The following is a 225,725-nucleotide window of genomic DNA, read 5'->3' as shown; positions in this document are numbered from 1 at the left end:
TCGCCGTCCTGGCGCAGCTTCTCCATAAGAGCGTTGGCCTTGTCCTGTTCGGCGCGCAGCCGGGCCAGCGCTTCCCGCAGCTTCGACACATGCGCCTCGGCGTCCTTAATCTCGGCCTCCAGCTGTTCCAGCTGGCGCTTGCGGCCCAGCAGGCTGCTGTTCTTCTTATGCTGGCTGCCGCCGGTCATCGAACCGCCGGCATTCACCACATCGCCCTCCAGCGTGACTACCCGGTAACGGTACTGGCAGCGGGCGGCGATCCGGTTCGCCTGCTCCAGCGTTTCGGCGATCACCACATTGCCGAGCAGACTGCCGACAATGCCGGCATATTTCGGGTCATGGCCGACCAGCTCGGCGCCGATGCCGACAAAGCCCTCTGCCCCTTCCACGAGCTGGCGGTCGCTCGCGCCGATCTGCCGCGGACGGATAACGTCCATCGGCAGGAAGGTCGCGCGGCCCAATTGGCGCTGCTTCAGAAAAGCGATCGCCTGCCGGGAGACCGACTCGTTGTCCATGACGATATGCTGCTGCGAAGCGCCGAGCGCCGTCTCCAGAGCCAGCTCCAGCTTCTCGGGCACGGCAATCAGCTCCGCGACCGCGCCCTGCACGCCCGCAAGCTGGCCTTTACGCGATGCCTTCAGCACTTCTTTGACGCCCAGCATGAAGCCGTCGAAGTCGTCCTGCATTTCCTTCATCGTCTCCAGACGGGAGACGAGCGCTTCCCGCTTTTGCTCCCACTTCCGCAGACTCGCGCCGCTCTCCTCCTGCAGCTTGTGCCGGGCGGAGATCTTCTCGCTCTCCGCAATGTAGGCGCTGCGCAGCTTGCCGAGCTCTGTTCCGAGCTCTTCGATCAGCTTGCGCCGCTTGTCCCGTTCCAGCGTCAGTTCCCGCAGGCGGGAGCTCCACTTGCCGCTCTCTTCCTCACTGCGGTTCATCCGCCGCTCCAGATTCTCCTTCTGCTGGTCGGCGTACCGGATTTCATTGCGCGCCTGCGCCATCCGGTTCATCAGGTCGAGCAGACCGCTCTTGAGAGTCTCCTCCCGGTTCTGGCTTAATCCCCCGGCCATTCCGGCCAGCCGTTCTTCCTCCGCCGCAATCTCGCCACGAAGCGTCTCCAGCCGTCCCCTGGCTTGTGCCAGGCTCGTCTCCAAGGCCGTCAGCTCGCGCAGTCTGTCCTCGGAGCGTTCTCCTACAGAGCCGAGCGCCTGCAGCAGCTGCTCCCGGTTATTCTCCAGATGGCGCCGCCGTTCTTTCAGCAGTTCACCGTAGCCTTCGCTCTTCTCGTAGGCTTCGCTGTACCGCAGAAGCTGTTCCTGCAGGCGTTCGATCTCTTCCTCCAGCTTGCGGAGCTCGGCCCGGCCGCTCTCCAGCTTCGCATCGTGTGCCGAAACGACCGTCGACAGCTCCAGCTGCTCCCGGCCGAGGACCTCCAGCTTGGCGCTGCCTTCCTGCCAGGAGGCATGAATTCCTTCAATCTGATGCACGTATACCGAAATCTCCAGCCGCTTCAGCTGTTCCTTCAGTTCCTTGAAGCGGGCTGCCTTCTCGGACTGCTCCCGTAGCGGACCGATCTGATCCTCGAGCTCGCTGACCAGGTCGTGAATGCGGAGCAGGTTCTGCTCCGTCTCATCCAGCTTGCGTCCGGCGTCCCGGCGCCGCGATTTGTATTTTACAATTCCGGAAGCTTCCTCAAAGATACCGCGCCGGTCTTCCGAACGCGTACTCAGAATCTCTTCAATCCGGCCCTGTCCGATAATCGAATAGGCTTCCCGGCCGATCCCCGTATCCATGAACAGCTCGGTAATGTCCTTCAGGCGGCAGGCCTGCTTGTTGATCTGATATTCGCTCTCTCCGCTGCGGTGCACCCGGCGGGTGACCGTCACCTCGCTGAAATCGAGCGGAAGCGTATGATCTTCGTTGTCCAGCGTCAGCGATACTTCGCCGTAATTGACGGCCTTGCGCGCATCGCTTCCCGCAAATATAATGTCTTCCATCTTGCCGCCGCGCAGCGATTTGGCGCTCTGTTCCCCCAGCACCCAGCGGATGCCGTCGGAAATATTGCTCTTGCCGCTGCCGTTCGGTCCGACGACCGCTGTAATGCCGCGTACGAACTCCATCTCCGTCTTGTCCGCGAACGATTTGAAGCCCGCAAGCTCGATCCGTTTCAAAAACATACTGTCCCTCTCACCTCTAAACCGATTATATCATAAGTGTCCGCCGGCCGGACCGCCCCGTATAAAGGCAAAAACGGCCGATCGTCCCGCTCGGGAGGATCGGCCGTCCGGCGTATCCGCTGCCTCAGACTTCGCTGGCTCTCAACTGCTGAAGGGCAGCTGCTGCCGCCTGCTGCTCCGCTTCTTTCTTCGACCGACCGCTGCCGCGGCCCAGAGAACGGCCCGACATCATCACTTCGGACACGAACTCCCGCTCATGCGCAGGACCCCGTTCTTCGATAATCCGGTATTCCAGATTGCCGAGTCCGTGATGCTGAATCAGTTCCTGCAGCTCGGTCTTAAAATCGCTCACGCCGACCTGAAGCTTGCCGCCGGTCTCCACTTTCGGAAAGACGTGCTGGTTAAGGAAGCCCCGAACCGCCTCCAGTCCCTGATCCAGGTAAAGCGCTCCCACGAACGATTCGAACACGTCGGCGAGCAGCGCCGGACGCGTGCGGCCTCCGGTCTGCTCCTCGCCTTTGCCCAGCAGGACGAACCGGCCAAAGCCCAAGTGCTCGGCAAATTTGACCAGCGACGGTTCGCAGACAATCGCAGCCCGCAGCTTGGTCAGTTCGCCTTCCGGCCGGTCCGGCAGGAGAGTATACAAATATTCCGATACGGTCAGCTCCAGCACCGCGTCGCCCAGGAACTCCAGGCGCTCGTTGTCCTGGTGCTGGTGGAAGCGGTGCTCGTTCACATACGAAGCATGCGTGAAAGCCTGCTTCAGCAGCGAGGAGTCGTGAAACCGGATATCAAGTTGCCGCTCAAGTTGCTTCAAGTCTCCGTTCACCGCTCGCTCTCCTTACGGATTGAATTTTTTGAGGACAATGGTTGCATTATGCCCGCCAAAGCCAAAGGAGTTCGACATGGCGATCTCCAGGTCCGCCTGGCGAGGCACATTCGGCACGTAGTCCAGATCGCATTCCGGGTCCTGATGATCCAGGTTGATCGTCGGCGGAATGACGCCGTTCTGCAAGGCCAGCCCGCAGATAATCGCCTCCACGCCGCCGGCTGCGCCCAGCAAATGGCCGGTCATCGACTTGGTCGAGCTGACGGCTACCTTGTACGCATGGTCGCCCAGCGCCTTCTTCACGGCAATGGTCTCCGACCGGTCGCCGACCGGAGTCGAAGTACCGTGGGCGTTGATGTAATCCACCGCTTCCGGTTCAATGCCGGCATCGCGGATCGCCATCTTCATGCAGCGCGCCGCTCCGTCCGGGTCCGGCTCGGTCATGTGGTGCGCGTCTGCGCTCAATCCGTAGCCGATTACCTCGGCATAAATATGCGCTCCGCGGGCAGTAGCGTGCTCCAGCGATTCCAGGATCAGAATTCCGGCTCCTTCGCCCATGACAAAACCGTCGCGGTCGCTGTCGAATGGACGGCTCGCCTTCTCCGGCTCATCGTTGCGGGTGGTCATCGCCCGCATGGAGCAGAAGCCGGCCATCCCGGTCGGGCGGATCGTTGCTTCTGCGCCGCCGCAGATCATTGCATCGGCGTCGCCGCGCTGAATCAGACGGAGGGAATCGCCGATGGAATGGCTGCCTGTTGCGCAGGCGGTTACCATCGTCGTGTTCGGCCCTTTGGCTCCGAGGCTGATCGATACCTGACCGGAGCCCATATTGGCAATCATCATCGGGATGAAGAACGGGCTGACCCGCTTCGGCCCTTTCTCCAGCAGCAGATTGTGCTGATCTTCCCAGGTGCCCAGACCGCCGATGCCGGAGCCGACCGATACGCCGATTCGCTCCGCTTCCACGTTCTCGCCGATCTTGAGGCCGCTGTCCGCCAGAGCCGATTCGCTCGCCGCCAGCGCGAACTGGACGAACCGGTCCATCTTGCGCGCTTCCTTGCGGCCGAAACGCTCTTCGGCGTTGAAATCTTTGATCTCCGCTGCGATGCGGGTCGGATAATCGCTCACATCAAAAGCTTCTATTAAAGAAACGCCGGATTTGCCTGCCATCAGGCTGCTCCAGAACGTCTCCAAATCTTGTCCCAGCGAGGTCATAACTCCCATGCCGGTGACCACTACTCGATGACTCACACACTCACCCCGTCTGCCGACCGTGCCGGGCACGGTCTGTATTGACTGCTTACCTGCGGCCGAGCGGCCGCCTTCTATATAAATGGCAATCGCCTGCGGCGAACGTAGCTTGTTTTCGGAATTCAGGAAGCTGACGGCCTGGCCTTCCCTGCAAGGGGACAGATGCAAAAGCCGTAATAAATAAGGAGAAGTCCCGCCTTAAGCAGGTACGGGACTTGATTCACCATAGACACTAGGTATGAGATTGTATGTAATTCACAACTTCACCCACGGTCGTAATCTTCTCTGCATCTTCATCAGAGATTTCCATATCGAATTCATCTTCCAATTCCATGACCAATTCCACTACGTCGAGAGAATCAGCACCCAAATCATCTTTGAAAGACGCTTCCAGTGTTACTTCGGCTTCGTCGGCTCCTAAGCGATCGACTACGATGCGTTTTACACGCTCCAATACGTCGGACATCCGGTTCACCTCCTCTTCGAGTATTATACGAGATATGTTTCCAAAATGCCATCCTTACATATACATGCCGCCATCGACATGAAGCGTCTGGCCGGTCATGTATGCAGCCCCGGAAGAGACCAGGAAAAGCACCGCCGAAGCGATCTCTTCCGGCTGGCCCAGACGGGCCAGCGGGATGCCTTTGGAGAGCTCGGTACGAGCTTCCTCCGGCAGCGCGCGGGTCATGTCGGTATCAATGAAACCCGGCGCGATGCAATTGACTGTGATCCCCCGGGAGGCGAGTTCCCGTGCGGCCGACTTCGTCAGGCCGATGATGCCGGCCTTGGCGGCCGAGTAATTGGCTTGGCCGGGATTCCCGGTTACGCCCACCACGGACGAGATATTGATGATGCGTCCGTAGCGCTGCTTCATCATCGGCCGCGTCGCCGCCTTCAGGCAGTTGAATACGCCTTTGAGGTTGGTCTCGATTACCTGGTCGAACTCTTCTTCCTTCATCCGCATAATCAGATTGTCACGCGTGATGCCGGCATTGTTGACCAGGATGTCGATGCGTCCCCAAGCGCCCAGCGCTTCCTTGACCAGCGCCTCCGCTTCATCGGCGCGGCCCACATTGCCGCGGATCGCCACAGCCTCCGCGCCGAGAGCGCGGATCGCCTGGACGGTCTCCTCCGCAGCCGCTTCGCTGCCGGAGTAGTTGACGACCACGTTGACCCCGTGCTCCGCCAGCGACAGGGCGATGCTGCGCCCGATCCCCCGGGAAGCTCCCGTTACAAGCGCGGTCTGACCCCGCAAAGCTGAGAACATGCTTCCACTCTCCTTCGCCATAGTTGGTTGACTCCGCCTTAAGACAGCTCGTTCCGGAGTGTGCCCACGCTCTCCAGACTGTTCACATTCAGCAGTTTCACACTGCGGTCGATCTTGCGGATCAGCCCTGTCAGCACACTTCCGGGTCCGATCTCGACAAAGGTATCCACCCCGGCCTGAATCAGCTCTTCGACGCTGTCCTGCCAGAGCACAGGCGAGTACACCTGTTTCACCAGCAGAGAACGAAGCTCCTCGGGGTCGCTGACGGCCGAAGCGGTCGCATTGACCACGACGGGAACGGCGGGCTTCCGGAACTGTACCCGGGCCAGCTCTTCTTCCAGCCGCAGCGCGGCCGGCTTCATCAGCGAGGAATGGAACGGGCCGCTGACTTCAAGCGGGATTGCCCGTTTGCCGCCGATCTCCTTCACGCGTTCGCCCACCGCCGAGACGCCTTCCTTGCTGCCTGAGACAACAATCTGCCCCGGACAGTTCACATTGGCGAGCTCGACGGCATGTCCCTCCTCCGAGATTGCCCGGCAGAGTTCGGCCAGCGCTTCGCGCGGAGCGCCAAGCACCGCCGCCATCGCGCCCTGGCCGCCGGGAACGGCTTCTTCCATGAATTGGCCGCGGAGCCGGACCAGCCGGACCGCGTCTTCATAGGCCAGAACGCCGGCTGCTACAAGAGCGCTGTATTCGCCGAGACTGTGTCCGGCTGCATAATCGGCGCGCACGCCCGCCGCCTCCAGCGCCCGCAGATAGGCGATGCTGGTGGTCAGAAGGGCAGGCTGCGTATTCGCCGTCTGCTTCAGCTCGCTCTCCGGTCCTTCAAAGATCAGATCCGTCAGCTTCAGGCCAAGCGCTGAATTGCCCTGCTCGAACACTTCGCGGCTCTCCGGAAGAGTCTCATAGACATCTCTGCCCATCCCGACCGATTGCGCCCCCTGGCCGGGGAATATGAATGCGATTTTTCCCATTGTCGCCCTTACTTCCTTTCCTCATACGAATCACCCGGCAGAGGCAGCGCCGATGCGCCGCCTCTTGCGCCCGTTTACCAGATCAGGACGGAAGCGCCCCAGGTCAGACCGCCGCCGAAGCCGACCATCAGAACCGTATCGCCTTCCTTCATGCGGCCCTGCTCGGCAGCCTCAACGAGAGCCAGCGGAATCGACGCCGCCGAAGTGTTGGCGTAGCGGTCCACGTTCACGACGCATTTCTCTTCCGGCAGCTCAAGCCGCTGCATCGCAGACTGGATGATCCGGACGTTGGCCTGATGCGGAACGAACAGGTCGATGTCTGCTTTGGTCAGACCGGCCTTGGCCAGCACTCTTTCGGTTGCAGTGCCCATGACGCGGACAGCAAATTTGAACACTTCGCGGCCGTTCATATAAATGAAATGCTTCTTGCCTTCCACCGTCTCGGAAGAGGCAGGAAGGCGAGACCCGCCGCCCTCAAGCTTCAGCAGCGAGCCGCCGGCTCCCTCTGCGCCAAGATCGAAAGAACGGAATCCGCGGCCTTCCGGAACTTCGCCGATAATGACCGCCCCGGCTCCGTCTCCGAACAGCACACAGGTGTTCCGGTCCGTATAATCCGTAATCCGCGACAGCGTATCCGCCCCGATTACGAGCGCATTGTTGTACATCCCGTTCTGAATCATGCCGACTGCCGTAGCCAGACTGTATACGAAGCCAGAGCAGGCCGCAGACAGATCGAATGCCGCTGCCCGGGACGCCCCGAGCTTATCCTGAAGAATGCAGGCCGTTGAAGGAAAAGAAGTGTCCGGCGTAATCGTTGCGACGATGATGAGATCCAGCTCCTCGGCCTTCATGTTCGCCGTCTCCAGCGCTTTCAGCGCAGCCCGGTAGGCGAGATCCGAGGTAGCTTCCTCCGGAGCGGCAATATGCCGTTCGCGGATTCCCGTCCGGCTTACGATCCATTCGTCATTGGTTTCGACCATTTGTTCCAGATCGCTGTTCGTCAAAATGCGTTCGGGCACATACTTGCCCGTACCGATAATGCCCACAGGCCGTAAATTGTTCATGTCTCCACTCACTTCCCGCTAATTTCCTTGGCTATGCTGTCTACGAGCCCTGACTGGATGGCGATTCTTGCTTGGCGCACCGCATTCTTGACGGCGTTGCCGTCGGAAGAGCCGTGCCCCTTGACCACCAGACCGTTCAGTCCCAGCAGCGGCGCTCCGCCATGCTCCTTGTAATCGAGTTTTCCTTTGAGGCTGCGAAGCTCGGGCATCAGCATCGCCGCGCCCAGCTTCGTCTTCAGCGACTTCGAGAACTGCTGCTTCAGCAGGGCGAACATGGCGCCCGCCGTCCCTTCCAGCGTCTTCAGAAGGATGTTGCCGGCGAAGCCGTCGCATACCAGCACATCGCAGGCGCCCATCAGAACATCCCGCGCCTCAACGTTGCCGACAAAACGAATGCCCGACAGATTCTCCAGCAGCGGATAAGCCGCCTTCGTCAGTTCGTTGCCTTTCGCCGCTTCCGTACCGACATTCAGCAGTCCGACGCGCGGCTCTGCCATGCCGTGAACCTTGCTGCGGTACACACTGCCCATCATTGCATACTGGGCAAGATGCTCCGGCTTCGCGTCCATATTGGCGCCCAGATCCAGCGCCAGTACGCCGACATCGTCCAGAGTCGGAATCATCGGCGCCAGAGCAGGTCTGGCGATCCCTTCCATTCGTCCGACTACGAGAAGGCCCGTAGTCATCAGCGCTCCGGTGTTGCCGGAGGAGATCATCGCTTCGGCTTCGCCTTCCTTGACCATCCGTCCGGCCACGACCATGGAAGAGTCTTTTTTGCGGCGAACCGCCTTGGTCGGCTCATCTTCCCCGCTGATAACTTCGGAAGCGTGACGGATCGATATCCGCTTCGGCTTCTCTTTCAAAAGGGGCGACAGCTTCTCCTCATCGCCCACCAGTATAATCTCTATGTCTTCCCATTCCGCAGCCGCGAGCAGCGCACCCTCTACGTTGCATCCGGGGGCATGGTCGCCGCCCATGGCGTCAATGGCGATCCGCAATGATGTTTCCTCCTTCATTATGCTGAGCCGGTGCGGAGCGATAGACGACAAAATGGCCCTGAAACACCATTTCTTCGCCCACGTAAGTAATCACTTCGACCTCCGCTTTGCCCCCGCGGCCCGATTGCGAGCGCACATTGGCTTTTGCAATGCATTTCTCGCCAAGACGGACGGTCCGGACGAACCGGATGTCCGCAGAAGCCGTCAATGCGATTTCATCGTCGATAACCGCCACAGCCAGCGAATTGGCTTGGCCGAAGACATAATGCCCGCGGGCGATGCCGTTGCGGGAGAATACATGCTCGTCGCGTATTTCAAAGATCGAAATCCCGCTCTTGTCGAGCTGCAGATCAACGATCTCGCCGACCACCTCGACTTCGGGCAGCGAGCGAACCTGATCGTACGAATGCTCCGCCATCTGCTTCACGCGCTCGCGCAGCTCCGGGATGGCAAGCTCCATCCGGTCCAGCCTTATCGTCTGAATGCTGACTTTCAGCTCCCGGGTCAACTCCCGGTCCGTTACGAACGGATTGTCCGCTATGATCTGCAGCAGCCGGCGCTGCCGCTCTTTCTTGGATAAACGCTCGATAACGGCTCACCTCCCGGCCTTTGCACTCCGCAACCGCTGAATCGGTTCTTCCCGTCCGGCTGCTCGTCGCCGAGCACCGAACTTAGAACCTGGTACTAAGATGTAGTATAAAGGATAGCCGCCCAAAAAGAAAGCCTGCATTTTACGCGCCGGCTTTCAGCCTTAAGCTGTAAAGGACGAAAACATCAAAAACGGCGCCCCCTCCCAAAAGGAGAAGAGCGCCGCCAACCGGGCTGAAGACTATTGCTTGATGATTTCTCTAGCCTTGTACGTTCCGCACACTTTGCATACGTGATGAGCCAGCTTCAGTTCTCCGCACTGCTCGCATTTCACCATGCCCGGCACAACCAGTTTGAAGTGAGTGCGACGCTTGTCACGGCGTGTCTTGGACGTTCTACGTTGAGGTACTGCCATGTGTTCCACCTCCTTATTCAAGTCAACCCGCCTGTTCGGCGGTGCGTTGGTTCATCTGCTCAGTTCTTGAAAAAATCCTTCAACCCGGCAAGCCGAGGGTCGATTACCACATTGTCGCAATCGCAGCCGCCTTCGTTCAGGTTGGAGCCGCAAGTCGGACAGAGGCCGCGGCAGTCGTCCGCGCACAATACCGAGAGCGGCAGGTGCAGCAGGAAACTCTCTTCCACATAAGGTTCCAGATCCACCATTTCTTCCGAAACGTCAATCCGTTCCTCATCCTCTTCTTCCTCCGCCGGTTCGGCGGCCTGCTTCGTCCATCTGAAGGTCTCGGCAAAAGGAATGTCCAGATGGGTCTTGACTGGGTTCAGGCAACGCGCGCACAGCATGTCTACCTCTCCGTGAAGCTTCCCTGCCACCGACACCCGATCGGTCCCGGCGGGCAGCGCATTCAGGTCCGCCTTAATCGGCGAGACAGCCACAATGTCCTTACGTCCCTTCACAGCCGCGCTGACGTCCACGTCGCCGTGAATCGGCAGTGCGCCATCGGCATTGGCAATTTTGCGAAAGTAAAACTTCATACCAAATCACTCCAAACAAACAAAATTTATTATACCTACTCTTTCCGCTCTTTGTCAACCTTTTATCCTTGATATTGTTTCAGAGAAAGCATCGGCTTATGATGAGAACATAACCAGAACGTAACGGAGTGAATGTTCAGTGACGACAGTAGGAATTATTGCCGAATACAACCCGCTGCATAACGGGCATGTCCACCATTTTCTTGAAGCCAAAACAGTCTCCGGCGCAGACCGCGCCGTTGTCGTCATGAGCGGTCCGTTCACCCAGCGGGGCGAACCCGCCATTGCGGGCAAGCGAGCCCGGACCGAGATGGCGCTCCGCATGGGGGCGGACCTCGTGCTGGAGCTGCCGGTCGCCTATGCCGTCCAGCCCGCGGAGTGGTTCGGCTACGGCGCTGTCGCCGTCCTGGCCGCCGCCGGTATTGTGGACAGCTTCTGCTTCGGCACCGAGAGCGGAGACCTGGGACCTCTGGAAGCCCTTGCCGACCGGCTTGTCCTGGAAGACGCGGAGCTCCAGAGCGAGCTCGCGGCCTTGCTCGGCCGGGGGATGAGCTTTCCCGCAGCCTACAGCGCCGCCGTCCAGACCGTTCTCGGCAGCGGGACAAGCGGCGCCGGCGAGTTGCTTCGCGGCTCCAACAATGCGCTGGGCCTGCATTATCTCATCGCGCTCCGCAGACTGGGGGCGAAGATCCGGCCGCTGACCATCCCCCGCCGGTGCGCCGGGTTCCATGATTCCGCGGTTCCCGGGGCTTCGATCGCCAGCGCAACCGCCGTCCGGAAGCTGCTGACGGACGGAGACCTTTCGGCTGCGGCGGGCTATATGCCCGATTATGTCCTCGATATTCTCGAACGGGAAAGAGAGCAGGGGCGCTTCCCGATGCATTGGGAGTGCTACGGGCGAAGTCTGCTGCATCAGCTGGCCGTCCGCACCGATTCCGAGCTGGCGGGCATTCAGGACGTCAATGAAGGCCTGGAACACCGGCTTCGCCGGGTTCTGCCGCTGCTGCCGGTGTTCAGCGTCGGCGAGCTTCTGGATGCCCTCAAAGCCAAGCGCTACACACGGACCCGGCTCCAGCGCATGCTGCTGCATATTCTGCTGAACCATTCCAGAGAGACCCTCTCGCCGGAGCTTCTGGCCCGAGGTCCCCAATATATACGGGTGCTGGGCTTCCGCGAGAGCGGGCGCAGCCTGCTGAGAGAGATGAAGCGCGCGGCAGCGCTGCCCGTCGTGTTACAGTTCCCCGCCGGCGACCAGCCGGAGCTTCTGCTGGACCGGCAGGCCTCCATGGCCTATGCCGCCGGGTTCGGCGCACCCGGAAGAGAGAGCCTGTTCGCCGATTACCTGGAGCCGCCGGTCAGGATTTGACCGGCAGCGATTTCAGATAATCGAGCGCATCCTGAAGCCGGTCCACCCGAATCAGCTTCATCTTCGTGCCGATGGCGTCCGCCTTCTTCTTCGCATCGTCGTAATTCCGTGCAGGCACGAAGAAGAAATCGGCGCCTTTACGGTCCGCCGCTACGATTTTGTGTGCAATTCCTCCAATGGCCCCCACCGTTCCTTCGGCATCCATCGTACCGGTTCCGGCGACCCGGTAACCCTTGGACAGATCACCGGGCGTCAGCCGGTTGTAGATCTCCAGCGTGAACATGAGTCCGGCCGACGGGCCGCCGACCTCCGTACTGGTGAACCGCACGCCTCTTCCCTGCTCGGCAGCCTCCACCTTCTGGATCGCTCCAATGGTAACGCCCAGACCCGGCTTCGGCTTGGCGTCCTCTTTATTCTGAATCGGCACCAGGGTGATTTCCTCGTCGATCTTCTCCGCTCCCCGGCCGACCGTGATTTCAATCCGGTCGCCGATTCCGTGTCCGGCCAGCGCTTTTGTAAGATCATCGGGTGAACGAACGGCATCTCCGTCGGCTGCCAGGATTTTGTCGCCGGGACGCAGCTTGGTCTGATTGCCCTTCTCGGGCACGGAGAAGACGAAAGTATATTCCGGCACATCTTTATAAGGGACTCCCGCAGCGCTGTAAGCCGCCTCCACCGCATTCGACTGGGAACTGCTCATGTAGTAGACCTGTTCCGCAGCGTATTCCGCTTCACTCTGATCCCCGAGCCGCTCCTTCTTCTTGATGATCTCCGCATTGGAATCGAACCAGGACACAGCCAGCAGCGCTACATTGGCATAGCTAGCCGATACCGTTGTCATCATGAAGGTGCCGCGCTCCGCCGGGTCCGCATTCTCCACCCGGATCATCGGCGCCACTTCCGAAGCGCTGCCGGGCCGGTACACGACATAAGGCGTATCCATGAAGATAATCACATAGATGAGCACAACGACCGTGAACAGATAGAGCGCCATTCGCATGCCCGTGCGGCGCTTAATGGGTCTCACGCTAAGTTCTCCTCCTTCCGCTTCAGCATTGAACCCCAATTCTCAGGACAGCTTTTGCGAGGCATGAGCCCTGCCCGTCCCGCATAGGATGAGGATAGTATAATTACAGATTCCGATGATAAATTCCGGGAATCCCAAATTGCGGCCTGCCCGTTATTCCAGGCTATGAAGAGGTGGAAGCGAACATGATTGCCAGACCGCCCCGGTCCGCAGGCTGGACCCCCTACCTGTCCGCCGGACTTGCCGTCGCCTTCGCCGCGGCCATCGTGGCATCGCCGGCCAGCTCTTTTCAAGCGTCGCTTCAGGGGCTCGAGCTGTGGTGGACTATTGTCTTCCCCGCGCTGCTGCCTTTTCTGATGCTGTCGGAGATGCTGGCGGCTTCGGGAGCCGTTCACGCCGCCGGCGTCCTTCTGGAACCGCTCATGACCAGAGTCTTCCGCCTGCCCGGCTGCGCGGGCTGGGGCCTGGCGCTCGGCATGACCGCAGGCTGTCCCGCCGGCGCCTTTAGCGCGGCCGAGCTGAGACGGCAGGAGCTGCTCAGCGAGGAAGAGGCCGCCCGGCTGGGGGCCCTCTCGCATTATGCCAGCCCGGTCACGGTTCTGGTCGTGGCCGGGACTGCCCTGCTGCACAGCCCGGCAGCCGGGTACCTGCTGCTGGCCGGCCACTGGCTGGCCGGCCTGGCCGCCGGGGCCGTGCTGGCCCGGCGAAGCTCCAAGCCGGAGCGGCCCCGGCGTTCAGGCCGCTCCGGCTCACCCGGCGGGCGCCCGGCCGCGCCCCGGCCCCCGGGAACGGCGCGGCGGGCTCTGAACGCCGCCGCCGAGGCACGGGCGCGCGACGGCCGCCCGTTCGGACGGCTGCTCGGCGATTCCGTCGCCGTCGCCGTCCAGAGCTTGATGATGGCCGGCGGCTTCATCATCGCCTTTGCCGTGGCGGTCCATATTGTGCGGACCGCCGTTCCGGTTCTGCCCGGCGCGCTGGCGTCCGCCGCGCTGGAGGTCCATCTCGGCGCCCAGCGGATCGCCGAAGCGGCCGCCGGCTATGCCGGTGGGGCCACCGGCATGTGGCCGATGGCGCTGCTCGCCGCCGCGCTCGGCTGGAGCGGGCTCAGCGCCCAGCTGCAATCCCTGGCCGCGCTCCGCAGGGCAGGAATCGCGGTCCGCTACCGCGCGTTTGCGCTGCATCGGCTCCTGCACGCCGCTTTTGCCGCCATCTTCCTGCTCCTGCTCCGGACAGTGGTTCCCCTGTCTCCTACTGCCGCCTCGGTCTTCTCCCCCGGCGCCCGAACCGGCAACGGCTCCCTGCACGGCGCACTGGAATGGCTGCCCCGGCTGGGCTTCCTTCTCGCCATTCTTATCCTCGGGATGCTGCTGCTCTCGGGGGCGCTCAGTCTTGCGGGCCGCCTTCAGCGGAGACCCTGAACTTGGCGCGGACCGCCTCCTCGACCTCCGGGGTTACAAAAGCGGACAAATGGCCCCCAAAATGCCCGATCTCCTTCACTACGCTGGAGCTGAGATAGGAGTATTTCGGATGAGTCATCATGAAGATCGTCTCCGCGTCCGGGTTCAGCTTGCTGTTGATCGTCGCAATCTGAAGCTCGTACTCGAAATCCGTTACCGTCCGAATGCCTCGGACGATCACCTGCGCTTCCCGCTCCTTCGCATAATTGGCGAGAAGATCGCGGAACGTATCAATCTCGACGTTCGGTATATCCGCCGTCGTCCGGCGCAGCAGATCGGCCCGCTCTTCTACGGAGAAGAGCGGATTCTTGCTCAGATTGTTCAGCACGGCGACAATCAGCTTGTCGAACTGCTTGGCCGCCCGTCTAATAATATCGAGATGCCCCAGCGTTACCGGATCGAAGCTTCCCGGATAGATGGCGATCCGTTCTTTTCTATTCTCCGGCTTCATTCTGCTCCTCCTCTGGGTTTCCTCCCGTCTTCTCCCCGGCATAGCGGTACAGCGAGATGGCCGTCTCTCCGTATTTGCTGTGGCGGATCCGCTCAAAGCCCGGAAGGGTCTCCGGATACTCATAATCCGATTCATGCTCCAGCACAATGACGGCGTCTGCGGCGAGCAGACCCTTGGCGTCCATCGAAGCCATCAGCTCGTGTCCGTGCTTCATCCGGTAAGGGGGGTCCAGAAAGACCAGATCGAACGCCCGGCCGCGCTTCTCCAGCGCTGCCAGCGCCCGGACCGCGTCGTTGCGGTACACCTCGGCCCGCTCCGTCATGCCGGTTGCCTTCAAATTCGCCCGAATCGTCTCAATGCTCCGCGGCTCCATATCTATAAAGACGGCGCGTTCCATTCCGCGGCTGAGAGCCTCGATGCCCAAGCCGCCGGTCCCTGCGAACAGATCCAGAGCCGCTCCCCCCTCAAAATACGGACCGATCATACTGAATACCGCTTCCTTGACCTTATCGGTCGTTGGGCGCGTCCCCGTCCCGGGTACGCTTTTTAAAGGTCTGCCCTTGGCAGTGCCCGATACCACTCTCATGCTGAATTCTCCCGTTCTGTTTAGACCTTTGCATACGCATACGCCGGCTGTACGCCTTCGTCCTGCTTCTGCCATGAGCCTATGGTATCACAAACCCGGCGCTAAATAAAAAAAAGATGCAGGCCAGGTATACCTTGCCGGTCCGGAGGCAATGATACTATCAACGGCATCCTTCACGGGGTGCCGCAGATAACCGCGAAGCCAGCTTACGCTTCCCCATAAGCCCTTCGTCCGGTTTCTCCTCTCCCATGAAAGGGGTCCTCGCAAGAGGGCCCCGATTTTTTGCGCGAACCCTCCGGCAATGGTTGGCCAATCGGCAGAGCAGACTATGAAATAGATAGATTTCATTCTTTATGACGAACAAAGATTGAATTTTTCAGCGAACTTGCTTAAAATTCTTTATGAAATGGATAGGAACTTCATCTGCTGCAAGTTAAAATGCGAAAGAATCGTTTAAGTTACTAATAAGACAGTTAATAAAACAGCTTTTAGCGGGTGCTTGCGAAAAGGATGATATGGAATGCACATACAAAAAGAAATCAGAGAAGCCATGCAGCGGAGGCAGCCTGTCACCGTTCACCTGGTCAGCGGCGAAACCTACCGCGGAATATGCGATTATAACGATGGAACCGAGAGGCTGACGGTCCTTACCGGAACCGATACTTTGGTGCTGCCGGCCTGGACTATCAAACGTCTGCTTCCCTGAGCCTGCATTCCGGATAGGAGATGAGGTTCAATGCAACATTGGTTTTCCCGCTTTTGGCGGCAGCTGGGTCTGTGTCTGGTTGTTCTGTGGGGCGCGGTCCATTTGATCGGCGCCGTCCGGCAGCCGGAAGTTTCGCTGTCCTCCTCCCTTCCTGGCGGGTCCATTCCCGCCGCCTCCCTTTCTCCGGCTCCGCCGGACCGGCTGCCGCTCATCTACAGCGAAGTCTGCGCTTTTCTGTCCACCCTGCCTTCCTCCCGATTCATTGAGCGTCTTCAGACGGATGCCGACCGGATTGAAATCCGCTATTACGCCGATTACCAGAACTATGCCTTCGCTCATCCGCATCTCCCCGACGCCGAGCCCGAATACAACCGTCTCTTCAAGTCCAGGGACTCCCTGATCAGCCTGCTGATGCAGCAGTCCGCTTCTCTGTTCAGACAGTTCCCGGTCACGGCTACGATAGAAATCTATGCACACGGACCCGGTCAAGCCCTTTATTTGCTGTCCATTACCCAGGGAAGCCTCAAGAGCTTTGATTCAAGCAGTCCGAATGTCCAAGACATCGAACCGGCTTGGGCTACTCCTGAAGGAAGAAACGCTTTTGCGGAGCGGTTCATTCTGATTTCGGACAAGTCTTGAAGCAAAAAAAGGGACCCTGCCTGCGGCAGCGTCCAAAGCTATAATGAAAAGGGGGGGTCATGTTAATAACTACCCCCGCATTCCGGGTATGAATCGCCAAATCGGCAGTTTTTTGTCAAAAAACCGAAAATCCTCTAATGATCCCCGGCCAGCAGACCTGCCCGGTTCAGAACGGTCAGAATCCGGTAAAAGTCATAGCTCGCTCCCGAAGGCGAGTCGATCAGCCCGGCCGCAACGGCCTTTGTGACGGCTGCCTCCGCCCAATTCGGAACCTCCATCGACGTTTTGTCCTCCAGAGCCGCTACCCGTTCCAGCACCAGCTTGAGGGTGTTGCCCTGCTCGCTCAACGCTCCCTTGAGCGTATCCCGGCTCTGCCCGAGAGCAGCCAGGCCTTCCTGCATTTCTGCCAGCCGCTTCTCCAGCTCGGCCAGCCGTTTTCGGTCTTCTACCGACATCCCGTTCTCCTCCTCCGCCTTGGCATCGTATTGCTCCAGATCATACGTGTCGATCAGACGAATAAGCTGCTGCGCATAATTCGGGTCCGTGGCATATCCCGCCGCCGCAACCGCCCTTGCGGCAGATCGGCCGTCGGTACCAACAGCAGCCGCGTACTGCTTCCGGTTCCAGGAGGTTCCGTTCACCAGCAGCGCTGAATGGTCCGATACCGCTTCTCCCCAGTTGTGATACGCCTTGAAGGCCGCATTGATCGTAACGGCCCGGCCGTTCACATATTCGGTGGTCGCCATCGTTACGCTTCCGGCCGGTCCGTTCCCCTTGATGCCGAACAGATTGTTGGCTCTGGCCGTAAGGCCGCTGGCCCCCCAGGCCGATTCCAGTGCGCCTTGCGCAATCGTCAGCGATGCGGGCACTCCCGTCCGGATCATATCCTGCATCGCATACGGCGCGAGCTTGGCGATAAATGAAGCCGGCTTCATCTTCCAACCCCCTCGGTATAGCGTCATTCTTCACGTTCCTCTACCAGTAAATGCACGTCCTTCTTCGGCAGCCTGTGCGGATGGCACGCCATTAAGCGGCCGGAAGGAACAGATGCGCAAAAAGGGCGCCCTGCGGGACGCCCCTTCCTGTCTTTATGGTCTTCACGGCTCTCTTCTCAAGAAGCGCTCTCGAAGGTGATCCGGTTCTTGCCGCTCCGCTTGGAAATGTAGAGCGCCTCGTCGGCCAGCCGCAGCGTCTCGCTCGTGTCCTGCGAATCGGGGCTCCAGATGGCCGCTCCGACGCTGCAGCCGATCTGAATCGGCTGATTCTCGATCAGGAACGGACGATTGATCGCATCGATAATACGTTTGGCGACCGTCTCGGCTTCCTGCATCGGTTTTTGCAGAGAGGTATGAAGAACGACGACGAATTCGTCTCCTCCGATCCGCGTGACAATCTCATTGTCCCGGGTGGATTCCACGAGCCGGAACGCCACCTCCTGAAGCAGCTTGTCGCCGACTGCGTGCCCTCTGGCGTCGTTCACCCTCTTGAACCCGTCCAGGTCCAGATACAGAAACGTGAGCGTACTGTGGTTCTGCTTCGCCCGGCTGACCGCATGCGCCAGAAAATCATCCAGCGCCATCCGGTTGGGCAGCCCGGTCAGCGGGTCGTGGCGAGCCGCATCCGACATATGGAACAGTTCGGTCTCCGTATGCGTCAGCGCAGCGATCAGATTGCGCAGAGAATCCGACAGGTGGCGGACTTCGCGAATGCGGGACTGATTCGGAATTTCCACTGCCGTACCCGAGCTCAATTCATCCGCGGCTGCGGCGATTCGCCGCAGCGGACCGACGATCCAGCCGGCCAGGAACCAGCCTGCGATAGCGAACAGAACCGAGACGCTGATTCCCGACAGGGCAATCGTCCGCTTCAATTCCTGGATGGAGGCAAAAGCGATATCCGCCGGCTGGCGGATGACAACAGTCCATCCAAGGCCGGGATAATCCAAATAGCCGTTGCTGCGGGCATAACCGGTCAAATATCCCGTTCTGCTTCCGTTATCCTTCTCGACGAACCACGAATTCCCCAGATTCAGAGCCTGCAGCATCGTCTCCGGGTCCATCTTCTGGCCGACCCGTTCCTTGGGACCGAGCAGAATCGTATGGCCCGACCGGCTGACCACGAACACCTCGACATTCTTCGTATGCTGGCGAAGCGGATAAATAATCGACTCTTCCACCTGGCGCGACCATTCCCAGCTTAAGTGCGCCGCCAACACGCCGATCTTGGCATTGTCCGGCCCATAGACCGGAACGCTGACATCGACGAACTGCAAGGGCTCCCCGTCCGGATTGGGCAGATACTTGGACAGGAGAACCGCATCGTGCACATCCCCGACATACAGACCGTTCATTCCTTCCTGAAATACCGGGCGCTGGCTGATATTCTGCCCCAGCAGAATATTGTCCGTCGAAGCCGTCACCTTGCCTTTGGTATCCAGATAACCAACCCAGGTAAAGACCGAGAGGCTCTGCTTCAGCTGGTTCAACAGGGCCGTCACTTCATTGGGATCAACCGGCTGCTGGAACGCTTGAAGCCGGCTGATCGTTTCGATTTCACCGGCCCGGGCCCACATGAACTGGTCCAGGCTCTCCGACATCTGGTAGGCGACTTCGGACAAGGACTGACCGACGCTGGTTTCGGACGAACGGGTCGCTTCGCTGCCGATCACCCAGCTGAGCAACAGTGTCAACAGAATGATGATGACCGCGAAAGCCCCCGCAAAGACAGACCGGAGTCTAAAAAACAATTCGCATTCTCCTTATACTAAAACAGATCTCATGCTTCCTTTATCGGTGATTCGCCTTGATTTATGAAGGGCGCGCCACGCCCGGCGGGCAGCAATCTTGGGAAATATGCTGAGTTGTAGCAAAATCATCCTGACTTCGCCGGGATGCCCTGTCATCCGGCTTCCGCCGCGTTATAATCAAGACGGATTCCAAGCTTGCGAAGGAGTGAACAATGGTGGCCGAGGAACAATTTGAAATGTACGACGACCCGTTCAAAATGCTGATTCTGCTCGCTACCCTGGTTGCAGAGAAACAAGGAGTTCCGCTGGCGTACGAGAAGGTTCCCGATTACGGCAACGAGGTATTTGCCCTTCAGAACGAACGATTCCTCTACAAAAAAGACGGCACGGAAATCACCTGGTTTGAATTCCTTGGCCGGGATATCGCCTGCTCCCGTGACCTCAGCCGCTCCGAGTACAACCGCATGTTCGTGGACTGCATGGCGTCCCTGTATGCAATCGGCTGAATTTTTTGCAATTCGAAAGAGCGTTCGCATTGTCCTGCTCTGTCCGTTTCGTTTATAATGACTAAAAACGGGCGGAGGGAATTTATGGGCGCTGCCAGCAGAAAAGAACCATTCCGTTATGTAATGAACCAGCCAATCGAATGCTGGCTTGAAGTCCCTGCCGGCAATCCGGGCCCGGGCGCGGGCAAGCGAACCCCGGGTGTTCTGCTCGATATCAGCCGTTCCGGCTGCAAGGTCCGCAGTTCACTGAACGTAAGATTCACTTCCGGGGATACAAAGATCACCATCCACTTCCAACTGAACGACCAGATGCTCGCTTTTGAGGGAAGTATCCGCTGGGGCTGGATGTACGGAATCGGTGAATATCAATACGGCATCCGGCTTGACCTCACCGATGAAGAAGAAGATATTCTCATCCGGGAGCTGGAGCAGTGGACGCTGGGCTCCGACGCGAGCCGTTAAGGCATCCGGATAAAAGGCGGGAATTCACCCGCCTTTTTTGCTGTCTTCCTGCCTTTGTTCAAGCCATCACTTTCTATAATAAGGAGGCTTTCTTATGAATGACCCGATCGTGACTCCCCGCTGGCTCCTGGCCCGCATGTACGAGCCTGGCCTTGTCATTGCAGACTGCCGGTTCAATCTCGCCGATCCCGAAGAGGGACGCGGCGCTTATCTCCGCGACCATATTCCGGGCGCCGTCTACCTTCATCTGGATGAGGATTTATCCGCCCCAGTCCGAGAACATGGCGGACGCCATCCGGTACCGGACCCGGGCCTTCTTGCTGCGTCGCTCGGCCGGGCGGGCATTTCCCGCAGCAGCCTTGTGGTCGCTTACGACGATCAAGGCGGCCTCTACGCTTCCCGTCTCTGGTGGCTGCTTCAATATCTCGGACATGAACGGGCATATGTCATGGATCAAGGCTACAGCGCCTGGAAGGCTGCCGGCTTCCCCGTCACCGATCACCGGCCGGTAACCATCCCGGCCAGCTATGAGCCTGCTCCCCGGCCTGAGCTGCTGGCAGAAATCGGGGAGATCCGGACAATCTCCGCGGAAGGAGCCGCTTCCGGCGCAATCCTGATCGACTCCCGGGCTAACGACCGTTACCGGGGCGAGAACGAGACTATGGATAAGAAAGCAGGCCATATCCCCGGTGCAGTGAATTATTTCTGGAAAGACACGCAGCATGCAGACGGCAGTTACAAGAGTGCGGAGGAGCTTAATGAACATTTCTCCGGATTGGACAAAGACCGAGAAGTTATCGTCTACTGCGGCTCCGGCGTCTCCGCCTGCCCGAACGCGCTTGCCCTGAAGCGGATTGGCTTCAAGAAGGTCCGGCTGTACGGCGGAAGCTGGAGTGACTGGATCTCGTATGAGGAGAACCCGGTGGCGACTGGAGAAGCATAAGAGTTGTCCGGTTCTGGATGTGAATCAATTGTTAGATAAGCGAGCAACGGCTAGCATCCCGGAGCATCCGGCCGCATTTCTTCGAAGCCGTCCGCTCAGGACCTCTCTTCCATTCGGAGTCCTCCTCACCTTTTCTGAATACAGTGTATACGCGTTGGGTTCGATCAGAATCTCCGGTATAATGGTAAAAGTTACGTCGTATGTGAGATTACACGAACGAACTGACAGGTAAACCAGGTTCATAAAGCGGCTGAATCACGGAATCAGAAAGGATGAAGGACATTGAGTTATACGGAAATGTTGGAACGGAAGAGTGAAATTCTGAAGAAAACGGTCGAAAACTGGGTACTGAAGGATAACCGTGACGGACTCAATCGTCAAGAAGCCCATATGTTCCAGAATATGATTAAGGAACTTCATCAGAATGAACATGAATTGAATGGAGTTCGAGACAAGGAAGTAATTAAACGTCAAAATTAAGACCTCAGCGGCCGCCCGAGAAGTTGGTTGGCCGCACCCTCTATACCAAACAAAGCCCGCATTGATTGCGGGCTTTGTTTTTTTAATCCTTAACGACGACAAGGTCAGAATCTCTCTCCCTACCCTGGCGCCTGACAAGTCTGCTTAGCGGACTGCGGGAGGTTATCGACCGGCTGTATATTTATACCATACCCCTCCATTCATTTAAAATTTATATTTGTCAGCGATCTCATCAAAAAGCGAGAATTTTGGAGATAAACGTGCATTTAATCGTTTTCATCGCAAATTAAAAATTTGTAATAAAAACTGACATCGATGTATATTTTCGTTGTATCCGCCGCCAACTATGTAAGAATACATTACATTGTTTACAAAATGACTCAAAGGAGCCCAGACTAACGATGACCAAAAAATCCTCTATTTTCAAAATCACACTCATTACTTCTCTCCTTACGGTTTCGCTTCTGCCCGGCTTTCAACCGGCCACAGTCTCTGCAAATGCCACAGCTGCCAATTTATCCGGAATTGCCGGAGTCGTACAACCCATTATTGATAAGGCCTGGAAAGACGGTATACGTGTATCCGTCGGGATGGAGGATTTGAGCGGTTCGTATGCGGACGACGGAATAGTGCTCGGAAAAGACGATACATACAAACCCGCCAGTACCATAAAGATGGCCCTGGTATCTGCGCTTATGCAGCAAGTCGATAACGGAACTCTCAAGTTAAGCGATACAGTCACAGTTGAACCTGCCGATGTAGTAGGTGGGACAGGCTCTCTCCAAAAGGAGAGTTTTCCGAAAGAGGTGACGCTTGAACGTTTGGCCCGGCTTATGATTACACAATCGGATAACACAGCCACCAATGTACTCATTGACGTTGTCGGTCTGGACAAGGTACAAGCCCTGATGGATAAGCTCGGCTTGAAGGTTATGCATCTGGGACGTAAAATGTTCGCTTCTGCTCCGACACCGGAACAGGATAACTATATCAATGCCGCAGACTTGGTTACGCTTCTGGAGAAAATCTATGACGGAACCTTCCTGACCACCGCATCCCGGAACCAGATTATAACCTGGATGGCCGCGCAGGAGGTTAACACGAAATTCGGGACTGCTCTACCTGATGCCCCATCGCCCACAAAACCGGTGAGAATGCGAATGTTACCCATGACGCCGGCTACTTCCTCCTGCCCGGACGCGAGCTGGCGATCAGTGTAATGACCGAGGTTACGACTACAGATGATTTCGACCAGGCCCAGGCACTGGGCAATCCGGTTGTGCAGCAAATCGCAAAAGCCGTTTATAGTCAACTGGCAGCGGATAATGCCGCTGATGAGGGAAGACCTGTAACAAGAGCCGAGTTCACATCCTTATTGGCTCGCGAGCTTGGTCTTAAAGCCTCACCGCAAGGCAAGACCTTCTCTGATGTCGCACCCGCCAGTCTGTTCTATGACGATATCCGCGCCGCACGTGAAGCAGGAATCATTTACGGGTGGTCTGACAACAGCTTCAAGGGAGATACGATCCTTACGAGAGCGGAGATGACCACCATGTTCATTCGTGCCTACGAACTACTGCATGGTACAGTGAATACGGAATTAGCAGAGTTATCTTACAAAGATCGTTCGGAAGTGCCAAGCTGGGCCCAAGCATCCATGCTGAAAGCATCCTTCTTGAACAAAATCAGCCGTTATGCTGACGGCACCTACCAGCCTTCAGGTGCGACAAATTATGCCGATGCCATTGGAATCCTCTCCGGGCTCTGGACGGTTTCCAAGGCCACGAACGATTCCAAATCCAATTAACCAAGAGCGGCCTCATAAACCAAATACCAAGCATGAAGAAGCCCGCGCCAGGCGCGGGCTTGCTGCTTACCGGCCGAGGTTCTCGCGGGATGAGAACCGTCTCTTCGCCTCCTTGCTCACCGGCTCGAAGAAGTTAAGCAGATTGCCGTCGGGATCGCGGAACAGCATCGAACGGTTCCCCCAGGGCATTGTCGTCGGGTCCAAGACCCAATCGTCGACCCAGGGCTGCAAGCGTCTAAACTCGGCTTCGATATCGTCAACGCGGAACTCCAGAATGACAGTGCGGTTGCTGCCGGCCTCCACAGAACCGGGGCCGAACAGCTGCGCCGTCTGGGCGTGGGCGATAGCCAGAGTGCATGAAGGCAGAACAAATTCAGCAAATACGGGTGCGGGTCGCTGGGCGCTGACTCCCGTAATTTTCTCATAGAACTCGACAAGACGATCCACGTGGTCCGTAATGATTCTTGCTGAAGCAAAGTTCATATCCGATATCATCCTTCCTTTTCTTCTTTGTCTTGACATACCCATTATAAAAAACGCTACTGACAACGTTATGTCAGTAGCGTTTAACTATTCTTTGGGCTTCCTCCCGAATCCGGGCCCGCAAGGACTCCGGTTCCAACACAAGGACGTCCGAGCCCCAGCCCAGCACCCAGGACACCGGATCGTCCAGCCGGCGAACACGAAGGACCGCATCCAGCCCGTCAGGATGCTCTTCCACTTCCTCCAAGTACGGATAGCCGGATTCCTTCACCCGGTCTGCGGCCTCAAGATTAAACCGCAGACGCACTTCTATGTTCCGGTCATCGGAAGGCGTGTACTTCTTCAAGTCAAAGTCTTCCGGGAGCTCGAACCGATCCTCCAGTACAATCAAATCCTTCATGCGGGACAGCCGGAAATGACGGATGGCCTGGCGCAGATCGCACCACGCCACAAGCATCCAGGAACCTTCCACAAGGGCAAGCCCGCAGGGAGCAGCGGTCCGTTCGCTGTGACGGCTCTCCGCCGAATCCGCCATGCCGATTCTCCTGCGCTGCAGCTCCAGCACAATGGCCAGCATACGATCGGTTTTGTTCATACCCGTAATTTACAGATTCATGCTATTTCAAGTCAAACGCAGGAGCCATCTCATAGGACTGGGTCAACCCTTGATACGTCACTTCCACCCGCAGATTCTCCCGCTTCAGGAAAGTCACGATTCCCGACGGCTCCACCCGTCCCACTTCGGGATTCAGCACTTTATAGGAAGCTTCGGAAGGTACGGAATATTCCATTCCATTCTCCATCGTAACGACCGGATTGATCCGGTGGAACGTTCCTGTCATCGTGTAGGACAGATAGCGGCTAACTTCCAGCTTGACCGGTCTGCCGGCTGCCTTCCCGGTGAACAGGATAAGCGGATTATGTACGCGTCTGGACCAGGAGGTCTCATCATGCACCCCCGCAGGGTCCATCAGATAGAATAAATCTTTTCCGTATTGAAATCCCTTAGCCATAAGCATATCTACCAGAGGATCAATACCCATTTCTTCCTTCGCACCCATGTCCAGATAAATCTTCACATCCGGCTTCCCGGACTCTTTCGCCCACGCTTCATAGGCGGGTCCGTTAGCTACCCATATAGGGAGCGACATCGCCCCGATCATCGAAAATGTCTCGGGATGGTGATAGCCCATCCAGAACGCCTGCACACCGCCATAGGACGATCCTATAATCATGCGGTGGTCCCTGTCCGGGATCGTCCGGTAGGTTGAATCTGCATAAGGAATTACCGTGTCCAGGAAGAAACGGGTGAATTTCTCCGCTCCGATTCCATCTGAAGGGACTTTATCATTGGCAAAAGGTACATATTCATTTCCCCGGTCGTTTCCTTCCCCTGCATCAACCGCAATGACAATGACCTTCTCCATCTTGCCTTCTCCGACAAGCTGGTCCACGTTCTGGTCAACCAGCCACTCTTTATTGAAAGAGCTGGTGCCGGTGTGAAACACATTCCGGCCGTCGTTCATATACACGACCGGATAACGGTCTTTGCCGGTCTCATAACCGGGCGGCAGATACACAAAGATTCTTCGTTCCCCAAGCTTCTCGATGCTCACGGTGCCTTTGGCCGCAGCCGCAGCCGGGCTTGCCTTCAGGGTTGCCGAAGGCTGCGCTTCGGTGGACTCCTTGTTATTCCCGTTACAAGCCGTAAGCGCTAACATAAATAAGGTGGCCAGCCCCAGGCAGCTTAGCCTGCACATCCATCTTTTAACCATTCCATTCCCTCGCTTCCTTAGTTGTTCAAACGTTTTCACAGGTTACAAGAACCTATTATATCAGGAATAGAAACGGAGGAAAACGATTCCAAAAACTTTCACATTTTGGTCCCTGTCTGCCCTGCGCCCCTCTCTTTGGCATTACCTGTGCTTGCAATCCGTCCGGTTTTCGTTAACAATGATAATCATTATCATTTATCTTGAAAAGGAGGCTTCCCACCCTCATGGTTCCGGCCCAAGCCATGCATGAACTGATCTTCTCCTACCAGGGGACGGAGAAGCTTTTCCTTCCCGCCCGGAGCCGGCGGGAATGGTCGCCGGCCCCGGGCGAAGCCGCAGTGCTGTACGCGGCCGGCATTCCGCTGAAGGCCGCCCTGCAGGGCGGCCCGTCGCGCCTTGCCGACGATATCGCAGCCGGCGAATTCATGCTGGTGCCGGCGGGCTGCTCCTGCACGCTGGGCAATGACGGCGGGCGCGCCGGTGAAGCGCTGCTGGTCCGCTTCATCATCCGGGGGCCGGAAGGCACCCTGGAGGCCATCCGCAGCTTTCAGCGCGAATATTTGGCCATGGAGCGCATTCGCTCGTTCCGGATGCCGCAGGCCGGCATCTGGATGTCCGATTTTACCCGAGGCTGCACTCCCGGGGATTTCGCCCAGCATTACCGGCTGCAATCGCATCTGTACCTGATTCTCTCCGGCTTCATGGACGCTGTCCGGCAGCCGAAGGCGGCCGGCTCCGACCTGCAGGCCTATGTCCGCCATGTCCGGGAACATATCGTCAAGCACTGCCACGAGGTCATGGATATCGAAGAACTGGCGCAGGCCTCCGGCGTGAGCTCCGGCCGCTTCTACCGGGCCTTTCGCCGGCAGGTCGGCTTAAGCCCGCTTCAATTCGCGACCGAAGCGCGTCTTCAGGCGTCCATGCGCCTCCTTGCCGAAGACGGCGCTTCCGTCGCCGAAGCCGCGCACGCCGCAGGGTATGCGGACGAGCATTATTTCAGCCGCGTGTTCAAGAAGCAGCTCGGTCTTCCTCCGAGCCTCTACAGACAGGCCGCCCGCCGCCGGATTGCCGTACTGTCTCCCGTCTTCTCGGGCGACCTCGCCCCGCTCGGTCTCGCGCCCTGTCTAACGCTCGATGTGGAAGGGACCGCGCCGGCGGAGGAAGCGCTCGAACAGCTGCGGCGGACCGCTCCCGACCGCATCTTGAGCGGTCCGGTACCCGATGCGGTGCTTTGTGAGCTGGAAGCCGTTGCCCCCACCTTGATCTTACACCCCGAAGATCCTTGGAGGAGGCGTCTGGCCGAAGCCGCCGCCTGGCTGGAGCTTGCACCGGTTGCCGAGCATTGGACGGGGCTGTTCGAAGCGATGGCGGAGAATGCAAGGAAGCGTCTCCGCGAACGCTGGGGCAGCGAACCGGCTGTGCTCGCCGAAGCCCGTCCGCATGGCCTGGCCGTCTATGGCAGGCGAAGCCATAAGCTCAGCGTCCTCTTCTACGAAGAACTTGGAGTGGCTCCGCCGCTTCGCCCCCGGCCCAAGGAAGTCTGCCCGGCAGGCAGTCTGGCCGAATGGGCCGGGCAAAGCGGCTGCCATCTGATTGTGCTGGTTCCCCCGGAAGCCGGCCAAGGCCGGCTGGCCGCTCTGGAACAGGAGTGGCGCGTTCTTGCGCCGCATGGCCGATGGCATTGCCTCTTCCTTCCCTGCGAATCGGAGCCGGAGTCCAATGCCGGCTGCTTGGGCCAAGCGCTGGAGCAGCTTCTCCGGCAGATGGAATAATCCATCCCTTTTGCAGAAATGTCCATGCCACTTGCCGGGAAGTTTCCGGTATAGTAATAAACATGTTGATAATGATTATCAATGAGAATACATAACGGCAGCGAGGTGTCCCTGTGCGCATATTCAACACCAAGGTTCTGACAGCCGCCCTGCTGCTTCTGTCCGCCGCTTCCCTGTTCGTCGGCGTCAGGGAGATCCGCCCGCAGGACCTTTTCCGTCTGAGCGACAGCCAGCTTCAGGTGCTGTGGGTCAGCCGGGTTCCCCGGCTGATCAGTCTGATCGTCGCCGGTATCAGCATGAGCGTGGTCGGACTCATCATGCAGCAGATCAGCCGCAACAAATTCGTCTCGCCGACGACCGGCGGCACCGACGATGCCGCAAGGCTCGGCATTCTGGTCTCCATGCTTCTGTTCGGCAGCACGGGGCCTATGGCGAAGATGCTGATCGCCTTTGCTTTTGCCCTGGCCGGCACCTTCCTGTTCATGAAGCTGCTGGACCGGATCCGGCTGAAGGACGCTGTGCTGATTCCGCTGGTCGGTCTCATGTTCGGCAATATGATCAGCTCGCTCACCACCTTCCTGGCGTATAAGCATGACCTGATTCAGAGTCTGTCGTCCTGGCTTCAGGGGAGCTTCACGCTGGTGATGAGCGGGCGCTACGAGCTTCTATACCTCAGTATTCCGCTCGTAGCAATTTCCTATATCTATGCCGACAAATTTACGATTTCCGGGATGGGCGAGGAATTCGCGGTCAACCTGGGCCTGAACTACAAGCAGGTGGTCCATATCGGACTCATTCTGGTGTCACTGGTGTCGGTGGTCGTCATGATCACGGTGGGCACCATTCCGTTCCTCGGGCTGGTTATTCCGAACCTCGTCTCGATTCTGCACGGCGATCATCTGAAGAAAAGCCTGGGGCACACTGCCCTGCTCGGCGCCGTGTTCATTCTCGGTTGCGACCTTCTGAGCCGGGTCGTCATTTATCCCTACGAGATTCCGATCGGCCTGACGGTCGGGGTCGTGGGGGGCGGGATTTTTCTGTATCTGCTTCTAAGGAGAAGGGTCTATGAATAACGCGGTCAAAATCAGCCTGCTGTCGCTGCTCTCTCTTGCGCTGATCTCGCTCTTTCTGTTCACCGGCCGGGTCGGCCGCTGGGACTACATCTTCCCGCTCAGGCTGTCCAAGATCGCCGCCATTGCGGTAACGGGCGCGGCCATCGCCTACTCCACCCTGATCTTTCAGACGGTGACGAACAACCGCATTCTCACGCCGAGCATCATCGGCCTGGATTCGCTGTACACGCTGGTCCAGACGTTCGTCGTCTTCGTGTTCGGCTCGGCCAGCCGGCTTGTCACTTCCCCGGAGCTGAACTTCCTGCTGTCGGCGGGGTGCATGCTGCTCTTCGTCGGCCTGCTCTACCGGCTCATGTTCAAAGGGGAAGCCCGGCACATCTATCTGCTGCTCCTGGTCGGTCTGGTGATGGGCACCCTGTTCGGCAGCCTGTCCACCTTCATGCAGGTGCTGATTGATCCGAACGAGTTCCTTGTTCTTCAGGGGCGCATGTTCGCGAGCTTCAACCGGGTCAATACCGACCTGCTGCCGCTGGCGATTGCCGTCATATTCGGCACGCTGCTCTACGGACTCCGCGATCTGCGCGTGCTGGATGTGCTCTCGCTGGGCCGGGAGCATGCGCTGAACCTGGGCGTCCCGTATGACCGGACCGTCAAAAGACAGCTCGTCATCGCTTCCGTGCTCGTCTCGCTCTCGACCGCGCTGGTCGGTCCCATCACGTTCCTGGGACTTCTGGTCGTGAACATTGTCTACCCGCTGCTTGCGACTTACCGGCACGGCCCGCTGCTGGCCGGTTCGATTCTGACCGCAATCGCGGCGCTGGCCGGCGGCCAGCTGCTGGTCGAGCGGGTGTTCACCTTCTCGACTACGATCAGCGTAATCGTCAATTTTGCCGGGGGCGCGTACTTTCTATTCTTGCTGCTGAGGGAGAACCGCGTATGATTGAAATCCGAAATGTAACCAAGCGCTATGGCGGCAGACCTGTCGTCAGCGATGTGTCGCTGACGATTCCCAAGGGACAGGTAACCAGCTTCATCGGTCCGAACGGCGCCGGCAAGAGCACGCTGCTGTCGATGATGAGCCGGCTGAGCGGCAAGGATTCCGGAGAGGTGCTGATCGACGGCCGCGAGATTGACCGCTGGGACAGCGGCGAGCTGGCGAAACGGGTCTCCATCCTGAAGCAGACCAACCAGATCGGCGTCCGACTGACGGTCAGAGAACTGGTCAGCTTCGGCCGCTACCCCTATTCCAAAGGACGGCTCAACGCTTCGGACCGGGCGGCCATCGACGAAGCGATTCATTATCTGGGGCTGGAGGAGCTGCAGGACCGCTATCTCGATCAGCTCAGCGGCGGGCAGTGTCAGCGGGCCTATATCGCCATGACGGTGGCCCAGAATACGGATTATGTGCTGCTGGACGAGCCGCTGAACAATCTGGACATGAAGCACGCCGTCCAGATTATGAAGGTGCTTCGCCGCTTGTCGGGCGAGCTTGGCAAGACGGTCGTCATCGTGCTGCATGACATTAATTTCGCTTCCTGCTACTCCGACCGGATTGTGGCGCTGAAGCACGGAAAGGTGGTGAGGGAAGGCACAGCGGAGGAAATGATCTCTCCCGAAGCCCTTCGGGAGATCTATGAGATGGACATTCCGGTGGAGAATATCCGGGGACAACGAATCGGCGTGTATTTTGCCGCATCCTTTTAAACGAATCAGACAAAGGCGGGGTTATGGTGACAATGAAAATGACGATGAACGGATCAGAAAGCAAACGTTGGACACAAGGAGCGCTTGCAGCCTTACTTGGCCTGGCGCTGACAGCCTGCGGCAACAACAACGAAGCGGGCGGCGAGGCGGAGGCCGCAGCGGCTTCTCCGGCTTCTTCTCCGATCTCCTCTGCCGCTCCGGCCGCAAGCGCGGCACCGGCGGAGCTGACCATCAAGCATCAGCTTGGCGAGACTGCCGTACAGCATCATCCGCAGAAGGTCGTCGTCTTCGACTTCGGCGTTCTCGATTCCCTGGACAAGCTCGGCGTCGAAGTTGCCGGCGTACCGCAAGCTAACATTCCTCCTTACCTGAGCAAATACGAGAGCAAGGACTATGCCAATGTCGGCAGCCTGAAAGAACCCGATCTGGAGCAGATCAGCGCGATTGACCCGGATTTGATCCTGATCTCCGGCAGACAATCGGACTACTACGAGGAGCTGTCCAAGCTCGGCCCGACGGTCTTCATGGGTGTCGATACCGCGCGCTATATGGATTCTTATGAAGAGAATACCGAAACACTCGGCCGGATCTTCGGCAAGGAGAAAGAAGTGGAAGCGGAGCTGAAGAAGGTGGAAGACTCCATTCAGACGCTCAAGGAAAAGGTCAGCGCGGAAGGCAAGAATGCGCTGATTATTCTGGCCAATGAAGGCAATATCAGCGCCTACGGCTCCGGTTCCCGGTTCGGCATGATCCATGATGTCTTCGGATTCAAGGAAGCGGACGCGAACATTGAAGCTTCGACGCACGGGCAGAGCGTCACGTTCGAGTATGTCGCCGAGAAGAACCCGGATTATCTCTTCGTCATAGACCGCGGCGCGGCCATGTCGGGAGACGCCCCGGCCTCCAAGGAACTCGTCGAGAATGAGCTGGTCAAAGGAACGAATGCCTATAAGAACGGCCACATTGTCTATCTGGACGCCAACTACTGGTATCTGTCCGGGGGCGGCCTTGAGTCGGTCGCCGCTATGGTTGACGAGGTTGCAGCCGCGTTGAAGTAACCGGCCGTATGAGCGTTATCTCTCTGCTTTTATAGAATGGCAAAAACAACGGACTGCCGGAAAGCCGGCAGTCCGTTGTTTTATTGAAGCGGTTAGCTTGAAGCTGTGCCCCTAACCGGATTAACGCTGGCCGACCCAGTCCGGTCCGGCTGTCTCCGCCCAGCGGGCGGTAATGCTCCGGTACTGCTCCTCCGGGAGCATCCCCTGCTCCAGCAGCTTCGCATTCTGGACCCACCGGTCCGGGTTGCGCGTACCGACGATGGCTGTGCTGACTCCGGGAACCGTCAGAGCGAAGCGAAGCGCGACGCTTACCCCCTCCTGAACATCGCCCAGGAAATCGTATTTCAGCTCCTGAAGGCGTCTCCAATAGACGTAAGGGTAGTCATCCTCATTGAAGGAATCGAAAGCCCATGCGGCATTGGCAATCGGCCGCTTCGCGGTTACGCCCATGCCTTTCCGGGCCGCTTCGGCAATAATGGCGACGGATTCCTGATCGGCGATATTAATAGAAGTCTCCAGACTGTCGAATACGCCGGTCCCGACCGCGTAGCGGGAATCGTTGTGATCGCCGCTGTAGCCGATATAGCGCGTTTTGCCGGCCTGCTTGGCTTCCTGCAGCACCTGAATGACTTCGCCCCGCCGAAGAATCTCCTCGGTGCAGCTATGCAGATGGATTACATCGACATAGTCCGTGTTCAGACGCTTCAGACTGCGGTCGATGCTCTCACGCAGCATAACCGGGTCCCAGTCGGCTCCTTCCAGACCCGCGGTATGCCCGCATTTGGTGAACAGATAGTAATCGCTTCGCCGTCCCGAGAGGGCTTGGCCGATCAGCTCTTCGCTGTTCCCGTAGCATTCCGCGGTATCAATGATATTCAGACCGGCATCGAGCGCGCTGTGAAGCAGCCGGTCGGCGGTCGCCTGGTCCGAGTTCCGAATTTCAGCCCCGCCGAATCCGAGAATACTGACTTTCATGTCCGTTGTTCCGTAAGGACGCAGTTGCATGTTGATTCCTCTCCTTAAGCCTTAATGTCTGCCGCTCTTCTCGCCTGCTTCTTCCAAAAATCAGCTGCTGCTGCCTTCCATTTGACTCTATCATTACCAGTTCTTATTCATATATTATCGTATCCCAACGAAAAGGAGAAGTGATCCAACATGGCTCGTCTTGTTGATTTTGCCTCATCCGTTCCCACGCCGGTTACTACGGCGGACAGCACTGTCACTCCCGTCCCTCTGGCTCCGGCCGGCGTCGGTCTGGCCTTCGCCGGAGTCAACGTCTCTGCTGCGCCCAATGCCGTTCAGCTTGTCGCAACCGTCGGCGTTCAGGCCGGCGACGCTTCCACCAATGTGCTGCTCCGCTTCCTGCGGGATTCGCAGACGATCTTCTATGCGCTTTACACCGTGGAGGAATTCTACAATGAATTCGCCGTTATCACCATTCAGCACATTGATCAGAACGTCGCACCCGGGCCTCATGACTATGCCGTATCCATCGAGCGCCAGACGCCCGGCACGGCCTATGTGGTTGGTCCGGTAACGCTTAGCGCCACCTCCATCGCCCGCTGACCCGTTCGGACAAGCCGCATCCGAACCGCAAGTCTTCTTCGCTCAGTTAAGGAGAGCTCCCGTCAGGGGCTCTCCTGTTTCATGCTATAATGAAGAAGAGAATAGCCGAAGATTGGAAACACAAGGAGCGATGAATCGTGAAGAAGAACCGTCTGGGCGCATCCGGCATCGAAGTCAGCGAGATCGGGCTGGGCTGCATGTCGCTTGGAACCGAGGAGGGGCAGGCCGTCTCTCTCATCCATGAAGCACTGGACCGCGGAGTTACGCTGCTGGATACCGCCGACCTCTACGACAGCGGCCGCAATGAGGAGCTGGTAGGGCGCGCCATTCAGGGCCGCCGCAATCAGGTGATCCTTGCGACCAAGGTCGGCAACCGCCGGATTCCGGGACAGGAAGGCTGGGTCTGGGACCCTTCGGGAGCTTATATCCGCAAGGCAGTCCGCGACAGTCTCCGCCGGCTCGGAACCGACTACATCGACGTATACCAGCTTCACGGCGGGACGATGGACGATCCGATCGAAGACACGATCGAAGCTTTTGAGGAGCTGAAACGGGACGGACTGATCCGGGAATATGCGATCTCTTCCCTGCGCCCGAACGTTATCCGCGAATATGCGGCGCGGTCGGGGATCGTCAGCGTGATGAATCCCTACAGCATCGTCGACCGGCGCGCCGAAGAGGAGGTGCTGCCTCTGCTTCAGCAGCGGGGCATCCGGGTCATCGGACGCGGGCCGCTGCACAGCGGCGCTCTGGCCGCCGGACGGGAACCGCTGAAGGGCGTTCCCGATTATGAGCTGGATGAGCTGAAGACGCTGCGCACGGTGCTGGAAGAGAAGTTTGCCGCCAGCGGACGCAATCTGACACAGGTAGCTCTGCGCTATCCGCTCGGCCATCCGGCCGTTGCCGCAATCGTACCCGGCGCCAGCTCGCGGGAGCAGCTGCTGCAGAACCTCTCGGCGGCAGACTGCCCGCCGCTGAGCGAGGAAGAACTGGCCTTCATCCGAAGCGTCAGCAAGGCCAACCGCTATCGGCAGTACCGGTAGCGGCCGAATGCCCGGACTTGTCGTGCCGAAGCAGGGCCGAGAGCACAAACAGGGTTCCGAGCCGCCGATACCGGCGGGACGGAACCCTTCTTCATTCTTCTTTGACTGCTGTCTGACCAGAGCCGGACGGACGTCGGCTCCGACGCTCATTCTGCGGCTTGCCGCGCCGACCCCGACCCGAAAGCCTTACCTTCCTTAACCATGCGGACGTTGTACATCTGAACCGCTACAGACCGGATGAATTCAAGCGGCTGCTGGCCCCGGCTATTCCGGTGCCCTTGAATATGCTCTTCGCTCTTCTCCCAATTCTTCCAGGCTTCCTCCGACTCCCAGCGGATCATCGTAACGACTTCTTCCGTCTCTTTCGCCTTCCGGTTCACCATTACGGAAATATCCAACAGCCCGTCCCGTTCCTGAAGAGGACCCGGCGCCTGGAACCGCTCGACAATTCTGTCGCTGAATCCGGCATCGACGATGGTTGTTCTCATTACAATAAACACTCGAGCATTCCTCCCGGCAAAATGATTTCATTATCATTATAAATGATAATGATTATCAATTTCAATCTATTCTTTCTGATTGACTTCCCTTTTCTCTTTCTCTCAACCAAGTGAGATTGCGGGTATAATTCTCCGCCGCGGCCCATCCGGCGTACTGATCCGGCATCTTCTCTTCTCGTGCATCTGCCGGTATTCGGCTGTATTCCGTCAGTTCACGGATATACGTCCGTGTGACATGCACAGCGGCTCCGTCAGCAACCAGGCCATGACCCGGCACAATCCTTTGCGCACCGTAAGTCTCCAACCGGTCCAAGGCTTCGAGCCAGGAGGCCGGGTTCCCGTCCACCAGCAGCGGATGGTTGCCAACAGGCGTCAGATCGGCGGTAAACAGAATAGACTCCTCGGGCAGGTAGAGCACAGCATCACATTCGGTGTGTCCGGCCCCCACCGAGATGAAGGAAGCCATTCTACGCCCGCCGTAAAGATGGAGGGCCGATTCAAAGGTTAACGCAGCCGGCGTAATCTCCAGTTCCATAATAGAACGCTTGAGGTCCTCCAGCATCTCAAGCTGAGTGTCCTTCCCCGCTTCGGCGCCGTCTGCGGCGCCACGCCGCAGATCGGCAATGTCCCTCTCCAATTGGGGTAGAAGGGCGCTCATCCGTGAGAGCCATTCCTGCTGTCTGGACAACATCAGCGCTCGGGTCCGTGTCGTCGAGACAATGACGGCATCCTTGAAATGCTGGTTGCCTCTTACATGATCGCCGTGCCAATGGCTGTTCAGCACATACCTGACCGGCTTGCCGGTCAGTTCTTCCGCCGCCAAGCGCAGGTCAGCGCCTGCGGCAGGCGTATTGAACGTATCCCAGACAAGCGTATAGGTTCCCATGTCGATAACACCGGCGTTGCTCATGGCTCCCCACGCTCGCTTGGCTTCCAGCACATAGATACCGTCCGCCAGAGAATGGCATTCAAAATAGGGTGAGTTCCTCATTTCTACGGCTCCCTTCCCATCCGCTAGCCGGATGAATGGTTTCAATGTTATTCGGGACGTCCAAGATTGTCTGTGAGAAATAAAGCTTCCCTCTGCCGCGTGCAGCATCACGCCAAAAAGCGGCCGCGCTGCGGCCGCCGGTGTATGAAAGGGTGAGCTAATTAAAATAAGGCCAGCCGTTCGAATCCCAGTACAGATCGCTGATAAGCAGCTTCGGCGCACCATTCTCGGCAACGCTGTAAGCGTGCCGAACAATCAGATTCGTTCCCGAGATGTCCTGGCCGCCCGGTCCTTTCCAGTAGGCATTGCCGCTGTCGATCACCGTTGCGCCGCCGTCCTTCATTGCTGTTCCGTCTTTGGCGTAAAAGGGCCCCGTTACACTGGCAGAACGTCCGACGGCAATCTGGTAGGTGCTGTTCACCCCCTGGCAGCAGGCCCCGATGGAGACGAACAGATAGTAATAGCCCGTGCTGCTGTTGTAGACAAGACTGGCGCCTTCAATGCCGCCCGATTTCGTCGCAAGCCGGTAGGCGTTGCCTGTGGGCTTCATCGTGGATTTGCTGATGGCCGTAACATAGATGCCGTTGCTCCACGAACCGAACACCATCCACAGGTTCCCCTTGGCATCCTGCATAAGATTGGGATCAATGGCATTGTAGCTGGAAGCATCGTTCGAACTGATGACCATCCCCTGATCCTTCCAGACCCCGCCACTAATCGAGTTCGTCGTGACCAGTCCGATTGCGGATACCTTGGAACCAAAGGTGGAGATGGAATAGTACAGGTAGTACGTGCCGTTATAGTAGAATATATCGGGCGCCCATACGTCGAGATTCGGATGGTTCGGCACATAGGCATCCCACCAGGAAGGCTCGGAAGCGAAGATCGGAAGCGAGCGAACAAAATGGGTGCCATTGGTTGAATAGAGAACCTGCAGACCCGAGCCTGTGCTGAAGACCCAGTGCGTATTGCCCTCCTTGATGTAGGCGGGATCATGCACATTGGTATCTCCGGTCAGAGACCAGGTTGCGGCGGAAGCGGGAAAAGCGGATGAGACCAGCAGGAACATGGCGAGCAGCCAGGCGGCATACTTCGTTCTGCGGACTTTGGACACTAGCAATCACTCTCCTGGGCGAAGTGTGATGGATTCCCTGTCAACTCCATAACGATTCCTCTCTATGTTACCGCTTACATAATGGTCCGGTAATGCGCTCGTTTCCCTCCTTCCCTGCGCACATTTATTTAGGAATTAATTAAATAATTAATTCCGAATTAAAATTACGTCTTTTGTTCTTCCATGTCAATATCTTTTTTGTTCAGCTTGACTCTATATTATTGATCTTTACTACTCTACTCTCCTTCCAGTTAATCCGTTTTTTATTTTAGTTTATTTGAAAATAAAAAAAGGCGCCGCCGCTGCAGCGCCTTTCGATAGCGATAACCGGCGGCTCCGGAAGCCGCCGCCTCCTGCCCGCTGCGTTATTTCCGCAGCAGCAGATACACAAAGTAAGGCGCGCCGATCAGCGCCACAACGACTCCGGCAGGTATGCCCCCCGCATCGCCCACATTGTGGCCGATGAGGTCGGCGACCAGCAGCAGCCAGCCGCCGGTCAGCACCGACACGGGCACATAGAGCTGGTGCCGGGGGCCCACAAGCGATCTGGCAATATGCGGCGCCATCAGGCCGACGAAGGAAATCGAGCCGGTAACCGAGACCGCCGCCGAAGCGAGGGCTACCGCCGCCAGCAGAAGCAGAAGCCGTTCCCGCTGCACAGGCACACCCAGACCTACGGTCACCGGCTCTCCGAGAGCCAGCAGGTTGAGCGCATTCGATTTATACAGAATATAGGGGATCAGCAGCACCAGCCAGGGCAGAAGCGCTCCGATGTACGGCCAGTCTGTCCCCCAGATGCTGCCGGCCAGCCAGTTCGCGATAAAATCGAATTTGCGCTGGTCCGTCGATGAGATGATGACAATCATCGTTCCGTTCAAGGCCAGCGAGCAGCCTACTCCGGTCAGAACGAGCCGGATCGGCTGAATGCCCTGTTCCCGGGAGTAGGACAGCAGATAGATGAGCACGGCGGCGGCAAGGCCGCCGGCGAAGCCTACGGCCGGCAGCATATAGGCGAACGAGGCCGCCTCAACCGGCACGAACAGGAAGAAGACAGCCACTGCTACTCCCGCTCCCGCATTGATGCCCACCAGCGCCGGATCGGCCAGATCGTTGCGGGTTACGGCCTGGAGCACCGACCCGGACAGGGCAAGCGCCATCCCGCCCAGCACCGTAACCAGCATCCGGGGAAGCCGAACCGAGAACAGCACAAAGTCATCCTTGAAGCTCCCGTGCCCGAATAAGGTCGGCAGGATGCGGCTGTACGATACCGAGGCGCTTCCTATGCCCATACCGGCCAGCAGCGTCGCGAGGAGAAGCACTCCCAGCCCCGCCAGGAGAAGACGGTATTTGGTTATCCAGCCGGTTGTAGTCATGACAGCAGCTTGTCCCCTTTGCGCACAATGATAAGAAAGAACGGCAGCCCCACCATGGAGACAATCGCCACAAGCGGCGTCTCGAACGGAGCGTTGATCATTCGTCCCAGCGTATCCGCCAGCACCATGAAGGCCGCGCCCGCAATTGCCGACAGCGGAAGAATACGGCGGTAATCCGTCCCCGCCGCCGCCCTGACGATATGCGGCACCATGAGTCCGAGGAACGCCATATTGCCGACCAACGCCACCGAGGCGCCGGCCAGAAGCACGACGAGCAGATAGAGAACGAATTTGACCCGTCCGGCATTGACGCCGAGTCCGGTCGCAGCCGTCTCGTTCAGGCTTAAGATCGAGAGCTGGCGGGAGAGCAGCAGCGCTCCCGCGATGCCTGCCGCAATGACCGGCGCAACCGACCGGACCTGCGCCCAGGCGATTCCGATCAGGCCGGAGGCCGTCCACATCGTCACATCCTTGGAGACGTGGAATATTAAGCCGACGCCCTGCGTAACGGCGATCAGCAGCGCGGAGACCGCCGCGCCGGCCAGCACAAGCTGGAGCGGCGACAGCCCCGTGCGGGACAGCTGCCCCAGGCCAAAGACCAGACCGGCCCCCGCGGCCGCTCCGATGAAGGAAGCGCCCGTAAGGCCAAGGTAGGTCATCGAAGGCATCAAAGCCAGCGCCACGGTAATGGCCGCAGTGCCGCCTGAGGTGATCCCGAGCAGGCCGGGATCGGCCAGCGGATTGCGGGTCAGCCCCTGCATAATAGCGCCCGAAACCGACAGGGCAGCGCCTACGAGCAGTCCGGCGGCGATGCGCGGAAGACGGATTTCGCGAATCATGGTGGCATTGTCGCCGGTTCCGCCGCCGGTCAGCGCCATCCAGGCCTCATGCAGACTGGTCGTGCGCGCGCCCAGAACAAGCGACACGGCGAAGAACAGAAGCAGTACGGCAAGCGCCGTCAGCAGCTGGAACAGAAATGAGTGTTGGAGTCGTTTGGTCGTATCCATAAATTCCCCTTGTAAAAAAACGTCATCCATTATGTATGATAATGATTCTCATTATTACGTTAAAACCGGGAATTGTCCACTTTTTTCTTCGTCCGCGGATAGCGCAGCCCTCAACACCATGCCGATAAGCCGGAAGGAGCGCCCGTGAGTGAGCGTCCGTCCGGCTTGAGGTCAAACGAAGGAAGGAGAATCAGGCCCAGTTCCCGGCGCGGAACACCGGCTCCCAGGTGCCGTCCTGCAGCTCGCCGTCGATATCCAGCTCCGCACAGCCGATCATGAAGTCCACATGCGTGAGGCTGACGTTCGCCCCCCGTTCCAGCAGCTCTTCCCGGCTCATTCCGGCGCCCCCTTCCAGATTGACCGGGTAGGAGCTTCCAAGCGCAAAATGGCAGGAAGCATTCTCGTCGATCCCTGTATTGTAGAAGACCCGGTTCATCTGCGAGATCGGCGAATTATGCGGCACCAGCGCTACCTCTCCGAGATAGGATGCGCCTTCATCAGTCGCCAGCAGGGAAGTCAAATGCTCCTTGCCGCTGCGGGCCTCAAAAGATTCCACCCGCCCGTCCTTGAAGGTCAGGCGGATGCCGTCGACCAGCCGTCCGTTCAGGTTCAGCGGCAGCGTGCTGCTTACCGTCCCGTTCACGCCTGTTCGCTTGGGCATCGAGTAGACTTCCTCGGTCGGCATATTCGCCACAAAATGCACACCCCGGTCGTTAAGGCCGCCCGCCGCCCGCCAGATATGGCCTTCGGGCAGCTCGACCCGAAGATCCGTACCCGGGGCACGGTAATGCAGACTCCGGTAGCGCTTGGCGTTCAGCTTCCGTTCGCTCTGCCGCAGCCGTTCCAGATGCTTCTCCCATGCCGCCACCGGATCGGGCGTATTCACCCGGTTCATCCGGAAGATGGCTTCCCACATAGCCGGAATCCGCTCTTCTTCGGGAAGATCCGCGAAGACCTTGTCGGCCCAAGCCGCCGTCGGCGCCTTGATGAGCGCCCAGCTGATCCGGTTGTTGCGGGTATAGGCCTGATAATTCTGGCGAAGCACCGCGGCCGCCTTGACCGAACGGGAGACCTTCTCCGAGTCGATTCCGTCGTACAGATCGGGATTCGGCACCTTGATATGAAGCGCTGCGCCGCCTTCCTCCGCGAACTTCTCCAACATATCCGCCTGCCACTTCGGATAATAATCGAACGATTCGTCCGGGCCTTTCTCGAACCGGATCCGGCTGGTCTGCTCGTCTTCCCAGTCCACCAGGACATATTTGGCTCCGGCTTCATAAGCGCTTGCCACAATCTTCCGTGTAAGCTCCGCCGTCTCCAAAGGCGCATGCACCATCAGCACCTGACCGGGCTGGACATTCACGCCCACCTTGACGACCAGACGGGCGTAGCGTTCCAGCATCGTATTCCAATCTTTCATTCGTTACTCCTCCTTCTTAGTTGCGGGTACGACCGTCGCCGGAAGATCCAGCTCCAGTACCACCGGGCAGTGATCGCTGCCCATAATCTGACAATCGACGCTTGCTCCGGCAATCGAAGACGCCAGACGGCCCGACACCAGAAAATAGTCGATCCGCCAGCCGATGTTCCGCTCTCGCACCTTGGGCATATAGCTCCACCAGGAATAGACACCCTCTGTATCCGGGTTCAAATGCCGGAAGGAATCAATGAAGCCGGACTCCAGCAATCGGGTCATCCGGCCCCGCTCCTCGTCCGTGAAGCCCGAATTGCCGATGTTCGCCTTCGCGTTCTTCAGATCAATCTCCCGGTGGGCGACATTCAGATCGCCGCAGACAATCACCGGTTTCACGGCATCCAGCCGCAGAAGATGTTCAAGAAACCGGTCTTCCCATTCCAGCCGGAACGCAAGCCGGGAGAGGTCGCGTCTGGCATTGGGCGAATAGGCATTGACCAAGTAGAAAGATTCGAACTCCAGCGTAATCACGCGGCCTTCCGTTTCTTCCATGCCCTCAATGCCATAAGCCGCAGACAGCGGCTCCAATCGTGTGAACACCGCCGTACCCGAATAGCCCTTTTTGTGGGCATAATTCCAGTACTGCCGGTATTCCCCGCCAAGCTCAAGCCGGATTTGGCCCTCCTGAAGCTTCGTCTCCTGCACGCAGAACACATCCGCGCCGGCGGCGGCGAAATAGTCGTTGAATCCCTTGTTCACACAGGCCCTGAGGCCGTTGACGTTCCATGACACCAGCTTCATGTCTTTCGGTTCCCCCTTGTCCTCTAGACATTATTCCCTTAGATTCGGGAGATGTCAATTTGCCTGCCGGAAGAGAAACGCCAAAAGACCGGGGAGCCGTTTCCCCGGTCTTTTGAATCCAGCGGGCAACACCTAGAAGGAACTTCCCCAGACTGCTACGCCTTCTGTGGACACGGCGGTAAAGCTCATTCCGATGCGCTGCGTCCGCTCGTTCCACTGCCGGACGAATACCCCGTCGTATGCGTTGCCGTCAATAGTCAGCCGCGCACCGTGCCCGCCGGTCAGCTTCCAGGTCCCGGACACGGCACCGGAGATCGTCCCATCTTCGTTCAGCTTTATCGCCTGGGAGGCGACAAGGTCAGCCGTAATGTCCTTGCCGTGGCTTATATACTGGTACGACCCGGCAATTTGCTTCCCATTATAACGGCCGATCTTCTCTCCGCTGTAACGTTCCGGGGCCGCCACCGGCCAGCCCTCGCTGTTCATGAAGAGCTGGTGCACCCGGACTTCATGCTCTTCTCCCCTGCCGGGGAAGCGGGTGTGGAAGATCAGGAAATACTGTCCTGTCTTCTCGTCGTAATAGGCGGAGTTGTGACCCGGCGATACGTATCCCAGCGTCTCGTCCGGGTTCTTCGCGCCTTCCGCAGACCATTCGAAATTCCCCATCAGCTTGACCCCGTAAGGCGCATAGGCGGGATCGTCAAAAAGCTGCCCCGGCGTCCCCTGCGCCTCCGCCATCTTGCGGCCTTCCGCGTCCTCGAACGGTCCGTCCGGATTCTTCGACCGGGCAACGCGGATATTGTACCCGCCGTCGGCAGTCAAGCCGCCATAGGAGAGAAAGAGGTAGTAATAATCCGTCTCCGGGCTGTAGAGCATGTACGGGCCTTCGATCCGGGCGTGATAGCCGCCCAGCAGCTTGGTTCCATAGCCCTGCCCTTCCAGCGGGAGGCCGGTGGCCGGGTCCATTTTCAGAATATAAATCCCGCCGGAGTACGAACCGTAGACCATCCACAGCCCGCCGTCCTTGTCAAAGAACACATCGGGGTCCACCACATTCGGATGCTGGGTGGAATCATAGACCGTGCCGTCATCCGAAATGCCGGTCATTCCGGATTTCAGGATAATGCCCTTGTTCCGGTAAGGGCCCTCGATGGAATCCGCAACGGCGACCCCCATCGCCGACAGCGGGGAATCGCCCCGGCAGGCGTCGTAGTACATGTAGAACTTGCCGTCCGCCAGCTGAATGACATCCGGGGCCCAGAGCGTATCGGACTGCGCCCAGGAGAGCGTCTCCTCCAGTTCGGTGGTGACGTTCGGAATAAGCGCGTTCCCGTCATGCACACCGGATGCAATCGGCTCCCAGTTCATCAGGTCTGTAGTCTTGGCAGCCGTCAGATGCGAGCCGAACACATAATACGTGTCCTTCACCCGGATTACGGACGGGTCATGCACCGACACGTTGGTAAATTCGGGACTAGACGGCGCTTCTCCGCCGCCTTGGTTGCCGGCCGGCCCCGAGCAGGCGCCAAGCAGGAGCAGAACGGCCAGAGCGCCGAACGCAGGTTTCTTCACAAGGGTCCACCTCCATATGTATACCCTTACATTTTGCGCCCGGGATGGCGGGTTCGTCAATACTTTTATTTAGATGTATATGTTTTGTTTCATGTATTAATAAATATAAATTTAGCTCCCTGCTGCTCTCTCCACCAAAAAAGTGCGGCCTCCAGAGAGACCGCACGCTTAAGAACCTGATTATTCAAAGTAGTTGTCGACCTGCACCGGCTGCTCATACGTTCCCGGCAGCTTGCGATGCTTCTTGAGAACCGCGTCCGGAGGGGTTACGGCCGGAGCCATCGGGTGCAGGAGCCAGGACTTGACATAATGCGTATCCGACACCTTGAACAGTGGCGGCTCCTTCTCATAGTCAATCGCCATGGCATACGTGCTTCGCATGGCGAAGGCGTCGCCCTTGGGCGGCTTGATGAGATCGGGCGGCGTTCCCGGGATGGCCGTCAGCATGGAGCCTTTGCTCTCGAGGCTCGGCATGGAGCCGAGCAGACCCCAGGTATACGGGTGGCGCGGATCGTAGAAGATCTCTTCGACCGTTCCCATCTCGACAATTTGCCCGGCATACATGACAGCTACCCGGTCGGCCATGCTTGCCACAACGCCGAGGTCATGTGTGATGAAGATAATCGACGTTCCGATCTTCTTCTGGAGTTCCTTCATCAGATCGAGAATCTGGGCCTGAATGGTAACGTCCAGCGCAGTGGTCGGTTCATCGGCGATCAGCAGCTTCGGGTTGGCCGCCAGCGCCATGGCGATGACGACGCGCTGCCGCATCCCGCCGCTGAATTCATGCGGGTACTGCTGGAAGCGCCGCTCCGGTGACGGAATGCCGACCAGCTTAAGCAGCTCAATGCCGCGTTTGACTGCGGCTCCGCGGGACATGTTCTCGTGCTTGTGCAGCACTTCCGTGATCTGCTTGCCGACTTTCATCATCGGATTAAGCGACGTCATCGGGTCCTGGAAGATCATTCCGATCTCCTTGCCGCGGATGGACTGCATCTGTTTCTCGCTCTTCGTAATGATCTCCTGTCCGTCGAACAGGATGCTCCCGCCCTTATAACGGCCCGGAGGCGTGGGAATCAGCTTCATCAAGGCCTGGGACGTGACGCTCTTGCCCGAGCCCGATTCGCCGACGATCGCCAGCGTCTCCCCTTTATCCACATGAAAGCTGACGCCGCGGATGGCCTGAACCTCGCCGCCGCGCGTATGGAAGGATATGGCTAAATCTTTGACTTCTAGCAGGCGTTCCATTCTTGTCTCCATCTCCGCTCTATCGTAGAAAGTTAATATTGATAATAATTATCAATAGTATAGACAAAAAGCGGGTCCAAATACAAGTCAAGATTGCAGGAAACGCTCCCAGCCGTTCTTAATGGTGTCCATCGCCCACTCCAGATGTTCCCGGCTCTCGTACTTTCTGGAGAAGCATTCTACATAATAAATCAGATCCAGATAGAAATCGTACAGCTTCCGTCGGCGAAGCTCATCCGGGGAATTGCAGAAGCTGCCGTACCCCTCGAAGAATGCCGGCGAATTCTCCAGATAGCGAAAGTAATACTCCATCAGCGGATCGCCCCAGAGCGCCCGCTCCCAGTCAATGAGCGCGGCGATCCGTCCGTCTTTTACGAAGATGTTCCCATCCCACAGATCCCAGTGCACCAGCCGTGGCTCCGTGACCGCATCCAGCAGCGGAAGACGTTCCTCTATGGCCCGCCGCACCTCTTCCACCGGCATCGGCAGCGAGCCGCCGAGGCGGTCCGCATCCTCCAGCACCAAGCCGATCATCCAGGCGAAGGCCTCCCGCCAGCTTCCTGTCGGTCCCTGCCCTCCGAACAGTCCGAACTGTTCGCCCCCGATTTCGTTGATCGCCCGGTTCAGCCGTCCCGCTTCGCGCTCGATGGCGGCCCGTTCTTTGGCGGTCAAGCTCTCTTTGAGGTCATTGTACGGCGTTCCGTCGATTCTCTCCATGATAAAATAATCCGCCGGCAGCAGCCGCCGGCTGTCGTCGTAGGCCAGCACCCGCGGAACGGGCACCGTGCCCGTCTCCGCCATCAGCCGCAGCGCCGCGACTTCGGCGCGCATAATGTCCCGCTCATAGCTCATGGTGGCGATGCCGTCCATGGGCGAGATTTTTAGGATCAGGGCCGAACCGCCGGTCAGTGTAACTTCATAAGCGGAGTTAAAATACCCGCCGGTCAGCTCCTTCGACTTCAGCAGCAGGCCTTTGTCTCTTCCCAGGCTCGATTCCACCAGCGCGGCTTGCAGATCAAAGCCGATTCTTGATTTCGTGTGGCTCTCCATCCTTCTTCTCCTTCATCAATCGTGATAAGCCCGGATACCTGCATAGACGGCGCCCAGGGCCTCTATTCCTTCCCGGATGGCTTCAGGCTCCAGATGGCCGTAGCCGAGCAGCAGCGTATTTCGGTCCGCTTCCGCGCGGACGGTGGCATACCGCGTCAGCGCGTAAACGCCGATCCCTTCCTTCCGGCAGGCCGCCTCCAGCGCCTCGGCGTCCGTTCCTATGGGAAAGCGGACCGCCGTGTGCAGACCGGAGGCTTCCCCCTGCGCCCGGACACTGTCCCCGAACGCCGTCTCCAGCGCGGTGAGCAGAGTCTGTCTCTTGGTTCCGTAAATGCGGCGCATCCGGCGAACATGGCGGTCCAGCAGGCGTTCGCGCAGGAACAGCGTCAGCGCAGCTTGCTCCAACAGGGGGCTCTGCACGTCCAGGAAAGTCCGCCGGTGAACCCACCGGCTCTTGAGAGATGGGGGAAGCAGCGCGAAGCCGATTCGCAGGGCAGGGAACATGGTTTTGCTGAAAGTGCCGACATAGACGACCCGGGAAGGGTCCATTTCATACAGTGGGCTTACAGGCGCGCCCCGGTAGCGAAATTCGCTGTCATAGTCATCTTCGATTACATAATAGCCGCCTTCGGCCGCCATTCTTACCAGGGATGCCCTGCGGCTTGCCGGCAGAATTCCTCCGAGCGGGAACTGGTGGGACGGGGTCACATAGACCGCCGAGAGCGGCTTGCCCTCCAGAGTATCAACCCGCGCGCCCCGGTCATCCACGGGCATCCACTGCACCGGCCGCCCGCCGAGCTGCATGATGGTGCGGATGCCCGGATGGGAGGGGTCTTCGAGGGCGAAGGGGCACCCTTCCTTGTGTAGAATTCCGGCCAGCAGGTAGAGCGCCTGGGTTGAACCCGAAGTAATGCAGATGTCCGACGGATCGGCCTCTATGCCCCGGCTGCGCAGCAGCCAGCCGGCGATTTCCGTCCGCAGCGGACCGTAGCCCTGCGGGTCTCCGTAGCCGAACCCGGCCGGGCTCAGCGTCCCCTGGGCCTCGCGCAGCGCCCGGGTCCAGGATTTCCACGGGAACCGGGTCAAATCCGGCTGTCCGGTCTTGAAATCCCATTTCAGCGGCGCCGCTGCCTCCGCTGCGCAGTCCGGAAGGCCGTCCGCCGGCTTCGATTGCGCCTCTTCTTCCGTCTCTTCTCGGTTCGGCTCCGTCCGAAGACCGTCCGCCACCCGGGTCGGAGCGCCCTGGGAGGTTACCGCATACCCTTCGGCAACCAGCCGTTCGTACGCCTCGGTGACCGTATTCCGCGACACGCCGAGACTCCGGGCCAACTCCCGGGTCGAGGGCAGCGCTTCTCCGGCTTGAATGCGGCCCGAGAGCATCCGGTTCCGGAAGGACCGAAAGATCTGCACGGACAGGCCGGTCTCCGATTGAGGCTTCAGCTCAATGTCCCACACCGGCGTCTCTCCTTCCTTTAATCATGCTTTTCATGACTGCTCCAACTGGTCCGGTCAATAACCGCTCCAACTGGCGCTTCAAGCATACCAGCAGGGTTGCTATAATACCACTAACGAATCGTTAATGGTACGGAAGGGCCCTCCGGGAAGGACGCTTCACTATGAATAGAAACAATGGCAGGCCGGTTCTGGCGCTCGCCTTCATTCTGGCCGGCACCTCGCCCGTCGCAGGCCGGCTGCTTGCCGGCGAGCTCGAACCCTTCACTCTTGCCGCCGCCGGCCTCGGGCTGCTTCTGGCCGCAGCGCTGCCTCTGCGGGCACGGGCCTTCCTGCACACGGCCCGCCGTCTTCGCGCCGCCGACTGGCGCATGCTTGTCATGCAGGCGCTGCTCGGCATCGTTCTCTTCCGGGCGCTGCTGTTCCTGGGCCTGCAATCTACCGGCGCCGCCGAGGCAGGGATTCTTACCGGCGCCGCCCCGGCGATAACCGCGCTGCTGGCCTGGCTCTTCCTGCGCGAGCAGCTCACCGCCCGGCGAATCGTCGGCATCGCTGCGGCGGCGGCCGGCATTGCGCTGCTGCAGGGAGCGGGCTTGCAGCCCGGCGGAATCTCTCTTCAGCATCTCGCGGGAAATGCCTTCGTACTGGCCGCGGCTGCGAGCGAGGCTACCTTCAACATCCTCGCCCGCAAATACGGCGCGGGTTCCCTGGAGGGACTTCGTCCGGGCATACAGGCACTGCTCGTCGCCGCGATGGCCTTCCTTCTCTGCCTCCTGCCCGCTTCCCTGGAGCACCCGGTCCGCTCCTTGCAGGTTCTGGGAGCGGAGGAATGGGCGGCTCTCGCCTGGTACGGGTGGATCGTGACCTGGCTCTCCTTCACGCTCTTCTATGCAGGCGTCCGCCGCTGCGACGCCTACACGGTAGCGGCCTTCTCCGGCCTTCTGCCGCTGACGTCGATGATTCTGTCCGCCCTGCTGCTCGGGGAGCGGGTCAATGTCTATCAATGGACCGGCGGAGCCGTGGTGATGGCCGGCATAGGGATGCTCGGTGCTCTCCCCGGAACGCGGCAGAGCCGGCCCCGGTGATCCCGGAGCCGGCTCTGCTTCCTTCCTGCCGCAACTTCTTCCGCGTGCTGCCGTCAGCCCCGGATTTGGCCTTCATTCCCGGCGTAACCCTTCAGCCAGGCCATGCTGTCGCGAACGCTCTCCAGCGGCGAACGGCTGCAGAAGTCTTGTTCTACAACGGCCCACTCCACACCGTGCGTCTCGGCGGCCGACAGAATGGACGGCAGATCCACTTCGCCTTCACCGAGAACGACGGTCTCTGCGGTTCCGTCCGGATTCTTCTTCATATCCTTCAGGTGGATGAGCGGCAGCCGGCCGGCGTAAGCCGCCATGTAGGCCACCGGATCGTATCCCGCATGATGCACCCAGCAGGTATCCATTTCGACCTGAAGCACATCGGCCGGCACTCCGGCATAGATGGCATCGAAGGCCGTCTGTTCTTCGTACCGTTCCAGCAGCTCGAAATCGTGATTATGATAGAGCAGCTGAGAGCCCTGCGCCTTGACCCGTTCGCCGATGATCTTCAGATTCGCGATGACGGCCGCCCAATCGCGCTCTTCCTCCGACAGAAAGGGGATGATCAGGCGGCGGTTGCCGATGGCCTTATTATAGGCGATTTCGGCTTCCGTGTCGTTCAGCAGCGCCTGATAGGGACGATGGGCGCCTACGGCCACAAGCCCCGTCTCGTCCAGCAGCGCCTTGACTTCCCCGGCGCTCCGTCCAAAATAGTTGAAGAATTCCACCCCGGCATAACCCATAGCCGCCACCTGGCGGAGGGTCCCTTCAAAATCCTCTTCAAGCTGCTCCCGCAGCGTATACAGCTGCAATCCAATCTTCAGCACCCGCGCTACACTCCTTCACCTGAACAATATACATGCCGAATGACGGAGCAACTGATCCGTCTTCCTTCCCATAGTAATATGAAAGCGGTTATAATAGAATGAAGAATCTGATTTCAACCTGAACAATCTGCTCTTATACCCTTCACTCAAGGAGGCGCTACCGGATCATGCCGGCTTGTACCGTTCTGTCGGCGGGCTTCTCGCTGCACCGCAAGAAATTCCAGTATTCCGTTCCTGAAGGATTGCCCTATTATCTCTTCCGGCTTCAGACCGAAGGGACCAGTTCTACCCTGATCGGAGGCTCCTCTGCTCCCATGTATGCAGGGGATCTGCTCGTCATCTGTCCGGGAGAGCCTTATCAGCTGATTATCGAGCATTCGCAGCGCAAGCCGGGGCTTACAGCCAGCGGGGACTTCTTCATTTTCGCGGAAGGACCGTGGCTCGATGCGTGGCGGGACAGGGCGAGCCGCCCTTCTCTTCAGTCTGTTCCGGCCGACGGAGCCATTGCCGGACTGTTCCGCACCCTCGTGCAGGAGCAGCGGCGGCAGTCCGCCTATTCAGCCGACATCTCGGCTTCCTATCTGCAGATTCTGTGCATGGAGATTGACCGGATTTCGGAGGAAGCGCCGCCGGCCCATTCTTCGGAAGCCGCAGCAAGGGGAATGAAGCAGTATATCGAAGAGCATGCTGCTGGCATCGTGCGCCTGGAGGAAGTGGCCGCCCATACCGGTCTGTCGGTCTCGCGCGCCGTCCGGCTCTTCAAGGAGGCTTACGGTCTAACCATTATTCAGTATGCGAATGAGGTACGGCTGGAAATGGCGAAGGAGCGGATGATGTACAGCCCGATGCCGCTGGAGCAGGTGGCGGAGACCTGCGGATTCGCAAATTATACCTACTTCTTCCGGCTCTTCCGCCGCCGATACGGCGTATCGCCGGCCCGTTACCGGGAATCTGTCCGTTAGACGCAAAAGAAAATCCGGGCAGCAAAAAGGAGCGTCATCATAAGTGATCCGCTCCTTCCGCATGGCCTTGTTCAGTTGTGCCTGCTTATCCGGCTTCACCCGGACATGCTGGGAAATATCGGCATAATCCCCGTTCGTTCTCCGGTTCATCACCGGACTCCATCCGCCCTGCCGCTGCGCTTGCAGCAGCGCCTTGCGGCTCTTCGTTCTTGCCATTTCTTCTCTCACTCTCCTATGGGTCCCGCTTCAGCTTACACCTGTCAGTGTACCGGAGCGTCTCCGTCCCCGTCAAGGCTGCGAACCTTGATGGCTGCAAGCGTCAGCAATCTGACTTCAGGCCGTCCGGCCAATCGCCGTTCGGTATAGACATAATCCACCGTCTCCCCTTCTTCCAGTGAGGCTGCCGCGGCCTTCAATTCATCGCTGAACTGAAAAGAGGTCGCTTCGCCGTAGACGTCGATCTCGACGGTGTGGCCGTCGGCGAGCCCGTTATAAATGCCGGACCCGTGCTTCAGCGGTAGCGGCGCTTGCAGCTTCGCGGCGGCAACCTTGCCGGCCGGAGCGGTGCCCGGGGAAGCGGCGCTGGCTCCGGATACAATCGGTACCGTCAGCAGGAGAGCAGCAGTAAGTACAGCAATATAAGAGGATTTCGTTCGGTTCTTCATCGCGCATCACTCCCTCGTGGTTGTACTCCTTTTATAACCGAATTGCCCGGTCATTAATCCGTACACCCGAAGCGCGCAGCTAAGAACTCAGCCCACTTGCCGCCCGGTTCGGGCGGATCGGCAGTCATGCCGCTCGCAGGTCTTGAAGCGTCCCTTGAAGTCCAGCCGGTGATCGGTCACCAGAAAGCCGTACTCCCGTTCCAGACGCGCTTCCAGCTCTGCCAGCCAGTCTTCCTTGATCTCCGTCAGCTCTCCGCAATCCTCGCAGATCAGGTGGTGGTGCATATGTCCCTGCCCTCCCCCGCGCAGATCGTAGCGGGCAGGGCCGTCCCCGAAATTCATTTTCTCGACAATATGCAGTTCGGACAAAAGATCCAGCGTCCGGTAAATCGTGGCCATGCCCAGATTGGGATGGTAGGGCTTCATCTTCAGATAGATATCCTCCACCGTAAGATGCTCCGTCTCATTCTCCAGCAGAACCCGAACAATGGCTTCGCGCTGGGAAGTCAGCTTATATTGTCTGGCGGCGAACTGGGCCGCAATATCACTCATGGTCATCAAGGATCGCACCATCCTCTCCGGGCCGCTTAAGCCGCCGATTCTTAATTATAATAATTATCATATAGTAATAATATCAAATATTTGGGCTCTTGAAAAGGAGGAGGCGTTCCCGCCTGCAACCTTTATTCCTCCTGAATCGTTTATACGGACATCAGATTCCTCAACCGTCTGAATGAAAGGGGTTAATAGGATGAAAAAGAAAGCAGGCTCGATAACCTTCGCTTCGCTTGCGCTCACCGCTCTCCTGAGCCTTTCCGTGGCCGGGTCCCTGTACGCGGCTGCCGCCCCGTTCGGAGATCTGGGAACGACCGAAGGCAGCGACAAAATCCAATCGCTGCATTCGAAAGGCATCATTCAGGGCATGAACGCCCAAAGCTTCGCGCCAAAGGCTCCGCTCACCGCCGCACAAGGCATACAACTGATCGCCGGGGGCTTCCAGTTCAGTCTCGACGCCATCCGGTTCATCCAGGAGCCGAAGGCCGCGCAGGTCTTCACGAAAGTACTGGACGGCCAATGGTATACGGAGGCATTCCTCGGCGTCTATCATAACGGCGTCCCCGTGCCCGAAGACATCGATCCCGCGTCCAGGCTGACGCGGGAGCTGTTCACCTTCCTGCTCGTCCGGGGAATGGAACAGGCGGGGTCTCTGCCTCTTATCAACGTGAAGCCTTCCGGCATTGCCGATGAGAGCAGCCTGGCGCCCGAGTATCAGGGCGCCGTAGTCCGTTCGCTGAAATACGGCATTACGCGGCTCGATAGCAGCGGCCGGTTCGACCCGAAGCGGGAGATCAGCCGCGGCGAAGCGGCGGTTATGCTCTATGATGCCCTGGATTATCTCCGCCAGCATCCCGCTCCCGCCGCAGCCGACAACTCCTGAATTTTTCTATCTTGCCTCTTCGGCTTCCGGCGTGATATAGTCGAGAGGCATTTTATCCCAAAATCAAATAGACCCGTTCTTCACTAGGGGAGTCCGCGTGGACTGAGACGGCGAGAGCCGGACCCTTGGAACCTGATCTGGATCATACCAGCGTAGGGAAGTGATACGAGGATTCGATGAAATTGAAAGCGCGCGTTTCTTCGCCGTTCTCTTCATGAACCCGTCCACTTCCCTGTGAAGCGGACGGGTTTTTTGTTGGGTCTGAAAGGAGGAAATTCGATGAATCCGGAACCGGAGCCCAGAACCCCGCCTCCCGGACAACGCGAGAGGCCGCCGCTAAGCAAGACGTTCATCCCCCCGCTTCTGGCGGTTGCGGCGGGACTTGCCGTCTGGGAAGCCGGAGTTCGGGCGGCGGGAACCCCGGCCTACATCCTGCCGCCTCCGACCGCCGTTCTTCGCGCCCTGGCCCTGGAAGCCGGGCCGCTGTTCAAGGTCCATCTGCCCGCTACGCTCGGCGAAGCGGCGGTTGGCCTTCTCCTGGCTCTGGTCGCCGGAACGGCGCTTGGACTCGGAATGGCGCTTAGTTCCGCGCTGGAGAAGGCGCTGTATCCGCTGCTCGTCTTCAGCCAGACGATTCCGCTTGTCGCTCTGTCGCCTCTGTTCATTCTCTGGTTCGGTTATTCGCTGTGGAGCAAAGCCTTTGTGGTGCTGCTGACGGCGTTCTATCCGATCATGGCAGGGCTGCATGACGGAATCCGCCGGGCAGGAAGCGAATATCGCGGGCTGATGCTGGCGATGGGGGCGAGGCGGCGCCAGGTTCTGATCAAGGCGGAGATTCCGGCCGCCCTTCCTGCTTTCTTCGGCGGTCTTCGGCTGGCCGCCGTCTACAGCGTAATCGGAGCTACAATCGGGGAATGGCTGGGCGGAAGCCGGGGACTCGGCTTCTACTGCCGGCGTATGGCTTCCGGCCTCCGAAGCGCCGATATGTTCGCCGCCGTCGTGCTGCTTGCCGCTCTGGGCCTCTCGCTGCTGCTGACTGTCCGGCTGGCGGAAGCTGTCATCTGCCGGAGAAGCAGCCTTGGGCGGATAGAAGATTACAAGGAGATGAGAGGATGAATTCAAGATTGAGGAGTTCGGGAGGCGGCCCGCTGCTCCTAGCCGTGGTGCTTGGCCTCCTGCTGACCGCCGCAGGCTGTGGCCGGATGACGGGTGCAGCGGTTCAAGGCGCAGCGGTTCAGGGCGATCCGGCAAGCGCCCGGAATGCGGCGGATGCCGCCCGGCCGGGATCGGCGGGCGAGAGCAGGTCCCGGCCCGACCAGCTGACCGTCATGCTGGACTGGTATCCGAACGCGGTGCATTCGTTTCTTTATGCGGCGGAGGAGAACGGTTATTTTGCCGACAGGAATCTGAAGGTCAAACTGCGGATGCCCGCTGAAACCAACGATGCCTTGAGACTGGCCGCCGCCGGCCAAGTCGATCTCGCTCTGACCTATCAGCCGCAGGTTCTGATGGCGCGGGGGGCGTCCGTTCCCGTCAAAGCGGTATCCGCCGTTGTCCGCCATCCGCTGAACCGGCTGCTGATCCGGGCAGATGAAGAAGGAATCACACGGCCCCGAGAGCTTCCTGGCCGGACGATCGGGTATTCCTCGATTCCGCTCTATGACGCCATGCTCCGTACCATGGTCGAAGCGGACGGCGGCGACTCTTCCGGGCTGAACCTCGTCGATGTCGGCTATGACCTGATTCCCGCTCTCGCCACCGGACGGACCGATGCCGTAATCGGCGGATTTGTCAACCACGAAGAGCTGCTGCTGGACAAGCAGCATTGTTCCGTTCTCTCGCTGAATCCGGCGGATTTCGGCGTACCCGATTATGCCGAGCTGGTCTTCGCCGCCAGCGAGCAGACCCTGGCCGAACGCGGCGAAGTGATCCGGCGGTTTCTCGCCGCCGCTGCGGAAGGACAGGCCTATGTCAACAGCCATCCGCAGGAAGCGCTGGCGATTCTGCTGAAGCACGAGGAGACCGCCGCTCCGCTTGATCCGGAGATTGAGCGGGCCAGCCTTGCCCTGCTGCTGCCGCTGATGGATTTCGGAGACGAGCCCTACGGCTACCTCGGCCCGGAATCCTGGGAGCAGATCGGAAATTGGCTTAAAGGCCGGAAGCTGCTGCCCGGAAATATCGACCCGAAGGAGGCCGGTTCCGACAATCGCCTGATCGCTCCGTGAGCCTGCCCTTCTCTGTACCCTCTCGCTTCTCGCTCTGCGGCAGAATTACGCTCTTGCAACGCAAACAGGTTCTCAACTTATTCACAAGGAGGATTTCCCATGTCTTACCTGGATCAAGTTCGACAAGTCAATCCGCTTGTCCACAACATCACGAATATTGTTGTCGCCAATTTCAGCGCGAACGGCCTGCTCGCTATCGGCGCTTCCCCTTTCATGGCTGCCGGCCTGCCCGAAGTCGAGGAAGCCGCCGCGATGGCGGGGGCCGTCGTACTCAATATGGGCACGCTGGACGAGCTCTCGCTGGAAGCCATGCTGCGCGCCGGCCAGTCCGCGAACCGGAGCGGCGTTCCGGTCGTGCTTGATCCTGTAGGTGCGGGCGCCACGGCCTACCGGACCGAATCGGCTTCCCTGCTGGCCCGCAGTCTTAAGCTTGCGGCCATCCGCGGCAATGCGGCAGAGATTGCGAATCTCGCCGGAGAAGCCTGGGCCAGCAAGGGAGTGGATGCCGGAGAGAGTGCGGGAGACATCGTTCCGGCCGCTGAACGCGCTGCCCGCCTCTACGGCTGTGTCGTTATTGCGACCGGGCGGGAGGATGTTGTAACGGACGGCAAGCGAACGCTCCTTGTCCGGAGCGGTCATCCGCTGCTCACCCGCGTAACCGGCACGGGCTGTCTGCTGAGCGCCGTCATCGGCGCCTTCGCGGCTGTTGCCGGAGGCGGCGTCCTGGAGGCGGCCGCAGAGGCTGCGGCCTTCTACGGCTCCGCCGCTTCCCTCGCCGCCGAGGCGGCGGCCGATCTGGGGCCGGGCAGCTTCCAGATTGAATTTCTGAACCGGCTGTCCACCCTGCAATCCGGCAGCATCGGGGAGCTGGCGCTCATCCGCGAGCGCGAGCAGGTGAACCGGGTGACGCCATGAACTGGGCTGGTCACCATGAATGCCGGGAGATGCAGAGCGGCCTGCCTCTAGGCGGTGCCCTCGGCTCCGGCGGATCAATAGCCGATGCCTGCTCGGTCCCGGTCGCTCTCACCATAGCCGGATCGGACAGCGGCGGCGGAGCCGGCATCCAGGCCGACCTCAAGACGTTCCAGGAGCTCGGTGTCTACGGAACGTCCGCGCTGACCGCCATTACCGCCCAGAATACGCTCGGCGTTCAGGGCGTGCTTCCGGTAGCGGCGGAACAGGTCGGCATGCAGATGGATTCGGTCGCTGCCGACCTCCCTCCGGACGCCGTCAAGACCGGAATGCTGTTCAGCGGAGAGGTTATCGAGACGGTCGCCGAACGGGCTGTCCGGTACGGATGGAAGAAGCTCGTCGTTGATCCGGTCATCACGGCCAAGGGCGGCGCACGCCTGCTGCGCGAAGAGGCTCTGGAAGCGCTGAGGCGGCAGCTTCTGCCGCTTGCGCTGGCCGTGACGCCGAATGTCCCGGAGGCCGAGCTGCTCGCCGGCTTCCCGATTCGCAGCTTCGCCGACCGGGAGCGGGCCGCGGCCGCCATTCACTCCCTCGGGAGCCGGTTCGTCATTCTGAAAGGCGGACACGCCGAGGAAGACCGAGACCGGGCGGTCGATCTCGTCTATGACGGCAGCGGGTTCCTCCGGCTGGAGAGCCCTCGGATTGCCACCCGGCATACGCATGGCACCGGCTGCACCTTCTCGGCCGCCCTCGCCGCCGAACTGGCGCGAGGCGCTTCGGTCCCGGAGGCCGCAGCGGCCGCCAAGGCGTTCGTGCAGGCGGCGATCGAAGACGGGCTCGGCCTTGGGAGCGGACACGGGCCGACCAATCATTTTGCCTACAAGCGCCGAATGGCCCGAAGGGAGAGCGGAGAGCATGTCTGAGTTCTCCGAACGCTTCTTCACCAGTCCGGACAGCCTGGAGGCGGCAGAACTCCGGGCCTCCGGGGAACTCGCCCGCCGCTGGAGCAGGGGTAAGATCGCTCCGCTTCTTCGCGTCTACTTCATTATGGGCAGCGCCGATACCCGGGGCCGTCCGCCCGCAGACGTCCTTCGGGAAGCGATCGCCGGCGGCGTCACCCTGTTCCAGTTCCGGGAAAAAGGAGCGGGCGCCCTCACCGGGCCGCCCCTTCTCCGGCTCGCCCGCGAGCTGCGGGCGATCTGCCGGGCGAGCGGCGTGCCGTTCCTGGTCGACGACGACGTCGAACTCGCGCTCGCTGTCGGTGCCGACGGCGTCCACGTCGGCCAAGAGGATGCTCCTGCCGCCGGGCTGCGGCAGCGGCTCGGTCCCGCCGCGATCCTCGGCGTGTCTGCGCACACGCCGGAAGAGGCCCGCCGGGCTGCCGCCGACGGGGCCGATTATATCGGCGTCGGGCCGATCTACCCCACCGGATCGAAGCCCGACGCGAAGCCCGCCTGCGGCCCCGGGCTTCTGTCCGCGCTGCGGCGGTATGAGCCGGACCTCCCGATGGCCGCCATCGGCGGACTGACGGCGGGCAATGCCGCCCCCGCGCTTGCAGCCGGAGCGGACGGACTGGCCGTCATCTCCGCCATCGCTGCGGCGGAGAATCCCCGGCGGGCCGCGGCCGAGTTAGCCCGCCTGTACGGCGGTGGCCGCTGATGGAGGCCCTGCGGAGCGGTCATGGCGGCTAGGCTGAAGCGGCTTAATTTCGTCCTTAAGGAATGAACAAAAAGAACAAAGTCCCGCTCATCAGGGCTTTGTTCTTTTATTTTGGGGTTCGTTCAGTTCATTCAGCTCGTTCAGGCCGTTCAGTTCATTCAGGAAGTTCCGGCCTCGCGGTATTCCGTCGGCGTCTTTCCAGTAGCCTTCTTGAACACCTGGGCAAAATAGCGCGGGTCCTGATAGCCGACAAGCGGAGCAATCCGGTATACCTTTACTTCGCTGCTCGTAAGGAGATATTTGGCTTTCTCGATCCGGCAGTGGGTCAGATACTCCAAGAACGTATAACCGGTCGTATTCTTGAACAGCGTGCAGAAATGGCTGACGGACAAGCCCGCTACCTCTGCGGCTTCTTCCACGCCGATCTCCTTGCTGTAGCTCGATTCGATGAACCGCCGCACCTTGTCGGCGATGCTGCGGGGATCGTCCTTCGGCACAGTATGGACGGCCGACGCAATCGCCGCCGTCAGCTCCGCCGCCGCTTCGGCCATCATTTCATCCAGCGTCCCCAGCCTGCGAAGTCTGTCCAGCAGCACATCCGGAGACCCCGGGGAAGAGCCGGTCCATTCTTCCAGCCCCCGGTAGAGCACCACCAGCAGCTCCGTCAAATGGCGTTCCGCCTGTTCGCGGGTTGCCGAAGCGGCCGACAGCGCCTCCCGGAACCGGTTCAGCCCGTTCCGGAGCCGTGCGGCGTCCAGCTGGCGGACACTCTCCGCAAGCTCCCGCTCCGCATCCATCGGGTAAGCGGCCGATCCCGCTGCTCCGCGCTCTTCCACCGGAGCATAGACGCGTCCGGGACCGTCGTAGAACCGGCGGACCAGCGCCTTGGATGCTTCGGCGTAAGCGGTGGACAGCTGTCCGAGCCCGGCATGCTCCCGGCTGATGCCCGCCGAGCAGCTCAGCTTGGCATACCGGCGGATGGTCTCGATCAGGTCCGCCGCCACCTCTTCGCGGGTACCCGGATTGGCTCCGGGGAACAGCAGCACCCATTCTCCTCCGTGGTAGGGGAACAGGGCCAAGCCCCGCCAGCCCGTTGACCATTCCTCCAGAATGTTGCGGATGGCGAACAGCCACAGACGTTTTTCTTCGTCCGTCCATGCGCTGCCCAAGCCGGCATAGCCGTCCAGTTGAACGGCGATCAGGAAATAGCTGTCCTCCAGTTCGCCGCGCTCCAGCCATTTCAATTGCTGCAGCGGTCCGTCACGGCCTTCGATCAGTCCGGCGAACAGCCGCTCCCGCGCCAGCTCCGAGAGCGCCCGGGCGGAGTGCAGCAGCTGATCGTTCTCGCGCCGGGTATCCAGCTTCTCCACCGCTCTCTCCAGCATGACTTCGAGCTCGTCGTGATCGATCGGCTTCAGCAGATAATCGAACGCCCCCATCCGCAGCGCTTCGCGGGCATATTCAAATTCGCCGTATCCGCTGATAAAGATAAACAGCAGGCGGTCGTTCGCGCTCAGTACATCGCGCATCAGCGACAGCCCGTCGATTCCGGGCATCCGGATGTCGCTGATGACAATATCGGGCGCCGTCTCTTCAATCAGCTTCAGTGCAGCCTCGCCATTCCTGGCCTCGCCGACAATTCCGATTCGCAGCTCCTCCCACGGAATGGCGGCCCTCAGGCTCCGCAGAATGATGGGCTCATCGTCTACGAGCAGCGCTTTATACCGTTCCGTTCCGCGTTCCACGGGCGTTCTCATCACTGTTCCCTCCTCCATTATGGCATTCCCGAGCTTCGTATCAGCTGCCAGTACCGCACCGAAGCCTGCTCGGTCTCCTCCAGCGCCTGTCTTGCATTCTCCGTCCCGTCCAGCATCCCCCCCAGGCCGTTCAGGAAGGCTTTCTTCACCTCGGGCGACAGCATATTGTCATACGGCACAAAGCTGTCCGGGCTATCGGCCAGCATACGCGCCACCTGCGCGAAGACCGGTCCGGTCTGATCGGGATCGAACGCTACCTCCATAGAGGGGATGCGCCGTCCTTCGTAGACGATCCGGTTCTGGACTTCCTCTGTGTAGAAAGCCTTCATGAAATCCAGCGCCGCCTCAAGCTTGGCGCCCGACAAGTTCGAGGACAATCCTATCCCGATCGTATAGCCGCCGGCTACGGATCGCTCTCCGCCCTCATGCAGAGCCGGAAAAGGCAGAACTCCGACCTGCTCCCCGAAGTTCTCCGCCGCACCCGTTCCGCCGAACAGATTGATGTCCCAATTCCCGTTCAGGTACATGGCCGCCTGCCCGCTCGTGAACTGGCGGACGGCTCCTTCCGTAGAGAGCGCATTCGCATCCGGGCTGAAGGCGCCTTCCCGAATCCACCGCTCCAGATGCGCATAAGCCGACTGATAGGCATCATTGCGGAAGGAAGCCCCCTGCACGCCTGCGGCAATCCCCCGAATCGGTTCGGGTCCTGCGTAACGGTCGAGCAGATAATGGGCAAAAATGCCGGCAGGCCATCTGTCCTCGTTGCCGAGGGCGAACGGAATATATCCGGCCGCCTTGAGGCGCACAATCGCCTCGTCGAGCTGCGCCAGCGTCTGCGGCGGCGCAATGCCGAGCAGCTTGAACAGCGCCTGATTATAGTAGAGCGGCTCGGCATTGCCTTCAATCGGCAGCCCGTAGACATGCCCGCCGAACGTCCAGAGCTGCAGGTCCTTGAACTGGTGCTCCAGGCCGTTCTCCCGCAGAAAGCCGGTAAGATCCGCAAGCCGGTTCGAGCGGACATAAGGTTCGATCTCGGCCCCCCCGAAGAGCACGAACATATCGGGAGGCGTGCCCGTGACCATCTCTCCCTTGAGCCGCTGCTCCCGGTGTGTGGTCTGGTCGATGCCTTCGACACTGATCTTGATATTGGGGTGGCTCATTTGAAATGATTCGACGGTCTGCTCAAAGATTTCAAGCAGAGACCGGTCATGTTCCTTCACCCAGAAATGACGGAAACTCAGCGTGATTTTGTCCGGCGGATTGGGCTCGGCAGGCGCCGACTCCCCCCGGACAATCACCAGGACCGCTCCGGTCATCAGCACCGCATAGGCCGCGAGCCATCCCCACTTTGACAACCATTTCATACCCTAGCCTCCTTCCTTGTTCATATTCGGCCGCTTAGGGAAGAACGCAGGGAATTCGCAGCCGAATCACCGAACCGCAGCCCGGCGACGAGCAGATCATAATGCCGTAGACCGGGCCAAAACGCAGGTTCAGCCGGTCATGGACATTTCTCAGGCCTACGCCGCGGTCATTGTACTTCTTCTGCCCGCTCTTGTCTTTCTCCCAGACCTCGGACAGTGCGGAGAGATCGAATCCCGGGCCGTTGTCGGCGATCAGGATAAGCAGATCCCCGCCCGGGGCCTGCCGAATGGAGATGTCGATCGTGCCGGGCGATTCCATCGGCTCAATGGCATGATACAGCGCGTTCTCGACGATCGGCTGCACGATCAGCTTCTGGGTCATATACGTCTTCAGTTCCGGTTCTACCGCGATGGAGTAGGAGAACTTGTCCTCGAACCGGAATTTCTGAATATCCAGGTAATGCCGGACATGCTCCATCTCCATGCCGAGCGGGATGAGTTCCTGGTTCTGGCTGATGCTGATGCGCAGCAGCTTGCCGAGCGAAACGACCATCCGGCTGATATCCCGATTGCCGTGCAGAACCGCCATTGAATTGATGGATTCCAGAGAGTTATAGATGAAATGCGGATTAATCTGGGCCATCAGCGCCTGCATCTCCGCTTCTTTCTTCCGAAGCTGCTCGGCTTCCACCTGCTGCAGCAGGCTCTGAATTTGGTCGCTCATCCGGTTGAAGCCGTCGATCAGATGATCGCTCTCGTCGTTCGCGGGCTCCGGTCTCGCTATCGGCAGAAAGATTCCCTGCTTCACCCGCTTCATGCCCGCCACTGCGCCGCTGATGCTCGCGATCAGCTTCCTCACGAAATAGTGGTCGAACAGAAAGGCCGACAGCAGCGAGATCAGGCTGAGCGCAATGGCGATATTGCGGATCGGCGCCGTCTCCGCCGTAATCAGGTTCATCGGAGTGATGGCGGTCAGGTACCAGTCGGCATTCTCGGACGGCAGATAAGTAATCAGGGATCGTTCGTTCTGGTAACGGTCGATATAATGATCCTTCTCCCGCTTATATCCACTCTGCAGGAACGGAAAAGCGGTCTGCTCCCCCAAATGTTCACCCGACTTGCTGAAGACGATATTGCCCTGGCGGTTCACAAGCAGAATATCGCCTTTCTTGAGGGTCGCAGCCTCCCACATGATCTGATCCAGCAGCTCAGGCTTGACATAGACGACCAGATAACCGATATCCTCCAGCGAGTAGTAATCCTTGACGACCCGCGCCTGAATCAGAACAGATTGCCCGGATGCCGCCGAACCGTTCTCCCCGGGTCCCGACCAGACCGGGCGGCCCTCCGCCCGAATCATGGCCTCATACCAGGGCTGCTTCTTCAGATCGGCAAAGGACAACGAAGCATTGTTGTATTGATAGATCGTCCGGTCCTTGCCGAACAGGCTGAACGAGCTGACCATGGCATGATTGATCAGCAGATTGTTGATATCCTGCTTCCGGTCGTAGGTGAGTACATAACCCGGCTGCTTCAGCGCCTGCTGAATGGGTGTCTGCAGGATCGCGGAATTCGTTACATACGAAATCTCGCCCAGAGCGAACCCCAGCTTGCGGTCCGTTTCCTGCAGCGAGATCCAGTAGAAATTGCTCGATTTGCTCTCCATGGCGTTCGAGAAGCTGATATACGTCACCGTTCCCATAAGAATGACGGGAATGAAGACCAGCAGAATAATGGCGAACAGAATTTTGCGGCGAAGCTTCATTCCCCGTCTCCCTTCCGGTATTGTAAGCGTTCTATTCTATCCCGGTTAATCTATTCGCCGCAAGAAAGCCGGATTCCTGCGGCGGGCATCCGGTCCTGCGGCTGCCCCTTGGAAGGCGAGCCTTCACGCGCAGCAGCCGGGTTCGGCGGAGCCAGTCCTCCTTCTCCAGTCTAGAGCAAAACCGGAAGTCCGCCGACGAGGCAAACTTCCGATTTGGGGTGGAAATATTTCCGGTGTATACTGGTACTATTCTTATCAGAAAAGGAGCAACCGTTCCATGCCCATTAACCGTCCGCTGCTGAACGACAGCGACTTCCAGGAAGCGATGGACCGCCGGCTGCCCGTCCGGGTCTTCGAGAACGACCATCTCGTTCTCTCCGGAGGTACCGTCGTCCGTTTTACCGACTCCGACATTATCATTCAGAACCGCGTCAGCGACCTGACTTATTATTCGCGGCGAAGCTGCGAGTTCTTCGAAGTGAAATAACCCAAACAAAGAGGCCGTCTTTTGAGACGGCCCCTTTGTTTGGCGATATAAGGCCCGAACCTGCCCCTTAACGGGCAAGCGAGGCGTTCGCGTTCATTTTTTCATTCAGGATGGCTTGAAAACTCTGCGATTTCTCGTCTGCGTTCTCACGCTTGGGAGCGAGAGGGGGTACGGGTCTAAAGTATTGCTGATTGAATGCCATCAGGTTATGTACAGTCATGCTCACTTCAACCTTCCTCCTTCGATTGGCTGCGCGTCAAACGCAATGTTTTCTCATACTTACCCCAAGGTTTCCAGTCCTAAACAATTTTGAGTGAAAAAATTTATAAAATTTTAGATTTAATTTTCCCGGTCGGCCTTTTTCCTTTTTTGTGGTATTATGGGCGCATATTGATTCTGGAGGGGTCGGATTGGGTAAGTTCATTGGTTTTGTGCTTCTATGGAATCTGGTTGGCAACCCGGTTCTGGCGCTGCTGATTCTCATCGCCATTCTTTATATTCTGGACCGCCGCTATGTCGGCATCTTCCCCAGCATTGTGCGTCCTTTTAAGCGGGGAAGACAAATCTCCCGGCTGCGCAGCACGCTCTCGATGAATCCGAATGACGTTTCTTCCCGGTACGAGCTGGCCCGGCTGCTTGCCGAGCGCAAGAAGTATGCCGAGGCCCGGGAGCTGCTCGCCGGCATTGAAGACCGTTATGAGCAGTCCGCCGATTACTGGGTCGATCTCGGTATGGTCGATCTGAAGCTGGGCCGGCTGGAAGAGGGAGAACGCCGGGTCCTTCAAGGTCTTGAGCTGAACCCGAAATCCCGTTACGGCGAGCCTTATCTTCGCCTTGCCGAAGCCTTCCGCCATACGGACCGCGATAAATCGATGCGCTATCTTCATGAATTTCAAGCCGTTCATTCCTCTTCCAGCCAGTCCTACTACCTGCTGGGCTCGATGTACCGGACACTCGGCAATTCCGGAGAAGCCAAGCGGTCGTTCAGGGAGTCGGTAGCTGTCTACCGGTCGCTGCCCCGCTACAAGAAACGTCAGGAGCGGGGCTGGGCGCTCCGCAGCTGGTTCGCCGGTCTGCGCTGAGTCCGGCGGTAATCCCAAAAAAGTCCTGTCCGGCATGCCGGACAGGACTTTTTGCAGGCGAAACGCTACATCTTGAGGGCTGAATCTTCACCGCCGGCGCTCTTGTCGCCGCGAAAGCGCCGCACGGCATTAACTTGGACGGTTCCGCGCGATCTCTCCATCGGCTCTTCCGGCATCCTGGCTCCCTTGTTAATCCTCGTCCTGAGCTTCTTCCACTTCATAGACACAGCGGAACTGCTCCACACCCGCAGGATTGACTCCCAGCGAATAGACCATAAATCCAAGGCGGCGGTAGAAGTCGGCAGCCAGCTCGTCGCCCGTCTCCGCCAGAACAAACCTGGGGTTGCGCTCCAGCATCAGCTCCAGCAGCATACCCCGGGCGTAGCCCCGGCCCCGGTTCTCGGGCAGAACGGCGATGTGCCGGATCACGAGCGATCCGTCCTCCGTCTCCTCGTAGCCGACCAGACCGACCACGACTCCGTCTTCCTCCCAGCCCGCCAGCCGCAAGTCATCGCTTCCCGCATAATCGAGCCCGGCCTGCCGCAGCAGCTCGGGCTCGCCCGCCACCGCATACCCGAGCAGTTCCGGGATAACCGGCTCTTCGAGTCTCGGTATCAAATCAACCAACATTGTAAAAAGCCTCCTTCTTCTCTCTTTCCAGAAGAAACAGTATACCATTCCCGGCAGCGAATGTCCCGGTCCGCAGCCTTAAGGGGGCCCGCCATTCAGACGGCGGGCTCCTTCACTTCGATCCGGCCGTCGCTGTGGCCGATAATCGCCAGACTGGCAATGCCGATGAAGAGCCCGTGCTCGACCACGCCCGGAATGCGCTGAAGCGCGTCCGCCAGCTGCTGGGCAGAAGCGATCTCGCCGAACCGGCAGTCGGCGATATAATTGCCGTTGTCGGTCCGGTAGAGCTGGTCGCCGCTCTTGCGGAGCTCCGGCGTGCAGCCCAGAGCCCGGATGGCGTCCAGCGTCCATTCCCAGGCGAACGGCACGATCTCGACCGGCAGCGGGAACCGGCCCAGCTTAGGCACCGCTTTGCTCTCATCCGCGACCACAATCATACGGTCGCTGTTCATCGCGACGATCTTCTCGCGCAGCAGCGCGCCCCCGCCGCCCTTGATCAGCTCCAGACGGTCGTTCAGCTCGTCCGCTCCGTCGATCGTCAGGTCCAGCCGTCCGATCTCGCCGAAGCCAAGCAGCGGGATGCCCAGTCCGCGTGCCTGCTCCTCGGAAGCTACCGATGTTGCGACCGCCGTGATCCGCAGCCCTTCCGCCACGCGTTCGCCGAGCTTGGCGATCGCCCAGTAAGCGGTTGAACCTGTACCCAGTCCAACCTTCATCCCGTCCTGCACGTACTGAACGGCTTGTTCCGCCGCCATCTGCTTCGTGTTCATCTCATTTCCCCCTGTTACCCTTATGGTCTCCTGATTGCTTGAAATGCTCCATCTGCTCTTCGTAGAGAGCCAGATTATCCGCCTCAAAGCAGATAAAGACGATTTCCTCCGGGCGCGTCTCCTCCGCCGCCGCTGCCAGATAATCGGCGACCGTGCGAAGCGCAATGCCGCAGGCTTCGTCCTTCGGAAAGCCGTAAATGCCTGTCGATATGTTGGGAAAAGCAACCGATCGGGCTCCGAGTTCCGCCGCCAGCTTCAGGCTGCTGCGGTAGCAGCGAGCCAGAATGTCCCGCTCGCCTGCGCTGCCGCCCTTCCAGATCGGTCCCACCGTATGTATCAGATGGCGCACGCCAAGACGGCCGGGTCCGGTCCGGACCGCTTCGCCCGGCAGACAGCCGCCCTGCCTGCGCCGGATTTCGGCGCACTCTTCAGCAATGGCCGGCCCCCCTGCGCGGTGAATGGCGCCGTCCACGCCGCCTCCGCCGAACAATCCCGAATTGGCGGCATTGACAATGGCGTCGCCTCCCCAAGCCGTAATGTCGCCCCGGATCGCTTCAATGCCCGTTCCCTTAATCTCCACTCTCACTTCGACTCCCGCCTTCCCAGGACAATCGGTTCTTGACGTTCTATACTATACCAGAACGATACCGGGCACAAAAGGCCGAACTTCAGCCTCCGGGCCGCATCGTCGTCAGCTGGCGCAGGTAGATGTCCCGTCCCGGCATATCCGAGGACCGGGCAATCCGGGCGGCCTCCGCAATGTCATAAGGAAGCCGGACGAATTGCAGCGAAGCCGGGGCCTCCTGATCCGAATCCCACTCGCCTTCCAGAATGCAGTAGCAGGCGAGCGGCATATCCCGCGGGGTACCGACGCTTCCGGCATTGAACAGCAGCCGGCGCTGCAGCGTCTGCATAAAAGCGTGATGCACGTCGCCATAGCCGACCAGGTCCGGGCGCCCCGTGCAGCCGGCCAGGGCAAGCGCCCGGGACTCGGCGAACTGCCTCAGCCGGTCCTTCTCCGGCGCCCACGGCTGGACGCGGGTATAGACGCTGTCCGGCGAAGCATGGAACAGCCGGAGTTTCTTCCCGCCTACGCGGTAGTCCAGCGCGAACGGGAGCCCGGCGATCCACGCCAGACGCTCCCGGCCCAGCGCCTCCGCCTGCCAGCGCGCCGCCTCGTCGGCTTCCTGCTGCTCCGGGTCGGCTACAATCGCCTCCCAGTTGCCGGCGACAACAGCCCCGCAATGTTCGCGAACCAGATCCAGCGCTTCCGCCGGCTGCGGTCCCTTCCCGACCATATCCCCCAGACAGAGAACCCGGCCGATGCCGCGGCTGCCGATATCCTTCAGAACCGTCCGCAGCGCCGGCACATTGCCGTGTATATCCGAAATAATCGCGACCCGCTGCATCCGGATCACCGCCTTCCGATGAGTTGGAGACGGGCTTGTGCTTCCTTCTCCGTTACAACGTAATACCCGGGGACAGGCCGGGCCAATCGCATTCCGCCGTCCGGCAGGCTATTGGCGGCCGATTCTATAAAAGTTATTTTGAAATACTCAAAATAACAGTTGAATCTCTGCAACCCTTGACCCATAATGAAGCTGTCAGCAGGATTTACCAATACATGCCACAAAGGGAGGATACGTTCATCATGAAATTTTTCCTGGATACCGGCAATATTGAAGAAATCAAGCGCATTGTCAGACTCGGTCTGGTCGACGGCGTGACCACCAACCCGTCCCTGATCGCGAAGGAAGGCCGTCTCTTCAAGGACGTCATCAAAGAGATCGTAGAAATCGTTCCCGGACCCGTCAGCGCCGAAGTCATCGGACTGCAAGCGGCCCAGATGCTTGAAGAAGCTTATGAGATTGCCGAGTGGGCGCCGAATGTCGTCATCAAGCTGCCCATGACGGAAGACGGGCTGGAAGCCTGCTATGAACTGACGAAGAAAGGCATTAAGACGAATGTGACCCTGATCTTCTCCGTAACCCAGGGACTGATGGCGGCCAAGGCGGGAGCGACCTACATCAGCCCGTTCGTCGGACGGCTCGACGACATCGGCGTCGACGGCATGAAGCTGATCCGCGAACTGAAGACCATTCTTGCCAACTACGGTCTGGCTTCCGAGATTATCGCGGCCAGTATCCGCAGCATTGCGCACGTTGAACAGGCGGCTCTCGCCGGCGCCCATATTGCGACCATTCCGGGCTCCCTTCTTCCGTCGCTGTGGAAGCATCCGCTTACCGACATCGGCATCGCCCGCTTCCTGAAGGACTGGGAGAGCGTTCCGCAGGCGGCCAAGCAGAGCTGAAGAACCGGCAGCCCAAACGCGGGGAGAATTTCCCCGGCTTCAGCGGCCATTCTCTCCTGCATCTCTCCTGCATCTCTCCTGCTTCCCCCTGCGGGCCATCAAGCCGACAGCCGCGTTCCCCCTTAGAGGACCGCGGCTGTCGGCTTGTCTAACTAAACGGTATGATTTCTCCGGTCTACTTCCGGGTCCATACCCGTTCTCCATCCCGCCGGATATACATCTCCCGGTTCTCCGGGACCTCAGCGCATTGCCCGCGCCCTCCGGCCCGGAGCCGGATGACGCCGGTGGAACCTGCTGCCCTGGCTTCCGCCGCTCTTGCCTTTCCCTTTATCTTTGCTTGGCCGGATGGCCAGAAGAGCGAGAAGGCCGCCGATCAGGCCAACCGCTGCCATCGTTCCGAAGAGAGCCCAATGTCCGCCCTTCATCAGAAGCGACACTACGGGAGGACCGAGAGAGACGCCGATGAAGCGCATGCTGCTGTAGAGCGAGGTAATCGTGCCGCGCATTTCCTTGTCGATGCCTTCCGTAATGAGGGCGTCCATGCAGGGAAGCGCCGTTCCGATCCCGATGCCGGCTACGCTGAGCATGGCAAGCACATACCAGACCCCGCTGCTGATTCCTGCCAGAAGCATGGCCCCCGTCAGCAGAACCATTCCTCCGAAAGCCAGCCATTTCATCCGCGGCTTGTTCTCGCCGATCAATTTGCCGGCCCCGTAAGAAGACAGGCATAACAGCGCAAGCGGAATGGCCAGGACGAGCCCTTTCGTGGCGCCGTGCATCCCGTACCGCTTCTCCAGCGTCTCCGACAGGTAGAACAGAACGCCGAAGGTGGCGAACATGCAGATGCAGCCGATGGCAAAGATCGAGTACAGCCATCGCCCCTTCTCTTTCAGAATGGCGGCAATTCCCTTGACGAACTCACGGAACGAAGGAAGGTCCTCTCCGCTCTTTTTCTTCTTCGGATTGCGCACCAGAAACAGCACCAGAGCAAAAGAAAGCAGACACAGCACCGGGATAGCCAGAAAGGGCGCGAACCAGATCCAGATGCCCAGCAGCGCCCCGAGAATCGGACTCAGCACCTTGCCGAACGTATTCGAGGTTTCGATAATGCCGAGATTCTTGCTGACCTCTTCCTCTTCCTTGAACAAATCTCCGACAAACGGAATGACGATGGGAAAAGCCCCTGCCGCCCCGATCCCCTGCAGGAACCGGCCGCCCAGAATGACCGCATAGGAGGCGTTCCCCTCCAGCCACCAGGCTGCTCCCGCCGACACGGCGCCGCCGAGCGCGGCGATGATCAGACTCGGAAGGATGACGGCTTTGCGGCCGAACCGGTCGGACAAGTAGCCGGCAACCGGAATCAGGATAATGGCTACGATCCCGTACACCGTAATCATCATGCTGACCTGGAAGGAGCTGATGGACAGCTCTTTGGCAATTTGGGGCAGGACCGGCAGCAGCATGGAATTGCCCAGCGTCATGATCAGCGGTATGGAAGAAAGCGCAAGCAGCTCCCACTTGTGTTTTTTCATGGTCGGACCACCTTTGTCTGAGTTCGTCGCACCTCCTTTAGTTTGGTTGATTCCGGTCGCTTTATACTTGATCTCCCCGGGTTCCCGCCTTTTCCTTCGCCGGGGACGGCAGGAACGGGCTCGGTTGCCCGTCGCAGTACACATGCAGAACGTGCATGGCCCGGGTGCACGCCGTATAGAACAGCTTCCTTTCGCTCTCCCGCGAATAGGCTTCCGCCGATCCGTCCCAGATCAAGACGGCGTCGAACTCCACTCCTTTGGCCAGATAAGCGGGCAGAATGAGGGTTCCCTTCTGAAAATTCGGCGTCTCCTTCGTCACCAGGCGCACCGGAAGCCGGTCTTTCAGCGCCTCATGCACTTCCGCGCTTTCTTTCGCCGTCTTGCAGATTACCGCCACATAGGCATAGCCCCGTTCATGCAGGTCCCGGATGTCGGCTTCTACGGCGCTTAGCAGTTCCCCGCGTCCGTGAAGCTCTATCACCTGCGGCGCGTCGCCTCTGCGGTTGAACGGAATAATCCGTTCGCCTCCGGAAATCATGCGGCGCGTAAACTCCACAATCTCGTAAGTGGAACGGTAGCTTTTTGTAAGTGAAATCACTTCGGTATTCTCCGGGCCATAGATGCCGACCAGTCCGCCGAGATCGCCGAGGGTCTCGCCCTGCGCATAGATAGCCTGATTGAGATCCCCGAGCACGGTCATCTTCGCCCTGGGAAAGATCCGGCGGATGAATTCCAGCTGGAACGGCGAATAATCCTGGACTTCGTCTATAAAGACATGGCGGATCTGCGTGTTGGTCCGGAAGCCCTCGCTCAGTTCCTTCAAATACAGAAAGGGCGTGGCATCTTCGTAGGCGAGTTCTCCTTGTTCCAGCGCGGCCAGCGTTCGGCGGCAGACGGCTTCCCACCGCTCCGGCAGTGCCTCGCCGTTCAGGCGTTCCATCCTTTCCCGATCCCGGAACAGGGAGGCGTACAGGTCCTTGACATCCACGAACCGGCTGCGCTTGACCCAGCCCCGCAGCGGCTTGAGCCGCTGGCTGACAATATAACGGGAGAGAATATCCTTCTCCTCGTCAAAATCGCTGAAGGACTGGTCCTTGCCGTGCTGCTTGCGGCGAAGAGTCTGATAGGCGCGGTGGTACTCGCTCGAATCGAGCAGTTCAATCGCATTCTCCACCCATTCCGCCCCGCGTTCTTCATGGCCGAATTCCGCAATCCGCTTGAGCAGCCATCCGATCATCAGATCAATCCGGTTCGCCAGCCGGATCGAAGGATCAAAGCTGTAGAACCGCCGGACCATTTCTTCCCGGCTTACCACCGTCTTGCCCTGGAAGACAAGCGGTTTGAAGCGCATTCCCTCGCTCTCCAGCTGCGAGGCATAGGCCCGGATGGCCCGCAAAAATGGCACGGACGATTTATAGGCAATCTCCTGCCTGCGCGTGTCCGCCGCTTCTCCGTCCGGTTCATTCAGCAAGCTCTCCGTCTGGCTGAAGATATCCTCCAGCTGGAATTCGCGTCCCAGCCGATGCTCCAGATACATCTGGAAGGTCGTCTGCTGCATATTGTCTTCCCCAAGCTCGGGCAGAACCGTCGATACATAGCTGTTGAAGAGCGGGTTCGGCGAGAAGAGCAGCACCTGGTCGGCCTGCAGGCTGTCCCGGTATTTATAGAGCAGGTAGGCGACCCGCTGGAGAGCCGCCGAGGTTTTGCCGCTGCCGGCGGCACCTTGAACCACCAGCATCCGGCTGCTGTCATTGCGGATGATGGCATTCTGCTCCTTTTGAATCGTAGCGACGATTGATTTCATCCGGTCATCGGCCGTATGGCTCAACACTTGCTGGAGCAGCTCGTCGCCGATGGTCATCCCGGTATCGAACATAACGTGAATGACCCCGTCGCCAATCACGTACTGCCGCTTCAGACGCATGACGCCTTCAACGGTTCCGACCGGCGTTGTATAGACCGCAGGTCCGGGCGCGCTGTCGTAATAGAGACTGGAGATCGGAGCCCGCCAGTCATAGATCAGGAACGTGCCGTCATCCTCCATCAGCGATCCGATACCGAGATAAATCGGTTCGGCTTCTTCCCCCTCCCGCTCCGCAAAATCCACCCGCCCGAAATAAGGCGAAACGACAAGCTTGCGGTATTTCTTCAGGGCCTTGCTGGATTGAAGATGATGGCGTTCTCTTTCCGAGAGCACTTGAGCCTGCTGCCGGAGGCTGGTCGAGGTCTCGCCCAGATCATCCGGGCTGCTGAAATTGACCGTAACCTCTTCCCAGAAATCCTTGCGCAGCTCGACGACGTCGGTCCGGTGCAATCCCAGCTCTTCGGACAGGTGACGGATATGTCCCGCCAAAATCCCCGTAACGCGCCGAACGCGTTCCTGTTCGTTCTTCCATTCCTTCTCACTGATGGACATGGTTACATCCCCTTTGAGGTTGACACACCTTAACCAGGTGCAAAAATCTACTATTTAATCCATTATTATTTACCAATTATATGCCTGCCCATCCGGACTAGGCAAGGGACAGGAGCTGTTGGAAGGCCGCCGTCTCAGTCCCGCTCTTCCGCGCGGTTGATCTGATCCGCCACCTTATCAAGCCTCTCCAGCTGATAGCCATAATCGTAGATGGCGCCCGCCACAATGGACAGGCGCAGCTGTTCCGGTCCCGTATAGTTGAGGATCGCCCGCTCCAGAAAAGCGTCGTTGGCCGCTTCCAGCGGATCCGTCTCCGAGACGCCGGGCTTGATTTTGTTCTCGAACTTCAGCAAGATATGCTCGTGATACCGGATCAGTTGTTCCAGATGGCTGTCGAAGAGCATGTCGGTGGTTTCGCCCCGTTCGGACTGGAAATAATGTCGGTCGATGGCATCCAGCACCTCGTAGCCTCTCTGCAGCGAATTCAGCAGGTTCTTGTACACGACCATTTGCTTGGTCTGGCTGAGCTTCGGACGCTTCAGCTTCTTCTGCTCCTCCTCGAACAAGGCATATTTATCGGTGAGCGAACGGATCGATTTCTCCAGCCCGTTCTTCTGATCGCGGAACACGCTCTCCTTCATTTCGTGGGATATGGAAGTCCGCAGCAGCAGCGACAGACTGTTGAATACATTCTGAAGCTGGTTGATATACTGCTTGCGCGGCTTGGGCGGAAACACGGCAACGTTAATAACAAACGCCGACACAATCCCGGTCATCAGCATCAGGAACCGGTTCAGCGCGAACTGCCATTGACCGGACGCTTCCATGACCGAGATGACGGTTACGAGCGTCAGGCCGATGGTATCGGAACGGTTCATCTTCATGCTCAGCATAATGACAAGAATGCAGACCAGCCCGACAATGAGCGGTTCGTTCGACAGCAGCACGCCGGCGCCGAGCGCGATGATGGCGCCGACGGTACTGGACTGAACCTGCTCCAGAAAATGCCGCCAGGACCGGTAAATGGACGGCTGCATCGCGAAGATCGCCGCAATTCCGGCGCTGACCGGCGAAGGGAACTTTAATAAGGTAGACAGATATAAAGCTAAGGTGACCGCAAGACCGGTCTTGAGAACGCGTGCGCCGAAAGTCATATTCACTCCCCTCCCGTGTGCGCGCCAGGCTGCCGACTCTCCGGCCTGCCGCTACTTGACATTATTACCCCAAAGAGGCTGCGGGTTTAACGCGTCCCGGCAAATCGCCGGCCGCCCGGTCCCCTCTTTAATTTCCAGCCCGGCTGCGGCCGTGGTATAATGAAATCATATCCTGATGAATTCCTTTCAAGACGGAATCTTATACCCTTACAAAGATGGAGTGCTGCCGAGTGGAAAGTGGAAAGCTGCAGGAACGTATGTTAAGCCAGTTCGTGAGCACCAAAGTGCCCGTTACCGTCTTCACTACCAATGGCGTCAAAATTCAGGGCCGCATGATTTCTTACGATGCCTATACGATCACACTGCAAGGCCAGGCCGACGGCAAACAGAGCGTGCTCTTTAAATCGGCGGTGTCCACCATCGTTCCGCTGAGGCCTGTATCGCTTCGCTGATCGGGCCCCTCAACAAAAAACACCGGACTTTGTTGTCCGGTGTTTTTTGTGTCCGGGACTAGAGCTGAATCGGCACGACGCAGACCGGTCTGGATACCGCTGCGGTATGGCCGGTGAACACCGGAATGCCGCTGGATTTCTCTATCCGGAAGACGGCCAGAAGATTGGCGTCCCGATTCGCAGCAATCAAGAAGCCTCCGTCCGGAGTCAGGGCAAAGTGCCGGGGGTGCCCGCCATGGGTCGGCACATGACCGACCGCCGCAAGCTCTGTCAGCGTCTCTCCGCCGATTTCAAATACTGCGATGCTGTCATGTCCCCGGTTCGAGCCGTACAGATAACGGCCATCGGGCGATACGGCAATCTCCGCGCATATGTTGTCCCCGGTATAGAGAGCGGGAAGCGTGCTTACCGTTCTCGCTTCCTCCAGCCGTCCCTCCTGGGGATGATAACGGAATGAAGTAATGGTCGAATCCACTTCATTAATTACATAAGCCGCTTGTCCGCCGGGATGAAATGCCAAATGACGCGGTCCCGCTCCGGGATGAACGGCCGCTTCGGACCGAAGCATCAGCTTCCCCGCCGCCTCGTCGATCTCGTAGGTGCGGATCAGGTCGAGGCCAAGATCGGAGACCAGCATGAAGCGTCCGTCCGGACTGAAGATGGCGGAATGCGGATGCGGACGGTCCTGGCGTTCCGGGTGGGTTCCCCGTCCCGTATGTACAGCAGTATCCAGCAGCTGTCCGGCCACTCCGTTCTCATCGAGTGCCATAAGGCCGATCCGGGCTCCGTGATAGCTGGTTACCGCCAGATGAGGGCCTCTCGGGTCCCGGGAGATATGGCAGGTCGTGGTCTGTTCCCGGCCATGGGCAGGCATCGTTCCGGCGCGTCCAAGCTCGGTCAGTTCCCCTCCGTCCGCACTGTAGGCATACGTCGCTACCAGTCCTTCTTTGCCGCCCTCGCCGTTCGCCCGGTCCCCGATGGCGTAGAGCAGCCGGCGCTCGGGGTCCGCTGCGAGAAAGGTAGGGTTGGAGATGCCCCCGGCCGAAGCTGCAGGCTCCAGCGTGCCGCCGGCCGCGGCGCCGAAACGGAAGATGCGGACGCCCTCTTCTCCCTCCGGAGCGTACGAACCGATGAACAGCAGCAGTTGAGATGTGTCGTTCAAGACATATGCCTCCTTGTATGAAGTTTGCTTGTTTTACTTTACCGTTTTTCGTGGGCTGTGACAAATCCCTTTGGAACTTTATCCATAATATTTTAAAAATAAGTCTTTTCAAGGTCAAAACGCTGTGATACAATGAAAGCGCTAACAAGACAGCGAGTTTTTACTATTTTTAAAAGGGGGAACACGAATGAGCAGCATTCTGCTGGAGGCCAGAAATGTATATGAGGACTTCGAGGTGGAAACGGACATTCTGTTCTTTAAGGTCGGAGACCATGACCAGGTTATCTTTCACGGCAGAAACTACAATATCAGAAAAAGAATGACTGCCGAGCAATTGAGCCGCCTTCTGTCTAATCCGTCGTACTTCTATGTCCAGTCCGGCTGCTACATCAACCTCAACAAAATTTCAACCATTGAGGACGATTGCGTGTACTTCGGCGAGAAGGGCTGGTATGCCAAACGGGTACGGATTCCCAGACGCAAGAAGGAGCAGATTCTTCATCTGCTGAATGGACGCCTTGCTTGAACAGCTTCGCCTGGTTGCGGGATTGAAGCCGGAAGCGGACGGGATTCCCGTTCCTTCCGGCTTTTGCCGTTTTGCTTAAGGATGTCTTAAACGCCCCGGTCTGTATTTTTATACTTTCTTAAGGTTTGAAGCCTCATTTTCTGGTAAAGTTGTATAAAGGACAGGCAACACCTATTTCTGAAGGGAGTCATTATTATAATGGACAAGAAGGATTTCAACGAGAACGATCATCAGGAGAACGGAGTTACACCGGAAGACGAACAGAATGCCGGGACAAGTACTGCCGCTTCCCCCGATGTCTTCGAGGGAGCGGGTTCCAGCCACGAAGCGAACCCTGTACCGGTGATGAACAAGGTGGACGGCGGCAATTCCGCGCCTCCCAAGGGTCCCAGACCTTCCCGTCAAGGCATGGGCTGGATGATTGTATCGGCGGTTCTGGCCGTTGCCCTGGTGATCGTGCTGATCTACCCCCCTTTCCAGAAAGCTGACAATGACACAACCGTAGCCAGCGTGAATGGAGAGAAGATTACCGAGAAAGACCTGTATAATGAACTGAAGAAGACGGCCGGCGAAGACAATTTGAAGTCTATCGTCCAGTCCATGATTTCCGAGAGACTGATCGATCAGGAAGCCGAGAAGGCCAAGGTAACCGTGACCGACGCGGACATTGAGGAAGAACTTAAGAAGATCACGGACCGTCTCGGCGGCGAAGAAGCGCTGAACAATGCGCTGAGTCAGAGCGGAATGACGCTTGCCAACCTGAAGGAGCAGATTCCTTCCCAGGTGAAGCTCCGCAAGATTCTGACTCCGCAGATCAAAGTCACCGACGAAGACATCCAGAACTATTTCAACGAGAACAAAGAGTCGCTCGGCAACAAGGAAGAGGTCCGGGCCTCCCATATCCTCGTGCAGACCAAGGAAGAAGCGGATGCCATCTACAAGCAGCTTAAGGATGGTGCCGATTTCGCCGAATTGGCCAAAACCAAATCCGGCGACACCGGTTCCGCCTCCAAAGGCGGCGACCTCGGTTTCTTCGCCAACGACGGCTCGATGGTAGCCGAATTCGCCAATGCCGCCTTCAAAATGAAGGTAGGCGAAATCAGCGAGCCGGTGAAGTCAGACTACGGCTATCACATTATCAAGGTCACTGACCACAAGGACGCCCATGAAGCGACTCTGGCTGAGAAGAAAGAAGAAATCCGCGAGACGCTGATCTCCGACAAGGTTCAGGAGAAGTCCTCCACCTGGCTTCAGGATCTCATGAGCAAGTCCAAGATCAAGAATACGCTGACCGACAAGGCGGAAGCTTCCGCCGCTCCGGCCGCGTCGGCTTCCCCGGCCGCGTCCGCTGCTCCGAGCGCAAGCGCAGCAGCCGCCAAGTAAGCACAGCAGCCGGACAACGTTCCGGTACAAAAAGAGGAAGAGCCCAGGGCTCTTCCTCTTTTTGATTTCTGCCGAGCGAACAGGAGGCTAATCCTCCTTCCGGCGAACCGGTTGGTCGTGATTCTCTCCCCATTCTTTGGCTTGGGACGTTGCGATGGCAATCGCGCGCCCCTCTTCATATCCTTCTTCCAGCAGCGCATTGGCAATCTCGACCGCCTTATTGCGCACCGGTGCGGTAAAATTCTTCAAGGAATCCGGGTAATTCTCCTTGTTCCATGGCATGAAGCTTCCTCCTCTCACAGGGTTGCTAAGGCAATTCCGGCGTTATACTCTAATTAGCCAGTCCCTGTGCGGGGTGAACCACAATCCGTGAACGTAATTACTTCACGATCCGTACGCGTTCTTCAACCGGCTGGAACTGCTTCTCGCCCGGAGCGGCTCCTACACCGCCGAACGGCATCTGGGCAATCAGTCTCCAGCTCTGGGGAAGGCTCCAGGTCGATTTGACTTCTTCGTCAATCAGCGGATTATAGTGCTGAAGCGAAGCGCCAAGTCCCTCGGCGGACAGCGCCGTCCAGACCACGAGCTGCAGCATACCGGAGGACTGGTTGGCCCATACCGGGAAATTGTCGGCATACAGGGCGAACTGCTCTTGAAGTCCCTGAATAACGGCTTCATCTTCGAAGAAGAGCACCGTGCCGTATCCGGACTTGAACGAGTTCATCTTCTGCGCTGTGCCTTCGAACTGTTCGGCAGGCACGATCTTGCGAAGAGTCTCCGTGGTCAGATCCCACAGTCTGTCGTGCTCCCCGCCCAGCAGAACAACAACTCTTCCGCTCTGCGAGTTAAAGGACGAGGGAGAATGCAGAACAGCCTGTTCCACCACTTCCCGGATCCGGTCATCGGATACCGGGGATTCCTTGGTGATCGCATAGACGGAACGTCTTGCCTGAACAGCTTTCAAATAATCGGCGGATTTCAATTCCTGGTTCAGCGTGTACTCGTTCATGGTCAATTACCTCCTTAATATTTAGCAACTTACTTTTTTATATCTTAAAACATTTCTTCGTGCAACGCAACCTGTTTCTGGAATAGCCGTTTTCTTTTTTAGTGTCGCTTGCTAACCCGGATTTATACATGGCGTAATCGGCTGTCCGATCTTCTGCATGCAAATCAGGCTCCCGGCCTCTTCAGCCGGGAGCCTGATTCGAGTTCCGCTTCCACCGCGGTCACTGCTGTAAGCTATTATTCGGGCCGCGTTCTACTTACGAGATACCACAATCCAGCCTTCTTCATCCGTCTTAATCTCGGCGTGCAGACCGGCAGCCAGCGTCCGCAGCGGAGCATATCCGGTTCCGTATTCATCGAAGAATACCGGAACAGGCAGCGATACCGTCCGGCCGTCGATCACGGCTGTCTTGGCGCCGGGCTTGAAGACCAGGGTCGATCCGTATACATCGTCGGTTACCGTAATGGTCTTGCTCCCCGCGTCCCACTGAACGGTTGCATCCAGATCGTCCGCCAGATAGCGGATCGGAATCATGAGGGTTCCCTTCACATTGACGGTCTCGTAATAATCGTCATAGACGGGGTCCACATAGAGCGTGCGCGCCGTCAGTCCCATCTCACCCTTCAGGAGACGGTATAAATCCGACTGGCTGTCCAGATTGCGCAGCAGAGTGCCCGGCGTCGGCTCCTCCGCTCCCAGCTCCAATCCGCCATCGGTTGCAATCGCATCCGCCTGAATCGCCGAGTCGGACCCGTTCAAATTCCACACCTGGCTCTCGGCCGAGATTTCAAGGGATCGCAGCGGCAATTCCGAATTGCCCGGCAGGGCGATATGCAGAAGGTACGCTTCCTTGCGCACATGCAGGCCGGAGTCCACATACAGATCTGCGGACAGCTTCGTATCCTTCGACAGCACCGTATTGAGCTCCGGCGTGTTCTTGAACAACTCTTCCTTCCCCTTGTCGTACATGAGAATCAATGAGTCCAGGCCCAGCTTCAGCGCATCCTGCAGAACCGCTACCACTTCTTCTTTGTTATCGAGCGGAATCCCGCTCAGACCGATACTGTCCAGCTCCTTCGATACAGCTTCCTGCTTGAGCAGCGGAAGCAGGTAGTCGTACAAGCCACCGACCACTTGATTCAAGCCTTCCGGGTCTTTAGAAACCGATTTCAGGAACCCTTTCAGCAGGGCGGGCAGTTCGTCGCCTGTCACCTCTCCATGAATTTTGGCCAAGGAGAGCGAGCGGCCGTACACATTCTCCGTCACCGGCGTAACCGAGAATACGGACGGGTTCGGAAGATTGCGGACAACGAGCGAAGTCAGCGCCCGGCCGATTTCTTCCGTCTTCTTCGCATCGGGCTTCCATCCCCCGAGTTGCTCCTGCGCATCCGCCAGCGCTATGTAATACGGATGCCGCGCACCCTCCGGAAGAATCGCCATGACCTCGTTATTCAAATACATGCGGAACGGAACACGGTAATTCTTCAGCCCCAGGCTGCCTGTTGCCGACACTTCGCCGTTCTCCTGCCGTTTCACCGTATCCAGCCGCACCGAGAGCGAATTGATCAGCTCTACCGCTCGCCGGCTGTCTTCGTCGATCCCCACTGCCGGATCAGCCTTGACGGTGAGCGTCAGACTGCTCTCGGAAGAGCGCACATCCAGGTTGCCCAGCAGAGCTTTGGTCACATCCAGACCGGCGGCGCTCTGGCAGCCCGCCAGTATCATGACCAGCGCCAGCAGGGCGGACAGCCCTTTCCATTGTCTCCTCAGCTTCTTCAATAATCCTCTCCCTTTCCTGTAACGAATTTAAAGATAATCCATTATCTCAAGTGAGGAAGGTTTTGTAAATCACCAGAATAGCAGCTCGTGCGGCCATTCCAGCTCAGGGAGGGGCCTGCCGGACGCTGCTTTCGCTCCTGCCAGCAGCAGCAGATGGACCGGATAGAAAGACCACCACACCCCGCGCGGAACGCGCCATCCTTCCAGCCTGCTCCAAGCGCTCGGTGCCAGAACCATCGCCAAGGTTGGCACCAGACTGAGCATCTGTCCATGCCAGCCCAGCAAGAAGTAGACCAGATTGAGTCCCAGATGAGCTGCGATCAGCCAATAGCCGCGGAAATAACGGTAGACCAGAACCAGAAGCAGCCCGTAGGCATTGTAATCCATGGGGAGAAGATCCATCAGCCAGCAAGCGGCTGCGATTATTCCAAGCCCAAGCCACGGGCTCGGCGGCAGCGTATCCAGCAGAGCGAGCACCAGGCCGGAAGCAAGCAGGGTGAACACCACGTTCAGTCCGCCGGGCACCAGCGCGAGCTGATAGGGGATCTGGGCCAGCAGAGCGATCAGCAGCAGCCGGAGCCAATAGCGCGGCCTTGACGAGGTGTGCAGATGACCTTGAACCAGCGCATAGCAGTAGATGGGAAAAGCCAGCCGGCCCACTTCCCTCCAGCCCGGTTCGCCCGGATAAAAGATGAGGCCGATATGGTCGATCAGCATGGTAAGCATCGCGATAATCTGCAAGGAAAGGCCTCCCGAACCCAAGATAGACCGATTATATCAAAGATCGGTCCTCAGCCAAAAGCCCGGTCCGCTGCGCGGCCGGGCTGTCGTACAGGCAAATCGCTTATCGGCGTTTGCCCGCGCCTACTTGGCGTTTTTGACATAGAATCGGGCAGTCTCTTCCCAGTACTCTCCCGGCTCCAGACCGAACAGACCGATCTCTTCGGCAGGCAGCTTGGACTTGGGGGCATTGACCAGATTAATCTGCGGTTCCGGGCAGAAGAAGCCTTCCGTAGCCTGGTTGTTCCAGATCATCCACTGCTTGTAGGACGTTCCCACGTCATAGACCAGTGTGATGCCTTCCTTCAGATCGGTCAGCTCCATCCGGTTGCGTCCGTTCTGGGGAACGGCGGTGTAATGGTTGTCCATCGGGGCAAAGAACGGATTGACGCCTTCTCCCTTGAGCTTCTCTTCCTCGCTGGTCAGCGGCTGATAAGAACCGGTAGGCAGCATGCGCTCATCCAGCTCCCAGCGCTGTCCGATCGTCGCCTTAACCCGGTAATCCTTCGCCGTGCTCTTGGGGGCGAACGGCGCATTGACCGCCGTATGGAAGGCCAGCAGGCACGGCATCGCCTCGTCGCCGTTGTTGCGCACCAGAAGATGTTGGGACAGCCCGTCCCGGCTCAGCGAATACCGCAGGCGTACCGTGTAGCGGTGCGGCAGGTAGGCGTAGGATTCATGGTTCTCGTCGATGGTGACCGAGACGATGACATAGCTCTCGCTGGCCGTTGTCCCGAATTCCTCAACGGTCCAAGGCGTAATATGCAGGAATCCGTGAAGGTGGTTGCCCGTCTCTTCCTCATTCACCGGGAAGCTGTACGCGCCGCCGTTCCAAGGGAAGCTGCCATCCTCATAGCGGTTCGGAGGGAACAGCACCGGGATGCCGTAGATGCCGGGCTTGTCCCGGAAATCCTCCATGTTGTCGCCGCCGGGCTCGCGCAGAAAACGGTAATTCTTGGATACATCCCGGAAGGCAATCAGATTGCCGCCGATGCGCGGAATCATGGCTGCCACATAGTCGCCGGCCTCGAGCCAGATGGCTTTTTCGTCTCCATACATGCCTTCGTATGCTCTTAATTCCATAGTCTCTATCCTCTCAATTCTATAGTTGAAAATGCTTTCACCGTCTACTAGATTAACATAAACCCGGCCGGATTGCACAACGCACTGCCGGGCTGCAAGCAATCCCTTACAATTGTTCGACTTCCACGCTGATCACATATTCAATATTCTTGACCTCGTAATAGATCTGGGCGATAAAATGATGATCCGGCGCGGAGACCACCATGTCCAGCATCTGTCGTCCATCCTCCAGATCCTTGATCTTCATCCGCCGGATGACCCGGGCCTTGGACCGCGGAACCTTCTCCCGGTTCTCGATTCTGCGGATAATGTCGCTCAGCGCTTCGTTCGCTTCCATGACAATCTTCAAAGATACATCATGCTTGTTCAGCTTCTGCGGTCCGACCGCCCGGATCAGGTTCGGAATGGCGTTGACGGCGAACATCAGCAGAATGACGGCCACGGCCGCTTCCACATAGAATCCGGCGCCTACCGCGATGCCGATGCCGGAAGCCGTCCAGATCAGCGCAGCCGAGGTCAGGCCCGAGATGGCGTCTCCTCCGCGCCGCAGAATAACCCCCGCGCCGAGAAAGCCGATGCCGCTGACGATCTGGGCGGCCAGACGCATCGGGTCCATATTCGGGTGCTCGGGTCCCGCGAACTTGTCGAATGCATGAATAGAGACCAGGGTAACCAGGCAGCTTGCAATGCTGATGACCATGCTGGTCCGGATGCCGAGCGGTTTTTGCTTGAGCTGACGGTCAATGCCGATGAAGAGCCCGAACAGCATGGCAACCAGCAGTTTGATTGTTGAGTCAATGTGCACTTCCATGATACAGCCTCCAGTATCACCTTCGTTGGAATAGAATCGGAATCCTAACGCGTTTTGTCCGCCCATGCAAAAACCGGCCGGGCGCCTGCTGTGCAGGACGACCGGCCGCTTCAATGACGGGGACGATCCGAGGAGAGGATGTCGGCGCCTTTTATCCTATGCAAATTGTCGCCGAATCATGACCATCGGTCAAGGCCTTGTCAGGCGTGATCTTCAAGGAGGCTTCCTGCCGGGTTTATCCGTGAAGCAGCGACTCCGTCCCGTCACAGTAGACTTCGGTTCCCGAAATATGATCGGAATCATCGGAAGCGAGGAACAAGGCCAGCTTGGCCACCTGCTTCGGCTTGCCCGGGCCATTCTCCAGAGGCTGATCGCCTTCCGGGAACTCTACGGGAATCTTCACTTCTTCCAGATCCTCCTGGGGGAAGGTATTCTGGTCGATGTTGGTCGTAATCGCACCCGGGCAGATCGCGTTGACGCGAATGCCGAACTGCGCCAGCTCCAGCGCCGCCATCTTCATGAAGGCCACCTGGCCCGCTTTGGTGGTGCTGTACGCCGAGAAGCCGATGTTGGAGAATACGCGGTTCCCGTTAATCGAGCTCGTGATCAATATACTGCCTCCGCCCGCCGCCTTCAGATGCGGAATCGCATATTTAACCGTCGCGAACGTGCCGCGAAGATTAATATGGATAGTCTGGTTCCAATCGTCCATATCCATGGTCTCGATTGGCGCCATCGCTCCGTTAATGCCTGCGTTGGCGAATACAATGTCCAGCCGCCCCCATTCGGAGGCAACGCGGTCGATGGCTTGTTGGACCATCTCCGGTCGTTCGATGTCGCATTCCACCACCATAGCGGTTCCGCCCGCTTCTTCAATGCTCTTCTTCACCTTCTCGGCGCTGTCCGGCGTCCGGTCCAGCAGGGCAACCTTGGCGCCGTGTCTTCCGAACTCCAGCGCCGATGCCTTGCCGATCCCCGATCCTCCGCCGGTGATAACCGCCACTTTGCCTGCGAGCCTCTGTTCTGTCATGGGTGCATCCTCCTTGTCGTCTCACGCCCGGCTCCGCCGCTGATCTTACAGGCGGAGCAGTCAAGGCTTCCCTACCTTTTTAAACGTCCGGACAGGAGGATGAATCGCACAGCTGACGCTAGAGGAGCGGTTCAGCCGAGCATCATCCGGTCATCGGTCAGCCGGTGTCCGCTGATCGATTCAAATTCGCTCGTCAGCGACTCGACGCTGAGGTTCTTCTTCCGCGCCGAATCCAGGTCAAGGATGATGCGTCCTTTATCCATCATAATCAGGCGGTTGCCAAGGCGAATGGCCTGCTCCATATTATGGGTCACCATCAGGGTCGTCAGCTTCAAATCGCCGACAATGGTATCCGTCAGCTGCGTAACCAGTTCGGCGCGGGCCGGGTCAAGCGCAGCCGTATGCTCATCCAGCAGCAGAATGCGGGGACTTGTGAACGTCGCCATCAGCAGACTGAGCGCCTGCCGTTCGCCGCCGGAGAGCAGTCCAACCTTCGCGCCAAGCCGGTTCTCGAGACCGATGCCAAGCCGTTCCAGTTCGGCCTTGAAGCCGGCCCGTCGCTTCGGTCCGATCCCCAGCGACAATCTCCGCCGCCGTCCGCGCATGAACGCCATGGCCAGATTCTCTTCAATGGTCATATGCGGCGAAGTGCCGGCCATGGGGTCCTGAAAGACACGGCCGATCCAGGGACTCCGGCGGTGCTCGGGAATGGAATTTACATTCTTCCCCTCGATCTCCACTTCCCCGCCGTCCGGCTGCATCGCCCCCGAAATGAGATTCATCAGGGTGGATTTGCCGGCCCCGTTGCTGCCGATGACCGTTACGAAATCGCCGGGAGCCAAATGCAGATGAAGTCCAAGCAATGCAATCTTCTCATCGGGGGTTCCGGGATTGAACAGCTTGGTCACATTAGTTAATCTCAGCATGGCCCGCACCTCCTCCCATTCCGGCCGACAGCTCCGCAGTTCGTCTGCGGGCGCTGCTCTTGAACTTATAGTGCCGCCGGATTGTGGGGAATACCAGCGCCGCAATCACGATCAGCGCCGTAATCAGCTTCAGATCCGAAGCTTCCAGCCATTCCACCCGAAGGGCCAGAGCGACCACAATACGGTAGACCACCGAGCCCAGAACCACAGCAAGCGTGGCCCGGAACACGGTGGAAGAACCGAAGATCGCTTCACCGATAATGACCGAAGCCAGGCCGATGACGATCATCCCGATCCCCATCGAAGAATCGGCAAAGGAAGAAGACTGGGCAATCAGCGCGCCCGAGAGAGCGACGAGTCCGTTGGACAGACTGATTCCGATCACCTTCGTGAAGTCGGTGTTGACGCCAAGGCTGCGGATCATGCGGCCGTTGTCTCCGGTCGCCCGCAGCGCAAGACCGAGGTCGGTCTTGAAGAAGCCGTCCATCAGCAGCTTGACGGCAAGCACCGCGAAGGGCATCGCATACAGCGGATGGAGCGTATCCAGCACGGAGGGCTCGCCCATGATGGACACATTGGGACGGCCGAGAATCCGCAGGTTAATGGAATGAAGAGCGATCATCATCAGGATGCCAGACAGAAGCCCGTTGATCTTGCCCTTGGTATGCAGCAGACCGGTGCACAGGCCCGCCAGCAGGCCTCCGGCCAGGGCGGCTGCCGTGGCCAGCCAGGGCGAATAGCCGTGCGCAATGAGTACTGCGGCAATGGCTCCGCCGGTGGCGAAGCTCCCGTCTACCGTCAGATCGGGAAAATCCAGAATCCGGAAGGTGATATATACGCCGAGGGCCATAAACGCGTACAGAAGGCCAAGCTCTACCGCTCCCCGTATTGAATCGAACATGACGCGCCGCTCCCTTCAGCCTGCTATTGAATAAGATTATTGGTCTGATCGGCCACTTCCGCCTTCATGGCATCCGTCACCTTGACGCCCTGGGCCTCGGCGGCTTTCACATTCAGAATCAGGTCCAGCTTCTCCTGCATCTTCACAGGCATATCCCCGACCTTCTTGCCGTTCTTCAGGACGTCTGCGGCCATTTCGCCAACCTGGTAGCCGTGATCGAAATACTTGAACCCGACTGTAGCGAGAGCGCCTCTCTCCACGGTATCGCGGTCGCTGGAGAAGAAGGGAAGCTTGTTCTTGTTCGCGACCTGGATGATGCTGTCCACCCCGCTGACTACCGAATTATCCAGCGTAATGTAGATAGCATCGGCTCGTCCTACCAGGGATTCCGCGGCCTGCTTGACCTCGGAGGTGTTCGTGATCGGCGCCTTGATCAGCTCAATGCCATGTCCGGCCAGCGCCTTCTTGGCCTGGTCAGCCATCACTACGGCATTGGGTTCCCCCTCATTGATCACAACGCCCAGCTTCTTCACATTCGGGAAGTTGGCGGCGATGAAATCCATCAGGCGGACGATGGCCTGCGGGTTCGTATCGGACGCTCCCGAGACTTGTCCGCCGGGATGCTCCATGTCCTTCACAATTTTCGAGGAGACCGGATCGGTTACGGCGGCGAACAAAACCGGCGTGCTGTCGCCCAGGCTCTGGACCAATGCCTGGGCAGTCGGCGTAGCAATCCCGATGACCAGATCGTTCTTGTCGCCGGCCAGCTTCTGTGCGATGGAGAGATTATTGGAAGAATCCGCCTGCGCATTCTCGTAATCGACGGTCAGATTCTCTCCCTCCGTAATTCCGGCATCCTTCAGCGCCGCAAGGATGCCCTCCCGGGTGGCATCCAGCGACGGATGCTCCACATACTGTGCAATGGCGATTTTGTAGGTCTTCGCTTTCGGTGCAGCGCTGCCTGATGCCGCGCCGCTGTTCTCATTGTTGCCGCAACCGCTGCTGGCGATGAGCAGCAGGCCCAGCGCCAGACTCCATACCGTTCTCTTTGTCTTCATCATCCGACTCCCCTTCTCCTGTGGTTACCGTCCGTACGCAATTCGCTTCTTCGCTTAACCCAATAATCGCGAAGATGCGTTGTCGCTTCTTCGCATTAAAGCAAAAAGGACGCGAAGACTGCTTACCAGCGGTTAATAAACTAATAGTAACGGCGCCCGCAAGTTCCGTCAATTCATAATTTCACTTGCTTTGGGTCATACTCTCCGTACAAATCCGCTCAAGATGGAGAGTGTCCCATGAAACCTATGTATGGCTTTGCCGCCGGCTGCCTGGTCGCAGCGGTATCTCTTTCGGCCGCCGCGGGCTGCGGCAATACCCGTTCAGCCGAACCGGTGCCCACCACTTCCCCTGGAACCGGGCCTGTCATCCAGTCCTACACCGAGCGCAGCTCTATCAGGGACGGCTCAGGCCAGACCTTGCTGCCGCTTAAGCCCGCCGTCCGGTCGCTCGGCTACCGGATGGAGGAGAGTCAGAGCGGCGAGGTGCTTATCGGATACACGGACGTCATGTTCCGCCTGAAGCCCGGTGACACGTCGGCGCAGTCCATGGGTGAACCTCTTACCCTTCCCCAGCCGCCGGAGCGGTTGGAAGGCATTGTATACATGACGCCCGAGTCCATGTCCCGGCTGTTCCGGACGGTAGTCGGCTGGGACCCGAAGAGCGGCGAGATCGCCATTGATACGCCGACCGAAGGCGAGGGCAGCTCCTCGCCGCTGCCAAGCGGAAGCCCATCCGGAAACGCCGGAGGCACATCTGCCGGATCGGACAGCGGAACCATACGCATTCAGAGCCTTTCTTCTTCCGAGGCGGATGAACTCGTCGCCTATGCCAAACAATTCCTTGGCGTTCCTTATCATTTCGGGGCCGAGCCATATGATGTATCCCACAGATTTGATTGTTCCTCGTTCACCCAGCATGTCTTCAAGAAGTTCGGAGTCAGTCTTCCCCGGCTTGCCCGCGATCAGGATAACCGGGGAACCCGCGTGCAGCGCAGCGATCTTAAGCCCGGCGATCTGATCTTCTTCACCGTTCCCGGCCGATTCGAGAGCGACGCCGTGCCCGGACATGTCGGCATCTACATCGGCAGCGGCCAGTTCATCCATACCTGGGGAGATCCCGGCGTTCAGATCAGCAAGCTGGACAGCGGCTACTGGAGCAATGTGGTGCTGCATATGCAGCGGGTTATATAGCTTTCGCCTTCACCCGGCAGAATGGCGGCGGAAGCCTTTGAAGCGCGTTCCTTTATGCGTAAGAACGCCTCTGTCGCCTTCTACAATTCCACCGTATTCTTCGTCGGGCACTCTCAGCTCCAGACGCTGCCCGTCTCCCATTTCGAACGTAATGAAGTAATCCGTATGACTCGGCCGGTTAAACGCGCCTCCCGTTACCCGGGCTCGTCTGGTTACCGCTGTGCAGAACACCTCCTCAAGCGGACTGGCATTGTTGAACGACCATCTTCGGAGGCCCCTTACAAGGTTATACAGCAGCGCTCCGAGCCAAAATACCAGAAACAGGATAATCAATACAAAAACCAATTTAATAACCAATTTCACCCTCTCCTTTCGTTCTCTCGCACCCTTCTATACGCACTCTACAGGATAGAGTTTCCAAATCGTGGATGCCAAAAAAGCCATTCCTCGGCAGGACCGGTTCATTCGCACCGAAATCCTGAAGGGAACAGCTTGATCGGTTCACATTCTACGCTTCGTCAGACTAGCGGAACATCCCCCACAGCCGAATCAAATGAAACGTATTCTTCGGATCGATCTTCTGGGCGATTACGAACCGGACGATGCCTTCCTCCTGGGTGGCCGTCAGCCGTTCGCCCAATATGGAAGAAGCGTTGCGCACCAGTCTGCGCACCACCGCAGCATCCTGAAGCTCCTGCTTGCCCAGCCCGTTCACCAGACCCTTGATCCGTTCCTTGGTCGGAGGATTCTTCATCTTCGTCTTGATCCGCTCCACCAGTTGCGTGCTGATGCCGTACTGCTGATAACTCATATTCATGCAGCTACCTCCCGTCATATCCAGTCTTTCTTACTCTATGCGGGAAGGCGGGCACCTGTGCCATCAGTCCATCAGATCTCCCTGAAAAATCTGCTCGCGCTGCAGAAAATCGCGCAGCGGCGCGTATTCCGGAGACGTCCAGAAATGGCCGTCTCTCAGCAGCTCCGCGGCATCGCCGCGGGCCTGCTCCAGCACGTCAAAGTCGGCCGTCATATCGGCCAGACGGAACTCCGGCAGGCCGCTCTGCTTCGTTCCGAAGAAGTCGCCCGGCCCGCGAAGCTCCAGATCGCGGCGCGAGACCTCGAAGCCGTCGTCGGTCTCCGTCATGGCGATCATCCGCTCCTTGCCGATCTCCGATTTCGGATCGGCGACCAGAACGCAGAACGAAGCGTGCTCGCCGCGTCCGACCCGTCCGCGAAGCTGATGAAGCTGGGACAGTCCGAACCGGTCGGCGTCGATAATCACCATCAGCGTAGCGTTGGGGACGTCGACGCCGACCTCGACCACTGTCGTGGAGACCAGCACCTGAATCTCGCCCGAATAGAAACGGCGCATGACCTCATCCTTCTCCGAAGGCGTCATTCTGCCGTGCAGAAGTCCGATACGCACCGTGGGAAGCGCTTGGGTCATCGTGATGTGCAGATCAATCGCATTCTGCACATCCAGCTTGTCCGACTCCTCGATCAGCGGCGTAATCATGTAGGCCTGCCGCCCCTGCTCCGTCTCCCGCCGAACGAGCCCGATCACCCGGTCCATCTGCCCCGGCTTGGCCCAGTACGTGGAGATCGGCACTCTGCCTTTCGGACGCTCCGACAGCGTCGAGACATCCATATCGCCGAATACAGTAATAGCCAGCGTCCGGGGGATCGGCGTCGCCGTCATCGTCAGCACATCGGGATTGTAACCCTTGCGCCGCAAAATGCTGCGCTGATTGACCCCGAAGCGATGCTGTTCATCGGTCACGACGAGTCCGAGATCGCGGAAGAACACATCCTCCTGAATCAGCGCATGCGTCCCGACCACGACATCGGTCAGTCCCATTTGCAGCGAAGCCAGAAGATCCTTGCGCTTGCGCCCGTTCACGCTGCCCGTCAGCAGCCCCACCGTGATGCCGAACGGCTCGAACATGCGCTGCAGCGACCGGAGGTGCTGCTCGGCCAGTATTTCGGTGGGCACCATCAGCGCCCCCTGGAATCCGGAACGGACCGTGGCGAAGAGAGCGATCGCCGCAAGCACGGTTTTGCCGGAGCCGACATCTCCCTGCAGCAGCCGGTTCATGCAGTACGGAGAGCGCATATCCTGGAGAATCTCCAGTTCCACCCGCTTCTGGGCATCGGTCAGCTCAAAGGGAAGACTGCGGACGAACTGGCGGACGGTAGCGTTGTCTACCGTATGCACTACCCCGTCCATGCGTCCCCGGTTCAGCACGCGGAAGGCCTGAACCTTGAGCTGGAACAGGAACAATTCTTCATAGACCATCCGCCGCCGTCCGGCCGAGCCGTCGCTTGTATCCTCCGGCATATGGATCGTCGCGATGGCGCGGCTGCGGGGCATCAAATCGTATTTGCGCAAAATCGACTGCGGCAGAATTTCCGGTATCATCGCGCCGTACTGCTCCAGCGCCTGGAGAATGGTCTTGCGCAGCCACGACTGCGTGATCTTCCCGCCGACGGAATAGACCGGCTGCAGCGTGCCGGTCTTCACGCTTCCGCGGTCGGGAAACTCATGGTCTGTCACCGTAATCTGCGAACGCTTCTGGTCCCACTTGCCGGTGACCACCACGTCCCGGCCGGCGGCAAGCTGATCCCGGACGAACGGCCGGTTGAACCAGGTGGCCGTGAACATCCAGGGGCCGGCAACCATTTTGCAGCTCAGACGCGACTTCCCGCCGTACCGCTGAAGCACCGGCAGACCGATAACCTTCGCCTCCACCGTCACTTTCTCCCCGTGCTTCACCTCGGAGAGCGTCTTGGGGCGGTAATCCTCATAACGAAACGGATAGTACTCCAACAGGTCTTTCACCGTAAAGATGCCAAAGGCGTGAAGCTCCTCCTGCTTGGAGGCGCTCACGCCAGCGATGGCTCTGACTTCGATATCATTCAAAGTAAGCGTCATATTCATCTCCTACTCAGGCGGGCCAGATGAATACGGCCAGCGTCCCGTTGCCGACATGGCTGCCGACGACCGGTCCGACATTCGTCAGCACTTTCTCTTTCACCGTAAAATGCCGGGAGAGCTCCTCCAGGAACTCTCTGGCGGATTCAGGTTCCGCGGTATGGCCGACGGCCGCGTTGACCGTATCCATGCCCTTCAAGTCATTCTTGAACAGCTCTATCATGCGGGCGACCGCTTTCTTGCGGCCTCTGACCTTCTCTACCGCGTAAATAATGCCCTCCTGATCGATGGAGAGAATCGGCTTGATGTTCAGCAGAGTGCCGAGAAAGGCGGAGGCTTTGCCGATCCGGCCGCCTTTTTGCAGATATTCCAGAGTATCGACCAGGAAGTACAGCTTGCGGGATTGGCGGAGCTGCTCGGCCGACTCCAGAATCGCAGCCGGTTCAAGCCCTTGCGCAGCCAGCCGCGCAGCATGCACTACCATAAAACCGAAGCCGTACGAAGCCGACAGGCTGTCCACCACGCTGATGCGCTCGCCTTCCTCTTCCAGCATCGACTTGGCCAGAAGCGCGGATTGGTACGTTCCGCTGAGTCCGGACGAGATGTGGAAGGAGAGAATCGAACATCCCGGATTCCGGGCCATAATCCCCTGGTAGACCTTCATATATTCGACCGGGGACGGCTGCGACGTTGTCGGCAGCTGGGCCGTCCGGGGCAGCCGTTCATAGAACTCCTCGGGCGTCATATCTACCCCGTCGCGGTAAGTTTCGTCGCCGAACATTAGGGCAAGGGGCACTACCTCGATTCCGTATTCCTTCGCCAGGTCCGGCGGAATGTCGGACGTGCTGTCTGTAACGATGATCGTTCGACTCACAAAACTTCCTCCCTTCAAGCTCCCGGTATCTTAAGCTTCAACCGAGAACAGGTAGTAATAGATCGGTTGGCCGCCTTCGTGAATCTCAAGCTCCACATCCGGATATTCCGTCTGCAGCCAGGCAGCCAGCGCTTCCGTCGTTGCATCCTGCGCATCCTCGCCGGTCAAGAGCGTAACAATCTCCTCGCCGGTCTCCAGCATCACGCTCAGCAGAGCCTGGCTCGCTTGAAGCAGATCGGAATCGGCGGCGACGATCTTGGAGCCGGAAATGCCGATGTACTGGCCTGCCTTGATCTCCATCTGATCGATGACCGTATCGCGGACGGCATGGGTGACCTGTCCGGACTTCACATGGGCGATGGCATCCAGCATGGCATCAGCATTCACTTCGACCGGCTGGTCTTCATGGAATGCGAACGCAGCCGCGATGCCTTGCGGAATGCTCTTGCTCGGGAGAACCGTGATGTCGCGCTCTCCTTCCAGCAGATCCTTCGCCTGCTGGGCGGCCAGAATAATATTGGAGTTGTTCGGCAGAATGAAGATGTGCTTGGCCGAAATGGAATTCACCGCATTCACAAAGTCTTCCGTGCTCGGATTCATCGTCTGGCCGCCGGCCAGTACGGAATCGATGCCCAGACTCTTGAAGATCTCGGTAATTCCGCTGCCTGACGACACGGCGATGAAGCCGTACGGCGCCAGATCGTCTGCCGGAGGAACCGCCGGCGCAGGCACGCTGCTGGTCTCCTCGGGCATGTCCGCGAACAGTTCGGGGCTAGGCGCAATGTCCATTCCCGCTTCCAGCAGGTCGCGGTGCTGCTCGCGCATGTTCAGGATATGGATCTGAGTGATCTCTCCATAGAGCAGCGCCAGATTCAGCACCTCGCCCGGCGCTTTGGAATGCACATGCACCTTAATGGTCTCGTCGTCGGAGATTACAATAATCGAATCCCCGTTCACCGACAGCGCCTTGCGGAACTTGTCCTCGTCAAAATCGACCGTCGCCCCTCCGCCCAAGCGGCGGTTGATGAAGAATTCCATATCGTACAGGAATTCGATATCCTCGGTGTTCAGTCTCGATTGCGCGGAGCTGTGCGGCGCGGCATGCACCGGCGCAGCGGCCGGAACCCCGGCAGGCTTCGCCTGGACAGCCGGGCGGGCCGCTTCGGGCGTCCGGACCGGAGCGGAGACCGTTCCGCTCAAATATTGGTTGAATCCTTCATAGATGTAGACAAGGCCTTGTCCTCCGGAATCGACCACTCCGACCTGCTTCAGAACAGGCAGCAGTTCGGGCGTATTGGCAAGCGCTTCTTTGGCTTTGATCAGAACCTCCTGCATCAGCTCCGCGATATCCGCCGTTCTCCGCGAATAATAGATCGCATGGCGCGCGGCTTCCTTGGCCACCGTCAGAATGGTTCCTTCCACCGGCTTGACGACGGCCTTGTAGGCGGTGTCGACTCCAGTCTGGAGCGCCGCTGCGAATTGCTGCGCATTCAGTTCTTCGTATTGGGCCGCATACCGGCTGAACCCGCGGAAGAGCTGGGACAAGATAACGCCCGAGTTCCCGCGCGCGCCCATCAGAAGCCCTTTGGAGAGCACGCCCGCACATTGACCGATCGACTCGGTATTGTTCCGGCGAAGCTCGCCCGCGCCTGCTGTCATCGTCAGATTCATGTTCGTTCCCGTATCCCCGTCGGGGACGGGAAATACATTCAGGGAATTGACGTGCTCCGCATGCTGCTGCAGCTGGTCCGCTCCGGTCAACACCATCGCGGTAAAATCAGTTCCATTTATAGAACGCTTACTCAATGAGAATTCCCCTTCCATACTTGCTGCCTGATCTGATTCTTCTTTCAATTTATCACAAAATACACTATTATATATTGTACTATAAGCGCTCACAGAAATAAATGTTTTTGAATCGGTTGACGAAGCATTTTTTGCTGTGATATTATAGTTAGGTATTGTTTTTAGCAGGAGTGTTATTCAAGGAGGTGTAATTCATGTCCCGCAAATGTTCTGTTACTGGTAAGAAGCCTGGAAGCGGCAACCACGTATCCCACGCCAACAACCACAACCGCCGTTCCTGGGGGGTTAACGTTCAGAAGGTGCGCATTCTGGTGAATGGCAAGCCGAAGCGTGTATACGTCAGCACCCGCGCCCTGAAATCCGGCAAAGTCGAGCGCGTGTAAGCCTCAACTTTCATAAGGCATTCAAGCAAAAAGCACCCTTTACTTACGTAAGGTGCTTTTTTTCATGTTCTCCTATTGAATTGTCCGTCCTCAGCTCTTCTGAAACGTGTTCAGAATCGCCTTCACGAATCCTCCCAGGAACTTCGGCAGCTTGAACGTATAGAATTTCATCCTTCACCCTCCGATCGGTGATGCAGCCTCTGCGCCAACGCCAAAAAGGCTACATGAGATTTCCGCTCATGTAACCATATTTATGCGGCCCGGACTTGGCCTATTCCGCTGTCCCGCCTCTTTGGGCGCGTCCCGACTCGGCGGCGGCGCGAATGGAAGCAATCGCTCCTGCGCGGTCCGGTCGCCCGAAGACGGCGTTGCCGGCGACGAGCACATCGGCGCCCGCCCCGCAGACGAGAGGAGCGGTCGCTTCGGCGATGCCTCCGTCCACCTCAATCCGCAGGGAAGGATTGAACTCCTCCGCCATGGCGCGAACCTCGCGGATTTTGCGAACCATTCCGGGAATAAAGGCCTGTCCGCCAAAGCCGGGGTTAACCGTCATGACCAGCACCATATCGAGGTCGCCCAGCACTTCGCGGACCGCCACAGCGGGCGTCCCGGGATTAAGGGCTACGGCTGCCTTCAGCCCCAGTTCCTTGATCTGGTGAATCGTTCGATGGAGATGGATGCAAGCCTCCGCATGAACGGTAATCACCGACGCTCCCGCCTTCGCAAAATCGGCGATGTAGCGTTCCGGCTCTTCGATCATCAGATGCACGTCCAGCGGAAGCGACGTATGGCGCGATACCGCTTGAACAATCGGCGGTCCCAGCGTTATGTTGGGCACGAACCGGCCGTCCATTACATCCACATGAAGCCAGTCGGCTCCGGCCGCTTCGATCTCGGCCACTTCCGAGCCGAGGGCGGCAAAATCGGCAGACAACAGGGATGGTGCGAGGATTATCATAGAGTCAGTACCTCCGCTTCTTGTCTTTCATCTCATTGAAAAATGTCCGGTAGTGCTCATAACGGCTTGCAGCCACCTCTGCGGCCTCGACCGCTTCCATGACGCGGCAGCCCGGTTCGTGAAGATGGGTGCAGCCTCTGAACTTGCAATCCTGGGAGAGGGCGGCGAATTCACGGAAGCACGATCCCAGTTCCTCAACGCCCAGCTCCAGGAAATCCAGCTGACTGAAGCCCGGCGTGTCGGCCACATACCCGCCCCCGATGTCGATCAGCTCGACATGACGGGTCGTATGGCGTCCTCGTCCGAGACGAAGGCTGATGGCGCTGGTCTCCAGGTCCAGCTCGGGCACCAGCGCATTCAGCAAGGAGGATTTCCCCACTCCGGATTGACCCGAGAATACGCTGATCCGGCCGGCCAGGCGTTTCTGCACTTCCTTGCGACCCAGTCCCGTTACGGAGCTTGTGACCAGCACCTCGTAACCGATCTTCTCGTAGAGCCGGCGCGCTGCTTCCGCTGCGTCCATGTCTTGGCCGGCCAAATCCAGCTTCGTCAGCACAATCAGCGTCTCCAGACCGGCATGCTCGATATGGACAAGGAACTTGTCCAGAAGCTGCAGGTTGAGGTCCGGCTCGCGGACCGAGAACAGCAGCACGGCAAGCGACGCATTGGCAACGGGGGGGCGAATCAGCTCGGTGCTGCGGGGAAGGATCTGCTCTACCGCGCCCTCGCCGTTCTCCGTCAGCGTATAGAGGACCCGGTCGCCGACCAGCGGCGACTCGCCCCTCTTCTTGAAGATTCCCCTCGCCCGGCACTGTATGTTATCCGCTTCCCAGGCAATGTCTTCGCCCCGCAGCGGCTTCACATAGTAGTACCCGCTCAGCGCTTTGACAATGACTCCTTCGGGCATAGTTACAGCCATCCTTCCGCATATCGGAACTTAATCTGTCGATTTCTTATCCTTGTTCTTGGTCTTCTCCTGGCCGTTGCCCTTAACCTTGGCATGGTCCGAGGCCTTGTTGGCATTGGCATTCGGATTGGCATTCGGAAGGACGTAGGCCGTCTGATCCGCTTCTCCGCCGTCCTGCTCCCCGTCATCCAGCACGGCCGCCGGGTCGGCAGGCTGGTCCGGCGACGGCGGCGCGGTTGCGGTCGGCGTCACAGACGGCGACGGCGGCGGCTCGGCGGCCGACGGTTCCGGAATCGGAACCGTTCCGTTTTTGGCATCCATATAGGTTACCGGGTAGGAATCGTAGAAATCACCGTCGCGGTATACATTCACAACCCCGTCGATGTTCGGAGCGAGAACCAGATTTACCGACAGGACCTGCGTCTTGGTGATCGTGCGCGTTCCCCAATCCTGCTTCTCGCCGCCCGCTCTCGCGTCGGCATACTCGATCCGGATCTTCGTCCTGCTGCCTTCCTTCGCTGGGGATACCGGCAGATTAAAGGTGTATTCCAGCGCTTCAGGCGGATAGCCGGTGCTGACATAGATCGTAATTTCGCTGCCCGGAGGCGCCGAGACTCCCTTGTCATACGGCCACTGCTTCACGACCTTGCCTTCCTCGACCGAGAAGCTGGACTCGTTCTTCACTTCTCCCAGTACCAGTCCGTTCTCTTCCAGCTTGCGCTTCGCCTCCCGCTCGGTCAGCCCGCTGAGGTCCGGCATAGTTACGCTCTCCTGCCCTTTGCTGATCACCAGCGAGACGGTAGCGGCATCGGGGTCATATTCCGAATTGCCGACCGGATTCTGACGGATAACCTGGCCGGGCGAGTAATCGGCGCTGTACTCTTCATCCCGGGTAATCCGGCTCTGGTCAACGCCCTGTTCCGTCAGCAGCGCCGCCGCTTCCTCGAACGTCTTGCCGGTCAGGTCGGGAATCTTCGACAGCGGTTTGGCCGTATTGACCGTCAGTGCAATCTCCGTTCCCTTCTTCACTACGGAATCGGGCTCCCGGCTCTGCAGCAGCACGATGCCTTGATCATACTTGGCGTTGTAGTTGGTCGAGACCGGCATCGTCAGGACGAGACCGAGCTCCTCCAGCTTGGCTTTGGCATCGTCCAGCTTCATCTCCGTTAACTTCGGCACCTTGACCTCCGGAACGGACAGCTTGTTGTTGACGTACCAGATTACGCCGGACATGGCTACCAGCAGCAGCACGAGGGCCAGTGCAATCCAGATGATCGGTTTTACTTTGGACTTGGCTCGCTTGGGGCCGTTCTCGGACGCCTCTTCCCGCACCATTCGCTCTTCCTGTCTCGGCCGCTGGCCGAGGCCGCGGGGAGTCGGCTTGATCGCCGGAATGACCCGGGTCCGCTCTTCGTCCTCCCCTTCGCTGAAGTCCAGCTTCGGTTCGCTTCGGCGTTCGGGAAGCAGGCAGGTCTCCAGGTCCTGAAGCATCTCCTTGGCGGACTGATAGCGTTCCTCCGGATTCTTGCGCATGGATTTCAGAATGATGTTCTCCACGCTCTGCGGAATGTGGGGATTGAGCTTCCTCGGCTCCTCGAATTCCTCCTGAAGATGCTTCAGCGCAACGCTGATGGGACTCTCTCCGAGAAAAGGCAGATGGCCCGTCAGCATCTGGTACAGCACGATGCCGAGCGAATAGAGATCGGACTTCTCGCCCGTGGCGACGCCTTTGGCATGCTCCGGCGAGAAATAGTGGACCGACCCGACGACCGAACCCGTCTGGGTAATGGTCGTGGAGGTTACCGCGCGGGCAATCCCGAAGTCCGTCACCTTCACCCGTCCGCCCCGTCCGATCAGTATATTATGGGGCTTGATATCCCGGTGAATAATCTGGTTCTGGTGGGCGTGATCGAGCGCGTCGCAGATCTGGGATGCGATCCGGATCGACTCATCGACCTGGAGCGGAGCCCTCTCCTTGATAATCTCGTTCAGGTTCTTGCCTTCCACATATTCCATTACAATATAATGAATTTCGTCCTCTTGCCCCACGTCGTAAATGCTGACCACGTTGGGATGGGAGAGCGAAGCCGCCGATTGGGCCTCCCTTCGGAAGCGCCGAATAAACTCCTCGTCGTGCACAAACTGGCTGCGCAGCACTTTGATGGCGACGTTGCGGTTGAGCAGAATATCGTGCGCCCGGTAGACGAGCGCCATCCCTCCTCCGCCGATTCGCTCGATGACTTGGTAACGACCGCCTAACTCGTGACCGATCATCACTTCCACTCCTTCGTTTCGGGCACCGCGGCCTCCTCATGATGTTCAAGCATGGCAACCGAGATGTTGTCGCTTCCTCCCGAGAGCAGCGCAAGCTGAAGCAGGCGCTCGGCCCGCTCCTCCAGGGTAATCTCCCGGATTCCCGCCACTTTGCCGAGATTCTCTTTGCTGACATGGTTGCTGAGTCCGTCGCTGCAGAGCAGGATCGTCTCGCCCGGCGCGAGCGTCACCGGGATCAGATCCACGATAATGTCGGCATCCGTGCCCAGCGCCCGGATCAGCACATTGCGCCGCGGGTGCGTATTCAGCTCCTGCGCGCTGATCTGGCCGTTCTTATACAGCTCATTGACGAGCGTATGGTCCTCGGTGAGCTGAACGGCCTGACCCTCTCTTACTATGTACGCCCGGCTGTCCCCGATGTGGCCGATATAGCCCGCACCGTTCGCCAAAAGCACCGAAACGACGGTCGTACCCATATTATGGTACTTCTCGTCGCTCGCCGCTTTGCCGTGGACAACCGCATTCGCTGTTAGGATCGCTTCGTTCATGGCCGAGCCCAGATCTTCCTGGGAAAGGCCGGCGGGGAGAGCGGTCAGCTGTTCCCTGACCGTCTCCAGCGCGAGCCGGCTGGCCGTATCTCCGGCCAGATGCCCGCCCATTCCGTCGGCGATAATGCCGAGGGTATACCCTTCTCCGGTCGTTCCGCTCCATACCGAATCTTCATTAACGGAGCGCACACGGCCGATATCGCTGACATGAACCGTTCTGATCACTACCCATCACCTCAACTCCAAATGTTTGGCGCGGAGCTGTCCGCACGCCGCCGCGATATCGTGGCCCTGTTCCCGGCGAATGGTGACATTCACGCCGTTGTCGGCCAGAATCCGCTGAAACTGAAAAATATCGTTGCGGGAGGTCCGGACGTATTTCCGTTCCGGCACATGGTTGACCGGAATCAGATTCACATGGCACAGCATCGTCTTCAGCACTCCGGCCAGCTCTTCCGCGTGCTCGGGCTGGTCGTTGACGCCGCCGATCAAGGCGTATTCGAAGCTGATCCGGCGGCCCGTCTTCGCCTGGTAATACCGCAGCGACTCCATGACCTCGTCAAAAGGATAGCGCCGGTTGACCGGCATCAGCTTGGAGCGCAGCGCGTCGTTGGGGGCATGGATCGAGATGGCCAGATTGATCTGAGTGTCCTCGTCCGCAAATTTATAAATGCTCGGCACAATTCCGCTCGTCGAGACGGTAATATGCCGTTGTCCGATATGGAGTCCCTTCTCGTGAATCATCATCCGCAGGAATTTCATCGTCTCGTCGTAGTTCTCGAACGGTTCGCCCGTTCCCATGATGACGATGCTGCTGACTCTCTCGCCCCGGGCGTCAAGAATCTGCTGCGAGCGCACGACCTGGGCGATAATTTCTCCGCCCGTCAGATTCCGCTTCAGTCCGCCCAGCGTGGAGGCGCAGAACGTGCAGCCGATCCGGCAGCCGACCTGTGTCGTGACACAGACGCTGTTGCCGTAATTATGCTTCATGATGACCGTCTCGATGGCGTGGTCGTCGTGCAGGCCAAAGAGGAATTTGACCGTACCGTCCTTCGATTCCAGCTTCGTGATTTCCTTGAGCGCGTCCATGCTGAACTGCTCGGCAAGCTGCTCGCGGAGGACTTTGGGCAGATTGGTCATCTCTTCAAAGGAATGGACCCGCTTCACATAGAGCCAGTCAAAAATCTGGCCGCCGCGAAAAGCCGGCTGCCCCTGATCTTTGGCCCACTGCTGCAGTTCCTCCAGCGTATACTCATATATTAAAGGTTTCATGGATGTCGCACCTGTTCTTTCTGCAGTTTATTCGGATGGAGGCTTCCATCTTGCCTATTCTACCATAAATCTCGGATTCGGTAAAAAATCGCACGGCCTTGCGGGGCCGGCACAAAAAAACCGGGCGGCGGTCCCGGTAATCCGGTGACCGCCCCCGGCGCTTGCAGAAGCGCGGAGCAGCGCTCTCTTCACATCCGTCTTATTCGGCGGAAATTCCGCCCCTACTCCGCTTTTCGCTTCAATACAGCAATGTAGAAGCCGTCGCTGCCGTAGTCCTGCGGAAGAATCTGCAGGCCGGGAGCATCGCAGCGGAGCTTGTCCTCCATGCGGCTGGCCAGGCGGCTTCCCCGGTCCGCCGCTTCAAAGTCGGGATGCCGATCCAGGAAGCGGCGGACCTGCTCTTCATTCTCCGACGATTCGATCGTGCAGGTGCTGTACACCAGCAGGCCGCCCGGCTTCAGCAGGCGGCAGACGGCATCCAGCAGACCGCGCTGCAGTTCCGCAATGGCCGCGGTATCCTCGGGCGTCTTGGTCCATTTAAGGTCAGGCTTCCGCCGGATGACCCCAAGACCCGAGCACGGCGCATCCAGCAGAATGCGGTCGAAGGTTCCTTCCGCATAGCTCTCTCCGAGCCGCAACGCATCGGCCGCCCGCGTCTCAACGGCCTCCAGCCCTAAGCGGGCAGCCTGGTCCCGGACCAGCTCCGTCTTGTGCGAGTGCAGGTCGCAGGCGACCACCCGGCCCCGGTCGAGCATCAGCTCGGCCAGATGCGAGGTTTTGCCGCCGGGCGCGGAGCAGCAGTCCAGCACATTCATGCCCGGCTCGGGAGCAACCGCTTCGGCGACCAGCATCGAGCTCTCGTCCTGAATGGAGAGCAGGCCGTCCTTGTACCAGGACGTCAGCGCCAGATTGCCGCCGCCGCGGACGACGATGCCGTAAGGACTGACCGCCGATGCCGACGCGTCAAGGCCCTCGCGCTTCATCTCATCCAGAAGCCGCTCCCGGGTCGTCATCGTCGTGTTGACCCGAACGCTGACGGCCGGCGGCTCATTGTTGGCCCGGCAGATCGCCTCCGCCGTCTCCGCTCCGTACTGCTCCATCCACTCCCGCACCATCCACTCGGGATGGGAGTGGGTCAGGGCAATCCGGAGCGCTTCTCCGGCGTCATCAGGGAGCACCGGAAGACGGCCGGCCCGCTGCGCGCTGCGCAGCACGCCGTTCACCATCCCCGAAATGCCCTGGTGCCCGCGCTGCTTCGCCAGCCGGACCGCTTCATTCACCGCCGCATGCGGCGGGACGCGGTCCAGATAGACCAGCTGATACAGACTCATCCGCAGCAGACAGCGCACCCAGGGTTCCAGCTTGCTCAGGCCCTTCTTCACGAAGCCGGCCAGAATATAGTCCAGCGTGTTCAACCGGGAGATGGTTCCGTACACCAGCTCGGTCGTAAGGCCCGCATCTTCGCGGGACAAGCCGGCCTTCTGCAGACTGCTGTTGAGCTGCAGATTGCTGTAGGCTCCGTTCGCCTCGACCCGGATCAGCACGTCCAGCGCCACGCTGCGCGCTGTCGCTTCTCTGCCGCTCCGCCCGGCAGCGCCGCTGCGGCGCTCGGACGGCGTCATTCCAGCACCGTTCCGGGCTTCATGATGCCGCCCCGGGCGAAATCGGCCGCAGACATCGCCTTCTTGCCCGCAGGCTGAACGGTAAGCAGCAGCAGGCTGCCGTCGCCCGTGCGGACTTCAATCCCGGAAGGACCGGCATTCAGTACCGTGCCGGGTACCGATTCGGCCTCCCCCGAACCGTCTTCGGTCAGTACCGCGCCCGACAGCGGCATCTCTCCCGGATTCGCCGCGGCCCAAACCTTGAACGTCTCTCCGTTCCAGAGCGTGAAGGCGCCGGAGAAAGGCACCAGTCCGCGAATGCGGTTATAGACGGAGCGCGATGAAGCCGTCCAGTCGATGCGCTCATCGTCGCGGCCGAGATTCGGCGCATACGTCGCCGCCCGCTCATCCTGCGGCTCTGCCTCGACCGGGCCGGCCAGCAGCCGGGGCATCTGCTCCCGCAGGAGCGCACAGCCCGCTGCGCTCAGCTTCTCAAAGAGCGTGCCGGAGGTATCCTCCTCCTCAATCGGCACCTCGACCTTGGCGATCATATCGCCTGTATCCAGACCCTCGGCCATATACATCAGCGTGACGCCGGTCACGGATTCGCCGTTGATAATTGCGCGCTGAATCGGTGCGCCGCCGCGGTATTGGGGCAGCAGCGAGCCGTGGACATTGACGCAGCCGAGGCGCGGCATGTCCAGCACGGACTTCGGCAGAATCTGGCCGTAAGCGGCCGTAACAATCAGATCCGGCTTGTAGATTGCGAGCTCCGCCACACCCTCCGGGCGGCGCAGCCGCTCCGGCTGCAGCACCGGAAGACCGAGCTCCAGCGCAGCCGTCTTCACGGGAGAAGGCGTCAGCGTTTTTTTGCGGCCCTGCGGCCGGTCCGGCTGCGTCACGACGGCAACGACGTCGTATCCCTCTTCCACCAGCATCTTCAGACTCGGCACGGCAAAAGCCGGCGTGCCCATGAATACGATTCTCACGCTGCTCACTCCCCGGAGCCGTTGGTATCCGGCTTCATTTCGTACACCTTCTCGGCAATATCCGTGAACAGCACGCCGTTCAGGTGGTCGATCTCATGCTGGAAAGCCCGGGCCAGCAGACCGCTGGCGGTAACGGTGAGCTCCTTGCCTTCCCGGTCCAGGCCGCGGACGGTCACCGTCTCGGCGCGGCGGACGTCTCCGTTCAGGCCGGGGATGCTGAGGCAGCCTTCCGGTCCGAACTGTTCGCCTTCCTTGGATTGAATCTCGGGATTGATCATCTGGATCAATCCATGTTCATCGCCGGCGTCGACAACAATCAGCCTCTTGAGAATACCGACCTGCGGCGCAGCCAGGCCCACGCCCTCGGCATCGTACATCGTGTCCGCCATGTCGTCCAGCAGCTTCTGGACATTGGGCGTGATTTTGGTAACCTCCTTAGCCGTCTTATGCAGGACGTCGTCGGGTTCAATTACGATCAAACGGATTGCCATAAGTCTCTGGTCCACCTTTCCTGTCGTTCCAAATTCCTTTTATTTCCATTACATCATCATTTGCGGATCCACATCAATGCCAATCTGAAGCCCGCTGTCCCGGGCTGAATCCTCCAGCTCGTCCGCCACTTCCCGCGTAAGGCCGATCGCGTCGATCGAGCCTCTCCATTTGACGATGCACTGGAAGCGGTAGCGGCCCTTCAGGCGCGGAATCGGCGAGGCCACCGGCCCCAGGAGATCCAGGGCGTCCGAAGACAGCTTGTCGAGACTGCCGAACCAGCGGCGCTGGCGGGCCCGGCCCTGCAAATTCAAGGCCAGATTCTCCGCCATCCGAAGCGCCACCGACATTTCTTCATGCGACAGCGTAACGAGAATAAGCCGGCAGTAAGGCGGGTAATGCAGTTCCTTCCGGTGCCTCAGCTCGTCGCGGACAAAAGAGTCATAATCATGCCCGGAGGCATGAATAATCGAGTAGTGATCCGGCGTATACGACTGGATCAGCACTTCGCCCGGCAGCGAATGGCGGCCCGCCCGCCCCGCTACCTGTGTAAGGAGCTGAAAGGTCTTCTCCGCCGCCCGGAAATCCGGCAGGTTCAGCGCGGAATCGGCCGTGATAACCCCAACCAGGGTAACATCCGGAAAATCCAGTCCCTTCGCGACCATCTGGGTCCCGAGCAGGACATCGGCCTTCTTGTCGCGGAAGCCGGCAAGCAGCTTCTCGTGCGAGCCTTTCTCCGTCGTTGTATCGACATCCATCCGAATGACCCGGATGCCCGGGAACAGCTTGCCGAGTTCCTCTTCGACCCGCTGGGTCCCCGTCCCGAAGAAGCGGATGTGCTCGCTCCCGCATTCCGGGCAGACCTGCGGCGAGGGCTCGGCATGACCGCAGTAATGACAGCGCAGATTGTCGCTGCGGCTGTGATAAGTCAGCGAGATATCGCAGTTCGGACATCCGGCCACGTAGCCGCAGGAGCGGCACATGACGAAGGTCGAGAAGCCGCGCCGGTTCAGGAGCAGCACCGTCTGCTCGCCCCGCTCGAGCCGTGCGGCGAGCGCGCTGTGCAGCCCGCGGCTGAACATCGAGCGGTTCCCTTCCTTCAGCTCCTCGCGCATATCCACGATCTCCACGCGGGGCAGCGCGTTGCCGAGCGCCCGTGTGGACATCGTCAGCAGCCGGGGAGCGAAGTGGATATCGCTCTGGGACCGGGCGGCGTAATAGCTCTCCAGCGAAGGCGTGGCCGAGCCCAGCACGACGACCGCGTCCCCCTGCTCGGCCCGCCGGACGGCTACGTCCCGGGCATGGTAGCGCGGGTGCTCCTCCTGCTTATAGGAGGTCTCATGCTCTTCATCTATAATCACCAGACCCAGATTGGAGAAAGGCGCGAATACGGCCGAACGCGCTCCGACCGCGACGAATGCCTTACCTTCCCGGATTTTGCGCCATTCGTCATAGCGTTCGCCTGAAGACAGCCGGCTGTGCATCACGGCCACGCCGCTGCCGAACCGGCTCTTGAAGCGTTCGACCATCTGCGGAGTGAGCGATATTTCCGGGACCAGCACGACCGCCTGTCTTCCCTGGTCCACGCAGCGCTGGATCGTCTGCAAATAGATCTCCGTCTTCCCGCTTCCGGTTACGCCGTGCAGCAGAAAGACTTCATGTCTGCGCTCTTCGACGGCGGCCGCAATCGGATCGTAGGCGGCCTGCTGTTCTTCGGTCAGCGCAAGCGGCGTGCTCGGCTTGAAGTCCCGGCCCCGGTAGGGGTCCCGGTACACTTCAATTTCGGTGATTTCGACAAGACCCTTCTCCTCCAAGCCCTTGACGGTTCCCGCCGTGACCTGCAGCGCGGCCAGCACGTCCTTCAGCGGCATCGGCAGCACCGCCTCCAGGTCGATCAGATAAGACAGCACTTCCTTCTGCCGGGCGGAACGGGCCGGGAAGGAGGCCAGCGCATCGCGCGCCGCCTCCGGGTCCACGGCCAGATCGATAGCCTTCAGCTTCTTCTTGCCAAGCTTGTCCTTGATCGACTGGCTCTCCTTCAGCACGCCGCGCCGCAGCATGAACTTGACGGTCTCCGCGCCGCTCGGGAACGCCCGGGCAAGCTGCTTCATCGACACTTCGCCGCTCCCGCGGACAAATTCTGCAATGTCGCGCTCTTCCCTGCCCGGTCCCGGGAACATCGGCAGCCATTCCTCATCCGGAAAGATGGCCGCATCGGGCTCCGCTTCCTCGTCGCCCAGCGAAATGAGCCGTTCAGCCTTTCCCTTGAGCGCCGTCGGCAGCATGGCCTGGAGCGCGGAGATTTTGCGGCAGGCATAGCGTTCGCTGATCCAGTCCGCCAGCTCCACAAGCTCCGGCGACAGAGGCGGCATCAAATCCAATACCTCCTGAACCGGCTTGAGGCCGGGTACAGCCCGAACGTCGCCGTATTCCAGCGCCACAACAAAACCCTGCACCGTCCGGTGCCCGAACGGAACGGCCACACGGCTTCCGACCTCGATCCATACCTTCATTGCATCGGGAACGGAATAGTCAAAGGGCCGGTCCGTGCTGCGCACCGGGACGTCTACGATGACTTTGGCAATGTCCATTACAGCAGAGCTCCCGCCGCGCGCCGGGCGGCGATATCCAGGATGCGCTCAGCCGCGTCGTCCTTGGACATCAGCGGCAGACTCTCGACCAGTCCGTTCCGGTCGTAGACGGAGACCCGGTTCGTATCGACGCCGAACCCCGCGCCCGGTTCGGCCACGTCGTTGGCAACAATGAGATCGCAGTTCTTGCGTGCAAGCTTGTCCTTCGCGTATTCCTCGGCATTGCCCGTCTCTGCGGCAAAGCCGATCAGAAACTGCGTCGTCTTGGAACGGCCCAGCGTCTCCAGAATATCAATCGTCTTGACCAGTTCGAGCGTCATCCGCTCGCCCGCTTTCTTGATCTTCGTCTCCGCCCGCTCCGCCGGCCGGTAATCGGCGACGGCTGCCGCCTTAATCAGAATATCGCAGTCCGCCCATTCTCCAAGGACGGCTTCGTACATATCGGCGGCCGACTGCACGCGGACCACCTTCAGGTCCGGCGGCGGCGGAACGTCGGTCTTCGCAGCGATGAGCGTAACCTCCGCGCCGAGCCGGCTGGCGGCCCGGGCAAGGGCGAAGCCCATTTTGCCGGAAGAATCATTTGTAATATAGCGAACCGGGTCAATCCGTTCCACCGTACCGCCCGCCGTAATGACCACCTTGCGTCCGGCCAGCGTCTTCTCCTTCTCCTGCTGCGCGAAGAAGGCTTCCACACAAGCCACGATGGTCTCCGGCTCCTCCATCCGCCCCTTGCCGACATAGCCGCAGGCCAGCAGCCCTTCGCCCGGTTCAATCATCCGGACGCCGCGTTCAGCGAGCGTGCGCAGATTGTCCCTCACAGCCGGATGCGTATACATATGGACGTTCATCGCCGGAGCCAGCATAACGGGAGCCGTCACCGCAAGCAGCGTGGTGGACAGCATGTCGTCGGCAATTCCGTTCGCCATCTTGCCGATAATATTCGCGGTGGCCGGAGCAACGAGCACCAGATCTGCGGCATCCGCGAGGTCGATATGCGAGACGGAGGACGGGTCGCGTTCCTGAAAGGTATCGCTGAAGACCCGCTGTTTCGACAGCGACTGCAACGTAAGCTCCGTGATGAATTCTTTGGCGGAAGCCGTCATGATGACATGCACCTTGGCGCCCTTCCGGGTAAGCTTGCTGACCAGCGCCGCCGCTTTGTAGGCCGCAATGCCGCCCGTGACGCCGAGCAGTATCGTTTTGCCGTGCAACATCCTCTTCCCTCCCGAACTAAAAAAATAACAACCTTGCGGTTGTCAGGATCTGCCCGCTTCCGGGCTTATCTACCTATGGGCCGGCAGGGCGAGCCGCAGAAGCGGCCGCACTCCCTCTCGGGCCTGTCGTGTCCGGCGAAGGGTCTATTCTTCTTCCTCGTGACCGACGACGACTTGATCCTTGTACACTTCTTCCAGAGCAACTCCGACGTTCTTGTGGGATTTCGGAGATTGCAGATCGCTCTTCGCGCCTTCGCGGAGCTGTCTCGCCCGGCGGGCGGCTGCCACCACGAGCGAATATTTGCTGTCCACCTTGTTCATCATTTCATCAATAGACGGATATAGCACAAGCACACCTCTTCACTTCGGATGAATTACTTGATTTTACAATGTTCGGCGATAATAATGCTTTCTATTCGCTTGCAGGCCAGATCAATCTCGTCGTTAACCACCGCATAATCATAGTGGCGCATGAGGCTGATCTCATCCTCGGCCACCGACATGCGGTGGTTGATGACTTCGTCATGTTCCGTTCCGCGTCCGCGAATCCGGTCTTTCAACTCGTCCATCGAAGGAGGCAGCAGGAACACAAAGATGCCTTCGGGAAATTTCTCTTTGACTTTGAGCGCGCCCTGGACTTCAATCTCCAGAATGATGTCCCGTCCGCTCTCCAGCGTCTTCTCCACGAAGTCGCGCGGGGTTCCGTAATAGTTGCCCACGTACTCCGCATGTTCCAGCAGCTGGTCGTTCTCGATCATGGCGGCGAACTGCTCGCGGGTCTTGAAAAAATAATTCACGCCATCCTGCTCCCCGGCACGGGGGCTGCGCGTCGTAGCCGAGACGGAATACACAAGATCCGGTATTCTCGGCCGCAGGGCGGTACAAACGGTGCCTTTACCGACTCCGGAAGGTCCGGACAACACAATCAGCAATCCTTTTCGCATAGTACACTCCATCACTCGTTTATTCGTCGTTATCGTCATCTTTGCTGGACAGGCGGTGGGCCACCGTCTCCGGCTGAACGGCCGAGAGAATGACATGGTCGCTGTCCGTGATGATGACGGCTCGGGTCCGGCGTCCATAGGTCGCGTCGATCAGCATATGCCGATCCCGGGCTTCCTGAATGATTCGCTTGATCGGAGCGGATTCAGGGCTGACTATGGAAATGATGCGATTGGCCGAGACGATATTTCCAAAGCCGATATTGATAAGTTTAATGGCCATGTTCCGGTTGTTCCCCCCATATGGTTGACTCTTGATTCATTCGTGCGCCGGCAAAAAGCCGCTACTCCAGATTGGCAGCCTGCTCGCGGATCTTCTCCAGCTCGTTCTTGATATCAAGAACCCGGTTCGTAATCTCCAGACGGCTGCTCTTCGAGCCGATCGTATTGGCTTCCCGGTTCATCTCCTGAACGAGAAAATCCAGCTTGCGGCCCGAGGGACCGCCGCCCTCAAGCAGATCCCGGAATTGTCCGGTATGGCTTCGCAGCCGTACGAGCTCCTCATCAATGCTGCTGCGGTCCGCGAATAGAGCGACCTCCATGTTAAACCGTTGCTCGTCAAAGGGGAACACGCCTTCACTCAGCTCCTGCAGCCGGTTCCTCAGCCTGTCACGGTATTCCTCCGGAACGGACGGCGCCAGCGCCGCCAATTCGTCCAGATGCCGCTCCAGAACTTCCAGTCTGCGGAGCATCTCTTCCGACAAAAAACGCCCTTCTCTTGCCCGCATCGCGACCAGCTCCCGAAGGCTCTCTTCCAGCCCGTCGCGAAGCACGGTCTCAAACGCCTCTCCCTGAAGGACCGAGGAACGGTCTTGTCCTTCCATTACCCCGGGAAGGCGAAGCAGTTCTCCCGGCGTAAGGTCGCCGGGAAGGCCGAAGCCGGAACGGAGCCGTTCGGCAGCGGCCAGATAGGCGCGGACAAGCGGCTCGTTCAATACCGGTCCGGCGCTCTGCTCGTCCGCATCGGCGGCAATGCTGACGTCCACCCGTCCCCGGGCTATCTCACGCTGAACCAGCTTGCGCAGTCCGTCCTCATGCCTTGCCCACTCTCTTGGCATGCGGAACAGCACTTCGCAGTAGCGGTGGTTGACGCATTTCAATTCAAAACGCAGGGTAAAACCGCCGAATTTCCTTGTGGATTGACCGAATCCGGTCATGCTAAATGACATCGGCATCACATCCGTTACACTATTGTAATGGATTCCTTCTAGCGAAACAAGGGGGACAATCGGCGCCCCGTCTTGGTCCATACATGCTGCAGCAGCTCCGCACTCATCTCATAGAACATGAACGGCGTCATCAGATAAATGCCGTTGAACCGCTTCATGGCTTCGTCCAGAAGCTCCTTGGCAATGGCGACGCCCTCCGCCCGTCCGGCTTCGCCCTCAAGCCCCGCCATTCTCCGGCGAACCTCGTCCGAGAGCTGGATGCCCGGGACCTCATTGTGCAGATACTCGGCATTGCGGCCGCTGGCGAGCGGCATGATGCCCAGAAAGATCGGCACATTCAGATGGGCGGTCGCATCGGCGATACGGCCGATGAGCTCGGGATCGTAGACCGGTTGGGTCATAATATAGTCGGCGCCGGAGGCAATCTTCTTCTCCAGCCGTTCCACGGCCTTGTTCAAATGCTTCACGTTGGGGTTGAACGCTGCGCCGATCACGAAATTGGCGCGCTGCTTCAGCGGTTTGCCCGAGAAGGAAATTCCGTCGTTCAGCTGTTTGATCATCCGGATAATCTCAAAAGACGTCAGATCATAGACCGAGCTGGAGCCCGGCAGATCGCCGAACCGGGCCGGATCTCCCGTAACGGCCAGCACATGGTCGATGCCCAGGGCGTCAAAGCCCATGAGATGGGACTGGGTGCCGATCAGATTGCGGTCCCGGCAGGCGATATGAATCAGGGGCCGCAGACCGGTCTTCTGAAGCGCAATGGCGCCGAGCGCCATATTGCTCATACGCGTGACGGCCAGCGAGTTGTCGGCCAGCGTCAGCGCGTCCGCTCCGGCCCGGCGGAGCGCCTCGGCCCCGTCCAGGAACCGGGAGATGTCGAGATCGCGGGGCGGGTCCAGCTCCACAATGACCGTATGCCGCTCCCGGACCAGATCGACCAGCGTCGGTTCTCCGCCATCTCCGCCTTCTTCCTCAGCCGGCTCCTGAATCCGAATCCGGTCCCGCTCGGGCGACGCAGCGGGTTCCGGAAGGGGCCGCGGCTCGTAGTCCGTCAGCGCCGCCGCGATCTCCGCAATATGCGCGGGCGTCGTTCCGCAGCAGCCGCCGATCAGACGGGCGCCCAGATCGGCGAAGGCAGTCGCCATGCTTCCGAAATATTCCGGGGAGGCTCCGTACCGGTACTGGCCGTCCACATAATCGGCGACGCCGGCATTCGGATAGACGGAGACTGGCACTTCCAGCTGGCCCTGAAGCGTACCGAGCGAACGCTTGATGCCGATCGGTCCCGTCCGGCAGTTGAAGCCGATCATGTCGGCCCCGTCCTCCTGCAGAATCCGGAAAGCTTCGGGCAGCGTCAGCCCGTCCAGCGTCATCGCCGTCTCGTCCACGGCCAGCTGGCAGATCACCGGAAGAGCGCTCAGCTTCCGCACCGTTCTCAGCGCCAGGTGAAGCTCCTCCACGTCATAGAACGTCTCCAGCAGAATCCCGTCGGGCTCCTCCTCCAGCAGCGCTCCGATCTGCCGCCCGAACAGGCGCTTAAGCTCGGCAGCCGAGAGATTCGCCCGCTTGCCGGCGCGGATGGAACCGACGGCTCCGACTACATAGCCCGTCTCGCCGGCCGCTTCCCGCGCAATGCGGACGCCCGCCCGGTTGATCGCCTCTACGCCCGATTCCAGCCCGAACTTCGACAGCTTGTCCTCATTCGCGGAATACGTATTGCTCTCCAGCACCTGAGCGCCGGCTTCCATATAGCTTCTGTGCACATCCCGAATCACCTCGGGGCGCGTCAGATTGAGTTCTTCATAAGAGATTCCCACCGGGAACCCCATATTGTACAAAAAGGTGCCCATCGCACCGTCTCCGACCAGTATGCCGCTCTCCCAGGCTTTGCGCAAATCCGGCTTCACGTCGACGCCTCCCCTGACTTTGGATTTTTATAAATGTAACACAAATCGGCAGCTTCGATAAGAGATTGGCGGAAAATGCACGATTGTCTTCATCTTCCTGCCATTCAGGAGCCAAATTGGCGATTCTTTGGCTTTTACGCGCCAAAAAAGCGGACTTCGGTTCCCCGAAGCCCGCTTGCTCTTCGCCGCTCCCTCCGGCGACGGTCTCTCCGGCAGGGGGTTCAGACCTCCACCGTACCGGTGAAGACCGCTTCTGCCGGACCGGTCATGTAGACGTGGTTGTCTTCCTCGCTCCAGCGGATATGCAGGTCGCCGCCCTTCAGACTGACCCGGGCGCTGCGTTCCGCAAGTCCGTTCAGAACCGAAGAGACGAGGGTTGCGCAGGCTCCCGTTCCGCAGGCCAGCGTCGGTCCGGCGCCGCGTTCCCAGACCCGCATATCGATGCTCTCCCGGTCCCGGACGGTTGCGAACTCCACATTGACCTTGCGGGGAAAGAGCGGATGCGTCTCCAGCGGAGGACCGAAGGCTTCAAGATCGAAGCTGACCGCATCCTCGACGTAGATCACGCAGTGCGGATTGCCCATAGATACAGCCGTGAACCGGAACTCGCGGCCGTTCGCCTCAATCGGCTGCCCCAGAACAGGCTCGGCGTCAACGGCGACCGGAATCTGCGGACCGGACAGGACCGGCTCTCCCATATCCACCGTTACCGTCTCCACGCGCCCGTCCTTGACGGATAGGCTGACCTTCTGGGCGCCCGCCCCGATCGTCTCGATTACGATGCGGTCGGAGGCTACGTGCCCGTGGTCATATACATATTTCGCGACGCAGCGGATGGCGTTGCCGCACTGCTCCGCTTCCGAACCGTCGGAGTTGATGATCCGCATCTTGAAGTCGCCGATCCCGGAAGGAAGAATATAGACCAGCCCGTCGGCCCCGATGCCGAAATTCCGGTTGCAGAGCTTGACGGCCAGCTCCGGCGCATCGTCCGGAAGCTCGCGTTCCCCGAAGACGACGATAAAATCATTGCCGAGTCCGTGCATTTTGGTGAATTCCATGAATCGACCACTCCTTCAGTAAACTGCAAACAGCATACCGCAAGGAGCGGGACAATGCTATTGATTTTATGCCGAAATTTTTGTACTTTTCGCCTGCGGTCTGGTTCCGCTGCCTCCGCTGCGCCCGCTTCCGGCATGGCGGCGCTTCAACCGGTTGCCGCTCCATACGCTGCCCGCTCCCATGAGGAAGGTCGGAATCCCGGCGGCGACGAAGCTCAGGGCGAGGTCGCGGAATCCGAGCGGCACCGTCTTGAAGATCGGCTGCATGGCCGGGATATACATGACGGCCAGCATGAGCAGCACCGAGGACAGCACGGCGAGCACCAGGTATTTGTTCTGGAAGGGATTGCGGTGGAACACCGAGCGGGAGCTGCGGCAGTCGAACACATGGATGAGCTGGGCCAGCACCAGGGTGGCGAAGGCTACGCTCTGCGCCTGCATCAGCCGAGCGGGATCGCCGGGATCGGAGCGCAAGGTCAGCCAGAAGGCGCCCAAGGTGCACAGGCCGATCAGAAAGCCGCGGCTGATAATCTTCCAGCCCAGCCGCCGGGCAAAGATGTTCTCTCTGGAGCCGCGCGGCTTGTGTTCCATCAGGTCTTTCTCGGGCTGATCCACGCCGAGCGCCATCGCCGGGAGTCCGTCCGTGACGAGATTGACCCACAGAATCTGGATGGGGACCAGCGGCAGCGGCAGACCGAGCATCATGGCGAAGAACATCGTCAGGATTTCGCCGACATTGGAGGCCAGCAGATAGCGGATGAACTTCCGGATATTCTCGTAGATGCTTCGGCCTTCCTCAATCGCCGCGACAATCGTCGAGAAGTTGTCGTCTCCGAGGACAAGCGCAGACGCTTCCTTGGTTACGTCTGTGCCTGTAATGCCCATCGCAATGCCGATGTCGGCCGCCTTGATCGCCGGCGCATCGTTGACCCCGTCTCCGGTCATGGCCACCACATGTCCGCCGCGCTGCAAGGATTTCACAATCCGCAGCTTGTGCTCGGGGGAGACCCGGGCGTACACATAGACATGGTCGCTCATTTTATCCAGCTCATCATCGTCCATGCGCGACAGCTGGGCTCCGGTCAGAACGGAACCGGCGCGCTGAATGATGCCCAGCTGATGGGCAATGGCTTCGGCGGTCGTTCCATGGTCGCCGGTAATCATCACCGTCTTGATCCCTGCCCGGCGGGTGACGGCTATGGCGTCACGCACTTCGCGCCGGGGCGGATCGATCATGCCGGTCAGACCCGCGAAGACGAGCTGGGATTCCGTCTCCTTGTCGGTCTCGCTCTTCTCGCCGGAGCGAAGTTCTCGAAAAGCCAGCCCGAGCACCCGGAGCGCGCCCGAAGCCATGCCCTCGTTCGCTTCCAGCACTTTCTGGCGGAGCGTCGGCGTGCAGGGTACCACCTGGCCTTCCCACAGCATATAGGCGCAGCGGCCGAGCAGCACATCGGGCGCGCCTTTGGCGCAGACCATCCGGCCTCCCGGATGCCGGACAATGACCGACATCAGCTTCCGTTCGGAATCGAACGGGAACTCCTTCTCGCGGGTAAAGGTCTGGGCCAGATGGCCGGCCGTCAGCCCCATCTTGGCCGACAGCGCGGTGAGCGCGCCTTCGGTGGGGTCGCCCTTGAGCGTCCATACCTTCTCTCCGGAATGGACCGCCTCGGCGCCCTCCTCTCCATCGCTGTTCCCGCTCTTTTTGCTCTTGCGCTTGGCCTTGGACTTGGCCTTGTTCCCGGCCTCGGTCTCCACAATCTCGGCATTGTTGCAGAGCGCGGCGATCTGGAGCACCCGCCGCAGGCTCTGGTCATGCTTGAGCTCTACCGGTCTGCCCTTGTCGGTAACCGTTCCGACCGGCGCATAGCCTTCTCCCGTAACCTCCATCATCCGGCCGCCCGTCCATACCCGCGTTACCGTCATCTTGTTCTGCGTCAGCGTTCCGGTCTTGTCGGAGCAGATGACAGAAGCGCAGCCCAGCGTCTCCACTGAAGGGAGCTTGCGGACGATAGCGCCGCGCTTGATCATGCGCTGCACGCCCAGCGCCAGGGCAATCGTGACGATGGCCGGCAGCCCTTCGGGAATGGCGGCGACCGCGAGACTGACACCGGCCAGGAACATGCCGGTAGCCGGCTGGCCGTGCAGAATGCCTGCCAGAACGACCACGACAGTGAGAACGAGCGAGACGTAGATCAGGATTTTGCCGAGCTGCTCCAGACGCCGCTGCAGCGGCGTCTCCTGGGATTCCGTGCTCTGGATGAGGTCCGCGATCTTCCCCATCTCCGTATCCATCCCGGTTCGCACGACGATGGCCCGGCCCGTTCCGCGGGTAACCATCGTCCCCATGAAGCCGATATTCTTCTGGTCGCCGAGCGGCACTTCTTCAGCGGCGATCGGCTCCGAATGCTTGGATACGGGAAGCGACTCGCCCGTCAGTGCGGACTCCTCCGTGTACAGGCTGCTGCATTCCAGCCAGCGCACATCGGCGGGCACCCGGTCGCCGCTCTCCAGGAGGACAATATCGCCCGGCACCAGCATCCTCGCCGCTTCATGCCGGCTCTCGCCGCCGCGCACCACTTTGGCCGTCGGAGCCGACAGCTGCTTCAGCGCCCGCAGCGAGCGTTCCGCCCGGAATTCCTGAACAAATCCGAGAATACCGTTCAGAATGATGATGGCGATGATGGTAACGGCATCCAGATATTCGCCGAGCAGGCCGGACACCAGGGTGGCTCCCATCAGCACCAGCACCATGAAATCCTTGAATTGGTTGAGCAGCAGGGTGAACGGCGACAGCCGTTCTCCTTCCGAGAGCTCATTGTACCCGCTGTCCTCGCGCCTTCTCCCGGCTTCCTCTTCACTCAGTCCGCCCTGGGGCGTTACGTTAAAATGCGCCAGCAGCTCCTCTCTTCCCAGCCGGTGCCAACTTGTGTGTTCCATGGACAATCGTTCCCCTCCCGGTCATTTCTGTATCCGCTTCGCCAGGGAAGCGGACCGACAGCTTTTCCACCCGTTCATGACCTAATGTATTCGGGGTCGTCCGCAATTATCACCCCGTCCCGGAAACCAGGAACGGCAGCGCTTCGCCTCCCTCTTTGCGTCCGAACCGGGAAGTATGGCATCATAGAGGAAGCAATTTTAACTTCAAGGACGGGAGATTAAGCAATCATGGCACTTGACGGCATCGTAACCCGCGCCATCGTCAGCGAGCTTCAAGCCTGCACGGGGCAGCGGATCAGCAAAATATATCAACCCAGCGACCATGATCTGGTCTTCACCCTGCGGGGAGCCGGAGGAGGCAGACTGCTCTTGTCCGCCAACCCGACCTATCCCCGCGTTCATTTCACGGAGCGCCAGGGTATCAATCCTTCGGAAGCGCCGATGTTCTGCATGCTGATGCGCAAGCACTGCGAAGGCGGCGTCATTGAGAGCGTGGAGCAGATCGGGCTCGAGCGGATCATTCATATGCGCATCCGCCAGCGCGACGAGCTGGGAGACGTATCTGCGAAGATCCTCATTATCGAGCTGATGGGCCGGCACAGCAACCTGATTCTGACCGACGCTGCGACCGGAACGATTATCGACGGAATTCATCATGTCACCCCCGCGATCAGCAGCTACCGGATCGTAATGCCCGGCTTTGCCTACACAGAGCCGCCGCGCCAGCATAAGCGGAACCCGCTGGAGACGAGCCGGGAGGAGTTCGCCGGGCTCTTTCGTCAGGCGGCGCAAGCGGCCGCCGCTCAAGTCGGCGGGGACGAATCCGCAAGCGGGCAAGAGGCGGAGTCAGCCGGACGCGAGCCGGCCGGAAGCCCGGCTGAAGCTGCGACCGCGGCGCCTTCCCCTCTGGACGATCCGGCCGGCTGGATCGTCGCGTCGTTCAGCGGGATCAGCCCCCTGATCGCGCAGGACATGGTTCGCCGGTCGGAGTTCCGGACCGCGGAGGCGCTGGCGGACGCTTTTGAAGCCACCTTCTCTCTTGTGCGCGCCTCCGTCTTCACCCCGAAGACGGGCTTCAATACGAAGGGCAAGCCGATCTTCTCGGCGGTTCCCTTGAGTCTGTTCGAAGGAGAGACCAAACGCTACCCGACGATCAGCGCCTGCATGGAGGACTACTACGGCGACAAAGCCGAGCGCGACACCGTGAAGCAGCGCGTCAGCGATCTGATCCGCTTCCTGTCCAATGAACGGAGCAAGAACCTGAAGAAGCTCGACAAGCTTCGCCAGGATCAGGAAGAGGCGCAGGACGCCGACCGTTACCGGATTTACGGCGAACTGATCTTCGCTTCGCTGCACGCGCTCAAGAAGGGCGACCGCGAAGCCCGGCTGGTCAATTATTACGACGAGAACCAGGCGGAGATCGACATTCCGCTCGATCCGCTGCTGACGCCCTCGGACAATGCGCAGCGCTACTTCAAGAAGTACAACAAGTACAAGAACAGCCTCGCCGTCATTGACGAGCAGACCGCTCTGACCCGCGAGGAGATCACTTATATGGAGAGCCTGCTTCAGCAGCTGGATCATGCGTCCCTGAACGACATCGAAGAGATCCGCGACGAGCTTGTCTCCGGCGGCTATCTGCGGGACCGAAGCAAGAAAGGCAAGAAGAAGAAAAAGCCGTCCCGGCCGACGCTTCAGGTCTTCACCTCGTCGGAAGGAATCGAGATCTATGTCGGCAAGAACAATCTCCAGAACGAGTATTTGACGAACCGGCTCGCCGGTCCGAACGATACGTGGCTGCATACGAAGGATATCCCCGGCTCCCACGTAGTCATCCGCAGCGAGAGCTTTGGCGATGCCACACTGGAGGAAGCGGCTCAGCTTGCCGCCTACTTCAGCCAGGCCAAGCAGTCGAGCAGCGTTCCGGTGGACAGCACGCTGATCCGTTATGTCCGCAAGCCGAACGGCTCCAAACCGGGCTTTGTCATCTATGACCGCCAGAAGACGCTCTATGTCACTCCCGATGAAGACCGGATCAGAGCGCTGCCGAGCGCGCTGCGAAGCTGACTTCCCGGGCGTTCATCGCCCCGCTGCCTCCTTCCGGCAAAAAAACCCAAAGAGCAGCCGCCCTGTCTAACAGGCGGCTGCTCTTTGGGTTGGGACCCCCTCCCTTCGGTCCGCATCTCGCTGAAGCGGCCCTGACCTACATTTATCACGCGCAGTGCAGCGCCGGATGCCGCGAAGCCCCGGTGACTGTCGTCTCGGGAGCCGCCGGCCCGCCGCAGCTTCAGGCCACCCGACTGTCTTCGCTCCGGCCCACTGCAGCTTCAGGCCATCCGGCTGTCTTCGCTCCGGCCCCCCGCCAGCTTCTCCAGCACGCCCGCATCTACCGTCACGCTGCCGAGCTCGCCGTGGAAGATTACGCCGCCCCGGGCACCGTGATAATCGGAGCCGCCGGTTACGAGCAGACCGTACTCCTCCGCAAGCGCCAGATAGCGCTGCTCCTCGGCAGGCCCGTGGTCGGAATGATACGCCTCGATTCCGGCGAATCCGCCCTGGTCCAGAATATCCCGCACCAACCCGTCGTCCCCGTAGAGACCGGGATGCGCCAGTACCGCCCGCCCCTTCGCTTCGGCGATCCAGCGGCAGGCCTCCGCCGGTGTGATCCGCGGCGGCGATACGTAGGCCGCCGCACCTTCGGCGAGGAATTTGTCGAAGGCATCCCGCATGTCCCGGGCAGCGCCGAGACGCACCAGTTCATCGGCGATATGCGGCCGTCCGACACTCTCGTCGGGCTTCAGCTCCCGGCCGATGCCGCGCAGTACCGCTTCCATCGTAACGGGAATGCCCAGCTCGCGCAGCCGGACCAGAATGGCCTCGTTGCGGGAAGCCCGGGTGTCCCGCAGCCCTCTCAGCCGTTCCAGGAAGACCGGGTCTTCATAATCAATAAAGTAGCCGAGGATGTGGATATCCTTGCCTCCGGCCCGGGTGCTGATCTCGACTCCGGGCACGACGGCAAGGCCGAGCCGCTTCCCGGTCTCCAGCGCTTCAGCCACGCCGGCTACCGTGTCATGATCGGTAATGGCGACGGCGGCCAGTCCCCGGTCGGACGCCAGACGCACATTCTCGGCGGGCGGCTGCATCCCGTCGGAAGCTTGGGTGTGGGTATGAAGATCGCAGCGTCCGGCCGCCAGAAGCCGGTCGGTTCCTGTATTATTCATGAACGTCTCCTCCTTGGTATGCCCGCTGCGCCTCCTCCTGTTCCCGCCCGCCATGCTGGCGCAGGAACGCCAGGAAGGTTACGGCGGGGAGCGGCAGCAGCGTAGATTTTAACCGGATGGCATAGAACCGGCGCCGGAAAGAGGCGTCCCGGATACGTGCGGTCGAGAGCAGGCCCAGCGCGATTTCGTGACGAAGGGTCGACGGCGAGAGCATCGCGATGCCCAGCCCCGCCTCAACGGTGGACTTGACCGCTCCGGTGCTCCCCAGCTCCATGACGGTGTTGATCTCCTTCGGGTCATAGCCCTTGGCCATCAGCTGTTCCTCCATAACTCTTCGGGTCCCGGATCCCTGTTCACGCAGCACAAAAGGATACCGAAGCGCCTCTTCCAGCGTGACATTCTCTCTCCCGGCCAGTTCATGGCCTGCCGGCACCACCAGCAGCAGCTCGTCTTCCATTACCGGCTCAATATCCATATCGGGGTGGGACACCTCGGCTTCAATCAACCCGAAGCTCAGCCGATTGCGGGCAATCTCCTCGATAATCTGTGTCGTATTGCTGACCTCCAGGGTTACCGAAATTTCGGGATACGCCTTGCCGAACGGAACCAGAATCCCGGGCAGCACATATTCGCCGATCGTCAGGCTGGCTCCAAGCTGCAACCGGCCCGAGAGCTGCTGTGTGTACTCCGCCATGGCCCGGTCCGTCTCCCGCAACAGCTCAAGGGTGCGGAGCGCGAACGGAAGCAGCGCCTCCCCGGCGTCGGTCAGCATGATCTTCTTGCCGGAACGGTCGAACAGCTTGACGCCAAAATAATCCTCCAGCCCTTGAATCTGCATGGTCACTGCCGGCTGAGTCATGTGCAGCGCCTGAGCTGCCGCAGAGAAACTCCCCCGTTCAGATACGGTATAAAAGATGCGAAGCTGATGTATATTCATGCCCATCCCCCTTCTCCTTGCGGCTCTAAATCCGGCGCGTCCCGAACCTGAAGGCGCACTTCCCGGCCCGCCGCTCTGAACGGACTGTTCCCATATGCAAGAAGCCCGCGGCCGGGTGGCCGCGAGCCTCTGGGTCCAAGGCGCTACCGCCGTTTCCGGCCGGTATGCACCAGACTGCCGCGCTTCGCGTTCCGCGGGCGGGCCGTCAGTGCGCTCAGATCCCGCAGGTGGATATCCTCCGACATTTTGCCGAGAAAAGAGACGACCGTCAGCTTGTACAACACGTTGCCGAGCTTGTCCGTCTCTCCCGCAATCTCCGTCAGCCGAACGGCGATCACCAGATCGTTATCGATGCAGTAGATCTCCGGCTCTTCCGGAGAGTGGACGCGAATCCGCTTCTGCTTCAGGCACTGCCACAGCCAAAAAGCGCTCCAACGGCCCGGGCTTCCTTCTCTCTGGTTCCATTCCTCCAGCCGCCGCGCCGCGTGGGGCGCGATCGCGGCATCCGCAATCCGCCGGCCCTCCAGCATGATAAAGAACGGATCGTTCATGCCGGGGCCTTCCGCTTCAATATCGCGCATACAAGTCTCACACTCCCGGCGTTCAGGTACTGGCGCTTCTAATGGTCCTATTCTACCATGATGAACGGCGGATATCCATGTACCCTTGACGAACGCGTTCGGGCCGGAAGACGCAGCGTTCATGCCCGGCGGTGCTCCGTCCGCTGCCCCCTGCAAATAAAAAGCGCCCGGAACGCGAGGTTCCGGGCGCTTCCTTGTTCATCCTGCACCGGACAACCGCGGCCTACAGGCTGTAGGAGCGGGTCTTGTCCGGGTTCTTGCTGGCATATTCCGTCTTCAGCTCATTGCGGTAGGAACGCTCGATCTTGCGGACATAGGAGAGCCGCTTGATGTTCTTCATCGTCTCTTCCGCCCGGTCCGCATTCACATAGATGACCGCATAGTGCATCTTCCGGGAAATGTAATGCAGGCTGCCGTATTTCTCCAAGTTGCGCGCCGCCTTGACGTCGCTGACCCAGACGATGTAACCGGTTCGTTCCGCAAACATGCTTCTTTCCGCCTCTCTGCCGTAGATATAGGATTCCAGCGTCTTTAGCCGCAGGAGCACTTACCGCCGCTGCCGCAGCCCCCGCCGGAAGGCAAGGGATCATTGCCCGGAACCTTGATGCTGTCCGATACCGAATACGCGATCGTCTCCGACATGGAATGCAGCAGATCGTCCAGCGTCTTCTCCGCGGCCTTGAAACGGACAACCTCCTCGAATTGTTCGAGCTCCGCCTCGACCTTGGCGACTTCGCCCAGCGCCTCATGATAATTCGGATGGAAGTGGCCGAACCGCTGTGTCTCCTCAAACAGCTCTTTCTTCCGCTCCAGCTTGCGGACCAGCTCCTGGATGCCGGCATTTGCGGCGACCCGTTCCTTCCAGTATAAATAATCCGACACCTCGGCGGATTGGTTAATCATATCGCCCAATTCATAGGCGTATATAAGAACTTCGGCCATGTCTACCGAATGCGCTTCCGCTACGCTCATGAACCTCATCTGCCTTCTATATGAAATACCCACCTTGCGGTGGACTCTCCTTATCATACCATATCGCCCTGCCCCGCAGAAGAGGCAATGCGCGATTTCGGCAGCATGATTCCGATCTCGCCCCAATCTTCGGCCTCCAGCTCGGCGGCCGCGGGTTCCGCCCCGTCTTCATCGGCAAAATAGCCGAAGACCCGCCAGCGGCCCGGCAGGATTCGCTCGGGCACGAACCGCCGCTCTTCTCCGTCCACGGTCACGGCGGCTGCAACGCCCCAGCGCAGCGCCTGCTCCATCACGCTGCGGGAGGTCGCGGCATGGTACCGCCGCCGCTCCCGCAGCCACATGGCCGGAACCCGGTCCCGGTCCGGCCAGAGCTCCGCCGCCGGCTCCCGCACGGCGGCCCCTTCGCCGAGCCCCCGGCTCGGCGGGAACAGCCCCGGCGCCGCACCGGGGCTTCCTTCGCGCGTCGCCGCTTCCGGCGCGCTGCCTGCGGCGCGGCCCTCCCGGGCGGCCGCGCCCTCCCCGCCGCCCGGCGCAGCGGGCGGCGGGTCGAGCCGGAACAGCTCCGGTTCCGGCACAGGGGCCGCGCCGCGGCCGGAGGGCGGCGCAAGACCCGCAGCCGCCAGCTCGCGCAGCAGCGGCGGCAGGCGGTCCGGCAGCACCCCGAAGTGCAGGGGGCCCAGCCGGACCAGACAGTCGCCCAGGCGCGGGTGGCCGGCTACGGCCTCCGCGTCGGCGAGATCGCGGCAGGCGAGCACCTGCATCTCGGACAGACGCGTCCGCCCAAGCCCGGCCGCCCACTGACCGATAATCTCCGCTGCGCCGGGAGGGAGGCCGCCCGCGGCATGACGGCCGAGCCAGGCTGCGGCCTCCTCCGGCGGGAGTCCGGCCGCCGAAGCGGCCTCCAGGCGTTCCCGGGTCAGCCGGAAGCTCCAGAGCCCGCTCTCCAGCGTCTCGGGCTCGGCGAAGCAGGCCAGTCCCCAGCGCACCCGGTACGGCGTCTCCGGCGGAATCAGCACCTCCAGATCGGGCTGAACGATCAAATGTCCTGTACGGGCTTCGGCAGCTTCGGGGATTTCCGCCGCATCCTTCTCCCTGTCCTCATTCGGCGCAGCTTCCTGCCGCAGGCAGCTTCCGGAGCAGGGGTAGGGCATCCGCCAGCGGAAGCAGAGCCCGCCGTCCGCGTCCGCGCGTCCCAGCGAGAGCAGCCCCGCCCCCGCCAGCCAGGACAGCCAGGCGGCCGCTTCCGGCTCCTGCTGCTCCGGCGCTCTTCGGTCCTGTCCCAGACCCGCTGCTTCAAGCGCAGCCAGCAGGCGGTCGAGGCGGTACCAGCGGCCCGCCAGCCAGCCGGCTCCCGCAACCGCGCCCCGCAAATGCTGCGCCCCCGGACCGGGAGCGCCGTACCGGAAGCATACGGCTTCCAGCGCCCGGGCGTACATCGCTTGCTCCGCCAGGCCGAGCCATGCTTCGGTTCGTTCCCGGTCCGGGATCAGAACCCCGTCCCGCCGGCGGATCAGTCCCAGCGTCAGCAGCAGATCGGCCAGCACCAGCGCCGGTAGCGGACACTCCGCCGAATAGGACGAGCGAAGTCCGAGCCCTTCCAGATGCCCTTCCTGGAGAGATACCCCCGCCGCCAGCTTCTTCAGATGGCCCAGATGCAGCAGCCCTTTAGCCGTAAGCGGAAGCCCGCTTCCGGCAATCCGGTGCAGCAGACGGAACAGGTCCGCCGGAAGCCCCGCTGCTGCCGGCATGATGATCCGGACTGCCGGCTCGGGACCGGTCTCGGGGACGTAGCGGAAGAAGCGGCCCTGCACTTCCGCAAGCCGCCCTTCTGGAATGCCGTAGAGAAGCTCTCCGCCAAGGCGCTGTGCGCAGGTGAGCAGCCTCTGGTCCAGCAGTTCTTCCCGGGCGATGGTCAGCTCCGACCGGCTCATGCCCGGCGGCCGCAGCTTCTCCGCCGCTTCCTCCGTCCAAGGCAGCGCCGCATGCGCGGCGCAGACCAGCCGGAGCAGCTCCGCAGCCTTGTCGCTCAGCATCGGTATTCTCCTTCCTGTCCGTCCCCGAAGAGTCCAAGTCCGATACGCCGGTATTCGTAGCCCTGCTCCGTCAGGAACAGGCGTCGGCGGACCGCAAAGTCTTCCTCCCTTGTGTCCTCCGTGACCAGAACATAGAAGATGGCCCGGTTCCGGCCCGGCTTGGGCCGAAGAATCCGTCCCAGCCGCTGCGCTTCCTCCTGGCGCGAGCCGTAAGCCCCCGATACCTCGATGGCTACGGCCGCCGCAGGCAAGTCCACGGCAAAATTGGCTACCTTGGACACCGCCAGCCCCGGAATCTCCCCGGCATTGAAGCTCCGGTACAGCTCCATCCGCCGTCCTTGCGGCGTCCTTCCGGTCAGAAGCGGAATTCCGGCGGCAGCGGCGATCTCCTCCAGCTGGTCCAGGTACTGGCCGATAATCAGAACCGGCTCTCCGGCATGCCGCTTTAGCAGCCGCAGGGCAGCCTCCGTCTTGGCCGGATTGACCGAAGCCAGCCGGAACTTGTCGCGAACCGGCGCCCGGAGATATTGCATTCTAAGCTCGGGAGCCATCGGCACCCGAATCTCCGTGCAGGCCGCTTCCGCCAGCCAGCCCTGTCCCTCCAGCTTCTTCCACGGGCAGTCATACAGCTTGGGTCCGATCAGAGAGAAGACGTCGCTTTCTCTTCCGTCTTCCCGGACGAGCGTTGCCGTAAGCCCCAGTCTGCGGGTAGCCTGAAGATCCGCCGTTACCCGGAAGACGGGAGCGGGCAGCAGATGGACCTCATCATAGACAATAAGGCCCCAGCTCCGTTCACCCAGCAGGCCCAGGTGATTCCGGCCCTCTCTTTCTCCCTTGCGGGCCAGCATCTGGTAGGTCGCCACCGTAACCGGCCGAATCTGCCTGCGGCTGCCGGAATACTCGCCGACGTCGGCAGGCTCAAGTTCAGTCCAGCGGAACAGCTCGGCGATCCACTGGCGGACCGAAGTCGTGCTGCTGGTCAGAATCAGCGCTTCACAGGAGAGAGCTTGCAGAACGGCGATGCCCAGCAGCGTTTTGCCGGCCCCGCAGGGCAGCACCAGGACGCCGCTTCCTCTGGCGCTGCGATACCGTTCCGCCGCTTCTTTCTGATAATCGCGAAGCTCCGACGCCCTTCCCGGCTTCCAGCTTATCGCCAGCGCTTCTCCCGCCCGGTAGCCGGCTTCGTCGAGCACCGGATACCCGGCCCGGGCCAATGCCTGCTTCACCCGGCCCCGGTTGCCCAGTTCCGCGGTCAGCTCGCAGGGACCGGTTCGCCGAAGCCCGGCTTCCTGCGAAGCGCCTTTCCGCTCCAGCTCGTCCAGCAGATGGATCTCCCCGGTCAGCACCAGCCGGTCGGCGGAAGCCGGTGACAGAAGCAGCCGCAGCTTCCCGTAGCGCGACATGATCTCCGTCACTTCTTCCGCGACGCCCTCCGGCGGATCCCAGCGGGCATACTCTCTCAGCCATTCCACCGTCTGTTCCGCCGATAACCCCCGGGCGGCCGCATTCCATAGAGAGAGAGAGCTCATCCGGTAGGTATGATACGGCGGCGGACTCTTCACCAGTTCGGCGAACTGGGCCAGCTTCTCCCCCGCCTCCGCCGAGCGGGAATGGCTGCAATCCAGCAGCAGCGTCCGGTCCTTCCGAACAATCAGCGGGCCGTTGCCGTTCATGACAGCACCTCCTTGACCTGTCGTTCCTTATCCCGAATAGCTTGGCTGCTCTGCTGGAAAAATATGCGCAAGCCTGCAAGCCGGGCTCCCGTTTCTTCCTCCTGCGCAGACACAAAAGGCGCCGGTCTCCGTCTGGAACGGAGTATCCGGCGCCTCTGTCGGCGCTGATTGGGCGGCTTAACATTGGAGCCGCTTCAGTCTCTAGTGCAAGTGATGCTCCGAGATATCGCTCAGCGCGTCCCCGGCATTGTCGGCAAAAATGCCGCGGACCGCCAGATCGCCGATGGATACAATGCCGACCAGCTTGCCGTCGTCGGTGACAGGCAGACGGCGAATCTGCTGTTCCGCCATCAGCTCGGCGGCCTCGTCGACAGTGGTATAGCGCGAAGCCGTGCGGATGCCGGTCGTCATCACCGTCTCGATCGAAGTCGAGCCGGAATGCTTCTCCGCATAGCCGCGGGTAACCAGGTCGCGGTCGGTCACAACGCCGATCAGCGTCTCGCCGTCAGCGAACTCGACAACCGGAATGAAGCCGGTATCGTGATCCTTCATCTTGACGGCAGCTTCGTAAATATTGTCCTGCAGCGTGACAGTAACGGGACGGGCAGACATAATTTCCTGTACGGTTCTCTTCATGCTTGTTCACGCCTCCTGCATTCGATTCGCCGGAGTGCCGCCCCTCTCTGGGCAGACTGACCGGCTGTGCGAATATAGGCTGTCCCTGCGTCTGCCCGGTTATGCGCAGCCGCCCTAAGCTTGCGCTTCCTTCTTCGGAGCGGCAGGCTCCCGAAGCCGGGAGTCGGCCATGGCAGCCAGCAGCTTCGCTCCGTGCAGCAGCGCATCCTCGTCGAAGTCAAATCGGGGATGATGGTGCGGATAGACCGCATTCTTCGCCGGATTGCCCGCTCCCACGAACATGAAGCAGCCGGGAATTTCCCGGACATAATAGGCAAAATCCTCCGCAGGCATAATGGGCTCCATCCCGGCAACCTTCACCTGGGGCCCCAGCGCCGCCGGAGCTACGGCAAAGAACCGCCGGGTCTCTTGCTCATGGTTCACCAGCGTCGGGTAGCCGATCATCATCTCGATCCGCGCCTCCGCCCCGTAGGCGGCAGCTACCGACTCCGTCATCGAACGGATGCGGCTGCGGATCAGTTCACGCGATTCCTCGTCGAAGGTGCGCACCGTTCCGGAGATCCGGCATTGCTCGGCCACCACATTCTGGGCCGAGCCTCCTTGAATCGTGCCGATGCTGACCACAGCCGGACGCAGGGGGTCTACATTGCGGCTGACAATGCTCTGGAGCTGCAGCACCAGAGCCGATGCCGCCACAATACTGTCGGTCGCCCGGTGGGGCGCCCCGGCATGGCCCCCCCGGCCGTTAATCTCGATGAAGAACTCATCCGTCGAGGCCATCAGCGGTCCTGCCGCGCTCGCGGCTGTGCCCACCGGCAGCGGCGTCCACAGATGCAGTCCGTAGACCGCGTCCGCTCCTTCCAGAGCGCCGTCCGCAATCATGCCGAGCGCGCCGCCCGGACAGACTTCCTCCGCAGGCTGGAACAGGAAGCGCAGCTCTCCGGCCACTTCCTCCCGCATGCCGCTGTAATAGCGGGCCACGGCCAGCAGAATCGCCGTGTGTCCGTCATGTCCGCAGGCGTGCATGACTCCCGGAACGCCGGAGGCATAGTCGCATTGCTTCTCATCCTGAATCGGCAGCGCATCCATATCGGCTCTAAGTACGACCGTCGCGCCGGGCTTGCCGCCGCGAAGCACGCCGAGCACGCCGTATCCGCCGCCGCAGCGGCGCGCCTCCAGGCCGAATTCAAGCAGCTTGTCCGCTACAAACGCCGATGTAGCCTGCTCCTGGCCGGACAGTTCCGGGCGGCGATGCAGATAACGCCGCCAGGACACCATGTCCGGCTCCAGACTTTCCCATGTGATCCGTTCCATCCGCTTCCATTCCCTTCCCCTTGTTGCTTCCTATTGTAGCAGATGACCCCCTGAACCGACTATCCCGCCTTGCTCTGCTCTTTCTTGCACTGGACCTGGAAACATACTATCATGATTAGAGAAATACGGTGATTGCTAGTACTAAATATGCGGCCGATCGCGCATGAATGGGATGACAATAATGAAAGAACAGGAACCAAGCAGCCGCCCAAGGAAGGGCGCGCCCGATTTTCAGCTCTTGATTCTGGTGCTGCTGCTCGTCGGCTTCGGCCTGGTCATGGTATTCAGTTCCAGCTCGGGTGAAGCGCTGGCAACCAAGAAATACAATTACGATGCCTTTTACTTTCTGCGCAAACAAATCGTCTGGGCGGTTCTCGGTTCCTTCGCGATGCTGTTTGTCATGAATATTCCGTACGCCAAATTCAAGAAGTGGTATGCTCCGCTCTTTCTGCTGACGCTGATTCTGCTTCTTGCCGTCCTCTTCACCTCGCCGATCAACGGCGCAAGAAGCTGGCTGCAGCTCGGCGGGCTCGGCATTCAGCCGACCGAAATCGCCAAGCTGTCGATTATTCTGTATCTTGCCGCGCTGATCAGCAAGAAGGGCGAGAAATTCCGGGACCTGCGAAGCGGCTATATCCCGGTTATGGTGATCGTCGGGATTGTCGCCGGGCTGATTATGCTCCAGCCCGATCTGGGCTCCTGCCTCGTCCTGGTCGCGACCAGCGGCCTGGTCATTTTTGCAGGCGGGGCCAGTCTGAAGCATATTCTCGGATCGGTTGCCCTGCTTGTGCTTGGCATCGGGATCGTCATGGGCGCCAAGACGCTGATCGATTCGGTCTCCGGTCCCTCTCCGGCAGCCGTGCAGAGCGAGAACGATTACCGCAAAGGACGGATCGAGGCTTATCTCGACCCGTTCGCCGACCCGCAGGGCAGCGGCTACAATATTATCCAGGCGCTCACCGCGCTTGGCCAGGGCGGCGTAACCGGCTCGGGCATCGGCAACAGCGTTCAGAAGCTGCATTACCTCAAGTATCCGTACACCGACTTTATTTTTGCCGTCATCGGCGAAGAAACCGGCTTTATCGGGACAGCCTTGTTCCTGATGCTGTACCTGTATTTCATCTGGAGGGGCGTGCTGGTCTCCCTTCGCTGCAAGGACCCGTTCGGAACGCTGGTCGGGATAGGCGTTATGGGCCTTATTGCCATTCAGGCCTTCGTCAACATTGGCGGGGTCACCAAGACCATTCCGCTGACCGGGGTTACGCTGCCGTTCATCAGCTACGGAGGCACCTCGCTGCTCATTACGATGGTCTCGGTTGGCATCGTGCTCAGCATATCGCGCGAATCCTCCCGGCCGATGAAGGAAGAAGTCACTACTTCGGTCCGGGTTACCCAGCCCGTCAAGCCCGGTCCGAGATCGGTCGTCCGGTAAGAAGCGCGGCATTCAGGATGCCGCAACACGAAGAAGGGAGCCGTTCCTTCTGCCTTCCGGCAGGAGAAACGGCTCCCTTCGTTCGTCTGTCTTCCATTCAGGAAATTTCGCCTCAGGAAATTTCGTCGTTCTTGAAGGCAACGCCTTCCACCTTCACATTGACTTCAACCACGCGCAGCCCGGTCATGCTCTCTACCGCTTCGCGGACGTTCTGCTGAAGCATCCGGCATACTTCGTGGATCGGAGTCTCGTACAGGACCAGAATCCGCAGATCAATAGCCGCTTCCAGTTGGCCAACCTCGACGGTAACGCCTTTCTGTACGTTCTTTCCGCTCAGGCGCTTGGCCCAGCCTTCGGACAATCCGCCCGACATGGCTGCGATCCCCGGGGTTTCCAGAGCCGCCAACCCGGCTATTTTTGAAACGACGTCGTTCGAGATTCGAATGTTTCCCATTTCCAGTTGCAGTTGTTCAGCCATGCCTATAGTCCCCCTCGCGCTCATTATCAATTATTGTAATTCCTGCCCCCCTTAAATGCAAATCGCTTTCTCTCAGACTCGTTTACACTTCGGGATTATTTGGGTATATTGAGTTAGGAATCCACAAATACATACAGAAAGAATCGAGGTGTGTCCGATTTTGAAAAAATGGTTATCTCCGTCTCTGCTCGCCGTCTTCTTCGTTCTTAGTGCGATCGGCCACTACATGGACTGGAACCATACGCTGCAGTTCGTGCTGTCGGCTGTTGCCGTCGTATTTGTCGCCGGTTTTCTGGGAAGAGCGACCGAGAGTGTCGCCCACTATGCGGGCCAGCGGCTCGGCGGGTTTCTCAATGCGACCTTCGGTAACGCAGCCGAGCTGATTATCGCTATCTTCCTCGTCAAGGAAGGCCTGTTCGATATGGTCAAGGCAAGTCTGACCGGCTCCATTATCGGCAATTTGCTGCTGGTCCTGGGCCTCAGCATCCTGGCAGGCGGTCTCAAGCATAAAGTCCAGAAATTCAACATCACCCTGGCCGGACTGAACGGCTCGCTGATGATTGTGGCCGTAATCGCGCTGTTCGTCCCGGCTATGTTCCTGAATACGCATTCGATCACGGACAAGGATACGGACGTGCTGAGTCTTGTCGTTGCAGGCATTCTTATCGTGTCCTATATCGCCTGGCTGATCTTCTCCATGATAACGCATAAGAGCTATCTGGACGACGTGACAGAAGACAACGAGGAAGAGCTGCCCAACGAACATGCGCCGGCCTGGTCCAAGGGGCGTTCCATCTTTTATCTGGTGCTGGCTACCGTTATGGTTGCGTTCGTCAGCGAATGGCTGGTCGGCACGCTGGAGAGCCTTACCGAGCAGTTCGGTCTCAGCGAATTGTTTGTCGGCGCGTTCCTCGTAGCCATTATCGGCAACGCCGCCGAGCACAGCGCCGCCGTCATGCTGGCTATGAAGAACAAGATCGGCGCCGCTGTCGAAATCGCCATCGGCAGCAGCCTTCAGATTGCCCTGTTCGTCGCGCCGGTCCTGATCTTCGTCAGTGCGTTCACGGCGCATGGCACCATGGATATTGTCTTCACCACCATCGAGCTTGTGGCCATTGCCGTCGCCGTCTTTATCGCCAAATCCATTACCCAGGACGGCGCGACCAACTGGTACGAAGGGCTGCTGCTCCTTGCCGTCTATCTGATCCTCGGCGTATCGTTCTACCTGGTCTAACCCTTAGATTCCATTATCGCCGTACGCAAAAGAGCTTCCCGGGGCGCCGTTACCGGCGCCCCGGGAAGCTCTTTGTGGTTGGGTCCGTTCTCCGCCTTGCCTGCACCGCTTGCGCTGTACGGGTTTGCGCTACTCTGCCGCGCTCTTCGCTTTCTCGTTCAGCGCCTCGTACAGGACCGCCAGTTCGCGTTCCAGTCTGCTCAGAATCTGTTTGCCCAGAGATTCGGCCAGCAGACCCGCACGGACGGCAAAATCTACTTCTCTTGAGAATCCGTACATTTGCGTATCCAGTACTTCCTCGTAGAGAGGGCAATAGCGCGTAGCCAGATTCTCCATCTGCACTTCGATCAATTTCTGGATTTTATCGGCATCTTCTTGAAGAAGAGTAACTGCTTTTTGATTCAGTTGTTCCTGCAATTCCGATGAAGTCATCCTTCTTCCCCCTCTGGCCCAAAATAACGGGTACACCCCTATTTCTTTAATATTAGTCGAAATTGGGGCTTAATACAAGGCGCCCCTCTGCGCCGGGGCCCAGTTCAATTCTTGCAGGGCACAGAAAAAAGCGCCTTCCCATCCGGGAGGACGCTTCGCTGCCGCCGAGTTCTACTCTTCTACAACTGTGAAGTGCAGGCCATGCTTCTGGAATACTTCGCTCAGCGCTTTCTTGGCTTCTTCGGCATCGCTGCCGTGAACGTGCAATTCATAGCTCTGGTTAGATACCAATGTGGTAAACAGTCCCAGGATGCTCTTGACGTCGATGTACTTGTTCTCGGCTTGGAGTACGATGGAAGAGCTGAAACGGCTGGCCGTCTGGGCAATTTCCACGATTGCCGCGTTGTTATTGGACATAGGAATCCCTCCGCAACTGGATATGGAAAACTGATGGAGTCTCTTTCCTTCTCATGATAATTGAATCCGCTTACTCATGCAAGGGATATTCTGGGTAAGCGTTTATTTCAGGTTCTCGGGGTTCAGGCCTTCCAGTTCAGGCAGGACGAAGATGCCGTCCTTGCGGATCAGCCGGCCATCGAAATAGATTTCGCCGCCGCCGTATTCCGGACGCTGGATGAGAACCAAATCCCAGTGAATGGAAGAGCGATTGCCGTTGTCTGTTACATCATATGCTTGACCCGGTGTAAAATGCAGACTGCCGGCGATTTTTTCGTCGAACAGAATGTCCTTCATCGGGTGCAGAATATACGGATTGAACCCGATGGCGAATTCGCCGATATAGCGCGCGCCTTCGTCGGAATCCAGAATTTCATTCAGGCGCTTCGTGTCATTGCTGGCGGCTTCCACAATCTTGCCGTCCTTGAAGGTGAAGGTGACATTCTCGAAGGTAACCCCGTTGTAGAGGGAAGCCGCATTGTAGGCGATCGTTCCGTTGACGGAATTCCGCACCGGTGCGGAATACACTTCGCCGTCGGGAATATTGCACTGGCCCGAGCACTTCTCGGCTCCGATTCCCTTGATCGAGAAGGTCAGGTCCGTACCGGGGCTTACCACCCGCACCTGGTCCGTATTCCGCATGAGTTCGGCAAGCGCGTCCTCGGCTTTGTCCATCTTGGCGTAATCCAGCGTGCATACGTCGAAGTAAAAGTCCTCGAACGCCTCTGTGCTCGTATTGGCGAGCTGGGCCATGCTGGCGTTCGGATAGCGGAGTACGACCCACTTCGTATGCTTGACCCGCTGTTCGCTGTGCACGGGATGGGAATAGAGCGAATTGTACAGCCGCATCTGCTCTTCCGGCACATCGGACAGATCATTCACGTTCTCTCCCGCGCGGATTCCGATGTAGCCCTGCATCTGCTTCATCCGGTACAGGTCGTAATCCGCCCAGGTCTGAAGACTTTCCTTGGTCGCGTTCATCAGCATCGACCGCTGCACCGAGCGGTCGGTCAGTTCTACAAAGGCATGGCCGCCGGCTCTGCCGATCTCCTCGACTACGGCTTTCAGCAGGTCGCGCTCCGTGCCGATCATCTCAACCAGCACATTCTCCCCTGGTTGTACGTTAACCGAGTAGTTCACCAGCGTCTTCGCCAGTTTCTCAATTCTGGGGTCTCTCATCGTTCTCGCTTCCTTCCTTCACAATCCTTAAATAGACAACCCTATCTATTGTAGCATGTCCCCGAGCCGGCGGTCGATCCCTCCGGGAGCTCTGTTCCCCCTTACCGGTACCGGTCAAAATCGGCCGCGCTGGTCTCCGTCTCCTTGACGTTCGCTCCAGCCGATTCTTCCCGGACCGTACGCGTTCGGGACAAGCGCTTCGGCAGATAACGGCGGCTGTCAATATCCAGCCGGTAGACCGTCTCGACTTCGGCACTCGCCAGACGGGCCTGCAATCTGCTGTTCTCTTCTGCCCACAGCCGCAGAGCCGCTTCACGCCCCGAGGGCAGCGATTTCTTAAGGTCCGACATTTCTCGCTCAAGCTCCCGCTGCAGCTCTGTCCTTGCCGCTTCCGGAGCCAGCTTCAGCTTAAGCCGCACCCGGCCCGGCCCGGCTCCTTGTTCATAGGAGAGGTCTCCTTCCAGACTCTCCATCTCTTCCAGCGCTGCGACCGGATTGAACGGCGCTGCCCCCGCGCCCGAAAGGTCAGCACTCTTCATCGCTGTCCAGGAGCCGTTCTTCTTCGTCAGGCTTACCGCCCCGAACGGCTCTTCCCGCGGCAGGGAACGCTTCCGGGTCCCGCTGCCGGCCGTCTTCCCTTCCCCCTTGGACGGAGAGGGGGAAGACAACTGCGGATACAACAGCAGCGTCTGATGATCCTGCAGCCGGCCTTCATAACGCCGGAAGCTCCGCTGCTCTCCTCCTACGGTGAGCGCCGTTGTTCCTTGGCAGCGAACCGAGTCGCTGCCGAGGAGCCCGGACACGGCCAGCCCCAGGCTCTCCCTTGCCGTCCGGTTGTCTCCGCCTGCGCCGCAGCCCGGAAGCGCCAAGGCAAGGGCGGCAAGCAGCAGCCAACCGGCGACGGCTCGCACCGGCCGAATCCGCTTCGGATGGCGTTTCCCGTTCGTTTCGCAGGGCATAGGCTGCCTATTCAGCTTGTTCCTCTTGCTGCGTATCGCTCGCACCGTGACATCCTCCTTCTGGCTGGCTTGCAATACGTCTAGACTGCCCCGATCCGGTAGACCTTACGCGAATAAAAACCCCTGAGAAAATTCCTCAGGGGTTGATCCAGCCGGCTTCCGCCTTCTTCCGGTCGGCAACGACCCGGTTGCGTCCCGTATTCTTCGCTTCATACAGCGCCATGTCCGCCCTGTAGAACAGCGATTCGACGCTGATCCGTTCTTCGGTCCAGCTCCAGTCGGCAATGCCGCAGGACACGGTAACCTGAGGCTCCGTCTCCTGCTGAACGCGGACCCGGACACGTTCGGCAACCACAAGCGCCTGATCCAGGCCCAGTTGGGGCAAATAGATAGCCAGCTCTTCCCCGCCCCAGCGGGCGGCTACATCCCCGCCACGGATCGAGGTCCGGATCACCTCGCTGACCTGCTTGAGAATCTTGTCTCCCTGCTGATGCCCGTATGTATCGTTCACAATCTTGAACTCGTCGATATCGACAACGATCAACGACCCGCAAAAATCATTGCCCTGGCGGAATTTGATCTCATCATCGAGATAGTGGCGGGCGAACAGTCCGGTCAGCGTATCCCGGTTGGCCAGCCTTCTCACTTCGGCGTGCAGCAGGGCGTTGCCCACAGCCAGTCCGATATGTCCCGCTACCGCCTGCAGAAACTTGTAATTGTCATAAGAGAAGAAGTGGGGCTGCTGATGGCTCAGCATAATGACGCCTCTTACCTGGCCGCCGACACTGAGGGGCGTGGCAATCAGCGAATGCGAGTCGGTCAGATCCATCAGCTTGGAACGCGTCTCGTTGAAGTCCAGGTAGTCCGACAAAATCATAGACTCCCCGGTCTCGTATACTTTCCCGCCCAGTCCTCTGCCGATCTCAATAATCTCATTCGCCAGAGCCGGGTGGTTGCACGCTACGGCCTCCAATCCGCCCTTGTCTTCGTTGAAATGCAGGATGCAGCAGTAATCCGCTTCGAACATATCCATCAGTTCTTCAAAAGCGGCCTCGAACGTATCTTCCAGACGCAGACTCTGGTTCAGCCGCTGCGTCAAATCGTTGCTCATCCGCAGCTCGCGGACGAGCTGGTTGGAACGCTCATACAGCTTCGCATTCTCGAAAGCGGTCCCAGCCGTGCTCGCGATCATTCCGAGCAGCTCCCGGTTCACGTCGCAGGAACCCCGCTGGGTCAAATGGAGCACGCCGTACACCCCCTGCTTGCCGCCCAGCGGCAGGGCAATCTCCATCTGCTCGTTATCGCCGGTTCCGAGGCGTACGGATACCGTCCCGTCCTTGAACGCTCTCTCCCGCACATCGTCGCCCTCCCAGCCGGTCGGCAGCGGCTTGACGCGCGAGAAGCCGCTCACCTGGTCCTGCGAGATGTACAGGGTCAGTTCGGCATCGGGGAACATCGCTTCCAGACTGTCGAATACTTCCGTCAGCACAGCGCGGACGTCAATCGAGTCATGCATGCGCTGAACCATCTGGAACAGCAGCGAATGATGGCTGCTGGCGCTCTCGCCGTCGCCATGAACGCTGGCGAGATCGGAGATGAACGAATACTCGAAGCGGCGGTAGAAGATCGTCCGGAAATGCGGAGCCATGGCTTCCGCCGCATTCTTCCCTCCCGCCGAGAACTGAACAGCGGGCATGGAGCAGCCGAGCAGGGCGAAGATCTCTCCCCGGGAACGGCTGCCGACCGGGAGTGCCATATAGGATTTCTCCGCTCCGTCTTCTACAATCTGCAGGCTGCATTCCCGCCGCGAGAGAAGGCTGACCGATGCGACCTGCTCCCACAGCGGATTGTCCGACGCTTCCCGCTCCAGCGAATCCGCCAGCCATCTGCCCTTGTAATCGAATAAGCTCCATTCCCAGTTCTCAGCAAAGGAAAGCCGGGTTCCATTCTCGATCCATTCCCGGAAAGTCTCCATAATCATCCCGGCGGCATGGGGAAAATCAGCCTCAAGCATGTCCGCTTCGGCAAGCCAGGCAACGGGGTCCTCCCCGCTCCAGTCCGCTGTGGAGCCCTTGATCAGGGCATGATGATCTTTATGGCCGTAAGCTTCATGCTCTGACATAAAGAGGTTCCCCTTTACCTTCAATTTCAAACCCTGCGAGTTCATGCAAACCGTACACTAGCAATTAACCATATTTTACTCTTTCTCATATTCCCTTGCATTATATTTTCGGTAGAATCGGGATTTTTTTTTAGGCCCTTAGAACTATCGTCAATATTAATTTTGATTTGGCTTGGATTTGCTTGACTTCATCATGGTATTTCATATAATATTTATTGTTGAGCAAGACTGTATCAGTCTGCATTGGGCGTAACGTTGTGTCACCCTCACGCATTTTGTTACTGAAGGAGCAGCGGCTGAACTTCTCCCTCAGTGCGGCCGTCCGTTCGGACAGTGCCGCCTTATACGAAAAGCGGCGCAAATAGAGCCCTGAAGAATTTCATGTAAAAAGGAGTCTACTATAACATGGCACGTTACACCGGTCCTAAATTCAAACTCAGCCGCCGGCTGGGAATCTCCCTGAGCGGCACAGGCAAAGACCTGAAGCGCCCATTCCCTCCGGGACAGCATGGCGCCAACCAGCGCAGAAAGATCAGCAACTACGGCATGCAGCTGCAAGAGAAGCAGAAGCTGCGCCACATGTACGGTCTTGGCGAGAAGCAGTTCCGCACGCTGTTCGAGCATGCACAGAAGATGCAGGGTATCGCGGGCGAGAACTTCATGTTCCTGCTTGAGAGCCGTCTGGACAACCTCGTATACCGTCTCGGATTTGCGAACTCCCGCGCCGGCGCCCGTCAGCTGGTCTCCCACGGCCACGTAACGGTTAACGGCAAGAAGGTCGACATCGCCTCCTACCGCGTTAGCCTCGGCGACGTCATCGGTCTTCGCGAGAGAAGCCGTTCCCTGTCTTCCATCAAGGAAGCCCTGGCGAACCGCAATCACCTGCCGGCATACCTGGAATACGCCGACACCGCTATGGAAGGCAAGTACATCCGCCTGCCGGAGCGTTCCGAGCTGTCCCAGGACATCGACGAGAAGCAGATCGTCGAATTCTACAACCGTTAATCCGCCCGGCATCCGAGAGGATGCGGGTCCGAAGCCTCCGGCTATGCCGGGGGCTTCTTTTCGCTGTCTGGCCTTTTCTCCTGTCCTCCTGCCTCATCGCCTGCGAAGCGCATTCAAATTCTCCGAATTATGCTATAATAAGTCCGTTATAAAGGAGGATTGTCGTTGATGGTTGAGGACAACAAGCAAAAGAAAGCCAAACCTAACCCCACCCCGAAACCCGGGCGAAGATCCTGGCTGCGCCGGCTGGGCTCCGTCTTCAAATGGATGTTCATACTCGGCCTGATGGGAGTCCTGTTCGCCGGCGGCGCCGTGGGCGGATATATCGCTTCCATTGTGAAAGACGATCCGGTGCGCTCCGGCAAGCTGATTCACGAAGAGATCGAGAAGAACGACGTTACCGGCTTCGCTTATTTCCGCGACGGTTCGCCAATCGGCCAGCTGCGGACCGAAGAGGACCGCAGGCTCGTTCAGTACAAGGATATTCCGCAGGTCATTCTCGACGCTGTGGTCTCGATTGAGGATAACGACTTCTACACTCACCCCGGCGTCGATTTCCGCGGTACGCTGCGCGCCGTGAAGCAAAAGCTGCTGAATGAACCGGTGCAGACCGGAGGCAGTACGCTGACGCAGCAGCTCGCCCGCCGCGTCTTTCTGAATTTGGACCGGACGGAAGACCGGAAGGTCAAGGAGATTTTGCTGGCTCTGCGCCTGGAGCGCTTTTTGACCAAAGAAGAAATTATTACCGCCTACCTGAACAAGGTGCCCTTCGGCAACGGGGCAAGCGGATACAATCTGTTCGGAATCAAAGCGGCCGCCAAAGGTATCTTCGGCATCGATCAGCTGGACAAGATCAACATTGCGCAGGCCGCCTATCTGGCAGGCCTCCCTCAGCTTCCCTCCTCCTACTCCGCCTTCAAGGGAACGGGCGAATTCAACGAGGCCGCCTTCAAGCGGGCGGTGGAACGCCAGCAGCTGGTTCTGCGCCGGATGCTCGAGGAGAACAAAATCACTTCCGAAGAGTATCGGGAAGCGCTGGCTTTTGATATCAAAGGATCGCTGGCTCCCCGGACCCAAAAAGCCTATGTGACTTACCCCTATCTGATGCTGGAAACGGAACGTCAGGCTACCGCCATTCTGCTCTCGATGGAGAATGCCAAGTCCGATACGGATGCCGGGGCGGCCGAGAATGCGCCGTCTGCGGCGAGTGCGAACAACTCTTCCCAGGCGTTTGAAGACGCGCGCCGGAAATTGATGACCGGAGGCTACCGGGTGTACACCACGATTGACAAGAAGGTGTATTCCGCGATGCACAGTGTGTCGGAGGACAGCTCCAACTTCACGCCCGACAGCAAAACCAAGGGCAAGGAGCAGACCGCCGGCATGATGATCGATAACAAGTCCGGCGCTATTCTGGGCATGATTGAAGGTCGGGACTTCAACATTGAGCAGATGAACTATGCCACGCAGATGATTCGCCAGCCGGGCTCGACGATGAAGCCGATTGCCGCCTATCTCCCTGCTCTCGAAGCCGGGTTGATTCAACCGGCCGGCATCCTTGACGATGCTCCGATGGTCATGAAGGACGGAGAGAAAGGCTTCCATATCCCGAAGAATGCCAATAACCGCTATCAGGGGCTGGTTACCGCGCGTTACGCGCTGAACAACTCGCTCAATCTGCCGGCTCTCAAGCTGTTCAACGAGAAGGTCGGCATCAAGAACGCCTGGGCCTTCGCCCGAAAGCTGGGAATTACAACGCTTGAGGACAAAGATGACTACGCGCAGACCGGCGTACTCGGAGGCTTGACCCACGGGGTCTCGGTCGAAGAGCTGACCAATGCGTATTCCGCCATCGGCAACGGCGGGGTATTCAACGATGCCTATATGATCGACAAGATCGTCGATGCCGCCGGGCATATTGTCTACCAGCACAAGGCGGAACCGGCTACGGTATTCTCGCCGCAGACCGCCTACCTCATGACCGACATGCTCCGTACCGTCATAACGGACGGAACCGGCAGTACGGTCAAGAGCAGCTACAAGCATTTTCAGGATATTCCGATTGTCGGCAAGACCGGATCGACCCAGAACTACGGCGATGTGTGGTTCATGGGCTACACGCCCGATGTCACACTCGGAATGTGGGTCGGATACAAGGAACAGATCAACACGCTTGAGGGCAAAACCCAGCGCAAGCAGGCGCAGGCGTTGTGGAGCAAAGTCATGAACGCCGTGATCGACCGGAGACCAGAGCTCTTTGAGACAAAGACGTTCAGCAAGCCCGAAGGCATCGTCAAAAGAACCGTCTCTGCTTACAGCGGCAAGCTGCCGACCGATCTTACCGACAAATTCACTACCGACCTCTTCAATGAGAAGTATGTGCCGACCGACAGTGATGACGGAATCGCCCAAGCCACCTATATTTCCTATAAGGGCGTGAACTATATTCCGCAGGAGGGAACCCCGGAAGACTTCCTGAAAGATAAGGTGGTCGTTAAGCGGGACAAACCGATTCAGGAGCTGGTTAAAGAGCTTCTGGACGCCTTCAAGGGAATGAAGGAGCACGAGCCGCTGGAGTATTATATGCCGGAGGATGCCAGAACCGACATGCCGACCGAAGTCGATCCCCGGTTCGATGACGGCGCCGCGCCGCAGGCTCCGGCCCGCGTATCCGTGTCGTATGCGACCGGCAAAGCCGTGGTAACCTTCACGCCGAGCCATTCGGCGGATGTCGTCGGCTACCGGCTGTACCGTTCGCTCGACGGTGTCTCCTACCAGAAGCAGGCCGTGCTGAGTGCGGGAGACGGATCTACGTTCTACTCCGGAACCCCGGCTTCCTCGGGCGCAATCTTCTATGTCGTGGCTGTTGATGTCGCCGGGCATGAATCTTCGTCGGAACGGGTTGGGGCCCCGACGCCCGAACCTTCGCCAAGCCCGGATAACACGCTGCCTCCGGGTCTCGGGCTGCCGGAAGGAGAACCGACTCCGGGCAGCGGCGAACAGCCCGGCGGCCTGCTCCCCGGCGCAGACGCCGGCGTGGACCCCGGGACCGTCGCGGACCCCGGGACGGGAGCCGTCGATCCCGGCATGATTATTGTTCAACCGGGCGGCGAGGGAACCGAAGTCGACACCGATTAAGCAGAAGGGCCGTACCTTACAGCAGACGCTGAACGGTACGGCCCTTCTTGTTCGTCAGAAAGCGTCGGTTCCGGACAAGTTCGGGAGGCGCTTCAGGATGTACATCAGAATTTCGTGGCTTCTTCGTGAAGCCAGCTCGGTAAATTCACGGTAGCTCATTTCTGCCGAACCGTCGGCTTGGTCGGACATCGACCGCAGAATAAGGAACGGCACCTCGTTCATCGAACAGACCTGGGCTACGGAAGCCCCTTCCATCTCGGCGCAGCATCCCGCGAATTGTTCCCGGAGAGCGGCCGCCTCCTTCCGGTCGGCGATGAACCGGTCTCCGGACAGCACCCGTCCGGTAACGGCATGCACGCCGCTGTCCCGGCAGGCCGCTTCCGCAAGCGCAATCAGCGCCCGGTCGGCAGCGAACACGGAGTTGTCCTGGTAAGGAATCATCCCTGGCGAATAACCGAGAGGCGAGGCATCCATATCGTGCTGAATGCAGTCTGATGAAATAACCAGGTCGCCGATTTCAAGTTCCGGATGCAGCGCACCTGCTACACCGGTGAACAGTACCGCATCCACGCCGAACCGGTCGATCAGAATCTGCGTGGTCACGGCAGCATTGACCTTGCCGACCCCCGTCGTACAGACGACGGCTTTGTGCCCTTGCACCAGTCCTTCATAGAAGCGGATACCGGCCCGGACGCTCTCCGTCTTCTCCTTCATTTCCTCCAGCAGCAGCCGGACTTCTTCCTCCATTGCTCCGATCAGTCCGAGTCTCTTCGGACGCATGGCAGTCTCCCCCTTCGTTTTCTCAAAAAAAGAAGCCCCGAACGGGGCTTCCTGTAAGCTTGTACGACTTGGCCTATTCGTTCACATGGCTGACAGACAGACGGAGAATGGTCTCATGCGGCAGAATCACCCGCGGATTATCGACCGTCTCCTTCTTCATCAGCTTCGTCAGCAGACGCATGGCCACGGCGCCCAGGTCATACATCGGCTGGGCTACGGTCGTCAGCAGCGGACGAACCATCGAAGCCATGCGAATGTTGTCCACGCTGATCACCGAGAAATCACCGGGAACCTTGAGGCCTTCATCCTGAATGCTGTGAATGGCGCCGATAGCCATCTCGTCCGTTGCCGCAAAAATTGCCGTCGGCTTCTTCTTCAGACCCAGGAAGTACTTCATGGCTTCTACCCCGGATTCGTACCGGTAGTTGCCGATGCGGACAAGATCCTCCTGATATTCAATTCCAGCCGCTTCCAGCGCCCGCTTGTAGCCCTGGAACCGGGCGTAGCCGTTGGCCGGGTCCTGCAGCGTGCCGCTGATCATGGCGATGTCGCGGTGTCCGTGCCGGATCAGCGTGTTGACTGCATCAAAGGCCGCCGTCTCATGGTCGATATCCACGGAAGGATACAGCCCCTTCTCATCGCTTGTCGCACACAGTACAATCGGAACCGCAGCGGTCTGGAAGGCCAGAATATGTTCTTCCGTTACCGTGCCGCCCATGAACAGAAGCCCGTCCACCTGCTTCTCGAGCAGCGTGTTGATGACGCGGATTTCCTTCTCTTTGCGCTTGTCGGCATTGCACAGAATAATGTTGTAGTGGTACATGTTGGCGATATCCTCGATACCGCGGGCGATTTCGGCAAAAATCGAGTTCGAAATGTCGGGAATAACCACTCCGACCGTCGTCGTCTTCTTGCTGGCGAGGCCTCTCGCCACCGCATTCGGGCGGTAGCCCAAGCGCTCGATCGCTTCGTATACTTTCTTGCGGGTCTGAGGCTTCACGTTCGGGTTGTTGTTCACAACCCGGGATACCGTAGCCATGGATACGCCTGCTTCTCGCGCCACATCGTAAATGGTTACCGTCAATATACTCTCTCCATTGCGATAAATTTTATCGATCATTCAATTAAAAACATGATACGACACTTCGTGCTTTTGTGCAATGATAACGCTTCAATTTCCTTTCAGAATTTCTTTCAAAGACGTTACTCTACACGGTGTTGCTTCATTAATTTAATCCTATCAAAATTCGACGCAAAAATCCATCATTCCTGAAAAATTTTCAATAGTTTTTCAGATATATTTCAATTCGATTCCATTTTCATTCCATTTAAGGCCACACCGGTAAGGCTTGACAATCTCCGCTCGATCTCCGCCATCCAGGTCGCCTCTCCTGCGGCGAAAGCGAACCGGTACAAATCCAGCAGCAGATCAATCCGGCCCTGAACGGCTTGCTGAATGGCCGGCCCCAACCCTTCTTCCTCCGCTGCTCCCGCACCTTCTGACGTTAGCGTGTCCCGCACGATAGCGGCCCATTCGGAGCGTTCGGCAAAGGACAGACTGCCGGAGGGCGTCTGCTCATTCAATTCCGCCAGAAGGGTCATCAATTCCTGGCGAATCATCGGCACCGGCTCATAGATGCCGCAGCGGGCACAGCTGTAGACCGGTACCTCCGCGATCTGAACTCTTCGTTTATATATCAGGGTATGCATATGTATCATCATTGCGGCTCCGCAGCCGCAGCGCTTCTGAATCCTGCTCCAATCGCTCATAACAGACACCTCGGACCTGATCGGTGATGCCGAAAATCGGCGATTTTCGGACTACTTGATTTATTCGGCGCCAGAGCGCTCAATTCCTTCCGATTGCATATCATGTTTTATTTACCAGATCGGCCAGAAGCCAGGGCTTACTCCCGCAGAGTGACTTCACGGACCCGATTTGCTACAATTGGATTGACATTGGATGAAGGGGTGAAGCTGCGCCATGCGACTTACTGGCAAACGAGTCATTGCGCTTGTAGACGACGAATTCGAAGATCTGGAACTCTGGTATCCGGTCTACCGGGTACGGGAGGAAGGCGCCGAGGTAGTGCTGGCCGGCTCGACAGCCGGGGCAACCTACACCGGCAAATATGGCGTTCCGGCCGTGGCCGACCGCTCCTGGGACGAGCTGGATGCGGCCGATTATGACGGCATCCTCGTTCCCGGCGGCTGGGCGCCGGACAAAATCCGCCGCTATCCCGCTGTGCTGAAGCTGATTCGGGATTTCCACGAAGCCTGCAAGCCGATCGGACAAATCTGCCATGCCGGCTGGGTGCTGATCTCCGCCAAGATCCTGAAGGGCGTGACGGTTACCTCTACTCCCGGCATCCGGGACGACATGGAGAACGCGGGAGCCGTATGGAAGGACGAGCCGGTCGTGGCCGACGGTCATATTATATCGGCGCGTCGTCCCCCGGATCTCCCGCCTTACGGCAAGGCCTTTTGCGATGCGCTGGCCGGTTCCGGCGAATCGTGAAGCGAATCCAGTAACAGATAGAAGGAAGCGGCCTCTGAACCTTCGGGTTTCAGAGGCCGCTTTTGCGTCGTTCCGGGACCGGCCAAGGCCGGCTTCCGGGCGATGCGGCTAGCGGATCCGTATCGTCTTGGCTTCGAGCACGGGACTCGGATAAGAAGAGATTCGAAAGGTCAGCGGTTGCGGCAGTTCTGCGGCGGTGCCCAGGTCATAAATAAAATCCTGCCGTTCCTCCCCGGAGGAACCGCTGTAAGACGAAGAAGACCGGTTCGCGTCCATGCGGTGCCGCTTCCCTTCCCCATCTGTATAGTCTTCCTCCAGATTGATTCCGTAGCGCAGGTATTGCTTGCTGCCGTCCTTGCCGATAAGCTGCCCCAGCTGATAGGACAGAATCAGCTGACCCTTGGCCGCAGGCTGCTCCGAGAAGGAGAGCTTGTCATCCGGCCCCTGCAGCACCCGCTGCCGCTTCGTATCCACGACCAGGTCCAGCTTCGTCTTATCCAGCGCTTGAAGGCCCAGGATATGAAGCTCCATGGCTCCGTTCGCATTCCGGTTGTCATTCTCAAAAATCAGGGTCCGTCCGCCGTCCGTCCGGTACATCTCTGTGGAGGAGGTCAACTCCGTCGTCGGCTGCTTCCCCCCGCTCTCTTCCGTGATCGTCGGCTTGATCGCGCTGAACAGCTGCTTGGAATTATCTTTGCCGTACATATAGTCGAGGTAAATGCCGGTTGTTCCGTAATACGCCTGCTCCAGCGTCAGGCTCTGGCCGCCGATGACAAGTTCCTTGTCCAGCCTGCGCACTTTACCCGAAGCGATATCCGCCGCCGGGTCAAGCTTGATCGGAGCCTGCAGAACCGTCCGGTATTTGCTGCTGCTCGCACTCAGCGCCGCCGCATTATCCGGCGTCATGGTCAGGCTTGCCGTCCAGTCTCCCTTCGGCTGGTAGCCGTCCGCCCAGTTGATGCGGATCAGGTGCGGAACGGCGCCGATTCGCCCTTCCTCCTCCGACCAGCCCGAATAGGAGATGAGGGAAATCGCTTTTGGGCTCTTCCCCTTCAGTTGGAAGCCTCCGATTTGAACCTTCTCCTCCGTCCGGTTCTCGGTCGTATACAGCACGATCATGCCCCGGCGGTCGGCAATGACCGCATCCACGGTAAAGGAATAGCCGTTCTTCTCTCCGCTGGACGATCCGATCCGGGTGTACTGACCGGAATCGAGCGCAGAGCTGACCGTAATATCGCCTTCGGCAACCGCGCGATATTTCTCCAGGCTGCCCCAGCTCAGCGGCGCTTCCCGGCTGCTGCGCAGCTCCCCGGTCCTCCCGGACAGCCAGGGGAGGGCGAACAGGAGCAGCAGAACCGCCGCAGCTGCGCCGGCTGCCGCGCGCAGCCGTCTGGCCGCGGTTCGGCGCGCCCGCCCGCGGCCTATTCCCGACCGGACGGCGCGTTCCAGCGCCTCGTCCGGAACGGCCCCGCTTTCGGCGGGCAGAACGCCGAAATAGTCGCGGAGCGCTTTTTCCTCAGCTTCATACATCGTCTTGATCCCTCCTGTTCCCCAATCGGCGTCTCATTCCGGCCAGCCCCTTGTTCAGCCAGGTCTTGACGGTGCCTTCCGGCTTCTCCAGCACGGCCGCTATCTCGGCTACCGTCATGTCGCGGTAATATTTCAGCACGAGCACCTGCCGGTATTTCGGGGAGATGCCCTCAAGTGCCCGCTCCATGTCGAGCCTGGCGTCGCTGCTCATCTCGGCGACTCCGTTCTCCGCCGGACTCCGGTAGCCGGCCGACCGGCTGCGCTTGCGCCGCTTCAATTCGTCGTTGCAGCAGTTGATGACAATCCGGATCAGCCAGGGGCCCATCCGTTCCGCCTCCCTGAGGCTTCCCCGCTTGATCCACGCCCGGCAGGTCGCCTCCTGCAGCATTTCCAGCGCATCGGACTCGCTGCGCAGATAGCTGTACGCGATGCCGTATAAGGTCCGCCGGTGCTCCCCCACCTGCCGGAAGAATTCCTCTTCTTCGGACAGGGACGGGGCCTGTATCTGAATCAGGCTCTCCATATCGTTCTCCTTTCGCCCCTTCTTCCATATAGACGTCCGGGAGCCTCAAACGGTTTTGTTTTGCTGCAAATTCCGCTACACTAAGGCAGGAATGCTATTATACGGGAGTGTATCTAAGCCATGTTCAAAATTATGATGATTGAAGACGACCACGTCCTGTTCGAAGAGGTGCGGGAACGGCTCTCGCAGTGGTCCTATGAAGTCTGCGGCGTCTCCGATTTCGGCCAAGTTCTGCAGGAATTTGCGGCCTGCCGGCCGCACTTGGTCATTATTGATATTCAGCTGCCCAAATACGACGGTTTTCACTGGTGCCGGATGATCCGCGCCCATTCGAAAGTCCCGATCCTGTTCCTCTCTTCGCGGGATCATCCGACCGATATGGTCATGTCCATGCAGCTCGGCGCCGACGACTTCATACAGAAGCCGTTCCACTTCGATGTGCTGATCGCCAAAATCCAGGCGGTCCTTCGCCGGGCCTACAACTACGGGAACGAACAGAGCGCTTTTCGCACCTGGAGAGGCGCATCGGTGGAATCCGCCAAGAATAAAGTATCGGCCGAAGAAGGCACGGTCCTTCTCACCCGCAATGAGATGTTCATTCTCGACTTCCTGCTCGAACGGCGCAACGCCATTGTCGGCCGGGAGGAGCTGATCGCCGCGCTCTGGAACAGCGAGCAGTTCGTCAGCGACAACACGCTGACCGTCAATGTCAACCGGCTGCGCAAGAAGCTGGATGACATCGGCCTCGGCCAGTACATTGAAACCAAGGTTGGCCAAGGGTATATGGCCACGGAAGAGGCGGAAGCATGATCCGGACCTTTCTTCGGGAGCGCCTGAGCTGGCTGGTGTTCTTCGCCGCTTCCCAGCTGCTGATTCTGCTCGTTGCCTGGCTGGACCGTTCCGTCCCGCTCGGTTCGCTGCTCTATATCGTGCTGCTCTCTTCGCTGGCCTTCCTTGCCTTCCTGCTCTGGCGGGCTTCCCGGGAGACCGCATTCTACCGGAGTCTGCGGGATTACGACCCGGCCGGCGACCTGGCTCCCGGACGCGAGCCTTCGAGTCCGTTCGAGCGGATTGTCTGGGACGCGGTCGCTCTCCAGGACGACCGCTACCGGACAGAAGCCTCGGCCCGGCGAATGGAGCTGACGCGCGAGAAAGACGAGCTGCTGTCCTGGGTCCATGAGATCAAGACGCCGCTCACCACGCTGCAGCTGATGATCGACCGGCTGGACGACGAGTCGGCCCGGCCGCGCCTGATGGCCGAATGGCTGCGCGTCCATCTGCTGGTGGACCAGCAGCTTCACCGCAAGCGTCTTCCCTTTATGCACAACGATCTTGCCGTCGCTACCGTCCCTCTGGAGCCGCTGCTGAACGCCGAGATCCAGTCGCTCCGCTCCTGGTGCATGCAGAAGCACATTGGCTTCGACATCTCCCTGGACGAGCCCGAAGTGCTGAGCGACGCCAAGTGGCTGGGCTTCATTCTCCGCCAGATTCTGAGCAACGCGGTCAAGTACAGCTCCGACTCGGATATCACCGTGGAGAGCTTCCGGCGCAGCGACGGACATGTCGCACTGCGCGTGCAGGACCAGGGGAGGGGGATTTCCGCCAAGGACCTTCCCCGGATCTTCGAGCAGGGCTTCACTTCCACCGCAGGCAGCCGGCACCGCGACCAGGCCTCGAGCGGCATGGGGCTGTATCTGGCCGCGCAGGCAGCCGAGCGCCTGCTAATTACGATTGAGGCGGAATCAGAGCCGGGGGCCGGCTCGGCGTTCACGCTCCATTTTCCGCAGAAGAACGATCTGCTGCGCCTCACGAACAGGTGACAGCATTGTCACACGGGACTCCGCGATTGTTCGGCCAAACGAAGGAGAATCAGATGCCGCTCCTGTAAGATGAAGGTATCAATCAAAGGAGTGAGCGAGAATGGCTATACTTGAAGCAAGTCGGATTCACAAAAGCTACGGCAGCAAATTCAATTCCCAGGAGGTGCTGAAGGGCATCGACCTTCGGGTGGAGAAAGGCGAGTTCGTCAGCATCATGGGCTCTTCGGGCTCGGGAAAGACGACCCTGCTGAACGTCCTCTCCTCCATCGACAAGGTGAATCTCGGAAGCATTCAGATCGAAGGACACACCTTCACCGCCATGAAGGAAAAACAGCTCGCCGAGTTCCGCAAACGGCACCTCGGCTTTATCTTTCAGGATTACAACCTGCTTGACACTCTGACGGTCAAGGAGAACATCCTCCTTCCGCTGACCATCCAGAAGCTGCCGCGCCAGGAGGCGGAGAAGCGCTTCGCCGCCGTCACTTCCGAGCTCGGCATCTCGGATTTGGCCCACAAGTATCCGAGTGAAATCTCCGGCGGACAGAAGCAGCGGACCTCGGCGGCGCGCGCTTTTATTCATGAGCCCAGCATTATTTTTGCCGATGAGCCGACCGGAGCGCTGGATTCCAAATCCGCCGCCGATCTGCTGAACAAGCTGAGCGGGATGAACAGCAGCCGGGAAGCGACCATCATTATGGTCACGCACGATCCGTTCGCCGCCAGCTATTGCAGCCGGGTCGTCTTCATCAAGGACGGACAGGTCTTTACCCAGCTCAACCGTGGCGGCGATTCGCGCCAGGCGTTCTTCAACGATATCATCAAGACGCAGGGCGTTCTCGGGGGTGTGCAGGTTGAAGCTTAGCACGCTGATCTACCGGAATCTGAAGAAGAATATCCGCAACTACTATCTCTATGTATTCGCGCTGGTCTTCAGCGTTGCCCTCTATTTCTCGTTCGTGACGCTGCAGTTCGATCCGGCCATGGATAAGACCGCGGGCTCTATCAAGGGGGAGGCAGCGATCAAAGCAGCCACTGTGCTGCTGATTGTCATTGTCGCCGTCTTCCTGCTGTACGCGAACAATCTGTTCATCAAGCGCCGCAGCAAGGAGATCGGATTATTCCAGCTCAGCGGCATGACCCGGCCGCGCATCTTCCGGCTCTTGACCGCCGAGAATCTGGCCATCTACGCCGGCTCTCTGATCGTTGGAATCGCCGCAGGCTTCGCCGGCTCCCGGCTGCTGAAGCTGATTCTCTTCAAGCTTACCGGCGTTGACAATCATGCCACGCTGTCCTTCTCGTCGGCAGCGCTGGAGCGAACGCTGCTGGTCTTCTCCGCTATCTATGTGCTGATCATGCTGATGAACGCCGTCTTTATCAAACGCCAGAATCTGCTGTCGCTCTTCAAAGGCGGGACGGTATCGGAAGAAACCGGACGCAAGCTGTCCTGGTTCCAGATTCTGCTCGGCATTCTGGGAATCGGACTGATTCTGACCGGCTACTATTTGTCGACCCAGCTCTTCAGCGGAGATTTCAACGACGTGGGTTCCCTGTATATCGTGATGGTTGCGATCCTCGGTTCCGTCATTCTGGGCACCTATTTCTTCTACAAAGGTTCGGTCTCCTTTCTGTTCAACCTGATTCGCAGGGCAAAAAGGGGCTATCTCGGCGTCAACCATGTACTCTCGCTGTCGAGCATCATGTTCCGGATCAAGTCCTCCGCTCTTCTGCTGACGGTCATCACTACCGTGTCGGCGCTGGCTTTGGGGCTATTATCGCTGAGCTATATTACGTACTACTCTACCGAGAAGACAGCGCAGGGCAACGTCCCCGACGACTTCTCCCTGACATCCGCCGAGACGGCCGCCCAGTTCGAGCAGGCTCTCCAAGAGCACGGAATCCGCTATTCCCTGGTCAAACGCGAAGCGGTGAATACCCAGGCCGACATTTCGGGCATCGTGGGGGCCGATTTTGAATGGTACAACAACCACAGTCCCGCTCACACCACCCTGGTTGCCGTCAGCGAGGATACAGTGAAGAAGACGGATGTCAAGCCCGGGACGGCAGTGCTGGCCGGTTACCGAAGCGATACCTCCAGTCTGCTGAAGCTGCATAAAGGCTCCATCGTCTTGTCGGGCCGGACGTTTAAAGTCACCACTCTCCGGGAAGCGGCCGTTCTGCAATATTCCTATACGTTCGGCATGCCGGTTGCCATATTGGATGCGGCTGATTTTGCAGCGATTGCCAAGAATCCGGATCCCCGGATTCAGAAGCTTCCCTGGTACTACGGCTTCAACCTGACGGACAAGAGCCGGGATATCAAGGAGACCAATGCGCTCTTCCGCGCGCTGGGCTTCGGCTCGGCTCCGGGTGAAGAATCCCAATATGAGACGACCCTGGAGCAAAGACGCAACATGGGACTCATCATGTTCATCGTCGGCTTCCTCGGACTTGCCTTCCTGCTCACGTCCGGCTGCATCCTCTATTTCAAACAGATGGAGGAGAGCGAGAACGAACGGCCGATCTATACGATTCTGCGGAAGCTCGGCTTCACCCGCTCCGATCTGGGCGGCGGGCTTGCCGTGAAACAGCTGATTACCTTCGGCATCCCCTTGGCCGTTGGCCTCTGCCACAGCTACTTCGCCGTCCGCTCCGGCTGGTTCTTCTTCGGATCGGAGCTATGGACGCCGATGGTGATCGTCATGCTGCTCTACACGGCCCTGTATTCGGTCTTCGGCCTGCTGTCGTACTTCTATGGCCGCAAGGTTATCGCGTCATCGCTGTAACACCTTCACAGGCCCAAAAAGGCTGCCGTGCCCGCGGTTGTACCGCGGCTGCACAGCAGCCTTTTGATATAGCGGCCGCCTCTGTCTTGGGCGGCTCTCGGTTATTTCTCCGTACCCGAGCGATCCAGCCGGGACCGGTCCAGAAACTCGGTCAGGAGCGCTTCGTTCTCGCCCCGCCGTCTGCCCGAGAAGCACCGTCTTGCGACTTCGCGGGCTTCGGCTGCGGCTGTGTTGAGCGTCCGGTGCTTCACCTTCAGCAGCGACTGCGGCGACATGCTGAGATCGGACACGCCGAGCTCCAGCCAGATCGGCAGCGACCGTTCGTCCCCGGCCAGCTCGCCGCAGACGCTGATGCCGATGCCGGCAGACTTCGCCGCTTCGACGGTCATCCGGATCATGCGGAGCACCGCAGGATGATACGGATGGTACATGTGGGCAATCTGTTCATTCATCCGGTCCACCGCCAGCACGTACTGCACCAGATCGTTGGTTCCGATACTGAAGAAATCCACCTCGGTCGCCAGCAGATCGGCGATCATGACGGCGGCGGGAACCTCAATCATTATGCCCACAGGCAGCTCCGCATTGTAGGAGATGCCTCGCCGGTCCAGGTCCTCCTTGACCTCGGCCAGAACGGCCTTGGCTTCCAGCACCTCTTCCACCGAGGAGATCATGGGAAGCATCACTTTGATCTGCCCGTGAACGCTGGCCCGCAGAATGGCGGCCAGCTGGGTGCGGAAAAGATCCTTGCGGTCCAGGCTAATGCGGATGGCGCGGTAACCGAGGAACGGGTTCATCTCCTCCGGCAGCGGGAAATAGTCCAGATGCTTGTCGCCGCCGATATCGAGCGTCCGGATTACCACATTTCCGCCTCCGGCCTTCTCTGCCACCTGCTTGTATACCTCATATTGTTCATCCTCGGTCGGGAACGATTGGCGATCCATGTACAGGAACTCGGTGCGGAACAACCCGACGCCCTCCGCCCCGTATTTGAGAGCCAGATCCAGCTCCTTCACCGAACTGATATTGGCGGAGAGCCGCAGCGCCACTCCGTCTCTCGTCACCGCCTGAACGGTGGAGAGCAGTTCCAGCTGCTGGCGCTTCCGAAGCTGCTTGTCGCGGATCGCCTTGTAGCGCTCCAGCGTCTGCTCGTCCGGTTGAAGCTGGACGATGCCCGAGTCTCCGTCGATGACCAGGAGGTCACCCGTCTGAATCGGCGTATCTCCCTGGGCTTCCAGGCCGGCCACCAGCGGAATGCCAAGCGCCCTGGCCATGATGGAGGAGTGGGAGGTCTTGCCGCCCATCATCGTCACGATCCCGAGCACATAAGACGGATTCAGGTGGGCCAGCTGAGAAGGAGACAGCTCTTTGGCAACCAGGATATAGGGCTGGGTATCGGACGGCAGCGTTACTTCCGGCGCACCCAGCAGATGCTTCAGCAGGCGGTTGCCGACATCCTTGATGTCCACCGCCCGCTCCTTCATATATTCGTCGTCCAGCAGATCGAACATGGCTACAAAATGGTCGATCGCTTCCTTGACCGCTACCTCGGCAGCTTTGTACTGTCGCTCGATGATGCCCCGAATCTCGCTCATGAACACGGGATCATCCAGAATGGCGAGATGAGCGTCAAAAATGCTGGATTCTTCAGGCCCGACTACTTCACGGAATTCCCGCTTAATATACTCGATCTCATCCTTCGAGGTCCGAATCCCTTCGTATAAACGCTCAAATTCTTTAGCCAGATCCACCGGATTGATCTGGGTCTCCGGCATGCTCCATTCCCAGTTGGGAAGGACGAATGCCTTTCCGATGGCTACCCCTGTTGCGGCGCCTATCCCTTGTATCATGATTCTACCCCTCCATTGCTCTCGTGCAGCACTACGGACATGACCGAGGACTGTCCTCTTCTGACATTCTTGAACGGAGCATAGCTCCAGGATTTGACCCGTTCCGGGTTCGTAATGACCATTGGAGTTGCCAGGGAAGCCGCATGCTCCCGCAGATCGTCCAGATCGAAGGTGATCAGAAGCTGGCCCGGCTCCACATTGTCCCCCGCCTCCACGGCTGCGGCGAACATACCTTTGAGCTGGGAAGTGTCAATGCCGATATGTATCAGCACTTCAATTCCCTCCGGGGTAGCAATTCCGATGGCGTGCATGGTGGGATAAATATGCATCACCTTGCCGAAGACCGGGGAGACGAGCTCTCCCTTCTCCGGGATAAAAGCAACGCCGTCGCCGACCAGCTTGGCCGCAAAAATATGGTCCGGCACGTCCTCGATCGGCAGCATCCGGCCCTGAACCGGAGCGCTGAACAGAACCTGCGGCAGATCCCGCAGCAGCAGCTTGTCGATCTCTTCGCGAATCAGCTCGGAGTACGTGCCGAAGACGACCTGAACGTTGCCTCCGCCCAGCTTGATGATGCCGGCCGAGCCCAGATTCTTGAGCTGGGCCGTGTCGATCTCCCGGTCATTGCGGACAGTCAGCCGCAGCCGCGTAATGCAGGCCTGAACCTGTACGATATTCTCCTTGCCGCCGAGCGCCTGCAGAATAAGCGGCGCCTGGTAGGGAATATTGCCGGCCCAGTCGCCGAGCTCCGAGCCTTCCTCGCGTCCCGGCGTCGGGATCTGGAACCGCCGGATGGCCCAGCGGAACAAGTGATAATAGACGATTCCGTACCCGATGCCGATGGGGATCAGCAGCCAGGCCCGGCGGGACAGATGCAGGTTCAGGAAGAAGTCGATCGCGCCCGCCGAGTAGGAGAAGCCGTGGTGAATGCCCAGCGCGGCCGTCAGGGTCATTGCAAGGCCCGACATCACGGCATGGACGGCAAAGAGATAGGGCGAAGCGAACAGAAAGGCAAATTCGATCTGCTCCGATACACCGGTCAGGAAGCAGACCAGCGCCGCCCGGACGAAGGTCTTCCGGATCTTCGGCTTGAGGTCTTCACGGGCTTCCTGGATGATGGCAAATGCGATGGCCGGCAGGGCGAACATCATGATCGGGAACAGCCCGGCCATAAACGTTCCGGCCGTCGGATCGCCTGCGAAGAAGCGCGGCAGATCGCCCTGAATCACGGCGCCGTCCGGCGTCGTGTAATTGCCGAGCTGGAACCAGAAGATATTGTTCAGAATATGATGCAGGCCGAACGCTGTAAGCACCCGGTACAAGACTCCGTAGAGAAACAATCCAATTCCCTGGGACCGGTCCACCACCCGGAACAATCCGTCCAGCGCATCCTGCAGCAGCGGAGCCGTTCCCAGCATGACCCAGGCGAACAGGGCGGAGAACAGACCCATGAACAGCAGAACAAAACGAGAGCCGCCGAAGAACTGAATCGCCTCCGGCAGCTTGATATGCTTGAAACGGTTATGGGCCACGCCGGCTACGATGCCGAGCAGAATGCCGATCAGTGTCGCCGGCTGCACGCTTCCGTCGCCCAGATGCAGCACGACCCGGTCGTAAGTGAACATACCGGCCAGCGCGGCAAGTCCGGCGGGTCCGGCCTGGTTGGAGAGGCCCCAGGCAACCCCGACCGCGAACAGATAAGGCATGAAATAGAAGATGCCTTGTCCCGCATAGGTTGAGACTTCGGCTACCGTGGACATTCCCCAGTTCGACCACGGCAGACTGCCCAGACTGAGCAGAATGGCCGCCGCGGGCAGCACCATGGTCGGAAGCATAATCGCTCTTCCCAGCTGCTGCAGTGATCCGAGCCAATTCAAGGACCATCGCTCCTTTCTTTCTATACTGAATGGTACGTGCTGTCTCCGGTTTTGTCAAAAGGAGCTTTGCCGGACGTCAAAAAGGGCCGGACAGGAGTCCTGTCCGGCCTCAGGGAGGCCTTGCTGCTCTTAATAAATCCGTTGTTGCCTAGCTGTTCCGGTGAGCCCGGGTCAGCGCCTCTTCAACCTTGATGCAGCGGTCCATAATGACAGTCAGTCCGTTCGATTCCGCAATGAAGGCTGCCTCCAGACTGTGAACCCCCTGCTGGAGCCACAGGACCTTCGCCCCGATGGCTACCGTCTGGCGGGCAATCTCCGGGCAGTACTCGCTCTTGCGGAAGACATTGACAATGTCCACCTGCTCCGGGATGTCCTCAAGCTTCGCGTATACCTTCTCTCCAAGGATGCTTCCGTCGTCCGCCGCTGGGTTGACCGGGATGATCCGATAACCGGCCGCCTGCATCGCTCCCGCTACCATATACGACGTCCGGTCGGTCTTGTCGGACAGGCCCACGACGGCAATGGTTCGCGAAGCGGACAGGATATCCCGGATGGTATACTGATCCGGGTTGACAAAAGGCATGATTCCATCTCCTTCCTTCTGTGTGGAATATGCTGTTAATTTACCCACTCTACCCGTGCTCCAAGCGCCCGCAGGTGATCGAAGAACTGCGGATAGGACTTGGCGACATGATGCGCGTCCTTAATGAGAAGCGGCTCCTTGGACCGCAGACCTACAACGGTCAGCGCCATAATGACCCGGTGATCGTAATGCGCATTGATCGTCACTCCGCCTTCCACGCCCTCGGGGCGTCCGTGAACGATGATCTCGTCCCGGCGTTCCTCGACCCGGGCTCCCGCCTTCGCCAGCTCGGCCAGGTAATCCGTAATGCGGTCGCACTCCTTGTAGCGGAGGTTCTCGACATTATAGAACCGGGATGTGCCTTCCGCAAAGACCGCTGCTGCAACCATGGCGAGCACCGCGTCCGTCGCGGCGTCGCCGTCAAATTCCACCGCCTTCAGCCGGCCGGTCCCCTGAACATGAACCGTGCCGTTCTCATGGGTGAGCGGCACCTCCATCATTCTCAGCACATCGACGACAGCCCGTTCTCCCTGGCGGCTGTTCTCCGCCAGCCGATGAATGGTCACATCCGATTCCGTTACGGCCGCAGCCGCCAGCACGGCGGCCGACCCGGGATAATCTCCCTGAACCGTATACGTCTTGGCCGCATAGGATTGGCGTCCCGGCACCCGGAAGGACAGGTAATCCTCAGCCGCGTGAATTACGATACCCGCCTGTTCCAGCACTTCCAGCGTCTGTCCGACGACGACCTTGGATTTCAGATCGCCGGTCACGGTGATCTCGCTGTCTTCCTCCAGAAGCGGCGTCAGGAACAGCAGGGCGCTGAGATACTGCGAGCTGACTTCGCCGGACACCCGGATGCGGCCGCCCTGCGGCTGCCCGCCGCGGATGCGGATTGGCAGCCGTCCTGCGTTGTGCTCAATCTCCACGTTCATCTGGCCCAGCGCCTCGATCAGATCGTCGTGCGGACGCTTGCCGAGCGAATCGGGATATGTATTGACGAAGGTAACGTCCGGGCACAGGGCCGCTACGGCCATCAGAAAGCGCAGGACGGCGCCCGCGTTGCCCACGTTCAGTTCCTTGACAGGCTTGGGATGGCGGCCGAAGCCCCTGATCACGATCTTCTCGCCGTCTTCCTGCAGCTCGGCTCCGAGATCCGCGATGCAGCGGCGGATAGCGTCGCTGTCCTCGCTGTGCGCCGGATAATAGACGGTGCTTGTGCCCTCCGACAAGGCCGCGACCAGCAGATAGCGGGTCGTATAGTTTTTGGATGACAGCGCTCCGATTTCCCCGCTTAGGACCGGGGTCGGTCTGACAATAGCGTCCATGATTTTGACTCCCTTCTGTGCTATCGATTAAAATCAGGAATGCTTGAACTTTAAATAATAATGGAGGTGTCCGACATGAACGCCATACCCCAAATCACCCCGGACGAACTGCGCCGGAGAATGGAAGCCGGCGATAAGCTTCGCCTGATCGATGTGCGCGAAGACGACGAAGTCGTCTTTGGCATGATTGAAGGCGCAGAACATATTCCGATGAACGATATTCCGGATCGCGCGCAGGAGCTTGGACAGGAAGAGCCCATCGTCTTCATCTGCCGCTCCGGCGCCCGCAGCCAGCGGGTATGCGAATACCTGAGCCATCACGGATACCGCTCCGTCGCCAATCTCAGCGGCGGTATGATCGGATGGTACGACTCGATCTGATCCGCGTCAGGAATTCCGCTTAAATACTGAACCGCGGTAGTGCATTAAAATTAAATCGCGCACTTCCGCGGCGCTCCGTCCCGTTGTATCAATCGTGCAGTCTGCGAACCCGTACGCCCCGGCCCGCTCCCGCAGCAGTCGATGGATCCGCTCGCTGGCGTCACCCGCCAGCAGCGGTCGATTCGGGTCCTGTCCGACCCGGCTCACCAGCTCCTCCGCCGTTGCCGTGAGCGCCGCCACGTATCCGCCCTTGCCCATCGCTTCCGCATTTCCGGGCGCAAGAACAGCCCCTCCGCCTGTCGATAGGACCAATTCCTTCTCCCGAAGCGCCAGAAGAAGCTCGCGCGATTCGATCCGCCGGAATTCTTCCTCGCCTCCCCGTGCAAAAATCTCCGGAATGCTTCGCCCTTCCCGCTCCTCAATCCGTTCATCCAGATCGAGTAACCGGAAGTTCAACTCCCGGGCCAACAACTGCCCGACGGTTGATTTGCCGGTCCCCATCATCCCGATCAGGATCAGGTTGGGACCGCTGCTGCTCTCTGCCATCTTCGTTCTCTCAACCCCTGCTGCCCGTCTTGGCCTAACTTTTCACCTATTCTAACATGCTCTTGCACCAGGCACAACGAGTTCCGCCGTTCTCTTGCAGGGAGCCGCATCTTCCTTCTCCCGGACAGGCCAAAAGCCCGGAAACGCCGCATTCGGCATTCCCGGGCCCGTTCCTGTCTTCAAGCGGCCGTTCGTCCGCCACTTGAATATATTGGATTACTCGGCCGAAGCTTCGGCGATCCAGTCGTGATGGAAGACGCCTTCCTTGTCCACGCGCTTGAAGGTGTGGGCGCCGAAGTAATCGCGCTGGGCCTGCAAGAGGTTCGCGGGCAGACGCTCGGTGCGGTAGCTGTCGTAGTACGCCAGCGCGCTCGAGAAGCCCGGTACCGGAATGCCGCGCTTGACGGCTTCGGCTACTACCGTACGCCATGCGTCCTGGTAGTTCGTCATAATATTCTTGAAGTACGGATCAAGCATCAGGTTCTTGAGCTCCGGATTCTTCTCATAAGCTTCCGTGATATTATGCAGGAACTGCGAGCGGATGATGCAGCCGCCGCGCCAGATCTTCGCCAGGCTGCCGTATTTCAGGTTCCAGCCGTACTCGTCGGAAGCGACGCGGAGCTGGGCGAAGCCCTGGGCGTAGGATACGATTTTGCTGGCGAACAGCGCTCTGCGGACGTTCTCGATGAACGCCTTCTTGTCGCCGGCGAACGGTTCAGCTGCAGGACCGGAGAGCACCTTGCTCGCAGCCACACGCTCTTCCTTCATGGCGGACAGGAAACGGGAGAAGACGGATTCCGTAATCATGGACAGCGGCACGCCGAGATCAAGCGAGCTCTGGCTTGTCCACTTGCCGGTGCCCTTCTGGCCGGCGGCGTCGAGAATGACATCCACCATCGGCTTGCCGGTCTCCTTGTCGTACTGGGCGAAGATATCCTTCGTAATCTCGATCAGGTAGCTGTCGAGCTCGCCTTCGTTCCATTCCGCGAACGTGGCGTGCAGTTCTTTCTCATCCAGGCCGACAACGTCCTTCAGCAGCTGGTACGCTTCGCAGATCAGCTGCATGTCGCCGTACTCGATGCCGTTGTGCACCATCTTCACATAGTGTCCGGCGCCGTCGGGTCCGATATATGTACAGCAAGGTTCGCCGTCCACTTTGGCCGAAATAGCCGTCAGGATCGGTTCAACCAGTTCATAAGCGCTTTCCTGTCCGCCCGGCATGATCGACGGTCCTTTGAGCGCGCCTTCCTCGCCGCCGGATACGCCGGCACCGATGAAGCGGAAGCCCTGGGCTTCAAGTTCCTTGTTGCGGCGAATTGTGTCAGGGAAGTAGGCGTTGCCGCCGTCGATGATGATGTCGCCCTGATCCAGATGCGGAACGAGCTGCTCGATTGTGGCGTCGGTCGCTTTGCCGGCCTGGACCATAATCAGAATGCGGCGCGGCGTTTCCAGGGATTGCACGAATTCCTCAATCGAGAACGTGCCGTGCAGGTTCTTGCCGGCGGCCTCGCCGAGAAGATCATGCGTCTTCTCCGGGGAACGGTTGAATACGGATACGCTAAAACCTCTGCTCTCGATGTTCAGCGCCAAGTTCTTGCCCATTACCGCAAGGCCGATAACGCCGATTTGTTGTTTTGACATCTGGTTCTCCACCCTTTGCCCTGTATATTTGGTTAAGCCATGCACAGAGATCAATTTCATTGACAAAATGCCGACCGCCGAAATTGAATCGCAACGGTTCTATTCTAACGTTTTTGCGCGGGAAAGTGAACCCCCCGGGTCCTTCGCCCGCAAAATGAAGACACCTCTTGTCTCAAGAGGTGCCCGGAACGCTTGCCTTCCGCTACCATTCCAGTACGCTGAGCCGATGCGTCAGCTCCTGAAGCCGCTGCTTGCAGGTCTCCGCTTCCTCTGTGTCCCCGCGCTGCATAGCCGCGCTCAGACGGTCCAGTTCATCGTCCACTTCGTGGCGGCATTCCGCAATCCGCTCTTCGCCGAGTCCCGAATAGAACAGCTTCGTAATTTCGTGATCCGACAGAAGCGGCCCCTTCTGATAGATAACCCGCTGCTGGTAACCCGAAATCTCCACGAGCCGGATTACCTCGCCGAAGAGAATGTTCTCGATGATGATCTGGCGGTCGCGAAAACGTTTCACGACGGCATGCCCGCGCATATCGCCGATCAGCTTCTCCATCCGTTCCGACAGCTTCGCATCGCGGATCATATAATCGCCCACCAGCTTGTAGCCGTCGTCGATCCGCTGGAAGCGCAGCTTGATCAGCTTGCGTCCCGTCCGCACCGAAATGACGAATAATTGTTCATTCTCGCTCCAATATAAGGAATAGCCGTCCCGAATCAGATCTCGGATCAGGTTCTGGAGATGATCCCGCTCAAAACGGAGCTCCAGGTTGCAGTATTCCACTTCGTCGTTCTTGTTCACGGCGCTCCCTCCTCAGGCCATTTGCCGGATATCCTGGTTCTATTTTATACTTCAGTTTATGTAGCGGTAACTTGGTTTATTGACTATTTTTACCCTCCCCCCGGGTCTCCCAAACGCTTCATTCCGGATTTGGAACTCTTTGGGACTCTGGGCCCGGGGGACCAACCTATACGAGGAGACCATAACCATGACTTTTAGCGGATTCCAACCGGCAGACTTTGAAGTGTTCGATATCGGCGGCCTTGAGCCGCGCATGGAGGCTTTAATTGAGAGGGTCCGTCCCAAACTGACGGCGCTCGGAGACGAGCTTGCCCCTTATTTGACCGAGCTTACGGGGGAAGAGATGTTCCCCCATGTCGCCAAGCACGCCCGCCGCACCGTTCACCCTCCGGCCGACACCTGGGTGGCTTGGGGACCTTCCAAGCGGGGCTACAAGGCGCTTCCCCATTTCCAGACCGGCATGTTCCGCAGCCATCTCTTCATCGTCTTCGCCGTGATCTACGAGAGCGGCAACAAGGGCATTCTGGCGGACGCCCTGCTTCGGGAATCGGGCAGCGTGCTGCGGGAGCTTCCGGGGAGCTACTTCTGGTCCACCGACCATCTGGACCCTTCGGGCACGCCCCACGCCGAGATGGACGCGGAGCGGCTGGCCGGGCTGGCGCACCGGCTCAAAGAGGTCAAGAAAGCCGAGGTTACTTGCGGACTGCGCATCGAGGCGGGCGACCCGGTGCTGGCAGACGGGCAGAAGCTAACCGGCGTTATTCAGGACACCTTCCGCACGCTCCTTCCGCTGTACAAGATGGCCTTCTAGCGGGAGGCGGGACCAAAGCCCCGGACACATCAAAAAGAGCCGTTCCAGGATTTCTCCTGAACGGCTCTTCGCCTTGCGTCGGGAACCGTGCAGCCGCGCCGGCCCTCTTCCACCCGCTTCCAGACCTCTTCTAGCCCGCTTCTGCGGCCAGGCGCTTCTGCGCCGTCCGCCGGACAATCACCAGATGCAGCGCGAAGAGACAGAGCATGACGAGTGCGCTCGCAAAGAACGGCACCCAGTGTCCCACCCGGTCCCACAGGCGTCCGGACACGATTGGGCCGAAGACCATGCCGGAGCCCTGAAGCGTCAGGAAGAGCCCCCAGACCGTACCGCGCTCGCTCTCAGGCACCTGCTTGGCAATGAACGCGTTCCAGGCCGGCAGAATGAACGCATAGCTGACGCCGACAAGGGCCACCGCCACGAATACCAGGGGCAGGAAGCGCACCTGCGAGAAGAACGTCAGCGAGAAAGCGGCCAGCAGGAAGCCGATGTTCAGGAACGCCGAGGTGCCGATGCGGTCCACGAGACGGCCGGCGGGGATCAGCGCGATAACCGTCACGCCTCCTCCGGCAATCAGCAGCACATTGAACATGGTCGGCGACAGATGCAGTTCGGACCGGGCGAACAGCGTGACGACCGGCGTCATCAGACCGATGGCAAAAGCCTGCAGGAACAGCGCCGGATACAGCAGCCGGCTGACCCGAACCTGACGCAGCGTATGGCCAAGGCCCGCCAGGAAGGAGCGGCGGACGCCGGGCTCCGCCGCCGGAGCCGCCTCGCGTTTGGGCTCTCCGCCGCGGGTAACGGCGTGGACGCCTCGTCCGATTCTCGCGGGAAGCAGCATCGAGACGAGTACGACGGCTGCTGCTACGGCCAGCAGAAGATAGAACGCGCCGCGGTACCCCTGATGGCCATGGTCCATCAGGAAATTGACCGTAATCGGCCCGATGCCCGTTCCCGCCAGCGAAGCCATTTCCACGGACCCCATGGCGGCGCCGCTGCTGCCGCTTGTCGTGGAGCCCGCCAGCTCGGTAATGCCGGTCATGACGCAGGGCCACAGCGGCGAAGTGCCGATCCCCAGAATCAGGCAGGCCAGACTCAGCATGGGCGCATTATCCGCGTAAATAATAATGGCGACCGCTGCTACAATTAATATAAGCGCACCCGCCATCGTCCAGCGGTAGCCCACGCGTTCCAGCAGCCAGCCGGACGGCCCGCGGAACAGATTGTCGCCGAGATACTGGAGGGCGAAGGCAAAGCCGACCACCGTTACCGACAGGTTCAGCGTATGCTCCATATAGACCGGCAGGAGGGCAACCAGCAGGGAACCTTTAACGAATTCGACCAGAAAAATAATCACCCACATCTCCAGCATGAACGGCGACGAGAGGCGAATATGCATGCGTTGCTCGGGTTTCGACACGTTTCGATCACATCCTAGTAATATGGTGATGGTTTTGTTATACTCAATTTTGTTTGCGACTTCACTTAGGAAAGGTTGTGGGAGTATTAATGGACCAATCGCTTACCCCTCTCTTCACCGCTCTGAAAAAACATGCCGCCGGAAACCCGGTGCAGTTTCACATTCCAGGTCATAAAAAAGGCCAAGGGACCGATCCGGAATTCCGTGAATTCATCGGCGACAACGCCCTTTCCATAGATCTGATCAACATTGCGCCCTTGGACGACCTGCATCAGCCCAAAGGCGTCATCGCGCAGGCCCAGAATCTGGCGGCCGAAGCCTTCGGCGCCGATTACACCTACTTCAGCGTCCAAGGCACGAGCGGTGCCATTATGACGATGATTTTATCCGTATGTTCGCCTGGAGACAAGATCATCGTGCCCCGCAACGTCCATAAATCCGTTATGTCTGCCATTATCTTCTCGGGCGCCAAGCCCATCTTCGTCTCGCCCGTCCAGGACGAGAATCTCGGAATCGACCACGGCATTACGACCAGCTCTCTGAAAAGAGCGCTGCAGCGCCATCCCGACGCCAAAGGCGTTCTCGTAATCAACCCGACTTATTTCGGCGTCTGCGCCGATCTGCGGTCGATTGTCGAGCTGGCGCACAGCTACGGCGTCCCCGTACTCGTGGACGAAGCGCACGGCGTGCTGATTCACTTCCACGAGGAACTGCCGATGTCGGCCATGCAGGCCGGAGCCGATATGGCGGCGACGAGCGTCCACAAGCTCGGCGGCTCCATGACCCAGAGCTCGGTACTCAATCTTAACGCCAAGACGGGACTTGTGAATCCGCAGCGCGTTCAGACGATGCTGAGCATGCTGACCACAACCTCCACTTCCTACATCCTGCTGGCTTCGCTGGACGCGTCCAGACGCAACCTTGCCCTGAACGGCCACGATATGGCGGAGCAGTGCATCCAGCTTGCCCGCTACGCCCGGGAAGCGATCAATGAGATCGACGGCCTGTACAGCTTCGGCAACGAGATTCTCGGAACCGAAGCCACCTATGATCTGGACCCGACCAAGTTGAGCATTCACGTCCGCCATCTCGGCATTACCGGCTGGGAAGCGGAGAACTGGCTGCGGGACAAACACAATATCGAAGTCGAAATGAGCGATATGTATAACATTCTTTGCCTGATTACGCCGGGAGATACCAAGACCACAGTAGACAAACTGCTCTCCGCGCTCCGGGTCATGTCGGCCGTCAATTACGGCAAGGGCGATATCTACGAATTGAAGGTTCAGGTACCCGAAATTCCGCAGCTCGCGCTGATTCCGCGCGATGCCTTCTATGCCGATACGGAACTGGTTCCGTTCAAGGAATCCGCCGACCGGATTATTGCCGAGTTTATCTATGTATACCCGCCGGGCATTCCGATTCTGCTGCCGGGGGAAGTCATTACCCAGGACAACATCGACTATATTCTGGACCATGTCGAGATCGGCTTGCCGGTCAAAGGTCCGGAAGACCGCAGCATTACGAACGTCAAGGTCATCGTCGAAGCCGAACCCATCTTCTGAACCGAAGGCGCTGCGCCTTCAGCTAAGCGGCCCGGCCGCATGGTCTCTCCATACACCCAAGCGTCTCCTGCGGGAGGCGCTTTTTTTGGCGCTTGCCATAGGCCTGCTGCTACACGTCCGTGGCGAGAGGGTATCCGACTCCTCCCAACGCAGCTCAAAAAACCCGGCACCTCCTTCCAGAGATACCGGGCTATATGGAACACGGAAGGGAAATGGGTCAGGAGAAGCCGAAGCTTGTCCCCCATGCCCGAAGCCCTCTCTTATTCCTGGGAAGAAGCAAGCAGCTGGTTGTAAGCCTCTTCCACTGCCTTCCATTCTGCTTCGTCTTCAATATTGTAGAGCACCATTTCTTCGTCTTCTTCTTCCATCCGCAGAATGATGCCGTCGGCTTCCGGATTCTCGCGCTCCAGCAGCAGCGCGTACAGCTTCTCGCCCACATCGAACGTTTCGACCAGCACCATCTCCACGTCTTCACCCTGCTCGTTGGTCAGAGTCAGCACAAACTCCTCGTGCTCATGGTCGTGATCATGTCCGCAGCCGCATGCTTCGCCATGTTCATGGCCATGCTCATGTTTGTGATCGCTCATTGAAATACCTCGCTTTAATTGAAATATCCTACTCCGGTATCGTACCACGCAGGACGAAGCAGGTCAATTTTGGAACCTCTTAATTCAGAACGGTAACGACCTTCTCCGCAATCAGCGTATAGTCGCTGTCGCGCAGTCCCTTCATATAGAAGCTGATCGTATATTTGCCGCCGCTTTCTTTGAAATCATACGTCGTCTCTTTGGTGGCGAACCAGAAATTGTCCTTCTGCGAACCGTCCTGATCGCTGCCGAGGTCTTTCTCGTTGCCCGACGGGTCGCTGATCGTTACTTTGACGGCCGATACCGGGGCCGCCAGACTGTCGACCTGGCACAGCACCTTCAGCTTCAGCTTGCCGGTATTGACATTGCCGAACAGCTTGTCGCCGTTCAGCAGGATGATGTCCACATTCGGCTTGACGATCGATACGCGGCCCGAGTTGTCCCAAGAGACGAGCCCTCCGGCCGCCCTAGCCGGTATGTAGGTCTTGCCGTCAATCAGATAACCTCCGTCGGCAAGCTCCTTGCCGTTATTCCATACCCGAATCTTCTGGGTGACCGAATCCGCGAACAGCAGAGATCCGCCCATCAGGGAAAAGACGCACACGCACAGCGCGATTCTCTTCCACGTTTTCTTTATCATAGCCCGCCCCTCCATACTAATTCATGCTGTTAATATATACTAACGGGGAAGGGGCAAGTTGCGGTAACACAGGCAACATTTTCAACTTTTTTTGCATAGACACGAATAGGCCTTCCGATATACGGAAGGCCATGAAAAACTTAGCAGTCCTGTTCAAAATATTGGAAGCTGGTCCAGGTTGTTGGAAGGGTCGCCGTCGGCATCGCCCCGGATATGCGGCGCGCCGTCCCTCCCCTTGAACACGTTCACGCCGGCAATGCGGCCTGCCCGGACTTCCTCCAGCGCCTGCTCATAGCTCAGGACGCGACCTTCCGTTGTGCGAAAGGCGGTCAGATCCCCGTCGCCGTTCTTTTGAACCGCTTCGAACTGTTCCCGCTGTCTATCCACCATTCACCGCTGCCTCCTTGGACTCTTGGTAAATTGCCTTGACCGGCCTTCTTATCGTGCTCGGGAGCGGGGAGGGCTATGCACAGCGACGAAACCCGCGGCCACAGAAGCGAAGCAAAAGGTCTTAAGCGCCACTCGGTGCACTTACAGTTCCTTCTGCATGCGGACATGGAGAATGCCCGCGTCGTAGAACGGCTCTTTGGAAATGACCTCGTAACCGAGCTTCCGGTAGAATGGCTCCGCCTGACACTGACCGTCCAGCACGGATGAAGTCAGACCCAGCTCTCTCGCCAGCTCTTCGAGGGCCAGCATAAGCACCCGGCCATAGCCTCCGCTCCGATATTCCTTCAGGACGGCAATCCGCTGCATCTTGGCAGTGCCCTCGCGGTAATAAGTCAGACGGCCGGTCGCAACGGGCACTCCCTGCTCGACAATAAGCAGGTGATGAGCCTTCGCATCCAGCCGGTCATATTCGTCGACTTCTTCTTCCTGCGGAACCTGCTGTTCCTCTACAAACACCTTGATCCGAATATCCAGAGCCTGCCGAAGCTGCTCTTCCGTCTGAATTCGTAAAATCTCTGCTGCCATCTGTCTCTCCCTCTCTATAGTCCGCATGCCGCCGAGGCGGCAATATGCCAGCTATTATACCCGAAGTGTCCCGCGGCTGTACAGCGGCGGCTTCGGGTCAGGACAGACTCCCGTTCAATCTGCGCTGTAGACATCCTCGGGAATGGACTTGTCATACACGTCGTTGATTACCGGCGGGAGGGCATCCGGCTCTTCACCCAGCCGGGGTTCCCCGCCCGCACCCGCGGGCTGGACCAACGGCTCCAGAGCACCCGGCGGCTCCAGAGCGCTCTGCGGCTGCAGGGCAGCCGCGTTCCGGGCGCAGCCGGACAGCTCTAGCGCCAGGACGGCGAGCGTTGCCGCGGTCCCAAGTTTTTTTCCAATCATGTCTTCGCGTCTCCTTCCCTTCCTGCTTGCCTGTCACGCTGATAACAGTGTGGACGGGGAGGGCGTATCTTATAACTCTGCCTGCACACAGATCCCCATGCTATAATGAAGGGACGCCAAGAAGGAGAGGGACGATACGTTCATGATCGGTTCAATTCTGCTACAGGTGGTGCTGCCGGTCTTCGTGCTGATCGGCGCCGGCTCGCTGCTGCAGCGGCTCTTCCGCCTCGATCTCTATACGCTGGCCAAAATCAACTTCTACTATATCACGCCCGCAGCCGTGCTCATGAGCATGTATCATTCCGAGATGTCGGCCTCTCTGCTCGGCACCGTCGTCCTGTTCTACGCGCTTTATATCGCCATCCTGTATGCGCTGTCCTTCGCGCTGACACGGGGACTGAAATACCGGCGCGGCATGCGCGCCGCGTTCACCAACAGCGTGCTGCTCGACAACGCCGGCAACTACGGCATGCCGGTCAACGACCTTGCTTTTCACAGCAATCCGCTCGCCGCGTCGCTCCAGTCGCTCATCATGTCTCTTCAGAGCCTGCTGACCTTCACTTACGGCGTCCTGTCCATCCAGAGCGCGAAGCTGAAGGGCAACTACCGGGTCGTCCTCATCGGCTTCCTGAAGATGCCGGTGCCGTATGCGCTTGCCATCGGACTGCTGCTCCGGGCCTTCTCCGTGCCTCTGCCCGACTTCATCGGCAAGCCGCTGACGTATGCCCAGCAGTCGATGGTGGCCGTGGCCCTGCTTACGCTTGGCGCGCAGATCGTCAAGTACCCGCTGCGGCTGGACCGGACCGATATTTATCTCAGCCTGGTTCTGCGGGTTATCATCGCGCCCTGCATCGGTCTTCTGCTCGTTCTCAGTCTCGGCATCGACGGCATCCCGGGACAAGCTCTCATCATCGCCTCGGGCATGCCGACAGGCGTGAACGCTTCGCTGCTGGCCGAGGAGTACGGGAACGAGCCGGATTTTGCCGCTCAGACCGTGCTTGTGTCCACGCTGGTCAACGTCGTGACCATTACCGCCCTGATAACCATTGCCCGCTCCGTGGGAGTGTGAGAATTGTAGCATTCTAGAGCTCCTGAAGATCTTCCCCCTCCCATTCCCGGAAGAACTGCTCCAGATACTGTTCCATGACCCGGTGTCTCTTCTCTGCGAGCTCGCGTCCGTAAGCGGTGTTCATCCGGTCCTTCAGCTTCAGCAGCTTCTCGTAAAAATGGTTGACCGCCGTCCCCCGCTCCTGCCGGTACTGGGCTTCCGTCATCGTCTCCCGGACAGGGAGCCCGGGATCATAAATCAGGTTCCCCTTGCTGCCGTTATAAGAGAACGTCCGGGCAATGCCTACCGCGCCGATGGCATCCAGACGGTCCGCATCCTGGACGACCTGACCCTCCAGCGTTGTCATGGGAGCGCCCCCGCCCCCACGGAACGACAGCGTAGCGATAATCTCCAGAATCCGCTCCCAGTCTCTCTCTCCCACGCCGTGATCTTCCAGCCAGGCGGCAATCTCCGCCATGCCCTGCTCCTTGGAAGCCACCACCTTGTCATCCGCCAGATCATGAAAAAGCGCAGCCAGCCGGACAATGCCGGTCTCCGCCCCTTCCCGTTCCGCCAGCTTGTCCGCCAGCCGGACGACCCGGTAAATGTGCCACCAGTCATGGCCGGTTCCCTCATTCAGCAGCCGCTGACGAACAAAAGCCTCCGCCTCGCTCAAAACCGTCTCGCTGATTCCTGCCTTTGAATTCTCTTTCATCTCGAATCCCCGCTTTCGTCTCTATGCAGATTATTCCGCGCGAAAAATGACATTTCTATGTAAATTACCCAGAAGGAATGGTGGAATTGCGAATCAAATGGTAGATTAATGGAAGATTCACCATTTGAAAGGACGGTTTATATGAAAAAACTACACAAGCCCCGGCTATCCCTGCTGTTGGTTCTGCTGCTGATCCTGACCCTGACCGCGCAGCCGGTCTCGGCGGCCGGAAAGACGCCGCACGTTCAAGTCACCTTCGTCCGCGCAGAGCTGACCGAGAACAATCATGTCGGCAATGAGTGGGCCTATGCCGCCTATGTCAACGGTCAAGAACTGGAGGAAGGGTCCTCGGTTACCCTGAGCGCGGGAAGTTCGGGCTCCATCAAGCTGAAAGCTGTTGCCGAGGAACAGGACAAGATTCCGGAATCCGGAACGGCGTCCCTGACCCTTCAAACGGCCGGGCTGAAATCGGCCAAGACCTCTTCCTTGAACGTAACCGTCACCGAGAACCGCGGCCGTTATTCGGGCCATACCGCGACATGGAAATTCGTATTCCGCATCGAAAAAACCAAGTAAGAAGCGCTTTAAAAAGGCGACTATACGTTCGCATTCTGGTATAATAGAGGGAGCAGTAAGAAGCTTGCAAGGGCGGTCGGCTCACTTCTCGGAAGGGAGGTGATGCTGTGGAGGTTAAAGACGCTTTGACGCTCATGATTAGCTTCGGCGCGCTGCTGGTTGCGCTGATGACGCTCGTCGTGACCCTCGTCGTAGCACTTGGCCGGAACACAAAGAAATAGGCCGCCCTGCCAGGATGCGACCTATTTCATCTGGGTAGTACCTGATTGAAGCTGACCGCCTTTCAAGCGGCTGCTGCTAGGGAGAGTCGTGTTGGCGCACGGCTCTCTTCAGCATGGTACGCTGTTTATGAGTTGAGTATACCATACTAGGAGTGCAAATATAAGGTTCTATAAGTTAGGGATTTAAATCTTCCTGTATGGCGTCCTTTATTCGCGGCTTGGCTTGTTGTGCCAATTCCGTTATGGTGTCCGCTCTAACCGTTTCATTCATGGATGCCAACTGTTCAATCTCATTCTCATTTATTCCATAATATTCGTCCAGCTCTGCGGCGAGCTGCATTTGTACAGTTTGCAAGTCTTCGCCGACACCCAGCTCATTGGCCCTGTCCATACTATTCCTACAATACGCAATGCCGTCTAGTAACCGATTAAGGATAGATTCATAATTCGCTTCTTCATATAATTGATAATCCATCGGAGAATACAATTCAGCAAATTTCACCAATTGGATTCTTTCGAACAGTTCCTTATCTTTGGACTTGGGACTTAGATCCATTATATCCGTGTAGGCATCGTCGAAATTCCCTTGTTCTACGTTATATTGGGCACTTTCTATCTTGTCCCGATAATTGGATTGATTGGCGTTGTACCGGATCAGACCCACAACTGCGGCTGCCACAATAATAATCCCCGCTGCTGCAAACATAAATTTATACTTCTTCATCACTGTTGAAGTCTTTCCTCGTTTATTACCCGAAGAGAATGATTGTTCCTTCTGTGTCGGAGCCATTTGCGTGCCGCATTTGTTACAAAATACGCTCTCTTCCGGCAATTGTTGGCCGCAGCCGCTGCAAGTTTTCATTTATACCAATCTCTCCCCACCCTATTTCCTAAATTCTACCACAAAACCGGGAATGGGTCTATGGAATTAGTCTATTATATAATTGTGGGCTAAGAGTAATGCTACGCTGGTGAATTGGGGTGGCTCCTGCTTCTTTACTGGGACTTTCAGGCGGATCCTTGTCTGGACAAAAAAGAAGAAGCCTTAATTATCAAGGCTTCTTCGAGGTAAATCATATAGGACGGATGGGGATCGAACCCATGACCCCTACCCTGTCAAGATAGTGCTCTCCCGCTGAGCTACCGTCCTGCAACGAGATTTATAATACCATAGGATGAAGAGACCTTGCAAGCATTTTTTATAAAAATGTTCCGCCGGCTGCATCCGCCGCACCGGTGAACCGGACGCGGCGAACAATTCCGGCTTGCTCGCGTAAACCCGGAGCAGCAGATCCAAAGACGGATCGGTTCCGGCTTCCGCACGGAAATCCAGAGCAGCCGACGCGGATACGCCACCGCTCCAGGTTCACTCTCAACGGCCCGCTGCGGAGTCCTCGTACCCGCTTGCTTCCGCTTCCGGTTCTACCCGGGTCTGCGCAGTTCCGGCTCCCGCATTACCGGACGCCTGGTCCGTCAATGCCTCGGCGAACATGTAGGCGGCGCAGGCGCCGACAGCCGAGAGGATGCCGGTCACGCGCAGCGTGGTCTCTTCGGAGAAGCCAAAAGCTCCGAGAATGGATACGGCAAGGGCGGCCAGCAGCGCCCAGAACTTGCGGCTGGCAAGTTTTTGCCTCCAGGAAATACGGTTGTTCATTTCGCCGCCTCCTTGCCGGTCACGTTAACCGTCAGCGTCTTGCTGTCATAGACCACCGATGCTCCCAGCGCCTCCGCAACGGCTCGTACGGGCGCATAGGTGATGCTGCCGTCCAGTATCCCTTCGCCGATCCGGGCGCCATTGACCCGAACCGTCACATGATTGTCCTTGTTCACCCTCTGCTCCTCCTCCATCTTCATCATTTGCCGGTACACCGGCTGGGTCTGCGACGTCTTGGGCAAGTTGCCTGCGCGGAGTTCCGCTGTGCTGAGTCCGAATGTCATCTCCAGATGCGGCGCATCGTGGATCGAGACAAAATCGCCTCCCCACTCAAAGCCGAGCTTCTTGGCAACTTCGACCACCTCGTCCCAGTCCTTGCGCCGGTTGGCGTTGCCGTCCCGGTTCAGATCCCAGGAGACCTGCTTCCCGTCATTCGCAAGCAGCGCAAAATCCACCGCCAATCCGAAGTTGTGATACGAGTACCCGCCGCGTGCATTCGTAACGACCTGCAGATCCGGCCGGGCGGTTACTCCCGTAATTCCTGCCGCTTCAATCTGCGCCTGGGTGCGTCCCTGGGCGTACAGCTCATTCTGCGCCTGAATCGTACGCAGTCCCTGGGTAATCAGAATCGGAATATTGCGGATAAAGCAAGTCTTCATCAGACAAAGCACGGCGGCCAGCACGACCGGCTGGAGGCCGATCAGCTTGGGGTCCGATTTGGCTTTGAGCTGTTCCCATGTCATGGTCATTTCCGTTCTTGTTCTCCTCTCTGTTCCAATCTCCGCAAGGCGACGAATTGGTCATACTTCCCCGACCAGGTCAGCCAGGCCAATGCGATCAGACCCGTTGTCGTCCCGATCTGCGCCAGGGTCCAGCCCAAGGTGAGCAGGCGCTCCATTTCCGCATTCATCGCACCTGCCATCATGGCGATCCGAATCAGCAGCACGACGCAGAGCTTGAAGACGTAGGCCGTCAGAAAAAAAAGCATCGCCAGCATGAATACGCTGACCACGCCCTTGCGGAATCGCTCGTGAAAATACGTCCGATGCCGGTGAATAATATAAAGGGCGCATCCGATGGATACGCCGTACAGCACAAGCAGCAGCACGTCAATGAACATCTTGATCCCCCCGATCATAGACCAGGTAGCGGGCGAACCGGTTGCGCCCGATCTCCTCCTGAATTTCCCGGGACATGTCCTTGTACCGGGCAATGCTGACCGTCACCCGGCCGGAAGCCTGCCGGAGTTCCCGTTCCTTTTGCAGCAGGCGCCGGGACGATAAGCATCTCAGCAAACGGATCACGCTATCCTCCCCTATCCTCGGCATTTCCCCCCTGTGCCGTCTGATGGTCAACCTTGAGCCGCTGCAGCACTTCAAGCGTCGGCGCCATGAAATCGGCCCGCTCTTTGTCCAGGATCGCCTGCAGCCGGTCACGGTCTTCTTCGGACCGGTCCAGCAGCTCCCGGGGCACCAGATCCCCCCGGGCGATGCCCCGCAGGAAGTAGATCACAATGCAGAGCAGTACCAGCGATACCACATAGGCCAGGCCGTACTTGTCCGCCAGCGGCAGCAGCTTTTCCAGGTTGCTTACGTCATTGCTGTCCATCCCCTGCTCCCTTCTCTCTCTGAATAATCATAAGAAAAAACTTATATTGCTACCTCAGCCAGTACGCCTTGTCAAAATGTTCTTCCCTCTTGCGCTATATTATCACTGTTAATCCAACCTATTCGTCATTACCAGATCGACATCTGGATACGAAAACATTCGGGTGAATCTGCGTAAGTATAAGCAGGCTCATCAGAATCTTCTTTCCTACAGCTTTGTTGCCCAAGAATCCGTGTCTATGAAGCTGCCGGTTCTGATAGTAAGTCTTTCAACCGCACGATAGATATCCGTTCAGATAACGATAGGCTGGTACGTTCTTAACTCGGTTTTTACATCTTCGACAAAGTCCGAGCGCACGAACAGAACTTAATTTTCCGTCTTGATTAGTGCCCCATCCTTCCTATTCTACACTACTATGCAACACGTACAATTTCGTAGGTGCTAAGGGCAGTCCCAGCGGTAATTGTAGTATTACTGTCACAATACGCCTGAATGTCTATGCGATCACCTACCCCGCAGTAGAGCAAAACATCTCCTTGTAGCAACATGTTATACTGTATAGGTTGAATCTTCAGGTCAAGCTGATGCGACTGCGAATCATTAAGGATAGCACGTAATTGCCCCTGACAATTTCCAGGAACCGAAGAAAGAAGAACTTTCACTTTCACTTTATACCATCCTGCTTGCTGAATAGTGGCTCTTCCTGATGATGAGTTGAAGGATAGGTTCTGAACAGTTGAACCCGCCCCAAATATAACGTTGGTCCATACTGTACTGGAAATAGGTTGATTCATATTTCCGTATGCCCATAAAATCGGACGATTTGATTGCGTATTATCTCCCCATGGATTAAGGACACCGGAGGTCACAACTCCATTTCCTAACCCTTCCGGGGTGCTCCCTGCTGGTTGGCTGCCATATTTGGTGACACTCCCTCCTCCATCAGCATAAACCCCATAGGTGTTCCCGGTTCCTGTGTTGTTGATGGTAATAATACGGGCATTGTAACTCGCGAGTATGCCGTATTTCTTATTCGACGCAGTGCAACCATTCATATACACACTCGCAACATCAGCGATAAAACCGGAGTAGGATAGCGCTGAGGTAATCGCTGAACAATTAATAAAATTGACTGCTGAGCATGTATACGCACCAAAGCCGTTCGTCACAGTCGTGCTCGCAGAGAAATTATTAACGAGAATGTGACTAGCACAGCGAATAGCGGTAAACGAATTCACCACTATTGTTCCACTACCGCTTATTGCAAAATTAATTAGTCCGCCTCCGGATTTCCCCGTGATTAAAACGTCTTCCGTGTACGATCCAGAAAGTATCGTGATTGTAACGTTGTGGCCTGCAATAGGAGGAATTGCAGCGATGGCTCTATTAATTGTTCTGAAAGCACCCTCTGACGTATTAACTAAACCGTTGTTATTATCGTTACCGTCAGTCCGGACATATAAATTAAGTTCCTGGGTAGTCTGCTGCGGTACGCTCACCGGGAGCTGAGCGACAGGCAGCCGGGTCGTGCCGTCCAGAGTGGCGACACCGTTGGGCGTCCCCTTCTGAGCGGCCGGAACCGAAGACGCCGCGGCCGCATTGGCTTTGGTCGATGCATCCGCTGCCGCGGCCGCAATGGCTGCGGCCTGCGCGGCATCTGCCTTGGCCTGCGCTCCGCCGGTTGTTTCCTTGGTGTTCCAGGCGCCGCGCTCAGCGGCAGTAACATGCGCGGTCGTATCTCTCATATGCCCGCTCGCCGCCTCCAGCGTGGTGGCGGGAGGTGTGCGCCAGGACGATTTGCCGGTGACGGCCTTCACCATGCTCGCCAGCCAGCCGATGATGCCGGTCAAGGTCCCGGTATCACCGGTCGGAGCATTCAAATCGCTGACCGTTCGGCTGCCAATCACGGTATCGGTGGCCGCTGCCGGCGCAAGCTTCGCAGCCGTGACCGATCCGTCCGGGTGATCCAGTTCTGCGGCTGTACGGTGGGCTGTGAACTCGCTTTCTCTTGCGAACACCAGCGATTCATCGATTACCGCTGTCACATTCGCTGCGGTACCGACCGCCACAATACAGTTAAACGCCTTCTCGATCACATCACTGCCGCCGCCCGGTGCAATATACTCGGCACTGGTGCCTGCATTGGCATAGGCGTACAGAATCTCTTCCGCGTCAGGGTCCTGAGCAAAAACCCCGACTTCCCGGAAATAAAAACCGCTGCTCATCTCGGCATTCCGCAGCACCGTCCCGATAACCGCTTTATTCGACGGCTGGATTTGGAGCCGAGTTACCGGAAGACTCTTCTTTGGGGAGATTAAGTTGTTCAATGCCGGGATGGACTGTCCACTGAGCGAGCCATCACCCACAGCGATCCTGGTGTAATTCAGCGGGGTCCCCGCCTGCGCTTTGCCCTGCAAAGCCAAACCTTTATTCGTTAATGTCATGCCGCCAAAAGCTGCCATCGTACTTCCTCCTAACACGGTTTCTTCTTATCAATAAAAGAAGACCCGTTCGGGTCTTCGGTTCTTGCAAATGGACTAGGGCTTATTTTTTCCCACTCCAAAGAGACATTAAGCCGCCTCTATTCTTGCGCTTTTCTCCCTGAACCTCAGTAAGTGCAAGCAGCAAAGAGGCGTTCTGTTGTTCGAGTGTCACAATACGCTGTTCCAAGGATTTAGGCTTCGTGGAAGGGTTATCAGTCTTCTGGTATTCGGCCCAGGCCTGCTGCAATTCTTCATCTGTGGGCTGAGGGGAATCCAGACCCCAATAGGCGATATAAGGTCCTCGGCCGTCGCTGTCGTCCTGGACGATAAAGTCCCGGAACGCGTCGGCATCCGGATAAAGGTGCTGGATGGCGGATGGTAGATGCATATGCATAATTCCTCCTTAAGCTGATGCCGTAATCTTGACGCGGTTTCGGTCGCCAAACTGTTCGACCGAGAAAGCAGCGTTAGAATAGACATAGAATTCTACATATTGCCCAGAGGACGAAATATAGAGAGTATCCGACAAGGTTAAGGATGCACCTGTTAATGAACTATTGCAAAAAATCCTCGTAGTTGCACTATCTAAACCGTTGGCAACCAGAATCAAGTCGACAAATTGTCCTACTACTGATGCTGTAACCCCGATGTGCACGTCAATGTGAAATTTACCCTCTTTATTGGCGGTAAATCTGTTATTGTTCCATTCATTTAATGTGTCATAATTTTCGACTTCAAAAGTGAGCTTGGTTTTGGTGTTTGCACTGATTGACTGTGCTGTATTTTTACTAGCATTTATAAACGTGCGCTGAAGCACATTACTGTCTCCCCACGGATTGAGAACTCCACTCGTAATAATGCCATTGCCTATCGCTTCAACAACGATTCCTCCGGGCTGCGTGCCATACTTTGTCACTTGACCGCCCCCGTCGGCAAACAGACCTTGAGAATTACCAGTTCCCGAATTGTTGATGCTGATGACCTTACTATTGAAACTTGCAAAAATCCCTCTGCTCTTATTCGAAAAGGTAGAGCTATAGATATACACATTGGATGTATCGGCATTGACTCCGGCGTATGAGGAAGCTGAAGCTGTAGCACTTACTGACGTCAAATTGAGCGCCACCGATTGATAAACGCTGATGGCATCCTTTGATGCTGTCGTCATAACGATTGTGTTAACCGCTACAATGACTCCGCAGCGGACGACGCTTAGAGACAGAACATTGACAGTTCCTCCGCCCGCATATAAGTTAATAGCCCCCGCGCCTGTTTTACCTAGTACGACAATATCTTCGTTATAAGTTCCTGCTGCCACAACAATAGTGAGGTTGTGATTCACAATCGCAGGGATTACACTAATCGCCTTCCCAATCGTCCTAAACGCCCCCGCCGCCGTATTAGCCAACCCATTATTGCCGTCATTCCCGTCCGTCCGGACGTAATAAGTGACGTCGGCCGTAGTCTGCTGCGGCACGCTCGCCGGCAGCTGACCCGCCGGCAGGCGAGTCGTGGCGTCCAGAGTGGCTAAGCCGTTGGCCACCCCCTTCTGCGAGGCCGGAATCGAAGCCGCCGCGGCCGCATTGGCCTTCGCCGCTGCATCCGCTGCCGCCGCCGCAATGGCCGCCGCCTGCGCGGCGTCTGCCTTGGCCTGCGCGCCGGTCGTCGTCTCTTTGGCGTTCCACGAGGCCCGCTCGGCTGGGGTAAGGTGAACCGTCGTATCCTTCATATGCCCGCTGGCCGCCTCCAGCGTCGTGGCTGGAGGCGTCCGCCAGGACGTTTTGCCGGTAATGGCCTTCACCATGTTCGCCAGCCAGCCGACGATGCCCGTCAAGGTCCCGGTATCGCCGGTTGGGGCGGTCGAATCGCTGACTGTGCGGCTCCCGATTGCGGCATCGGTAGCCGCTGCCGGCGCAAGCTTGGCAGCCGTTACCGACCCGTCCGGGTGGTCCAGCTCTGCGGCTGTACGGTGGGTCGTGAACTCGCTTTCTCTTGCGAACACCAGCGATTCATCGATTACCGCTGTCACATTCGCTGCTGTGCCGACCGCCACAATACAGTTAAACGCCTTCTCGATCACATCGCTGCCGCCGCCCGGCACAATATACTCGGCGCTGGTGCCTGCATTGGCATAGGCGTACAGAATCTCTCCCGCGTCCGGGTCCTGAGCAAATACCCCGACTTCCCGGAAATAAAAACCGCTGGTCATCTCGGCATTCCGCAGCACCGTCCCGATAACCGCTTTATTCGGCGGCTGGATCTGCAGCCGGGTTACCGGAAGACTCTTCTTTGGTGAGATTAAGCTGTTCAATGCCGGGATGGACTGCCCGCTGAGCGAGCCATCGCCCACAGCAATTCTGGTGTAATTCAGCGGGGTTCCCGCCTGCGCTTTGCCCTGCAAAACCAAGCCTTTATTCGTTAAAGTCATGCCGCCAAAAGCTGCCACCTCGTTCCCTCCTATCGGGTAATCGTCATATGGTAATTGTCTCGCCAAAGTGGAGATATCCTCCGTAATACAAAGACAGCGTTTCCGCCTGCGAGAGAAGCACTTTTTGCAGAACTGTCGACAGACGCTTGACGGAATTAACTGCCTGAATAAACTCTTTGGCCCGGGTAGTCGTTACGTCAGGATTGTTGGTCACCACCCGAAAATGATACGGCGCCCCGCCGTACTGCCACCATTCCTCGACGGAGCCGTAGCCGAAGAGCAGTGCCACGAGATCTTCCACCGCAGCCGCCGTTCCCTTGCGCCGGTGGAATGGAATGGCATTGCGGACGAGGGCCCGCCGCTGTTCGAGCGGCAGGTTCGGGTCGTAATATGGGGGAAGGTATTGGCTCGCAAGAGCATCGGTCTCCTCATCCGACCACTCCTGGGATCGTCCGAATATATCCAGGGCGTCAATCGCCGCAGCCAATTCATGAAGCTCGTTGTCCAGCGACTGAGCCGCGGCGGCGGTGGCGGAATCCCGCTGAAGATTGGGCGGCAGCAGGTCGTACAAGCTAACCGAACGGATGTCAATCATCGGCCAGCCCCCCATATTCGGCGGCAGCAGGCTCCCCGGACTCCTGGGCGACTTCCGTCGGCGTCAGTTCCAGATAACCCGGCGCCTCGACTTCTACCCGGAGCGCTCCGGCCTGCATGATCCGCGCAACCAGTTCGGAAGGATTAATGTCCCGGCCAAGCCGTGATTTCTGCCACAGCTGGTAGTCTGCAACCGCCTTCTGGACCGCCGCTCGAATGGCCGTCACCTCGGCGGCCCGGCTGCGGGCGATATAGTACGTGAGTCTAATCTCATAGGGCACCGGCTTCGGCGCCGTAACGGTTACCTTGTCGGTCAGCGGACGGATGCCGCGGTCTTCCAGCGCCGCTGCGATGGCGTCCAGCACATCCCGGTCCGGGATTTGTCCGCCGGTCAGCAGCGGAACAATCTGCACTTCTCCGCCGGCGCTCCCCTCCGGTGCAAAGGCATGGACATCCAGTACCGCAGACGACGAGGCTTTGACCCAATATTCGTAAGCGCCTTGCGGACCGGCCGTGCTGTAGGACTCCGGCGCGCTGCGGATGCGTTCCCGGTAGTCGTCATCCGACTCCGCCGCCGCGCCGCCGCTCGAAGACGTCAGGTTCGCCACCGACTGGACAAAAGGAAGCGGGTCCATCAGGACATTGATTTGGCCCGGAAGAAACCCGTTGCCGGCGATTCCGAGCACGGAGCATGAAGCCGAGATGCGGCCGCTCACAGAACCGGCCGGAATCTCCATATATTCATTGGTTTCAAAATAAATTGAGCCGTCGCCGCCCGTAGGTCCAACCCGCGTGCCAGCCGGAATCGGGGTTACCGACGACAGCGGAATCGAGAGCGTAAATTCCAGCGTGGTAATCGCCGGCGCAGCCGGAAGACGCGCCGATCCCTGGAAGGCGCCCATATGATCCAGCAGCGAGCCGGAGGCGTAGCGCAGCAGGTTTCCTTTGGCCGTCCGGTTAATCAGCACCCGCTGTTGAATCAGAATCGAGGCCAGCGACATCAAAAAAAGCTGCACCGGATCTCCCGGAGCAAGCGTCCGGCCGGTCAGCCCTTCATACACAGAGACGATATTCTGCTTAATGGAAGTCGCATCCTCGTCCGCAAACGCGATCTCCGGCAGTTCCAACCTTTCTATCATTCGCTCACCTCTTCCTCAAACTGGATATGGACAACCGGCCGCAGGGTCCCCCACATCGCCGACGCCTCATCCGTCTGAATAAACTCTACAGCCGTGACCTTCGCCCTCGGCTCTTGTTCGGCAATCGCCGACAGCACCGAGCTGGCCATTCGGGCCTGGGCTACCGCGAGCGGCTGGTCCAGCACCTCCACATCCAGTCCAACCCCCCGCTGCATCGGCACGCTGCCGAGCGGCGTCGAGAGAATAGTGCGGATATTCTGCCGGATCTCGGCAGCCCGCGAGGACGGCGCAAAATCAATGCCCGAAGGCTGCGTCATATCAATGCTCATCGTTGTCATTTTACATACTCCTCCAAAGACAGCGTGGCGGTCGCGTCAAGCAGACGGCCCTTATTATCAATCCGCTCCCAGTTCTGCGACACATTCGTAATGACCCACAGCCCGGTACCGATGCCTTTGCCGCCGATTACGAGCGGAAGCGCCTTGCCGGTCTGTTCCAGCTTCGAGATCCGGTCCAGCTCCTTGCGCGGGTTCATGCCGAGCGATACGGAGAAGCGGATGGACAGCGATATGCTGTCCAGACCCGGCCCCAGCCACTGCTTCTTCGGCTTCTGTCCCATCACATCGTGCTGAGCCCAGCGGCCGGAAGAGGACCGGCTGAAATCGTCAAAGGTGCGGACCACCGGCTGCCATTCATTCTTCACCCCGGTCTCCACCGTCTCGAACACGATCTCCCCCAAGGAACCCAGAATGGACATCTGAATCTGTTTGGAATTGCCGTACGGATGATTGAACTCCTCGACCAGCTTCAGCTTTTCCTTCTCCGCTTTCTTCGCCATCATCAAAGCCTCTGTCATCAGCCTATCGCCTCTGTCGATAATCTGAATCCATGTCATTCTCCTGCCTCCTTGATCGAAGCGGCCCGGACAATGCCGGTTACCGTGAGGTCTCCCTCAATGTTCACCGCTCCGGCCGCCTTGACATTCAAACTGTGCTGCTTCCGGTCATAAAAAACATAGCTGCCGTCTTCAAACCAGACGCCGCGCTGCTCTTCCGTTCCCGGGGGCTTCTCGTCCCCGCCGTAATACGTGCCCAGACAGAAACCCGCGGAGCTGCCGGCCGCGGTAAAGGCGCACAGCACCGTCTGACCGGGAAGCGGCAGCGGGTTCCCCTGCGCCCCTCCTCCCGGCACGACAACCGGAAGATCGGCGGAGACGGCGTCGTCCCGGTCCGCAAAAGCTACGCGGACCGTTCCGGCCGCGTGGTTTACGGCCGAGACCTGACCAATGCGAATCATTTTACCACCCCAGAACTTTTCGGATTTGCAGAGCGGTTGTATACCCGCCGGAGCCCAGCGTATGCGAGCAGGACTCGATCAGGTATTTGCCGTCGTAACGGCCCCAGCCCTTGAGTGTAATCGTCAGTCCCGTCGCCATCCGGACATCGCCCATCAGGGTCAGACTGCCTGTTCCGTACTCCTTGTTCTTCTCCCGAAGGCGCATGCGGGCCAGCCGCTGGGCTTCGGCCTGGGAAGTGACCTGTTCATTCAGCTTCAGCACCGGACCGCTCACGGGAGCGCCCGGCGGGGTGAACGCGGCTTTGTAGGTCTTTTTGCTCGACGTATCCGTATACGTCAGCACGCTGCTTCGATACGCTTTGGAAGCGATCGACCAGTTGAACGAGAAGTCCAGCACCGGGTCCCGGCCGCGTACGATTGTGGCGACGGGAGGTTTTTTCTCATATTCAAACTCGTCGAACAGCACCAGCCGGCCGCTCGCCACCTTGATCGCTATGCCTTCCTTCGTGGCGGTATCCAGCAGAAAAGCCAGATCGGACATCTCAGTCTGGTCAATCCGGTCGTAGGAAGGGTTGTCGGTCGCTTCGTAGAGCAGCTTCAGCTTCGCCTTGGCAGCCACCTCGGCCGCAATCGTCTTCAGCTTCGTCTTCTCCCATGCCTTGGTCCGCTTCTCGAACCGGACGCCCGCCTTGACCGGAAGCGATGTCGCCTTGATGGACACCGTATCCGGAGGCCCCCCCACGCTCCCGGAATCCACTTCGAATTCGCCGAAGGCCAGCTTCTGGCTCTCGCCGGGTTTATTCCAGTGATGGGTTCGGATCGTCGCCTTGATGACATCGCCCTCCTGGGCGGCCCAGGCGTTCTGCCATTTCAGCTTCCGGTCTTCGAGCCGGAGGTCGATGTCGTCCAGACTGCCCGAAGCGGCATCGTTATACGTAAAATCAAGCAGCGAATCCGCAATGGATTCGCTGATGTTTTTCCCGTTATAGGTCAATTCCAGCTCAGCCCATCGGGCTGTCTGCGTCATCTCGGACATCTGGCCTCACCCCTCCCGCTTCCAGGGAGGAAGATCCTCCGACGTCTGCTCCGGCCTTACGGGCACGTGAAGCAGCAGATTGCCGTCCAGAATCACCTTGTCGGCCTGCTCGGGGTTCGCCTCCAGAAGCAGCGTCATCAGATTCTCGTCTCCATAGAGCTTGTAGGCGACGGCATCCCAAGTATCGCCCTGAATGGTTCGGTATTGGGTCATTGGGCCATCGACACCCTTTCTTTGAATTGCTTCCAATTCTTTTCAAAATCTATCCTCGAATTCTTCAATACCTCATTAAGCTTTGTAGCTAGATCAGAATCTGTGTTCTGGACAACGATTTTAGGAGACCATGAGATTTGATTGTTATAGTTCTTCGATCCAAAGTCTCTACTTTTCAGAATTGAAGTCAACTTGTCTCCCAATCCGGGCTGATCTTTTTTAATACTGTTAATTCGATTGGATTCAGAATATGAAGGGTCATGATTGGCCTTGAAATTCAGATCTCTTCCATGTATCCCTGGTGTAATTTTAGGTCTGGAAACCCTTCTGTTCGCTTCGTTAATATCTTGCTGTGTATTGGTCATGGATAAATATCGCAGAACATTCGTTTTTAGCTCTGGGGGAAGCAGATCCGTTTTGGGAGCAAAATTCATCAATTTCATAACTGAATCATAATATTTCTTTTGGTCGGCAGGACTGCTAGCAGAGTATTTTTTACCTCCTTCCTCAAACGTTTGCCCCATATCAATCTCAAGCTTGGTTTTATAACCGTCATAAATGGTTTTGTAACTTTTACTTGCAGTCGCAAACTCTGCTTCTTTGGTTGTTAGTTCTTTTCCTTGATTAGAACGCTTTTTATCCACTAGCTCGGCTAAGGTTTGAAGGCTCGATAACTGACCCTTATTTGATATTTCAAATAAACTGTATTTATCTAAAACAGTGTTGTTGTCCTTTTGAAAATTATTAACATCATCAAATAGTTGCTGCATAGCTGCATCTTTATCACCGTATTTCCCCAAATTAATGTTTTGAAATCTGGCAAAAAATTCTTTGTATTGGTTACTAATTTCAGGGAGCTTATTTCTATCCTCTCTCAATGTCTTAATCGCAGCTTCCTGCTCCAACATTTCTGCTCCGAGTTTTTCCAAGTTTTTCTGGGAGTAATCGGTATTAAACGAGCTTGCAGCTACTGACCGATCTGCGTGCGCTGTATTCTTAAGGAGCTTTGTATCCAACTTTCCCGACCCAATATCTTCTGGGTTAACCAAATCGGGATAAGCCTTTTGCAGAGCGGTTCCTAAGTTGAGAAGCATTTTTTTTCGCACGTTTGTAATTTCTTCTGCTTTTAAAGGATCATCCGGTAAAGAGGAAGGATCATTCATCTTTTTCACAATCGCTTCGTACTGCCAAGCCATATCATTGGTAGTCTTATATTGAAGGGCTGAATCCTTGTAGTTCTTTTCCATCTTCTCTGTTGATTCACCAGAATGAATAAGATCCTGTCGTCGGGCTTCTTCGGCGTCCTCCATCTTCTTATTAATATAAACCCCGGCGCCTGCCAGGATCGTTAATGCACCTCCAATTCTTAAAGTTGGTGAAACTTTAAGAAAATTAAGAACCACATCCGTTAAGTTCTTTCCAAACAAGGTCTCTATGATATCGGAGGCACCTGACAGCATATTAGTAAAGTTAGCGACTTGCTCAACAGCTGACTCTACGATCTCCAATACAGACTTCTGCTTCGGTTTTTGATCTGCATTTTCTCTTTCTGAAGAACCGTGGCCGTTCTCGTCAGAGCAACAAACCATTCTATTGGTAGATTGAGATTGGGGCGATACGATAGCTGCTGCTGTATCTGTTGCCCTCTTTTGTTTTTGATAAATTTCCGAGAATAGCTTTTTAGTGGCTTCAATCTGTTCAATATGCTTCCGCTGAGCATCCTGCTGGGCTTGAAGCCGAGCTCTCCTCTCCTCTTCTGTTCGGACTTTAAGCTGATTCTGAATTTCAGATACAGCATCTTTCGCCTCGTCAGTGACCAGTTTGCTTCCACTCTGGATATATTCCCAACCTTTTTGAATTTCTTCATTAAAAACCTTTAAATTCGGATTTGTCTGATTCATATTTTCAATTGCTGCGTTCCAGGATTTCATAAAGTCGGATTGACTTGACTGATTGAAAGAATCATCAAATTGCTGTTTTGCCTTGACACTGTCCGCCATAACCCCCTCCTTTCTCCCGGCCCACGCCGGGCTTTACTCCCGCAAATGCCGCAGTTCAGCCGCCCGGTCGGCCCACTCGCCGATCTCCGCAAGCGTCAGCCCGAGGTAGAAGGGAATGGGCGTGTAGGTCAGCATGGCCAGAGCGGCGACGGTCTCCATGAGATCGCCGCCGCCGAGGCCTACAGCAGCAAAAAATTTTGGGCCCGCAGCGTAAGGCGCGTGAAATCCTTGGCTGGCAGCGCGCGGATGAGTCCCACATGGACATGCGCCGCCTTGGCGACGATATAAGCCTGGTAATCCTTGTCCAGCTCCATCGCCCAGTTGATGGATTGGCTGTTCTCGGCCTTGTACTGGCGGGTTGCGGCCAGGATGTCGCTGCCGGTCATGGCGTCAAAATCCATTGTCAGCGTCTCGTAGGTCGCGCCTTCATGCACCACAGGGCGGGACAAGGCGTAAGCCTTGTCCTCCCCTTCTTCTTCCGCGACGGAAGCTGCGTTTACGTTCTCTTCGTTCATACGGATTCTCTTCTCCCTTATTTAATGCCCAAGGTATTCCGGACATGAGCCAGATGGTCCACGCCGTTCACCTTATGCACGTAGTTGTATTTGTCGATCTCCAGAAGCGGCTCCAGATCGTTGTCTTTGACGATCTTGATATAAGAGACGGAGAAGGTATTATTGCTGTCCATGGCTGCCGCCGGTTCCAGATTGCCGAGCGAAAGGCTCACCGGACGGGCCCGCACCGTAATTCGCAGCGCACGGTCCAGATATTCACCCGTAGCCGGGTCGAAGGCCTGGATGGCCGCACGGAGATCGATCTGGTGAATCTTCGGAGCCAACAGCTGCACAGCTTGCGGCTCGACGGTTCTCCAGTTCAGCGTCAGGGTCATGGCGCCGGTGTGTCCCATGGAAGGGGCGTTGATCTCGCCGGCGATGCCGCCGCCTTTAATCGTGTCCGCCAGATAGGAAATTTCGGGAAGTGTGGCTTTGGCGGTCCCCAGGTAGGTGTCGCCCTCCAGATAGACGGAGTAGTCAATGACGCGTTCGGATTTAATAGGCATGAATAAGTTCCTCCTTAGGCGGTAAGTGCGGACAGATACGACGAATCGTATTCCAGCACAAAATCAATCTCCTGAGCGGCGGTCGGCGGCGTCAGGAACAGATGGAACTGGACCTTGCCGGCCATCAGGGCTTCGGACGGGTTCTCGGCTGCGCGGAATTCGACGCGCCCGCCCAGCAGGGCTCCGGCGGCGGTCAGTCCGTTCAGCCAAATATTCAGGCTGTCGGTGATCGCCTGGGTGAGACGCTTGTTCATCGGATCGTCGACCTTTTGCAGATACGTCATAATGAGCGAGTTGGATACCCAGTTGAACATCCGGCGCACCGGAATGGAGACGTCCTTCGGATCGGTTCCGGCCGGATAGGCGCCGGTCTGGCTGCCCCAAGCCTTCCAGCCTCCGGTGCCGAGATTGAACGCCGTGACAATGCCCTGGCTGTTCAGGTAGGCGGCCTGGTCAAGTCCGAGATAGAGCGGCTTGCCGCCGGCCAGCACTGCGCCGTCGATGCTCAGGTTCTTGTTGGAGGGCGAGACGAACGGGATGCCGTCGCTCTGCGAATCGGTCGTGGCGATGCGTCCGGCGAGGTGGCTCGACAGCCAGTACGTGCGGCCGCCCATCGTCACCTTCGGATAGGTAACAATCTGCTGCGCGCCGGTATAGGCATGGCTCGATTTCCATTCGCCCGCTGCCGTATAGTCCACCGCCGGGTCCAGGTCGGTCAGCGCAATCGCCTTGAAGTTTCCGTTGATATTGGAAGCCTTCGCGGCCATGACCGCCGCTACCGCCGGCTGGTGGGACCAGCCGGGAGCCATCAGCAGATCCGGCAGCACGCCAAAGCGCGGGAAGACCTGATGCACCAGTTCAAAGCCGGAGTATTCCCCGGAAGCGGAGACGCCGCCAATCACATCGTCCGCATCGACGGCCGAAGGATTCAGTGCCGTGTAACCGACCTGGAGCGAGACGGCTCCGGCCGCGATGGCGCCGCCGGCCTTGGTCGTAATGACGACTTTGCCCTTGTCGTCAAAGCTTGCCGTATAATCCGTCCCTTTAACATAAGTCGTGTTGCCGTCGGCCGATTTCACGGTCAGCGAAGACAGCAGGACGCCGTCGGCTGCCAGCTTGGCGACGCGGTTCGATACCGGAACCGCTGCCGGGGCCGCCACCGTCTTGTGAACGGCCGGGTCCAGAACGTTCACCAGCACCATCGGCGATTTTTGATAGAGCACAAAATGCGTATACATCGCTTCGCACAGCGTATATTTCGACCAGTCATCGGAATAACCCAGCGCAGCGACCGCGTCGGCGTAAGTATACGCCAGCACCGGGGTCCCTGCGTGAGCGGCTTTGTCCGCCAGATGCACGGGAGCCGTACCGACCACGAATGGAATGCCGCTGGCCGCCTCGTTCGGCGCCAGAACGGAAGTCGCCTGTTCATTGACATAAATGCCGTGTTGATATGCCATTATTTAGTTCCCCTTCCCGAGAAGCTTCTTATAGGCGGCAAATTCCGCCGTTCCTTGCTGAGTCAGACGAGCCTGCACCTCGGCCATATGCGCAATCGGCACGATCAGTTCGGCCGCCTCCGGCTGCTCATCGAGCAGCGGCTGCAGATAGTCCGGAAGCTCATTCCGGAATACTGTGGATTGCAGAAGCCGGCCGCCGGCCAGATTCGGTCCGAGATAGATTTTGGAGAAGGACTCCTTGGATGCTGATGTGTTATTCGTTTCTTCGTTGTTAAACGAATTCATTACGGTTGGTTCACTCATGAATAGCTGCCTCCTGTCTGATTTGCGGATAAGTCCAGCTCGTGGTGACACGGGCCACCCACCGGGAATCGCTTCTGCGCCGATGCACCGACCACTTCCAATTGGCGTCCAGCCGGAATCTCCGCTCCAGTGTCCGTTCCCGCAGCAGCAGGACGCGAACCCGTTCCAATAGATTCATCATGTCGGCGTATCCGGCTTCGCCGGGCGCATCGCTTGAAATTTCCAGCCGAATTCGCGCCGTAGCCTCCTCTTCATCGCTGTGTCCTTTATGGGGACGAATGAGGAGAACCGGACGGGCCGTTTCTTCTCCCGGAGCATCGCCGATATATACGGCCGGCACAAGCGCGCCTTCCTCCGACAGCCGGGATTGCAGAAAGCTCTGCAGCGCGAGCATCAAGGTAACGAGATTCATTATCCACCTCCTTTATTTGATTTATTTGCTAGATAAGGTTAATTATACCTTACACTATTAAGGGGCTTTTACTAGACAAAAAACACGATCAAACGTTCTCTTCCTGATCGTCCATATAAAAGAGAGAATCGGCAACCAATTCCGCCATCTTCTGCTGCGCCCGCTGGAGATACTCGCCGACGCTTCCCGCCGTCAGCCTCAGCATGACCGCAATATCCCCGTGCGACAGCCCCTGTCCATAGGCCAGTTCATAGCATTCGCGTTCCCGGGCGCTCAGGCGGCTTAAGGCATATTCCAGTTGAAAAAGCCGGCGTCCGCTGAGGCTCTCCCCTTCCTCCTCCCGCAGCGCCGGATCTGCCGGAGGAGGAGCCGCGAACCGCTGCATCCGCTCCGGCTCCAGCGGTACCTCGCGCTCGTAGCCGGCGCGCCGCTCGATGCCCCGGCGGCTGCCGGGACGCCGTCCGGTCTCCATCCATTCCACGACGAACTCGCAGTCGGAGACCATGCCCGCGATGATTCTCTTATCGGTATCGCCCGCAGAGCGGTACAGCTTCCGGACAATGCCGAGCGCCTCGCGGTAATTCGGGAGAGAGGCTTCGTCAGGGGCTGCCGCTGCCGGGCGGGGCAAGCAAGAAATTCCGGACCGCATCATGCTTCACCCCGCAGCTTCGAGGGAGCCCCGATCATACCGGGTTCCAGCAGCTCGCGCATGAACCCTTCCTGTGTTTCATCCGCCTCGGCCGGAGCGCGGGAGGCAACCAGGTAATCCGCTTCCCGGAAGCGGAGACGCCAGATTCCCTTCCATTCGGAAGCATCTGCTTCGGCAAGGGACGGAGCGGCAAGCCCTCTCAGATGCCGCTCGGCAACATAGATGAAGCTGCCTCCACAGCGGAAGATCCGGTAACGCTCGCCCTCCGTCTCCATCAGGAGCGCAGTCTGCTGCGCCGGCATTCCGGCTTCCCGTTCCCAGAAGCGATCCAGTCCCGGAGTTCCGCAGCCGGTGCCGACCTTTCCCCGAAGCAAGGACAGATGAGTGCCTTCAGAAGGCTCGGCGGCGAACCGGCTGTGCAGCACGGCGCGAACCTCTGCGGGCAGTTCGTCCAGACGGATTGCCCAGCGTCCGTTGCTGATCGTATGCCTCCCTGCCTGCAACGACCAGACCAACCCCGATTTATCTTCTTTAATCTGCGCGCACAGCCCTTTGGGGGAGATGCCGCCGTTCGATGTATACATGGATATTCCTCCCTGAAATCTACGACATATGGTAGTTTATGCTAGAATAATATACGATACAACGTAGTTAGTCAATGCACTTTTACGTTTTGTCGTAATATATCTACTTTACATCGTATTTGACAGTCCGTATGATGGAGGGAGACGATGTGAAAGAAGGGAGGAAGCTCGATTGACGGTAACGGACCGATTGGCCCGGCTGATGAACGAGAGGGGAATCAACCGGTCGGAGCTGGCGAAAGGCGCCGGTATCCCGTACACGACGATCGTATCTTTATTCGAGAAGGGCGCGGAGAACATCAAGCTGTCCACCATGCGCAAGCTCGCCGCCTATTTCGGCAAGACGCTCGATGAGCTTGTCGAAGAGGATGAACCGGCGGCCCATGCCCATCCCGACCTGTCCGATGAGGAGATTCTGACGCTGGCGGCCCATCAGGTCGGCGGCCATACCGAGCCGATGACTCCCGAGAAGCTGGCGCAGATCAGGCTGGCGCTTCGGATCGCATTGGCCAAAGACAACAGTTAGCGGAGGACGTCTATGGGGAGCTATGAATCCTTACGCCGGAAGGCGCCCATTCCCGTACACGAGAATGCGGATTTGCCCGAGGACATCAAGGGCCTGTACATTGAAACCACCAACCGGCAGGCGATTCTGCTGAACAAATCCATTCCGCTGCTGTCGGAGAAATACTGCGTGCTGGCCGAAGAAATCGGCCATTATTACACCTCGGCCGGGAACATCCTGGACCAGAGCGACATCCGCAACCGCAAGCAGGAGAAACGGGCGCGGAACTGGGCTTATGAACGGCTGGTGCCGTTCGCCTGTTTTATCGAAGCCTTCCACGCCAACGCCCGCAACCGGTATGAATTCGCCGAGCTGATCGGCGTCACCGAGGAATTTCTCGAAGCGTCGATTGTCCACTACCAGGAAGTCTACGGTCTCAGCGTGCAGGTCGGCGGCTATGTTATCAGCTTTGATCCGCTGGGTGTCACGAAGCTTATCCGGTAACCGACGCAGCAGCCGGAGGGCGGCCGGAGGGGAACTTGAAGCCTGACAAGTATATGGGGCCAAATGGGTCCAAAAAAGAAAGGAGCGCTCAATGGCGCTCCCTTTTTTTGGGGCATCGGCCTGTTCTCAGGCCTCTCCGCTATCCCCTTGTTCGCCCTCGTTGATCCGCCGAATGATCTCCAGCGGAATCTTCGGTATCCGGTCATAGGTCAACAATCCGTTAATCTCCTGCTCCACGTCTGTAAGCTGGGTATAACAATAGCCCTGCACGACTGGAGAGCGCAGCATCGGCCCGATGACTGCCCGCAACCGCGCTTCAAAATCCTCGTCGCTGTCTGCCCCGGAGTAACCCCAGCCTTCCCATTCGTTCTTCTTGTAGGCCACGCCGCCAAATTCCGTGACGAGTATCGGTTGCCCTCTATACGGATATCCTTCCACAGCCAGCTTGCGATTGCCGGGATAGGCGGACACGGCGGCTTCGGTATCGGCATACCGCCGCTGAAGCACCTCTTCGCGCCATTCGTAGTCATGAATATTGAACAGGTCGGTATCCACCATCTCCCAGCCGTCATTCGAAACAACCAGCCGGGTCTCATCCAGCGATTTGGTCAGATGGTACATAGCCAGCGCATGCTGCTGCTGACGCCGGTCAACGGCGATCGCCGGGACGCCCCAGCTTTCATTAAGCGGGACCCAGACAACAATGGAAGGATGATTGTAATCGCGTTCCATACACTCCTGCCACTCGCGGGTGAAGCGGCGCACATACTCTTCCGAGTAGGCGTAAGCATTCGCCGCCTCCCCCCAGACCAGCAATCCCAGCTTGTCGCACCAGTACAGATAGCGGGGGTCTTCCAGCTTCTGGTGCTTGCGCGCGCCGTTGAACCCCATTTCCAGGGTCAGTTCCACATCCCGCCGGATCGCCTCATCGCTCGGGGGCGTCAGATTACCGTCGGGATAATACCCCTGGTCCAGCACCAGCTTCATATAATATGGCCGGTTATTGAGGCAGATTTTCCCGCTCTCGATGGAGACTTTGCGCATGCCGAAGTAGCTGCGGACGGTATCCAGCACCGTTTCCCCGTCCAGCAGAGTGAAGACAATGTCATACAGATTCGGCCGCTCCGGCGACCACCAGCGACCCAAGCCATGATCGTTGAAATCGGGCAGCCCGATGGCATGCGGAACCGGCGCAGCGCCGACGGTAAGAACGCTCTCCGCCACCGGCTCCCCTTCGAACGCGATCTCCGCTCGCAGCTTCAGGGAACGGCTCTCGCTCCCGCCCTTGATGTAAGGCATTACTCCGATTTGGCCCCGGTCAATATCCGGTGTCAGCTTCACCCGCTCCAGATAGCAGGATTCCACCGCTTCCATCCAGACCGTCTGCCAAATGCCTGTAGTCCGGGTATAGAAAATGCTCGCCGAATCGCTCTTCCAGTATTGCTTGCCCCGGGGAAGCGTTACGTCCCTGCTGTAGTCGGTTGCCTTCACGATCAGCGTATTCCCTTCAGAACGCAGCGCATCCGTGATATCCGCGCAGAACGGCGTGTGGCCGCCCTCATGCGTGGCCACGAGAATGCCGTTCACCCACACCTTCGCTTCATAATCCACCGCTCCAAAATGCAGCAGCGTCCGCTTGTTTCGGAACGCTTCGGGCAGTTCCAGTTCCCGCCGATACCAGACGACGTCGTGGAAGTCCCGCTCGCCGATGCCGCTGAGCTCGCTCTGGAAAGCAAACGGAACCCGAATTGTCAGCGGCAGCTTCACGCCGCCCGTCTGCCAGCCCTCCGTCTCGCCTTGATTGCCGTCGTCGAAGGCAAATTCCCACTCTCCGTTCAGATTGACCCAAGGTTCCCGAATGTATTGGGGACGGGGGTATTCGGCACGCGGCAGACCGCCTGAGGGGACAATTAAACTATCCGGAGCGGCCAAGCCCTCCGGTCCGGCGGCCAAGTGTTCCCGTGTATCCTTTCCTGCTGCGAATTCTCTCCGGGCGGCTCCTTCCCGCTCTTCCGATTCCGTCTGACGCTGAATTTCTGTCATAGGTTATCCCTCCTGTGTGGTCGGTTTGCTTCTGTTATAACTCATCTGTCCGAACCGGTCGCATCTCTCCCGCCAGTCAGTCCTTGGGCTGAAGGCTGCCCCGGGCGGCTTCCCGGTATTCCTTGGGCGACAGCCCTGTCCGGCTTTTGAAGACACGGTTGAAATGCCGCACATGGGCAAAGCCGGTCTCTTCGGCAATCGCACTGATTTTGTCGGCGGTATACGCAAGGCGCTTCTTCGCCTCCTCCACCCGCAACTGCGTCAGCCGCTCGACGAAAGTAACGCCTGTCCGCTGTTTGAACAAATTGCTGAAATAAGCGGGATTCAAAAACACTTCGTCCGCCACTTCCTTCAGGGTCAGCGGCTCCCGATAGCGGGCCTCCATATAGCGCTCGGCCAGCGCAACGGGATCGGCATCCCGCCGGGCCGGAGAAGCCGCAAGACAGGAAATCAGCCGCTCAAGCAGCAGCCCGCACTGCTCCGTCAGCTCCTCGCGCGAAGTCAACGCGCACACTTCGAACATTACCCGGCCGATATCCCGCGACTCCAGCCAATCCTCTGCCACGCCCATCTCTCCCGCGAGCTCGTAGCATTGGAGCAGCAGCTTGCAGATCTGCTGGTGGATGGCCTCGGGAGACGGGGCTCCGCTGCACAGTTCGGCAATGCGGCGTTCCAGCATGCTGCCGAGTCCGTCGGCGTCGCGCTCCCGGATCAGCCGCTCCAGTCCGTCCCAGGACCAGCGGCGGGTATCCGGGACCAAAGGCGCTGCCGTGCCGCCGACCATCTCGTACTCCAGCACTCGGTCTCCGCCGGCAATCAAGCGGTGGAGCAGAGCAATCTCCGCTTCTTCGTAAGCCCGGGGAATACCGGCAAGTCCGCGGGCAGCCGCGCTTACCCCGATCGTCACCGTCAGATTCGATAGCGAGGAGACCTGGCGGCGGATCATATCGCCGAACGAACGCGCATAGGCGGCGGCCTGGCCATCTTCCTCCAGGTTGAGCAGCGCGACCACCTCCGTATCGGACGGCACAAAAGCCAGTCCGGCCGCATGGCGGTCCAGCATTTCTTGGACAAGCTGGCGGATATAGAGCTGGAAGAGCGACGGGTCGCCGCGCCGATAACGCTCTTCCGTTACAGAGTGCTTATCCAATTTGACAACCAGGCAGATAAAGAGCGGATGCGGCAGAACGATGCCCATCTCTTCCAACAGTAAGCTCTCGTCCGAAGTAAGCGTTCCTTTCAGCAGTGCTTCAGTCAATTGACGGGCAGCCTGCTGCCGGACTGCCGACGTACGCTCCGGGTCCTCTCCTGTCGTCGCTGGTCGAAGTCTTCTCTCCTCCAGCTCGCGCCGCAGACCGTCCATTACGCGGGCCAGCTCCTCTCGCTCGATCGGTTTGGTCAGATAATCCCGGGCGCCCTGACGCATCGACTGCTGGGCGTAAGCGAATTCATCATAGCCGCTGACGACAACCGTCAAGAGATCCGGGAACCGCTCCCTTGCTACTTGCTGCAGTTGAATGCCGTCCATCCGCGGCATATGAATATCGGTCAGCAGCACCTGCGGACGAAGCTGTTCCAGCATGTCGAGCGCCTCAAAGCCATCGCGCGCCTCGCCGACCACCTCCCATTCCCGGCCGAGGTCGGACACCATCTTGCCCAGTCCTTTGCGGAAGATCAATTCATCGTCGACAATGAGCACTCTAGCCAATCTCCCTCTCCTCCTTCCGGTCTCCGGTATGGATTTCGGGCAGCGACAGTATCGCCTTGAAGCCTTGGAATGGCATGCTCTCAATACCAAGTCCGTATTCTTCTCCATAATGAAGCACAATTCGCCGGTGCACATTGAGCAGCCCGTTGCCGGAACGGCCGCCGAGCTCTGCCTTGTCCAGGAGCCGCCGGCGCAGCGACTGCAGCTCGGAAGCGTTCATGCCGATACCGTCGTCCTCGACTGCAATGCGGAGCGTCTGGCCGTCAGCCGAGGCAGTCAGCGTAATGCGCCCTTCGCCAGCGCCCTTGTCGAGCGCATGGTTAATGGCATTCTCTACGAGCGGCTGAACGAGCAGCGGCAGCGCCCGGCAATCCCGAAGCGCAGAATCGACCGTCATTTCGAATCGGATCCGGTCGCCGTAACGCATGCTCTGGATTGCCATATAGCCGCGGACATGCTCCAGCTCGTCTCCGAGCGTGACTGTCTCCCTGCGGCCACTCAGGCTGTAGCGCAGCAGCTTGCTGAGATTGTTCGCCATGGTTACAATTTCGCGGCTGCCTTCCATTTCAGCGTACATGCTGATAGAGCCGAGCGTGTTGTACAGAAAATGCGGATTGATCTTGCTCTGAAGCGCCGCGATTTGTGCGTCCTTCTCCCTGAGTTCTGTCTCGTAGAGCAAATAGCCGATTTCGCTAAGCTTGTCGACCATCCGGTTGAAGGCCAGGCCGAGTTGACCGACCTCGTCCCTACCGCTCTGCGGGAATTTGGCCTGAATCTCGCCGCGCCCGACGTTGCGCATCAGCCGGCTGAGCTTGCGCAGCGGCTGCGTAATCCGGTAAGCGATAAAGACATAGGAGAACAGCGCAACCGCCACACAGACAATGCCGATCACGACAATGTAGGTTCGGAGAGTATACGTATCCCGCATCAGGCTCTTGGCGGGAACAAGACCAACCGTTGTCCAACCCGTAATATCAGAAGTCACCTGGGCAACCAAGGTTCCGCCCTTGGTCTCAGCGTGTCCGGTTTCCTTCCCGGACCAACCGAGGTAGACCGAGGGGTCCAAGCCTCCGCCGTCTTTATTCCTGCCGATGACCAGTTGTCCCTGCTTGTCAGCAATGAACAATGACTCTTCCTCATTCAGACTGACCTTGGCGATAATCTCCTCGAGAAATTTCGTATTCACGTCGATGACGATATAGCCAATGGTGCGCCCGCTGTTGAAGCTGCGAAGTTCCCGGGCGATGGAGAACGCTTGGTACACATTGCCGCCGACCGAATGCAGGTCATGGGTGGCGACAAAGACAGGTTCACCGAAGTGTCCTTGGAACCGGTCCAACCAAGGAATATGGTCCTCCAGCTTGTAAGTCGTGACATACTGGCTTTCCGGGAGCACCACGTAAGATGCCCCTTTCGTTCCATAGAGCGATACGCCCAGAATATCGACCCGTCCGTTTAGAAACACCTGGGTTACGAATCCGTTCAGCTCGTGGATCTCGTCCAGTGTAAGGGGCTGGGAGGGCGCCCGAGAAGACTGCAGGTATTCGGTTACCTTCGGGTACTGATAGGGCATGACTGTCAGCCGATTCAATTCGTTCATGTACGTATCGATGTTCAGCGTGAGCTGCTTCAGCGTCTGAAGCTGATATTCGCCTACTTTATTCTCCGTAGCTTCGGAGAAACGGGAGAAGGCCAGAAAGCCCATGAATCCGAGCGGCAGCACGATGAAGACGACATTAATGAGAATCAGCTTTTGGGCCAGTCCCAGATTGGCGAACCGCCGCCGCAGGCTCTTCATTCTGTTCCCTCCTGCTGCGCCAACTGCCGGTCAATAGCCGCCGCCGCCCGGTCCAGCGTCTCTTCCGGCGTCTGCTGCCGGTAGATCATCCGCTCGAACTGACGGATCATCTCTTCATTGAGGCTCCATTGAATAATGTTGCGCGGCCAATAGGCAACGGAATCGGCCGCCGCGGCATAGTCGCTGCGGAATTTCATCGCCTTGAATTCGGGACTGTCCAGAACTGTTTTGACACTGGGCACATGGCCTGCTGCCGCCCACATCACGCCGTGCTCCGCCACCCAATCGGCAAATATGAGCGCTGCCCGGCGTTTCTCGTCCGTCATGGCGCTTCCCGCCGGAATCGCCAGCGTGTGCGAATCGCCCCAAGCCGCCGGATGATCGTAGATCACCGGCACCGGAACCGCGCCGAGCTCAAGTCCAGGCGCCTTCTCGAACGCACCGGTTCCCCAGACTCCCGCGAGAAGGAGCGCAGCCTGGCCGTCGTGGAACAGCGTGAACGAATCGTTAATACCCGGAGGAATCAACTCCTTGCGGTACAGACTGTCCACGAATTCCAGCGCACGCAGCGACTGCGGATTGTCGAAGGCCGCCCTCTTCCCGGTATCGTCGTAGAAGACGCCGCCGCCGTCCATCTGATTGTAGAGACTCCACCAGAACCAGACGGAGTCGATGCGCGTGCTGGGCAGAGCCAGCGGAGCGATGCGGTCCGGCAAGGAGGCCTGAAGCTCTTGAAGAAAAGCGATAAACCCCGCTTCTCCCGGCGCGATTACCGGCTTCTCGGAGGCATCCAGCAATCCGGCTTCGCGCAGCAGCGCCTTGTTGTAATAGAGCACCAGCGTGTGTGTATCAAGAGGGACGGCATAATGCCAGCCATTGTATAACGTAGACTTTACAATCCGTGGATTGAACATCTCCCAATTCAGTCCGACCCCTGAAGCCGGGGCGTCCAGCCGCTCGATATACCCGTTCTGGACAAATTGCGGCAGGTTAGTGGCGTGAATAACAGCCAGGTCCGGGGCATTGCCAGCCAGAACAGCCGTACGCAGCCGGGAATAATAATCGTCCAGCCGGGAATTGATCTGTTCGATCCGAATATCCGTATGGCTCTTGTTAAAGGCCTCTACCAGTTCTGTCATAAAAAGATTGTCTCCGCCGCTGAAAGGCGTCCAGTATTCCAGGGTCACCGGCTTGGGCGCCGCTCCCTCCGGGGAGCGGGCCGGCTTGCCGCCGGCGCAGCCCGCTGCCAGCGTAAGAGCCAGCACAATCGCCGCTGCCCGGATACCGTCGGCCCGAATTCTTCGATAAATCGTTCTCCCGATTGGCATGATTGTCCTCCGTCTGTGTGAATCTCGTTGAACATGCTTGAACTCAGCCAATTTCATCGATTCGCACAGACTTTGGCCGGGCAGACCGTGTTGTCCGGCGGCTGCCCGAACGCTGGCCAAAGAGTATCAGCTCTTAAGCAGGCGGGCCGCTCACCAAGTCCAGGCAATCCAGTGTCAGACTGCCTCCGGCCGCGGTCACTTCGATGGTATTGGCTCCGGCCTTCAACTTCAGCCGTCCTTCCGCCCGCACGGGCACATTGCGTGCCGGCGCGACGTCTCCTTCGATCCGGGCCCGAACGGCCTTACCGCCGTTCGCCGAGAGGAACAGCTCCGTGTCCGGCCCTTCCGGGTTGAACAGTACAGCGGCCAAGCCGTACTCGCCCTCCTGCGGCACCCGGACGTTCAGAAAGCGCACAACACCTTGCCCAGCGGACAGAACCGCTGTCCCGCCGCCCGAGGCAAAGGGGTGATCCTCACGCTCCGCTCCGGCTTCAAGCGCCGCCAGCTCCGCCTCATACCGCGGAATTTCGATCGCATCCAGTTCGGCGCCGCTGCCCTCCAGACGAATATAAAGCGTATTCATTCCTGTCTGGAAGGGAGCTTCGACGTAGACGTATCCGTCCTCATTCGGCGTCAGTGCGATCTCCGTCCCGGCTTCCTCCCCAGAATCAGCCGCTCCGCCGCCCGGCTCCGCGGAGTGACCTGCGGCTCGTTGCATTTCCCGCGCCCCGCTCTTGTCCAGGCCCGTCCATATCCGGGCCGATTCTGCGGCCGTTCTGTTCAGCCGGTAATGCAGCAGCACGGGCTTCACACCCGGGGCTGCCGACGGCAGCAGCGGGAACGCCAGCACATCTCCGTTCCGGATGGCTGTATCCGCCTTGAAGATGCCGCTGCCCGAAGGAACGTTAATGGCCTCCGCCAGCGGGAGCGCTTCGCCAAACACGGGAAGGCCGTCTTTATCCCACTCAATCCGCTGGGCACGCGCTTTCCGGTTGTTCCAGCCGTCGTTCTCACCTGGGGTGGCGTGATAGATGAGCCACTGCTCCGTTCCGTCCGGCGACGGTGCGAACGTGTTGTGGCCGGGGCCGTACACCCCGCCCGCTTCGTTCATCGTCAGCAGCGGCTTTTTGGATTTCGTCCAGTCCTCGGGCTTGAGCGGATCGCCGCCTTCCCGCAGCGCGAGCAGACCGAGGCTGTAGAACGGCGTCCAGCTTCCCGCTCCGGAGTAGACGATGAATATCCGTCCATTGCGGCGAAGAACCGAATGCCCTTCATTAATATAGGGAGGACCGCCGGCCCGCTCCCATTCGAGATCCGGCTTGCTGATCAGCACCCGCGGGCCGCTGATCGTCAGCGGATCGCTCATCGGCGCGATGTACGTATTCTGGGCCGCATTGACATCGCCCTCCCAACCGGACCAGACGAAGTACAGCTGTTCGTTATGCTCAAGCACCAGTCCGTCGATTGCCCACTTATTGGTAGTGTCGGCGATTTGGCCCTGAAACGTATAGCTTCCCATCGGATCGGCCGTATCAGCCTTAAGGGCGTACATGCGATGATTCTCGTTCTGGCCATTGTCGGCCGCAAAGTAAATATACCAGCTTTCCCTTAAAAATTGAATTTCCGGAGCCCACAGGTTGGCCGAATACAGCGTCTCTGCCGGCGGATACCAGACCGTCCGGCTCTCCGCCTCACGGAAGTCAAGCGTGCGCGACTTCATGACAACGATATCCGCACCGTTATGGGTGAAGGTCATGTAATAATACCCGTTTTGATAGACGACGCTGGGATCGGGGGTATCCCTTTCCGCCAGCGTATTTTTGAAGGTCCCTCCGTGGCCTGTATAGGCCGGCGGCTTAGCCGCGTTGCGCTCTGTTGTCATCATCCTGTATCCGACCCCTGCCGCTAGCAGCAGCACCGCCAGAAGAGCCAGTATGACCTTCGGTCTCCTCAAGACGGATCTGCGGCGCAGCGGAGAAGACGGAGCCTCCTTTGCTACCATATTATTTCACTCCGGCGCTGGTGATCGCCTTCACGAACGACTTCTGCCCCGCTATGAAGATCAGAATAACCGGCAGCGCCGCAATCGTTGTCATTGCCATCAGCTTGCCGTAGCTCTGCGTATAGCTCCCGGTCGCCATAATGGCGATCCCGGCCGTAATAGTCCGCATTTCCGGCGAGGTAGTGGCATACAGCGGCCAGACGAAATCGTTGTAAATGCCCATGAAGGTGAAGATCCCGAGCGTCGCCATGATTGACACCGCCGAAGGCAGCAGAATGCGGGAATACAGGTGCCATTTGTTCACACCGTCGATGACCGCCGCCTCCTCGATCTCCTTCGGGAACGAGACGAAGAACTGATACAGCAGGAACACGCCGAACGCACCCGCCGTAGCCGGAAGAATGAGCGCCGGATAGGTGTTGATCAGTCCGAGCTTGTTGAATTCCATGTACATCGGCAGGAAGGTCAGTACGCTCGGGATCATCAGCGAAGCGATGAACATCGACAGCAGCGTCCGCCGCATCGGCAGATCATGCAGGCGGGCCAGCGCAAAAGCGGCCATGGAGTCGATCAACAGCACGATTGCCGTGCCGATAGCGCCGACGCTGAGCGAATTGACAATCCAGCGCAGAATCGGCGTATTCATCAGCTCGCCGTTTAGTCCTTGAGTGAAATTATCGAAGGTCGGCTTCTTCGGCAGAAAGTTCATTCGTCCGGACAGCGCCTCGAAGTCGTTCTTGAATGCGGTGGAGAGCATCCATACCAGCGGTACCAGCATTACGATTGCGACCAGCACCGCAACCAGAACAGCCGCCGCTTTTCTCGTCTTGTTGTTCATTAGGCCTTCTCCTTCCGGTTCGTAAGGCGGAACTGAACGAGGGAGATCAGCATGATGAGCAGCGCCATCAGAATCGCCATCGCCGAAGCCGAGCCGACATCCTTACGAACAAAAGCTTGGTCCAACACATTCATCAGCAGTACCCGGGTCGTATCCCCGGGGCCGCCGCGCGTCAGCAGGAACGGCTGGGCGTAGATATTGAACGACGCAATCGTCGAAGTAATCGTAACGAACAGCATAACCGGCCGGATCGAAGGCAAAGTAATATGAAGGAATTTCTTCCAGGCGTTCGCGCCGTCGATTGAAGCGGCTTCGTAGTAATCCTCCGGCACCTCGTTCAGCGCGTTGACAAAGATAATCATATTGAAGCCGATCGTCCACCACAGTGTCGTCAGCACCAGCGACAGCCATGCCCAAGGCGTATCGGTCAGCCACGGAATCCCGTTCAAGCCAATTTTGGCCAGCAGGCTGTTGATAAATCCGGCATTCGTATCCAGCATCATGAGCCAGATAACGGCCATGACGGATGCGGACAGCGCATAAGGCAGGAAGTAGAAGGTACGGAACAGGCCGCGCAGTTTGGCCGGCAGAGCATTCACCAACATGGCGATGCCGAGGCCGACGAAGATCAGCAGAGGCACGGAGTAGATTACGAACTGAATCGTCGTCCAGAGTCCTCTGAAGAAAATGCTGTGCTCATACGTACCCGGCGTAAAGATCGTTATATAATTCTTGAATCCGACGAACGGATGCGTAACCGACAGCAGTTCGAAATCCTGGAGACTGATAACGAACCCATAGATGATCGGTACGAGCAGGAACAGGCCAAAGGCCAGCAGATACGGAACAATGAACAAAAATGAGGTCAATCGCGATAGCATCGAGCTTCTCATGCGGGGCTCCTCCCTCCGGGGCCGCTCCAGGCGGTCCGGGCGTTTCTTGCAGTCTGGGCACATCTCTTGTTAAAAAAACGGGAAAGCCGCACCTCCTCCGGCTTCCCGCTGGACCTCTTCCGATTCGGCTCTCTCAGGAGCCGAACCTTGCTACTTCATCGCCTGGCGCGATTTCGCTACAGCGTCGTCCATCGCCTGCTGCGCCGTCTTCTTGCCCAGCAGCGCGTTGCTCAGTTCGCCCCAGACCGGCTCGATAACCGTTCCCCAATTCAGCACGTTCGGCGCGAACTGAACGTGCTCAAAGCTCTGGGACACAGTGCTCTGGAAAGGCATCGCCTTGAACTCGGCGCTGTCGAGCACCTTCTTCGAAGCGACAGCCTGGCCGGATTCGGCCCAATCCAGCGAGTTGCCGGCGACGTATTTCAGAAAGTCGCCGATCCCTGCCAGCTTGGCGCTGTCCGTAACCGCCTTCGGCACGACAAACCCATGAGAGCCCGCATAAATGGCCTGCTTCGCCTTGCCGATCTGCGGCATCACGGCGACGCCGTAATTCAGGCCGGCTTCGTCATACTGCGACTTCATCCAGGGACCGTTGAACTGGATGGCATTTTTGCCTTGGAGGAAGAGCGTATTCTCCCCGTCCTGCTGCACATTCGATGGCGAGATGCCTTTCTCGATCAGGCCGCGCATCCATTCCACCATCTCAACCGCTTCCGGCGAGTTATAGGCGACATCGGTTCCGTTCCACAGCTCCCCTCCGTTCTGCCAGACCAGCGAAGGGAAGATGAACTGCTGCGGCCACAAGGTCGGCACCACATAGCCGTAGACGCCCTTCGACTTGTCGGTCAGCTTCTCGGCGGCCGCCTCAAACTCGGCGCGGTTCGTCGGAGGAGCGGTGATGCCCGCTTTCTCGAACAGATCCTTGTTGTAATACATCAAGACCGGATGGATATCCAGCGGCAGCGAATACAGCTTGCCGTCAATCGTCGAGTACTTGATCGGAGCTTCGGCAAAGTCGGCCGGATTGATCCCCGCCTGGCTGGCCAGCTCATCCACCGGTTGAAGCTGATCCTTGCTCTGGTAGGTTGGGACCGAATCCACATGCATAATCATCAGATCCGGCCGTTCCTTGCCTGTGCTCAGCGCCACGTCGAGCTGCTTGTAGTACTCGCCGTTGGGCTGAATAACAAAGTTGACTTTATAGGCATCCTGCGAACTGTTGTATTTATCAACCAGCTTCTTCATGAATGGACCATCCGAACCGGAGAACGGGGACCAGAACAGAATTTCCGTTTTCTTGCCGCTTCCGGAACCGGTCTGGGCTTTCTTGCCGCCGGTTTCTCCGTCGTTGCCGCCGCAGGCCGACAGGCTTACTGCAGCCAGTACCCCCGTCAGCAACAGCGCGCTGAGCTTGCGAATCGGTTTTCTCATAGATGTAATCTCCTTCGCTCTAATTTGTTAAGCGCTTTCAGGTATCGACACGCTTAATATTACGGCAGCGCCGGGCCTTGGAACATGGCGCATGTTTAGATAAAGTGGACATTTCTACAGATTGCCCGAACCTGCGGACGCCGAGGGCCTCCCGAACCACGCCAAACAGCCGGACTAGATGCCCGCCAAGGGTATCGTCCGGCTTGTCAAAATCCAGCCAGTATGGCATTTCATCGTCCAACATTCAACGCTTCCTGCAATCACCGGGCCTCCAGTTCATCCTCGGTCACCCATTGATGCCCCTTCACCGGTTCCCCGCCGGTAGTCGGCGTATAGTCCACCATGTAGACCACCGTGTGCTTGAAGGAATCGACGACCGCTTTGGCGCCCATCATGCCTGGCATATGGTCGGCTTTAATGGTGATTTCTTTACCGGGCTGGATATCCTCGGTTCCGGCATTCTCGATCTCCTGCTGAATGATCCATTTGTGGTTGGTTATCCGCTCGCCCCCGGTTGTAGGCTGGTAGGAAATCGCATAGACCGTGGTGTCAAAAGCGCCCGAAATGGTCGCGGCTGCCCCCTTCATCCCCGGCATATGGCCGTCCTTGATGACGACCTGGCTGCCTACCGGAAATTTCGGAGACGCAGCATCCTGGAGACCGGCGGGAATCTCGCCGGAAGTCCCGTGCTCCGCCATACCCGTCATACCCGCCATATCCGTCGCCGCCGGAGAATGGCCGGCGTGCGCCCCGGCCGCGGGGCTCGCAGCGGGAGCGGCGCTGGCCCCTCCATTGCCGTTATGGTTGTTCCCGTTCCCCGAACAGCCGCTCAATGCCAGAACGGCCGTTGCTCCGAGCACAAGCGCCGCCTGCTTGGCCTTGCCCGGTTGCATTCTTCTCTTCATCTCGCTTCTCTCCCTTAACTCGGTGTTGGGTTCATTCTTCATTATACCCAATAGGGGTATATATCAATCAAAATCAGAGAACCGGCGCCTTTTCTGCGTCCTTGCTTTTTAACCGTTTTCATTTTATGATAGAAGCATAAACGCGCGTTTACAATATAACGGCGACGGCCTGCAGCTCTTCCGGGCCGATACCGCCGGATCAAGGGGGAGCTATGCGCAGCGAAGATATTGCCAAGCTTGCGGGAGTCTCCCGCAGCACGGTATCCCGTGTTATCAACAATTATGCCAACGTGCCGGAGGAGACGCGGGCCAAGGTGCTGAGGGTCATTCAGCAGCATCACTACGAGCCCAACAGCTTCGCCCGGGCGCTGGCCGGCAAGAAGACGGATACGATCGGTCTGTTCGCCATCAGCATGAACGAACGGCCCGGTGCGGATCGCATCTACCAGAACAGCTATTTCGCTCCGTTCGTCGACGCCGTCGTCGATACGGCGAATGCACGCGGCTGCTATGTGCTGATTCATACCGTCTACTCGCCGGACGATTTCCAGAAGGTCAAGACCGCCTTCGCCCAGAAGCGGATCGACGGAGGCATTCTCGTCGGCACCCAGAAAGACGTCGGCATGGTCCGCGAGATGGCGGAGCTGGAGGCGCCGGTTGTACTGATCGACTATGATATCTCCGAGATCATGGCCGAGCGTCTGGACCGGGGACATCTGGCGGTCGTCAATTCCAAGGACTATGAAGGCGCGGCCGAGGCGGTGGAGTCGCTGATCGCTCTCGGTCACCGGGACATCGGCATGCTGTGCGGCCGCGACAATACCTACTCCGGGCGCGAGCGCTTCCTGGCGTACCGGGATGTGCTGAACCGGCACGGATTGCCGATTGAGCCGGCCTGGGTCCTTCAGGGCGAATTCCTGAAGCGTGAGGCCTACCGGGCGGTCGAGGCCATGCTTACTGCCGGAGGCCCGCGTCCGACCGCGCTGTTCTGCGCGAGCGATGACATGGCAATTTCCGCCATGGAAGCGCTGGCCGCGAACGGTCTGTCGGTTCCCGGCGATCTGTCGCTGATCGGCTTCGACGATATTCCGCTCGCTTCCGGCATCAGCCCCAAGCTGAGCTCCGTCCGGCTGCCGATCTACGACATGTCCAAGGCGGCCGTCGAGAAGGTGCTGGAGCTGTGCGACTCGGCGCAGCCGACCTTCAGCACCGTCAGTTTCCCGTCCCGCCTGGTCGCCAGAGAGTCCTGCGGCGCCCCGGCGCCCCGGCAGAACGGCTTGCACTGACGTTCAGCCCTGCTGCCCGGGGAGCTGCTGCGGCAGAGCCTTCGGGCGAAGACCGCAGCAGCCGGGAGGCGGCGCCGGTTGTCCCGGCAGCCGCCTGTCCGCTTTTCTCCCGTTAACCGCGCAGGCGGAAGACAGACGGGAGAATCATTTTTTGCCCCCTATAAACGCGCGTTCACAATCCGAAAGGAGCAATTATCCATGAAATTCGGTTCTTTTGACGACCAACGCAAGGAATATGTCATTACCACTCCGCAGACGCCTTATCCGTGGATCAACTATCTGGGTAACGAACAGTTCTTCGGCCTGATCTCCAATACCGCCGGCGGCTACACGTTCTACCGCGACGCCCGGCTTCGCCGCCTGACCCGCTACCGTTACAACAATGTGCCGCTGGATTCCAACGGCCGCTATTATTACCTGTACGACGGAGGCGACTTCTGGACGCCGGGCTGGATGCCGGTCAAGCGCGATCTTGACTTCTATGAATGCCGCCACGGCCTTGGCTACACCTCGATTACTGGCGAACGCAACGGAATTTCGGTCAATATGCTGGCGTTCGTACCGATGGGCGAGAACATTGAAGTCCACAAGCTGACGGTCAAGAATACGGGAACCGAAGCGAAGTCGGTGAAGCTGTTCTCTTTTGCCGAGTTCTGCCTCTGGAACGCTCAGGACGATATGACCAACTTCCAGCGCAATTTCAGCACCGGCGAGGTCGAAGTCGAAGGCTCTGTGATTTATCACAAAACCGAGTACCGCGAACGCCGCAACCACTACGCGTACTATTCCGTTAACGCGCCGGTCGCCGGCTTCGACACGGACCGCGAATCGTTCATCGGTCTCTATAACGGCACGGATGCGCCGCAGGCCGTAGCCGCCGGTCAGGCCACCAATTCGGTTGCCAGCGGCTGGTCGCCGATCGGCAGCCATCAGCTGGACATCGACCTGGCTCCGGGCGAAGAGCGCAGCTACATCTTTGTGCTGGGCTATGCCGAGCTTCCGGAAGAAGACAAATGGGCCGCTCCGAGCGTCATCAACAAAGCGCCGGCGCTGGAAGTGCTCTCCCGCTTCTCCACCGACGAAGCCGTAGACGCCGCCTTGAAAGAACTCGCAGCCCATTGGGACAGCCTGCTGTCCAAGTACCAGATCGACAGCGGCGACGAGAAGCTGAACCGGATGGTCAACATCTGGAACCCGTATCAGTGCATGGTGACGTTCAATATGTCGCGTTCGGCTTCGTATTTTGAATCCGGCATCGGCCGGGGCATGGGCTTCCGCGACTCCAACCAGGACCTGCTCGGCTTCGTGCATCAGATTCCGGAACGCGCCAGAGAGCGCATTCTCGATATCGCCGCCACCCAGTTCGAGGACGGCAGCGCCTATCACCAGTATCAGCCGCTCACCAAGAAAGGCAACAACGAAGTCGGCACCGGCTTCAACGACGATCCGCTCTGGTTGATCGTGGGTACTGCCGCCTACATCAAGGAGACCGGCGACTTCAGCATTCTCGATGAAAGGGTCACCTTCGACAGCAACCCGGACAACGCCGCAACGCTGTTCCAGCATCTGAAGGTATCCTTCGAGCATGTCACGAACAACCTCGGTCCGCATGGCCTGCCGCTGATCGGACGCGCCGACTGGAACGACTGCCTGAACCTGAACTGCTTCTCCAAGGAGCCGGGCGAATCGTTCCAGACGACTGCCAATATCGAAGGCCGGGTGGCCGAATCCGTCTTTATCGCCGGTCTGTTCGTCTTCGCAGGCCCGGACTATGTCTCCCTCTGCCGTACCCGCGGCGAGAATGAGCTGGCCGACGCCGCAGAGAAGGCGGTTGCGGCCATGACCGAGACGACCCTGACCCACGGCTTCGACGGAGACTGGTTCTTGCGCGCCTATGACCATTACGGCGAGAAGATCGGCAGCAAGGAGAACGAAGAAGGCCAGATCTTCATCGAACCGCAGGGCATGTGCGTCATGGCCGGCATCGGCGTAGAAGACGGAAGCGCCGCCAAGGCGCTGGCTTCCACCCAGGAACGGCTGGATACGAAGTATGGCATTGTGCTTCAGCAGCCAGCCTACTCGAAGTATTATTTGAACCTGGGCGAGATCTCGACCTATCCGCCGGGCTACAAGGAGAACGCCGGTATCTTCTGCCACAACAACCCGTGGATCATGATCGCCGAAACCGTGCTGGGCAACGGCGACCGCGCCTTCGAGGTGTATGCGAAGATTGCTCCGGCCTACCTGGAGGAGATCAGCGACATTCACCGCACCGAGCCTTATGTATACTCGCAGATGATCGCAGGCCGCGACGCGGTGCGCCACGGCGAAGCCAAGAACTCCTGGCTGACCGGGACGGCCGCCTGGAACTATGTGGCGATCACCCAATCCATTCTCGGCATCCAGCCGGATTACACCGGCTTGAAGGTCGATCCATGCATTCCATCCGAATGGGACGGCTTCCGCATTACCCGCGTCTTCCGCGGCGACACCTATGTCATCGACATTCAGAACCCGAATCATGTCAGCAAAGGCGTAGCCAGTCTGACGCTTGACGGAGCGCCTGTAGAGGGCAATGTCATCAAACCGGTGATGGACGGCGGCGAACACCAAGTCGTAGTCGTGCTGGGCTGAAGCCCCACACCCTAAGAGTTCATGTCCCCGCATTCCTGCACTATGCAAAAGCACCAGCCAAGGGATACCCTTGGTCTGGTGCTTATTCCGGTTTCCCGGGCCAACCGGCCCTAAGACGCCCGCGCTCCGCTCACCGGCCGGCAGGCCAGAATCCGGTCCTCCCGGAAGGTCCGCGGGCTGCCGCTCACGAGGCAGACGGCATGCACAAGTCCGCCCCGAATACCCCGCACCTCAATGCGCCGCTGGGTCAATTTGCCGCTTCCGTCCATGTAGATGACTTCTACTGTCCGCCCGATATATTTGACCGGCATCTGCCTCGCCTCCAGAACAAGTGTTTGCATTCATAATCTTATTATGGCAAACATTTGTTCGCAAATCAAGTTCGGAAAGCTCGTTTCGGATCGGTCTTTTATAAGGCTGTTATTCCAAGAAGTCGATGAATATCCCGCTTCCATCCCAAAGAATACCAATGAACCCGCGCCATCCCGGCGCGGGTTCATTGGTTGTTCAAGCTTCAAGGTCTGCCAAGCAGCGACAGCAGCAGCCCGGGAATGGTGGCCGGAGAGCCTTGTTTCTCGACGGCTCCAAGTTCGTAGGCGGCCTTGGGCATGCCGTACACAACCGATGAAGCCTCGTCCTGGCCGATGGTGCGCGCGCCCCTGCGCCGCATGGCGAGCAGGCCCTTGGCCCCGTCGTAGCCCATTCCGGTTAGCAGGATGCCGACGGCGCGCTCCCCGGCCGCCCGGGCAACCGAATCGAACAGCCGGTCTACGGACGGACAATGCCCGCTGGTCCGCTCGCCTTCAATCAGCTCCGTGCGGAAGCCGCCGCCCAGCTTGCGGACGGCCAGATGCCGCTCGGCCGGAGCGATCAGCACGGTGCCGGGAACGATGGCTTCGCCGCCCGCCGCCTCCTTCACCTTCCAGGGAAGCAGCCGGTCCAGCCGTTCGGCATACATGGCCGAGAAATTCGGCGGGAAATGCTGCACAACCACGATCCCCGGAAGTGAAGGAGGAAGGCCTTTCAGCAGAGCGGCGATAGCTTCGGTCCCTCCGGTTGAAGCGCCGATGGCAATCAGCCTTTCTCCGGCTTCAGCGGATATGCCCGTACCCGGCGCGGCAAGCGGTGCAGAGGCCGGGCGGACCGCAGCCGTCCGTTTCTCCGGGCTCTGCGGCAGAAGCACTCGGGCTGCCGGGGCGTTCTTCACCTTGGCAATCAGCTGCTCCAGAAATCGGGTCCGGCTGCCCGGCGAGCCGGGGTCGGGCTTGACCACAAAATCAATCGCTCCGGCATTCAGCGCATCCAGCACGGCTTCCGGCAGACTGCTGACCACGATGACGGGCATGCTGTACTGCGGCAGCAGTCTGCGGATGAACTCAATTCCGTCCATGCGGGGCATCTGTACATCGCAGACCATCACATCGGGTCTGACGCGCAGGATGGCATCCCGCGCCTCAAAAGGGTCCGCCGCCAGAGCGGCCACCTCGATGGCCGCATCGCTCTCCAGTCCGCGGCGCAGAAATTCCCGGAACAGCGGGGAATCATCTACCAGCAGCACCCGTATTTTGGCATTTCGGTTCATGATCCAGATCCTTTCTATTTGCAGCAGCCATAAATCTATGAGCCCAGCTTGCGGTAGACCGACGGCTTCACATAACGCAGGCCCGGGTGTCCCTCAACCAGCGACTCCGAATGGCCGACGAACAGATAGCCGCCGGGCTCCAGCCAGTCGGCCAGCCGGCCGATCAGCGCCCGCCGAACCCGGGCGTCGAAATAGATCATTACATTGCGGCAAAAGATCGCATGAAAACGGCGCTTGAACGGAAACTCGCCTGCCGTCAGGTTCAACTGGCGGAAGACCACTTCGGCGCGCAGCCGGTCATTCAGCCGGTACTGACCGGCTCCGGCGGGCTGAAAATAACGCTTTTTCCAGCGTTCGGGCAGTTCTTCGATCCGTTCCTCCCCATACATCCCCGTCTGTGCCGCCGCAAGCGCCTGCCGGGAAATGTCCGTCGCCAGAAGCCGGGTATCCCATCCCTTCTTCATTCCGGCAAAATGCTCGTCGATCAGCATCGCCAGCGTATACGGCTCTTCGCCGGTGGCGCAGGCGGCGCTCCAGACGCGGAGATCGCGGTCCCGGGCCCGGGCAATCGCCTCGGGCAGAACCGTCTCCCGGAAGAAGCTGAAATGCTCCTTCTCCCGCATGAAATACGTGTAATTGGTCGTTACGCAATCCAGCATCCGGCTGATCTCCGCCTCGTCCCCGGAGCTCACGATATGGTAGTAATCCACATAACGATCCAGACCGCGCGCCGACAATCGCTGCTGAAGCCGGCCGGCCAGCATGGCCCGCTTCTCCGGCTTCAGTTCAATTCCGCTTCGCTTGCGGATGAAATCCGACAGCATGCGGAACTCCCGGTCGCTCATAGGCGTCATGGCTTACAGCCCGTACTTGCCGGAGTCGCCTTCACCGAGCGCAATGGTCAGAGACTCGGCTCCGGATGCCTGCTTTGCCCGTCCAGCCGGACGCGTTCCGCCCCGGCGGCCGCGTTCGGCGAACCGGAGGTCGCCTCCGCCGGATTGCGGTCGGACGGCATACCGGTCCTTCTCGCCCTTGAGCCGGAAGCGCTCCATCTGTTCGCGCAGCAGCTCCGCCTGGCCGGCCAGCTCTTCGCTGGCAGCGGCGCTCTCCTCGGAAGTGGCCGAGTTGAGCTGAACCACTTCGGACAATTGGTTCACGCCCTGATTGATCTGCGTAATGCCGGCCGCCTGTTCGGCAGAAGCCAGAGTTACTTCACCCATGATCGCCGCAACACCGGCAATATCGGTGACAATCCGTTCGAGCGCGGCGGCGGTATCCGCCGCGATGCGTGTGCCCTGTTCGGATTTCTTGACCGAGTTCTCAATGAGGGCCGTCGTCTCCTTCGCTGCGTTGGCCGAGCGGGCGGCCAGGTTGCGGACCTCTTCGGCTACGACGGCGAAGCCTTTGCCGTGCTGGCCGGCCCGGGCAGCTTCCACAGCGGCGTTCAGGGCCAGAATGTTCGTCTGGAAGGCGATTTCATCGATCGCCTTGATGATTTTGGAAATGCTGCCCGACGATTCATTGATCTCTTCCATAGCCGCGAGCATATCGCGCATCTGGGCGTTGCCCTGCTCGGCATTGTCCATAGCACCGCGCGTCAGACCGTTCACCTGCTCCGCATTGCGCGCATTCTGCGTCGTCTGGGCGGAAATCTCCTCAATAGATGCCGTTAGCTGCTCGATGGCGCTGGCCTGCTCGGCCGCTCCTTGCGACAGGGCCAGGCTGGACTCGGCCATCTGCTGCGAGCCGGCTCCCACCTGCTCCGAAGCCGAACGGATATTGGACATGACTTCATCCAGATTTGTTGACATCCGGCGGAAGGCAGCGGCCAGCATGCCGATTTCATCGGTGCTGTTAAAAGAAATTTCCACATCCAGGTCGCCGTCCGCAATCCGGTCCGCCGCATGCAGCATTTGGCGGATCGGTCTGCCGATCATCCGGGAGATCAGCACGCCGAGCAGGACCGCCAGCACGACAGCCGCTACCAGCACGATGAACATGGTCGTAATAGCGGTGTTGCTCTCATTGGAATATTGGTCGGACTTCTTCATCCCTGTGTCCTGCTTGGTGGCGAACAGGGCGTCAATCGCCTCGGTGGCGTCGGTCACGGGCACCGACCCGTTTCCGTAGAGTTCCTTCAGCGCCTGCTCCGGCTGGCCGGCTTCCTCATAGGAGATCGCTTTGTCGCGGACTCCGTTGTAGTCGCTTAAAGACTTCTTCAATTCCTCCAGCGTCGCCCGCGTTGAGTCCGAATGGATGCTTCCCTCGAACAGCGCCAGATTCTCCGCAATCCGGCTGTCGAGTTCCTGAATCCGGCTCTTCAGCTTGGTCAAATCCCGGTTCGGGTGATCAATAATAATATCGCGGGTGATCGTCCGGATCGCATGGAAATCCATTCCTACCTTGCCGATGTAGCCGAGTGAAATCCCGTAATCCTGATAAAGCTCCGTATAATTGCGGTCCACCTTCTTGAGATTGACAATCCCGACGCCGCCGACAACCGCTGCAAGCAGGGCTACTACGACAAAACTGCATACCAGCTTTACGCCGATTCTCATGTTGTTCCAGATCTTGCTCATACTCCGTTTTCCCCCGTTCGTCTATTCTGAGGCATATATTCTCCATCCAGCAGCTTGGAACAGCTTACCAGCATTTTCATTCCTCCGCCGGCGCTCTTGCCGACGCCCGTAACGTAACCGCCGCCCTCGAACCCTCCGTCCTGGGCCGAGATGACATTCTCGCCCGGAATCGAGATGACTTCGGAGACGCGATCCACAATCAATCCCATGATGGTATCTTCGCACTCCACAACAATAATGCAGGTCCGGTCATGGTACGCCTTCGGCTCCATTCCGAATCTCAGCCGAATATCCATAACGGGAATGACCGTTCCCCGGAGATTGATGATGCCCTTGATATATGTCGGCAGCTCGGGAACCGCCGCAATCGGCTGGATGCCGATAATCTCGGTTACATTCTGGATATCAATCCCGTAGTGCTGGTGGTCCAGCGAGAAAATCAAGTACTTATCCCTTTGGGTGTCTTCTTCTTCATGCTCGACGGTCTCCCATGTTGACAACGATCTCATCTCCTCTTGGCAAAATCTGCGGTCGGGGCACAGCTCCCGCCCGGCTGCAGCATGGCGGCCAGCCGCCCGATATCCGGGATCAGGCTGACACCTCCGTCGCCCAGCAGGGTGCAGCCCAGAAAGTGGCTGCGCCGGGCGCTCCGGCGAATATAGCCCGGAAGCGCCTTGATCACGACCTGCTGCTGGCCGAGCAGTTCGTCCGCGAACAGACAGAAGCTGCGGTCGTCCTGCTCGATACGGATCAGGACGCCCTCCTCCATCCGTTCCGTGTCCGGTTCGGAGGCATACAGGCGGTGCATCCGCACAACCGGCAGGCACTGCCCCCGCACCACTATCATTTCGGCGCCTCCCGGCTCGGCCAGCACGTCGCCGGGACCCGGCCGGAAGGATTCGGCAATTGCGGTGATCGGGAGCGTATAGCGGGAAGCGCCGACCCGAACGTTCATGCCGTCCATAATGGCCAGCGTGAGCGGAATCCGGAAGCTGATAACGGAGCCTTCGCCGGGCATACTGTCCACCGAAGCGGTTCCCCCGATCTTCTCCAGTTCCTTGACCACAACATCCATCCCGACGCCGCGGCCGCTGAATTCCGATACCGTCTCCTTCGTCGAGAATCCGGGGTGAAAAATAAAGGCAAAGACATCCTTGTCGCACATTTGGGCGGGGTCGCCGGCAATCAGGCCATTGGCGGACGCCTTCCGAAGAATCGCCTCGCGGTTCAGCCCTTTGCCGTCATCGCGAATGGCAATTACCACATCGCCCCCGGCATGGCGGGCTTCCAGCGTAATCTTTCCTCCACCGCTCTTTCCGGCGGCCTTTCTGGCTTCGGGCGTCTCAATCCCGTGATCCAGGGCGTTGCGGACCACGTGCATCAGCGGATCGGAGATATGTTCAATGACGTTCTTGTCGACTTCCGTCTCCTCGCCCACGATGACCAGCTCGGCTTCCTTGCCCAGCTTGCGATTCATGTCGCGGACAACCCGGTTCATTTTGCGGAAAGTGGCCGACAGGGGCACCATCCGCATCGACATGACGGTCTCCTGAACCTCGGACGTGATTTTACGTAGCTGACGGGTTGCTTTGACAAAATGCTCGAATTCCTCTTCCAGGCCGAGCCGGCCGGCTTGGCCGGCGACCATCGCCTCCGCAATAACCAGCTCGCCGACCAGATCCATCAGCTTGTCCAGCCGCGAGACGTTAACCTGAATCATCACGGTCGCCTGGGAAGAAGCAGGGGACGCGGACGGATTCGTTGAACCTTTGGCAGCCGGTAACGGCGCAGCCTCGCCGGGGGCGGATACCGGCATACCTATCGTCGGCCGACCCGCCGCATTCCCGGAAGGCGCCGGTTCCGCCGGGAATTCCGGCACCGGACCCGCAGCCGGCATCGCCGGCAGTTCAGCCGCCGTTTCCTTCACCGGGGCAGCGGCTTCGTGAGCACGGATAGCGACCCGTTCGACAAACGGCATGCCCAGAATCAGTGACTCCACGCATTCCGCCCCTACGTCCGTCTCCAGCTCCAGATGGAAGCCTTCCCGAAGAATGACTTCGCTGCTGTCCGGATTCTCGGCAATATCCGCCGGTGAATACCGGCATTGGCAGGAGAGATACTCCGTCAGTTCACGCACCAGAATAAAGGCCCGGATGTTGGCCATTTCGCAATCGGGGGCATAACGGACTTCGATGCGGTAATGTCCCGGCGACGGGAGACCGCACGCTTCCGTCTGCTCCTCCTGCTCCGGGTCGCCTGCCGCAATCTCCGCCGCAGCGCTTGCGGAGGAGGCAACCGGCTCTTCGATCCGGCGTTTGTCCCCTTCCTTCATGTCCTGAAGGAAAGCGTGAATGGCGTCAATCAGTTCCGCCGCCTCGCCGTCGGCCTGATCGCCGCCGCGGATTTTGATAAGCTCAAGCCGGATGAAGTCCCCGCTCTGCAGAATCAGGTCCGACAGTCTGCTGCAATCGCAGCAAGCCGAAGCTCCCTGCTCCCGCATATAATAGAACTGGTCTTCCATAGCATGGGCCAGAAGCGAAATTTGATTGAAACCCATGACTGCGGCAGACCCCTTGATGGTGTGCATGATGCGAAAAATCAAATGAATGTCGTCAGGAGCAAATCCGCCGTTGCGCTCGCAAGCCAGAATGGATTCTTCCAACTGCTGCAGCGATTGCTCCGTCTCGAACAGAAATAGATCCAGCAGCGATTCGCCCGGACTATAGTCAGTCATTGGCAGTTCCCTTCCTGATGGTAATTTAACATATTAAGTATAGACGTCCATTCATATGGTATATCGAACATTTGGTTTGATTTTGAAATACTTTTATTAAAATTTTTTCAAATTGACATATTCATCCCCGGGACTTGCCTTTTTGGCGCCGGAAGGCGACAATCGGATATATCACAACGATGGGAAGGGAACGACAGCAATTGAATGCAGAGATCGTGGATTTATGCCTTTTGGCAGGTAAAATCATGCTCCAGAACGGAGCGGAGACCTACCGGGTGGAGGATACCATGACACGCATGGCCGCAGCGCTCGGCTTCCCGGGCGCACACAGCTATGTCACGCCGACGGTCATTATGTTCACCATTAACCGGACGGAGCCGGTCAGACTGTACCGCATTGAGGAACGAACCACCGATCTGGAGAAAGTAACCCGGGTCAACGACATCTCGCGCAAGCTCAGCCAGCGGCAGATTTCCTCGGAGGAGGCGCTGCAGGCGCTAAATGCCGTCGATGACGACGGCCATATCTATCCGCTGTGGCTGCAGGTCCTCGCAGGCGCCGCAACCGGCGGCTGCTTCACCGTGATGTTCAACGGAGGACTGGACGACGCCGCGGCGGCGCTGCTTGTCTCCGGCGCCGGCTTTGCTGCCGCAACCTGGCTGCACCGGCTGGTCCAGGTCAAGTTTTTTGCCGAATTCTCGGCCGCTCTGCTGATCGGACTGCTGGCCTATGCGCTGGTCTATTGGGGGGCGGGCAGCGAGATCGACAAGATCATTATCGGGTCGGTGATGCCGCTCGTACCGGGACTGCTGATTACGAACGCGGTCCGGGATCTGATGGCCGGTCATTTAATCTCGGGCCTGTCCAAGGGCGCCGAGGCTTTTCTGACCGCCTTTGCCATCGGGACAGGCATCGGACTAGTTCTGTCTTTCTTATAACGATACGGAAAAGAGGTTGCTTCCAGCATGCTGCTTCAGCTTATTACCAGCTTCGTCGCTTCCGCGACGTTCTGTATCCTGTTCCAGGCCCCGAAGCGGGCGCTGATCCAGAGCGGCTTCGTCGGGATGGTCGGCTGGTACATCTATCTTCTGCTCAATCCGGAATGGAAGCCGATGGTCGCCGCCTTTACGGCCGCGGCCGTCGTCGGGGTCATCAGCCAATTCTGCGCCCGCTGGTTCCGGATGCCGGTCATTGTCTTCAGCATCGGCGGGATCATACCGCTCGTTCCCGGAGGCATGGCCTACGACGCCATGCGCAAGTTCGTCGAGAACGACTACAGCGAAGCCGTTCAGATCGCTACCCAGACGCTGCTTCTCTCGGGCGCGATCGCGACCGGGCTTGTACTGAGCGAGGTGCTCGGACAGCTCCGCCGGCGGCGCACGCCGCTGCGATAGGACAAGCGCCATACATCGCGGCGCATAACGAACAAGCCCCCATCCGCATGATGAAGCGGATGGGGGCTTTTTTGAAATACACCGATTCCATTGATTCCATTCCTCTTAGAGAGAGACTACGCCATCGAAGTGTGGCTTCCGCGTATCCAGGAGAGCGCAAGCGTTCCTTCGCCGGCATGAATGCCGGCTACGGGAATGAACGACATAATCTCGGTCCGCAGGGCAGGCGCCATCTTCAGGATTTCTTCCTTCAGCTTAAGCGCCTCTTCCATATTGTTCGCGTGCATAATGCATACTTCCTTAATCAGCTCGACGTCCTTCTTGAGAATATCAAGCAGCCGCTGTTTGGCTTTGCGGAAGGTGCGGATTTTCTCCTCCACGAACACCTTGCCGTCATCGAACTTCAGCAGCAGATGAATGCGCAGGAGCTGGCTGAGCATCAGTTGGGGGCCGGACACACGGCCGCTGCGGTGCAGCTGGGTCAGACTGGACGGCAGCATGTAGAAGGACATATTGCGAATGATCTGTTCGATTCTCTCCTTGATCTCCTTCACCGAGCAGCCGCTGTTCTGCCAGTGGATGCCGCGCATAATCATCTCGCGGAGCGGGTAGGCGCCGACTTTCGAATCAATTCCCGTCACCTTCATTCCGGCAATCTCGGCTGCCTGAAGCGAAGAGTGGTAAGTCCCGCTCAGCGACGACGAGCAGTGAACAGCAAACGCCTCTTCGTAGCGGTCCTTGAGGGATTCATACAGTTCAATGAATTCGCCGATGGGCGGTTGCGAACTGCTCGCTTTATCGTGAATACGCATCTGTTCATAGAACTCATCCGCTGTAATATCAATGTTCTCCTTGTAGCAGGTGTCGTCCACGATCAGGCGCAGGGGTACAACATAGACATGGTTGTTCGGATCTTGAATGAATTCTTCAGGCAGCGTACTTGTGCTGTCGGTAATCCAGGCAATGGGTTTGATGTCTATCAACTTCTCTCTTCGTGTGTTTGGCTTCTTTCGCAAGGCGTTTTCATTATACATGAACGGCCCCTGCCCGGTCGACCGTATTCGACATATTTCCTTGAAAAAGAGATCGCATTAGCAGCTTAATTCTCCCAAATATACGTTTCAAGTTCATCGACGAACTTGCGGAGCTTGCCGGCCGTTCTCCGGCTGATGACACCGTCCTGGTACATCGTCTGGACCTCGTTGCGCTGCTCTTGAATGGCTTCAAGCTTCAGCTCCAGCGCCCGGTCCTCGGCAAGTCCCGAAGGATCGGTCTCCTCATTCCTCTCCAGACGGGCCAGCATCTGCCGGTAACGCGCTGCCGCCCGGCCGTATACGGCGTCATTCCCGCCGTTCCTTCTCTCTTCCAGCGCAGCGACCGCCGCTCGGATCATGACCGCTCTGGCCCTGCAAAGATTCTCTGCCTCATCGGAATTCCAATCCGGCTTCCGGCCTTCTGCGGACCCGGAACGCCAGCCCGAGAACATCGTCGCGAGGAGACGTCCCACTTCACCGGCCGACAGCCGAAGCTGCGAGTTCAGCCGGCCGGTGAAGAAGGTCTCCCACCGGTCCAGCATCTCCAGCAGCCGGCGGCCGGCCTGCTCCGGCACCTCGCCCGATGCGACGAGATGCTCCAGCGCCCTGCGCTCTGCGCGCAGACCGGTCAGTCGGGCTTCGGCAATCTGCCGCCGCAGCTCATGCTCCCGGCCGTCCGGAGAAGCGTGCTCATGCTCCAGGGCCAGCTCACGTGCGCCCTCGGCGAACTGGCGGACGGCAGGCAGCGCGTCCGTCCCGCTGGCCGCAGCCAAATCCCGCAGCCGGCTCAGACCGGTCTCCGTAATCCGTCCGATGGCGGACCGCTCGCTGCTCTTCTCCTCTTGTTCGTCCGCGAGCAGCGGCAGCAGTATGCTTGCGGTCAGCAAGGACACGAGAATGACGCCGGCGGCCAGGAACAGGATGAGATCCCGCTCGGGGAACGGCGAATGGTCGCCCAGCGTCAGCGGAATCGAGAATGCGCCCGCCAGCGTAACGGCGCCGCGCACACCCGATACCGCCGTCAGCAGCAGCGGCTTCCATCCCGGTTTCTCTCCGGGGGAGAAGAACAGCCCGGAGGCTGCGGAGATTATCAGCCAGAGCAGGCGAATGGCAATTAGCAGCGCCGTGATGGCAAATACATAGCCGATCACCCGGAGGTTGTCGATCGCCGTATCCCGGAAGATCACCGAGAAGACATCGGGAAGCGACAGGCCGAGCAGCAGGAAGACCAGACCGTTCAGAATGAACAGCAGCACGGACCAGGTGCTGGCCGATACGAGCTGCAGCTTGTATTGCGGCGCTACCGCTCGGTCCTTCTCTACGGCGTAGATCATCCCGCCGGCTACCACGGCCAGAATGCCCGATACGCCGATCTCTTCGCTGATGAGATAGATCAGGAAGGGCGCCAACATTTGCAGCAGCATGTGAATGGTAACATCCTCCATCCCCAACCGGCGGATGAACACGCTCAGCCGGATCAAGAGCCAGGCCAGCACCGCTCCGGCGATCAGGCCGCCGGCGGCAATAAGGAAGAAGCTCCCGATGGCCCGGGGCAGGGAGAACACGCCGGTGACGGCTGCGGCAATCGCAAATTTGAAAGCGACCAGACCGGACGCATCGTTCATGAGGGATTCCCCCTCCAGAATCCGGTGGATGCTGCCCGGCAGATGTACCCTGCCGGCCAGGGCCGAGGTCGCCACAGCGTCGGTCGGCGAGAGGATGGCGGCCAAGGCGAACGCCGCAGCCAGCGGAATGGACGGGATCATCCAGTGGATGGCATAACCTCCGGCGAGGACCGTGATGAATACGAGACCCAGAGCCAGCATCAGAATCGGAGCGCGCAGCTTCCAGAGCTCGTCGCGCGGGGTCCGCCGACCGTCATTGAACAGCAGCGGCGCGATGAACAATACGAAGAACAGTTCAGGCTCCAGCGTCAGGTGAATGCCTCCCGGCCATACCGCCGCAGCAGCGCCCAGCACGATCTGGATAACGGGAACCGGCACGAACGGAATGAAGCGGTTCAGGATATTGGACAGTGCGATTAAGGACAACAGCACCAGTACTGCAATTAAGGTTTCCAAGTTTTCAACTCCAGATGCCGTTTTACCTCATTATAACGACCCGTCCTTTTCATCGCAAAAATAGGCCGATACTCGGCCAAAAATTCACACATCATTCACGAATGATATATAGACAAATAATATTTTTGTGTTATAATATTATATTTTTTTATTGAATATCCATTGGCTTTCTTCTATGCTGGTAAGCATTCGGCCGTGCTTCAGAGCGGCTGACATCAGTTGAAGGAGGCTGTATAAGTATGCAACTTGCACCGGGACTCTTCCTGCTTGAAATTTCGGTATCCGTAATGGGGGGAGCGCAGACCATTTATCCGGTTCTTCTCCAGGATTCCGATCACACGGTATTGATCGACACCGGCTACCCGGGCGTATACGGAAGCCTTCGGGAAGCGATTGCGGCGGCCGGAGCCGATCCCCACCGGTTGGATACCATCCTGCTGACTCATCAGGATCTCGATCATATCGGAAGCCTCCCCGACTTTCTTGAGGGCGGTTCCGGCATCCGGGTCTACGCCCATGAACTTGAGATCCCCCATATTCAGGGGGAACGAATGCTGCTGAAGCATACGCCCGAAGCACTGGCCGCCGCAGAATCGGCTCTCCCGTCTTCCGTACCGGAGAAGTGGCGCCGGGCCTTCCTCCATACACTGGCTCATCCGCCGCGCGGACGGGTAGATCAGGTGCTGAGGGGCGGGGAAACGCTGCCGTTCGCAGGCGGACTCCAGACGGTCTGGACTCCGGGGCACAGTCCGGGCCATCTGGCCTTCTTCCACTCGGGCAGCCGAACCCTCATCGCCGGCGACAGCCTGACCGTCCGCGGCGGCGCGCTCTGCGGCCCGGATCCGGATGCTAATCCGGATATGGCGGCGGCAATCGTTTCCCTGCGGCAGTATCAAGCTCTGGAGCCGGAAGCCGTGATCTGTTATCACGGAGGCTTGTTCCGGGGCGATGTGAGGGAGGCAATCTCGGCAATTGTTGAGCAGAGACCGAATTTGTAAAAGAGGCGGGATCATTCAGTCAGTCAGGCGGCGATTAACCTGCGGCGATTAGCCTGCAGCGGTCAGCCTGCTGCAATCAGCCGAATGCCGATATTCCAAGGATCCCGCAGCATATCCTGGCCCTCCTCCACCGGCCAGCCCGCTTTTCGAACACGGCTGATCAGCTCATCCCGGTCCTTCTTCGTTGGCAAGAGCAGAGTGAAGAAGTCGATTCCGGCCTCATCCTCGTTCGCAGGCGTTGCTCCCTCGCCTGCCCAGACATTGAGTCCGATATGGTGATGATAGCCCCCGGCCGCGACGAACAGAGCCGAGCGGCCGTAGCGGGCCGTCAGATCGAACCCCAGAACTTCGCAATAGAACTGCCGGGCCTGTTCCAGATGACCCACATGAAAATGAATGTGTCCCATGACAGTCCCGTCCGGCAGCCCGTTCCACACTAGCCCGGAAGAAGCCTCCATCAGTCCCTCCACATCTACAGGGTCGGTCGTCATAACGACGCGGCCCTCCAGGTCGTAGGTCCATTCCGACCGGGGACGGTCCCGGTACAGCTCAATTCCGTTGCCGTCCGGGTCCTGGATATAGAGAGCCTCGCTGACCAGATGGTCGCCCTGCCCGACATCTATTCCGTTCCGGGCCAGATGGCGGAGAACCAGTCCCAGGCTCTCTCTATCGGGAAGCAGCAGCGCATAATGATACAGTCCGGCTGCGGGCCGGCGGGGCATACGCGGCGACCGGTTCATTTCCCGCAGACGCAGCAGCGCGGAACCGTCGGCCGTTCCCAGTTCGGCGAAGCCGGCTTCCCGCTTCAAAAGCCGAAGACCGATCATGTCCTGATAATAATTCAGCGAACGGTCCAGGTTGGCGACCCGCAGTTGGACCGTTCCCAGTTTCAATGCCGAAGGCAATACAGCAGCAGACATCGGAAATCCTCCCTATTCATGTGTACTTGTATGAATGTGTTCATTCCTGCATTCGTTAATCATTCATCATCGTCATTCAACTATATTTATTATAGTTTATTACTTTTTGTTTGTAAATAGCCGCAAAAAAACTGTCCTTCCCGCTGGCCGAAATCCCCCCTGCTTCCGCAGAATGACTTCGTTCGCTGAATGAACAGTTCCTATAGACCAACCTAAGCAGACCTAATCGCTGCCGTCTCCGTTCGCTGCCCGGTCAACTCGGTCCAACCCTTCCAGCAGGCGCTTAACCCGGCCCGCGTGAGGCTTGGCCAGCCGCGCCTTGCCGAGATTGGCCGCCGCAATCCGCCGGATGCGCGCGTCTTCCGCCTCTGTCATGCGCTCCAGCAAGGCGAAGCCTTCCTCGGGTTCCGCCGCCGCCAGAACGCTTACCGCATAATCCAGCGCCTGGATCAGCACGCGTTCCGGTTCAGAGCGCCGCTGCGCTTCACGCCCCGCCAGCCGGGTCAGCACCGACTCGGCCGTCCGAAGCGCAAAATGCGCCTGTTCCTTGACCCGAAGCAGCGGAGGATGCGCCAGTGCGGCGATCAAGCCCCGCTGTTCCAGCTCGTTCGCCTCCTCCAGCCAGAGCTCCACAGTCTCGCGGAGCAGAGCGAAGTCCGCTTCACCGGCCAGCTGGAGCCCCATCGCAGCCGCCTCGCGGATCCGCCACCGCTCATCGTTCATTCCCCGGCGGAGAAGCTCGCGGCGGCTTCGCCGTCCTTCCGGGGAGGCCGCCGCGAGCCCCGTTCCCGCCGCCAGCATGGCGCAGAACGGCAGGATGACGCGAGGCTCGTTCGTGCCCGCTTCATCCGGGCCGATGCGAGGCCACTTCGCGACGGCCTCGTCCAGCTCCCGCCATGCGGACAACGCCGTCAGGCGGGCGAATTCACCCGCCACCCGGAGATTGATCCGCGGCCCCGGCAGCCCGCTCTCCCGCATCAGCAGCTCTTCGATTCCGGCAGCCGAACGGCGGCTTCGGAACGCTTCCTTCAGCTCCTCGGCTTCTGCGCTTGATCCCATGCTCTTCTCTCCCTCGCCCCTTAGGCCGATGTCAGAATGATCGGTTCTCCCGAAGTTACGATAATCGTATGCTCGAACTGGGCAACCCGGCTGTTGTCCGGCACGGTCAGTGTCCAGCCGTCGCTCTGCTGGTCCACGTACTGCGCGCCCGTCGAGAGAAAAGGCTCCACCGTAATGACCTGCCCTTCCTTCAGTACGGTCGTGATCCGCGGTTCATAGAACGGAAGAATCTCGTGGGGTTTATCATGCAGCGATTTGCCGATTCCATGGCTGCAAAGATTGCGGATGACCTGATAGCCGCGCTTGCTTGCTTCCAGCTCCATCCTTCTCCCGATCTCGTTCACCTTCATGCCTGCCCGCAGGCTCATAATGACCGCCATCATCGTCTCTTCGGCGCTCTGGCAGAGCCGAGTCAGCCGGTCGGTTACAGGCGGGAGCTGGAAGGAGACGCCTGCGTCGCCGTAATATCCGTTCAGTTCGGCCGAGACATCGATGTTCACCAGATCGCCCGCACGAATCACCCGTCTGCCGGGAATGCCGTGGGCTACCTCTTCATTGACGCTGATACAGGTGCTTCCCGGAAAATCATACGTCTTGATCGGAGCCGATACGGCCCCGTGCCGCGTCAGAAATTCAGCGCCGATAGCATCCAGCTCCGCCGTGGTCATTCCCGGCTCCAGCTTGCTCCGCATTTCGGCAATGGTCATGCCCACCACGCGGCCCGCCGCCTTCAAGCCTTCCAGGTCCCGTTCATTATTACATATCATGCTGCTCCATCCCTCTCTCGGTTTCGATACTGCTATCATGTGCAGCCTTCTCTGCAGGGGTTACCGCTGTATTATGGCCGGACTTGAACTCCTCTCTATTATACCAGTGTGCTCGCCGCACGCAAAAAAAACGCCCCGGTGCCGCGTCGGCGGACCGGAGCATCTTTGCTTGCCTGGCAGGGCGGCCTAGCGGATGCCCGCAGCCTTCATCCAGGCTTCGGCAATCAGGGCATGGCCTGCCGGAGTCGGATGAACGCCGTCGGCCGCCCAATAGGCCGGATCGGCCAACGCGGCCGCATTGAAGAGGCCGTCAAGCGGAACGAGCCGGGCGCCGTACTCCCGGGCGAGCTTGCGGACGACGGCAATCTTGGGGTCAAGGTCGCTGCGCCATTCCCGGTCGAGTCCCGGGACCTGGAGGACAAACGGCTCCAGCAGAATCAGCCGGACATCGCCGGCGGCCAGCGTACGGTCCAGCAGATCGCGGTAGCTCCGTTCGAACGCTTCCGCTGTCGTTTCTTCCCCTTCATCATAACGGCGCCACGTATCATTAATCCCGATATAGAGCGAGAGCACTGTCGGCTTTAGCGCCAGCGCATCCTCTTCCCAGCGGCTTTGAAGATCGGTTGCCCGGTCTCCGCCGATTCCGCGGTTATAGAAGGTCAGCTTCTTCTCCGGATACAGCCGGCCCAGTGCGGAGGCCAGAAGCAGCGGGTATCCGTGGCCCAGGGATTCCGAATCGGTGCGGTCGCGTCCTGCATCGGTAATGCTGTCCCCCTGGAATACAATAATGTCATGATCTTGCAGCAGCATGAATGATCCTCCTGTTCTTCACTAGCGGATTTACGCCGAATCTTCTTCACTCTATACCTCCGTTCCGGCTTTATCAACCCTCAAATCCGCTGCCCGGGAAGGCTGAATATGATAGAATGGGAGTCGGCTTCCGCAGGGGCGGAAGTCCGCAAATCGAAGACGTTGTACATCCAGGCCTCTGCTGCCTTGGTGCAATTTCATTTGGAGGAATGTTACTTGTTCGCCCGCATACGCGGTTTATTCCGTATCCCTAACTATACCCTGTTCGTCGCCGGCATGATGCTGATCGGCATTGCCGTCTCCGTAACCAGCCCTTATCTGAGCCTGTACTGTACCCGGGTAATCGGCATGTCCACTGGCTTGTTCGGCCTCTTCATGGCCTGCGTATCCCTCACGGGGGTACTCGTCAATACGATTCTCGCCAAATATGCCGACAGCGGCCTGAACCGGAAGCTTGTCATTGTCGCCGCCACCGCCTGCTCCGCCCTGGGATATGCGTCGTATCTCGTGTTTCATGAATATATGCTGATGCTGATTACCGTCTCGCTGCTGGTCGGCTTCGGAGCGCCTGCCGTTCCGCAGATCTTCGCCTCGGCCCGGGAAGCCGTCAGCGCCAGCGGACGGACGGACAGCACCTTCGCCAATTCCCTTCTGCGCTCGCTGTTCTCCCTCGGCTTTCTCATCGGGCCCTTAATCGGCAGCTTCCTGCTGCTTCAGCTGGGGTACCGGGGGGTCTTTCTCGGCACCTCCGCCTTCTTTGCGGCGGTCGGCTGCTGCGTCTTCTTCTTCCTGCATTCCAAGCAGGAAGCCTCGCCCGTCCTGAACCTGAAGCGGATCGGACCCGCAGCCGGCGAACGGACCGTATCCCTGCGCGAGCGGCGGATTCTGCTGCCTTTTCTGGCCATGATTCTGCTCAGCATGTGCAATACCACCTATAACCTGAACATTCCGCTCTTCGTCGTCAACCAGCTCGGAGGCACCGAATCGCAGGCAGGGATCATCATTGCGCTGAGCGCCGGGCTTGAGATTCCGCTGATGATCGGACTCGGAAGCCTCGCCTCCCGTTTCGGCAACCGCAAGCTGATGATGACGGGCTGTGTGCTGGCCGGCATTTATCATATTCTGCTGCTGAATGCGGACGGGCTGTGGCAGGTGATTGCCGGGCAGCTGCTTCAAGCTTCCTTCGTCTCGATGGTCGTTGCGATCGGCCTGAGCTACTTTCAGGATCTGCTGCCGGCGACGCCGGGCCTGGCCACGATTCTGTATTCCAATTCTTCGACGCTCGGCTCACTGCTCGGCAACCTGACCGGCGGCCTGGTGGCCCAGATTGCCGGATACCGGAACGTCTACTGGCTCTGCCTGGGACTCGTCGCCGTATCGCTGGCGCTGCTCTCGCGCGCCGGCCGCGGGGAGAAGACCGATGAGGCGCAGCCTGCGCTTCCTCTCTCCTGACGCCCCGCCCCGCTTCGTTCCCGCTGCTTCAAAACAGATCCATGCTCAAGTAACGCTCCCCCGAATCGGGAGCGATGCAGAGCACGGTTCGTCCCGGTCCTCCACGGCGGGCTTCGCGCAGCGCCGCCCATACCGCCGCTGCTCCGGAAGGCCCGAGCAGCAGCCCTTCCCGGGCGGCCAGCGCCCGCATCGTCTCTATGGCCTCGCGGTCGGCGACACGGACGATCTCGTCGTAGATGCCCGTATTCAGGATGGCCGGCACGAATCCCGGGCTGGTTCCCACCAGCTTGTGCGGACCGGGCTTCCCGCCGGAGAGCACCGGAGAACCTTCAGGTTCCACGACGACAATCCGCAAGTCCGGCAGCTGCTCGCGCAGCGCTTCGCCCGTTCCGGTAATGGTTCCGCCCGTTCCCGAAGCGGCAACGAACACATCCAGCCGCCCCTCGGTCTGCGCCAGAATTTCCGGCGCGGTCGTCGTCCGGTGGATAGCGGGATTCGCCTCGTTCTCGAACTGCTGCGGGATGAAGCTGCCGGGGATCGCTTGCGCCAGCTCCCGCGCCTGCCGGATGGCCCCCGGCATCCGTTCCGCCGCCGGGGTCAGCACGACCTCCGCTCCATAGGCTTTCAGCAGATTGATGCGTTCGGTTGTCATATTGTCCGGCATCACGAGAATGGCCCGGTAGCCTTTGGCCGCCGCGTTCATCGCAAGTCCGATGCCGGTGTTGCCGCTGGTCGGTTCGATAATTGTCCCGCCCGGCCGCAGCAGTCCCCGGCGCTCCGCTTCCCGAACCAAGTTGTAGGCAGCCCGGTCCTTGACGCTTCCGCTGGGATTGAAGCGTTCCAGCTTCACCAGCACCTCGGCGTCTTCCGGGCCCGTCAGCCGGTTCAGCCGCACGGCAGGCGTGTTGCCGATCAGGTCCAGAATGGATTGCGCTACTTGAATTCCCATCCGATTTCCCCGCTTTCATGAACTAAGATTCATTCATTGTAACGAATGCGGGCGGAGAACCGCAAGAATCGTCAAGAACACCGGTTCCCGTATCGGTACAATAACTTACGAAGGAGGCGAGAACGATTTCGACTTACGAAGCGATCATTCAGCAGGCGGTGGATTATATCGAGGAGCATCTTTGCGAAGAGCTGACGCTGCAGGAACTGGCCCGGCTGGCAGGCTTCTCCGATTTTCATTTCCACCGCGTCTTTCAGGCGATGGCTGGCGTCCCTGTCATGGACTATGTCCGCAAGCGGCGGCTGGTGATGGCGGCATTCCGGATCGCGCATACGGACGACAAGCTGATTGAAATTGCGCTCGATTGCGGTTTCGGCTCGCCGGAGACCTTTATCCGCGCCTTTCGCAAGCTGTTCGGCATGACCCCCGGAGACTACCGGAAGCGGGGAATTCACGCTCCGGCCTACGGCAAAGCCGAATTGCAGCGGAAGCGGATCCATTCTTATTTAGGAGGAATTCGCATGAATTATCGGATCGAAGTGAAACCTGCTTTTCACATCCTGGGGTACAGTCTGACTACCCGGAGCGATAACGGACAGAACAACCGGGAGATCCCTGCCTTCTGGCAGCGCTACATGCAGGAGGAACTCGGAAAGACCTTGATGGACCAGGCGGTATCCACGGCGGAATACGGCATCTGCACCGATCACAACCTGGACACCGGCGATTTCGCCTACGTCATCGGCGTCGAGTGCAAGCCGGACGCGAAGCCTCCGGAGGGCGCTGCGGTTCGGAGCTTCCCCGAGCAGACCTACGCCGTCTTCACGACTCCCCGGGTTCCGGCAGAGCAGTTCACCGCTTCCATTCAGGAGACCTGGAACAGCATTTACAGCGAGTGGCTGCCCCACTCCGGCTATGAACTCGCTCAGGCTGCGGATTTCGAGTATTACGACGAACGCTGCTGGCGCGACCGGAACGAGCAGCTGGAGATGGATATTTATGTGCCCGTCGTTCCTCCCAAGAAGGAGACCGCGGCCAACTGACGCTGCCGGCAAGCCGCCCGGCAGGCGTTAGAAGCCTGCCGGGCGGCTTGCGGTTGCTGCTGAATTCCCCGCCTTCTGTCAGGTCCAGGGAGGTCCGGCCTCCGCGGCCGGTTACTTCTCCTTCTCCCCCGCTTCTTCCAGCAGCTTCAACGCCCGGTCCGCCCAGCGCAGGTAAGCGCCGTAGATCTCTTCCCCGAACAGCACCGTCAAGTAGTAGTACAAATGATCCGGGCTCTCCTTCAGGACCCGCTCCAGATTGCCCGCAAAAACTCCCATCAGCTCCGCATTCTGCGCATGGCGCTCCCGGAACGCTGTTATCCGCCGACGGTTCTCTTCGGCCGGGACGGCGGCGCCGAAGAACAGCTTGACCAGCACTTCGTATTTGACATATTCCCGGGATTCCGGAAGCCCCAGCCAACGGCGGAGCTCCTCCTGCCCGGCCGCCGTTATGCGGTACAGGCTGCGCTCCGGCCCTCTCCCCCTCTTCGCGGCGGCGCGCTCGATCAACGCGTCTTCCTCCATCGTCTTCAGGGTCGGATAGATCTGACCGTAACCGATCTCCCAGAAATGACGGATCATGCCGTCGATCCTCTTCTTGATATCATAGCCGCTCAGCTCCTCATGGTTCAGCAAGCCGAGAATAATGTAAATCGTATGATTCATTTTGGCCATACAGACCCCTCCCGTTCAGAGCGATAAATCTCACTCCCTTGACTATATCATGATGATATAGTTAAGACAAAAAAACGGCCGGATCAGGCCGCTGCGGGAGGATAACAGATGCCCAGACGACAGAAAATTCGCAGGCTGCTGCTGTTCGTATCGTTCTTGTTTTTTCCGGCGACCCTGTACTATTTCTCGCCTTATCTCATCCTTACGGGCGGAGCCGCAGGCGTTGTGAGCGGCAGCTTTCTGATGTTCGCCGCCTTGTTTCTCGGATCGCTGGTCTTCGGGCGCGCCTTCTGCGGCTGGCTCTGTCCGGCCGGCGGCCTGCAGGAATGCTGCCGGACGGTCGTGGATACCCGCCTTCCCGGGCGACGGATGGACCGGATCAAGTTCTGGATCTGGGTCCCCTGGCTGATCGGCATCGCCGCTGCCTTTGTCCACGCCGGCGGCATCCGCTCGGTCCATCCGTTCTACATGACGAATCACGGCTTCTCCGCCGCCGATCTGCCGGGTCTGGCCACTTATTTCGCCGTGGTCGCCCTTATAGCCGGGCTGGCGATGATTACCGGACGCCGCGCCATGTGCCGCTCTATCTGCTGGATGGCGCCGTTTATGATACTTGGCGTCCGGCTCCGGAATCGTCTTGGGCTGCCATCCCTGCGCCTTGTCGCCGATCCCTCCCGTTGTACCGGCTGCGGGACCTGCTCCCGCAACTGTCCCATGAGTCTGGAAGTAGCCAGGATGGTTCGATCCGGCCGGAACGATCACCCGGATTGCATTCTCTGCGGCGTCTGCGCAGATGGCTGTTCCCGAGGCGTGTTGTCCTTCGCTTTTCAGACTCCGTCCCGGAACTCCGCAGGAGAGGGGCGCCCTCACCCGGCAGCCGAATCCCCCTCCGCTGCGCCAAGCGGCAAGCTTCATTGACACGGACCGCTGTGCAAGCGCAGAATAATGGGGTTAATAGACCTATAGAAGAACAGCAGCACAGCAAAGGAGCCTAACGACTAACGATGGAAACCGCATTTCAAGCTTTGGTGGCCGATCAGGCCGAGACTTTCTCTCTAGCCGTACAGCGCCTCGAGACCGGCGATCTTTCCGCCGGCGAAGTGTTGATCCGGGTACAATACTCCGGCGTCAATTACAAGGACGGTCTGGCGTCCGTTCCGAACAGCACGATCGTCAAGGCGTATCCCTTCATTCCCGGCATTGATCTGGCGGGGGAGGTCGTCTCGTCCGAAGACAATCGCTACAAGCAGGGCGACGCCGTCCTCGTCACCGGTTACGGTCTGGGCGTCACACACTTCGGCGGCTTCAGCGAGTATGCCCGCGTTCCGGCGGACTGGATTGTTCCAATACCGGAGGGTCTCACCGCCCGGGAAGCCATGATTCTGGGAACTGCTGGATTTACGGCAGCGCTGTCGGTTCAAGCGCTGGAGCAGAGCGGCATCGTTCCCGAACGGGGCACCGTTCTGGTGACCGGCGCAACCGGGGGCGTAGGCAGTTCGGCCGTAGCCATGCTCGCCCGCCTGGGCTATCATGTGGCGGCCAGCACAGGCAAGCCGGATGAATCCGGATTTCTGCACAGCCTTGGAGCGGCAGAGGTTCTCTCCCGCACCGACGTCTACGACCCGGAAGCCAAGCAGCGCCCGCTGGACAAGCAGCGCTGGCAGGCCGCCGTCGATCCGGTCGGCGGACCGCAGCTGGCCTCGATCCTGAGCAAGATCGCCTACGGAGGCGCGGTGGCCGTCAGCGGCCTGACCGGAGGCGCGGCGGTTCCGGTAACCGTCATGCCCTTCATTCTGCGCGGCGTCAGCCTGCTTGGCATTGATTCCGTAGAGTGCCCGGCCGAGCTTCGCCGCCGTGTCTGGAGCCGTCTGGGCACCGATCTGAAGCCTGCCGAGCCGGAGAAGCTCGTTGACCGGGAAATCGGTCTAAGCGAACTGCCCCAAGCGCTCAGCGATATTCGGAACGCCAAAATGCGCGGCCGCACCCTGGTGCGGCTGTAGACAGACCGGTCATGGACAGCTCGAAATGACCAATAAGCCTCCGTTCCTTGAGCAGGAAAGGAGGCTTATTTGCGTGAAAACCCCGTCTGATGATGCCTCGTTTTAGAAATCGGTTCCGGCGCGGACCGTCCGGTTGCGTCCCGCATCCTTGGCACTATAGAGCGCAGCGTCCGCCTGACGGAACAGCTCGTCGCCCGTCTCCGCGTGCAGCGGATACTCGGCGATGCCTTGGGAGACCGTTACAGGAACCGCCTGGCCGTCCTTGGATTCCCCGATCGACCGCCGAATCCGCTCGGCCACCTCATACGCCTCCGTTCCCCCGGTCCCTCTCAGGAGAATAACGAATTCTTCACCTCCGTAGCGGCAGCAAATGTCTCCTGGCCGTACCATGGACGACATTCGGCCGGCCACCAGCTGCAGAACCGCATCCCCGGTCTGATGACCGTAAGCATCATTGATATCCTTGAATTTATCCACATCCAGCGCAATAAGGGAGAACGGAATCTGCAGATCCATCCACTGCTCCATAGAGGCTTCCATCACCCGCCGGTTAACGAGCCCGGTCAGCGGGTCGGTCATCGCCGCGTGCGTCAGCTCCTCCCGCTGGCGGCGCACATTGCGGATCGCAACGCGCAGCGCCCGGGCCAGCAGATCGGCCTCCCGGATCAGATGGACTCTTCGTCCCGGGACCTCCAGATGCTCGTCGCCGATTCGCCCGACCAGATTCGCCAGGAGAACAAGCGGGCGAACCAGTCTCCGCGCGCACCAGACCACGGCGGCCGCCAGCAAGGCGTACGGAAGAATCATGCTCTTCAATTCGTCGCGTATACTCCCGTTGAGCTGCTCGTACACCAGGCTCATGGGAGAGACAACTACGATCCCCCAGCCGTTGGCCTGAACACTGGAATACCCGGCCAGCACTTCCTGGCCATCCGGATCAAGCGTCTTCATCTGCCCGCTCTGGAGATTCTTCAGCCGTTGAATCAGCTCCCCTTCGCCTGCGCTGGTGCCGAGCCGCTTGTTGTCCGGGTAGAACAACAGCTCCCCTTCCGTCCCAACCACATAGGAATAGGAACCGTCGCGCTCCCGGCCTGCGCCGAAGAGCAGACTCAGCACATTGTCCTGATCCAGATAAATCGAACCGCCTACAGCTCCGGCATAAATCCCGTTCTTGTCGTACACCGGGTAACTCATGTACACAATCAGACGTTCGGCGAGCGGGGAGAACAAGGGGCGCGAGACGAATGGCTCGAGCAGCTGGACAGCGGCCGTCTGCTGGATCAGCAGGGGCACCTTGCTTCCTTCTGCCTTCAGATTAATCGGGGCCGCCGCCTGAATGACGCCCTCGGTGTTGATCAGCACCAGCGAATTGAAGTGCCCGCTGCTGCTCCGCGCCAGCTCCAAGTGGCGGCGAATCACTTCGTTGTCGGCGGGTTCCCGGCCGATGCCGGAAGCGGCCGATTTCAAGGTTTCTTCCATGGAGCGGAAGAGCCGGCTCATCGTAAAGGCCATTTTCTCGGAATTGGAAGCGTTTATCGTTAAGGTCGCGTTAATCAGCGATTGTTTCTTCGATTGGTAGGTGGCGGCCAGAAGAATCAACGAGGAGAACACGGTGGAGACGAGCACCAGAAGAGTAAGCAACGTGGTCAGACTGACTCTGCGCCGCCCTAACACCCGGGACAGAAGCCGGTTCATGAGGTCCCCCCTTTTAACATCTTATATCCCATTATATCGAAAATTTTTCGCAAAAACGTATACCAAAACTTGAGAATTCCTCTTCCGGTCCCACAAAAAAACCGCGCCCTCGCGGGCACGGCTGCTATGTATGGCGCTTGGCGCTGATTATCGGTTCGGCTGCGCGCGGAGCCGCTTAGCGGGTCAAACGTCCTACCGGGATATCCAGAATGACTTTGCCGATGATTTCGTCTTTGTCCACGAATGGAGTAGTTGGCCATAAATGAGAATCATAACTGATGTTTCGGTTATCGCCCAGGAAGAAATACTTGTTCTCCGGCACCGTCACCGGCCCGAAGCTGTAATTCATCGTCACCGCCAGATAGGGCTCTTCGACCTGGGCTCCATTGCGGTAGAGACTGCCGTCCTTGACTTCCACAATGTCGCCCGGCAGACCGATCAGCCGTTTCACATACGGCGTGTGCCCATGTTCGACCGGCGGGTTGAAGACCACCAGATCGCCGAACTTCAGCGTCGTCAGCCAGAGCATCTTCTCTACCAGGACGCGGTCGCCCACCTGGATGGTCGGGACCATGGAATCGGTTGGAACTTTCATCGCTTCAGCCACATAATTACGGATCAGCAGAGACAGCACCACGGCAATGAATACGGTAGGAACCCACTGTTTCAGCCATTTGTACAAGAAGCTTACCTCCTTCATAATCGCGTTGAGTCCATCCAGCTTCTCTCAAAGCGTTCTTCTAAGGCGTTCTCCGCCTCAAGGCAAATCGGACCAGACGTTCATACAGCCGCCAAGGCAGCAGAGACTTGACGGAAGGCAGCAGCCGGGCGGCGCGGCCGGGCGCGTAGCGAAGCTTCGGCGAGCGAAGATCGACGAGCCGGCCGACCAGATCCGCCACCTCCTGCGGATCGGGCGCTCCGGCCGCCGACCGCTTTGTAAAGGCCAGGACGGCATCCAGCTGCCGCCGATACGGAGAGTCGGGAACCGCAGAGACCGTATCCATCCCTTTCTCCCAAATGGCCGTCCGGTAAGATCCCGGTTCGATCAGCACCACCTGAATTCCCCAGGGACTCATCTCATGCCTGAGACTCTCGCTGAAGCCCTCCAGAGCGAACTTGGAT

225 protein-coding genes, 1 tRNA gene and 1 riboswitch (2 of these 227 running past the window's edge) are annotated in these 225,725 nt (G+C 58.8%); of the genes, 60 read left to right on the top strand and 166 right to left on the bottom strand.

The features are described from left to right. The 11 genes from smc to F4V43_RS12125 all read right to left on the bottom strand — a co-directional run. Nucleotides 1-2,174: the 5' portion of a chromosome segregation protein SMC gene (smc, locus tag F4V43_RS12175; RefSeq protein ID WP_150458500.1), read on the bottom strand. The gene continues 1,396 nt to the left of window position 1, outside the view; 2,174 of the gene's 3,570 nt are visible here — the first part of the coding sequence; the start codon lies at nucleotides 2,172-2,174; the stop codon falls past the left edge of the window. Nucleotides 2,175-2,298: 124 nt separating this feature from the next. Further along, nucleotides 2,299-3,003 carry a ribonuclease III gene (gene rnc, locus F4V43_RS12170; protein ID WP_150458499.1) on the bottom strand — a complete coding sequence of 235 codons (705 nt, stop codon included), beginning with the start codon at nucleotides 3,001-3,003 and terminating at the stop codon, nucleotides 2,299-2,301. Between the two features lie 12 nt (nucleotides 3,004-3,015). Next, a complete protein-coding gene (gene fabF, locus F4V43_RS12165; RefSeq protein WP_150458498.1) occupies nucleotides 3,016-4,254 on the bottom strand; it encodes a beta-ketoacyl-ACP synthase II in 1,239 nt (412 codons plus the stop codon). A 232-nt stretch (nucleotides 4,255-4,486) separates the two neighbouring features. Further along, nucleotides 4,487-4,720 carry an acyl carrier protein gene (gene acpP / locus F4V43_RS12160; RefSeq protein WP_025334828.1) on the bottom strand — a complete coding sequence of 78 codons (234 nt, stop codon included), beginning with the start codon at nucleotides 4,718-4,720 and terminating at the stop codon, nucleotides 4,487-4,489. Nucleotides 4,721-4,774: 54 nt separating this feature from the next. Then, nucleotides 4,775-5,524, bottom strand: coding sequence for a 3-oxoacyl-[acyl-carrier-protein] reductase (gene fabG, locus F4V43_RS12155; protein WP_150458497.1), 750 nt, complete (start codon nucleotides 5,522-5,524; stop codon nucleotides 4,775-4,777). A 38-nt stretch (nucleotides 5,525-5,562) separates the two neighbouring features. Beyond that, on the bottom strand, nucleotides 5,563-6,498 hold the full coding sequence (gene fabD / locus F4V43_RS12150) for an ACP S-malonyltransferase (protein ID WP_150458496.1): 936 nt from the start codon (nucleotides 6,496-6,498) through the stop codon (nucleotides 5,563-5,565). A gap of 74 nt (nucleotides 6,499-6,572) precedes the next feature. Further along, nucleotides 6,573-7,562: a beta-ketoacyl-ACP synthase III gene (locus F4V43_RS12145; protein WP_150458495.1), complete on the bottom strand. Its 990-nt coding sequence runs from the start codon at nucleotides 7,560-7,562 to the stop codon at nucleotides 6,573-6,575. Nucleotides 7,563-7,570: 8 nt separating this feature from the next. After that, on the bottom strand, nucleotides 7,571-8,560 hold the full coding sequence (plsX, locus tag F4V43_RS12140) for a phosphate acyltransferase PlsX (RefSeq protein WP_150458494.1): 990 nt from the start codon (nucleotides 8,558-8,560) through the stop codon (nucleotides 7,571-7,573). After that, nucleotides 8,544-9,149 carry a transcription factor FapR gene (gene fapR, locus F4V43_RS12135; protein ID WP_150458493.1) on the bottom strand — a complete coding sequence of 202 codons (606 nt, stop codon included), beginning with the start codon at nucleotides 9,147-9,149 and terminating at the stop codon, nucleotides 8,544-8,546. Before fapR ends, plsX begins: the two co-directional genes overlap by 17 nt. A gap of 240 nt (nucleotides 9,150-9,389) precedes the next feature. Continuing rightward, nucleotides 9,390-9,563: a 50S ribosomal protein L32 gene (gene rpmF / locus F4V43_RS12130; protein ID WP_019911234.1), complete on the bottom strand. Its 174-nt coding sequence runs from the start codon at nucleotides 9,561-9,563 to the stop codon at nucleotides 9,390-9,392. A 59-nt stretch (nucleotides 9,564-9,622) separates the two neighbouring features. Then, nucleotides 9,623-10,141, bottom strand: coding sequence for a YceD family protein (locus tag F4V43_RS12125; protein ID WP_150458492.1), 519 nt, complete (start codon nucleotides 10,139-10,141; stop codon nucleotides 9,623-9,625). A gap of 139 nt (nucleotides 10,142-10,280) precedes the next feature. On the opposite strand from F4V43_RS12125, the gene F4V43_RS12120 reads away from it, so the two are divergent. After that, nucleotides 10,281-11,507: a nucleotidyltransferase family protein gene (locus tag F4V43_RS12120; protein ID WP_150458491.1), complete on the top strand. Its 1,227-nt coding sequence runs from the start codon at nucleotides 10,281-10,283 to the stop codon at nucleotides 11,505-11,507. Here F4V43_RS12120 and F4V43_RS12115 read toward each other — a convergent pair. Further along, complete coding sequence (locus tag F4V43_RS12115; RefSeq protein WP_223879875.1) at nucleotides 11,497-12,534, bottom strand: SepM family pheromone-processing serine protease; 1,038 nt, start codon at nucleotides 12,532-12,534, stop codon at nucleotides 11,497-11,499. The two genes, F4V43_RS12120 and F4V43_RS12115, sit on opposite strands and share 11 nt — an antisense overlap. Nucleotides 12,535-12,719: 185 nt before the next feature. On the opposite strand from F4V43_RS12115, the gene F4V43_RS12110 reads away from it, so the two are divergent. Next, nucleotides 12,720-13,952, top strand: coding sequence for a nucleoside recognition protein (locus F4V43_RS12110; RefSeq protein ID WP_150458490.1), 1,233 nt, complete (start codon nucleotides 12,720-12,722; stop codon nucleotides 13,950-13,952). Here F4V43_RS12110 and coaD read toward each other — a convergent pair. Continuing rightward, entirely contained in the window at nucleotides 13,918-14,442 is a 525-nt protein-coding gene (coaD, locus tag F4V43_RS12105; RefSeq protein ID WP_150458489.1) for a pantetheine-phosphate adenylyltransferase, read from the bottom strand. The two genes, F4V43_RS12110 and coaD, sit on opposite strands and share 35 nt — an antisense overlap. After that, nucleotides 14,426-15,028: a 16S rRNA (guanine(966)-N(2))-methyltransferase RsmD gene (rsmD, locus tag F4V43_RS12100; RefSeq protein WP_150458488.1), complete on the bottom strand. Its 603-nt coding sequence runs from the start codon at nucleotides 15,026-15,028 to the stop codon at nucleotides 14,426-14,428. The genes coaD and rsmD overlap by 17 nt, the downstream gene beginning before the upstream one ends. Before the next feature lie 520 nt (nucleotides 15,029-15,548). Here rsmD and F4V43_RS12095 point away from each other — a divergent pair. Together F4V43_RS12095 and F4V43_RS12090 are read left to right on the top strand one after the other, a co-directional pair. Further along, entirely contained in the window at nucleotides 15,549-15,734 is a 186-nt protein-coding gene (locus F4V43_RS12095) for a hypothetical protein (RefSeq protein WP_150458487.1), read from the top strand. A 30-nt stretch (nucleotides 15,735-15,764) separates the two neighbouring features. Next, complete coding sequence (locus F4V43_RS12090; protein ID WP_150458486.1) at nucleotides 15,765-16,373, top strand: hypothetical protein; 609 nt, start codon at nucleotides 15,765-15,767, stop codon at nucleotides 16,371-16,373. A 134-nt stretch (nucleotides 16,374-16,507) separates the two neighbouring features. Here F4V43_RS12090 and F4V43_RS12085 read toward each other — a convergent pair whose 3' ends face one another. Both F4V43_RS12085 and F4V43_RS12080 read right to left on the bottom strand, forming a co-directional pair. Beyond that, complete coding sequence (locus F4V43_RS12085; protein ID WP_150458485.1) at nucleotides 16,508-17,308, bottom strand: glycoside hydrolase family 73 protein; 801 nt, start codon at nucleotides 17,306-17,308, stop codon at nucleotides 16,508-16,510. Between the two features lie 176 nt (nucleotides 17,309-17,484). Next, nucleotides 17,485-19,119 carry a diguanylate cyclase domain-containing protein gene (locus F4V43_RS12080; protein ID WP_150458484.1) on the bottom strand — a complete coding sequence of 545 codons (1,635 nt, stop codon included), beginning with the start codon at nucleotides 19,117-19,119 and terminating at the stop codon, nucleotides 17,485-17,487. A gap of 215 nt (nucleotides 19,120-19,334) precedes the next feature. Between F4V43_RS12080 and F4V43_RS12075 the strand changes: the two genes are divergently transcribed. From F4V43_RS12075 to F4V43_RS12050, 6 genes are all read left to right on the top strand, one after another. Further along, nucleotides 19,335-19,625: a hypothetical protein gene (locus F4V43_RS12075; RefSeq protein WP_223879874.1), complete on the top strand. Its 291-nt coding sequence runs from the start codon at nucleotides 19,335-19,337 to the stop codon at nucleotides 19,623-19,625. 84 nt (nucleotides 19,626-19,709) lie between these two features. Further along, nucleotides 19,710-20,087: a PilZ domain-containing protein gene (locus F4V43_RS12070; RefSeq protein ID WP_150458482.1), complete on the top strand. Its 378-nt coding sequence runs from the start codon at nucleotides 19,710-19,712 to the stop codon at nucleotides 20,085-20,087. Between the two features lie 94 nt (nucleotides 20,088-20,181). Next, a complete protein-coding gene (locus F4V43_RS12065; protein WP_150458481.1) occupies nucleotides 20,182-21,030 on the top strand; it encodes a sulfurtransferase in 849 nt (282 codons plus the stop codon). 282 nt (nucleotides 21,031-21,312) lie between these two features. Further along, nucleotides 21,313-21,510, top strand: a complete 198-nt coding sequence (locus F4V43_RS12060) for a hypothetical protein (RefSeq protein WP_150458480.1) — start codon at nucleotides 21,313-21,315, stop codon at nucleotides 21,508-21,510. Nucleotides 21,511-21,911: 401 nt separating this feature from the next. Next, nucleotides 21,912-22,730, top strand: a complete 819-nt coding sequence (locus tag F4V43_RS12055; RefSeq protein WP_150458479.1) for a serine hydrolase — start codon at nucleotides 21,912-21,914, stop codon at nucleotides 22,728-22,730. Next, the gene (locus tag F4V43_RS12050; protein WP_150458478.1) at nucleotides 22,730-23,317 is read left to right on the top strand and encodes an S-layer homology domain-containing protein; all 588 of its coding nucleotides are present in this window, start codon (nucleotides 22,730-22,732) and stop codon (nucleotides 23,315-23,317) included. Before F4V43_RS12055 ends, F4V43_RS12050 begins: the two co-directional genes overlap by 1 nt. Before the next feature lie 66 nt (nucleotides 23,318-23,383). Here F4V43_RS12050 and F4V43_RS12045 read toward each other — a convergent pair whose 3' ends face one another. From F4V43_RS12045 to F4V43_RS12035, 3 genes are all read right to left on the bottom strand, one after another. After that, nucleotides 23,384-23,800: a VOC family protein gene (locus F4V43_RS12045; protein WP_150458477.1), complete on the bottom strand. Its 417-nt coding sequence runs from the start codon at nucleotides 23,798-23,800 to the stop codon at nucleotides 23,384-23,386. Between the two features lie 73 nt (nucleotides 23,801-23,873). Further along, the gene (locus tag F4V43_RS12040; protein ID WP_150458476.1) at nucleotides 23,874-24,395 is read right to left on the bottom strand and encodes a WYL domain-containing protein; all 522 of its coding nucleotides are present in this window, start codon (nucleotides 24,393-24,395) and stop codon (nucleotides 23,874-23,876) included. 22 nt (nucleotides 24,396-24,417) lie between these two features. Beyond that, complete coding sequence (locus tag F4V43_RS12035) at nucleotides 24,418-25,575, bottom strand: alpha/beta hydrolase (RefSeq protein WP_150458475.1); 1,158 nt, start codon at nucleotides 25,573-25,575, stop codon at nucleotides 24,418-24,420. A gap of 224 nt (nucleotides 25,576-25,799) precedes the next feature. On the opposite strand from F4V43_RS12035, the gene F4V43_RS12030 reads away from it, so the two are divergent. The 5 genes from F4V43_RS12030 to F4V43_RS12010 all read left to right on the top strand — a co-directional run bounded on the left by F4V43_RS12030 (nucleotide 25,800) and on the right by F4V43_RS12010 (nucleotide 31,182). After that, the gene (locus F4V43_RS12030) at nucleotides 25,800-27,347 is read left to right on the top strand and encodes a helix-turn-helix domain-containing protein (RefSeq protein ID WP_150458474.1); all 1,548 of its coding nucleotides are present in this window, start codon (nucleotides 25,800-25,802) and stop codon (nucleotides 27,345-27,347) included. 113 nt (nucleotides 27,348-27,460) lie between these two features. Continuing rightward, nucleotides 27,461-28,420 (top strand): ABC transporter permease, encoded by a 960-nt coding sequence (locus tag F4V43_RS12025; RefSeq protein ID WP_317983785.1) that lies wholly within the window; start codon nucleotides 27,461-27,463, stop codon nucleotides 28,418-28,420. Further along, nucleotides 28,413-29,360, top strand: a complete 948-nt coding sequence (locus tag F4V43_RS12020; protein WP_150458473.1) for an iron chelate uptake ABC transporter family permease subunit — start codon at nucleotides 28,413-28,415, stop codon at nucleotides 29,358-29,360. Before F4V43_RS12025 ends, F4V43_RS12020 begins: the two co-directional genes overlap by 8 nt. Then, a complete protein-coding gene (locus F4V43_RS12015) occupies nucleotides 29,357-30,124 on the top strand; it encodes an ABC transporter ATP-binding protein (protein WP_150458472.1) in 768 nt (255 codons plus the stop codon). The genes F4V43_RS12020 and F4V43_RS12015 overlap by 4 nt, the downstream gene beginning before the upstream one ends. Before the next feature lie 32 nt (nucleotides 30,125-30,156). Continuing rightward, on the top strand, nucleotides 30,157-31,182 hold the full coding sequence (locus F4V43_RS12010; RefSeq protein ID WP_411898459.1) for a siderophore ABC transporter substrate-binding protein: 1,026 nt from the start codon (nucleotides 30,157-30,159) through the stop codon (nucleotides 31,180-31,182). A 120-nt stretch (nucleotides 31,183-31,302) separates the two neighbouring features. On the opposite strand, the gene F4V43_RS12005 is transcribed toward F4V43_RS12010, so the two are convergent. Then, complete coding sequence (locus F4V43_RS12005) at nucleotides 31,303-32,187, bottom strand: aldo/keto reductase (RefSeq protein ID WP_150458471.1); 885 nt, start codon at nucleotides 32,185-32,187, stop codon at nucleotides 31,303-31,305. A gap of 150 nt (nucleotides 32,188-32,337) precedes the next feature. On the opposite strand from F4V43_RS12005, the gene F4V43_RS12000 reads away from it, so the two are divergent. Continuing rightward, complete coding sequence (locus F4V43_RS12000; RefSeq protein ID WP_150458470.1) at nucleotides 32,338-32,748, top strand: hypothetical protein; 411 nt, start codon at nucleotides 32,338-32,340, stop codon at nucleotides 32,746-32,748. Nucleotides 32,749-32,885: 137 nt separating this feature from the next. Further along, nucleotides 32,886-33,791, top strand: a complete 906-nt coding sequence (locus tag F4V43_RS11995) for an aldo/keto reductase (RefSeq protein ID WP_150458469.1) — start codon at nucleotides 32,886-32,888, stop codon at nucleotides 33,789-33,791. A 146-nt stretch (nucleotides 33,792-33,937) separates the two neighbouring features. Here the strand turns inward: F4V43_RS11995 and F4V43_RS11990 are convergent, their stop codons facing one another. The 11 genes from F4V43_RS11990 to F4V43_RS11940 form a co-directional block, all read right to left on the bottom strand. Then, nucleotides 33,938-34,291 (bottom strand): antibiotic biosynthesis monooxygenase, encoded by a 354-nt coding sequence (locus tag F4V43_RS11990; RefSeq protein WP_150458468.1) that lies wholly within the window; start codon nucleotides 34,289-34,291, stop codon nucleotides 33,938-33,940. Between the two features lie 61 nt (nucleotides 34,292-34,352). Next, the gene (locus F4V43_RS11985) at nucleotides 34,353-35,282 is read right to left on the bottom strand and encodes an MBL fold metallo-hydrolase (protein ID WP_191089564.1); all 930 of its coding nucleotides are present in this window, start codon (nucleotides 35,280-35,282) and stop codon (nucleotides 34,353-34,355) included. A 157-nt stretch (nucleotides 35,283-35,439) separates the two neighbouring features. Further along, nucleotides 35,440-36,351, bottom strand: coding sequence for a family 43 glycosylhydrolase (locus tag F4V43_RS11980; RefSeq protein ID WP_150458614.1), 912 nt, complete (start codon nucleotides 36,349-36,351; stop codon nucleotides 35,440-35,442). 410 nt (nucleotides 36,352-36,761) lie between these two features. Continuing rightward, on the bottom strand, nucleotides 36,762-37,769 hold the full coding sequence (locus F4V43_RS11975) for a FecCD family ABC transporter permease (protein WP_150458466.1): 1,008 nt from the start codon (nucleotides 37,767-37,769) through the stop codon (nucleotides 36,762-36,764). Next, a complete protein-coding gene (locus tag F4V43_RS11970; RefSeq protein WP_150458465.1) occupies nucleotides 37,766-38,776 on the bottom strand; it encodes a FecCD family ABC transporter permease in 1,011 nt (336 codons plus the stop codon). Before F4V43_RS11970 ends, F4V43_RS11975 begins: the two co-directional genes overlap by 4 nt. 190 nt (nucleotides 38,777-38,966) lie before the next feature. Next, nucleotides 38,967-40,196 carry an aminopeptidase gene (locus F4V43_RS11965; RefSeq protein ID WP_150458464.1) on the bottom strand — a complete coding sequence of 410 codons (1,230 nt, stop codon included), beginning with the start codon at nucleotides 40,194-40,196 and terminating at the stop codon, nucleotides 38,967-38,969. A 3-nt stretch (nucleotides 40,197-40,199) separates the two neighbouring features. Next, on the bottom strand, nucleotides 40,200-40,991 hold the full coding sequence (locus F4V43_RS11960; protein ID WP_150458463.1) for an exodeoxyribonuclease III: 792 nt from the start codon (nucleotides 40,989-40,991) through the stop codon (nucleotides 40,200-40,202). A 132-nt stretch (nucleotides 40,992-41,123) separates the two neighbouring features. Continuing rightward, entirely contained in the window at nucleotides 41,124-42,563 is a 1,440-nt protein-coding gene (locus tag F4V43_RS11955) for a glycoside hydrolase family 43 protein (protein WP_411898458.1), read from the bottom strand. Nucleotides 42,564-42,743: 180 nt separating this feature from the next. Further along, entirely contained in the window at nucleotides 42,744-43,811 is a 1,068-nt protein-coding gene (locus F4V43_RS11950; RefSeq protein WP_150458462.1) for an ABC transporter ATP-binding protein, read from the bottom strand. 87 nt (nucleotides 43,812-43,898) lie between these two features. After that, nucleotides 43,899-44,861 carry a phosphotransferase family protein gene (locus F4V43_RS11945; protein WP_150458461.1) on the bottom strand — a complete coding sequence of 321 codons (963 nt, stop codon included), beginning with the start codon at nucleotides 44,859-44,861 and terminating at the stop codon, nucleotides 43,899-43,901. Nucleotides 44,862-44,876: 15 nt separating this feature from the next. Further along, nucleotides 44,877-46,316, bottom strand: a complete 1,440-nt coding sequence (locus tag F4V43_RS11940; RefSeq protein WP_150458460.1) for a PLP-dependent aminotransferase family protein — start codon at nucleotides 46,314-46,316, stop codon at nucleotides 44,877-44,879. A gap of 161 nt (nucleotides 46,317-46,477) precedes the next feature. On the opposite strand from F4V43_RS11940, the gene F4V43_RS11935 reads away from it, so the two are divergent. Then, complete coding sequence (locus F4V43_RS11935; RefSeq protein WP_150458459.1) at nucleotides 46,478-47,398, top strand: DMT family transporter; 921 nt, start codon at nucleotides 46,478-46,480, stop codon at nucleotides 47,396-47,398. A gap of 53 nt (nucleotides 47,399-47,451) precedes the next feature. On the opposite strand, the gene F4V43_RS11930 is transcribed toward F4V43_RS11935, so the two are convergent. Next, nucleotides 47,452-48,219, bottom strand: coding sequence for a sugar phosphate isomerase/epimerase family protein (locus tag F4V43_RS11930; RefSeq protein WP_150458458.1), 768 nt, complete (start codon nucleotides 48,217-48,219; stop codon nucleotides 47,452-47,454). Nucleotides 48,220-48,386: 167 nt separating this feature from the next. Between F4V43_RS11930 and F4V43_RS11925 the strand changes: the two genes are divergently transcribed. Then, on the top strand, nucleotides 48,387-49,181 hold the full coding sequence (locus F4V43_RS11925) for a helix-turn-helix domain-containing protein (RefSeq protein ID WP_150458457.1): 795 nt from the start codon (nucleotides 48,387-48,389) through the stop codon (nucleotides 49,179-49,181). A gap of 260 nt (nucleotides 49,182-49,441) precedes the next feature. On the opposite strand, the gene F4V43_RS11920 is transcribed toward F4V43_RS11925, so the two are convergent. Both F4V43_RS11920 and F4V43_RS11915 read right to left on the bottom strand, forming a co-directional pair. Beyond that, nucleotides 49,442-49,846, bottom strand: a complete 405-nt coding sequence (locus F4V43_RS11920; RefSeq protein ID WP_150458456.1) for a hypothetical protein — start codon at nucleotides 49,844-49,846, stop codon at nucleotides 49,442-49,444. 87 nt (nucleotides 49,847-49,933) lie between these two features. Next, nucleotides 49,934-50,404 (bottom strand): Fur family transcriptional regulator, encoded by a 471-nt coding sequence (locus F4V43_RS11915; protein WP_150458612.1) that lies wholly within the window; start codon nucleotides 50,402-50,404, stop codon nucleotides 49,934-49,936. Nucleotides 50,405-50,597: 193 nt separating this feature from the next. On the opposite strand from F4V43_RS11915, the gene F4V43_RS11910 reads away from it, so the two are divergent. The 6 genes from F4V43_RS11910 (at nucleotide 50,598) to thiE (ending at nucleotide 56,080) form a co-directional block, all read left to right on the top strand. Next, nucleotides 50,598-51,284: an S-layer homology domain-containing protein gene (locus F4V43_RS11910; RefSeq protein ID WP_150458455.1), complete on the top strand. Its 687-nt coding sequence runs from the start codon at nucleotides 50,598-50,600 to the stop codon at nucleotides 51,282-51,284. A 75-nt stretch (nucleotides 51,285-51,359) separates the two neighbouring features. Further along, a riboswitch (TPP riboswitch) is annotated at nucleotides 51,360-51,460 on the top strand. 103 nt (nucleotides 51,461-51,563) lie between these two features. After that, on the top strand, nucleotides 51,564-52,400 hold the full coding sequence (locus tag F4V43_RS11905) for an ABC transporter permease (protein WP_150458454.1): 837 nt from the start codon (nucleotides 51,564-51,566) through the stop codon (nucleotides 52,398-52,400). Beyond that, nucleotides 52,397-53,509 carry an ABC transporter substrate-binding protein gene (locus tag F4V43_RS11900; RefSeq protein WP_150458453.1) on the top strand — a complete coding sequence of 371 codons (1,113 nt, stop codon included), beginning with the start codon at nucleotides 52,397-52,399 and terminating at the stop codon, nucleotides 53,507-53,509. Before F4V43_RS11905 ends, F4V43_RS11900 begins: the two co-directional genes overlap by 4 nt. 99 nt (nucleotides 53,510-53,608) lie before the next feature. Further along, complete coding sequence (gene thiM, locus F4V43_RS11895) at nucleotides 53,609-54,424, top strand: hydroxyethylthiazole kinase (protein ID WP_150458452.1); 816 nt, start codon at nucleotides 53,609-53,611, stop codon at nucleotides 54,422-54,424. After that, on the top strand, nucleotides 54,421-55,344 hold the full coding sequence (gene thiD, locus F4V43_RS11890) for a bifunctional hydroxymethylpyrimidine kinase/phosphomethylpyrimidine kinase (protein ID WP_223879872.1): 924 nt from the start codon (nucleotides 54,421-54,423) through the stop codon (nucleotides 55,342-55,344). The genes thiM and thiD overlap by 4 nt, the downstream gene beginning before the upstream one ends. After that, the gene (gene thiE, locus F4V43_RS11885; protein WP_150458451.1) at nucleotides 55,337-56,080 is read left to right on the top strand and encodes a thiamine phosphate synthase; all 744 of its coding nucleotides are present in this window, start codon (nucleotides 55,337-55,339) and stop codon (nucleotides 56,078-56,080) included. Before thiD ends, thiE begins: the two co-directional genes overlap by 8 nt. A gap of 158 nt (nucleotides 56,081-56,238) precedes the next feature. Here thiE and F4V43_RS11880 read toward each other — a convergent pair whose 3' ends face one another. From F4V43_RS11880 to F4V43_RS11870, 3 genes are read right to left on the bottom strand one after another with little or no spacing between them, the layout of a single operon-like run. Then, nucleotides 56,239-57,837, bottom strand: coding sequence for a response regulator (locus F4V43_RS11880; RefSeq protein WP_150458450.1), 1,599 nt, complete (start codon nucleotides 57,835-57,837; stop codon nucleotides 56,239-56,241). 17 nt (nucleotides 57,838-57,854) lie between these two features. Then, nucleotides 57,855-59,201, bottom strand: coding sequence for an ABC transporter substrate-binding protein (locus F4V43_RS11875; RefSeq protein WP_150458449.1), 1,347 nt, complete (start codon nucleotides 59,199-59,201; stop codon nucleotides 57,855-57,857). A 34-nt stretch (nucleotides 59,202-59,235) separates the two neighbouring features. Further along, a complete protein-coding gene (locus F4V43_RS11870; RefSeq protein ID WP_150458448.1) occupies nucleotides 59,236-60,966 on the bottom strand; it encodes a sensor histidine kinase in 1,731 nt (576 codons plus the stop codon). A 277-nt stretch (nucleotides 60,967-61,243) separates the two neighbouring features. Here F4V43_RS11870 and F4V43_RS11865 point away from each other — a divergent pair, with 277 nt between their 5' ends. Further along, a complete protein-coding gene (locus F4V43_RS11865) occupies nucleotides 61,244-61,453 on the top strand; it encodes a hypothetical protein (RefSeq protein ID WP_150458447.1) in 210 nt (69 codons plus the stop codon). Nucleotides 61,454-61,520: 67 nt separating this feature from the next. Here F4V43_RS11865 and F4V43_RS19735 read toward each other — a convergent pair whose 3' ends face one another. Then, a complete protein-coding gene (locus F4V43_RS19735) occupies nucleotides 61,521-61,679 on the bottom strand; it encodes a hypothetical protein (RefSeq protein ID WP_191089574.1) in 159 nt (52 codons plus the stop codon). Between the two features lie 184 nt (nucleotides 61,680-61,863). Between F4V43_RS19735 and F4V43_RS11860 the strand changes: the two genes are divergently transcribed. Then, nucleotides 61,864-62,535, top strand: coding sequence for a tetratricopeptide repeat protein (locus F4V43_RS11860; RefSeq protein WP_150458446.1), 672 nt, complete (start codon nucleotides 61,864-61,866; stop codon nucleotides 62,533-62,535). Between the two features lie 189 nt (nucleotides 62,536-62,724). Here the strand turns inward: F4V43_RS11860 and F4V43_RS11855 are convergent, their stop codons facing one another. The 4 genes from F4V43_RS11855 to F4V43_RS11840 all read right to left on the bottom strand — a co-directional run bounded on the left by F4V43_RS11855 (nucleotide 62,725) and on the right by F4V43_RS11840 (nucleotide 65,344). Continuing rightward, nucleotides 62,725-63,165: a GNAT family N-acetyltransferase gene (locus F4V43_RS11855; protein ID WP_150458445.1), complete on the bottom strand. Its 441-nt coding sequence runs from the start codon at nucleotides 63,163-63,165 to the stop codon at nucleotides 62,725-62,727. Between the two features lie 95 nt (nucleotides 63,166-63,260). Further along, complete coding sequence (gene rpiA / locus F4V43_RS11850; RefSeq protein ID WP_150458444.1) at nucleotides 63,261-63,935, bottom strand: ribose-5-phosphate isomerase RpiA; 675 nt, start codon at nucleotides 63,933-63,935, stop codon at nucleotides 63,261-63,263. 1 nt (nucleotide 63,936) lies between these two features. Then, nucleotides 63,937-64,521, bottom strand: a complete 585-nt coding sequence (locus F4V43_RS11845) for an O-acetyl-ADP-ribose deacetylase (RefSeq protein WP_223879871.1) — start codon at nucleotides 64,519-64,521, stop codon at nucleotides 63,937-63,939. 82 nt (nucleotides 64,522-64,603) lie between these two features. Continuing rightward, nucleotides 64,604-65,344, bottom strand: coding sequence for a metallophosphoesterase family protein (locus tag F4V43_RS11840; protein ID WP_150458443.1), 741 nt, complete (start codon nucleotides 65,342-65,344; stop codon nucleotides 64,604-64,606). A gap of 242 nt (nucleotides 65,345-65,586) precedes the next feature. Here F4V43_RS11840 and fsa point away from each other — a divergent pair, with 242 nt between their 5' ends. Then, entirely contained in the window at nucleotides 65,587-66,246 is a 660-nt protein-coding gene (gene fsa, locus F4V43_RS11835; RefSeq protein WP_150458442.1) for a fructose-6-phosphate aldolase, read from the top strand. Between the two features lie 239 nt (nucleotides 66,247-66,485). Here fsa and F4V43_RS11830 read toward each other — a convergent pair whose 3' ends face one another. From F4V43_RS11830 to F4V43_RS11820, 3 genes are all read right to left on the bottom strand, one after another. Further along, on the bottom strand, nucleotides 66,486-67,778 hold the full coding sequence (locus F4V43_RS11830) for an MFS transporter (RefSeq protein ID WP_150458441.1): 1,293 nt from the start codon (nucleotides 67,776-67,778) through the stop codon (nucleotides 66,486-66,488). 61 nt (nucleotides 67,779-67,839) lie between these two features. Further along, entirely contained in the window at nucleotides 67,840-70,194 is a 2,355-nt protein-coding gene (gene helD, locus F4V43_RS11825) for an RNA polymerase recycling motor HelD (RefSeq protein ID WP_150458440.1), read from the bottom strand. A gap of 134 nt (nucleotides 70,195-70,328) precedes the next feature. Next, on the bottom strand, nucleotides 70,329-71,348 hold the full coding sequence (locus F4V43_RS11820; RefSeq protein ID WP_150458439.1) for an FUSC family protein: 1,020 nt from the start codon (nucleotides 71,346-71,348) through the stop codon (nucleotides 70,329-70,331). 257 nt (nucleotides 71,349-71,605) lie between these two features. Here F4V43_RS11820 and F4V43_RS11815 point away from each other — a divergent pair, with 257 nt between their 5' ends. Next, nucleotides 71,606-71,800: an RNA chaperone Hfq gene (locus tag F4V43_RS11815; RefSeq protein ID WP_263406100.1), complete on the top strand. Its 195-nt coding sequence runs from the start codon at nucleotides 71,606-71,608 to the stop codon at nucleotides 71,798-71,800. A gap of 58 nt (nucleotides 71,801-71,858) precedes the next feature. On the opposite strand, the gene F4V43_RS11810 is transcribed toward F4V43_RS11815, so the two are convergent. Then, nucleotides 71,859-72,962 (bottom strand): lactonase family protein, encoded by a 1,104-nt coding sequence (locus F4V43_RS11810; RefSeq protein WP_150458437.1) that lies wholly within the window; start codon nucleotides 72,960-72,962, stop codon nucleotides 71,859-71,861. Nucleotides 72,963-73,149: 187 nt separating this feature from the next. Between F4V43_RS11810 and F4V43_RS11805 the strand changes: the two genes are divergently transcribed. Together F4V43_RS11805 and F4V43_RS11800 are read left to right on the top strand one after the other, a co-directional pair. Further along, nucleotides 73,150-73,488, top strand: coding sequence for a hypothetical protein (locus F4V43_RS11805; protein ID WP_150458436.1), 339 nt, complete (start codon nucleotides 73,150-73,152; stop codon nucleotides 73,486-73,488). A 198-nt stretch (nucleotides 73,489-73,686) separates the two neighbouring features. Continuing rightward, nucleotides 73,687-74,871 (top strand): peptidylprolyl isomerase, encoded by a 1,185-nt coding sequence (locus tag F4V43_RS11800; RefSeq protein ID WP_150458435.1) that lies wholly within the window; start codon nucleotides 73,687-73,689, stop codon nucleotides 74,869-74,871. Nucleotides 74,872-74,958: 87 nt separating this feature from the next. Here F4V43_RS11800 and F4V43_RS11795 read toward each other — a convergent pair whose 3' ends face one another. From F4V43_RS11795 to F4V43_RS11750, 10 genes are all read right to left on the bottom strand, one after another. Next, nucleotides 74,959-75,153 carry a DUF2188 domain-containing protein gene (locus F4V43_RS11795; RefSeq protein ID WP_150458434.1) on the bottom strand — a complete coding sequence of 65 codons (195 nt, stop codon included), beginning with the start codon at nucleotides 75,151-75,153 and terminating at the stop codon, nucleotides 74,959-74,961. A 97-nt stretch (nucleotides 75,154-75,250) separates the two neighbouring features. Next, nucleotides 75,251-75,880, bottom strand: a complete 630-nt coding sequence (locus F4V43_RS11790) for a nitroreductase family protein (RefSeq protein WP_150458433.1) — start codon at nucleotides 75,878-75,880, stop codon at nucleotides 75,251-75,253. Nucleotides 75,881-76,132: 252 nt separating this feature from the next. Next, a complete protein-coding gene (locus tag F4V43_RS11785) occupies nucleotides 76,133-77,659 on the bottom strand; it encodes a copper amine oxidase N-terminal domain-containing protein (protein WP_150458432.1) in 1,527 nt (508 codons plus the stop codon). Nucleotides 77,660-77,728: 69 nt separating this feature from the next. Further along, nucleotides 77,729-78,400 carry a TraX family protein gene (locus F4V43_RS11780; protein ID WP_150458431.1) on the bottom strand — a complete coding sequence of 224 codons (672 nt, stop codon included), beginning with the start codon at nucleotides 78,398-78,400 and terminating at the stop codon, nucleotides 77,729-77,731. Between the two features lie 123 nt (nucleotides 78,401-78,523). Next, nucleotides 78,524-79,522, bottom strand: a complete 999-nt coding sequence (locus tag F4V43_RS11775) for an aldose 1-epimerase (protein ID WP_150458430.1) — start codon at nucleotides 79,520-79,522, stop codon at nucleotides 78,524-78,526. A 106-nt stretch (nucleotides 79,523-79,628) separates the two neighbouring features. Then, entirely contained in the window at nucleotides 79,629-80,333 is a 705-nt protein-coding gene (locus F4V43_RS11770; RefSeq protein ID WP_150458429.1) for an MgtC/SapB family protein, read from the bottom strand. A 235-nt stretch (nucleotides 80,334-80,568) separates the two neighbouring features. Continuing rightward, nucleotides 80,569-81,363 carry an SDR family oxidoreductase gene (locus F4V43_RS11765; protein ID WP_150458428.1) on the bottom strand — a complete coding sequence of 265 codons (795 nt, stop codon included), beginning with the start codon at nucleotides 81,361-81,363 and terminating at the stop codon, nucleotides 80,569-80,571. A 131-nt stretch (nucleotides 81,364-81,494) separates the two neighbouring features. Further along, nucleotides 81,495-82,289: an ABC transporter ATP-binding protein gene (locus tag F4V43_RS11760; RefSeq protein WP_150458427.1), complete on the bottom strand. Its 795-nt coding sequence runs from the start codon at nucleotides 82,287-82,289 to the stop codon at nucleotides 81,495-81,497. Continuing rightward, nucleotides 82,273-83,190 (bottom strand): ABC transporter permease, encoded by a 918-nt coding sequence (locus F4V43_RS11755; protein ID WP_150458426.1) that lies wholly within the window; start codon nucleotides 83,188-83,190, stop codon nucleotides 82,273-82,275. Before F4V43_RS11755 ends, F4V43_RS11760 begins: the two co-directional genes overlap by 17 nt. A gap of 23 nt (nucleotides 83,191-83,213) precedes the next feature. After that, on the bottom strand, nucleotides 83,214-84,248 hold the full coding sequence (locus F4V43_RS11750) for an ABC transporter substrate-binding protein (protein ID WP_150458609.1): 1,035 nt from the start codon (nucleotides 84,246-84,248) through the stop codon (nucleotides 83,214-83,216). A 237-nt stretch (nucleotides 84,249-84,485) separates the two neighbouring features. On the opposite strand from F4V43_RS11750, the gene F4V43_RS11745 reads away from it, so the two are divergent. Continuing rightward, nucleotides 84,486-85,439 carry an NlpC/P60 family protein gene (locus F4V43_RS11745; RefSeq protein ID WP_150458425.1) on the top strand — a complete coding sequence of 318 codons (954 nt, stop codon included), beginning with the start codon at nucleotides 84,486-84,488 and terminating at the stop codon, nucleotides 85,437-85,439. Nucleotides 85,440-85,448: 9 nt separating this feature from the next. Here F4V43_RS11745 and F4V43_RS11740 read toward each other — a convergent pair whose 3' ends face one another. The 5 genes from F4V43_RS11740 to F4V43_RS11720 form a co-directional block, all read right to left on the bottom strand. After that, complete coding sequence (locus F4V43_RS11740) at nucleotides 85,449-85,796, bottom strand: DUF2500 domain-containing protein (protein ID WP_223879869.1); 348 nt, start codon at nucleotides 85,794-85,796, stop codon at nucleotides 85,449-85,451. A 166-nt stretch (nucleotides 85,797-85,962) separates the two neighbouring features. Then, nucleotides 85,963-86,250, bottom strand: a complete 288-nt coding sequence (locus F4V43_RS11735; RefSeq protein WP_150458607.1) for a stage VI sporulation protein F — start codon at nucleotides 86,248-86,250, stop codon at nucleotides 85,963-85,965. A gap of 69 nt (nucleotides 86,251-86,319) precedes the next feature. Next, nucleotides 86,320-88,371: an ATP-dependent DNA helicase RecG gene (recG, locus tag F4V43_RS11730; protein ID WP_150458424.1), complete on the bottom strand. Its 2,052-nt coding sequence runs from the start codon at nucleotides 88,369-88,371 to the stop codon at nucleotides 86,320-86,322. 13 nt (nucleotides 88,372-88,384) lie between these two features. After that, the gene (locus F4V43_RS11725) at nucleotides 88,385-89,245 is read right to left on the bottom strand and encodes a DegV family protein (RefSeq protein ID WP_150458423.1); all 861 of its coding nucleotides are present in this window, start codon (nucleotides 89,243-89,245) and stop codon (nucleotides 88,385-88,387) included. Nucleotides 89,246-89,275: 30 nt separating this feature from the next. Further along, entirely contained in the window at nucleotides 89,276-91,051 is a 1,776-nt protein-coding gene (locus F4V43_RS11720; protein ID WP_150458422.1) for a DAK2 domain-containing protein, read from the bottom strand. A 194-nt stretch (nucleotides 91,052-91,245) separates the two neighbouring features. Between F4V43_RS11720 and rpmB the strand changes: the two genes are divergently transcribed. Then, the gene (rpmB, locus tag F4V43_RS11715; RefSeq protein WP_150458421.1) at nucleotides 91,246-91,434 is read left to right on the top strand and encodes a 50S ribosomal protein L28; all 189 of its coding nucleotides are present in this window, start codon (nucleotides 91,246-91,248) and stop codon (nucleotides 91,432-91,434) included. Nucleotides 91,435-91,524: 90 nt separating this feature from the next. Here the strand turns inward: rpmB and spoVM are convergent, their stop codons facing one another. From spoVM to F4V43_RS11625, 18 genes are all read right to left on the bottom strand, one after another. After that, nucleotides 91,525-91,605, bottom strand: coding sequence for a stage V sporulation protein SpoVM (gene spoVM, locus F4V43_RS11710; protein ID WP_006675261.1), 81 nt, complete (start codon nucleotides 91,603-91,605; stop codon nucleotides 91,525-91,527). A 100-nt stretch (nucleotides 91,606-91,705) separates the two neighbouring features. Beyond that, the gene (rpe, locus tag F4V43_RS11705; RefSeq protein ID WP_150458420.1) at nucleotides 91,706-92,392 is read right to left on the bottom strand and encodes a ribulose-phosphate 3-epimerase; all 687 of its coding nucleotides are present in this window, start codon (nucleotides 92,390-92,392) and stop codon (nucleotides 91,706-91,708) included. A gap of 4 nt (nucleotides 92,393-92,396) precedes the next feature. Next, on the bottom strand, nucleotides 92,397-93,299 hold the full coding sequence (gene rsgA / locus F4V43_RS11700) for a ribosome small subunit-dependent GTPase A (RefSeq protein WP_150458419.1): 903 nt from the start codon (nucleotides 93,297-93,299) through the stop codon (nucleotides 92,397-92,399). A 30-nt stretch (nucleotides 93,300-93,329) separates the two neighbouring features. Further along, on the bottom strand, nucleotides 93,330-95,573 hold the full coding sequence (gene pknB / locus F4V43_RS11695; protein WP_150458418.1) for a Stk1 family PASTA domain-containing Ser/Thr kinase: 2,244 nt from the start codon (nucleotides 95,571-95,573) through the stop codon (nucleotides 93,330-93,332). Then, nucleotides 95,573-96,346, bottom strand: coding sequence for a Stp1/IreP family PP2C-type Ser/Thr phosphatase (locus tag F4V43_RS11690; protein WP_150458417.1), 774 nt, complete (start codon nucleotides 96,344-96,346; stop codon nucleotides 95,573-95,575). Before F4V43_RS11690 ends, pknB begins: the two co-directional genes overlap by 1 nt. 6 nt (nucleotides 96,347-96,352) lie before the next feature. Further along, a complete protein-coding gene (gene rlmN, locus F4V43_RS11685) occupies nucleotides 96,353-97,393 on the bottom strand; it encodes a 23S rRNA (adenine(2503)-C(2))-methyltransferase RlmN (RefSeq protein ID WP_150458416.1) in 1,041 nt (346 codons plus the stop codon). Nucleotides 97,394-97,614: 221 nt separating this feature from the next. Beyond that, nucleotides 97,615-99,015 carry a 16S rRNA (cytosine(967)-C(5))-methyltransferase RsmB gene (gene rsmB, locus F4V43_RS11680; protein WP_150458415.1) on the bottom strand — a complete coding sequence of 467 codons (1,401 nt, stop codon included), beginning with the start codon at nucleotides 99,013-99,015 and terminating at the stop codon, nucleotides 97,615-97,617. After that, the gene (gene fmt, locus F4V43_RS11675; RefSeq protein WP_150458414.1) at nucleotides 99,012-99,983 is read right to left on the bottom strand and encodes a methionyl-tRNA formyltransferase; all 972 of its coding nucleotides are present in this window, start codon (nucleotides 99,981-99,983) and stop codon (nucleotides 99,012-99,014) included. Before fmt ends, rsmB begins: the two co-directional genes overlap by 4 nt. A 5-nt stretch (nucleotides 99,984-99,988) precedes the next feature. Next, nucleotides 99,989-100,474, bottom strand: coding sequence for a peptide deformylase (gene def, locus F4V43_RS11670; RefSeq protein WP_150458413.1), 486 nt, complete (start codon nucleotides 100,472-100,474; stop codon nucleotides 99,989-99,991). A 48-nt stretch (nucleotides 100,475-100,522) separates the two neighbouring features. After that, nucleotides 100,523-103,063: a primosomal protein N' gene (priA, locus tag F4V43_RS11665; protein WP_150458412.1), complete on the bottom strand. Its 2,541-nt coding sequence runs from the start codon at nucleotides 103,061-103,063 to the stop codon at nucleotides 100,523-100,525. Continuing rightward, complete coding sequence (coaBC, locus tag F4V43_RS11660) at nucleotides 103,063-104,277, bottom strand: bifunctional phosphopantothenoylcysteine decarboxylase/phosphopantothenate--cysteine ligase CoaBC (protein WP_150458411.1); 1,215 nt, start codon at nucleotides 104,275-104,277, stop codon at nucleotides 103,063-103,065. Before coaBC ends, priA begins: the two co-directional genes overlap by 1 nt. A gap of 144 nt (nucleotides 104,278-104,421) precedes the next feature. Continuing rightward, on the bottom strand, nucleotides 104,422-104,625 hold the full coding sequence (rpoZ, locus tag F4V43_RS11655) for a DNA-directed RNA polymerase subunit omega (protein ID WP_150458410.1): 204 nt from the start codon (nucleotides 104,623-104,625) through the stop codon (nucleotides 104,422-104,424). Between the two features lie 26 nt (nucleotides 104,626-104,651). Further along, entirely contained in the window at nucleotides 104,652-105,221 is a 570-nt protein-coding gene (gene gmk / locus F4V43_RS11650) for a guanylate kinase (RefSeq protein ID WP_150458409.1), read from the bottom strand. A gap of 19 nt (nucleotides 105,222-105,240) precedes the next feature. Beyond that, nucleotides 105,241-105,501, bottom strand: a complete 261-nt coding sequence (remA, locus tag F4V43_RS11645) for an extracellular matrix/biofilm regulator RemA (protein ID WP_006209218.1) — start codon at nucleotides 105,499-105,501, stop codon at nucleotides 105,241-105,243. Nucleotides 105,502-105,562: 61 nt separating this feature from the next. Continuing rightward, complete coding sequence (locus F4V43_RS11640; protein WP_150458408.1) at nucleotides 105,563-106,447, bottom strand: YicC/YloC family endoribonuclease; 885 nt, start codon at nucleotides 106,445-106,447, stop codon at nucleotides 105,563-105,565. Nucleotides 106,448-106,485: 38 nt separating this feature from the next. Beyond that, nucleotides 106,486-108,357, bottom strand: a complete 1,872-nt coding sequence (locus F4V43_RS11635) for a bifunctional homocysteine S-methyltransferase/methylenetetrahydrofolate reductase (RefSeq protein WP_150458407.1) — start codon at nucleotides 108,355-108,357, stop codon at nucleotides 106,486-106,488. Between the two features lie 221 nt (nucleotides 108,358-108,578). Beyond that, a complete protein-coding gene (gene dapF / locus F4V43_RS11630; protein WP_150458406.1) occupies nucleotides 108,579-109,415 on the bottom strand; it encodes a diaminopimelate epimerase in 837 nt (278 codons plus the stop codon). 66 nt (nucleotides 109,416-109,481) lie between these two features. Next, on the bottom strand, nucleotides 109,482-112,352 hold the full coding sequence (locus F4V43_RS11625; protein WP_150458405.1) for a calcium-translocating P-type ATPase, SERCA-type: 2,871 nt from the start codon (nucleotides 112,350-112,352) through the stop codon (nucleotides 109,482-109,484). A gap of 228 nt (nucleotides 112,353-112,580) precedes the next feature. Between F4V43_RS11625 and F4V43_RS11620 the strand changes: the two genes are divergently transcribed. After that, nucleotides 112,581-114,419: an NFACT family protein gene (locus tag F4V43_RS11620; protein WP_150458404.1), complete on the top strand. Its 1,839-nt coding sequence runs from the start codon at nucleotides 112,581-112,583 to the stop codon at nucleotides 114,417-114,419. 260 nt (nucleotides 114,420-114,679) lie between these two features. Here F4V43_RS11620 and F4V43_RS11615 read toward each other — a convergent pair whose 3' ends face one another. From F4V43_RS11615 to F4V43_RS11575, 9 genes are all read right to left on the bottom strand, one after another. Further along, nucleotides 114,680-115,573: a PHP domain-containing protein gene (locus F4V43_RS11615; RefSeq protein ID WP_150458403.1), complete on the bottom strand. Its 894-nt coding sequence runs from the start codon at nucleotides 115,571-115,573 to the stop codon at nucleotides 114,680-114,682. Next, nucleotides 115,566-116,516 (bottom strand): selenium metabolism-associated LysR family transcriptional regulator, encoded by a 951-nt coding sequence (locus tag F4V43_RS11610; RefSeq protein WP_150458402.1) that lies wholly within the window; start codon nucleotides 116,514-116,516, stop codon nucleotides 115,566-115,568. The genes F4V43_RS11615 and F4V43_RS11610 overlap by 8 nt, the downstream gene beginning before the upstream one ends. 137 nt (nucleotides 116,517-116,653) lie before the next feature. Continuing rightward, a complete protein-coding gene (locus tag F4V43_RS11605; protein ID WP_150458401.1) occupies nucleotides 116,654-117,091 on the bottom strand; it encodes a hypothetical protein in 438 nt (145 codons plus the stop codon). Nucleotides 117,092-117,314: 223 nt separating this feature from the next. Next, nucleotides 117,315-117,578: a YlbG family protein gene (locus tag F4V43_RS11600; RefSeq protein ID WP_150458400.1), complete on the bottom strand. Its 264-nt coding sequence runs from the start codon at nucleotides 117,576-117,578 to the stop codon at nucleotides 117,315-117,317. A gap of 44 nt (nucleotides 117,579-117,622) precedes the next feature. Beyond that, a complete protein-coding gene (locus F4V43_RS11595) occupies nucleotides 117,623-118,063 on the bottom strand; it encodes a YlbF family regulator (protein WP_150458399.1) in 441 nt (146 codons plus the stop codon). Between the two features lie 53 nt (nucleotides 118,064-118,116). Next, complete coding sequence (locus F4V43_RS11590; RefSeq protein ID WP_150458398.1) at nucleotides 118,117-120,096, bottom strand: helicase-associated domain-containing protein; 1,980 nt, start codon at nucleotides 120,094-120,096, stop codon at nucleotides 118,117-118,119. Further along, complete coding sequence (locus F4V43_RS11585) at nucleotides 120,090-121,769, bottom strand: DNA repair helicase XPB (RefSeq protein WP_150458397.1); 1,680 nt, start codon at nucleotides 121,767-121,769, stop codon at nucleotides 120,090-120,092. Before F4V43_RS11585 ends, F4V43_RS11590 begins: the two co-directional genes overlap by 7 nt. 201 nt (nucleotides 121,770-121,970) lie before the next feature. Further along, the gene (locus F4V43_RS11580) at nucleotides 121,971-122,405 is read right to left on the bottom strand and encodes a CBS domain-containing protein (RefSeq protein ID WP_150458396.1); all 435 of its coding nucleotides are present in this window, start codon (nucleotides 122,403-122,405) and stop codon (nucleotides 121,971-121,973) included. 114 nt (nucleotides 122,406-122,519) lie between these two features. Continuing rightward, a complete protein-coding gene (locus tag F4V43_RS11575) occupies nucleotides 122,520-123,719 on the bottom strand; it encodes an amidohydrolase (RefSeq protein ID WP_150458395.1) in 1,200 nt (399 codons plus the stop codon). A 181-nt stretch (nucleotides 123,720-123,900) separates the two neighbouring features. On the opposite strand from F4V43_RS11575, the gene ftsW reads away from it, so the two are divergent. Next, nucleotides 123,901-125,151 carry a putative lipid II flippase FtsW gene (gene ftsW, locus F4V43_RS11570; RefSeq protein ID WP_150458394.1) on the top strand — a complete coding sequence of 417 codons (1,251 nt, stop codon included), beginning with the start codon at nucleotides 123,901-123,903 and terminating at the stop codon, nucleotides 125,149-125,151. Between the two features lie 112 nt (nucleotides 125,152-125,263). Here the strand turns inward: ftsW and F4V43_RS11565 are convergent, their stop codons facing one another. Beyond that, a complete protein-coding gene (locus F4V43_RS11565) occupies nucleotides 125,264-125,629 on the bottom strand; it encodes an Asp23/Gls24 family envelope stress response protein (RefSeq protein WP_150458393.1) in 366 nt (121 codons plus the stop codon). Between the two features lie 160 nt (nucleotides 125,630-125,789). Here F4V43_RS11565 and cax point away from each other — a divergent pair, with 160 nt between their 5' ends. After that, nucleotides 125,790-126,863: a calcium/proton exchanger gene (gene cax, locus F4V43_RS11560; protein ID WP_150458392.1), complete on the top strand. Its 1,074-nt coding sequence runs from the start codon at nucleotides 125,790-125,792 to the stop codon at nucleotides 126,861-126,863. 129 nt (nucleotides 126,864-126,992) lie between these two features. Here the strand turns inward: cax and F4V43_RS11555 are convergent, their stop codons facing one another. The 5 genes from F4V43_RS11555 to F4V43_RS11535 all read right to left on the bottom strand — a co-directional run bounded on the left by F4V43_RS11555 (nucleotide 126,993) and on the right by F4V43_RS11535 (nucleotide 132,011). Further along, on the bottom strand, nucleotides 126,993-127,295 hold the full coding sequence (locus tag F4V43_RS11555; protein WP_150458391.1) for a YlaN family protein: 303 nt from the start codon (nucleotides 127,293-127,295) through the stop codon (nucleotides 126,993-126,995). A 171-nt stretch (nucleotides 127,296-127,466) separates the two neighbouring features. Further along, nucleotides 127,467-127,712 carry an HPr family phosphocarrier protein gene (locus F4V43_RS11550; protein ID WP_150458390.1) on the bottom strand — a complete coding sequence of 82 codons (246 nt, stop codon included), beginning with the start codon at nucleotides 127,710-127,712 and terminating at the stop codon, nucleotides 127,467-127,469. Nucleotides 127,713-127,814: 102 nt separating this feature from the next. Beyond that, nucleotides 127,815-128,930 carry an aminopeptidase gene (locus tag F4V43_RS11545; RefSeq protein WP_150458389.1) on the bottom strand — a complete coding sequence of 372 codons (1,116 nt, stop codon included), beginning with the start codon at nucleotides 128,928-128,930 and terminating at the stop codon, nucleotides 127,815-127,817. 101 nt (nucleotides 128,931-129,031) lie between these two features. Continuing rightward, nucleotides 129,032-129,934, bottom strand: coding sequence for a hypothetical protein (locus tag F4V43_RS11540; protein WP_150458388.1), 903 nt, complete (start codon nucleotides 129,932-129,934; stop codon nucleotides 129,032-129,034). 91 nt (nucleotides 129,935-130,025) lie between these two features. After that, nucleotides 130,026-132,011, bottom strand: a complete 1,986-nt coding sequence (locus tag F4V43_RS11535; RefSeq protein WP_150458387.1) for a sensor domain-containing diguanylate cyclase — start codon at nucleotides 132,009-132,011, stop codon at nucleotides 130,026-130,028. A 405-nt stretch (nucleotides 132,012-132,416) separates the two neighbouring features. Here F4V43_RS11535 and rpsD point away from each other — a divergent pair, with 405 nt between their 5' ends. Together rpsD and F4V43_RS11525 are read left to right on the top strand one after the other, a co-directional pair. Continuing rightward, complete coding sequence (rpsD, locus tag F4V43_RS11530) at nucleotides 132,417-133,016, top strand: 30S ribosomal protein S4 (protein WP_150458386.1); 600 nt, start codon at nucleotides 132,417-132,419, stop codon at nucleotides 133,014-133,016. Nucleotides 133,017-133,184: 168 nt separating this feature from the next. After that, nucleotides 133,185-136,154, top strand: a complete 2,970-nt coding sequence (locus F4V43_RS11525) for a transglycosylase domain-containing protein (RefSeq protein WP_150458385.1) — start codon at nucleotides 133,185-133,187, stop codon at nucleotides 136,152-136,154. 54 nt (nucleotides 136,155-136,208) lie between these two features. Here the strand turns inward: F4V43_RS11525 and F4V43_RS11520 are convergent, their stop codons facing one another. From F4V43_RS11520 to F4V43_RS11510, 3 genes are all read right to left on the bottom strand, one after another. Next, on the bottom strand, nucleotides 136,209-136,934 hold the full coding sequence (locus F4V43_RS11520; RefSeq protein WP_150458384.1) for a 5'-methylthioadenosine/adenosylhomocysteine nucleosidase: 726 nt from the start codon (nucleotides 136,932-136,934) through the stop codon (nucleotides 136,209-136,211). Nucleotides 136,935-137,007: 73 nt separating this feature from the next. After that, nucleotides 137,008-138,018 carry a catabolite control protein A gene (ccpA, locus tag F4V43_RS11515; RefSeq protein ID WP_150458383.1) on the bottom strand — a complete coding sequence of 337 codons (1,011 nt, stop codon included), beginning with the start codon at nucleotides 138,016-138,018 and terminating at the stop codon, nucleotides 137,008-137,010. A gap of 218 nt (nucleotides 138,019-138,236) precedes the next feature. Further along, nucleotides 138,237-138,704 carry a hypothetical protein gene (locus tag F4V43_RS11510; RefSeq protein ID WP_150458382.1) on the bottom strand — a complete coding sequence of 156 codons (468 nt, stop codon included), beginning with the start codon at nucleotides 138,702-138,704 and terminating at the stop codon, nucleotides 138,237-138,239. A gap of 214 nt (nucleotides 138,705-138,918) precedes the next feature. On the opposite strand from F4V43_RS11510, the gene F4V43_RS11505 reads away from it, so the two are divergent. Further along, nucleotides 138,919-139,452 (top strand): type 1 glutamine amidotransferase domain-containing protein, encoded by a 534-nt coding sequence (locus F4V43_RS11505; RefSeq protein WP_150458381.1) that lies wholly within the window; start codon nucleotides 138,919-138,921, stop codon nucleotides 139,450-139,452. Nucleotides 139,453-139,560: 108 nt separating this feature from the next. On the opposite strand, the gene F4V43_RS11500 is transcribed toward F4V43_RS11505, so the two are convergent. After that, a complete protein-coding gene (locus tag F4V43_RS11500; RefSeq protein WP_150458380.1) occupies nucleotides 139,561-140,982 on the bottom strand; it encodes a DUF4179 domain-containing protein in 1,422 nt (473 codons plus the stop codon). Next, a complete protein-coding gene (locus F4V43_RS11495; RefSeq protein ID WP_150458379.1) occupies nucleotides 140,975-141,505 on the bottom strand; it encodes an RNA polymerase sigma factor in 531 nt (176 codons plus the stop codon). Before F4V43_RS11495 ends, F4V43_RS11500 begins: the two co-directional genes overlap by 8 nt. 120 nt (nucleotides 141,506-141,625) lie before the next feature. Between F4V43_RS11495 and F4V43_RS11490 the strand changes: the two genes are divergently transcribed. The 4 genes from F4V43_RS11490 (at nucleotide 141,626) to F4V43_RS11475 (ending at nucleotide 146,108) form a co-directional block, all read left to right on the top strand. Next, on the top strand, nucleotides 141,626-142,315 hold the full coding sequence (locus tag F4V43_RS11490; RefSeq protein ID WP_150458378.1) for a response regulator transcription factor: 690 nt from the start codon (nucleotides 141,626-141,628) through the stop codon (nucleotides 142,313-142,315). Beyond that, on the top strand, nucleotides 142,312-143,325 hold the full coding sequence (locus F4V43_RS11485; protein ID WP_150458377.1) for a sensor histidine kinase: 1,014 nt from the start codon (nucleotides 142,312-142,314) through the stop codon (nucleotides 143,323-143,325). The genes F4V43_RS11490 and F4V43_RS11485 overlap by 4 nt, the downstream gene beginning before the upstream one ends. A 100-nt stretch (nucleotides 143,326-143,425) precedes the next feature. Next, nucleotides 143,426-144,187 (top strand): ABC transporter ATP-binding protein, encoded by a 762-nt coding sequence (locus F4V43_RS11480; RefSeq protein WP_150458376.1) that lies wholly within the window; start codon nucleotides 143,426-143,428, stop codon nucleotides 144,185-144,187. Then, complete coding sequence (locus F4V43_RS11475) at nucleotides 144,177-146,108, top strand: FtsX-like permease family protein (RefSeq protein WP_150458375.1); 1,932 nt, start codon at nucleotides 144,177-144,179, stop codon at nucleotides 146,106-146,108. Before F4V43_RS11480 ends, F4V43_RS11475 begins: the two co-directional genes overlap by 11 nt. Nucleotides 146,109-146,209: 101 nt before the next feature. On the opposite strand, the gene ptsP is transcribed toward F4V43_RS11475, so the two are convergent. The 4 genes from ptsP to aroA form a co-directional block, all read right to left on the bottom strand. Then, nucleotides 146,210-147,958 (bottom strand): phosphoenolpyruvate--protein phosphotransferase, encoded by a 1,749-nt coding sequence (gene ptsP / locus F4V43_RS11470; RefSeq protein WP_150458374.1) that lies wholly within the window; start codon nucleotides 147,956-147,958, stop codon nucleotides 146,210-146,212. Further along, complete coding sequence (locus F4V43_RS11465) at nucleotides 147,955-149,835, bottom strand: glucose PTS transporter subunit IIA (RefSeq protein WP_150458373.1); 1,881 nt, start codon at nucleotides 149,833-149,835, stop codon at nucleotides 147,955-147,957. Before F4V43_RS11465 ends, ptsP begins: the two co-directional genes overlap by 4 nt. 148 nt (nucleotides 149,836-149,983) lie before the next feature. Next, on the bottom strand, nucleotides 149,984-150,418 hold the full coding sequence (locus tag F4V43_RS11460; RefSeq protein ID WP_150458372.1) for a CoA-binding protein: 435 nt from the start codon (nucleotides 150,416-150,418) through the stop codon (nucleotides 149,984-149,986). 35 nt (nucleotides 150,419-150,453) lie between these two features. Further along, nucleotides 150,454-151,746, bottom strand: a complete 1,293-nt coding sequence (gene aroA / locus F4V43_RS11455; protein ID WP_150458371.1) for a 3-phosphoshikimate 1-carboxyvinyltransferase — start codon at nucleotides 151,744-151,746, stop codon at nucleotides 150,454-150,456. Between the two features lie 75 nt (nucleotides 151,747-151,821). Here aroA and F4V43_RS11450 point away from each other — a divergent pair, with 75 nt between their 5' ends. After that, complete coding sequence (locus F4V43_RS11450; protein ID WP_150458370.1) at nucleotides 151,822-152,127, top strand: rhodanese-like domain-containing protein; 306 nt, start codon at nucleotides 151,822-151,824, stop codon at nucleotides 152,125-152,127. Nucleotides 152,128-152,133: 6 nt separating this feature from the next. Here F4V43_RS11450 and F4V43_RS11445 read toward each other — a convergent pair whose 3' ends face one another. The 3 genes from F4V43_RS11445 to F4V43_RS11435 form a co-directional block, all read right to left on the bottom strand. Further along, the gene (locus tag F4V43_RS11445; RefSeq protein ID WP_150458369.1) at nucleotides 152,134-152,673 is read right to left on the bottom strand and encodes a shikimate kinase; all 540 of its coding nucleotides are present in this window, start codon (nucleotides 152,671-152,673) and stop codon (nucleotides 152,134-152,136) included. A 216-nt stretch (nucleotides 152,674-152,889) separates the two neighbouring features. After that, nucleotides 152,890-154,314: an NADP-dependent phosphogluconate dehydrogenase gene (gndA, locus tag F4V43_RS11440; RefSeq protein ID WP_150458368.1), complete on the bottom strand. Its 1,425-nt coding sequence runs from the start codon at nucleotides 154,312-154,314 to the stop codon at nucleotides 152,890-152,892. Nucleotides 154,315-154,516: 202 nt separating this feature from the next. After that, entirely contained in the window at nucleotides 154,517-155,113 is a 597-nt protein-coding gene (locus tag F4V43_RS11435; RefSeq protein WP_150458367.1) for a hypothetical protein, read from the bottom strand. Between the two features lie 187 nt (nucleotides 155,114-155,300). On the opposite strand from F4V43_RS11435, the gene F4V43_RS11430 reads away from it, so the two are divergent. Beyond that, on the top strand, nucleotides 155,301-155,924 hold the full coding sequence (locus F4V43_RS11430; RefSeq protein WP_150458366.1) for a DUF1054 domain-containing protein: 624 nt from the start codon (nucleotides 155,301-155,303) through the stop codon (nucleotides 155,922-155,924). Between the two features lie 130 nt (nucleotides 155,925-156,054). Here F4V43_RS11430 and F4V43_RS11425 read toward each other — a convergent pair whose 3' ends face one another. Continuing rightward, the gene (locus tag F4V43_RS11425) at nucleotides 156,055-157,347 is read right to left on the bottom strand and encodes an MFS transporter (protein ID WP_317983784.1); all 1,293 of its coding nucleotides are present in this window, start codon (nucleotides 157,345-157,347) and stop codon (nucleotides 156,055-156,057) included. 89 nt (nucleotides 157,348-157,436) lie between these two features. On the opposite strand from F4V43_RS11425, the gene F4V43_RS11420 reads away from it, so the two are divergent. After that, on the top strand, nucleotides 157,437-158,912 hold the full coding sequence (locus F4V43_RS11420) for an aminotransferase class I/II-fold pyridoxal phosphate-dependent enzyme (protein ID WP_150458365.1): 1,476 nt from the start codon (nucleotides 157,437-157,439) through the stop codon (nucleotides 158,910-158,912). Nucleotides 158,913-159,172: 260 nt separating this feature from the next. On the opposite strand, the gene F4V43_RS11415 is transcribed toward F4V43_RS11420, so the two are convergent. From F4V43_RS11415 to F4V43_RS11395, 5 genes are all read right to left on the bottom strand, one after another. Further along, complete coding sequence (locus F4V43_RS11415) at nucleotides 159,173-159,499, bottom strand: DUF1292 domain-containing protein (RefSeq protein WP_150458364.1); 327 nt, start codon at nucleotides 159,497-159,499, stop codon at nucleotides 159,173-159,175. Nucleotides 159,500-159,578: 79 nt separating this feature from the next. Continuing rightward, the gene (locus F4V43_RS11410) at nucleotides 159,579-160,139 is read right to left on the bottom strand and encodes a copper amine oxidase (RefSeq protein WP_150458363.1); all 561 of its coding nucleotides are present in this window, start codon (nucleotides 160,137-160,139) and stop codon (nucleotides 159,579-159,581) included. A gap of 153 nt (nucleotides 160,140-160,292) precedes the next feature. Then, the gene (locus tag F4V43_RS11405; RefSeq protein ID WP_150458362.1) at nucleotides 160,293-160,529 is read right to left on the bottom strand and encodes a DUF3892 domain-containing protein; all 237 of its coding nucleotides are present in this window, start codon (nucleotides 160,527-160,529) and stop codon (nucleotides 160,293-160,295) included. 141 nt (nucleotides 160,530-160,670) lie between these two features. Next, nucleotides 160,671-161,114 carry a GNAT family N-acetyltransferase gene (locus tag F4V43_RS11400; RefSeq protein ID WP_150458361.1) on the bottom strand — a complete coding sequence of 148 codons (444 nt, stop codon included), beginning with the start codon at nucleotides 161,112-161,114 and terminating at the stop codon, nucleotides 160,671-160,673. Nucleotides 161,115-161,228: 114 nt separating this feature from the next. Further along, the gene (locus F4V43_RS11395) at nucleotides 161,229-161,480 is read right to left on the bottom strand and encodes a hypothetical protein (RefSeq protein ID WP_150458360.1); all 252 of its coding nucleotides are present in this window, start codon (nucleotides 161,478-161,480) and stop codon (nucleotides 161,229-161,231) included. A gap of 142 nt (nucleotides 161,481-161,622) precedes the next feature. Here F4V43_RS11395 and F4V43_RS11390 point away from each other — a divergent pair, with 142 nt between their 5' ends. Next, the gene (locus F4V43_RS11390) at nucleotides 161,623-162,549 is read left to right on the top strand and encodes an AEC family transporter (protein ID WP_150458359.1); all 927 of its coding nucleotides are present in this window, start codon (nucleotides 161,623-161,625) and stop codon (nucleotides 162,547-162,549) included. 13 nt (nucleotides 162,550-162,562) lie between these two features. On the opposite strand, the gene F4V43_RS11385 is transcribed toward F4V43_RS11390, so the two are convergent. Further along, nucleotides 162,563-163,243, bottom strand: coding sequence for an HD domain-containing protein (locus F4V43_RS11385; RefSeq protein ID WP_150458358.1), 681 nt, complete (start codon nucleotides 163,241-163,243; stop codon nucleotides 162,563-162,565). Between the two features lie 141 nt (nucleotides 163,244-163,384). On the opposite strand from F4V43_RS11385, the gene F4V43_RS11380 reads away from it, so the two are divergent. Further along, on the top strand, nucleotides 163,385-163,819 hold the full coding sequence (locus tag F4V43_RS11380) for a hypothetical protein (protein ID WP_150458357.1): 435 nt from the start codon (nucleotides 163,385-163,387) through the stop codon (nucleotides 163,817-163,819). A gap of 107 nt (nucleotides 163,820-163,926) precedes the next feature. Continuing rightward, nucleotides 163,927-164,040 carry a putative holin-like toxin gene (locus tag F4V43_RS19730; RefSeq protein ID WP_191089562.1) on the top strand — a complete coding sequence of 38 codons (114 nt, stop codon included), beginning with the start codon at nucleotides 163,927-163,929 and terminating at the stop codon, nucleotides 164,038-164,040. A gap of 175 nt (nucleotides 164,041-164,215) precedes the next feature. Here the strand turns inward: F4V43_RS19730 and F4V43_RS11375 are convergent, their stop codons facing one another. From F4V43_RS11375 to F4V43_RS11255, 26 genes are all read right to left on the bottom strand, one after another. Beyond that, nucleotides 164,216-164,902, bottom strand: coding sequence for a zinc ribbon domain-containing protein (locus F4V43_RS11375; protein ID WP_150458356.1), 687 nt, complete (start codon nucleotides 164,900-164,902; stop codon nucleotides 164,216-164,218). Nucleotides 164,903-165,118: 216 nt separating this feature from the next. Beyond that, nucleotides 165,119-165,190: transfer RNA gene (locus tag F4V43_RS11370), tRNA-Val, on the bottom strand. A 222-nt stretch (nucleotides 165,191-165,412) separates the two neighbouring features. Beyond that, a complete protein-coding gene (locus tag F4V43_RS11365; protein ID WP_150458355.1) occupies nucleotides 165,413-165,694 on the bottom strand; it encodes a hypothetical protein in 282 nt (93 codons plus the stop codon). Beyond that, nucleotides 165,691-166,443, bottom strand: a complete 753-nt coding sequence (locus F4V43_RS11360) for a M15 family metallopeptidase (RefSeq protein WP_150458354.1) — start codon at nucleotides 166,441-166,443, stop codon at nucleotides 165,691-165,693. Before F4V43_RS11360 ends, F4V43_RS11365 begins: the two co-directional genes overlap by 4 nt. Further along, on the bottom strand, nucleotides 166,440-166,814 hold the full coding sequence (locus F4V43_RS11355) for a hypothetical protein (protein ID WP_150458353.1): 375 nt from the start codon (nucleotides 166,812-166,814) through the stop codon (nucleotides 166,440-166,442). The genes F4V43_RS11360 and F4V43_RS11355 overlap by 4 nt, the downstream gene beginning before the upstream one ends. Then, nucleotides 166,804-166,998 (bottom strand): hypothetical protein, encoded by a 195-nt coding sequence (locus F4V43_RS11350; protein ID WP_223879868.1) that lies wholly within the window; start codon nucleotides 166,996-166,998, stop codon nucleotides 166,804-166,806. Before F4V43_RS11350 ends, F4V43_RS11355 begins: the two co-directional genes overlap by 11 nt. A 1-nt stretch (nucleotide 166,999) precedes the next feature. Continuing rightward, nucleotides 167,000-167,302 carry a hypothetical protein gene (locus tag F4V43_RS11345; RefSeq protein ID WP_150458352.1) on the bottom strand — a complete coding sequence of 101 codons (303 nt, stop codon included), beginning with the start codon at nucleotides 167,300-167,302 and terminating at the stop codon, nucleotides 167,000-167,002. 413 nt (nucleotides 167,303-167,715) lie between these two features. Then, nucleotides 167,716-169,764 (bottom strand): phage tail protein, encoded by a 2,049-nt coding sequence (locus F4V43_RS11340; protein WP_150458351.1) that lies wholly within the window; start codon nucleotides 169,762-169,764, stop codon nucleotides 167,716-167,718. A gap of 82 nt (nucleotides 169,765-169,846) precedes the next feature. Then, a complete protein-coding gene (locus F4V43_RS11335) occupies nucleotides 169,847-170,173 on the bottom strand; it encodes an XkdW family protein (protein WP_150458350.1) in 327 nt (108 codons plus the stop codon). 15 nt (nucleotides 170,174-170,188) lie between these two features. Continuing rightward, complete coding sequence (locus F4V43_RS11330) at nucleotides 170,189-172,231, bottom strand: phage tail protein (protein WP_150458349.1); 2,043 nt, start codon at nucleotides 172,229-172,231, stop codon at nucleotides 170,189-170,191. Nucleotides 172,232-172,256: 25 nt separating this feature from the next. After that, complete coding sequence (locus F4V43_RS11325; protein WP_150458348.1) at nucleotides 172,257-172,808, bottom strand: phage tail protein I; 552 nt, start codon at nucleotides 172,806-172,808, stop codon at nucleotides 172,257-172,259. Further along, nucleotides 172,801-173,946, bottom strand: a complete 1,146-nt coding sequence (locus F4V43_RS11320) for a baseplate J/gp47 family protein (protein ID WP_150458347.1) — start codon at nucleotides 173,944-173,946, stop codon at nucleotides 172,801-172,803. The genes F4V43_RS11325 and F4V43_RS11320 overlap by 8 nt, the downstream gene beginning before the upstream one ends. Next, nucleotides 173,943-174,284, bottom strand: a complete 342-nt coding sequence (locus F4V43_RS11315; RefSeq protein ID WP_223879867.1) for a GPW/gp25 family protein — start codon at nucleotides 174,282-174,284, stop codon at nucleotides 173,943-173,945. The genes F4V43_RS11320 and F4V43_RS11315 overlap by 4 nt, the downstream gene beginning before the upstream one ends. Further along, a complete protein-coding gene (locus F4V43_RS11310) occupies nucleotides 174,281-174,841 on the bottom strand; it encodes a phage tail protein (RefSeq protein WP_223879866.1) in 561 nt (186 codons plus the stop codon). Before F4V43_RS11310 ends, F4V43_RS11315 begins: the two co-directional genes overlap by 4 nt. After that, the gene (locus F4V43_RS11305) at nucleotides 174,838-175,242 is read right to left on the bottom strand and encodes a phage baseplate assembly protein V (RefSeq protein ID WP_150458346.1); all 405 of its coding nucleotides are present in this window, start codon (nucleotides 175,240-175,242) and stop codon (nucleotides 174,838-174,840) included. The genes F4V43_RS11310 and F4V43_RS11305 overlap by 4 nt, the downstream gene beginning before the upstream one ends. Before the next feature lies 1 nt (nucleotide 175,243). Then, complete coding sequence (locus tag F4V43_RS11300) at nucleotides 175,244-176,278, bottom strand: phage late control D family protein (protein ID WP_223879865.1); 1,035 nt, start codon at nucleotides 176,276-176,278, stop codon at nucleotides 175,244-175,246. A 6-nt stretch (nucleotides 176,279-176,284) separates the two neighbouring features. Further along, nucleotides 176,285-176,491, bottom strand: a complete 207-nt coding sequence (locus tag F4V43_RS11295) for a tail protein X (RefSeq protein WP_150458345.1) — start codon at nucleotides 176,489-176,491, stop codon at nucleotides 176,285-176,287. After that, entirely contained in the window at nucleotides 176,488-178,491 is a 2,004-nt protein-coding gene (locus F4V43_RS11290) for a hypothetical protein (RefSeq protein ID WP_150458344.1), read from the bottom strand. The genes F4V43_RS11295 and F4V43_RS11290 overlap by 4 nt, the downstream gene beginning before the upstream one ends. A gap of 33 nt (nucleotides 178,492-178,524) precedes the next feature. Then, on the bottom strand, nucleotides 178,525-178,650 hold the full coding sequence (locus tag F4V43_RS19985; RefSeq protein WP_263406099.1) for a hypothetical protein: 126 nt from the start codon (nucleotides 178,648-178,650) through the stop codon (nucleotides 178,525-178,527). Nucleotides 178,651-178,670: 20 nt separating this feature from the next. Beyond that, nucleotides 178,671-179,006 carry a phage tail assembly protein gene (locus F4V43_RS11285; RefSeq protein WP_150458343.1) on the bottom strand — a complete coding sequence of 112 codons (336 nt, stop codon included), beginning with the start codon at nucleotides 179,004-179,006 and terminating at the stop codon, nucleotides 178,671-178,673. A gap of 17 nt (nucleotides 179,007-179,023) precedes the next feature. Further along, on the bottom strand, nucleotides 179,024-179,551 hold the full coding sequence (locus F4V43_RS11280) for a phage major tail tube protein (RefSeq protein WP_150458342.1): 528 nt from the start codon (nucleotides 179,549-179,551) through the stop codon (nucleotides 179,024-179,026). 14 nt (nucleotides 179,552-179,565) lie between these two features. Next, complete coding sequence (locus F4V43_RS11275) at nucleotides 179,566-181,011, bottom strand: phage tail sheath family protein (protein WP_150458341.1); 1,446 nt, start codon at nucleotides 181,009-181,011, stop codon at nucleotides 179,566-179,568. 3 nt (nucleotides 181,012-181,014) lie between these two features. Next, on the bottom strand, nucleotides 181,015-181,314 hold the full coding sequence (locus F4V43_RS11270) for a hypothetical protein (RefSeq protein WP_150458340.1): 300 nt from the start codon (nucleotides 181,312-181,314) through the stop codon (nucleotides 181,015-181,017). Further along, nucleotides 181,307-181,726, bottom strand: coding sequence for a hypothetical protein (locus F4V43_RS11265; protein WP_150458339.1), 420 nt, complete (start codon nucleotides 181,724-181,726; stop codon nucleotides 181,307-181,309). Before F4V43_RS11265 ends, F4V43_RS11270 begins: the two co-directional genes overlap by 8 nt. 88 nt (nucleotides 181,727-181,814) lie before the next feature. Beyond that, entirely contained in the window at nucleotides 181,815-182,354 is a 540-nt protein-coding gene (locus tag F4V43_RS11260; RefSeq protein WP_223879864.1) for a sigma factor-like helix-turn-helix DNA-binding protein, read from the bottom strand. A 20-nt stretch (nucleotides 182,355-182,374) separates the two neighbouring features. Next, a complete protein-coding gene (locus F4V43_RS11255; protein ID WP_150458338.1) occupies nucleotides 182,375-182,959 on the bottom strand; it encodes a hypothetical protein in 585 nt (194 codons plus the stop codon). A 172-nt stretch (nucleotides 182,960-183,131) separates the two neighbouring features. On the opposite strand from F4V43_RS11255, the gene F4V43_RS11250 reads away from it, so the two are divergent. Both F4V43_RS11250 and F4V43_RS11245 read left to right on the top strand, forming a co-directional pair. After that, the gene (locus F4V43_RS11250; RefSeq protein WP_150458337.1) at nucleotides 183,132-183,485 is read left to right on the top strand and encodes a helix-turn-helix transcriptional regulator; all 354 of its coding nucleotides are present in this window, start codon (nucleotides 183,132-183,134) and stop codon (nucleotides 183,483-183,485) included. Between the two features lie 12 nt (nucleotides 183,486-183,497). Continuing rightward, the gene (locus tag F4V43_RS11245; RefSeq protein WP_150458336.1) at nucleotides 183,498-183,968 is read left to right on the top strand and encodes an ImmA/IrrE family metallo-endopeptidase; all 471 of its coding nucleotides are present in this window, start codon (nucleotides 183,498-183,500) and stop codon (nucleotides 183,966-183,968) included. Between the two features lie 126 nt (nucleotides 183,969-184,094). Here the strand turns inward: F4V43_RS11245 and F4V43_RS11240 are convergent, their stop codons facing one another. From F4V43_RS11240 to F4V43_RS11195, 10 genes are all read right to left on the bottom strand, one after another. Then, nucleotides 184,095-186,011, bottom strand: a complete 1,917-nt coding sequence (locus F4V43_RS11240) for a glycoside hydrolase family 2 protein (protein WP_150458335.1) — start codon at nucleotides 186,009-186,011, stop codon at nucleotides 184,095-184,097. A gap of 76 nt (nucleotides 186,012-186,087) precedes the next feature. Then, nucleotides 186,088-187,710 carry a response regulator gene (locus F4V43_RS11235; protein ID WP_223879877.1) on the bottom strand — a complete coding sequence of 541 codons (1,623 nt, stop codon included), beginning with the start codon at nucleotides 187,708-187,710 and terminating at the stop codon, nucleotides 186,088-186,090. A 1-nt stretch (nucleotide 187,711) separates the two neighbouring features. Continuing rightward, entirely contained in the window at nucleotides 187,712-189,517 is a 1,806-nt protein-coding gene (locus tag F4V43_RS11230; RefSeq protein ID WP_150458333.1) for a sensor histidine kinase, read from the bottom strand. After that, on the bottom strand, nucleotides 189,514-190,845 hold the full coding sequence (locus F4V43_RS11225; RefSeq protein ID WP_150458332.1) for an ABC transporter substrate-binding protein: 1,332 nt from the start codon (nucleotides 190,843-190,845) through the stop codon (nucleotides 189,514-189,516). The genes F4V43_RS11230 and F4V43_RS11225 overlap by 4 nt, the downstream gene beginning before the upstream one ends. Nucleotides 190,846-190,978: 133 nt before the next feature. Further along, nucleotides 190,979-192,847 carry a family 43 glycosylhydrolase gene (locus tag F4V43_RS11220; RefSeq protein WP_223879863.1) on the bottom strand — a complete coding sequence of 623 codons (1,869 nt, stop codon included), beginning with the start codon at nucleotides 192,845-192,847 and terminating at the stop codon, nucleotides 190,979-190,981. Nucleotide 192,848: 1 nt separating this feature from the next. Then, nucleotides 192,849-193,685: a carbohydrate ABC transporter permease gene (locus F4V43_RS11215; RefSeq protein ID WP_150458331.1), complete on the bottom strand. Its 837-nt coding sequence runs from the start codon at nucleotides 193,683-193,685 to the stop codon at nucleotides 192,849-192,851. Then, complete coding sequence (locus tag F4V43_RS11210; RefSeq protein WP_150458330.1) at nucleotides 193,685-194,578, bottom strand: carbohydrate ABC transporter permease; 894 nt, start codon at nucleotides 194,576-194,578, stop codon at nucleotides 193,685-193,687. Before F4V43_RS11210 ends, F4V43_RS11215 begins: the two co-directional genes overlap by 1 nt. Before the next feature lie 150 nt (nucleotides 194,579-194,728). After that, nucleotides 194,729-196,009, bottom strand: coding sequence for an ABC transporter substrate-binding protein (locus tag F4V43_RS11205; RefSeq protein ID WP_150458329.1), 1,281 nt, complete (start codon nucleotides 196,007-196,009; stop codon nucleotides 194,729-194,731). Between the two features lie 37 nt (nucleotides 196,010-196,046). Beyond that, nucleotides 196,047-196,253 carry a hypothetical protein gene (locus tag F4V43_RS11200; RefSeq protein WP_150458328.1) on the bottom strand — a complete coding sequence of 69 codons (207 nt, stop codon included), beginning with the start codon at nucleotides 196,251-196,253 and terminating at the stop codon, nucleotides 196,047-196,049. Between the two features lie 16 nt (nucleotides 196,254-196,269). After that, the gene (locus F4V43_RS11195; protein WP_223879862.1) at nucleotides 196,270-196,914 is read right to left on the bottom strand and encodes a YdhK family protein; all 645 of its coding nucleotides are present in this window, start codon (nucleotides 196,912-196,914) and stop codon (nucleotides 196,270-196,272) included. A gap of 212 nt (nucleotides 196,915-197,126) precedes the next feature. On the opposite strand from F4V43_RS11195, the gene F4V43_RS11190 reads away from it, so the two are divergent. Together F4V43_RS11190 and F4V43_RS11185 are read left to right on the top strand one after the other, a co-directional pair. Beyond that, a complete protein-coding gene (locus F4V43_RS11190) occupies nucleotides 197,127-198,200 on the top strand; it encodes a LacI family DNA-binding transcriptional regulator (RefSeq protein WP_150458327.1) in 1,074 nt (357 codons plus the stop codon). A gap of 198 nt (nucleotides 198,201-198,398) precedes the next feature. Further along, entirely contained in the window at nucleotides 198,399-200,834 is a 2,436-nt protein-coding gene (locus F4V43_RS11185) for a GH36-type glycosyl hydrolase domain-containing protein (RefSeq protein WP_150458326.1), read from the top strand. Between the two features lie 110 nt (nucleotides 200,835-200,944). On the opposite strand, the gene F4V43_RS11180 is transcribed toward F4V43_RS11185, so the two are convergent. The 6 genes from F4V43_RS11180 to F4V43_RS11155 form a co-directional block, all read right to left on the bottom strand. Continuing rightward, nucleotides 200,945-201,145, bottom strand: a complete 201-nt coding sequence (locus F4V43_RS11180) for a hypothetical protein (protein WP_150458325.1) — start codon at nucleotides 201,143-201,145, stop codon at nucleotides 200,945-200,947. Nucleotides 201,146-201,348: 203 nt separating this feature from the next. Next, nucleotides 201,349-202,416 (bottom strand): chemotaxis-specific protein-glutamate methyltransferase CheB, encoded by a 1,068-nt coding sequence (gene cheB, locus F4V43_RS11175; RefSeq protein WP_150458324.1) that lies wholly within the window; start codon nucleotides 202,414-202,416, stop codon nucleotides 201,349-201,351. A 35-nt stretch (nucleotides 202,417-202,451) separates the two neighbouring features. Beyond that, a complete protein-coding gene (locus tag F4V43_RS11170) occupies nucleotides 202,452-203,270 on the bottom strand; it encodes a CheR family methyltransferase (protein ID WP_150458323.1) in 819 nt (272 codons plus the stop codon). Nucleotides 203,271-203,273: 3 nt separating this feature from the next. Continuing rightward, nucleotides 203,274-204,995, bottom strand: a complete 1,722-nt coding sequence (locus F4V43_RS11165) for a methyl-accepting chemotaxis protein (protein WP_150458322.1) — start codon at nucleotides 204,993-204,995, stop codon at nucleotides 203,274-203,276. Further along, nucleotides 204,992-205,495: a chemotaxis protein CheW gene (locus F4V43_RS11160; protein ID WP_223879861.1), complete on the bottom strand. Its 504-nt coding sequence runs from the start codon at nucleotides 205,493-205,495 to the stop codon at nucleotides 204,992-204,994. Before F4V43_RS11160 ends, F4V43_RS11165 begins: the two co-directional genes overlap by 4 nt. Before the next feature lie 5 nt (nucleotides 205,496-205,500). Beyond that, a complete protein-coding gene (locus F4V43_RS11155) occupies nucleotides 205,501-207,729 on the bottom strand; it encodes a chemotaxis protein CheA (RefSeq protein ID WP_150458320.1) in 2,229 nt (742 codons plus the stop codon). Between the two features lie 179 nt (nucleotides 207,730-207,908). Here F4V43_RS11155 and F4V43_RS11150 point away from each other — a divergent pair, with 179 nt between their 5' ends. After that, on the top strand, nucleotides 207,909-208,667 hold the full coding sequence (locus tag F4V43_RS11150) for a threonine/serine exporter family protein (protein WP_150458319.1): 759 nt from the start codon (nucleotides 207,909-207,911) through the stop codon (nucleotides 208,665-208,667). A 27-nt stretch (nucleotides 208,668-208,694) separates the two neighbouring features. Further along, nucleotides 208,695-209,123: a threonine/serine exporter family protein gene (locus tag F4V43_RS11145; protein ID WP_150458318.1), complete on the top strand. Its 429-nt coding sequence runs from the start codon at nucleotides 208,695-208,697 to the stop codon at nucleotides 209,121-209,123. 116 nt (nucleotides 209,124-209,239) lie between these two features. On the opposite strand, the gene F4V43_RS11140 is transcribed toward F4V43_RS11145, so the two are convergent. Together F4V43_RS11140 and F4V43_RS11135 are read right to left on the bottom strand one after the other, a co-directional pair. Continuing rightward, nucleotides 209,240-210,106: a DegV family protein gene (locus tag F4V43_RS11140; RefSeq protein WP_310549914.1), complete on the bottom strand. Its 867-nt coding sequence runs from the start codon at nucleotides 210,104-210,106 to the stop codon at nucleotides 209,240-209,242. A 116-nt stretch (nucleotides 210,107-210,222) separates the two neighbouring features. Beyond that, the gene (locus F4V43_RS11135; protein WP_150458317.1) at nucleotides 210,223-212,238 is read right to left on the bottom strand and encodes a Na+/H+ antiporter; all 2,016 of its coding nucleotides are present in this window, start codon (nucleotides 212,236-212,238) and stop codon (nucleotides 210,223-210,225) included. A 239-nt stretch (nucleotides 212,239-212,477) separates the two neighbouring features. Between F4V43_RS11135 and F4V43_RS11130 the strand changes: the two genes are divergently transcribed. Beyond that, nucleotides 212,478-213,236, top strand: coding sequence for an MBL fold metallo-hydrolase (locus tag F4V43_RS11130; protein WP_150458316.1), 759 nt, complete (start codon nucleotides 212,478-212,480; stop codon nucleotides 213,234-213,236). A 62-nt stretch (nucleotides 213,237-213,298) separates the two neighbouring features. Here the strand turns inward: F4V43_RS11130 and F4V43_RS11125 are convergent, their stop codons facing one another. From F4V43_RS11125 to F4V43_RS11110, 4 genes are all read right to left on the bottom strand, one after another. Next, complete coding sequence (locus F4V43_RS11125) at nucleotides 213,299-214,156, bottom strand: VOC family protein (RefSeq protein ID WP_150458315.1); 858 nt, start codon at nucleotides 214,154-214,156, stop codon at nucleotides 213,299-213,301. A gap of 222 nt (nucleotides 214,157-214,378) precedes the next feature. Continuing rightward, the gene (locus F4V43_RS11120) at nucleotides 214,379-215,215 is read right to left on the bottom strand and encodes a hypothetical protein (RefSeq protein WP_150458314.1); all 837 of its coding nucleotides are present in this window, start codon (nucleotides 215,213-215,215) and stop codon (nucleotides 214,379-214,381) included. 20 nt (nucleotides 215,216-215,235) lie between these two features. Beyond that, entirely contained in the window at nucleotides 215,236-215,982 is a 747-nt protein-coding gene (gene map / locus F4V43_RS11115) for a type I methionyl aminopeptidase (RefSeq protein ID WP_150458313.1), read from the bottom strand. A gap of 186 nt (nucleotides 215,983-216,168) precedes the next feature. Then, nucleotides 216,169-216,792 carry an SGNH/GDSL hydrolase family protein gene (locus F4V43_RS11110; RefSeq protein ID WP_150458312.1) on the bottom strand — a complete coding sequence of 208 codons (624 nt, stop codon included), beginning with the start codon at nucleotides 216,790-216,792 and terminating at the stop codon, nucleotides 216,169-216,171. A gap of 108 nt (nucleotides 216,793-216,900) precedes the next feature. Here F4V43_RS11110 and F4V43_RS11105 point away from each other — a divergent pair, with 108 nt between their 5' ends. Further along, nucleotides 216,901-218,244: a sugar efflux transporter gene (locus F4V43_RS11105; protein WP_150458311.1), complete on the top strand. Its 1,344-nt coding sequence runs from the start codon at nucleotides 216,901-216,903 to the stop codon at nucleotides 218,242-218,244. A 28-nt stretch (nucleotides 218,245-218,272) separates the two neighbouring features. Here the strand turns inward: F4V43_RS11105 and cysK are convergent, their stop codons facing one another. Then, on the bottom strand, nucleotides 218,273-219,193 hold the full coding sequence (cysK, locus tag F4V43_RS11100) for a cysteine synthase A (RefSeq protein WP_150458310.1): 921 nt from the start codon (nucleotides 219,191-219,193) through the stop codon (nucleotides 218,273-218,275). A 125-nt stretch (nucleotides 219,194-219,318) separates the two neighbouring features. On the opposite strand from cysK, the gene F4V43_RS11095 reads away from it, so the two are divergent. Next, entirely contained in the window at nucleotides 219,319-220,236 is a 918-nt protein-coding gene (locus tag F4V43_RS11095; RefSeq protein ID WP_150458309.1) for an AraC family transcriptional regulator, read from the top strand. Nucleotides 220,237-220,347: 111 nt separating this feature from the next. Here F4V43_RS11095 and F4V43_RS11090 read toward each other — a convergent pair whose 3' ends face one another. Further along, entirely contained in the window at nucleotides 220,348-220,908 is a 561-nt protein-coding gene (locus F4V43_RS11090; protein WP_150458308.1) for a PadR family transcriptional regulator, read from the bottom strand. Nucleotides 220,909-221,016: 108 nt separating this feature from the next. Here F4V43_RS11090 and F4V43_RS11085 point away from each other — a divergent pair, with 108 nt between their 5' ends. After that, nucleotides 221,017-221,826 (top strand): 4Fe-4S binding protein, encoded by an 810-nt coding sequence (locus F4V43_RS11085; RefSeq protein ID WP_150458307.1) that lies wholly within the window; start codon nucleotides 221,017-221,019, stop codon nucleotides 221,824-221,826. An 86-nt stretch (nucleotides 221,827-221,912) separates the two neighbouring features. Further along, nucleotides 221,913-222,908: an acryloyl-CoA reductase gene (locus F4V43_RS11080; RefSeq protein WP_150458306.1), complete on the top strand. Its 996-nt coding sequence runs from the start codon at nucleotides 221,913-221,915 to the stop codon at nucleotides 222,906-222,908. A 102-nt stretch (nucleotides 222,909-223,010) separates the two neighbouring features. Here the strand turns inward: F4V43_RS11080 and F4V43_RS11075 are convergent, their stop codons facing one another. The 3 genes from F4V43_RS11075 to F4V43_RS11065 all read right to left on the bottom strand — a co-directional run. Next, nucleotides 223,011-224,603, bottom strand: a complete 1,593-nt coding sequence (locus F4V43_RS11075) for a sensor domain-containing diguanylate cyclase (protein WP_150458305.1) — start codon at nucleotides 224,601-224,603, stop codon at nucleotides 223,011-223,013. Between the two features lie 175 nt (nucleotides 224,604-224,778). Continuing rightward, on the bottom strand, nucleotides 224,779-225,285 hold the full coding sequence (gene lepB, locus F4V43_RS11070) for a signal peptidase I (protein WP_191089560.1): 507 nt from the start codon (nucleotides 225,283-225,285) through the stop codon (nucleotides 224,779-224,781). A 58-nt stretch (nucleotides 225,286-225,343) separates the two neighbouring features. Then, a protein-coding gene (locus tag F4V43_RS11065; RefSeq protein WP_150458303.1) for an SDR family oxidoreductase crosses the window boundary here: on the bottom strand, nucleotides 225,344-225,725 show its 3' end. 491 nt of this gene lie beyond the right edge of the window; only the last 382 of its 873 coding nucleotides appear in the window; its start codon lies off the right edge, out of view; the stop codon is at nucleotides 225,344-225,346.

This window comes from Paenibacillus spiritus, from assembly GCF_008710135.1.
Lineage (GTDB): Bacteria > Bacillota > Bacilli > Paenibacillales > Paenibacillaceae > Paenibacillus_AQ > Paenibacillus_AQ glufosinatiresistens.
The sequence above is the reverse complement of the archived record's forward strand: the minus strand, read 5'-3'. Positions and strand labels throughout refer to the sequence as shown.

Excerpts from the sequence above, each read along its gene's own strand:
- F4V43_RS11085 (WP_150458307.1), top strand. The coding sequence starts at position 221,017 with ATGCCCAGACGACAGAAAATTCGCAGGCTGCTGCTGTTCGTATCGTTC.
- F4V43_RS11875 (WP_150458449.1), bottom strand. The coding sequence starts at position 59,201 with ATGAAATGGTTGTCAAAGTGGGGATGGCTCGCGGCCTATGCGGTGCTG.
- F4V43_RS11620 (WP_150458404.1), top strand. The coding sequence starts at position 112,581 with ATGGCACTTGACGGCATCGTAACCCGCGCCATCGTCAGCGAGCTTCAA.
- acpP (WP_025334828.1), bottom strand. The coding sequence starts at position 4,720 with ATGTCCGACGTATTGGAGCGTGTAAAACGCATCGTAGTCGATCGCTTA.
- rsmB (WP_150458415.1), bottom strand. The coding sequence starts at position 99,015 with ATGACGCCGTCCGAGCGCCGCAGCGGCGCTGCCGGGCGGAGCGGCAGA.
- F4V43_RS11245 (WP_150458336.1), top strand. The coding sequence starts at position 183,498 with ATGGGGAGCTATGAATCCTTACGCCGGAAGGCGCCCATTCCCGTACAC.
- F4V43_RS11165 (WP_150458322.1), bottom strand. The coding sequence starts at position 204,995 with ATGAGCAAGATCTGGAACAACATGAGAATCGGCGTAAAGCTGGTATGC.
- F4V43_RS11925 (WP_150458457.1), top strand. The coding sequence starts at position 48,387 with ATGCCGGCTTGTACCGTTCTGTCGGCGGGCTTCTCGCTGCACCGCAAG.
- ftsW (WP_150458394.1), top strand. The coding sequence starts at position 123,901 with ATGAAAGAACAGGAACCAAGCAGCCGCCCAAGGAAGGGCGCGCCCGAT.
- F4V43_RS11500 (WP_150458380.1), bottom strand. The coding sequence starts at position 140,982 with ATGTATGAAGCTGAGGAAAAAGCGCTCCGCGACTATTTCGGCGTTCTG.
- F4V43_RS11410 (WP_150458363.1), bottom strand. The coding sequence starts at position 160,139 with ATGATAAAGAAAACGTGGAAGAGAATCGCGCTGTGCGTGTGCGTCTTT.
- F4V43_RS11210 (WP_150458330.1), bottom strand. The coding sequence starts at position 194,578 with ATGAGAAGCTCGATGCTATCGCGATTGACCTCATTTTTGTTCATTGTT.
- cheB (WP_150458324.1), bottom strand. The coding sequence starts at position 202,416 with ATGAACCGAAATGCCAAAATACGGGTGCTGCTGGTAGATGATTCCCCG.
- rpiA (WP_150458444.1), bottom strand. The coding sequence starts at position 63,935 with ATGAACACGAAGCAGATGGCGGCGGAACAAGCCGTTCAGTACGTGCAG.
- F4V43_RS11910 (WP_150458455.1), top strand. The coding sequence starts at position 50,598 with ATGAAAAAGAAAGCAGGCTCGATAACCTTCGCTTCGCTTGCGCTCACC.
- F4V43_RS11320 (WP_150458347.1), bottom strand. The coding sequence starts at position 173,946 with ATGATAGAAAGGTTGGAACTGCCGGAGATCGCGTTTGCGGACGAGGAT.
- rpmB (WP_150458421.1), top strand. The coding sequence starts at position 91,246 with ATGTCCCGCAAATGTTCTGTTACTGGTAAGAAGCCTGGAAGCGGCAAC.
- rpmF (WP_019911234.1), bottom strand. The coding sequence starts at position 9,563 with ATGGCAGTACCTCAACGTAGAACGTCCAAGACACGCCGTGACAAGCGT.
- F4V43_RS11555 (WP_150458391.1), bottom strand. The coding sequence starts at position 127,295 with ATGACTTCATCGGAATTGCAGGAACAACTGAATCAAAAAGCAGTTACT.
- F4V43_RS11335 (WP_150458350.1), bottom strand. The coding sequence starts at position 170,173 with ATGCATCTACCATCCGCCATCCAGCACCTTTATCCGGATGCCGACGCG.
- F4V43_RS11960 (WP_150458463.1), bottom strand. The coding sequence starts at position 40,991 with ATGAAGCTGGTGTCATGGAACGTCAACGGCCTCAGGGCCTGTGTGAAC.
- F4V43_RS11855 (WP_150458445.1), bottom strand. The coding sequence starts at position 63,165 with ATGTTGGTTGATTTGATACCGAGACTCGAAGAGCCGGTTATCCCGGAA.
- F4V43_RS12015 (WP_150458472.1), top strand. The coding sequence starts at position 29,357 with ATGATTGAAATCCGAAATGTAACCAAGCGCTATGGCGGCAGACCTGTC.
- F4V43_RS11750 (WP_150458609.1), bottom strand. The coding sequence starts at position 84,248 with ATGAAGACAAAGAGAACGGTATGGAGTCTGGCGCTGGGCCTGCTGCTC.
- coaBC (WP_150458411.1), bottom strand. The coding sequence starts at position 104,277 with ATGTTGCACGGCAAAACGATACTGCTCGGCGTCACGGGCGGCATTGCG.
- F4V43_RS12020 (WP_150458473.1), top strand. The coding sequence starts at position 28,413 with ATGAATAACGCGGTCAAAATCAGCCTGCTGTCGCTGCTCTCTCTTGCG.
- F4V43_RS11735 (WP_150458607.1), bottom strand. The coding sequence starts at position 86,250 with ATGAGTTATCAGCAGTACGGCATCAGCACGCAACTGGTGGAGCGGATC.
- coaD (WP_150458489.1), bottom strand. The coding sequence starts at position 14,442 with ATGAAGCCGGAGAATAGAAAAGAACGGATCGCCATCTATCCGGGAAGC.
- F4V43_RS11225 (WP_150458332.1), bottom strand. The coding sequence starts at position 190,845 with ATGCCAATCGGGAGAACGATTTATCGAAGAATTCGGGCCGACGGTATC.
- F4V43_RS11640 (WP_150458408.1), bottom strand. The coding sequence starts at position 106,447 with ATGTCATTTAGCATGACCGGATTCGGTCAATCCACAAGGAAATTCGGC.
- F4V43_RS12040 (WP_150458476.1), bottom strand. The coding sequence starts at position 24,395 with ATGAACAAAACCGATCGTATGCTGGCCATTGTGCTGGAGCTGCAGCGC.
- F4V43_RS11375 (WP_150458356.1), bottom strand. The coding sequence starts at position 164,902 with ATGAAAACTTGCAGCGGCTGCGGCCAACAATTGCCGGAAGAGAGCGTA.
- F4V43_RS11950 (WP_150458462.1), bottom strand. The coding sequence starts at position 43,811 with ATGGAACGCCTGCTAGAAGTCAAAGATTTAGCCATATCCTTCCATACG.
- F4V43_RS11520 (WP_150458384.1), bottom strand. The coding sequence starts at position 136,934 with ATGCGTCCGAAGAGACTCGGACTGATCGGAGCAATGGAGGAAGAAGTC.
- rsmD (WP_150458488.1), bottom strand. The coding sequence starts at position 15,028 with ATGAGAGTGGTATCGGGCACTGCCAAGGGCAGACCTTTAAAAAGCGTA.
- F4V43_RS12035 (WP_150458475.1), bottom strand. The coding sequence starts at position 25,575 with ATGGTTAAAAGATGGATGTGCAGGCTAAGCTGCCTGGGGCTGGCCACC.
- F4V43_RS12030 (WP_150458474.1), top strand. The coding sequence starts at position 25,800 with ATGGTTCCGGCCCAAGCCATGCATGAACTGATCTTCTCCTACCAGGGG.
- rsgA (WP_150458419.1), bottom strand. The coding sequence starts at position 93,299 with ATGCCCGAAGGAGTCATTGTCAAAGCGCTGAGCGGGTACTACTATGTG.
- F4V43_RS12050 (WP_150458478.1), top strand. The coding sequence starts at position 22,730 with ATGACCGAGGTTACGACTACAGATGATTTCGACCAGGCCCAGGCACTG.
- F4V43_RS12145 (WP_150458495.1), bottom strand. The coding sequence starts at position 7,562 with ATGAACAATTTACGGCCTGTGGGCATTATCGGTACGGGCAAGTATGTG.
- recG (WP_150458424.1), bottom strand. The coding sequence starts at position 88,371 with ATGACGCTTACTTTGAATGATATCGAAGTCAGAGCCATCGCTGGCGTG.
- priA (WP_150458412.1), bottom strand. The coding sequence starts at position 103,063 with ATGGACATTGCCAAAGTCATCGTAGACGTCCCGGTGCGCAGCACGGAC.
- F4V43_RS11215 (WP_150458331.1), bottom strand. The coding sequence starts at position 193,685 with ATGAACAACAAGACGAGAAAAGCGGCGGCTGTTCTGGTTGCGGTGCTG.
- F4V43_RS11800 (WP_150458435.1), top strand. The coding sequence starts at position 73,687 with ATGGACAAGAAGGATTTCAACGAGAACGATCATCAGGAGAACGGAGTT.
- F4V43_RS11610 (WP_150458402.1), bottom strand. The coding sequence starts at position 116,516 with ATGGGCATGAATATACATCAGCTTCGCATCTTTTATACCGTATCTGAA.
- aroA (WP_150458371.1), bottom strand. The coding sequence starts at position 151,746 with ATGGACGCTATTGTCAGACCGACCCCGGTCCTAAGCGGGGAAATCGGA.
- F4V43_RS12000 (WP_150458470.1), top strand. The coding sequence starts at position 32,338 with ATGGCTCGTCTTGTTGATTTTGCCTCATCCGTTCCCACGCCGGTTACT.
- F4V43_RS11220 (WP_223879863.1), bottom strand. The coding sequence starts at position 192,847 with ATGGTAGCAAAGGAGGCTCCGTCTTCTCCGCTGCGCCGCAGATCCGTC.
- F4V43_RS11130 (WP_150458316.1), top strand. The coding sequence starts at position 212,478 with ATGCAACTTGCACCGGGACTCTTCCTGCTTGAAATTTCGGTATCCGTA.
- F4V43_RS11445 (WP_150458369.1), bottom strand. The coding sequence starts at position 152,673 with ATGGCAGAGAGCAGCAGCGGTCCCAACCTGATCCTGATCGGGATGATG.
- F4V43_RS11905 (WP_150458454.1), top strand. The coding sequence starts at position 51,564 with ATGAATCCGGAACCGGAGCCCAGAACCCCGCCTCCCGGACAACGCGAG.
- def (WP_150458413.1), bottom strand. The coding sequence starts at position 100,474 with ATGGCAATCCGTTTGATCGTAATTGAACCCGACGACGTCCTGCATAAG.
- rpe (WP_150458420.1), bottom strand. The coding sequence starts at position 92,392 with ATGATAATCCTCGCACCATCCCTGTTGTCTGCCGATTTTGCCGCCCTC.
- F4V43_RS11195 (WP_223879862.1), bottom strand. The coding sequence starts at position 196,914 with ATGAAGAGAAGAATGCAACCGGGCAAGGCCAAGCAGGCGGCGCTTGTG.
- F4V43_RS11270 (WP_150458340.1), bottom strand. The coding sequence starts at position 181,314 with ATGAGTGAACCAACCGTAATGAATTCGTTTAACAACGAAGAAACGAAT.
- F4V43_RS11600 (WP_150458400.1), bottom strand. The coding sequence starts at position 117,578 with ATGTTTGCGGAACGAACCGGTTACATCGTCTGGGTCAGCGACGTCAAG.
- F4V43_RS11625 (WP_150458405.1), bottom strand. The coding sequence starts at position 112,352 with ATGGAACACACAAGTTGGCACCGGCTGGGAAGAGAGGAGCTGCTGGCG.
- F4V43_RS12005 (WP_150458471.1), bottom strand. The coding sequence starts at position 32,187 with ATGCAACTGCGTCCTTACGGAACAACGGACATGAAAGTCAGTATTCTC.
- F4V43_RS11325 (WP_150458348.1), bottom strand. The coding sequence starts at position 172,808 with ATGATTGACATCCGTTCGGTTAGCTTGTACGACCTGCTGCCGCCCAAT.
- F4V43_RS12070 (WP_150458482.1), top strand. The coding sequence starts at position 19,710 with ATGGGCGCTGCCAGCAGAAAAGAACCATTCCGTTATGTAATGAACCAG.
- F4V43_RS11795 (WP_150458434.1), bottom strand. The coding sequence starts at position 75,153 with ATGCCATGGAACAAGGAGAATTACCCGGATTCCTTGAAGAATTTTACC.
- F4V43_RS11755 (WP_150458426.1), bottom strand. The coding sequence starts at position 83,190 with ATGTTCGATTCAATACGGGGAGCGGTAGAGCTTGGCCTTCTGTACGCG.
- F4V43_RS11490 (WP_150458378.1), top strand. The coding sequence starts at position 141,626 with ATGTTCAAAATTATGATGATTGAAGACGACCACGTCCTGTTCGAAGAG.
- F4V43_RS11550 (WP_150458390.1), bottom strand. The coding sequence starts at position 127,712 with ATGTCCAATAACAACGCGGCAATCGTGGAAATTGCCCAGACGGCCAGC.
- remA (WP_006209218.1), bottom strand. The coding sequence starts at position 105,501 with ATGGCCATTAAACTTATCAATATCGGCTTTGGAAATATCGTCTCGGCC.
- F4V43_RS11360 (WP_150458354.1), bottom strand. The coding sequence starts at position 166,443 with ATGACCATGACATGGGAACAGCTCAAAGCCAAATCGGACCCCAAGCTG.
- F4V43_RS11805 (WP_150458436.1), top strand. The coding sequence starts at position 73,150 with ATGAGCAGCATTCTGCTGGAGGCCAGAAATGTATATGAGGACTTCGAG.
- F4V43_RS11840 (WP_150458443.1), bottom strand. The coding sequence starts at position 65,344 with ATGCAGCGGGTCGCGATTATTTCGGATATACACGGCAATGTGCCGGCG.
- helD (WP_150458440.1), bottom strand. The coding sequence starts at position 70,194 with ATGTCCATCAGTGAGAAGGAATGGAAGAACGAACAGGAACGCGTTCGG.
- gmk (WP_150458409.1), bottom strand. The coding sequence starts at position 105,221 with ATGCGAAAAGGATTGCTGATTGTGTTGTCCGGACCTTCCGGAGTCGGT.
- F4V43_RS11865 (WP_150458447.1), top strand. The coding sequence starts at position 61,244 with ATGCCCATTAACCGTCCGCTGCTGAACGACAGCGACTTCCAGGAAGCG.
- F4V43_RS11180 (WP_150458325.1), bottom strand. The coding sequence starts at position 201,145 with ATGCCGGTCAAATATATCGGGCGGACAGTAGAAGTCATCTACATGGAC.
- F4V43_RS11935 (WP_150458459.1), top strand. The coding sequence starts at position 46,478 with ATGAATAGAAACAATGGCAGGCCGGTTCTGGCGCTCGCCTTCATTCTG.
- F4V43_RS11295 (WP_150458345.1), bottom strand. The coding sequence starts at position 176,491 with ATGACCCAATACCGAACCATTCAGGGCGATACTTGGGATGCCGTCGCC.
- F4V43_RS11390 (WP_150458359.1), top strand. The coding sequence starts at position 161,623 with ATGATCGGTTCAATTCTGCTACAGGTGGTGCTGCCGGTCTTCGTGCTG.
- F4V43_RS11575 (WP_150458395.1), bottom strand. The coding sequence starts at position 123,719 with ATGGAACGGATCACATGGGAAAGTCTGGAGCCGGACATGGTGTCCTGG.
- F4V43_RS11820 (WP_150458439.1), bottom strand. The coding sequence starts at position 71,348 with ATGACTTTCGGCGCACGCGTTCTCAAGACCGGTCTTGCGGTCACCTTA.
- F4V43_RS11745 (WP_150458425.1), top strand. The coding sequence starts at position 84,486 with ATGAAACCTATGTATGGCTTTGCCGCCGGCTGCCTGGTCGCAGCGGTA.
- F4V43_RS11300 (WP_223879865.1), bottom strand. The coding sequence starts at position 176,278 with ATGTCCGAGATGACGCAGACAGCCCGATGGGCTGAGCTGGAATTGACC.
- F4V43_RS11915 (WP_150458612.1), bottom strand. The coding sequence starts at position 50,404 with ATGACCATGAGTGATATTGCGGCCCAGTTCGCCGCCAGACAATATAAG.
- F4V43_RS11090 (WP_150458308.1), bottom strand. The coding sequence starts at position 220,908 with ATGGCCAAAATGAATCATACGATTTACATTATTCTCGGCTTGCTGAAC.
- F4V43_RS11765 (WP_150458428.1), bottom strand. The coding sequence starts at position 81,363 with ATGACAGAACAGAGGCTCGCAGGCAAAGTGGCGGTTATCACCGGCGGA.
- dapF (WP_150458406.1), bottom strand. The coding sequence starts at position 109,415 with ATGGAATTCACCAAAATGCACGGACTCGGCAATGATTTTATCGTCGTC.
- fabD (WP_150458496.1), bottom strand. The coding sequence starts at position 6,498 with ATGGGAAAAATCGCATTCATATTCCCCGGCCAGGGGGCGCAATCGGTC.
- F4V43_RS11545 (WP_150458389.1), bottom strand. The coding sequence starts at position 128,930 with ATGAGAGACCCCAGAATTGAGAAACTGGCGAAGACGCTGGTGAACTAC.
- F4V43_RS11230 (WP_150458333.1), bottom strand. The coding sequence starts at position 189,517 with ATGAAGAGCCTGCGGCGGCGGTTCGCCAATCTGGGACTGGCCCAAAAG.
- F4V43_RS11385 (WP_150458358.1), bottom strand. The coding sequence starts at position 163,243 with ATGAAAGAGAATTCAAAGGCAGGAATCAGCGAGACGGTTTTGAGCGAG.
- F4V43_RS11965 (WP_150458464.1), bottom strand. The coding sequence starts at position 40,196 with ATGAAAGATTGGAATACGATGCTGGAACGCTACGCCCGTCTGGTCGTC.
- F4V43_RS11535 (WP_150458387.1), bottom strand. The coding sequence starts at position 132,011 with ATGTCAGAGCATGAAGCTTACGGCCATAAAGATCATCATGCCCTGATC.
- F4V43_RS11155 (WP_150458320.1), bottom strand. The coding sequence starts at position 207,729 with ATGACTGACTATAGTCCGGGCGAATCGCTGCTGGATCTATTTCTGTTC.
- F4V43_RS12055 (WP_150458479.1), top strand. The coding sequence starts at position 21,912 with ATGACCAAAAAATCCTCTATTTTCAAAATCACACTCATTACTTCTCTC.
- gndA (WP_150458368.1), bottom strand. The coding sequence starts at position 154,314 with ATGTCAAAACAACAAATCGGCGTTATCGGCCTTGCGGTAATGGGCAAG.
- F4V43_RS11980 (WP_150458614.1), bottom strand. The coding sequence starts at position 36,351 with ATGTTCCTGCTGGTCTCATCCGCTTTTCCCGCTTCCGCCGCAACCTGG.
- F4V43_RS11595 (WP_150458399.1), bottom strand. The coding sequence starts at position 118,063 with ATGAGCGTAGCGGAAGCGCATTCGGTAGACATGGCCGAAGTTCTTATA.
- F4V43_RS11790 (WP_150458433.1), bottom strand. The coding sequence starts at position 75,880 with ATGAACGAGTACACGCTGAACCAGGAATTGAAATCCGCCGATTATTTG.
- F4V43_RS11510 (WP_150458382.1), bottom strand. The coding sequence starts at position 138,704 with ATGAGCGATTGGAGCAGGATTCAGAAGCGCTGCGGCTGCGGAGCCGCA.
- thiE (WP_150458451.1), top strand. The coding sequence starts at position 55,337 with ATGTCTGAGTTCTCCGAACGCTTCTTCACCAGTCCGGACAGCCTGGAG.
- F4V43_RS11110 (WP_150458312.1), bottom strand. The coding sequence starts at position 216,792 with ATGCTGCTGCAAGATCATGACATTATTGTATTCCAGGGGGACAGCATT.
- thiD (WP_223879872.1), top strand. The coding sequence starts at position 54,421 with ATGAACTGGGCTGGTCACCATGAATGCCGGGAGATGCAGAGCGGCCTG.
- ptsP (WP_150458374.1), bottom strand. The coding sequence starts at position 147,958 with ATGATACAAGGGATAGGCGCCGCAACAGGGGTAGCCATCGGAAAGGCA.
- pknB (WP_150458418.1), bottom strand. The coding sequence starts at position 95,573 with ATGATCGGTCACGAGTTAGGCGGTCGTTACCAAGTCATCGAGCGAATC.
- F4V43_RS11290 (WP_150458344.1), bottom strand. The coding sequence starts at position 178,491 with ATGGCGGACAGTGTCAAGGCAAAACAGCAATTTGATGATTCTTTCAAT.
- thiM (WP_150458452.1), top strand. The coding sequence starts at position 53,609 with ATGTCTTACCTGGATCAAGTTCGACAAGTCAATCCGCTTGTCCACAAC.
- F4V43_RS11415 (WP_150458364.1), bottom strand. The coding sequence starts at position 159,499 with ATGAGCGATCACAAACATGAGCATGGCCATGAACATGGCGAAGCATGC.
- spoVM (WP_006675261.1), bottom strand. The coding sequence starts at position 91,605 with ATGAAATTCTATACGTTCAAGCTGCCGAAGTTCCTGGGAGGATTCGTG.
- F4V43_RS11565 (WP_150458393.1), bottom strand. The coding sequence starts at position 125,629 with ATGGCTGAACAACTGCAACTGGAAATGGGAAACATTCGAATCTCGAAC.
- F4V43_RS11265 (WP_150458339.1), bottom strand. The coding sequence starts at position 181,726 with ATGAATCTCGTTACCTTGATGCTCGCGCTGCAGAGCTTTCTGCAATCC.
- F4V43_RS11830 (WP_150458441.1), bottom strand. The coding sequence starts at position 67,778 with ATGAAAAAACACAAGTGGGAGCTGCTTGCGCTTTCTTCCATACCGCTG.
- F4V43_RS11280 (WP_150458342.1), bottom strand. The coding sequence starts at position 179,551 with ATGCCTATTAAATCCGAACGCGTCATTGACTACTCCGTCTATCTGGAG.
- F4V43_RS11145 (WP_150458318.1), top strand. The coding sequence starts at position 208,695 with ATGCTGCTTCAGCTTATTACCAGCTTCGTCGCTTCCGCGACGTTCTGT.
- F4V43_RS11405 (WP_150458362.1), bottom strand. The coding sequence starts at position 160,529 with ATGGTGGATAGACAGCGGGAACAGTTCGAAGCGGTTCAAAAGAACGGC.
- F4V43_RS11420 (WP_150458365.1), top strand. The coding sequence starts at position 157,437 with ATGGACCAATCGCTTACCCCTCTCTTCACCGCTCTGAAAAAACATGCC.
- F4V43_RS11305 (WP_150458346.1), bottom strand. The coding sequence starts at position 175,242 with ATGATTCGCATTGGTCAGGTCTCGGCCGTAAACCACGCGGCCGGAACG.
- F4V43_RS11400 (WP_150458361.1), bottom strand. The coding sequence starts at position 161,114 with ATGGCAGCAGAGATTTTACGAATTCAGACGGAAGAGCAGCTTCGGCAG.
- F4V43_RS11365 (WP_150458355.1), bottom strand. The coding sequence starts at position 165,694 with ATGAACAACCGTATTTCCTGGAGGCAAAAACTTGCCAGCCGCAAGTTC.
- F4V43_RS11945 (WP_150458461.1), bottom strand. The coding sequence starts at position 44,861 with ATGGAGAGCCACACGAAATCAAGAATCGGCTTTGATCTGCAAGCCGCG.
- F4V43_RS11240 (WP_150458335.1), bottom strand. The coding sequence starts at position 186,011 with ATGACAGAAATTCAGCGTCAGACGGAATCGGAAGAGCGGGAAGGAGCC.
- F4V43_RS11355 (WP_150458353.1), bottom strand. The coding sequence starts at position 166,814 with ATGTTCATTGACGTGCTGCTGCTTGTGCTGTACGGCGTATCCATCGGA.
- F4V43_RS12085 (WP_150458485.1), bottom strand. The coding sequence starts at position 17,308 with ATGAAGCCGGCTTCATTTATCGCCAAGCTCGCGCCGTATGCGATGCAG.
- F4V43_RS11430 (WP_150458366.1), top strand. The coding sequence starts at position 155,301 with ATGACTTTTAGCGGATTCCAACCGGCAGACTTTGAAGTGTTCGATATC.
- F4V43_RS11380 (WP_150458357.1), top strand. The coding sequence starts at position 163,385 with ATGAAAAAACTACACAAGCCCCGGCTATCCCTGCTGTTGGTTCTGCTG.
- rpsD (WP_150458386.1), top strand. The coding sequence starts at position 132,417 with ATGGCACGTTACACCGGTCCTAAATTCAAACTCAGCCGCCGGCTGGGA.
- rlmN (WP_150458416.1), bottom strand. The coding sequence starts at position 97,393 with ATGAAACCTTTAATATATGAGTATACGCTGGAGGAACTGCAGCAGTGG.
- F4V43_RS11120 (WP_150458314.1), bottom strand. The coding sequence starts at position 215,215 with ATGGGATCAAGCGCAGAAGCCGAGGAGCTGAAGGAAGCGTTCCGAAGC.
- F4V43_RS11285 (WP_150458343.1), bottom strand. The coding sequence starts at position 179,006 with ATGAACGAAGAGAACGTAAACGCAGCTTCCGTCGCGGAAGAAGAAGGG.
- F4V43_RS12010 (WP_411898459.1), top strand. The coding sequence starts at position 30,157 with ATGAAAATGACGATGAACGGATCAGAAAGCAAACGTTGGACACAAGGA.
- F4V43_RS11080 (WP_150458306.1), top strand. The coding sequence starts at position 221,913 with ATGGAAACCGCATTTCAAGCTTTGGTGGCCGATCAGGCCGAGACTTTC.
- F4V43_RS12125 (WP_150458492.1), bottom strand. The coding sequence starts at position 10,141 with ATGAAGTTTTACTTTCGCAAAATTGCCAATGCCGATGGCGCACTGCCG.
- F4V43_RS11340 (WP_150458351.1), bottom strand. The coding sequence starts at position 169,764 with ATGGCAGCTTTTGGCGGCATGACATTAACGAATAAAGGTTTGGCTTTG.
- F4V43_RS11770 (WP_150458429.1), bottom strand. The coding sequence starts at position 80,333 with ATGGAAGTGCACATTGACTCAACAATCAAACTGCTGGTTGCCATGCTG.
- F4V43_RS11870 (WP_150458448.1), bottom strand. The coding sequence starts at position 60,966 with ATGAAGCTTCGCCGCAAAATTCTGTTCGCCATTATTCTGCTGGTCTTC.
- F4V43_RS11205 (WP_150458329.1), bottom strand. The coding sequence starts at position 196,009 with ATGAGAAAACCGATTCGCAAGCTCAGCGCGCTGTTGCTGACGGGGGTA.
- F4V43_RS11255 (WP_150458338.1), bottom strand. The coding sequence starts at position 182,959 with ATGTATACATCGAACGGCGGCATCTCCCCCAAAGGGCTGTGCGCGCAG.
- F4V43_RS12045 (WP_150458477.1), bottom strand. The coding sequence starts at position 23,800 with ATGAACTTTGCTTCAGCAAGAATCATTACGGACCACGTGGATCGTCTT.
- F4V43_RS11775 (WP_150458430.1), bottom strand. The coding sequence starts at position 79,522 with ATGGAATTAAGAGCATACGAAGGCATGTATGGAGACGAAAAAGCCATC.
- F4V43_RS11395 (WP_150458360.1), bottom strand. The coding sequence starts at position 161,480 with ATGATTGGAAAAAAACTTGGGACCGCGGCAACGCTCGCCGTCCTGGCG.
- F4V43_RS11480 (WP_150458376.1), top strand. The coding sequence starts at position 143,426 with ATGGCTATACTTGAAGCAAGTCGGATTCACAAAAGCTACGGCAGCAAA.
- F4V43_RS11485 (WP_150458377.1), top strand. The coding sequence starts at position 142,312 with ATGATCCGGACCTTTCTTCGGGAGCGCCTGAGCTGGCTGGTGTTCTTC.
- F4V43_RS11605 (WP_150458401.1), bottom strand. The coding sequence starts at position 117,091 with ATGCGCGATATTGAAGCGGAAGGCCCCGGCATGAACGATCCGTTCTTT.
- F4V43_RS11585 (WP_150458397.1), bottom strand. The coding sequence starts at position 121,769 with ATGAACGGCAACGGCCCGCTGATTGTTCGGAAGGACCGGACGCTGCTG.
- F4V43_RS11495 (WP_150458379.1), bottom strand. The coding sequence starts at position 141,505 with ATGGAGAGCCTGATTCAGATACAGGCCCCGTCCCTGTCCGAAGAAGAG.
- F4V43_RS11580 (WP_150458396.1), bottom strand. The coding sequence starts at position 122,405 with ATGAAGAGAACCGTACAGGAAATTATGTCTGCCCGTCCCGTTACTGTC.
- F4V43_RS11275 (WP_150458341.1), bottom strand. The coding sequence starts at position 181,011 with ATGGCATATCAACACGGCATTTATGTCAATGAACAGGCGACTTCCGTT.
- cysK (WP_150458310.1), bottom strand. The coding sequence starts at position 219,193 with ATGGGAATTCAAGTAGCGCAATCCATTCTGGACCTGATCGGCAACACG.
- F4V43_RS11900 (WP_150458453.1), top strand. The coding sequence starts at position 52,397 with ATGAATTCAAGATTGAGGAGTTCGGGAGGCGGCCCGCTGCTCCTAGCC.
- F4V43_RS12090 (WP_150458486.1), top strand. The coding sequence starts at position 15,765 with ATGCAACATTGGTTTTCCCGCTTTTGGCGGCAGCTGGGTCTGTGTCTG.
- F4V43_RS11345 (WP_150458352.1), bottom strand. The coding sequence starts at position 167,302 with ATGGACAGCAATGACGTAAGCAACCTGGAAAAGCTGCTGCCGCTGGCG.
- F4V43_RS11460 (WP_150458372.1), bottom strand. The coding sequence starts at position 150,418 with ATGCCTTTTGTCAACCCGGATCAGTATACCATCCGGGATATCCTGTCC.
- F4V43_RS11185 (WP_150458326.1), top strand. The coding sequence starts at position 198,399 with ATGAAATTCGGTTCTTTTGACGACCAACGCAAGGAATATGTCATTACC.
- F4V43_RS11975 (WP_150458466.1), bottom strand. The coding sequence starts at position 37,769 with ATGACTACAACCGGCTGGATAACCAAATACCGTCTTCTCCTGGCGGGG.
- F4V43_RS11170 (WP_150458323.1), bottom strand. The coding sequence starts at position 203,270 with ATGACGCCTATGAGCGACCGGGAGTTCCGCATGCTGTCGGATTTCATC.
- F4V43_RS11315 (WP_223879867.1), bottom strand. The coding sequence starts at position 174,284 with ATGACAACGATGAGCATTGATATGACGCAGCCTTCGGGCATTGATTTT.
- F4V43_RS12065 (WP_150458481.1), top strand. The coding sequence starts at position 20,182 with ATGAATGACCCGATCGTGACTCCCCGCTGGCTCCTGGCCCGCATGTAC.
- map (WP_150458313.1), bottom strand. The coding sequence starts at position 215,982 with ATGATATGTAATAATGAACGGGACCTGGAAGGCTTGAAGGCGGCGGGC.
- F4V43_RS19985 (WP_263406099.1), bottom strand. The coding sequence starts at position 178,650 with ATGGAGACCGTCGCCGCTCTGGCCATGCTGACCTACACGCCCATTCCC.
- F4V43_RS11450 (WP_150458370.1), top strand. The coding sequence starts at position 151,822 with ATGAACGCCATACCCCAAATCACCCCGGACGAACTGCGCCGGAGAATG.
- F4V43_RS11590 (WP_150458398.1), bottom strand. The coding sequence starts at position 120,096 with ATGCTGAGCGACAAGGCTGCGGAGCTGCTCCGGCTGGTCTGCGCCGCG.
- F4V43_RS11075 (WP_150458305.1), bottom strand. The coding sequence starts at position 224,603 with ATGAACCGGCTTCTGTCCCGGGTGTTAGGGCGGCGCAGAGTCAGTCTG.
- F4V43_RS11920 (WP_150458456.1), bottom strand. The coding sequence starts at position 49,846 with ATGAAGAACCGAACGAAATCCTCTTATATTGCTGTACTTACTGCTGCT.
- F4V43_RS11525 (WP_150458385.1), top strand. The coding sequence starts at position 133,185 with ATGGTTGAGGACAACAAGCAAAAGAAAGCCAAACCTAACCCCACCCCG.
- F4V43_RS11985 (WP_191089564.1), bottom strand. The coding sequence starts at position 35,282 with ATGAGGAACTCACCCTATTTTGAATGCCATTCTCTGGCGGACGGTATC.
- F4V43_RS11505 (WP_150458381.1), top strand. The coding sequence starts at position 138,919 with ATGCGACTTACTGGCAAACGAGTCATTGCGCTTGTAGACGACGAATTC.
- F4V43_RS12110 (WP_150458490.1), top strand. The coding sequence starts at position 12,720 with ATGATTGCCAGACCGCCCCGGTCCGCAGGCTGGACCCCCTACCTGTCC.
- F4V43_RS11125 (WP_150458315.1), bottom strand. The coding sequence starts at position 214,156 with ATGTCTGCTGCTGTATTGCCTTCGGCATTGAAACTGGGAACGGTCCAA.
- F4V43_RS11200 (WP_150458328.1), bottom strand. The coding sequence starts at position 196,253 with ATGTTGGACGATGAAATGCCATACTGGCTGGATTTTGACAAGCCGGAC.
- F4V43_RS11760 (WP_150458427.1), bottom strand. The coding sequence starts at position 82,289 with ATGCTGAGATTAACTAATGTGACCAAGCTGTTCAATCCCGGAACCCCC.
- fabG (WP_150458497.1), bottom strand. The coding sequence starts at position 5,524 with ATGTTCTCAGCTTTGCGGGGTCAGACCGCGCTTGTAACGGGAGCTTCC.
- F4V43_RS11815 (WP_263406100.1), top strand. The coding sequence starts at position 71,606 with ATGTTAAGCCAGTTCGTGAGCACCAAAGTGCCCGTTACCGTCTTCACT.
- F4V43_RS11105 (WP_150458311.1), top strand. The coding sequence starts at position 216,901 with ATGATAGAATGGGAGTCGGCTTCCGCAGGGGCGGAAGTCCGCAAATCG.
- F4V43_RS11880 (WP_150458450.1), bottom strand. The coding sequence starts at position 57,837 with ATGAGAACGCCCGTGGAACGCGGAACGGAACGGTATAAAGCGCTGCTC.
- F4V43_RS11150 (WP_150458319.1), top strand. The coding sequence starts at position 207,909 with ATGGGAAGGGAACGACAGCAATTGAATGCAGAGATCGTGGATTTATGC.
- F4V43_RS11970 (WP_150458465.1), bottom strand. The coding sequence starts at position 38,776 with ATGGATACGACCAAACGACTCCAACACTCATTTCTGTTCCAGCTGCTG.
- F4V43_RS11310 (WP_223879866.1), bottom strand. The coding sequence starts at position 174,841 with ATGACATGGATTCAGATTATCGACAGAGGCGATAGGCTGATGACAGAG.
- F4V43_RS11190 (WP_150458327.1), top strand. The coding sequence starts at position 197,127 with ATGCGCAGCGAAGATATTGCCAAGCTTGCGGGAGTCTCCCGCAGCACG.
- F4V43_RS11615 (WP_150458403.1), bottom strand. The coding sequence starts at position 115,573 with ATGAATAATACAGGAACCGACCGGCTTCTGGCGGCCGGACGCTGCGAT.
- F4V43_RS12095 (WP_150458487.1), top strand. The coding sequence starts at position 15,549 with ATGCACATACAAAAAGAAATCAGAGAAGCCATGCAGCGGAGGCAGCCT.
- fsa (WP_150458442.1), top strand. The coding sequence starts at position 65,587 with ATGAAATTTTTCCTGGATACCGGCAATATTGAAGAAATCAAGCGCATT.